Here is a 227,193-nt window from a genome sequence, read left to right as displayed (position 1 = left end):
CGCCACGCTGTCACAGAACCTCACCCCCCGGGCGCTCCGCGGCCTGAAAGTCGTCATCGACGAAAAGGCGGACAAGCTCGTCGCCGAGCTCGCCGCCAGCGGCAGCTTCGATGCCATCGATTCCCTGGCCCGGGCCTTCCCGATCGAAATCGTTGCCGACCTCATTGGCTTCAGCGGACACGTCAAGGACAACATGCTGCGCTGGGGCCAGGCCGCGATGCAGGTCATCGGCCCGCTGAACCAGCGCACCCAGGAGAGCTTCCCGATCGCCGGCGAGCTCTACGGCTGGTGCTCGTCGGTCACCGCAGAAGACCTCACACCCGGCTCAATCGGCCGAGGTATTTTCGATGCCGAGACACGCGGCGACATTCCCCAGGGCTCTGCGGGGCACATCATCCATCAGTACCTGGGAGCCGGCGTTGATACGACAATCGCGTCAATCGGGAACATCATCGCGCTGTTCGGCCGCCACCCGGAGCAGTTCGAACTGGTCCGGAAGAACCCGGACCTGGTCCCCGCAGCGTTCGCCGAAGTGCTGCGCTACTGGGCCCCGGTTCACATCTGGGGCCGCAAGGCAATGCGCGACGTGGAGATCGAGGGCGTCACGATTCCCGCAGGTGCCCAGGTGGGCATCCTCTTTGGGGCCGGCAACCGCGACCCGCGGCACTACGGGGATCCCGACACCTTCGACGTGATGCGGAACCCGGTCGACCACCTGTCCTTCGGCTACGGACCGCACGGCTGCGCCGGCCAGGGCCTGGCGAAACTGGAAGCGCATGCGATTATTGAGGCGCTTGCCCGCAGGGTGAAAACGCTGACGGTCTCCGACGAGGTCCGGGAGCCGAGCAACATCACGCGGAGCCTCGAGTCGCTCCAGGTCGCCAAGGTGGTGGCAGCATGAGGATCCAACTCGACCGGCCGCGCTGCGAGGGACACGGCCTCTGCGAAGAAGCCGCGCCCCGGCTGATGCACCTCGACGATGACGGCGAGCTGGTACTCGACGTACCCGACGTGGAAGGCGCTGACCTGGACGCCGCGAAGGCGGCGGTAAGGGTCTGCCCGGTTGCCGCACTGCGATTGGCCGCGGCATGACGATGCGAAAGATCGTGGTGGTCGGCAACGGCATCGCCGGACTCACGGCCTGCGACTCGCTGCGCTCGGCCGGCTTCGACGGCGAGCTCACTGTTGTGGGCGCTGAGCGCCACCAGCCTTACAGCCGGCCGGCCCTCTCCAAGGCGCTGCTGCACGCTGTCGATGACAACACTGTCGGCGGGAACAGCGACGGCGGACTCCAACCCCATGTGCTCCCCGAGCCGACCCACGAGGCAACGGACCTGCTCGGAGTCAGCGCCACAGGCCTGGACGTCGAGGCCCGGCTGGTGCGCCTGGACGGGGGAGGGGAGCTGCCGTATGACGGCCTCGTCATCGCTTCGGGTTCCCGGGCAAAGCGACTCGGGGCGGGTGCGCAAAAGACGCAGAAGAAGGGAGCAGCCGGACCGCAACGGGACGGCTCCCACCGGGAACTCACCCTGCGCACCATCGAGGATGCGATCCTCCTCAAGGAACGCGTCGCATCGCGCCCGTCGGTTATCGTGCTCGGCGGTGGAGCGCTGGGCATGGAGGTCGCGTCCGGTTGCGTGCACGCGGGCTGCGAGGTCACCCTCGTCTCCGACGGCAAGCCCCTGGCGCGTCAGCTCGGCGACCATCTGGCGGATATCTTCACCGCCGCCGCCATCCGGCGCGGACTGCGCGTGGTCGGCGGCGGGAAGGCCCGGCTTGTCGATCACGGTGCCGGGGCAAAGGTCGTCCTGGCCAACGGCACCGCGCTGGAGGCCGACCTGGTGGTCACCGCCATCGGGGACGCGCCGAACATCGGCTGGCTCGCCGGCTCGAACCTTCTCATCGACGGACAGCTGCGGGTCGATTCCCGCGGCAGGCTCCGGCCGGACATCGTCGCCGCCGGCGATGTGGCGTCCTTCCCGACCCGCCGCGGGGTGGAACGGGTGCCCCTGTGGACCAGCGCCATCGACCAGGCCAGGATCGCCGGCGTCGGCCTCCTCAAGGGTGACGCGGCGCCCGAGTTCGACTTCCAGCCGTACTTCTGGACGGAGGGCTTCGGCCTCTCGCTCAAGTCGGCGGGCTTCGCGCCGGCTGTCGGGCCTCCCGACTACTGCGAGCCCGGCGGGGCCGAGGACTCGATGCTGCTTCGCTGGGACAACACGGACGGTTTCGGCACCGCCGCCGCGCTCAACTACCGGATCCCCGTCCCCAAGCTGCGCCGGTTCGCCGACGTCGGTCCGGCCGCGCTGCGTGCGGCGGCGCCCGCTCGAACCTGACGCCGCACAACACCGTTAGGATTGATCCATGTCGTCGTTGCGAGAAGCCCAGAAGCAGCTGACCCGCGACGTGATCGTCGAACGGGCGCTGGAGCTCTTCACCGAGAAGGGGTACGCCGCGACGACGATCGATGAGATCGCCGCTGCGGCCGGCACCACCCGGGTGACTTTTTACGCCTATTACCCCACGCGCAGCGACCTGATGCGGGACTTCATGGCCCGCGTCAATGCCGTCCTGGATCGCGCGGCCGGCCCCGAACGGGGATCGACCGCGGCCGAGCTCGTCGACGTCGTGCGGGCGGGCGAGCTGGCGGGCATCCTGGCCTGGCTGGAGTCGCGGGCGGCGCTCTGGCCGGTCTTCCGCCCGTACCTAGACGTGCTCGAGGAGGCCGCAGCCATCGATCGCGAAGTGCGCGCCTTGGTCGAGGGATGGCATGAGGAGGTCATTTCGGACCTCGTGCGCGGAATGGAGCTGGCAGGGCGCTTCCCGGAGGAGACGCACCACATTCGGGGCACCCTTGCCTTCACCTCGCTCGACTACGTGGCCACGCTCTGGACCCGACGGAAGTTTGAACCAAACCGGGAACACGCACTCGAGGTGCTCGCCGATAACTGGTATCACCTGCTCTGCGACGAAGGCTAAGCCTGCCCTCGCAGATGGACGCCTATGCTTATGGAATGGAAAGCATTGGCGCAGGCGAAGCGCTGGACAAGGCCGTCGACCACCGGGCCCTGGCCGTCGCCGTGATCGACATTTCCGCCGACGTCCGGCGGAAGTCACACAATGACACCGGCGTCCGGCCGCTGTCCAACGGCGTGCTGGAAATCCTCCGCGTCATCGAAAGCAACCCCGGCATCACCGTCGCGGAAGTCGCTTCCCGTCTGGGCCGGCAGTTCAGCAACGTCAGCGTCCAGCTGCGTGAGCTGGTCGCCGCAGGCCTCGTCACCAGGATCCGCGACGCCGCGGACAAGCGCTACGTCGCCCTCCACCCCACGGCCGAATCCCAGCGGATCAAGGCGCTCCTCGAGGGTGCCTGGGCGGGGGCGCTGGTGTCGGCCAGTTCCCGGTTGCTGCCTGAAGAGCGCGAGCAAATTGCCGCCAGCCTCCCGGCCCTGCAGCGCCTCGCCTCGATACTGTCCGAACCCGAGTAACCCACATCACCCCCTTCCAGGGTCGTGATCCGTCGTCCTCGATAGTTATACTTTTATAAGTATTACTACTTTGGAGGATGGGACATGGGTATGGCAACACAGTTGGAAGAGGCAGTCGTCCGGCGGGGGAGCAGGCCAGGGAACCGCTGGTGGGCGCTGGGGTTCCTCGCCCTCGCGCAGTTCATGGTGGTGCTGGACGGCACGATCGTGAACCTGGCGCTGCCGCGTCTCCAGCTCGAGATGGGGATCAGCGACGCGACGCGGTCCTGGGTGGTCACCGCCTACGCGCTGGCCTTCGGCGCGTTCCTGCTGCTCGGCGGACGCATTGCAGACTTCTGGGGCCGCAAGCGGACGTTCCTTGTGGCCGCCGTCGGCTTCGCCGCCGCGTCCCTGGTCGGCGGCATCGCACAGCAGCCCTGGGAGCTGATCGGCGCCCGCGCGCTGCAGGGCGTGTTCGCTGCGCTGCTGGCCCCTGCTGCCTTGGCGCTGCTGACCGTCGCCTTTCCGGGCGGAAAGGACCGCGGCACGGCGTTTGCGATTTTCGGCTCCATCACCGGCGTCGGCGCGGCCGCCGGTGTCCTGCTGGGCGGGTTTTTGACCGAACACGTGAGCTGGCGCTGGTGCTTCTTCGTGAATGTGCCGATTGCCGCCATCGCCCTCTTCGGCGTGTGGTCCCTGGTCAGTGACAGCAGGGCCCAAGGGTCCACCAAGTACGACTGGCCCGGGGTTATTCTGGCAGCCCTCGGCCTGGGATCCCTCGTCTACGGCTTCACCAACGCCGAGCACGGCTGGGATGCCCCCGAAGCCTGGGGCTTCATTGCCGCCGGTGCAGTTCTCCTGGCAGTCTTCGTCCTGGTCGAGACCAAAGTCAGGCATCCGCTCCTGCCTCTGCGCGTGGCCACCGAACGAAACCGCGCGGCCGCCTTCCTGGCGTCGTTCCTTTCCGGCGCTGTCCTCATTGGCGGCATCCTGTTCATCAACTTCTACATCCAGATCGTGCTGGGCTTCGCTCCGTTCCTCGCCGGGCTGGCTTCGCTGCCGATGACGGTTGCGGTAATCATCACGGCAGCGCTCGTCGCGAAGAACCTGCCGAAACTGGGGGCCAAAATCCCGACCGCCGTGGGGCCGGTCTTCATGGCGGCTGCGATGCTGTGGCTCACCCAGGTCAGCGCCGAGGGCAGCTACTTCGTCAACATGCTCCCCGCCCTGCTTCTCCTAGGCATCGGGCTGGGCATGGTGTTCGTGCCCATGCAGAACCTTGCCCTGTTCGGCGTGGACAAGGATGACTCCGGTGTGGCCAGTGCGTTGGTCAACGCCTCGCAGCAGATCGGCGGCTCCCTCGGCATCGCCTTGTTCAGCACCATCGCCGCAGCAGCCACGGCCGGTGGCGTGACGCTGGCGGCCCTCTCTGCAGGTTATGCCTTGGTGTTCCTTTGGGCCGCAGGCGTCGCGATCCTGATTGCCCCGGTAGCCCTGCTGCTCATTAACATCGACCGCGAGACGTTCACCGGATCAGCTGGCGATACTCCAGTCGTGCACCTGGGCTGACGCAACCAGGCACGAAAAGCGGAAGGCCCCCTCGCCGAGGGGGCCTTCCGCTTTCACGACCGTTGAGCCAGTGCTCAAATCCACTTCGGGGCGGCTGGAACCGTCCCGTCTTTCGCTTCAGTGCCGGGCCCGGTAGCTGTGACGCCGCCATTGCCGCGGCCGGCGGCCCATTCGACGACGGCGGCCAGCGGTCCGGAGACCACGGTGGGGGTCGCCGACGTCGTGTCCCCGAACGTGAGGTCGCGGTCGGGGACCTTAACCACGAGGCCTTTGTCGGTGCCGCGGGTGTGCCAGGCGCCGGTGATGTCCGCCAGCAGCCGTTCCAGCACCGGTGCCGGGATGTCGGCGAAGCTCGCGCCGTTGGCGAGGTCGACGGCGTGCATCCAGACTTCGCGGCTGCGCATCCACACCGTTTCCGTGGCGGGCACTTCCCGGCCCTGGATGGTGCGGACTTTGTGGTGCCAGGCGTCCCCGGGCAGGTCGCGCCATTCGACGTTCAGGTGCACGGCCGAGTGGTCGAAGAGGTGCCGGAGCGCGATCGGGCTCAGCGTGGCGCCGAAGTCGATCTCGTGGTCCCGGACCGCAGTGGAGGCGTACATCGGGGTCTCCACTCCGGTGGCCGCCCACTCGATGAGCCGGGCGATCGCCCGGGCGTTGTAGCCGATGTGCGCCGTGATGTGGCGGCGGGTCCAGCCCGGCAGCAGCGAGTCGCCGTCCAGCTCCGTGTCGGAGAGCTCGTTGAGCTTGCGGGCGAAGAACGCCGTGCCGCGCCGGGCCTGCAGCAGCGCCGCGAGCAGTTCCGGGTCCGTCGTCTGGTCCTGGCGGGCAACCATCAGGCTTCCTTGATGACGCGGTTCTTCAGCTGGCCCAGTCCCTCGATGGTGGTGACCAGGATCTGGCCTTCCTGCAGGTAGCGCTTCGGGTCCTGGGCGTGGCCCACCCCGCCCGGGGTGCCGGTCGCGATCACGTCGCCCGGGTTCAGCGTGATGATCGTGGAAATGTAGGAGACCAGGAACTCCGGGGTGAACACGAGATCCCCTGTCGGGGTGCTCTGCTGGACTTCGCCGTCGACCGCGGAGGTCATCAGCGGCCCGGCGGTGAACTCGTCTTTGGTGACCAGGGCCGGGCCGAACGGGGTGGACTTCTCCCAGGTCTTGCCCTGCAGCCACTGGATGGTGCGGAACTGGTAGTCGCGCATGGACACATCGTTCAGGACGGCGTAGCCGGCGATGTGGTCCGCGGCGTTGGCTTCGCTGATCCGGCGGCCTTTTTTGCCGATCACGACGGCGAGTTCGGCTTCCCAGTCGACGGCGTCGGATTCCTGCGGCAGGGCCAGGTCATCGTTGGGGCCGATCAGTGATTCCTGGTACTTGGCGAACAGGGTGGGGAACTCGGGGACCTCCCGGCCCATTTCCTTGATGTGGTTGCGGTAGTTGTGGCCCACGCAGATGATCTTGCCGGGGGAGGGGACCACGGCGTCCAGGTCGGCGCCCTCGGCCGGGTACGTGGCGCCGTTCGCCGCCTTCGCCGTCGCTTCCCAGCCCTGGGTACGGAGCAGTTCTCCGACGTCGGCGAAGCCGTCGATCTCGGTCAGGGTGTCGCCGTCCTGGCGGACGGCCTTAGTTACTGTCTTGTCTCCAACAGAGGTGCGGAGGGTGAGGAGTCTCATTACTTGTTGCGTCCTTCGATGTAGGTGCGGTTGAAGTTCAGCCGTTCAAAAATGGGGGCGTCACTGAAGCGGAACAGATCAAACTGGGTTCCGGCCTGCAGCGACCATTCCTGCCAGGACGGGACCACGAAGAGGTCGCCCTTGGCCAGGGTCCTGGTTTCGCCGTTGAGGACCACGGAGCCGGAGCCTTCGAAGACCTGCCAGACGCTGGAACCGACCTCGCGGACGGCCTCGGTGCTGGCCCCGCCGCGCAAGCGGTGGAATTCGGCCCGGATGGTCGGCATCACGTCCCCGCCGGTGGTGGGGTTGGTGTAGCGGACGGCGGCGTGGCCCTGGGACACAGTGGCCGGGTGGCCCTCGTCCTCGAGCAGCAGCTGCTCGGACAGGGCACGGTCCGTATGTTCCCAGCGGTAGGCCGCAATGGGGGAGCTCGTGGTGTCATCCAGGCCCGACAGCGGGCGCAGGCCCGGGTGCGCCCAGAGCCGCTCGGAGCGGGAGATGTCCGGAGTGGCCTCGTCGGTGACGCGCTCGGTGCCGAATTCGAAGAAGCCGGCGTCAGCGTAGTGCACGAACGGGATGTCCAGGCCGTCGATCCAGGCCATCGGCTCATCGGTGTCGTTGTGGTGCCCGTGGAAGTTCCACCCCGGGGTCAGCAGGAAATCGCCGCGGGACATCCGCACCGGGTCCCCGTTCACCACAGTCCAGACCCCTTCGCCCTCGACGACGAAGCGGAACGCGTTCTGCGAGTGCCGGTGCTCCGGAGCCGTTTCCCGGGCGCCGAGGTACTGGATGGCCGCCCACAGCGTGGGGGTGGCGTACGGCGTCCCGGCCAGGCCTGGATTGGCCAGGGCAATGGCCCGGCGTTCCCCGCCCCGGCCCACCGGGACCAGATCGCCGGCACGGGCAGCCAGCGGGTACAGGTCGCTCCACCGCCAGACGTGGGGGACCGCCTTGGGGGTCGGGACCATCGGCATGAGGTCTGCGATCTCGGTCCACAGCGGGATCAGGTTTTCGCGGTCAAAATCCCGGTACAGCTCTTTGAGCTGGGCAGCTTCTTCGGGCGTCGGCTCCGGAGCAGTGTGCCCCGCGGCCACTGATTCGTGAGTCGTGTTCTCGGCGCTGATGGACACGTGGGCCTCCTCGGTAGGTCAGAACAGTTCTTTGGCGTAGTTCGACTCTACGGATGCCGGTGTGTGACCCCCAACATATTCTGCTGGTCAGAATTCCCGGAACCGGGCGGCCGCGGTGCTCAGTCCGGCTCGGCCGGGTTGGCCGCGATATCGATCTCCAGCTGCCGGCAGGTTTCCCGCAGGGCGGGGACCAGTCCGGCGTCAAACACGCGGCGGAAGCGGGTCGCCGGAGTGGCGACGCTGAGTGCGCCGACCACGTGCCCGTGCCGGTTGTGAAGGGCCATCCCGAGCGCGCTCACGCCCTCTTCCGTGCCTTCGAAATTGGCCGCGAATCCGTTGCTGCGGACGGATTCAAGCTCGCGCAGGAACGCCGGGTACTCCGCGGCCGCAATGGTGTCCCCGCCAATCTCGGCATTGTTGCTGCGAAAGAGCTGGTCGATCATCGGCTGTTCCAGTTCGGCGAGCATGGCCTTGCCTCCCGACGTTTTGTTGGCGGCCATCACCGTCCCCTGCCGGTCACCAACCCGCAGCACATTGCTCCCTTCCACCGTCGCCAGGAAGCGCACTTTCGTCCCCACCCGCACCATGAGGTTCACCGTCTCGTTGAGCCGTGCAGAGAGAAGCTCCATGTGCGGCTGGGCCAGTGACCGGAGCAGCCGGGTCCAGCTCAGGCCGGCCGGCCCGACGCCCATTGCCGGGCCGGGGACATAGCGGCGGTTTTCATCCTGCACGGCGAAACCCCGGTAGACCAGCATCGCCAGCAGGCGGTGGGCGGTGGAGGGCGCCACGTCCAGCTCCTCGGCGGCGTCCTTGAGCCGGAGTGCTCCGCCGTCGCGGAGCAGCTGGAGGAGCTGCAGCGCGTTGTCCACCGCCTCGATGGAATAGGTGGGCCGTTTCTGGACGGGCTTCCGGGCCGCTCTGCCGGATGGGTTGTTCTGCACATCAGAATTGTATTGTGGTTCACCTGCGGCGGCTAGGACAGTGAGTGGCATGAATCACACACAATCTGTTGCAGTGCCGCAACGGTCTTCGCCGGGGGCCCCTTCCCCCTCTACCGTTGGTGGGCCTGCATCACGGTTCTCCAAAGGCTCGGCAGCCGCCGTCCTGGTCTGCTGGCTGTTGGTGGTCTTCGATGGCTACGACCTGATCGTCTACGGCACGGTCCAGTCCTCCCTGATCTCCGAGACCGGTTGGGGGCTGACCAAGGCCACCGCCGGGACCATTGGTTCCATGGCTTTCGTCGGCATGATGATCGGGGCGATCTTCGCCGGCCGGATGGCCGACTCGTGGGGCCGCCGCCGCACCATCCTGGGCTGTGCCATCGTCTTCTCGATTTTCACCATCCTCTGCGCCTTCGCCCCCAACGCAGCCGTCTTCGGGGGGCTGCGGCTCTTGGCGGGCATTGGGCTCGGTGGCCTGGTGCCCTCGGCGAACGCCCTCGTTGCCGAACTGGTCCCCACTAAGTGGCGGTCCACCATCGCCACCCTGATGATGTCCGGCGTCCCGATCGGCGGGTCCATCGCCGCCCTCGTCGGCATCCAACTGATCCCTGCTTTCGGCTGGGAGTCCATGTTCCTCGTGGCCGTGCTCGCACTGATGATCGTGGTGCCTCTCGGACTGAAATACCTGCCCGAGACGCTGGCCCCGGTCAGCGCCGAGGACAGGCGAACTCGCAACCTCAAAGAGCCGATCGGCTTCAAGTCCCTGCTCCGCGCCCCTTACCTGGGGGTGAGCCTGCTGTTCGCCCTCGCGACAATCGCTACCCTGTTCGCCTGGTACGGGCTGGGAACCTGGCTGCCCAACCTCATGCAGCTGGCCGGGTACAACCTGGGCTCAGCCCTGACCTTCGCCCTGGCCCTCAACCTGGGTGCGGTGGCCGGCTCGGTCATCACGGCCTGGGCCGGGACCCGGTTCGGCCCGATCCCGACGGCGATCGCCGCGGCCGCCGTCGCCGCCGGCGCGCTCGTGGTCCTGGTTACGGGACCGCCCGTGACGGTCGTCTACCTCATGCTGGTCCTCGCCGGCGTCGGCACCCACGGCACCCAGTGCCTCATCATCGCCGCCGTCGCGAGCCACTATCCCGGGCACCTGCGGGGGACCGCGCTGGGCTGGGCGCTGGGGACGGGCCGCATCGGCGCCGTCGCCGCACCCCAGATCGGTGGCCTCCTGCTGGCTGCCGGACTGGGCGTCAATTCCAATTTCCTGGCCTTCGCCGGTGCAGCCGCGATAGCAGCGGTCCTGCTGGCCGCCGTCGGGCTCAAACTCAAATCAAAACTCTCAACCTCCCCTTCACTAACAGGAGCAAGCAATGTCTGAGCACGTCCCGTCCACCAGTTTCCTGTCCACCGACGGACTGTCCACTGATGTCCTCGTCATCGGAGGGGGAATGGCCGGATTGGCCGGAGCCCTCGCGCTGCGGGAAAGCGGCGCCAACGTCACCCTCGTGGAGCGGGCCCCCGAATTCGGCGAGGTCGGCGCTGGGCTGCAGATGGCGCCCAACGCCTCCCGCGTCCTGAAGCGCTGGGGCCTGCTGGACAAGGCCCTGGAGATTGGCGTCCAGCCCAAGCACCTGGTCTTCCGCGACGCCGTCACCGGCGAGGAGCTCACGCGCCAGAGCCTCGGCGGGGAATTCGAGGAACGCTACGGTGCGCCCTACGTGGTGATCCACCGCAGCGACCTGCACCGGGTCCTGCTCGAGGGCTGCGAAGCGGCGGGCGTGAAACTGGTCAACGATGTCATGGTCGAGAGCGTGGAGACCGTGAACGGCAGGGGAGTGGCCCACACGGCCGCCGGCGTGGACTACGAGGCCGACGTCGTCATCGGCGCCGACGGGCTCAAGTCCACCCTGCGCCCGCTCGTTGCCGGCGACGAGCCGGTCCCCTCGGCCTACGTCGCCTACCGCGGCACCGTGCCCATAACCGAACACACACCCAAAGCGGACCTGGAGGACGTCATTGTCTACCTCGGACCGGACTGCCACCTGGTGCAGTACCCGCTGCGCAAGGGCGAGCTGCTGAACACCGTGGCCGTTTTCAAGTCCGCCTCCTTTGAGCGCGGCGAGGAGCAGTACGGGGGAGTCGACGAGCTCGAGGCCGCGTACAAGGACTGCGTACCCGCCGTCCAGGCTGCGCTGAAAAACCTGGGCACCAGCATGCGCTGGCCCATGTACGACCGCGATCCGATCGAAAACTGGGTGGCCGGCCGGATGGTGCTGATGGGCGACGCCGCGCACCCGATGCTGCAGTACCTGGCCCAGGGCGCCTGCCAGGCGCTCGAGGACGCAGCAGTGCTGCAGGACGTCACCAACGGCACCGTGTTCACTGCCGACGGCGTCAACCCCGCAGCCTGGGACGGCGCGATCAAGGAATTCAACAGCCTCCGCGCCGGCCGCACCGCCAGGGTCCAGCGCACCGCCCGCGTCTGGGGCGACTCCTGGCACGTCTCCGGGCTGGCCCGGACGCTGCGCAACCTGCTCTTCAAGAGCCGGATGGACAACGATTTCCGGTACAACGACTGGCTGTACGGCCAGGACGGCGACGGCGTGCCGGCGGCCCGCGCGGCACACTCCGGCATGGCGGACAAGATTTCCGCCTGATCCGGGCTCCGGGCCGGGCGCCGTCATTGGGTGACCCGTTACGAGCTCCGGGCCGGCTTCCTCAAGGAGCCGGCCCGGAGCTTCTTCCGTCATGATCCAGTACGGACTTTCCGCCGATTCCTGGATGTTGTCGACGCACGGTATTCGTCAACGGCGAGAATTTCCGGCCTCCTAAGCTGTGCTACGTCCGCGGCCCCGCCGGAATCATCATCGGGCTGGTCGAGGAGCTCCGCTGACGTTCCGTCACTGCATCAGGCCGACGCTGTTTCGCGGAGGTATTGGCGGAGTCCGGGGATTGCGAAGTCCACCCTGCCGTAGCCGGCTGACTCGATCAGGCCCGCGGCGATGAGTCTCTTTCGGTACTTGGAAACCACGTTGGGCTTGGCCGTCATGATGTTTCCGATCAGGCCCGCTGCCGATGATCCATCCTGAAGGGCCATGGCGTCGAGGAACTCGCGGTCCTTGTCCGAGATATCCGATAGCGCTGACTCGACGACTACTAGTGTGTTTCGTCGTTGAGCGGCGCTGATGGCGCTGTGCACGCTGCGCTCATCCAGTTTCCAGTCGGCCTTTCCGGCCTCCAGCCAGAGGTAGTAGCCCACAAGCTGAATAAGGAAGGGGTAGCCCTCCGTAGCCTCCGCGGCTTCACTGACGAGGCCGGGGGAGACGTCTATCCCTCCCTCACTGAAGAGCTCGCTGTAGGACGCGGTGACTTCGGCGATGGCTGCCTCGTGGAGATTGATCCTGTCGGCGCGTCGCAGGAAGGTCGCCACTCCCTCGTTGAGGAGGTCGGAGACTGCGGATGGCAGGCCGGCGAAGATGAGGCCGATGGGCAGTCCGTCGCGGATGAAATGCTGCACTTCAGCGGCCAGTTGGGAAATTTCTGTGCGGTCCACCGCATGTATCTCGTCGATGGTGATCACGAGTCCGGTACCTTTTGCGTCCAACAGCCGCAGAAGTTCGTTCCCGGTCCGTCGCCAGTCGGCACTCCGTTCCTGGGGTAGTTGCGTTGTTAGTCCGAATCCTGCCGCCGAGAACGCTGTGATTTTCCGTGTTGGGGGCCCGTCTCCGAGTTCCTCGACAAGACGGAGCATGTCGTCGCCGATTCCGGCGAGGAAACCGGGGTTTGCTGTTCGGGAGATTACCGCCCAGCCGTGAGTCCCCGCGATCCGTTCCGCGGCGCTCAGCATGACTGTCTTGCCGATGCCTCTGGATCCGGTGATGATGGTCAAAAGCCCGGGTGCTCCCGAGCCTTGCTGCAGGCCGTACTCGAATTCATCCAAGAGCCCCGCCCGCCCAATCAAGTCCGGTGGTGTGGCTCCTGCGGTGGGCTTGAACGGGTTCCGCACCGGGACCTCCAGGGTGAAAGTAGGTGAAAGTGGTGAAAGTGGTGAATTTGGGGCCAGCCTACCACCCTTGGCCCCGGCCAGAAGCTGCGGCGAAGCGGCCTCAGTGAGAGCCGGCGGGGGAGTAAGCCCGTCGGCACCCTACGGAAGATGGCCTGTTTGCCTGTTTGCCGCTGATCGAGTCCTGGCGCTGGCTTGGCCGACCCGCAGGAGGCTGGGTGACGCCTCGGAGCCACGCCACTTCACCACGCCGCAAGTTACGTCAACCTGCGAACGGGCGTACCCGCACGGCTAAAAACAACGACTGAGCGCGAGCACTCACCTGCGGCAGTTAGTCTGACCTCGTGCATGAGAGAAAGTGGCCCTTACTGATCGGCCGGATCTGCCTCGCAATTGTCAGCGCGGGCCTCCTGGCATTCGGCGCGATTGTCGCTGCGGTTCCGATGGGCGCAAACGTGGGGCTGTATCGGGCGAACGGTCTCGCCTCGTTCGGGCTGGGACTTTTTGGCGGTCTTATCGTGCTCGTGCCATATCGACGAGGCGAACCCTGGGCGTGGTACGCACTTTGGTTCTACCCGCTGTTCTGGGCCGCCCACCTGATTGGTCAGCTTCCGCCGGGTACTGACCATATCCACCAGGTCGTCTTCATCGCTCTTTCGTTGACCGGGCTCATACTGCCGGCTCGGGATTTCTTTCCTCCCGCAAAGAGGTCAGAGCTCGGTGACGAAGATGCCGCCGCCCAGAGCAACATTTCGACCAGCTTCCTCCGCCTCAAGGCCCCGTCCAAGGCCTCCCACCGCACAAGATCTAAACGCCGATAATCAGCATTATGTAAGGTAACTATGTATAACGCTACAGAAGGGGCTTGGTTCAGTCGTGATACCGCTCCCCTCTGGAGTCAACCCGAGACCCGATTTTGTACTTCCCCCAGATCACGCCCTTGGTGAATTGGAAGCCCATCACGTCGGCGTAGTCACTGGCGCTTTGCTCGTCGCCGAACACGTCAAGGATCGTGTCGTGCGGCGACTCGTCATGCTGGACGATCCACACATACCCCTTCCGGGTGCGGAACCGTTCGAGCGACTTTCGCATCCAGCTCAGTAATGCATCCATGCCGCCATCATCCCCCGCCTGCCGGATGGCCCCCGGGAGGTAGACCCTGCTCCTGGTGGCCGCTCTCCGGCCGCCCGCCCGCCACCAGCCCGATGATGAGCCCGATGAGCGCTGCCGGTAGAGCTAGCACGGCCCCGAGGTGCGGAATGAAGCTGTCGGGCATGACGGCATCCGGCCAGCCGACCAGCAGGGCCGGTGCCGCGACGGCCAGGACTATCGGCCATCCAAGATCCCTCAGGCGTGCCCAGGCGGCTGCAGCGGCCGAGGCGGCAGTTCCGGCGAAGATTAGGGCGTGGCCAGGGCCTTCCCCTGGGGTGCGGATGAGTGAGAATGTCATGGCCAGGCCCGCGGCGGTGAGTAGGAGGGATGCCAGGATGGCCAGGGTCCACAGGGTGGCCTGTCGGCGGCGGCGGGTGTTCATGGGCTCAACCTACGCCATGGGCTTTTCGGGTCCTACTCCCCCGCGTTTTTGTAGTGTTATGCAGAGGGTGCGCAAAGCGGAAACCCCCGGGAATCCAGTGATTTCCGGGGGTTTCCGCTGCGAGTAGCTGGGTTGGCGTCAGCCTGGGAGGCTGCCGCCGCCGTTGTAGCCTCCGTTGACCCGGGTGGCGTTCGGGTAATAGCGGCCGTCATTGCCCAGTTCGCGGTCGCGGGTAGCGCGCGGTTCGAAGTGAGGGTGCTTGTTACCGGCGCCCACCTTCTTGCGGACGACGAAGTAGACGACCGTTGCGATCAATGCCGTGATGATGAGGGCTGTGATTACTGCTTGTGTTGTGTCCATGGTTCCTTGTCCGATCCGTTCCGCGCGAGTGGTGGAGTAGCTGGGGTGGCGTCATGACCCGCCGCTGCCGCTGATTCAGTGATTGGCGGCCGTGGAGGTCGGGTTGGTGCTCCCGTTGTGAGGTGCGGTGTGGTTGTGGCTGTCGCGCGCGTCAAAGTGCGGGTGCTTGTCCGTGAAGAGGAGGTAGTTCAGCTTGGCTGCCAGACCAGGCTTTCGCGGCTGGTCGGTGCCGACGGCGATTGCCGCCTCCCCCTGGGTGTTGGCGTTGTCTGCGATCCTCTTGGTCGTGCGTCGGTAGGTGACGGTGAAGTAGATCGCGGTTGAGATGAGGGCTGCGATCATGAAGGCCGCGAATGCTGCCTGGGGTGTGGTCATGGCTTCATTGTCCCTCCCACCCCAGGGCTGGGGGCGGATATTTGCCGTTGGGTTGCTCGGCTAATGCGTGGTCAATTATTCGTCCCCCTCCCCGCTTACCCATGCAAGAAGGGGCCCCAAAAATTGGTCACCCAAACCTAATGACAATCAGAGGTCCTACGTCTATGGTCAGGTTCAGCGTTCATTCCTAGGGGGAATAATGGATCGTGCTCGGCATCTGCCACTCAAAATTTCCGTTCTACTGGCTTCACTGCTCATGACCTCATGTGCAGCGACGCCACCTGGCGGGCAGTCCACGCCGACGCCCCTCTCGACATCCGCTCAAGCTGACAAAAGTGCACCCACTCCCCTCCCGGCCACCACATCCCAGCCGCAGCAAACGTGCGCCCCATTCCTGCCCGGAGCGCCGTGCACCACCTACGACAGCGTCTCAGCCGCATCGAACGGTAAAGCCCTCCCGTGGGCGGCGAACGGAGCCGTCAAGGCTCAGCTCACGTCCATCAACGGTGAGCTGCTGCTGACCGTGCGGACCCCATGCGGGCCCCTGGGCGCCCCGGTGGTCATCAAGGGCAACATCCTCACCGTCGCCGGGAAGATTGCGACAGGCGCTGAGGGATGTGTAGGCGCTGAGGGTTACCAGCGACTCTGGGTTCAGGAATTCCTGAAGCGGCCCATTGCAATGACGTATGAAAGCGGCAAGCTGCTCTGGTCGAGCGGCGAAGATTCGCTCACCTTCAAGGCCGAGTAACCATCCCATTCACACTTGGCGGACCGCCTCACGGCGGTCCGTTTCTTTGACCTACCCATGTCCGCATCAGGAAAACCAAGGAAGCAATCAACAACGGAGGGCCCGGATTCCTGCACGTCACTCCACATGGGCTGCTCCTTGCCTCTCCGGATCGGTCACCTCTCCGCACGGCTGCGGCGGGGCAGAACATCCGGTTCCGGGACCCGCGTCAGGGCGGCTTCCCGTGGAAGCGTGAGCCCGTCGTTGCAATCCATACCTTGACCTTCGTCTGCGTATCAGGGCGTGCGGTGGGCCGGGGCGAACTGCGCCGCGCGGTTGGTTTCTTCGGCGCGGATGAGGTGCACGAGCGCGTTGATGAGGGCCAGGTGGGTGAACGCCTGTGGGAAGTTGCCGAGGTGACGGCCGCTCACCGGATCCAGCTCCTCAGCGTAGAGGCCTAAGGGACTGGCAAGGGACAGCAGACGTTCGCACAGTGCCTTGGCGCGTACCACCTCTCCGATCTCGACCAGGGCTGAGACGAGCCAGAACGAGCAGGTCGTGAAGGTCCCTTCGTCGCCGGTGAGACCGTCGTCGGTCTGCTCGGGGCGGTAGCGCAGGACGAGTCCGTCCCGGGTGAGTTCATCGGCGATGGCCAAGACCGTGGCGCGCACGCGTGGATCGCTGATGGGCAGGAACCGGACGAGCGGAACAAGGAGAAGCGAGGCATCGAGGTTCATCGTGCCGTAGGACTGGACGAATACGCCTCGGTCGTCGACACCATTGCGGCAGATGTCCTCGTGAATCTCCGTGGCGACGGCGTCCCACTTGCGGGCGTAATCAGCCTGACCGTGCAGGCGCGCCAGCCGGGCACCACGATCCAGGGCGACCCAGCACATGAGCTTTGAGGAGGTGAAGTGCTTCGGGTCGCCACGGACCTCCCAGATGCCGTGGTCGGGGTCCCGCCAGTGCGCGGCGGCTTGCTCGACCTGGCGGAGCAGGACGGGCCAGAGCGGCTCGGGAAGCTGGTCACGGGATTTGGCGTGGAGGTAGACGGAGTCCAGCATCATGCCCCAGACGTCGAGCTGGCGCTGGTGGGCGGCAGCGTTGCCGATCCGGACGGGGCGGGCGCCGTCGTAGCCGCCGAGTCCCTCAACAGTGACCTCGGGAAGGTCCCTTTCGCCGTCGATGCCATACATGATCTGCAGGTCGTCCTCGGCGGCGACGTCGCGGATGAAAGCGAAGAAGTCGTCGGCTTCCCGGTCCAGGCCGAGGGTGTAGAGGGCCCAGAGCGCGAACGTGGAATCGCGCACCCATGTGTACCGGTAGTCCCAGTTCCGCTCTCCCCCGGGCGTCTCGGGCAGCGAGGTGGTGGGCGCCGCGACCAGAGCTCCAGTCGGCGCATAGGTGAGGCCCTTCAACGTCAGCGCGCTGCGCTGCAGCTGCTCCCGCCACGGGTGGTCGGGGAACTCGCCCCCGGTGATCCATTGCCTCCAGAACTCAGTGGTCTGCCACTGCTTGCGCGTGGCTTCTTCCCAGGTCCGCGGCGGGGGCAGCGACCCCCAGGAGAGCGCGACAAAGGCCTGCTCGCCCTCGGTCATCCGGCTGCGGATGACCGCGATGGAGTCCTCGATGCCCAGCCGGCGGTCGGTAGTCAGATGCAGCACGGGCTCCCCCTCATTGCCACTGACGGTCACGGCCTCTCCGTATCCGGGGCTGGCGAACTCCCACCGTGCCCGGCGCTGGCCGTAGCCGAAGACCGGCTCGCACAGCACGGACAGCTCAACCGCACCGTTGACGCACCGGACGGTGCGCAGCAGGCAATGCTCGGCCTCGTAGTTCGTCGGCGGGCGGCGGTACCGGCCGGCCCTCTCGTCGGTGTGGTGCCACGGACCCATCACCAGGGCATCCCTCACGATCAGCCAGCCCGTCCTGGTCTGCCACGTGGTCTCCAGGATCAAGCTGCCGGGGAGATAGCGGCGCGCAGTGGGCTCCCGGACGCCGTACGGCGCCACCTTGAAGCCACCCGCGGCGCGGTCGAGGATAGTGGAGAACACACTCGGTGAGTCGTGACGTGGCACGCACATCCACTCGACCTGCCCGCTCGATGCAATCAAGCAGTTGGCCTCACAGTCAGACAAAAACCCATAGTCGGCGATCGGCGGATACGGGCTCGTGCCGGCCCCGGGCCGCCGCCTCCCCTCTGCCCCTGACCGGGCGTCGATGCTCACCACCCCAGTATGTTCCCCTCACGACGGAAACGGGACCCCGCTACCTGGACGGATTCCTCCCCAACGGTCAGTGCTTCATCAACGGTCAGTGCTTCATCAACGGTCAGTGCTTCATCGCAGAGGACGACGGCGATGCGGCTCTGAAGGATTTCGCCGATGATTGTGCTGAGAATCCCCGTCGGCTCCGCAATTCCGATGGATCGATAAGATGAACAACGGAGGATTGATCTCATGTCACAGGTACGGCGTTTCGATCATGTTGGTATCACCGTTGCCGATCTCAAAGAGGTGACGGCGTTCTTCGTCGGGCTGGGTTTCGAGGTCGAGGGCACGCCGATGTTCGTCGAGGGCGAGTTCCTCGACACGGTGATCGGCATCCCCGACTCCCGTACCGAGATCGTGATGCTGCGGCCGCCCGACGGAGGTACCCGGCTGGAGCTTTCGAGCTTTGTCCGGCCCGACCACCAGCCTGGATCGCCCGCGGCGATGGCCAATGAGTTGGGGCTGCGCAACGTCGCCTTCGAGGTCGACGACCTCCAGACGGTCGTCGACCGGCTGGCCGCGGACGGCTACGGGCTGGTCGGCAACATCGGCCAGTACGAGCACATCTGGCGCATGGCCTATGTGCGCGGTCCGGAGGGGATTATCGTGTCCCTGGCCGAGCGGATCGGCTGACCCGCCAACTCCAAATCCGCTAGCACGCCTGCGCCTTGATATGCCAGGGCCCCGCCGAGTGCTGGCATGATGGGCGCATGAGCAGAGTCACATGCGATCTGACTATTTCCCTTGACGGATTCGTTGCGGGCCCAAACCAAAGCATGACGGAACCCCTGGGCCGGGGTGGAGAACTCCTCCACAGGTGGATGTTCGAAGAAGCCGAGTCCAACGCAGCCGAGCTCGAACGCATCCTCGCCGCCGGCGCCTACATCATGGGCCGGAACATGTACGCCGGTCCAGGGGCATGGGATGAGCAGTGGCGGGGATGGTGGGGGGAGGAACCGCCGTATCACGCACCTGTGTTCGTTCTCACCCATCACCCCCGCGAGCCCTTGGAGATGGAGGGCGGCACAACGTTCAACTTCGTGGCCGATGGGATCGAGTCGGCTTTGGCCCAGGCGCGGAAGGCCGCTGGCGGCAAGGACGTGGCCATAGCCGGAGGAGCGCAGACCGCCCGACAGTTCCTTTCGGCGGGGCTGATCGACGAGCTGCGGCTCCACATTGCGCCCATAGTTTTGGGAGCGGGTGAGCGGTTGCTGGACGGCGTGACGGACCTCAAGCTTGAGCCGACGGACGTGAGCGGTTCCAGCCTCGTCACGCACGTGCGCTATCGGGTAATCCGCTGACAGGCCGACCCTTAGTCCTCGGAGGTCACTCGCCGGACGCTGGGGCGCCCGCGGCGCCGTCCAGAAGCATCGCTGACCTTGGATTGCCGAAGTTGCGCGTCCACCCCAGTCCGAACCGTCGCGGAACCATCAGCGAGTGGTCTTCGAGGTTGATGTAGACCAGGCCACCGCGCCAGTACTTGTCGTCGTCCCGGTGGGTCAGCACTGTGTCCTTCTCACCCTCATCGCGCTCGCGGTTGTTCCTGGCCAGGACCACGACTCCAACCACGACGGCGGCCGGGATCGGGAGCGTGACCACCAGTCCCGCCCACTGCCCACGGCGTGACCGTCCCGGTCCACATCAACGGCGACGAGCCCAGCATCCCCACGTCGATCATCGCGACCAGCCCGACGAGCGCTTTGACGCCCAGTGACATGTACTGCCGGTACCAGCGCGCCGAGGCCAGCGGGCGCGCCGGGTCGAGGTCGGGCCGGCTGTGGAAGGTGGCCGCCGCGAGACCCACTAGCAACCCGGTCACACCGGGTTGCACGAACACCTGAGAGAACGCGGAGTCCACCGACTTGGCTGCCAGCCGGTTGGGCGCGCCGTTCGCGCCCTGGTGGACCGCGAGCGCGTCGGGCATCGACGGGTAGCTGATCACGCCTGTTATGACCGTGCCGACGATGACGATCACTGCAGGGGCCGGCCAGAGCCAGGGAAACCGCGGAGGATCTGGCCTCAGGCCGGTGTCCACTGTGTTGCCTTGGCCCATAACTTCTTGAGAAAATGCCGCCCGTGAACAGAATCCTGATCTAGGTCTAGCCAGGCAGCTCACCTCGGTCGCGAGCGGGGCCAAGGTCTCCGTGGATTACTGCGCCTACACAGCTTGAAGGGCGCTCTCAATGGGTGATCGCACAGGCATCACCATCGACGAGGTCAAGATCCGCAGGGTGAACACCGACGCACTGTTCACCCAGGGATTCCTCTGCAAGCCTGACGGCGGATCGGACCAGCCATCAGCTGATGACGTCGACGGCGCTATTACCAGAATCAGAATGCCGGAGCACCCCGATCAACGGTTCCATGCTGTTGAAGTGAGCAACCGCGAACCATCTGACCGCGCTACTTGACGGTATCCAGTGAAGAAACCCATCCCAATTCGGCTCAAATCAGCAACCGCAGGGAGGGTGCCTGCGCTCCGTCTGGGCGGCTTTGAGCGCGTCGGCGCGCCTGAAGGGTTCCGCCAGGGCTTTATCTGCCTGTTCGGCGCGCGACCCGGTACGGTTCACACCGCCGTCGACCGGGTGGTTAGGCTGGGTGGATGGCCACAGTTATTCTCGTGCGGCACGGCCGTACCACAGCCAATGCCACTGGACTGCTGGCCGGCCGGGCCGTCGGCGTCAGCCTGGACCAGATCGGGCGCGACCAGGCGGCTCTGACCGGAGACCGGCTCGCGGCCGTGCCCGTAGTCGGGGTGGTGTCGAGCCCTCTTGAGCGTTGTCAGCAGACCGCCCAGCTCATCCTCGATCGCCAGGCTGGCACGCCGTACGCGCCGGTCGATCTCGATCTCACCGAGTGCGATTACGGCCAGTGGCAGGGCCGCACCCTCAGTGATCTCGCGACCGAGGATTTGTGGCCGGTTGTGCAGTCGCAACCGTCCGCCGTCGTCTTTCCCGGCGGTGAGTCCATGGCCGCGATGCAGGCTCGGTCCGTGGCAGCGATTCGACGCCACGATGCAGCCTTCGAAGCCGAGTACGGGCCAGGGGCCGTGTGGGTGGCGGTGAGTCACGGTGACATCATCAAGTCAATCCTCGCCGACGCGCTCGGCATGCACCTTGACCTGTTCCAGCGTATTAACGTGGGCCCCGCCTCCGTATCGATCGTGCGCTACGGCGCTAGTCGGCCGAGCGTCTACGCGACCAACACCGACGCGGGTGACCTGTCGTGGCTGTCGAACGGCATCCACTCTGGCGATGCGCCGGTGGGCGGCGGTGCAGGGCAAAAGGCGCCATGAACCTCATGTGCCTAAAATACTGACATGCCTACACGTGTTCACGAGTTTGCCTGGCCTGATCGAATCGTCGTCGGCACCATTGGCCTTCCAGGGGCGCGCACGTTCTACCTGCAGGTGCGCGCAGGGACGCAGATCGTGAGTATTGCCCTGGAGAAGCAGCAGTCGGCTCTGCTCGCGGAGAAGATCGACGAAATTCTCGACCAGCTCATCACCGTCGAGGGCAACCCCTTCAGCGTTCCCACGAGCACTCCCATTGAACTTGTCGACAATGACCAGCTCGAGGCCGTTCAGGAGCAGTTTCGCACCGGCGCCATGAGCTTAGGTTGGGACCCAACCACGGCCCAGGTCGTAATAGAGGCCTACCCCATCGCCGATGTCGATGCTGATGACAACGACGAACCGCTTGATGAGGGCGGCGCTAACGAGTCCGAAATGCTGCTGGTGCGAATGCCGGTCGGCACCGCCCGCGCATTCGCCAAGCGCACCCGTGAGATCGTGGGCGCCGGGCGTCCGACGTGCCCGCTCTGCGGTTACCCCATAGACGCCGACGGGCACATCTGCACCCTTCCCGAGGTCTGATGCCAGCGCCGGACCTAGTGGCCGCCGAGCTGACGCTCACCGGCCGCATCACGACGGCTTCAAACGCTACATTTCTGGGCAGCATCGGCGACGTGGTGGTCGTCTATAAGCCGATAGCAGGCGAAAGTCCGCTGTGGGATTTTCCCCACGGCACCCTGGCTCACCGGGAGGTGGCCGCCTACCTGGTCTCGCAGGTCTTAGGCTGGGACGTCGTGCCGCACACCTGGCTGCGCGATGGTCCTTTGGGCGAAGGAATGGTGCAGCTCTGGCAGGAGCAAGACCCCGCCCGATGCGCCGTGAACCTGGTCGCGACGGACCAGGTGCCGGAGACGGGCTGGAAACATGTTCTCGAGGGACGGGATGAGAACGGACGGATGGTCGCCCTCGTTCACGAAGACTCGCCAGCGCTCAGACGCATGGCGGTGTTCGACATGGTCGTCAACAACGCCGACCGCAAAGGCGACCACATTCTTGCCATGACGGACGGACACCGGCACGGCGTGGACCATGGGCTCACCTTTCACCGTGACCACAAGCTGCGCACGGTGCTGTGGGGATGGCTGGGAGACGCGCTGACCGCCGAGGAACGCGACGGCATCGATCGTGTCAGCGAAGGACTGCACGGTGGGCTGGGCCGGAACCTGGCGGACTTGCTCAGCGCCGAAGAAATCGCATCGCTCGCCGCGCGCTGCGCACGGTTGCGCTTGGCAGGGCGGTTTCCGGCTCCGAGCGGTGAGATGTCGGCGGTGCCCTGGCCGCTGTTCTAAGGGAATTGCGGCTACGGGCTTCGCAGGCTGTGTCACGACGGCATGGATCTTAAGGTAGCGACGGAGCAACTGTCACCAAGAACTCGCTGCCCAAACGCCGATAGCAGCGCCTACGCTCAACCAAGCCCGCAGGCCCCATCTTCCGCAAACGACGCGGCGAGCGTCCCATAAGCAGCACCCCTTCAGTCAGTTGTTGCGATGTTGAGGAGAAACCGCGCTGCTTACGCAGCCGAGGGATATGGGCAGAGTCCAACTTTTGTCGGTACGTCCGGCTACACTGAATGTATCGAACATATATTCGAATAAGGGTGTGTTGTGGGCGTTGTTGTCGGTCCCCGCGTGATAGATGCGGGCATGTCGTTGCTGTCGGTGCTGATCTCTCCGGTCCCCGTCGCGGCCGGGTACCCCTCGCCGGCCCAGGACTACTTTGATGGGCGGATTGACCTGAACGAGCATCTGATCAAGGACATCACCAGCACGTACGTCGTGCGGGTCTCCGGAGACTCGATGGAACGCGCCGGCATCAGCGACGGGGATGAACTGATCGTCAACCGGGCCCTGGAACCCAAGGACGGGTCCGTAGTCATAGCCGTCCTGGACGGAGAATTGACCATCAAGCGGCTGCGAATCACGGCCGCCGGCGTCGTGCTGCAGGCGGAGAATCCGTCCTACCCGGACATCCGGGTTCCGTCCATGTCTGATCTGGTCATCTGGGGCGTCGCGACCCGCTGCCTGCACCATGTTTGAGGCACACCATGTCTAAGCCCTCCCCGATGCGGCGGATGCCGCAGATCGCGCACGTGGATGTGAACTGCTTCTACGCCTCGGCCGAGCGGGCATTCGACCCGTCCCTCGAAGGCCGGCCCGTCGTCGTCCTGTCCAACAACGACGGGTGCGCCGTCACCCGGTCCCCGGAAGCCAAGGCTCTCGGGATCGGCCTCGGTGAACCATGGTTCAAACTCGCCCCGCGGGCCAAGGAGTGGGGACTTGTTGCCCTCTCGAGCAACTACGAGCTCTACGGGGACATCAGCGCCCGGGTGATGGAACTGCTGGGCCGCTACAGCGCTTGGTTGGAGGTTTACAGCATCGACGAGGCCTTCCTGGGCGTCAAAGGCGCGCCGGAGGACCTGCTGATCCTGGGCCAGACCATGAAGGCAGCCGTGCGGCGCAACGTCGGGGTTCCGGTCTGCGTCGGGATCGCCGGAACCAAGACCCTGGCGAAACTCGCCAACAAATGGGCCAAGCACAACCCGGCCTTCGACGGGGTCTGCCACTGGGACTCGGTGCCCGCCGGGGACCGGGAAGCGCTGATGGGCCGGCTGTCCGTGATCGAAATCTGGGGCGTCGCGACGCGGCTGACCAAACGCCTCAACGCCTTAGGGCTCCGGTCCATCCTTGACCTGTCCCGGGCCGACCCGGTGATGATCCGGGACCGTTTCTCCGTGGTCGTGATGCGCACCGTCCTGGAACTGCAGGGGACCCCGTGCATCCCGATGGAAGAAGAACGGATCGGACGGGACCAGCTCATCTTCTCGCGCTCCTTCGCCACCCCCATCACCACCGCCGCCGGCATGCGGCAAGTCCTGTCCGTCTACGGCCAGCAGGCTTCAGCACGGCTGGCCAAACACGGCCTCCAGGCCAAGGTCCTCACCGCCTTCGCCGGCACCTCGCACTTCAACCCGAACGACACCTCCTACCCCTCGGTGTGCGTGCCGCTGCCAATGCCCACCGCCGATCCCGTCCTACTCACCCGGGCCGCCCACGCCCTCCTGCCCCACATCCAGGAAGGCATCAAATACGCCCGGGCGGGCATCATGGTCACCGACCTGCGGCCCACCGGAAACCAGGCACCGCTGGCCCTGTTCCAGAACCCGCACGAGGAACGCCACATCGGAACCCTCCTGGAAGATGTGACCCGCCGATACGGGCGCGGCTCCATCGGCCTCGGCCACGCCGGCATTCGGGGCGGCCCGGACTGGACCATGAAACGGGACATGCTCTCCCCCCGCTACACCACCCATTGGGACGAACTCCCCCTCGTCAAAGCCGCCTAACGCCACCACACCCCGCAGCACCGCACCACGAAAGACCACCCCATGACCCTCAGCACCGAAAACCCCACACGAACCCTTGACCTTCAAGTCCGGCTCGACCCGGCAGGCAAGCCCCTTGCCATCCGGCACGACGGACGGATCTGGCTTGTCGATCCGGCCACCGAATCCCGGCACTGGATCGGCGGTGACGCCGGGCGGGGCACCCGATGCACGGCCGCCGCTGGCGGCGCCAACCCGGCCGGTATCGAATACTGGCGTGTCGAGGCCCGGCTGGGGTCGAATTCAGCGCTGCACACCTTCACGCTGCGCCGGAATCCACGCTCCGTCCAGTGGCTTCTGGACGACATCAGCGATGGCGGCTAGGCAACGGTGACACTGAACCGTCAGCCGATCAATGACCAGACCTGGGCGGGGATCAGGGCAGAATTCACGCTGCCCGCCCTGGAACAGGTCCGCCGCCGACTCGCCGAACTGATGGACGACCCCGACCCTGTAGTGCAGCAGCTCGTCCGCGTCTTCATCGACGACGGCACGTTCTGCCCGGGATTCCAATTCGTCGCCGGCGGCCACCTCCACCCGACCGTCGTCGGACTATTCCAGCGCGCCATAGAACTGAAGGTTCCGCACAACTACTTCGCGGTCTGGATGGTTACACCCTGCCGGGAACTCGGCGGGTCCCGCCCCGTTGACCATCTGAAAAGCGGCGGCGCTCCCCTGTTTCGCGCGCTGGAATCCCACCGCTGGCAGTAGAGCCGGCCCGCGAACCGACGTCCAACGGTTCCGCTGATCAGTCCGGCCCGGGGATGTATCGAGTCACACCCGGGAATCGCGGCTGCCCTGCCGTTGGTAGTGTTTAGCCCACTATCCCTTTCCGCCCGACACTTGAGGTGCGAACCATGATCCCGACGACTCCCACTCCGGGCACTGTCCTTCTTGCCGGCGCCACCGGCGATCTCGGCGGGCGTATCCTGCAGAATTTGGTCGCCCTGGGGGCCACCGTTCGGGTCCTGACACGGCCAGGAACCAGCACGGAGCGCATTGCGCAGCTCCGCGCCCAAGGCGTCGAAGTGATCCAGGCGGGCTACGACGATCCCGCGGGCCTCCGAAGGGCCTGCGCGGATGTTGACTGCATAGTCTCCGCGATCAACGGCGTGGACAGCGCAATTTTCGACGCCCAATCGCGCTTGCTGGAGGCGGCGGCCGCGGTGGGCGTACCGCGTTTCATCCCTTCCGATTACTCCATCGATTACCGTGGAATCCGCCCCCGAAGCAACCGGAACTTGCAGTTCCGCCGAGACTTCGCACAGCGGCTGGATGCCACCGAAATCCGGGCCACTTCCATCCTCAATGGCGCCTTCACCGACATGCTCTCCGGGCAGGCACCCATGATCCTCTTTTCCCGGCGTCGTGTGCTCTTCTGGTCCGACGCCGACCAGGTGCTCGACTTCACCACGAAGGATGACACTGCCTCCTACACCGCCGCTGCCGCCCTCGACCAGCGGACTCCCCGCGTCCTCCAGATCGCCGGAGACCAGGTCACGGCAAGGACCCTGGCAACCACCATGTCCGACCTGACCGGAACGCCATTCCGGCTCCTCTACGCGGGCAGCGTCGGTTCCTTGACTGCTATGAGCCGGGCAGTCAAAGCCTTCATGCCGGCCTCTGACAAGCCGTTCCCGCCGTGGCAGGGCATGCAGTACTTCGCCAGCATGTTCAGCGGCGACGCGACCCTGAACTACGTCAGCAACGACCGGTACGGGAGCCGGACGTGGACAACCGCCCGGGACATCCTGGACCAGCACGTGCAGCAAAGCTCACCGGCCCCGGTCGCCTAGCCTGGGGGTTGTTGCACGGACAAGCCCCGAACCCCTAGGGTTCGGATCATGGCCGCGCCCGGGGGACCCGCTCGTTATGGAATGCACACGACGCCGACACTGCTATCCGTAGTGAGCCTCGCCGTTGTCGCGTTAACCGCGGCCTGCGCATCTACTCCCCCACAAAGCATGCCGGCCGGCGAGCAAACCGTCACCAAACCGCCCGCCGCCAAGGCCGCACCGTCGACGGGCGCCGGACTGTCACCGGGCATGACCCTCGCCCCGGCTCCGCCGATTCCGCCTGCCCCCCGGCAGGGTTTAGATGAATGCCTGCCACAGCGTGCAGAGAACGCCGTAGCCAGCGGAGCGCTGGATTGCCAGTACTTCACAGCCGGTTCCATGACGCCGGCTTCTGTGCCCCGTGATCCGGGAATGAGCTCCGGCGACTACGCGATACGGTTCGGCAGCGTTGGCGGCCGCACGTTAATGACCGTGCGCATCCCCTGTGCTTCGTATGCGGTCACGGTCAGCATTGCCACCGAAACGATCACGCCGGATCCGGGGACACTGGAAAGTTCCCTGGGCACGTGCAACTTCCCGTGGGACCAGGAACAGTCGCGGATGAAACGATACCTTCAAGCTCCGCTTCAGTTTGCACAACGGGAGACTGGAATCGTGCTGCACAACCCGGAATGGGGAATCACCCTCTTCCGGACCCCCTACGAGGCCGGCTGAGCCCGCGGTCCCGCCTAAGGGGCGCCAGGCGTGCCGCGGGAGGGGCCCGCGGGAGGGGTGCGAGGCTGAGGGCCCGGGGGGAATAAGAACCGCCGCCACCATGTTGGTTTCCGGTGTGAAGAACATCGGATTCCTGTCCTTCGGCCATTGGACCGACCACCCGGATTCCGGCACGCGCACCGCGTCGGACGCGCTGTTGCAGGCGATCGACCTCGCGGTCGCGGCCGAGGAGCTGGGTGCGGACGGCGCCTACTTCCGAGTCCACCACTTCGCGCAGCAATACGCCTCCCCGTTCCCGCTGCTCGCTGCGATCGGGGCCCGGACAAGCCGCATCGAGATCGGCACCGGCGTGATCGACATGCGCTACGAGAACCCGCTCTACATGGCGGAGGACGCTGGCGCGGCCGACCTGATCGCGGGCGGCCGGCTGCAGCTGGGCATCAGCAGGGGTTCACCCGAGCAGGTCATCGACGGATGGCGTTACTTCGGCTTCGCCCCCGCCGAGGGCGAGTCGGACGCCGACATGGGCCGCAGGCACGCCGAGCGTCTGCTCGAGGTCCTCACTGGCAAGGGTTTTGCGGCGCCGAACCCCCGCCCGATGTTCCCGAACCCTCCGGGCATGCTGCGCGTGGAGCCGCACTCAAGGGGGCTGCGCGAGCGCATCTGGTGGGGCTCCGGCTCGAACGCCACGGCCATCTGGGCGGCGAAGCTCGGCATGAACCTGCAGAGCTCCACGCTCAAGGATGATGAGAGCGGCAAGCCCTTCCACGTCCAGCAGGCCGAGCAGATCGAGCTCTACCGGCAGGCCTGGAAGGAGGCGGGGCACGAGCGGGAGCCGCGCGTCTCGGTCAGCCGCAGCATCTTCGCGCTGACGGACGAGCGCGACTGGCAACACTTCGCCCGCGACCGCCACAGCTCCGACCAGGTGGGCAACATCGACGAGAAAACACGCGCGGTCTTTGGCCGCTCCTACGCCGGTGCACCGGACGAGCTGGCCGCAAAGCTGGCCGAGGACGAGGCGATCGCCGCGGCAGACACCCTGCTCCTCACGGTCCCGAACCAGCTCGGTGTCGACTACAACGCCCACGTCATCGAGTCGATCCTGAAGTATGTGGCGCCGCAGCTCGGCTGGCGCTGACCCCTCGTGACAGATTCCCCGGGCGCCGCGCCGTCGACACTTGCGGGGTCCAGCATTGCAACGCCAGTGCGACGACGCCGGTCCAGCCGGCACTCACCAGCGCGGCAGCCTTGACGCCGGACGCCACCTCGGCTGAGGCACAGGACGGGCGGCCGCGATGCGCTCGCGACCGCCCGCAGCGACCGGGTGCACCCTGGGCTTAGCGCACCGACTTGCGCTCGTAGATCGCCATCGACCAGGCGTACCCCGCGACCACAAGCACGACGCACCACCCGATTGCCAGCACCGGGCTCCAGCCGAGCGGGGTGCCGAGCAGCAGCCCGCGGATGGCCTCAATGAACGGCGTGAAGGGCTGGTACTGCGCGAACCACTGCAGCCATTCCGGCATCGACTCGGTCGGCACAAAGCCGCTGCTGAGAAAGGGCAGGAAGGTCAGCACGAGGGGCAGGTTGCTGGCGGTCTCGGCCGACTTCGCCTGCATGCCCATGGCCACCCCGAGCCAACTGATCGCGTAGGCGATGAGCACGATCAGACCTGCGGCGGAGATCCATTCGACAAACCCGGCGGTCGGGCGGAAGCCAATCAGGAGGCCGACGCCAAGCACGAGCACGACGGCGATAATCGCCTGGATGGTATTGCCGAGCACGTGCCCGGCGAGCACCGCGGCCCGCGAGATCGCCATCGTCCGGAACCGCGCGGTGATGCCCTCGGTCATGTCCATCGACACGGTCGTCGCGATGCCGCCTGCGCTGCCGGCGATGGTCAACAGCAGGATGCCCGGCATGACGTAGGCGACATACGCCTCGCGCCCGCCGGCCGGATCAGCGCCGGGCAGGCCGGCCCCGAGCGTGCCGCCGAACACGAACACGAAGAACAGCAGCAGGACTACCGGCCCCACGATGGTGAACACAGACAGGCCCGGATAGCGCAGCATGTGCAGCAGGTTGCGGCGCAGCATCGTCACGGAGTCGGCAATGACGTGCGATTGCTGGCCGGTGCCCGGGGCCGTCCGGCGCTTGGCGGCGATGGTGGTCATGATTCGGTTCCCTTCGTCTCGACCCGGCCGGTGAGCGCGAAAAACACGTCATCGAGGTCCGGGGTGTGGATGCTGAGGTCGTCGACCTCCAGGTTGGCCGTGTCGAGGCGGTCCAGCACGGTGCGCAGCGTGCCGACACCGCCGTCGCTCGGCACGGTGAGCGAGAGCCCGGCGTCGTCGCGGGCGGATTCGCCGAGCAGCCGGGAGGCGGCGTCGAGCCGCGCGGCATCGGCGAACCGGAGCCGGATATGTCCGCCCGGCACCAGGCGCTTGAGCTCGTCCGGCGTCCCCTCGGCGACGAGCCGACCGCCGTCGAGCACCGCAATGCGGTCCGCGAGCTCGTCAGCCTCGTCCAGGTACTGGGTGGTGAGCAGCACGGTGGTGCCGTCCGCGACCAGGCTGCGGACGATGTCCCACATGGTGTGGCGGCTGCGCGGGTCCAGGCCCGTGGTGGGCTCGTCCAGGAAGATGACGCTGGGCGCCGAGACGAGGGTCATGGCGAGGTCGAGGCGGCGCTGCATCCCGCCCGAGTAGGTGGCGAGCGGCTTGCGGGCGGCCTCGACGAGGTCGAACTGCTCCAGCAGCTCGGCCACCCGGGTCTTCGAGCGCTTCGCTCCAAGATGGCGCAGCCGGGCCATCAGCAGCAGGTTCTCCTCGCCGGTGAGCAGCCTGTCCACCGCGGAGAACTGGCCGGTGAGGCCGATCGCGGCGCGGACGCCGTCGGGGTTGCGCACGACGTCGCATCCGTTCACCAGTGCCGTGCCGCCGTCGGGCCGCACCAGGGTGGACAGGATGTGCACGGTCGTCGTCTTGCCGGCGCCGTTCGGGCCGAGCAGCGCGGTGACGGTGCCCGCGTCCACGGTGAGGTCGACGTCGTCGAGCACTGCCTTTGCGCCGTAGGACTTCCGCAGCCCGCGGACTTCGATTGCTGGCGTGTTCATGTGCTTCGTTCCCTTCTGTTGGTGGCCCGGAGTCATTGGGCGCGCTGGATGCTGATGTCGCCGTGCTGGGTGCGTGCACGCACTGCGACGGTCTGTTCGGACGCGTCGGGAGCGCGGTCGCTGTCCAGCTGGTTGCGGACGTGCCCCTCTTTCGAGGACAGATCGAGCCAGGCGGGAACGCCGGGCCGCACGCCGATGGTGACCTGGCCGAAGCCGCTCTCGACCTGGATGGAACCACTCGAGACCTCTGCGAGCTGGATGCTGCCGTAGGCGGTCTTCGCCGCGACGGAGCCGAGTGCCTTCGAGATCTCAAGGTCGCCGTAGGAGAGCTTCGCTTCTAGGTCGCCGCCGGACTCCCCGATCAGGATGGTGCCGTGCGACGCCTTGAGGATCGCGTCGCCGGTGACTTTGCCGATCCGGATCTGACCGTGATCGGCCGTGATCTCGATCCCGCCCTCGGCGGTGCCGAGGGTCGCGTTGCCGTGCGAGGCGCGCAGCCACAGGTCGCCGGTGGAGTCGAGATCGACGCGGCCCATCGAACTCTTGATCCGGGTAGCGCCGAGGCGTCCGACGGTGCGCACGCCGCCGACCCCTATCTCGGCGGTGAGCCGCGACCCGGCCGGCAGCTCGACCTTCACATCGACCGACTCGGTGGGGCCGATCCAGCTGATGCGGGGCCGGGGGCCGGTGATGATGAGCCGCTGGCCGTCGACGTCGACCCTGGTCTCTTCCGCGCCCCGCCGGTCGACCGCCTTCGCGGGGTTCGTCGGCGAGACGGTCACGACCGTGTCGTCGCGGTCAGTGGCGATGATTTCGATCGCGCCGACCTGCAGTTTGATGGCGAGGTCGATGGGGGTGGGGGTGTCGAAGGTGGGCATGCTGGGGCCTTCCTTTTGGGTGTGTTTGATCGACCCCGCGGGTCCGCGTGGTTGGTGGGTGTCGTGTGGTGCGGTGGGCGGTTTAGCGCGCCCAGCCGGCGAAGTTGTCGCCGGTGCGCAGCGTGCGCTGCGCGGATCGTCGCTGCTTGGGCTGGAGAGCGGCTGCGACCGCGCGGACCAGCCAGGTGTTGACGGACAGGCCGTCTGCAGCCGCGGCCTCGTCCACCCGCGTCTTGAGGGCATCCGGCAGGCGGAGCGTCGTGCGCGAGGTGCTGGCGTCGTCGAGGTCGAGGGGTGCGGCCGGCCGCTCGTCGGTGTCAGATTCCGGGTTCGGCTGGGTCACCACGAACTCGACGTCGCGTCCGCGCAGCCGCATGTCGACTGATCCGGGTGCGAGGTCGCGGGTGATCTCGCCGGCTGCAGCCGAGAGAACGTCGAGGAGCACGAGCCGGGTCGCGGCGTCCAGTCCGGCGGCGAGCCGCTCGGCCACGGCGCGGGTGTCCTCCGAGCCGTTCTCCGCGGCATCCACTAGCTGCCGCTGTAGGTCGTTGACGTATTGTCCGAGTTCCATGGCACCATAGTGACACCACGGTGGTGTCACGTCAAGCCTTCGTGGTGTCACGGGTGATCCGCAGGTTGGTGCGGCGGCTCGATGAGGGTGGGGACGGGCGAAGGGCCTCGCCCTGAGTCCTAGTTGGCGTCCTGTCGGTTCACCATTTCGGCGATCCAGATCGGCGCGAACGGAGAGGTGCAGTTCGGCGGCGTCGGGTAATCCTTGAGCACCTCCAGGCGCTCGCCGATGCCGATCGCGCGGGCGCGGTGTTCGGGGTGCTCAATCCCGATCTGGGCCAGGCAGTGGTTCATCGCCCACTGCAGGCGGTCCGGGGCGTCCTTCATCTGCGCCTCGATGATGTCGAGCAGTCCTGGCAGGTCGAGGCCCTCCGGCTTCTTCGCAACGCGGTCGGTGGTCAGCGCCCAGGCGGCACTTGCCACCAGCGGGTCCGGATCGGCGAACCAGGCCACGCGCAGTTCCTCGGCATGCGGGTTCTTCTTCACCACATAGTTGACGAGCCAGTCCTGCACCTTGGGAGTGTGCGCCTGGCGCAACATGACGTCCAACTCATCACGATCGAACGCCTTCGGACGGCAGATCAGGAGCGCCAGGAGCCGCGCCGCGGTATCACCGGTCCCCCACAGCTCACCGGCCAGCTCCTGCTGCGTCTTGAGCCGCTTGGCCAACGCCCGCAGCTTGCCGAGGTTCACCCCGTGGTCGTCACCGTGCTTGGCGTTCACGTCCCGGATCCTCGGGTCCTCGAGGTCGGCCAGCTCGGCCATCACCTCGGCCGCCGTCGTTCCGGTTTCCGTCGTCTGGGCCACCTCGGCCTCCTGTCCGTTGCTTGTGCGATTCAGCATACGTCGGCGGTTCGGCCGCCCGCGGCGATAAGCGGCTTGGCGACGAAAACAGACGACTGCACCGTGGCCGCGCACGCCGGTGAGCGTCCGGTGCTCACCTGTGAATCGCCCGCTGCCCCTTGCCCCAGACTGGTTGCCTGCGGCAAGCTGTTGATCAGCTGATGAATTGATCAACCGGGAGAGACCCGACGGCGGCAGCCCCCGGAAGGTTGCCGCGGCGGTGCCGTTGCGGGGCTGGAACCCCGCAGGACGGGAGGGCTCGGAACATGGAACGTGCAGGATCCAGGCCGGCAAAAATTCGCGCCGCCGTCATTTTCTCAGTGGTGGCGGTGATGGTAATTCTTGGAATTGCGTGGATCGTGACTACCCGGTCACCGGTCACGCCGCCTCCGGGAGCGTCCGGGGCCCCGGTGAGTAATCCTTCGGTATCGGGACGGGCGACTTTCCAGAAGGTCCCGAATCAAGTTCTGTTTGCGCTTGATGATTCCGGAAACCCGGATCTCTCCGGAGACTTGACGAATATCAAGCAGGGTGACGCCGGCGATTGCTATTTCCTCGCAGCGTTGATGACAGTGGCCTCCCGGGCCCCCGCGACCGTCTTGAACATGGTTCATGACAACGGCAACGGCACCTACACCATTTCTTTCCACAGCAAGTACGACGGGGTGTCCAATCCGGTGACGGTCACGGTCAACGGTGATCTTCCATACCGCCGCGGCAAGCCCTTTGAAAACAGCATCGAAAATATCGATGGCAAAAACGTGTCATGGGCCGCGATTATCGAGAAAGGGTGGGCTGCCGCGAACGGCAACAGCTACAGCGGCATCGATGGCACCGACCTCAGCAACGCCCAGGATCATGATGTGCACAACGCCCTCTATGCCATCACCGGCGAAGTGGGCGTCGACCGCAACCCCGGCGGCCCCATGACGGGAGTGAGCTTTGAGCAGATGCAGCAGGATTTCGCGAAGGGCCTCGTGACCTTTGGGACGTCCAACTCCGACGGCGAGCTGGTCTCCGACCATTCCTACGCATTGCTGGGTCTGAATCCCTCCGACCAAACGGTCGTGGTGGGTGATCCGGAGGGTGGCCACACCACGCTGGCTTTTGCGACCTTCCAGTCAACGAACATCAACCAGTACATCGCGATACCGACATATCCTTGAGCGGCAGTCCTAAACGGCAGCCATGGCCCGCTCGCCGTTGAAGTATTCGAGCTGCCAGCCGTCGACGGCATGGTGGTGGGCCAGGTTGAGCACGGCGTTGTCGATGCTGTCCAGGGTGCGGCCGACGGCGCGGCTGAGACTCACGCGCAGGAGCGTGCCATGGGCGACGGCCAGGACGCGGCGGCCACGGAACTCCTCGGCCAGCGCCTCAAGCGCGGCTAACCCCCGGCCGGCGGCCTCGTCCTCGCTTTCCGCTCCGCGGAACCCATGAGGAATGCGCAGTGCGTCCAGTTCAGGACCGTCCTGCAGGCCCTCCGCGGGTCCGAAGCTGCGCTCGGCGAGCTCAGGAACGCGCCGGGCCACGCTGAGCCCGAGCCCGGCGGCGATGAGATCGGCGGTTTCAGCGGCACGGCTCAGCGGCGAGGACACGATCGCGTCCCATTCATAGCCGGACAGGACGACGACGGCGTCGCGAGCCTGACCGCGGCCGATGTCGTTCAGAGGAATGTCGGTGGATCCCTGCAGCCGGCGCTGTGCATTCCAGTCTGTCTGGCCATGGCGGATGAGGGCGAACGTCGTAGAGGTCATGCCTTCCATTCTGCCCTGACGGCAGGCTGGCGATGACAGAGGCGCCGGCCTGGGAGCGCGGGACCCACGTACCAGATCACCCGCGTCCTCAAATCAACCAGCTCGAAACCCTCACCGACGACGTCATCGGAGCCGCCGCGAGCATCCTCGTCATCGGCAAATGCGACAAGAGCGATCACAAAACACCGCCACTTCGCATAGTCCCTTGACGCATGGCAAGCACCGGACGCAAAGTTCACACGAGAGTCATTCCTCAGATGGCCGATAGCCGTCCGGGGCCCAGCCCTCATGCCGCAACAACCGCTGCACGGCGGAGCATATTGCATCCCTTGAGCCCCTCCCAGGCGGAGCCGCTTGCGGTCAACAACGGGAGCGCTCCGGTCACCTCTTGGACAGGAGAAGTAAGGATGGATCTCGAGCAACCGCCCCCAGGCCCAAAGACGGTAACTGCGGCCAGGGCCACCAAAGACGCGGCGCTGGCGTCCACTTCCCCGTCGCGGAAGAAGGTTTCGTACGGTGCGCAGGACCGCAGAGGACCACTTCTGTGGAATTCAGGCCTGGAAAGGCTCACCAACCGAACTCGTCTGCCAGGACAGCCAGCCGATGTGGGCGTGAACCTGTTCTACGAGGACCTTGAGTGGAATCCCCTCCTTGGCCCGGGCGATCCCTCGGGGATCATTCCGAGGGACACGGATCAGGTTCCGCCTGGAAATATGGCTAATGCGGGAGGGCTGATTCTGCCCTGGTGCTCGAATTCGAAAGAGGTCCGCCAGAAGGCCGTTGTTGTGTACCGCCTTGGGGAGGACCTGGATACGATCGAAGATCCCCTCCTGTATGTCTTCCAGTATTACTGGGACAACGTGGGGTACTTCTTGCCAGCCACCTTTGGGTCTTTCGACGAGAAGATCTCTATGGGTGAGGGGCCCAGCGCATCCCTCAATGTGGACTTCATTCTCGGCCCTACAGGAGACCTGGTTGCCAGGGCACGGGCATAGGGGCCTGGCCGGAACGCGGCCCGGCCGCTGCCAATCACTATTGGAGTCGGCAAGGGTGTCCGGAAACTAAGTCGAGTTGCACGGTGGCGCTATCCGGGAGTACCCGACTGTGCGGCGTAGGCAGTGGCACGGTCGCGTACGTGGTCCACGTACGGACCAGACTGGTTATAGGAGTAAATCGCGTCGGCCCAGCCGGCGGCGGTGGTCAGGTCACCGCCGTGGGCGCACAGGTACGAGGCGGCACTTAGCGCGGCGTCATCGATGTTGAACGGGTCGGCTGTTCCGTCGCCGTTCCCGTCCCGGCCTGCGAGCTGCCACGTGGAGGGAATGAACTGCATGGGTCCGACGGCGTGGTCCCACCGGGCGTCGCCGTCCAGGGCGCCGGCGTCCGAATCAGGGATCGCGGCGAAGCCGTCGCCATTGAGGCTCGGACCGACAATTGGCCCGCTCGCCTGGCCTGTGGCGGTCAGACTGCCGCCGCCGTACGTTCCGTGGCCGGATTCGACGAAGCCCACCGCTGCCACCGTATTCCAGCCGATCCCGCACGTCGGGGCCGATGTGTTGGCCGCACTGGCCGCGGCCACGTAGGCCTGGAGGGCCCGGGCGGGGATGCCGGTCTGCGCGGCGGCATGGGTGAGCCACTCGGCGTCCGCGCTCCGGGTGATGTTCACGGCGGAGGTGATGCCGGCGGACAGCGATTCGAGCTTCGCCTCTGCCCGCGGCGGCGCGGGCAGGGCCACGCGGGTCTCCGCCCCGGAGAACCGGAAGGCCCAAAACAAGAACCCGGTGATGACGAAAAATACGAACAGGCCGAGTACGGCAAGGCGTTTCAGACGGAGCATGGACTAAACGGGCCGGCCGGGGACGGTACTGACCCGCGTGTCCGGCGCGGCACGGAAAGCCGCGCCGGCGCCGGACACGCGGGAGGCCAGGGCCCTAGCCAACGCACTCGACGCAGTAAGCGTGGCCGTTCTTTTCGCGTGCAACCTGGGACCGGTGCCGGACCAGGAAGCAGGAGTAGCAGGTGAATTCGTCCTGCGCCTGCGGGATGACCTGCACGACGAGTTCCTCGGCGACAATTTCCCCGCCCGGGCTGATCGCATCGTCAAAAGCGTCGGCTTCATCCAGTTCTCGGACAACGCTGCGGGCATCCGGGGCGTTGGCGGATTGCAGCGCCTGCAGGGAATTATCCTGCGACTCCTTGACGTCGGATCGGACTTCGTCGTAATCGGTTGCCACGGGGGTGACTCTCATTCCTGTGTTTAGTTCTGACGGGAAGCCAACGTACACCATTGCGCGCGCCGCCGCCTCATGTGAACCAAGTCCTTCAGGCCGAACGGAGTCCCGCGACCGCGTCGGCCGGCACCGGCGCGGGGTCCTGGGACCCCGCCGGGTCCGGGCCCGCCGGACTCCTGCGGGCAGCCGAGACGAAGGTGTTGGCCGGCCGGGGCAGCCCGTAGTGTTCCCGGAGCGTCCGTCCACTGTATGCGCGCCGGAAGAGTCCGCGGTCCCGCAGGATCGGGATGACGTGGTCCACGAAGGCGTCCAGGCCGGACGGAAGCACGGGGGGCATGATGTTGAAGCCGTCCGCCGCCCCGGCCACAAACCATTCCTCGATCGCGTCGGCCACCTGCTCAGGGGTGCCAGAGAAAGTACGGTGGCCGCGGCCGCCGCCGAGCCTGCCGATGAGCTGGCGCACGGTCAGCCGTTCCCGCCGGGCGAGGTCCACGATCAGCGTGTACCTGCTCTTGGCCCCTTCGATCTCGTCCTCGGAGCGCAGGTCGTCCGGCAGCTCGGCGTCGAGGGCCAGGGATGCTGCGGGGACCCGCAGCACCCCGGCGAGCTGCCTTTTGGCGTGCTCCGGGTGGATCAGCTCGTCGAGGTCTTGCTCCAGCCGCCGCGCCTCGGCCTCGGTGGAGCCGATGACGGGAACGATGCCCGGGAGCACCTTGATCGTTCCCGGGTCACGGCCGGCGGCGGCGGTTCGCCGTTTCAGGTCGGCATAGAAGCGCTGTGCGTCGGGCAGCGTCTGCTGGGCTGTGAACACCGCTTCGGCGTAGCGGGCGGCGAAGTCCTTGCCGTCCTCCGAGGAGCCGGCCTGGACAATCACCGGGTGGCCCTGGACGGAGCGTGGCACGTCCAGCGGCCCCTGGACGCTGAAGAACGTGCCGGCGTGGTTGACCGGGTGGACCCTGGTGTTGTCTCCCCAGGTCCCGGCTTCCTTGTCGCCGAGGGCGGCGTCGTCCTCCCAGCTGTCCCAAAGCTTGCGGGCCACGTCGAGGAATTCCGCGGCCCGCTCGTACCGCAGCGCGTGGGCCGGCTGGTCCCGCAGGGAGAAGTTCCTCGCGGCGGCGTCTCCGGCGGTGGTGACCACGTTCCACCCGGTCCTGCCGCCGCTGATGTGGTCCACGGAGGCAAACCGGCGGGCCAGGTTGTAGGGGTCGTTGTAGGTGGTGGACGCCGTGGCGATCAGCCCGATGCGGTCGGTGACGGCGGCGATGGCGGCGAGCAGGACGGTCGGCTCGAGTGTGCCGTAGGGCCGCTGGCCGACGTCGCCGTGAAGCACCGGTGAGTCCGCGAAGAAGATCGAATCGAACGTCCCGCGTTCCGCCGTTCGGGCCAGCCGCTGGAAATGCGCGACGTCCGTCCCCGCGAAACTGTCGCTTTCCGGCAGCCGCCACGAGGCCTCGTGGTGACCGGTGCTCATGAGGAACGCGTTCAGGTGCAGCTGCCGTGCCCCGCTCACAGCTGAACTCCGGGAACGCCGGCGCGCAGTTCGACCGTCTCGGAATAGGTGGAGGAATCGCCCTGGATGGACGTGCTGCTGCGTCCGTCGACGCCCTTGGGTACGTCGCCGGCCACCGTGACCCGGTTCAGCTGCCGGGGCTGGCCGTCATAGTTGTCCGGGGCGTAGTGCTGGGTGATGCGGTTGTCGAACAGCACCAGCTGGTCCGGTTCCCAGTTGACGCGGACCACGTTCTCGGGGCGGGTGACGTAGGCCTGGAGCAGCCGCAGGATGTCCTTGGATTCGGTGTTGGACAGTCCCACGATGCGCAGCCTTTGGGCGAAGCCGCCGATGAAGAGGCCGCGCTCCCCGGTCAGTGGGTGGACCCGGACCACGGGGTGGGCAGTCTCGAAGTGGATCCGGGTGAATTCCTTCCGCCGCTCACCGGCGCTGGCGTGCTCGAGGTTTTTCGGCACGGAGTAGTCGTAATCATTGGTGTGGACGGCCCACAGGGTATCGGCGAAGTTCCGCAGCTCGTCCGGCAGATCGGCGTAGGCTCCGGCGGCCGAGGCGATCAGGGTCTCCCCGCCGTAGGCCGGCAAGGTGATGCTGCGCAGGGTGGAGGCCTGCGGCGGGTTCACGACGAACGTGACGTCGGTGTGCCAGTTGTTCGCGCTGCCGTTTTCGCTGTCCACCGGCAGGACGGCAGGTTTTCCCTCGACGGAGGCCACCGTGGGGTGGGCCTGGGTGAGCGGGCCGAAGCGGGCGGCGAAGCGGACCTGGGCTTCGTCGTCGCGGACGTTGGCGTCCCGGAAGACCAGGGCCTTGTGCGTGTTCAGGGCTTCACGGATCTGGGCGATTGTGGCGTCGCTGAAGTCGCTGCTGAGGTCCAGGCCGCGGATCTCGGCACCGATGCGGGCGCTGAGTTTCCGGAATTCGAGGCGGGTTTGGGTGGTTATGGACATGGTGGACTCCTTTGGTCTGCGGGGGTTAGTTAGACTGGGATCCGACGGCGGTCCGCCACCGGGAGAAGTGCCGTTCGACGGCGACCAGCAGGTAGTTGACCAGCAGGCCGAGCAGCGAGACGGTGAGGATTCCGGCATACATGTCCGGGATCAGGAAACTGGACTGGGCGTTGACGATCAGGTACCCGAGGCCCGCCTTGGCACCGACCATCTCCGCCGCAATGAGCACCAGGATCGAGGACGTTCCGGCCATCCGGATTCCGGTGAAAATGGTCGGCACCGCCGAGGGAAGGATGACCTTCAGGAACAGCCGGAAGTTGGAGAGTCCCAGCGAGCGGGCGGCCCGGACGAGCAGCGGGTCTACGGTCCTGACGCCGGCGATGGTGTTCAGCAGCACGGGGAAGAACGCGGCGTAAGCCACGATGCTGATCTTGGAAGTCTCCCCGATCCCCAGCAGGAGGGTGAAGACCGGGAGCAGCGCCAGCGCCGCGGTGTTCCGGAAGACCTCCAGCAGTGGGTTGAGGAACCGGTCAAGGGACCGGTACCAGGCGACCAGCAGGCCAAGGGCGACGGCGAAGACCACGGCGATACCGAAGCCGCTGGCGGAGCGGGTCAGGCTGGCTGCCAGATGGTTCTGCAGTTGGCCCTTGGCGATGAGTGATCCCAGTGCCCGCAGGACCTCGTGCAGCGGCGGGAGGAAGACCCTGGTCGAGGCCGTGGCGAGGTAGGTTGGGCCCAGTTCCCAGAGCAAGAGGAACAGCACAATTGCGCCCGAGGCCCAGATCCCGCGCCCGGCCCTGCGGGCTCCGGAACGGGCCACGGCGGGAAGGCGTCGGGTTGCGGCGGGCTGTGGGGGCCGCCCAGTAGCGGCTGTAGCGGGCGCAGTCAGGTCTTTGGTCAGTGTTGGTGCGGTCATCAGGCGGCCCTTCCCTTGCTGAGCTGTCCCTTGCTGGGCTGTCTCTTGCTGAGCTGCGGTGCCTCGTCGGGCGCGGACCCGTCGGGCCGGATCTTGGCATGCCCGGCTTCCTGGGCTTTCCGGACCTCGTCGTGCAGCAGCGACCAGACTTTGTGGCGGTGTTCGATGAAGACAGCGTCGGAGCGGACGTCCCGGTCACCGCTCCGCTCCCCCAGGTCAATGTCGACAATCTGCTTGAGCCGGCCTGGTCGGGAGCTGAGCACGGCGACCCGCTGGCCCAGGTACACAGCCTCGTCGATGCCGTGGGTGATGAAGATGATGGTCTTGCCCGTGGAGCGCCAGATGCGCAGGAGTTCCTCCTGGAGCTGTTCCCGGGTCTGGGCATCCAGCGCTGCGAACGGTTCATCCATGAGCAGGACGTCCGGCTCGTACGCGAGGCTCCGTGCGATGGCAACCCGCTGCTTCATGCCGCCGGAAAGCTCATGGGGATACCGGTCCTCGAAACCGGAGAGGCCGACGAGCTCAAGGTAGTGGCGGGCCTTGTCGGCACGTTCCCTCCGGCTCAGGCGGCGCCCGTCGCTGCCGGTTCCTTCGAGGCCGAAGGCGACGTTGGCGGCCGCGGTGCGCCATGGGAAAAGGGCGTACTGCTGGAAGACGACTGCACGGTCGCGGCCGGGCCCGGTCACCTCCTTGCCGTCCACGAGCACCTGGCCGGCGTCCGGCCGGGTGAGCCCGGCGAGGAGGTCCAGGAGGGTGGTTTTGCCGGAGCCGCTCGGCCCGACCAGAGTAATGAACTCGCCCGCGGCGACGTCCAGGGTGATGCCCTCCAGCGCCGTCAGGGTGGAGCCCTCGGGCTGGTCCTTGCTGGGCCGGACGGTGAACTGTTTCCCGACGTTGCGGAGGCTGATTTTCGGCGTCGGTCCGGCACCGCGGGTCATGATGCCGCCCCGTTCAGCAGTCCGTTGAAATCGTTGGTGTAGTACTTGGACGGGGTGATCCCGCCGCTGACGATGCCGGTGTCGTTCAGCCATGCTGACCAGCGGGTGAAGTCCTGGTCGCTGATGGCCCCCTTGGACGGGACTCCGACGCTCTTCCAGTACTTCAACGCCGCGGTGCTTTCGGAGCGCTGACGCTTGTTGATGATGTTCGTAAACCGCGCGATCACCTCGTCGCGGGGGGTGGTGCGTTCCCATTCGATGGCCTTGGCCACACCGGTGGTGAAGATCTTCGTGGTTTCCGGGTTTTTCTCGATGAAGTCCTTGCGCAGGACGTACTGGCCGCCGGCGAAGGTTCCAAAGAGTTCGAAGTCGCTGAACAGGGACCGCAGGCCGCCCGTGGCGACAGCGTTATCCTGCAGCACTCCGCCGAGCGCCCCGACGTCGACTTGGCCGCGGCGGATGGCCTCCTCGGTGTCGTTGGGCGGAACGACGACGAGCTGTACCTGCCTGATTTCCTCCTGCGACAGTCCATTCTTCTTCAGGTAGCTGTTGATCACGGCGTCCGCATGGGCGCCCAGGGTGTTGACGGCGATCTTCTTGCCGATCAGATCCCGCGGCGTCCGGATCGGACTGTCCTGGGTGACGTAGAAGCCGTTGAACGTCTTCTCGTCCTCGCCGTAGTAGTTGATCACCGCAGTGACCGGCGCGCCGGCTTCGATGAGCTTGACCACGGCGCCGGAGAAGGCGCCGCCGAAGTCGGTGGCTCCTGTCGCGGCTGATTGGATGCTCGCCGGCCCGCTGATGGTGTTGCCCACCCAGTTCAGCTTGACGTCGCCGAGGTAGCCGAGGTCCTCGGCCAGCTCCGGCAGGCTCACGTTGTTGGCCGAGCCCTCGTAGCGGAGTTCGGTCACTTCGGGTGCCCCGGGGGTATTTCCGGCAGGGGACTGGGCGCTCGCAGGGCCGCCGCAACCGGAGACCACCAGCGAGACCGCCACGGCGGCAGCAACGCCCAAGGTGGAGAAAAGTCCTGCGGGTAAGTGTCGGTTTTTCATAGCGGATTCTTTCTGGATTCGATGGTGCGGCCCGGGGCTACCGGACCGTGCCCACCATCAGAGCAGAATCGAATTCGTTCCGCAGGCGCCTCGACTCCCGAGGAAACCGTGCGTAATCCGGCGACGAAATCAGCCGCGGGGCACAATCGCTACCCGGGAGGTCGCATTGGGAAGCAGTCCGCAACAGGGCAGACTCAGGCCGTCATCTGCGGCCATTCCGGGACATGTCCGCGCCCCATCGGACGGTCACTGTGAAGTCATGCTGACGCGCGGTGACTGTGCATGACGGGGCCGGCACCGCGCCGCCGCAGTCCGCGCACGAAGAAAATTCGCAGGATATGGCCGAATGTTGCGTTCCCGACGCGGCTCCGGCAGTCCTGGCCCAGAACGTCGAGCCGGACCAGCAGGACGAACAAGGGCGTGTCGGGCGCGGGCAGATCGGCGAAGCCCATGTCGATGGTGCCTTCAAAGCCGCGGCGACTGAACACCTCCACCCTTGCGGATCGCGGCGGATCGCAGCCCGGGCATGGCGCAGCTGTTTCGGAAGGGTTTGTCAGGGCGCTATGGCGCGTGCCGGGCTAAAGAGATGCCGGTAGCCAAGACGGAGAACCCCCGGGCGCAGCGGCTAGAGGCCCCGGTGGTGCTCGATGAGCCATCGCGCCATCTGCTGGGCGCGCTTGGAGGCCAGCGCGTCCCCTTCGGTGGCGGAAATGATGGAGCCTTTCATCAGGATGTGCCAGGATCGGGCAAATTCCTCGGGGCGGTCCAGCCCGGCTTCCTCGGCCAGTGCCTGGATATGCCCGCGGATGCGGCTGAGGTAATCGATGCTCGCCTTGCCCAGCGGGTGCCCGGCGCCCATTTCCAGCAGCACGTTGATGAAGGAACACGCCTCGAAATCCTCGCGCTGGAACCAGTCACCGAACACGTCAAAGACGGCGAGCAGCCTCTCCTCGGGGGTGTTGCCTCGCCGGCTGGCCTCGGCCACGATCAGGTCCACGGTCCACACCTGGTCGCGGAGTTCCAGGAAGGCCAGCACCAGTGCGTCCTTGGACGGAAAGTGCCGGTAGAAGGTTGCTTTGGAAACCCCTGAACTGCTGATCAGCTCATTGACCCCTACTCCGCGGATGCCGCGGCGGGAGAACAACTCGTAGGCGGTGGCGAGAATGCGGTCCACCGGCTCGTCGCGGCCGGCCATGGCTGTGGCGGGCAGCAGCGGAGGACCCTCGGCGTCGTTGACAGTCATGATAAAAAAATTTTACACCGGACCGAGGCGTACAGACCGGTCTGCCTCGGAGTGTGCTATCAGTCTCCCCCGGATTTTCCCCCCCGGCGCTTTCGGCGCGTAACACGCTCGCACGACGCCGGGCGGGCCGGCGAAGGGCCCTTCCGGCGCCCTACCTCCACCTAGGGATGGAGAACCCGGCTGCCATCCCGGCGTTGTGAGAACCGACTGTCCAGTGCGTGGACGAAGCTGCGGAGGGTCGCTGACTCGTGCGTGCTGTTGGCCAGCCGGACGATGGCCGAAGCCGTGTGGGCCAACTTGATGTTGTGATGCTGGCTGTAGGCGGAAAGCCGTTCGAAGGCGTCGTCGGAACCGATATGGAGTATCCCCATCAGGATGCCCTTGGCCTGTTCGATAAGGCCTCGGGTGCCGATGGCTCCGGCGACGGCCTCGCGGGCGGACCGGTCCGTTTCAACTTGAACTGTTCTGGTGAGGTCCAGGATGAACCCGTCGACGAACGACAGCTTCCCGTCACTGTCCAGCACGCCCTCCCCCGCCGTCAGGACTCGCCGTTCACGCCGGCGTGCGTCGAAGAGACGATGATAATTGGCGAAAAAACCTCCGCCACGGCACACATCCTCAAAGATTTCCCTGCACGGCGTCCGGTCGTCAGGATGCACGTGCTGCATAAGAACACCCACCGTGGGCACCACCTCGCCGCGCTGATAGCCGTGGATCTGGTAAATCTGCTCGGACCACTGCAGCTCCCCCGAGGCCACATCGTAGCGAAAGGTCCCGGCGAGGCAGTCCTCGGTAGCCAGCGCGCTGGAATAGGCCTGCAACGCCTTCAACTCCGTCATGGCCGGGCCTGCCTGCCCGGCCCGCCGGCGGGCGCCCTGTCCCGGGACACGGTCAGCACGAGCTGAGCCCAACCTGCGCAGTCCGCGCCTCCAGTGCCTGCCGCCACCGCACGATCAGCTGCTGGTTCCGGGTCCCTGCGAGTCGGGCCAAGAAGCGCGCTGCGGACGGGATGCGGAGGCGCGGCGGCCCTTCAGGAGACCTGGGCGCCCCGCCACGGGCCGGTCTCGCCCGGGCGCGCCGGCCCTGCACGTGCGCCTCGTGAACTCCGCGCCTCTGCGCGCTGGGTTCCACGGGAATGCCCTCGGCCGCGGACTGGAGCAGCGCGTCATCCCGCGGCGCCGAAATTTCCGAGACCAGCCCCATGCCGGCGTACTCCCGCACTGCTGCGATCCCAGCCACCGCCGCCGGCAGGTCTGGAAAGGGCCTGGAGAGGGCCATGACGGTCCCGTCCGGGGCCGTCAGTCGAAATCGGTAGGACCTGTCGGTATCGGTGAACAGTTCGAACATGCCTGTCATAGAACCCTCCTGGAAGCCGGGACCCGATTGTTCCCGGCGACGCCGTTGTCACCGGGAACAGCCTGAATCCACCCGAACGATGCCAGTCACTCGTACCGGCCGAATCGAATTGATGAATTCATGAAAGTCTGAACTATGCAACTCACCTGCGCAAGAGGTACCACCCTGTCTGGCGGCGGCAACGACACTGCAGCGGTCCGGCGCTACGATATGTAAGCGGGCTGACCAAATCATGGGTGTGCAAGACAGACTTTTCTGTCTTGCTCGTGCTAGTTTTCCTGTCGCCGGGGTCTGCACAGACGCGCGGTTCAGAATAGTTGAATGTGAAGGAGGGAGGCCCCAATGCCGGATGATCTTCCTGCAAGTCCGGTCCAGACCGATGTGAAGGCAGAACTGTTCAAGGCCATGGGCCACCCTGCCCGAATCCAGTTGCTGGAAATGCTCGCCGACGGACCAGTAGCCGTAAGCCGGCTGCGCGACAACACGGGCCTTGAGCCGTCAAACCTCTCCCAACATTTGAGCATTCTCCGCCGCCAGCGCCTGATTGTCCCCTCACGGCGCGAGGGCAGGTTGTTCTATGAACTGGCCAGCCCTGAGGTTAATGTCCTGCTCGCGGCCGCCCGATCCCTGCTCGGATCTCTCCTGGTCACCACCCGGATGACCCTGAGCCCCATGGCTGAAGAGCCTGAAGAAGCAATCCGCTAAATACCGGCGCACGACGGACTATGGACAACATCGATCGACCGGCCTGGATGCGTCCGGACTAAAACCAGTAGGGGTAGCAATGGCTCACGCCGAGAACGAGACCACCATCAACCGATCTCCGGAGGACGTCTATGCGTTCCTCGCGGATGGACTGAATAACCGCGCATGGCGCTCCGGGGTTCAGGACATAACACTGAAGAGTGGAACACCCGGGGACCTCGGTGCCGTGTACAGCCAGACTCTCTCGGGCCCCGGTGGCCGGCCGATCGTCGGGGACTACGAAATCACCGCGGCGGACCCCGGAAAGCTCCTGGGCTTCCAGGTGGTGGCCGGTCCGGCCCGTCCGGCCGGTGCATACCGGCTCAGTGAAGCGCCGGGCGGAACGACTGTTCGTTTCAGCCTGGACCTGGAGCCCAAGGGACTCATGAAGCTCGTGGGCCCGGTGATTGTCCGCACCATGAAGGCCGAGGTCGCTCAGTTGACCAATCTCAAGAACGTTCTCGAATCCGCCTAGATGAAGGCGCAGGGCGTTCATTCTTGAGTGTGCCCGTCCGTAGCTGAAGCCATCAAGTGGCAAGCACCAACCTTCATGTGCAAGGGAACATCGCGTCCTTCTTGCCCAAAGCCAAGAAGAACGTCCCCCTGATGTTCCACCAGGGCGCATCAAACCAGAATGATGCGCGGCTTCTGGAAGGTAACGGTGAAGAAAGGACCATCCTCATGGCTCGCATTTTCATCACAGGCTCTACCGACGGACTTGGCCTCGCCACCGCCCGGACGCTCCTGAACGGCGGCGACGAGGTCCTGCTGCACGCCCGCTCCAGGGAACGCGCCTCCTCCCTCGATGAACTCGCGCCGCTTGCCATCGGCATCGTGATCGGTGACCTCAGCAGGGCCTCCGAAACCCGGGAACTGGCGGCGCAGGTGAACGCTTACGGGCGGATGGACGCCGTCATCCATAACGCAGGCGTCTACCTCTCGCCGGGGCGAGTCGCGACCCCGGAGGGACACTCCCGCACCCTGGCCGTCAACGTTCTGGCGCCCTACATTCTCACCGCGCTGATCGAGCGGCCGCACCGGCTGATCTACCTCAGCAGCGGGATGCACCGCGCGGCCAGCAGCAACCTCCAGGACATCGATTGGACCCGACGGCGCTGGGACGCCAGCGCGGCCTACTCCGAGAGCAAGCTCTACGTTTCCGCGCTCTCCACTGCCGTCGCCCGGCAGTGGACCGACGTGCTCAGCAACTCCGTTGACCCCGGCTGGGTGCCCACCAAGATGGGCGGCGCCGGCGCCCCCGACGACCTCGCCATGGGCCAGGACACCCAGGGCTGGCTCGCCGTCAGCCCTGACCCCGCCATCCAGGTCTCAGGAATGTACTGGCATCACCGCCGGCCGCGGAAGCCGGCTCCGGAGGTCACCGACGCTGATTTCCAGGACAAGCTCACCGACAAACTCGCCGAACTCACCGGCATCACGCTCTTCTGAAGCGAAGCATCGAACCGACCCCACCGGCACCCACGGGTAGGTAGTCCCGCCCGGCGGGTCAGGTGACGCAAAGTATCCCCCAGCCCGTCCCTATCGTGAGCTCCACTTGTCGGCTTAGGCTGGTCGCATTCTATGAACGCAGTTGAGCATCGAACACCGCCGGCATCTGGAAGTCCGGCAGCTGGTTCGAGGGGGCCGGAAGGAGGCCGGGATGACGCCGGCGGACAGGACGTGGACACCCGAGGACCAGGGCTGGCTCCGGGAAAACCTGCGTGAGGCCATCGACCATCTGGTGGAGATGGGGTACACGGTGCGTGGGGGGCAAGGCGAAGATCCGGAACTGATTCACCCCGGCGGCTCGGCCGTGCAGACGTGGCGGGAAGACTACCCCTACGAGCAACGGATGTCCCGCGAAGAGTACGAGCTGGAGAAATACCGGCTGCAGGTTGAACTGCTGAAGTTCCAGTACTGGGGCCAGGACCAGGAGCTCAGGCACGTGATCGTCTTTGAGGGCCGGGATGCTGCCGGCAAGGGCGGAACAATCAAGCGCTTCACTGAGCACCTGAATCCCCGCTCGGCCCGGGCAGTGGCATTGAGTAAACCCTCTGACCGTGAACTGGGCCAGTGGTATTTCCAGCGCTACATCCAGCACCTGCCCACGGCCGGGGAGATCGTGATGTTCGACCGCTCCTGGTACAACCGGGCAAATGTGGAGCGGGTCATGGGCTTCTGCACGGAGCAGGAGTTCGACACCTTTATGGTTCAGGCCCCGCTCTTCGAGCGGATGCTCGTGGACTCCGGGATCCACCTGACCAAGTTCTGGTTCTCGGTGACCCGCCACGAGCAGCGCACCCGTTTTGCGATCCGGCAGATAGACCCGGTGCGGCGCTGGAAACTCTCGCCCATCGATCTCGCCTCCCTGGACCGGTGGGAGGAGTACACGGCCGCCAAGGAGGAGACATTCCTGCGGACCGACACCGACCATGCGCCGTGGATCACCATCAAGTTCAATGACAAGAAGCGGGGTCGGATCAACGCCATGCGCTACTTCCTCAACCAATTCGACTACGAGGACAAGGACACATCCGTGGTCCACAGCCCCGACCGGCTGATCGTACGCCGCGGCCGCGAAGCCGCCGGCGACTAGCGGCCGGCTCGCGGTCGGCGGAAGAGCGATCGCACGGATGCGTCACGCTCACGGTGGGATCCCAGCAGAAGATGGCAACATGGGGACATGACTCCTGCACACGGTTCTTCCGGCCTTTTCCGGCGTCCCCAGCCCATCAAACCCAAGGCGGGCCAAGAATCGGTGTGGGACTACCCGCGGCCGCCGAGGGTCGAGCCCCGATCCGAACGGGTTACCGTGCGGCTTGGCGGGCAGGTGATTGCCGACACCACCGATGCAGTGCGCGTCCTGGAGACAAGTCACCCGCCTGTCTACTACTTGCCATTGGACTCATTCCCTGCCGGTGTACTCGTCCCGGTCGGGGGCACCAGCTTCTGCGAGTTCAAGGGAGAAGCGCACTACTTCGACGTCGTTGCCGGCGGCATCGTCGTTCCCCGTGGCGGGTGGACCTACCCCGAACCCACCCGGGGTTTCGGGGCGCTCAGCACCCGAGTGGCCCTCTACCCGGCTCACATGGACTCCTGCCAAGTCAACGGCGAGCAGGTGACCTTCCAGGAAGGTGACTTCTACGGCGGTTGGATCACCACGCAGATCGTTGGTCCGTTCAAAGGCGGCCCGGGCACGGCCGGGTGGTGAGCACATCGCCCTCGCGCCGGCAAGACTTGCTGACTGTGCGTGTGGCGACTCAGCCGGTGCGCGCTCTGGCGGCTGGATGCCCGTTGTGCCCCGCCTTGCCGGCGTGATAGCTTTCCGGTGATCGTGATCAATCTTCAGGAGGTGAGACCCATGAACGCAGTATCCGTAATGGGCGCTCCCCCGAAGTCCACGGTCGCGCGACTGAAGTAGTCGTCTCCGGGAGTGCCGCAAGGCAAATTCGCGAAAGGCGACTCCCATGAACACAACACCTTCTTCAACTCCGCGCATCCATTCGACGACCGCCTCCGGTGCCATTGCAGTGACACGGACACCACAGCCCGGAAATTGGCCCGTTCCCGGCCAACAGGCCCACGCCGCACGACAGACCGACAACTCACACAAGCGGGCCTTGGTGCTCGCCGGCGCCGGAGCGGCAGGCAATGCGTGGGAGCTCGGTCTCATCGCCGGCCTGTCCGATGCCCGCATCGATGTCACCGAGGCCGACCTCATCATCGGGACATCGGCAGGATCAACAGTGGCTGCCCAGATCACCAGCGGGACTCGGCCGGCCGAACTGTATGCCGCCATCCTCGCCGAGGTGCCTCGGCCACAAGCCGGCCACTCCGGACCGGACAGGGGACGCGCTCCGAATCTCTCGGGGCAAACCTACCTGGAGTGGTCCAACGGAATCATTGGTTCTGCTGCGGATGCCTCCGACATGCGCCGCAGGATGGGCGCCGCGGCACTCGAGATGGAAGCTTCGGACGGCTCTGCCCAGATGCGCTGGCGCGACATCGTCGCGGCCCGGCTTCCCAGCCGGCACTGGCCGCAACAGCCCGTGCTGATCACGGCTGTTGATGCGGATACCGGGGACCCGGTCGTGTTCGACCGCCACAGCGGAATCGATCTGGTGGACGCCGTCGCCGCCAGCACCAGCAACGGCTACCGCATCGGCGGGACCCGGTACATCAACGGCGGCTATCGACGCAGTGAGAACGCCGACCTGGCCGCTGGATACGGGCGGGTGCTGGTGCTGTCACCCTTCGGCGGCAGGACGCGGATGCCGCTCGAGTGGGGCATGGATCTCGCCGCCCAAATCGACGAACTGCGCGCCGGGGGCAGCAGGGTCCAAACAGTCTTCCCGGATAGCGCCGCCGAGCACATGTTCGGCGCCAACGCGATGGATCTGTCTCTGCGTCCGCCTGCGGCTCGAGCTGGTTACAGCCAGGGCAGAGCCCTCGCGGAACAGGTCGCCGAAATCTGGCGGTGATGGCTGAAACCTGTCGGTGTTCGACTGTTACGGCGCGAGAGTCCAGGGGTCTCCGTGCGAGGCGCGGTGCCATGTCTGCCGCGGGCCGCCCGTTTCGTGCGCGACATCTGTCAGCCAGATGGTGCTGTCCGGGGCCCATCCGGCGATGACCGTCGCCGTTTCGGCGTCGACCGTTAGTGGGCGCGTCGCGCCGTTGAGGTAACCCAGGACGGAGAGGTGCGCGGCGTCCCACTCCCCTGCCACTTGTTCCCAATCCGGGATGACCCATCGGCCGTCGCGTCCGGTCAGGCGGAACCAGTCGTGTCGCCGGGATGCAGTGACCTCTAGTGGGAACCTGCGGCACAGCGTTATCCAGTCTTCTGCTGTGCCGATCTCAAGAGTCCGGCCCGCTCCCCGAACCGGAACCGTGGTCGCCTGCTCCCACCCCAGGGAATCTTCCACGAGGCTCAGTGCGGCCGGGACCTGCCCAACGGTGTGGAGCAGCCCGTGCGGGATCGACCACCAAGTTCCTGACCAGTTGGCGCGAGGATCGCCCGGGCGTTCGCGCGCGGCCCGCAGTTCCCCGGCTCGTTCGTCTCGGCCCCACCCAGCCAGTGTTTGTCGCGGATTCTTCGGCAGCGGTGCCTGGCCGTTTGTCGATCGCAAGCCGATGGCCCACTGCTCCGCCCGGCGAGGCTGCCAGAACCACTGGCTGTCGGGCAGCGCCATGACCTGTTCCGCGACGGGCGACAGGGCCGCCGTCACACTCGGGAGATCCGCGAGCACGTCCTCTCCATCGGGTGCCTGCCAGTACCTTGCCGTGTCCACTGACCGCTCGAGGGCCGCCTGCACCAGGTCGCTGTCAAGTCCGGTGAAGTCCAGGGAGGCGAGCCTGGCAGCCAGCTGTTCTGGTGACGCGGCAAAGGCCGGCGTCGAGGCCTCCCGGGAGGCAGCAGCGCCCAGCTGGACCCGCGAGGTCCCCGGTCCACCATCAAGTTCGTATCCCCACCAGAAGACCGCCGTTTTGACGTCCGGATCCAGCTGCATCGCCAGTTCAAGGCACAGACGGCGCCCTCGGGGCCCCCGCAGAAATGCGTCCACACTTGGCGTCATCAAATCATCCTCCCACCAGAGCGCAGCTTTACCTGGAGCGGTCCCGGGTGCCGTCGATGATGGCGGGTATCGCCGCGACGCGTTCTACCATTGCGGGATGGACACCACGGTTAGCGGAGTGCCTGTGCATTACGCCGAGTACGGCAGCGGCACGCCGGTTCTCGCTCTCCACGGCGCCGGTGTGGATCATCGCGAGATCGCCAGTGCCCTTGAACCGATTTTCGACGACGTTCCTGGCTACCGGCGCCTGTATCCGGACCTGCCCGGGATGGGCCGGACCCCGGCGCCCGAGACGATCACGAGCAATGACGACGTCGTGGACATTCTGCTCGGCCTTGTCGCCAGCACTATTGGTGACGAACCGTTTCTTATGATGGGTCAGTCCTACGGCGGCTACCTGGCCCGTGCGATTGCGAACCTGCGACCTGATCAGGCCGTCGGGCTGGCGCTGATCTGCCCCGTTGGCCCGCAGACGCGCGACGTGCCTCAGCACGAGGTCCTTGTTTCGTCGGTCGATTTGACCGGTGCACTCGACTCGGATCTCGAGGCCACTTACCGCAGCTACTTCGTTGTGCAGACGCCTGAAACGCTGCGTCGGTTCCAGGAGTATGTGGCTCCCGCAACGTCCCTGGCTGACGAGTCGAGCCTGATGCGGATCTTTTCGCACTGGGAGTTGCGGGATCGGCCGGAAGCCGCGAAAGCCTATCCTCATCCGGTGTTGGTCGTTGCCGGGCGACAGGATGCCACCGCCGGGCACACAGGACCGTCGGAGCTGATCCGGCACTACCCACGCGCTACGTTGGCCGTACTCGACCGCGCCGGCCATGCCTTGATCCATGAGCAACCCAACCTCGTGCGAGCCCTTGTCGCCGACTGGCTCATGCGCGTGCGCGTGGCATCAGACGACAAAACCTAGTGGGCAGTGGCGCCCGCATGCGGGCGGATCCCTGTGTTATGGCTCCGCCGAACAAAGGCAAGACGATCCGTCCGCGGCGTCCAACCGGCGTCATGTAATGCACGGTAAGCAGCAAACCATCGCGACGGATTGCAGTCGGGCTGCCAGCAAAAGGACAATGGTGCCCATGACCGTCGTGACCCTCCTGGCCTTTGCCGGGCTGTGCCTGCTGCTTTCCGTCACCCCCGGCCCGGATACCTTCCTGGTGCTGAGGATCTCGTTGCAAAGTGCCGGGGCCGGCCTGGCGGCGGCGCTGGGCTCAGCTCTGGCATCCCTGGTCTGGGCCGCGCTGGTGGGAGTGGGGCTCGCCGCCGTGCTGGAGGACTCGGCGGAAGTGTTCCGTTGGCTGAAGATCGCAGGCGGGTTGTACTTGCTGTATCTGGGAATCTCGTCGCTGATCCGGGCGCGCCGCACAACTGCATCCCCGGCGGCCGGGCACGCTCCCCGCCGGAGCTACAGCCGAAGGACCGGCTTCGGTGCCGGCGCGTTCTCCACACTGCTCAACCCCAAGGTCGGCCTGTTCTACCTCGCCGTCGTGCCGCAGTTCATTCCGCACGGCGGCAACACCCTGGACACCGCCATGGTGCTCGGTGCCATCGAAAGCGCCATTGGATTCCTTTACCTGGCGGCTGTAGCCGTCGCGGCAGCGAAGGCAATGGCCTGGCTGCAGCGCCCCCGGGTGAGCAGTTGGCTCGAACGCGGCAGCAGCGGCATCATCGCCGCGCTCGGCCTGGGCGTACTGGCATCCAGCACCAGCTCGTAGCGGCGCGCCGGACCTCGACGGACAGGTGCAGTTCCCTATCCGGCAGAATGCCAACCCACTCAAGAGCCGAGCTGGTTATTCGTCTCCCTCCTCTGGACCTTCAGTTGGCACATTGACTCCGCGAATTTCACGAAAACGGCGGCCGGTCCTGAAGAGGACCGACCGCCGCCGAATGAAGATCAGGGTTGCATCAGGCCTTGGCCTTTCGCTTCACCCAGCCCCATACAGCCGTAGCCACCAGGAGCACCAGGCCGATGATGGCCAACCAGAGCAGGCCCTTCACGGCGAAGCCCAGGATCGAAAGAATAAGCCAAATAATAAGTAGTGTGATTATTAGTCCCATACGGAAAGCCTAAGCCACCCAGGTGGCTGTTTCCGAACGATCAGTGATCGTGGCGGAAGATGGCCACGGCTTCGCGGACCGCGTAGTAGACGATGACCATACCGGCCACGGGGTCGGCCCACCACCAACCGGCAAAGGTGTCCAGCAAGATGCCGGCCAGCACGGCGGCTGCCAGAAGACCGTCGATAAACGTCACCTTGCCCTCTGCTGTGAGAACGGGATTGCCCAGCGCCTTGCCCGTGCGGGCCTTTCCGGCTGAGAGGGCGAACATGACCACTGCCGTGACAGCCGTCCAGATAATTCCGGTGGGGCTCGGCCGTGCGTGGTGCCCGGCTGCCAAGGCAAGTCCGGACTGGACGAGCAGATAGAGAGCCAGGGCAACGAACGCCCCGGCGATCAGCCTCAACGCGAACCGTTGACGCCGTTCCCCGGCCCCCGAGAGTTCCCAGATCACCACGGTGCTGGCACCGATCTCGATCAGGCTGTCCAGGCCGAAGCCGGCCAGCGCCACCGATCCGGCCGTGATGGAAGCGACGGCAAGAACTGCCACTCCGACGACGTTCCAGCCCAGCGTGATGCCCTCAAGGATGAACCCGCGACGTCTCAGGCGCGCGATCTCAGGGCGCGTCAACATTTCAGGCAGCATCCGTGCCCTCTTTCCCGGCGCCCCCGGCGTTTCCGGCGATGGGTGCCGGCAGGCCGGCCAGCCGTTCGATGACGGCAAGCCCGGCCGGGGTGCCCGGCCAATGCCGCCGCAAAGACTCCGGGCCTGCGGAGCGGATCACGGAACGAAGAACCAAGGCCATGACGATCACGTCATCGGCATAGCCAATCAGCGGGAGGAAGTCCGGGACAAGATCCAGCGGCAAGAGCAGATATCCCAACAAAAGGAACAGCTTGATCCGGGCGCCGCGGGATACCGCAGGGTCGGCCGCCAAACGCCTCAGCACGCGCAACACATCCGGCAGCAGCCGCAACGCTTCCCGCATACCCACCGTCTCCGGATGGGACCTCGCATAGACCCACAACCCCAGCAGAAGAACCGCGTAGACAGCTACCAGCCCGGCCAAGATCCCCAGCGCCGCGTGCCACCACTGCACGGCCCCTACTCCCCGGCCTCAGGCAGGCCATGGCCTGACGGGGCATGCAGAGTCGCGTAGACCTTCTCGGCGTACTCGTCGAATACAGCGGAACACTCGCGCAGTCGCTCGTCGGCGGCCTGCGCTTCCGGCAGTTCCAGAACGTCACGGCTTTTCAGATCACGGTACCAGCGCCGCAAGCGGTCCAGGCTCTGCTCTTCCTCTTCCAGCTCCGCCAGAGTGAACTTGGCGTTTCGGGTTTCCTTGGCGATTTCGTCCTCGAACGCCCCGCAATCGCCGGTGAATTCCTTCCACTCATCCAACCTGAGCTCCTTGAATGCCGAGCGCAGGCCTTCCACTCCCGCATCGCCGCTACCCGGCGTTGCCAGGACGAGGACGCTGCCGGTTCCGCGGCCGGCCAGCTCCACGACCCTAGGCACGGCCTCCGAGAAGAACGGCGTGTCTGGAACGGTCCACACCCCCGAGGCCACTGGCGCAGCACCGATCCTCCGGAGCTCCCGCCACACACCGACCCTCGTCCGTGAGGTCTCACCAGTCAACCGGACAACAAGAACCAACCAATCCATGCATCAATCATATACTGCTACAACAAGGTAAGTAACAGCTGTTACATACTCCCTGCTCGGGAGGGCACAGAACCCGAGGACCTCGGCCGGTAGGTTCGGTCGGTCCGATGGAATCCCTTAGCCCTATCTGCCCGGTCTGAAAATACGGTAGTTCCGGGTGATTTGGGATGGGACTTTCTGTCTTGCCCGGACTGCAGGCCGCTCGCGTGGGTTCTGGATACCGACGGCGGAAACAATGCCCCCGAGGATGAGCAGCACCGCCGTCACGGTCACCACCCGGTGAAATCCGTCGAGATCAAGTTTGCCGCCCATGACGAGGCCGACCAGCGAGATGCCGATCAGACCGGCAACCCTGCTGACGGCGTTATTCGCTGCCGAGCCGATGCCGGCCTGCTGTTCCGAGATCGAACCGAGAATGGCGGCGGTGAGCGGTGCGACTGTCGCCGATAGCCCGACCGCGAACAGGAGGATCCCGGGCATCAGCTGGGTCCAGTAGTTGACCGGGATTTCCGACGCGAGCATCAGGAGGTAGCCAACTCCGGCGAGAACAGGTCCGAATGCCATGAACCACCGCGGGCCGAACCGCCCGGCCAGTGAGCCAAACCATGAAGCCAGGAGAATGTTGACGAGGCTGACGGGAAGCAAGGCCAGAGCGGCCGACGTCGCCGGAAAACCGGCAACCTGCTGCAGGAAAAGCACGATGATGAACCCGCCGATCGAAAGCGCGGCGTAGACGAAGGCCGTAGCCACGTTGCCGACGGCAAAGTTTCGGACGGCGAAGAGGCTGAGCGGCAGGAGCGGGTGCTTCGCGGTCTTTTCCCGCCAAATGAACCCGGCGAGGCACAGGATGCCGAGGACGAGGGGCATCAGAATGAGTGGGCTCCCCCAGCCGTAGTTGCCCTGTTCGATCAGCGCGTAGACCGGCCCCGCCAACCCGAGCACACAGAGCACGGCACCCGCGTAGTCGATCCGCACGCCCTCCTTGCGAACATCCTTGACCCGCAGCACGGCTAGCAAGTACAAGGTCACGGCAATGGGCAGGACGTTGATTCCGAAGATCCAGCGCCAGCCCACCGAATCAACGAGCACTCCACCAAGCAGGGGTCCCGCGATGAAAGCCACGGTTGTACCAGCAGTCCACTGGCCGATTGCCTTCGCCCGGGGCGCTTCGTCGAAGTTTGATGTGATCAGAGCCAGAGAGCTGGGCACCAGCAAGGCGCCCGCCACGCCTTGAAGCGCCCTGGCAAGGACCAGCCAGTCCGCTGTGGGTGCCAGCGCACACATCACTGATGTCGCGCCGAACCCGATCAGGCCTGCCCGGAGAATGACAACCCGGCCCAACAAATCAGAGAGCGAACCGGCGACCAGGATCAGTGACCCCAGGGTGATCAGGTAGGCATCGACAACCCATTGCTGCGTTGTCAGTCCGCCGCCCAGTTCACGGGAAATGGCCGGCAGCGCTACGTTGATGACGCTGCCGTCGAGAAACGACACAAAGGAAGCGAGAATCGCGATCCACAGCACGAGCCTCTGCGTACGCGCCGACGGTAGGGAACCCATCCTTCAAGCTACACCCGCCCCGGCGGTTGCCGGACTCACATATGGAAGGACGTTCAGCCCGTCGCCGGAGTATATTTTTATGTCTGGTCTCTGTCCCGCCGTTGCCCTATCGTTGGGGCACCGATTACATTCGACCGGCGGAGCTCCGCATCGGAGGTACATGATGGGAATCATCTCGTCTGGTTTTCATGGAAAACGGCGCACCGGCAATCCAGCGTTACCACCCGGCCAATACGAGACGCCAAGCTTTCCCGTACTGACGGCGGGCCCTGCACCTTATATCGCCCGGGCTGACTGGGAATTCTTCATTACTACGGAGACTGGGCAGCGCCGCGCCTGGTCCTGGGATGAGCTCTTGGCACTACCGCAGGTCGACATCCGGACCGATATTCATTGCGTGACCAGCTGGTCCAAGCTGGGCACCTCGTGGCGCGGGGTGTCCCTGGACACCTTGTTCGCGGATGTGGAAACAACGTCCGAGTTCACTACGGCTCACTCCTACGGCGGCTATACGACCAATGTCCCGTTGCAGGACCTGCTGGACGGCCAGGCATGGGTGGCGTGGCAATTCGACGGTGAGCCTCTGGAACGGGCCCACGGTGGCCCCGCCCGCCTGCTGATACCCCACTTGTACTTTTGGAAGAGTGCGAAGTGGATCAATGGCATCGAGCTGATGCCGCACGATGTTCCCGGCTTCTGGGAATCGAACGGGTACCACATCTACGGCGACCCCTGGCGCGAGGAGCGCTACTCATGAGGCAGGACAGATGAGCACCCTGTGGCGCGTCGCCGAGGTGATCCGCGGCGTTCCTGAAACGGAATCCTCCAGAACCATCGGCCTGCGCGTGGACGGGCTGAACGGCAACCTTGCCGGACAGCACATCGATATCCGGCTCACGGCGGACGACGGATACACGGCAGTGCGGTCCTACTCAGTAGCCACAGCCGGCATGGACGAACTCCTGGAGATCACGGTCGACGAACTGGCCAACGGGGAGGTCTCCCCCTATCTGGTCAGAGACCTGATGGTCGGGGACCAGTTGGAGATCCGGGGGCCCGTCGGCGGCTGGTTCGTCTGGCTTCCGACCGACCCCAACCCGGTTCAGCTGATCGCCGGGGGATCCGGCATTGTCCCGCTCATGTCCATGATCCGCGCCCACGAGGCATCCGTGAATCCTTCACAGTTCCGGTTGCTGTACTCGCTGAAATCGCCCGAGGCAGGGTTCTATCGGGAGGAGCTGCTCACCTTGAACCAGGGATCTCCCAAGCTGACGGTCGACTATGTCTATACACGCAAAGTTCCGGAGGGCTGGCCAATGGCCCCGAAGCGACTCACCGCCGAAACACTGTTGGCAAGCATCCTGCCGGCGGACATGGCACCCGACATCTTCATCTGCGGTCAGACGATGTTTGTCGAAACGGTCACAGTGTGGATGGTGCAGGCGGGCTATCCTGCCGCCTCGATCAAGACCGAACGCTTTGGCGGAACGGGAGGAACACGGTGACTGGCAACAACGGCTCCGCTTCCCCTGGTGCTGAGGACCCGCGCCTCGAGGACCAGGATATCGCCGGGACCGCAGGCAATCCGATACCTCATCTTGACGGGAACGCGGCAGCAGGACCCCTGTGGGAACTGTTCCGCATCGACATCATTGCAGCGATCGGTCGGTGCAAGAATTGTGGCGCTGTCAGGGTCTTCGGGGAAGCAGCGGTCTATGCCGATGCCCCGGGAATGGTTGTGCGCTGCAGTTCCTGCGGGGGCGTCCTGCTGCGTCTCGTAGAGACTCCGACCAAATTCTGGCTCGATGTCAGCGGACTCAGCTACCTGCAGATCGACCGGGAGACCTAACGCGCTGCTCTGCTATCCGCACCCCGCCGTGCTCAAGACCGCAGGGGGCGTGAAGAGGTAGTCTGCGACGATGCTGAACACCCTCAACGCTTCATCATGGGCGCCACTGGATCTGGAACAACGACACTCGGCCGGGCGATCGCCAACCAGTGGTCAGTACCTTTCCTCTAGTTATTTGATCAACGTGTCGCCAGTGCGCGGTTAGGCTTACAGTCATGGCGATCATCCATCAGGCAGAACTGCAGCCGACGAAACTTGAGCTTCTCGCAGAGTGGCTGCCCCGCCAGCCCTGGTTCACGGAACCCGGCACGGCAGCGCTGCACAAAGTTGGCGCCTACCGGTTCGACGACACCGCCGGCGAGGTCGGCATAGAAACCATCATCGTGTCGGTGGGTAACTCCACTTTTCACGTCCCACTCACGTACAGGGCCCAACCCTTGGCCGGCGCGGAATCCTGGTTGGTCGGAACCATGCAGCACTCGGTTCTCGGCCCGAGGTGGGTTTACGATGCCTGCGCCGATCCAATCTACGTGGCAGCGCTGGCGGCGAGCATCATGCTGGGCCGGCCGCAGGCAGAGCAATACCTCCAAAAAGGGGAAAACCTGGAACTCCTGGCCCAGACGGTCTTCGTGCGAAGCACCGGGCCGAAACTCGATTCAGTCCCTGACGTCTCTTCAGCGGCACCGCGCGCCACCGACGCCGGCACCGCCATCGAGACTGCTGACCTTCACCTGCTTGTTATCCGGCGGCTGGACCTGGATGAGCAACCGGCCGGCCCGCTCGCGCTGACCGGCACATGGGAAGGTCAGAAGGACAACGTCAAACTCGCCGCCATCAGTGATGCCTGACATTTCCGCGGGTTAGGGGCGCCCCACTCCGTCCGTGTCGCGGGGTTGGGTATTGCCTTCCTGCCGTTCAGGCTGGATCCCGTGCTGTTCCCGGAGCTCGCGCCCGCGGCGAATGTCCTCTTCTTCGCGGGCCTGGAGCTTGTCGCTCTGTTTCGTGTCCCGTGGCGGCAATTGGATGGTCTCTTCGGCCTCAATGCCGGCCTGGAGTTGGCGTCCACGCTCCATCTCGGCGTCGAACTCGGCACCGAACAGCAACGACATGTTCAGGATCCAGAGCCACAGCAGCGAGATGATGACGCCGCCGATCGCACCATAGGTCTTCTCGTAGCTATTGAAGTTGGCCACATAGAAAGCGAAGGCCAAGGACGCCAGCAGGAAGATGACCAAGGCGATAGCGGAACCCAGGCTCATCCAGCGGAACTTGGGCTGCTTTACGTTCGGCGTAGCGTAGTAGAGGATGGCGATCACCAGAATCACGAGCAACAGAATCACCGGCCACTTGAGAATGTTCCACGCCGTCAGGACGGCCCCGCCCAGGCCGATCGAGTTGCCGACAGCGTCCGCCACCGGCCCGCTCAGCACTAGCATGGCTGAAAGCACGAGGACGATCAGCACGGCGGCAATGGTGACGGCGAGCATCGTGCCCCGAAGTTTGATGAACGGCCGGCCCTCGTCAATTTCGTAGATCCGGTTCATTGCCCGGCCAAAGGCTCCGACATAACCGGAGGCGGACCAGAGGGCGGTGAGGATGCCGAGTACCAGGGTGAGGCCGGCAGCGGAGGAACTGCTGAGCTGCTCGATTGGCTGGCGGATCGCGTCAACGGTGTCACCGGGCGCGAATCCTTGAACGATCTCCATGAGAGCGGATGTGGTCTTCTTGGCGTCCCCGAAAATGCCCAGCAACGACACGAGGGCCAACAGCGCCGGGAAAATAGAAAGCACCGCGTAATAGGTCAGTGCTGCGGCGAGATCCGGGCACTGGTCCTTAGTGAATTCACGCAGGGTCTTTTTGGCGATGTACTTCCACGAGGGCTTAGTGACGTCGGCCGGGCTGTCCGGTTTACGGGAGTCGTCCGGGGCAGGTGCCGTGCGGGCCTTGGCGGTGCTGCTCTCGTCCGTTTCGGCGTCGGTCATGGATTCATTTTCTGCCTTGGTTGGGTTCTTGGCCATTGGAAATTCCTTCGTGGGGTTAAGGGAAATGGCCGGCCGCCCAGCGCATCAGCGAGGGCAGCCGGCCTTATTCAGACGCGGCCTCAGGCCTGCTGAACGTTGTCCTTGGCTTCGGCAGTCCGATCCTTGACGTCCTCCACAGCGGCGTGCCCGTCTGCCTTGAGGTGATCGGTTGCGTCCGCGGCAGTGGCCTTGACGTTCTCCACAGCTTCCTGGGCGGGCGCCTTGAGCCCTTCGGCTACCTGCTTGGCGGCGTCCGTCAGTTCCGTGGTGAGTGGCTCGGCTGCCGATTTGAGGGCATCAGCGGCTTCACGCTCCTTCTGACTGGCCGGGATCAGGGAGGAAACGAGCAGGCCGGCACCAAAGGCGATCAACCCGGCAGCCAATGGGTTCCCCTGTGTCCTGTTCTTCAGCTGGCCCGGCGCGCCCGCAACTGCGGAGCCCGCGTCGCTCACATGCGAGCCGACGCTTCCGGTGGTGGAGTGGACGTGGTCGGCGGTATGGTCTGCGGCTCCCATGACTTTATCCTTTACTCCGAAGACGGCGTCTTTGACGTTCTCTTTGACTCTATCCGTCTGCCGCTGGACGATATGCGACGGCGTGACTTTGTCAGCGACGGCGTCCACGTTTGTGCCCAGGCGGGCACGGGTTGCTTCAATATCTGCTCGGATGACATCCGGGTTTTCGCTCATCGTGTTTCCTCGCTGAATCTTAGGAGTTGGGTTTTAGGGTGGGCGGGATTTCCTGGAGGGTTTCAGCCGTCCTCGGCATGCCCTTGATCGCGTTCAGTTCCTTGCGGCCCATGGCTGCCAGAACGGCGGCGACAACTGCCCAGATGACGGCGACAACAACGCCGGACCAGCCCAGTCCCATCACGATCCCCAGCGCCCACCAGAGCGCCAAAGACAGGAACAGGAGCACGAAATGGCCAGCGACGCCGGCGCCGGCGAGCATGCCGGTGCCTTTGCCTGCCCGGGTGGCGGACTGCTTGAGTTCGACCTTGGCCAGTTCCACTTCCTGTCGCATCAGGGTGGACATGTCCCGTGTGACCTCACCGAGGAGGTCACCCAGGGACGTCGATTCAGCCTTTGCCTGCGCGGCCGTGGGAGGCATTTCGCTGCTCATCGACGGCCACCATCAAAGGGGTCATCGCGCAGCGGATCAGCCTGCTGCAATGGCTCACCAGCCACGGACTCTGAGGACCGGCGGCCCTGCCCGGCGTCGCGGAGCGGATCGGGGGTTCCCAAATCGGAGTCCAGCGGATTCGGCGGATAGGTGTCAGCGAGGCCCGCCGTCGTGGTTTGCGGAGCGGGCATCTGTACCGGCGGCGGCGGAACCGCTACCCCGGTATCGGGGATCCGGCCAGCAGTGGACGTGCCGGTAGCGGTAGCGCCCGTCGCTTCGGGGGCGCCGGCGCTCAAGCTGCGGCTGAGACGCCCAGCCAGGACACCGGCTCCAGCCGCGAGCAGGAGGAAGGTGCCCGGGCGCTGCCGGGCAAAGGACTTGACCTCGGTCAGAAGCGAACCCGGATCCCGGCCATCGAGCCAGGACGCAACAGCGGAGGACCGCTCGGCAGCTTGGCGGACGAGGTCAGTGGCCACGCCGGGCTGGTCAGAGGCGGCAGCCATGGAATGCAATTCGCCGGCGACGGACCGCAGACCTTCGGCGACCTTCTGCTGCTGGGTTCCTGCCTGCTCGGTGAGATCGGACTTTGCCTGGTGCAGCAGGTCCCGGGCATTGGTCTTGACCTCGGCGGCAACGTTGGCTGCCTCCGCCTTGGCCGTCCCGGCGACGTTCTGGGCAGCGTCTGCCGCGTGCCGCGTTACGTCCGCAGCTTCGTCCTTGGCCGCTTCCTGTTTGGAGTCAGCACGTCCCGTGCCTTGCGGGGGTACAACTCCAACACCGGCGTACCGGTCCGGGGAAGCTTCGGGTGCTGCCTGGGCCCATGGGTTCTGTGTCATCGTTGCTCTCTTTCAGGAATGGTCCGCTTGGGATCGTGACTAGCGCTACCGGATGAAATTAGTAAGCACGGTTACTAACTAGATACTAAGCACACTTGCTATATGTCGCGCAAGGCCTCGAACGAAAATCGGACGGTCCACCTTCCGCCCGTCGGGTGAATCGCCGCCCGCCCTGTGGGCCGCGCGTGAAAAATAGTAAGCATACTTGCCAAAAGGGAGCCCGGCATGCATAGGGTGGGTATCCAGCGTCGGCGCTTCGTGCCGACGTCGCAGGCAGCGTGACTTTCGTTGCCACCCAATCAGGAAGGTCTTCTTCGTGATACTCGCCCGTGAGCCCAACGCCCGGGACGGTTACCGGCTTCTAACCTCAGCGGCCCGTTTAGTGCAACGCCTCCACGACGATGCCTTGGCGCCACTGGGGTTGACGCGTGCCGCCGTCATCGCGCTGGAAGCCGTGGCACCCCGCCCGATGTACCAGGAACAGCTCGCCGCAAGAGTTCATGTCCAAAGCCAAACGCTCGGCCGCGTCCTTGCCCGGCTCGAGGACGCGGGGCTGGTCACGAGGACGCGAAACCCTGAGGATCGGCGCCAATTTCAGGTTGAGATTACCGACGCCGGCCGCGCGGCACTGCAAGCGGCCTCCAGGGCTGAGCGTGCGGCCGTTCCCGCCGACTTCGACGGGTGGGAGGCACTGTCTGAGCAACTCGCCCGGTTTGTGGATTTCTTTCAGACTCCACGGCCCGGCACCCCAGGCTCCACGGCCCGGCACCCCAGGCTCGACGTGCCCTCCCCGCCCAAGGACGGCCTCCGGCGCCAATGAACTAGCCTCCCGCGGCTGGTTGCCACTGAGCCTCCCCCGCCCGGCGCCACGGCCAGTCGCCGCTTCCAATGCAGTTCGGACCGGCAAGGGGCGAGCAAGACAGAAGGCCGCTGAGCCGGGTATTGCGCGTTACTATGCATGCTGATTAAATCGCCGGTACGGCCGCATTCCACGACCGGTCTACCGAAAGGAAGTACAAAGATGGGAATTCTCGCTTTTCTCATTCTCGGCCTTATCGCCGGAGCTATCGCCAAGGCGGTCCTTCCCGGCCGTCAAGGAGGCGGCTGGCTGATCACACTCGTTGTTGGCGTCGTGGGCGCAATCCTCGGAGGTTGGATCGGCTCGTTGATCTTCGGCGGAGGGCTCGCTGACTTCTTTGACCTGCGGACCTGGCTCCTCTCCATCCTCGGGGCCGTTATTGTGCTCCTGATCTATGGGGCTCTTGCCGGTCGTAGGACCAGGGCGTAGCAGCCTCGAACCTCCGGATGCAGGGCTGCCGCTGAGGACGCCTTGCGACTTCTGTCAGACGGTTGCGGGCCGGTTCTGGAACACCCCGGGAGGAAACTCCCGGCGTTTCTCGGCCCGCGCCGCCGAGTCCAACCTCATGACGTTTCACCTCATGCCGGGCGACCGCCCGCAACGCCTCGCCGAGAACAAGCTTTGAAAGCCTCCGAGCGCAGCTCCGGCGGCCGGTTCCGGCGTCGCCGTCGTAAGTAGTAGTCGCTAAAGCTGCAGGAGTCATTGCTCCGCGCGCATCCGGCACCGTGAGACCAGAGATGCTAAACAGCAAGGAGATAGACATGGACAACCTATTCCGCCGCACGGGCATCGACGTGCCCGAACCAGTCCGGCGCTTCCTGCAAGGCGAGACGGACACCTGGCTCAGGGTCGAAGAATACCGGGACGGAAACACCTTGGTGGTCAGAACCGACATCCCCGGCATCGACCCGGACAAGGACATCGATATCACCGTCACCGAGGGCAGCCTGAATATCGCTGCCCGGCGCACCGAGCCCGCGCACAAGGATCAACCGGGTTACCGAAGCGAAGTTCGGTACGGCGAATATTCGCGAAGCGTCCCGCTGCCCCGCGGCGCGGACCCTGACACCGTCGAGGCCAGCTACATCGACGGTGTCTTGGAAATCCGCGCCCAAATCCCGGAGCAGTCCGGACCGTCCGCCACGAAAGTCCACGTCTCCCGCGGTGGAAACCAGTCACCGGAAGCACCGGAGAACTTCGTGACCTGAACGGCTTTTCCGGCACATGACTCACCCGGCACCCACCGGCGACCGCGTGCGCCTTCTGGCATGGCAAAGGGGGCGGCCGGTCTTGGTGCACTGGCGCCCAGCCTCGCCACGCCTCCGCAGCCCCCGCCCCGGAAATTTGAGACAGAGCGGAAACCACCTCATGACTATCAAGATCAACGACGCGGCGCTGCGTCATGCTCGGCAGCTCGTCAAGGACTCGAGGTTTGCCCGGGATACCCGTGACGATTGGAGCGAGCACGCGCCCGACGCCGAGGCAGAAAACGCATTTATCGACAAGCACGGGTACAAGGAGTACGGCACGTGGCATCTGGGCGAAGACGCCGAGAAGACGCACGACACGAAGGGGCGCTACAGCTTTCCCTTCGGTGATTTCCGCCGGCTGCATCGGTGCGCGATTCTCGCCATCCAGAGCCGGGCCGCCCAGAATAACTACGATGACATCGCCGCCGCAGCGAAGTCCCTGCTCGACGAACTGGACCAAGACTAGACCTGGTCCAGTTCACCATTCTCTCTCCGCCATCGCCTCGCGCAAGGACCCCACCTGTACGGCCTGGAATGCCCGCCACGGGTGTCCTCACCGGCCCGTCTCGTGGGCGCCGGGCTTCCCAGCGTGCCCTCCGGCGGAGCCCAGCCGCCGGGAGCCCACCTATTCATAAGGGGGCTTCCTAATCTAACCGGGCTCGTGATATAACACGAAAAACGGCGCGGGAGAACTCCCTGCGCAACGGGACCGGTCCCAGCTCCTAATCGAATGGCGGCGCATTCCATTGGACATTTCCCACCGGCTCCAAGCCGGACTGGCGGTGGCGACAACGTTCATCCCCAGTCTCCGCTCTCTTTCGGCTTCAGGCCGCCGCTCGCGAAGGTCTCGCGCAGGACCCTGACGGTGCCAGAACTGCGGGTCGGCCTCGGAAGTTCTCAGCTGAGCACACTGCCGGCTGATCATCGCCCCTCCCGGAGTTCGCAGTGCCGCGGACGCTTCCCAAGCACCGGACAGCACCAAAGGGTCCTGTCCGGTACCGGTCGGGCGGTCCATCAAGGGCTCCTGACCGGAGCCACTATTTCAACCGAAGAGATCCAAGGAGAGGTCATGCTCACCACCGAACAAATTGACCGTCTGCTCAGCCAAGGCGCAAATGTCCTGTCGGGAGACGGAGAAAAGATCGGCTCCATCGGCCAGGTCTTCGTAGACAACGAAGCCGGCCAGCCCAGCTGGGTAACCGTTCGTACGGGCCTGTTCGGGATGTCGGAATCATTTGTTCCCCTCGAGGGTGCTCGGCTGGAGGGCAATGACATCGTCGTCCCGTACAACAAAAATCAGGTCAAGGACGCGCCAAGGATCGACGCCGATCGGCCTCTGGAGCCTGCCGAGGAAGACCGGCTCTACCAGCATTACCGGATGGACAGCGGACGCACCTACACGGACGCGGATACAGCTGACGCAGCATCCGCCACACGACAGGACGCCTCCGGAACCGAGCGCGCCGAGACCCGCGACGCCACGGGCACAGCCGGATACGGCACAGCGACACCCACCACCGACGCCGCGACGCCACCCACGACACGACAGGACGCCTCCGGAACCGACCGCGCCCAAACCCGCGACGCCACTGATACCGACCGCGCCGAGACCCGCGACGCCACGGGCACAGCCGGATACGGCACAGCGACACCCACCACCGACGCCGCAACGCCACCCACGACACGACAGGACACCACCGGAACCCACCGCGCCCAAACCCGCGACGCCGCTGATACGAACCGCGCCGAGACCCCCGACGCCACGGGCACAGCCGGATACGGCACAGCGACACCCACCACCGACGCCGCAACGCCACCCACGACACGGCAGGACACCACCGGAATCGACCGCGCCGGAACCCGCGACGCCACGGGCCGGGGGCGCCTGCGCAAATACGTCACGACGGAAACCGTCACCAGGACGGTGCCAGTGCAACGCGAAGAGGTTCGAATCGAGCGGGAACCGATTGCCGAGGAAGACCGCGGCGAGGTCTCGAACCGACCGGCCAGCGACGACGAGGTAATCCTTCACGAAGAGCGCGTCATAGTGACCAAGGAGACCGTCCCGGTTGAACGGGTCCGCATCGTTACTGAAACGGTCGCAGATGAAGTCACCATCCGTGAGAAGGTCCACAAGGAACACTTTGACGGCGAAAGCGGCGAGGACAGCGAGGGCACCGAGGGCACCGACGCCGGCCGCGGCTGAACATGCGGATTGTTTAGATGCCCCGGGCAAGGGCTGCGACCCATAGCCCCGGGCATCTTGTTGTCGGAACGGGGGTGCGAGCGATTGGTGGCCCCCGGCCGCACCCCTCCGCCGGCGGGGCTATTGGGATCCCCTGCCCACCGGTACGGCTATGGCCTCTCGCCTGCGGCAGTGCCAGTATGTTGGGAATCAGGCTGAACCACGGAGCCTGGCTCCGGGCGGAAAGGACTCGAGGTCATGACCTACATCAACAACTTCGACGATGTGGGGCGCGGCGACGTCGCCGCGGTAGGCGGCAAGGGCGTCGGTCTGGGCGGCCTCAGCCAGGGAGGACTGCCGGTCCCGCCGGGGTTCGTGTTGAACACCGCAGCCTACGCGGATTATGTGGCTGCCAACCATCTCGAGGCCGGCATCCATGAACTGGCTGTTCTGTCGCCGCACGCGGCGCCACAGGACTACGAGGAAGCCTCGAAACGGATCCGCGCCCTTTTCACCGGCGGCACCATGCCACACGCCATCGCGGCGGAACTCGGCGGCGCCTACGGGAGGCTAGGCGACGCAGACACAGCCGTGGCGGTGCGCTCCTCCGCCACGGCCGAGGACCTCGCCTCAGCCAGCTTCGCCGGGCAACAGGAAACCTACCTCAACGTCCGGGGGACGGAGGCTGTGGCCGCGGCCGTGATTGAGTGCTGGGCCTCCCTGTGGACAGCGCGTGCCATGGCCTACCGCGCCCGTGAAGGCATCGACCCGGACACGGTGCGCCTCGCCGTCGTGGTCCAGCAGATGGTCGACGCCGAGGCGGCCGGGGTGATGTTCACCGCCAATCCGGCCAACGGGCGCCGCGACCAGACGGTGATCAGTGCCGCGTGGGGCCTGGGCGAGTCCGTTGTCAGCGGATCGGTCACCACGGACGACGTCGTCGTCGAAGCCGGGACGGGCCGTGTGCTGTCCCGCCGGACAGCTGACAAGGAGGTCATGACCGTCAACGCGGAGCGCGGCACCCTGGAGCAGCCGGTGCCGGCGACGCGCCGCCGGCAGGCCGTATTGGACGACCGGGCGGCGGCCGAGCTGGCCGGTTACGGAACACGGATTACGGAGCATTTCGGGACGCCGCAGGATATCGAGTGGGCACGCGCCGGTGGCGAGTTCTTCATCCTGCAATCCCGGCCCATCACCGCGCTGCCCGACCCGGCAGCCGACATCCCGGACACCTGGCCGGTGCCCTACCGGCACGGGCTCTACTTCCGGGCAAGCATCGTTGAGCAGCTGCCCGACCCCCTCTCGCCGCTGTTCGCCGACCTCATTGACGGCTCGGTGTCACGGTCGCTGAGGGCCCTGATGGCCGGCGCCGTCGGCAAGGAGGTCATCCGCGAGGACGACGTCGGGCTGCCCACTATCAACGGCTACGCCTACTACTATTACCGCAACTCGGGAATGTGGCGGGTGATGGGCAAATCGCTGACGGCGATGCGTGCGCTGGCCCGCGGCAAGGCGCATATGGGAGTGGCGGGCTGGCGGGAATTTTCGCATCCCCGCTACGAGCAGGTGATCAAGGACTGGTCCGCGAAGCCCGTCGGGGAGCTCTCCGGAGAGGAACTGCTGGCGGGTGTGCAGACGCTGCTTGACGCCGGCACGGTGTACTACACGGCCGTGCAGTCCATCATTCCGATCGCCGCAACAAGAAATCTCCTTCCGGGCCTACTACGACAAGTTCGTTCGGCGCGACGGCGATCCCCCCGCCCAGACTTTCCTCCTCGGTTACGACAGCGAACCCATCCGCGCAGAGAAGTCGCTGTACGACCTCGCAGCCTGGGCCCGGGACGTCCCGGGGCTGGCTCCGGCGATCCTCAACGAACCCACCGCCGCGCTGGCCGGGCCGCAACGCACCGGGTTCCCGCCTGCCGGAGTGGACCCGGCACCCTGGCAGCAATGGCAGGCCCGCTTCCAGGAGCACCTCGGCCGGTTCGGCCATGCGGTCTATAACCTGGACTTCGTCAGTCCGGTGCCTGCCGACGATCCCTCGCCGCTGCTGGAGACGGTGAAGTTTTACCTGCGGGGACAGGGCAATGACCCTTACGAGCGCCAGCGGCTCTCGGCCGCCCGCCGCGAGGATGAAACCCGCCGAATCGTCGCCCGGCTCGGGCCGAGGCGCCGGGCCGCATTCCTCCGGCTGCTCCGGTGGGCGCAAAACGCAGCCCCGATCCGCGAGGACGCCCTGGCCGACGTCGGGCTGGCGTGGCCGCTGCTGCGGCGGATGCTGTTCGAGCTGGGCCGACGGCTCGTCGGCTCCGCAGTCATCGCCGAGCCCGCCGACGTCTTCTGGCTGCGCCACCGGGAGTTGCGCAGCGCCGTCGAGTTCGGACTTGCCGGGTCGGGCACACCGGCAGCCGTGGCAATTACCGGGGCAGACCGGCCCGTCCGCGCCGGCGCCGTCGAGGAGCGCAAGATGCTGTGGCGGGGCCAGGCCAAGGCCGCTGCCCCGCAGCTGTTGCCGGAGAGCCGGTGGATGGAGCGGGCCTTCGGCTCAATGATGCCGGCAGGCCCACAGGATCAGCTCGGCGACGTCATCAAGGGCGTAGGCGCCAGCGCGGGCCGGGTCACCGCCCCGGCCCGCGTCCTGAGGGGCCCACAGGATTTCGGCCTGATGGAGCCCGGGGACGTCCTGGTAGCCCGCATCACCACCCCGGCCTGGACCTCGCTGTTCGCGATGGCCTCCGCCGTGGTGACCGACGTCGGCGGGCCGTTGAGCCACAGCTCGATCGTGGCCCGCGAGTACGGCATCCCGGCCGTGCTTGGCACAGGCGTGGCCACCCAGCGGCTCACCAGCGGCCAACGGATCCGCGTTGACGGCGACGCCGGCACCGTCACGGTCGCAGACTGACCGCGTCATCAGGACAGTTCCCCGAGTTCCGCCGACCACGGAGGATTGGCGCCCTTTCGGGAGCAGGTGATCGCCGCTGCACGGTTCGCGTACGAGGCGACTGCGTGGAGCTGATCCAGGGTCAGGGTCTGCAGTTGCCGTCTTCCCTCCGCCCCGAGCGCTCCAAGTTTGGCGAGTCCGGAAATAAGCCCCGCCATGAAGGAATCACCGGCGCCCACAGTATCTGACACTCGGATCGGTTCAGCTGCCATCTCGGCCCGCCCGTTTCCGGACAGGATGACCGGGCCTGAGGCTCCGCGCGTCAGGGCCACAACCGCCGGCCCCAGTTCCAGCCAGGCCCGCAGGGATACTTCCGGTGCCCGGTCCGGGTAGAGCCAGCGCAGGTCTTCGTCGCTGGCTTTAACAATGTCGCTCGCCGCCACGAACACTTCCGCCTGCCGGCGTGCCGCAGCCGCATCGGGGCTGATCGCGGGCCGGCAATTGGGATCGAAACTGGTCGTCGCGTGTTCCCGGGCGGCCTCTACCAGGGCAAGGGTGGCCTGCTCCCCCGGCGGGAGCACCGTAGCGATAGATCCCGTGTGGACGTGGGTGGAACCTTTGACGGCAGCGAGGGCCGGCAGCGACGCCCCACTGATTGCCCAGGTGATCGAGAAGGCGTATTCGGCGGCACCGTCAGATCCCAGGGTGGCGAGGGCCGTAGACGTGGCCGCGCTTCCGCCGTTGACCACCTGGACGCCGTTCGTTTGCAGATGCTCTTCGAGCCGGAGTCCGTGCGGGTCAAGGCCATAGTGGGTCACCAGGATTGTCCTGAGGTCGAGGCGTGCAGCCCCCACTGCCACGTTGAGGGGGCTGCCCCCGGGGTGGGCCTGGCCGCCGGCAGGACCGCGGGGGTCGCGGATGATGTCGACAAGGGATTCGCCAATGACCGTCAGGACACCGTCCCCCGCGGGGAGGCGGGGCGCCGCGGTGGCGTCGGTGATGCGCATCAGCGGCCCGGATAGACGACAGTTTTGAGCTGACCGGCCTGCTTGCCCGCTTTGAGTGCTTCTTCCGAGTCGGCCAGCGCAAACTTGCCGGTCACCAGGATGTCCAGATCTACTTTTCCGTCCGCGATCAGCTGGATGGCCAGCGGCCAGGTGTTGGTGTAGCGGAAGACGCCCGAGAGCCAGATTTCGCGGTTCTGGATGTAGGAGACGGGGAGTTCGACGTCGTCGGCTCCGAGCCCGACCAGGATGACCCGGCCGGCCGGTCCAACGGCTTTGATGCCGGAACGGACAGCCTGCGGGGCGCCGGAGGCGTCAATGAAGGCATCGACGTCGAGCCCTTCGGCACTGTCCGTCAAGGCGTTCAAGGCATGGGTGGCGCCGTGTTCCAGGGCGAAAGCGAGCCTTTCTTCTGCAATGTCCGTGATGTAAATTTCGGTCGCCCCGTAAGCGCGGGCGGCTTGGGCGGCGATGATGCCGATGGGGCCGGCTCCGGCGATCAGGACCCGGCTGCCGGGCTTGATCTGGGCGCGTTCGCAGGCCCAGAGGCCGACGGAGAGTGGTTCGATGAGGGCTGCCGCCTCGTCGCTGACGCTGTCTGGGATGTCGTAAGCGAAGTCGTCCTGGATCCTCACGTATTCGGTGAAAGCTCCGTCGATCGGCGGGGTGGCGTAGAACTCGATGTCCGGGCACAGGTTGTACCGTCCGGCCTTGCACTGCTTGCAGGTGCGGCAGGGCCGCTGGGGTTCGACGGCGACCCGCCGGCCAACGCGGGACGGGTCCACGTCGCTGCCGACGGCGGCGATGCGCCCGGAGAGCTCGTGGCCCAGGATCAGCGGGTGGTCCACGACGTAGTCGCCGATCCGGCCGTGCTCATAGTAATGGACGTCGCTGCCGCACACACCGACGGCGGCGACCTGCACCAGGACCTGGTCCGCGTCCAGCTCCGGGACGGACAGTGTTTCCATGGCCATGTCGCCCTGGCGCTTGAGCACGGCGGCGCGCATGGTGGCGGGCACTTCCGGATGTCCGGGGGTGCGGGACTGTGCGGTTGATGTGGTCATCGAAGGGATCCTTTGCGGTTTGAAGAGGCGGTGGCGGGCTATTTGACGGCGCTATTTCACTGCACCAAGGGAGAGACCCTGGACGAGTTTGTCCTGGGCGGCGAACCCTGCGAACAGCACCGGCAGGGAAATCACGACGGCGGCGGCGCAGACCTTGGCAATGAACAGGCCCTGGCCCGAGACAAAGCCGGTGAGGAAGACCGGGGCGGTGCCGGCCACGACGCCGGTGAGGACCCGCGCCAGGAGGAGTTCGTTCCAGCTGAAGATGAAGCAGATCAGCGCGGTGGCGGCGATGCCGGGCATTGCCACCGGGGCGATGACCTTTCGGAGCGTGAGCAGCAGGGTGGCGCCGTCGATCTGGGCGGCCTCAAGCATTTCGACGGGCACTTCGGCAAGGAAGGACCGCATCATCCACACGGCGATGGGCAGGTTCATCGAGGTGTACATCAGGACCAGGAACCAGATGTTATCCAGCGCGCCGGCGGTTTTGGCGAAGAGGTAGAGCGGCAGGACTGCGGCGACGACGGGCATCATCTTCGTGGAGAGAAAGAAGAACAGAACGTCGGTCCACTTTTTAACCGGCCGGATTGACAGGGCGTACGCGGCGGGGATGGCCAGCAGCAGGACGAGGATGGTGGAGAAGATCGAGGCGGTGGCGGAGTTAATCAGCGACGGCCAGGGGCTGACGCCGGAAGTTGCGCCGAAGAACTCCTTGTAGGCGTCCAGGTTAAGGTCGGCGGCGATCGACGGCGGGTTGGTGGCTGCGTCAATTTCGGAATGGAACGAGGTAAGGATCATCCACAGGACCGGCACCGCGAACAGCAGGGCCAGCAGCCAGGCGGCAATGCCGGCGGCGGTGTTGTTGCGGGTGGGGTCCATGCGTGACTTGCCCCGGCGTCGTGATCCCGTGGTCGAGGTGGACGGGGTGGGGACTGATGACCTGGGCCCGGCGGGGGTGAGGGTGCTCATCGTGCTGCCTCCTTCTTGAAGAGCGAGAATACGGTGCGGAGTGCGAAGGTCGCCACGAAGATGGTGCCGATGACCACCACGACGCCGGCCGCTGAGGCCAGGCCGTATTCGTTGGCGTAATAGAACGTCTCGTAGATGGCGTAGGGCAGGTTGGCCGTGCCGAGGCCGCCGGAGGTGATGACGAAGGTGGCGTCGAAGTTCTGCACGATGTAGATGGCCCCGAGCAGTCCACCGAGTTCCAGATACTGGCGCAGGTGCGGGAGGGTGAGGTGGCGGAAAATTGCCCAGGGAGTGGCACCGTCCATCTGGGCAGCTTCAACGGTGTCCATGGGGCGGGACTGCAGGCCGGCGAGCAGGATGAGCATCATGAACGGGGTCCACTGCCAGACCAGGGAGACGATGATGGCCATCAGGGGTGCCGACGACAGCAGGTCCGGCTGCGGCGGGGCGTCGGAGCCGAAGAGCGACCAGATCCAGGTGAGGGAGCCGTTGATCAGACCGTAGACCGGGTTGAGGATGGCGTGCTTCCAGATGAGTGCAGCCGCGACCGGAACGATGAGGAAGGGTGCGATCAGCAGAGTCCGGGCCAGGCCCCGGCCAATGAACTTTTTGTCCAGGAGCAGGGCCAGGCCGAGGCCGAGGCCGAGGCTGACCAGGACCACCGAGACGGTCTCGACGATGGTGGTGAGGATTGCCTGGAGCATGTACGGGTCGGTGACCACCTGGATGTAGTTCTCGAACCCGGCGAATCCGGTCTTGTCCGGGCTCAGGCTGTTCCAGTTCATGAACGAAATGATCAGGGTCACCACGAATGGAAGCTGGGTGACGATGATGAGGAAGACCAGGGCCGGCAGCAGCGGTGCCCGCCGTGCCCAAGCCACTGCGCGTTCCCGCGCCCTGGCGTTCCTGGATGGTTTGGCTGTGCTGCTCCCTTGCCGGGAGACGCGCGCCGTTGCGGTAGTCATAATGTTCTCCTGCGGTTGGGTTGTTACTTCTTGTACTTGTCGCCGACTTTTTGTGCGGCTTCCTGGCCCTTGGCCACCGCATCGGCAACGGAGCCCTGGCCGGCGATGGCGGAGCTCACACCTTGGGACACCCGGGTGCCCAGGGCCGCGAACTCGGGAATACCGACGAACTGGATGCCGACCGCCGGCCGCGGCTGGACACCGGGGTTGGTCGGATCCGCGTTCTCAATGGCGAAGCGTTCGGCCTTGAAGAACGGCGCGGCCTGCTGGAACTCGGTGTTCTCGTACGTGGAAATGCGCTTGCCGGATGGGACCTTGGACCAGCCGAGCTTGGACGCGACCAGTTCCTCGTACTTCTTCGAGCTGGCCCAGGCGATAAATTTGGCGGCAGCTTCCTGTTTCTTGGAGGCCGCCTGCATCGCCCAGGACCAGGTCCACAGCCAGCCGGAGGACTTGGTCTCTTTCACGGGCGCCTGGGCATAACCGATCTTTCCCTTCACGGGAGAGGCCTCGGCTTCCAGGGCTCCGGCCGCGGAGGTGGCGTCGTACCACATGGCGACCTTGCTTTGACTCATGTTGTTCAGGCATTCGGTGAACCCTGCCTGGGCGGCGCCCGCTTCACCGTGCTCCCGCACCAGATTGGTGTAGAACTCCGTGGCTGCGGTGAATTCGGGGGCGTTGACCTTCGCATTCCAGTCCTTGTCGAACCAGGTCCCGCCGAAGGTGTTCACCACGGTGGTCAGTGGTGCGAAGACCTGGCCCCAGCCGGGCTGGCCGCGCAGGCATATGCCCTTCATCCCTGGCGCCGCCCCGTCAGCCTTGGCGGCGAGGTCGGCGACCTGGTCCCAGGTCGGCTTCTCCGGCATGGTCAGCCCTTTGGCGTCGAAGATGTCCTTCCGGTACATCAGGAAGGAGGATTCCCCGTAGAAAGGTTCGCCGTAGAGTTTGCCGTCCGTGCCGGTCAACGACGCCGTGTAGGCCGGCAGGATGTCCGCCTGGTTGAACTCGGCGTCCCTGGCCACGTTGTCCAGCGGCGCCAGCCAGCCGTTGGCGGAATAGAACGGGATCTCGTAGTTGGACAGTGACGCAATGTCGTACTGGCCGGCCTGGCTTGAGAACTCCTGGCTGATCTTGGCGCGGACGTCGTTTTCCGGCAAGACGGTGTAGTTGACCCGGATGCCGGTTTCCTTCGTGAAGTTATCAGCGGTGAGCCGCTGCAGGTCCTCCATTTGGGGGTTATTGACCATCAGGACATTGATGCTGTTCGGGTCGCCTGCGGAATTGCCGCCGCCGGCGCCTGCACAGGCCGAGGCGCTGAGTGCCACGCACAGGGCGCCTGCCGCCATGGCGACGCGTGTTTTTGCGCGCATTAAGGACTCCTTTGTTCGTCAGGGGGTGCGATGCTGCCCTACTCCGATTGCTGTGTCGGGGTGCGGGGCGGTGAGCGGGTCGAGGGCCTCAATGCCGGGTGCCTCGCTGGTGTTCCTCAAGATTAGGCTTGTGGCATAGGGCACAACTAGCGCGATGCTTGCTGAATTCTGATACTAATTTTCCGGGGGCGGCCCCATCCGGGCGCTATTCTGGGAAGAGCCGGCACAGATGCCGCACATTTGTCATGATCCGAACGCAGGGAGAACCACGATGAGCGCGGCGGACCCAGGCGGCGGCTCGGCCATCAATGACGGCGCAGCGGCCAGGCTTGCCGAAAGACTCCTGGGGATGCGGGCCAACCGTGAGGTGATTCCGGAAGACCCCAACCATTCCGTGCGCTGGCACGAGCACGACTACCCCAGCCCGGTCGCACGTTGGAACTACCATCCTGAATACGAGCTGCACCTGATCCGGAAAGGCACCGGAAAGTTCATCGTGGGAGACCACATCGGCACTTTCGAGGCCGGACACCTGGCCCTGGTAGGTTCGGGGCTGCCGCACGACTGGGTCAGCGACCTGAGACCCGGAGAAGTGCTTCAAGGCAGGGACGTCCTCATTCAGTTCGACGGAAAATGGGTCGAGAGGGCCGCCTCGATTCTGCCGGAAATGGCCGAGGTTAAACCCTTGCTGGAACAGTCCTCGCGTGGGATCGAGTTCCTCGGACGATCAGCCCGGGCCGCCGCCGTTTCCCTGGAGGCGATGGGGACCTCCACCGGATTGCAGCGGGTTCAGCATCTCTTTGACGTGTTGGCGATTCTTTCGCGTGCGCCAGAGACCGAACGGCGCTACCTCGCCGACGAATGGTTCAGGCCGCAACTGGACGGGCAGGCCGCGGCGGTGGTGGACCTCGTCCTCGAGTATGTCTTCAGCAACCACGCCGGCAGCGTCAGGATGTCCGAGGCGGCGGCGCTGGTGGGTATGTCGGAACCGACATTTTCGAAGTATTTCAAGCGCGCGACCGGCCAGAATTTCAGTGATCTGGTGCGCAAACTTCGGCTGGCCCACGCCCGCCGCCTGCTGGAGCGGAGCGACAAATCGATCTCGGACATCTGCTACGAAGTGGGTTTCACGAACCTGTCCAACTTCAACCGGCATTTCCGCAATGACGCAGGCGAAACCCCCCGGGACTATCGTCAGCGGGTGCAGCACTGACGGCAGCAGCGCGGGGTTCTGCATTCTCCCGCCCCGGAGCGCGCGAGCTGGTCACCATGGCCTGGCGATGGGCATCGGCGGTAGATTGTGGGCATGGGACAGACTTCCTCGGGCCGCCGGGATTTTCTCGCTGATCGGATCTTGGGCGTGGCGGAGTTCAGCCACGCGCATTGGTTTTTCGGCAATCTCTATGAGGTCCTCGTCAAAATCCCGCACCGCGTCGCGGCCGCTGAAGCAAGCCGTGAACTGCCCCGCTCGCCCTTTGGAGCGGGAAGCCCGGGCCGTTATTACGCACCGATTGCACCGATCAATGCGCCGGCGGCGATCGCTGCCCTCGTGGCAGGCTGGAATCATGCCGACAGCAGGCCATGGCTGCTAGTTGCTGCGGCCAGCTCGACGACGGGTGCGGCCGCCACCGCCTATCTGCTCCGGTCCATCAACCCAGACCTGTTCTTCAGCCCACAACCGCTCAGTGAGACGCGCCGCAACCCCCTGCTGAAGCGGTGGTACAGGGTCCACGCCGTCAGGCTCGCCGCCAGCGCAGTTGCCCTGGCCGCCATCCACGAGGCACGAACACTCCGGCTCAGAAACCGCGGATAACAGCCAGGCGCCACAACCTGAAGGAGATCTTCATGGGCAAGCTGACAGTGACTGCTTTTTCCACTCTGGACAACATCGCCGAGGAGCCCCAGCTCTGGACGGGCCCGTTCTTCAGCGACGCCACCGTGGCCTACAACGAACAAGTTCTGGCCGGGGCGGATTCGATGCTGCTCGGCCGGGTCACCTATGACGGCTTCGCCGCCTCGTGGCCGTCGCGGTCGGGCGACTTCACCGCCGACACTTTCAACGCGATACCGAAGTATGTCGTGTCGACCACACTGGACCACGCCGGCTGGAACAACAGCACGATTATCGCCGACGACATACCCGGCCAGGTCCGCGAGCTTCGCGAGCGGGAGAACGTGCTCGTGTGGGGAAGCCCGACGCTGACCAAGACGCTCATGGAGGAGAACCTCGTGGACGAGTACGTCCTGCTGGTGTCCCCCATCGTGCTCGGGCGTGGCAGGAAAATGCTGCCGGAGGACGGAACCCGGTACACACTGCGGATCGTCGAACTTGAACTCCTTGAAGGCGGGATGCTGGCCCTCCGAATGGCGCCGGCAGGGTCCTAAGGAGAGCACATCAGAGGATGCGCCTAGCTATCGCGCTTGGGTGCCGCCCGGACATGGGTGCGGTGACCTTGTTTGCCGATAAGGCTGAGGAATCCGACCGGACCGGCGCTGGTTGCGCCGAACCAGTGCGGGGTTCGGGTGTCGAACTCCACGGCTTCGCCGGGCCTCAGGATCAGGTCATGTTCACCGAGGACCAGGCGCAAGGTGCCATTGAGGACATAGGCCCAGTCGTGGCCTTCGTGGGTGCGCAGCTGAGGCTCCTGCCCATCCCTGCCCTTGGGGAGGATGAACTTGTAGGCCTGAATGCCGCCCGGGCGGCGCGTGAGAGGCAAGATCGTCGACCCGTCCGGACCTGCGACGGGACGCAGATTGAGCCGGGGGTCGCCGGTCGGCGGCGCATCGACGAGTTCGTCGAGGGTTACCCCGTGCACGCGGGCCAGGGGGAGGAGCTGCTCGAGAGTGGGCCGCCGGAGGCCTGCTTCGAGTCTGGAGAGCGTGCTGGCGGAGATGCCTGTCTGCTCGGCGAGGTCTGCGAGGGTGACGTCCCGGCGGAGTCGCAGGCGCTTGAGACGCGGCCCGACGGCGCTGAGTGTGTGGTCGAGATCGTCGTTCATGAGGGCTATTTTGCCATTCGGCAATACCGCTTGCACATCCACCTGCCAGCCCGGGAGCATGAAATCTGAAGGCACATCAGATCGTAAGGGGTTCCACATGGCCGGGACGGCAGAGACATCGCCAGGGGAAGCAGCGGGCGGACGCGACGGTGACGCGATGACGCACAGCTTCGACAAGGACTACTGGCAACAGCACTGGGAACAGGCCCACGGTCCCGCCAAGGCAGATTCGGGAGGGGCTGCCCCGAACCCGCATCTCATCCGCGAAACCAGCGGACTCGCACCGGGAACAGCGCTGGATGCCGGGTGCGGGACAGGGGCAGAGGCGACCTGGCTCGCCGCGCACGGCTGGCAGGTCACCGGCGCCGACATTTCAGGCGCTGCCCTCGCCCAAGCGGCCGAGCGTGCCGAAGGGCAGTCTGTGTCCGGCACGGTGACCTGGGTCGAGGCGGACCTGACGTCATGGGCGCCGGGAGGCCGGTTCGACCTTGTGACCACCCACTACGCTCACCCGGCGATGCCGCAGCTTGCCTTCTACGAACGCATCTCGGATTGGGTAGCCCCCGGCGGCACGCTGTTGATCGTCGGGCACCTGCACGCTCCCGCCTCCCCGGGGCACGGGCACCGCCCTCCCCCGGAAGCGACTGTCACCCTCGCGGACATCACCGGGGGTCTCGACGCTGCCGTATGGAGCATCACGAGTGCCGAGGAGATCACGCGGACACTCCCCGGACCCGGTGACCGTGCGTTGCCGCTGCACGACGTCGTCGTGCGTGCCACCCGGCGCGGGTGACCTCACAGTTTCCGCCGCGCTGCACCCCCGGTGTTGCTCAGTCCGGCCGGCTGGCATCTACCGGGTAGGTCATGAACGCCGGCGTCTCATACGGATGGACGGACAACGCGGCATTGACGACGGCGTTACGCCGGGATCGGGGGAAGATTGCCTCGATCCGGGTTTCCGGCACCTCCTCGGAGGAACCGACGACGCCGACGAACGGGGTCGCGCCGGGTAACGGGGTAAAACGCCCGGTGCCGTCGAGGCTGAACGAGCAGTGGGAGTAATTGCCGAGCCTGCCCGCCCCGGCGTCGCCAATGGCCTGCCGGACCGCGGGCGCAGCGTCGGTGGGGACGTAGATGACCAGGCAATCCATGGGCTCCATGGCAAAAAGTCTGCCACCGGGTGCCTCTCAGCGCCGAGGGTTCCAGCGAATCAGAATGTGGATGCTCCGGACTCGCCGAGCGGGTGCTCGCGCTCGATCTGGGCGACCTTCGGATCGTTCTCGTCGGCGCCGTAGTCGGAGTTGCGTGTGATGTCCTTCCCGTCGGGGAGCTTCATTGCGTGGAAGAGAAGAGACAGACCGGCGGCGACGATCAGGTTGATCGCAAACGCTGTGACGGCGATGTAGACCTGCGTGTCCGTGCCGGGAATGGCCGCGATTGAGCCGCCAAAGTGGGCTTTCGTGACGGGGTTGACCACGTTGTACGCCGCGATGGTGCCGTAGGTGATTCCGGCTGCCCAGCCGCCGAAAAGCGCCCACCGGTGGAACCAGCGCGTGTAGAGCCCGGCAACGATCGCCGGAAAGGTCTGCAGGATCCAGATACCGCCGAGCAGCTGCATGTTAATTGCCGCCGACTGGTCCATGGCAATGACGAATACCAGGGCACCGAATTTCACCACGAGCGACGCGATCTTAGAGACGTGTGCCTCCTGCCGGGGTGTGGCATCGGGCCTGATGAGATCGACGTAAATGTTGCGGGTGAACAGGTTTGCCGCTGCTATTGACATGATCGCGGCCGGGACAAGAGCACCGATGGCGATAGCGGCCAGTGCGATGCCGGCAAACCACGCAGGGAACTGGTCCAAAAACAGCTGCGGCACCACCAGTTGCGGGTTGATGGCACCGTTCAGGTCGACCGGCACGGTACCGGCAAATATGGCCGCGTAGCCCAGCAGTGCCAAAAGCCCCAGCATCAATGAGTACAGCGGGAGCACAGCGGCATTCTTACGGATCGTGTTCCTGCTCTTGGTTGCCAAGACGCCGGTGATGGAGTGCGGGTACATAAACAGCGCCAAGGCAGAGCCCAGGGCCAATGTCCAGTAGGCGGAGTAGCTGGCGGCGCCGGGGATGAACACGCCGGTGGGTTTGCCGGTGGCCGGGTTGGTCGCACCCAGTTTCGCCTCGGCGGAGTTGAAGATGGGGTCCCAGCCGCCGAACTTGATCGGCAGGTAGATGACCGCAACGATCACTGCCAGGTAAATCAAAAGATCCTTCACAACGGCGATCAGGGCCGGAGCCCGCAGGCCCGACGTATAGGTGTAAGCGGCCAGGACCACGAACGCGATGATCAGCGGCAGGTCCGTCAGCAGAACGTTCTCCGAACTGCCCAATCCCAGCACAGTGAGCACAGCCTTGATGCCGACCAACTGCAGCGCGATGTACGGCATGGTCGCGACGATGCCGGTGATGGCGACGGCAATGGTCAGGGACCTGCTGCCATAGCGGCCGCCAATGAAGTCGGCCGGCGTGACGAACCCATGTCGATGCGAGACGGACCACAACCGGCTCATCAGGAGGAATACGATTGGGTACAGAACGATTGTGTACGGCACCGCGAAGAAGCCGGTCACGGCCCCGGTGGCCCACATCGCAGCGGGAACGGCCACAAAGGTATAGGCCGTATACAGGTCACCCCCGAGAAGGAACCAGGTCACCCAGGTCCCAAACCCGCGGCCGCCGAGGCCCCACTCATCGAGGCTGTGCAGCCCCGTTTCCTCGCCCCGGCGCCACCGCGCGGCAACAAACCCCAAAACGGCCACCAGGACGAAAAGAATAATCACAATAGTGAGTGCCACGACGTTAACGGGCCGGTCCGGAGCGGCCAGCGGAAGGGCCATCCCGCTCATCGCTCCTCCCCGGGACTGGTCAGGCCGCGCACCGATTCGCGCCTGCGGCGATCCTCCTTGATCACTAGCCAGTAGGAGACCCCGACCAGGGCCGAGGTGATCGGAATCCACATCATCTGGTACCAGTAGAAAAACGGCATACCCACCCAGCGCGGCTCATCGACCGAATACGCGGGCACAAACAGCGGAACCACAATGGCGATGGTCAAAAGGATTCCGGTGATGACATATGGACCGGATCTGGCCGGCCCGCGTGTTGGCACATCGGGACTGGACATCGATGCCTCCTCATCGAGACGGCCCCGGAGCGGGAAGGCTTCCCGGGAGGTGCCGGGACCTGCAGACCGCATGTCGCAACGGTCTTTACAGAACAGAATAGACACCGGCCTTCGTCTCCGACAGGGCCAGCACGCCTCGGCGGAAGGCCGAACGGCGCGAATCGGGATGCGTGCGCCGGGTTCCGAGTTTCCGGCTCAGGCCGCTCGGTCGATCAGTCGGACCTGCCGGGGGAAATACGGCGGCTGCGCTGCGACCGTCTCAAAGACGATGAGACGGCGCACGTTTTTGAAACGATCCGGTCCGAAGACGGCATCCTCGATCTGCTCGTAAATTGCGCCTGGGGCGGCTACGAGAAGCTTCTGGTCAGCGCAGCGCCACCTCGGCAACACGATCTACGGCAATCCTCGTCCGCACCTCGGACAGCGGCGAGCAGGCGATCAATTTCAAACTGCCTTTCCCGGTTCCCCACCGTGGGTGGTCCTGCGGCCGCTGCCGGGAATTGGGGGCCAAACCCCAGGCGGAGTCGCGGCGGGCTGACATACTTTGGCGATGGCCGTCTACTTCGAATGCACAACGCGGACAAGCACGCCCAGGTCGGAATTGTTTGATCTTGCCCGCAGCATCGACGTTCACAAGGACTCGATGGCGGGGTCACGGGAGGATGCCGTCGCCGGCGTCAGGTCCGGTCTCATCTCCTTAGGAGAAGAGGTCACCTGGCGGGCCTGGCACTTCGGGATCCCATTCCGGATGACGAGCCGGATCACTCAGATGGAGGCGCCGGGGTATTTCGTCGACGAGCAGATCAAGGGTCCGTTCCGGCGGTTCAGGCACGTCCATGAGTTCAGCGAGGACGCGGAGGGAACCAGAATGGTTGACCGGATCGAGTTCGCAGCCCCATTCGGTCCAGTCGGGCGCGTAGCCGAGAAGCTCGTCCTGGCCCGCTACCTCCGCAGGCTCATCGAGGCACGCAACCGTCACCTGACCGCGGATCCGCAACCCAAATAACGATGGATTTCGCCGACCAGTTGACCCGTCCCGCTCCGGGAGCCCAGGGTGTCCATGAACAAATGGCAAGGCCATGCAACACTGGTCGGATGCCGGCGTTCAGCATCTTCACATCCAACGAGTTTTCCGATGCCGAAGTTCTCTCGTTGTACGAATCTGTGGGGTGGGCCGCCTATACCCGGTTTCCAGAACTGCTCACCAGAGCGATCCGAAGTTCCTCGTTTGTCGTGACGGCCCGGAACGCGAATGGTGAGCTTGTTGGCCTCGCGAGGGTTGTGTCGGACGATGCGACCATCTGCTATCTGCAGGACATCCTTGTACGGCCGCCTTTCCAAGGCGCGGGCGTAGGCCGGGCTCTGGTGGAGCAGGTCACGGCACGATACGCGCATGTCCGGCAAACAGTGCTCATCACTGACAATGAACCAGGGCAACGCGCCTTCTACGAAGCCATGGGCTTTATGGAGGGGTCAAACTTCGCCCCGGAACCCGTGCGTGTCTTCGCTCTATTTCGGTAGTCCCGGAGTTTCAGTTCGAAATGACTGGTATTTCCCAGGACCTTTCGTCCTGGCCGCTGCGAACAACTCAGCCTGTAAGAATGGGGCATGCCCCCGCATAGTTTTCCGATCAGACGGTTGGCCGAAGACCCGGCCCACGTCCTCGACCGCCGTCGGTGGCCAGGTAACCTTCCCCCTGTCGCACAGGTTCTGGACCAAGGGCTCGACCTGACCCCGGCCACAATCTTCGTAGGCGAAAATGGGTCGGGAAAATCCACTCTCGTGGAAGCCATTGCACAGGCTTATGGCTTGTCTCCAGAAGGCGGATCTACAGGGGCCCGCCACAGCACCCGATCCACGGAGTCCATACTTGCCGATCACCTGCAGCTTGTCCGCAACGCCGGCGGCACAAGACGCGGCTACTTCCTGCGCGCGGAAACCATGCACGGCTTCTTCACCTATCTCGAGAAGAACCCGAGCACCGTGGGTCCGGACATCTCGTTCCACGACATGTCACACGGCGAATCGTTCCTGGAACTGGCAGTGGATCGTTTCCGGGGACGCGGATTGTGGGTGCTCGATGAACCGGAATCAGCGCTGTCCTTCGCGGGATGCCTCAGCCTCCTGGCGGTCTTGAAAGATCTCCTCGCCGACGGCTCCTCGCAAGTCATCATGTCCACTCACTCCCCCGTTCTTGCAGCGCTTCCAGGCGCGCAGATTCTCGAAGTCGGCCCGTGGGGACTTCGTCAGCAGGAATGGCCGGACCTCGATCTGGTTTCCAACTGGCGATCATTCCTGGACTCCCCCGAAAGATACCTGCGACTCCTATAAGCCCGGCCTGGTCGGGGTTGAACTAACGGCGTCCCCGAACGGACAATGCCTGACAACGCCAAAGGGGAACAACGAACCGCCGATCTCGGTCAACGCTAATGCGTCGAGTTTTCCCTACTGCTTTTGGGCGAGGCGCTGGAGTTGCCATGCATGCACGCCGCTCACCCAGTCCCACCCTGGAGCGGCCGATGGGCCGACCCGCGGGTCGCTGGGATCATGGGCGTCACGCAAGGCGTGCACGTACGCCCGATCCTGGTCGATCCGTGCGCGTACCTGATCAGCTCCGCCGACGGACCCGTGGCCGGGGACGAGGACATCGACGTCGCGCGCCACGCCCTCGAGCAGCCGCAGCGCGGCGAGGTAGTCCTCGATCGGGTCAGCGGTGTCGTTCAAGTCGAGCATCGGGATCAAGAGATCAGAAAGCATGTCGCCGGCGACGAGAACCCCTCGTTCCTCAATCAACAGCGCGGCGTGGCCCGGGGCATGTGCTCGATGCTCGAGGATGCGGACTTGGGGCCCATCCCAAGGAATCTCCGCCGTCCCGACGGGCAGGCCGGTAATAAGGCCGAGGAGATCCAGCGGTACCTGTTCGGGGATGCCGGCCGCCTTTGCGACCGCCTCCACTCCGCCCGACAGCCGATCCCGGGCGGTAGCCGCGCAGCGCGCGGTGCCGTAACGGGGAACCGCGCCGAGCCCGGCGGGCCAAAGCAGGTGATCCCAATGAGGATGCGTCGAGAAGCCTGCCACAACCGTCTGGCCCGAATCAGACAAATCCTTCGCGAGGCATTCCATTTCGTAGCCGTGCACCCCGGGGTCGATGAGCAACACACCAGCCCGGCCCCTTACAACAACGGCATTGCTCTGGCAGAACTCGCTCTCGTGGATCAGCACACCCTCCGCGACCTGCCTCAACACGGGCTGGCCTCGTTTACATCGCGGGTGGCGTAGTTGTCCCCCGGAACCTGCTCGACCCGCGGGTCGGTGGAGACATTCATCCAATGGTCGATGCGGCCCATCATCTCCTCTTCCTAGCAGTGTTGCGTTCTGCAACTCCTATAGCGAGGACCAAATACCTGTCAAGGATGACGCGTGGGATCACGGTTCCAGGAGAGGCACTTATCCCGATACAAGACGGTTGACCGTTTTGCTAGGATCGGACCAGTCTTTCGTCTCCCTTTCAGTGGGCGACTGCTGGATCCCGGAATTGCGACGCGACAGGGTGCTTCAGAGAAGGCCAGCGGAACTCCCGATCAACTCGCGCAGCGGGTGGGTGACGATCCTGCTTCCACGTCCCAGAGTTGAAGTTGAGGTTCACAGATGGTCATTCAGGATCGCGCGAAGGCCACCCGCGGTGCCATTGTCGTCGGCGCCGCTGCGGTCTTTGAGGAGCACGGCTACGGCAGTGCCAGCTTGACCCAGGTCTCTGAGGCGGCCAGGGTGACCAAGGGCGCCCTCTATTTCCACTTTCAGTCCAAGGAAGATCTCGCCAGGGCGGTCATCGAGGAGCAGCATCGGATCGTCGTGGCCGAAAGCGAGAGCATCCTTGCCGGGGACTGGCCAGGCCTGACGGCAATGATCCTGCTGTGCCGCGCTTTCGGTCTTCAACTGGTGCACGAGCCAGTTGTCAGGGCCGGCATCCGATTGACGTTTGAGGCGACGGCTTTTGGTCCGCCCGTGCGCGGCCCTTACGAGGACTGGGTCGCCGTAATGCAGCAGCTTACCGAACGGGCCAAGGCAGAATTGCAGGTCCGGCCCTCCGTCGACGCCGGGACATTTGCCCGATACCTTGTTGCTTCGTTCACCGGGGTTCAGATGGTCTCCGGAGTACTCACCGACCGCGCGGACGTCATGCAACGGATCGAAGAGATGTGGGAAATTGTGCTGCCGGGGATCATGCATGACGATTTCAATGGTGACCCCCATGCTCTCTCCGGACTGGTTTCCGCTGGAAGCCCCAACCCGCCGCGGAGTCCTACCCCACCATCACCGTGACAGCCTCGCACGGCCAGCGAGGGCTGCAGCCCCCGGGCAGGTGGTGCCTTGCTTGCCATCGTCGAGATTTTCTGCGAGTCCGCCTCACATAAACCGGATGACCGCCTTGTTTTAGGGTGAGTGGTCATCTATTCTTGTCTCGGATCCATTGGGGACTCCGCTCGAAGAGCGGCTGTGTCGGCGCGCATTTTTTGGGGGGCGCCGGCACAGACCCCCGGCCTGGACTGTCCGCCATGGCGATCCCAGTGAGTTCGCGGCGGCCGCCGCCGTCACTTTTGAACTTGAACAAGCCTCCGCCTATGGTGGTGGGAGGCGCCCCGATGCATCCCCCAATAGCATCGGGGCGCCCCCATGTGCCGAGGATTGGAGCGGGACGAGTGAGGCCGTTCGGGAGCCCTCCCCTCGGCCACTACCCACGGCACAACTGCGCCGCCTACCGTCGCGACGCAAATCTCAGAGGGACAGTTTGAAGCCCACGTGCGACGCTTCGAAGCCAAGACGCTCATAGAACCGGTGGGCTGCGACCCTGGACTCGTCAGACGTAAGCTGAACCAGCCTTGCGCCACGCCGGCGCCCTTCAGCGATCGCCCACGTAATCATCGCCCCTCCAAGGCCGTTGCTCCGAAGATTAGACCGGACCCGCACTGCCTCGATCTGCAGTCGTGTAGCTCCGCCTCGGGCGAGGCCGGGGATGAATGTCAGTTGCATGGTCGCAACCACTTCATTTTCGGGTGAGACCACTGCGAGAAGAAGCTGCGCGGGGTCCTCATCAATTGCCTGGAAAGCAAGATCGTAGGGATGCCGGTGCTCGATTGCAATCGAGTCGACAGAGGCCCGGAGCTGGTCGGCAGCCAGAAGCCCAACAATCGAAGCCACATCACATGATTGAGCTTTCCTGATGGTGAATGGGCCGCCAGGCAGTTCCAGTTCAGCGAGAGTCATTTCCCCAGTATTCCAGCCATCTGAAATCAGTCAGACGCCGACCTCCGCCGGCTCGAAACTACATGGTGAATTCTGGACTGCCAATGACCAAAAAGCCGCAGGCTAGAGCCACGCGAAATTGCGGCTCCAACTTTCGGGCCACCGTTCACGAGTCCATTGAGACCTTCGGAATATCGGGCCGGGAACCCTGGGCGGGACGGATCAGGCAATAGCGGACGGATTCGCGGGCTGCGTGGCGTTGGGCCGCCGGCGTGAGGCCAGCACGCCAATGATTGCGGTCACGACGACGACAAACGTTGCCAGAACTGACGCGTTGAGGACGAGCGAGAGTTCCATTTGGTGCGGGAGAAGCATAGATTCGTCCCACCCTGCATTGTCGGCGCGATTGATGAAGTCTGCGTCGATCGGATTCCACAGGATGGCCGCGACACTGGTTGCCACCAACGCGCAGAGACTGAGGGCCAGCTGGACGAGGGACCCGACTGACGGCTTTCCATTGCGGCTTGACGGACGTTTGTCCATAACTTCCCCCGTTTAGTCTCAGTCGTGGCCGTTGCAGCCGCCGGTAATGCATTGCCCGTTGCCCACCGCCGAGGCGATGTCAGCCGGCCCGGTCGCTTCGATAAGCCCTGAGTGCGTCTTCTCTGATCCACTTTCGGGTCAGGAAAGCGTCCAGAACGCAAGAAACGCCGAGGATCGTCCAGGAAGTCCAAACCGGTGCAAGGCCGGCAATCACCAAGACCCCGACAGCAACAACGAAGCCGACGGAGACGTAGCCATAGATCCGGCGTGCACGGGTTGCAAATCTCGCCTCTTGCGTTTCGCGAAAGTAGTTCAGCATCAGTCCCCCAAGGTTCGAATCGGAGCCTACCGCACTGGCTGCACCAAATACCGAAAATGGATGCGCGCCAGATACGGCGTTGACCCACAAGATTTCTCATCGGCACCGCTATTTGGTCTTCGCCTCCTCCGCAGCACGTTGGAGGATCCTGCACCGGCACGTCGGGTCGTCGGGTTGCCTCGAACCACGCCCCGTCTGGTTCGATGAGTGCATGGATCATTCGCAGCTGAAACTGTCCGCCCCGAAGCTCAATGCGGGCGATCGAGTCGCGGTTCTCTCCCCGTCGTTCGCCGCCCCCGGATTCGCCCCGGCCGTGCATGAGCAGGCGATGCGGCGGCTCACATCGGCCACGGGTTTGATCCCTGTGGAATTCCCGACGACGCGCAAGCTCGGTTCCAGTCCCGGGGAACGGGCGGCGGACATCAATGCGGCGTTCGCCGATCCCAGCATCCGCGCGATTCTCGCCACCATCGGCGGCGACGACCAGATCACGGTCGTACCTCATCTCGACGAGGCGACCGTGCGGTCGAATCCAAAGATCTTCGTCGGATACAGCGACAACACCAACCTGCTGAACTGGCTGTGGTCACTCGGGATACGCGGATATCACGGAGGGTCGACCCAGGTCCACCTCGGCGCCGGGCCGGGTGCTGACGACGTCCACCTCGCTTCCCTGCGGGCCGCGCTGCTCACTGGAGGCGAGCTCGAGATCACCGATCCCGGGGAGTCGGAGGACTTCGGGCCGGATTGGCTCGAGCCGCGGGCACTCGTCGAATACGGCGACCGCGAACCCACCGAACCCTGGATGTGGACAGGTCCCGGACGCACGGTCTCCGGTTACACCTGGGGTGGCTGCATCGAAGTCCTCGACCAGCTCGCCATCGCCGACAGGCTGCCCTCCGTCGACGCGCTCCGGGGCACAATCCTGATCCTCGAAACCAGCGAACTGCTGGCTCCCGCAGATTGGGTCAAGCGATGGGTTCGAGCGCTCGGCGAGCGTGGTGTCCTGGGGGCGGTCGACGGCGTGCTGGTCGCCAGGCCTCCAGTCAGCAGCCACGGACAGGTTCCGTCTGCCGCCGAACGGGCTCGGCTCCGCGCCGCACAATGCGATGTGGTCAGCACCGAAATCGCCCGATACAGCCCGGCCGCCGTCGTTTGCATCGGGGTTCCCTTCGGGCACACCCGCCCGCAGTGGATCCTCCCCTACGGCGGTCGAATCCAACTCGACGGCGAAGCCAGGACGGTTACAGCCAGCTATGCCTGATCGTGGCAGGCAGTGCCAGGAGCACACGTCGGGTCATCTTCATTTCCTATGCGGTCGGACGCACGTTCTGATTTGATCGGAAGAGGTTGATGGGGTCATATGCGGCTTTGACGGCGGCCAGCCGGTCGTAGTTGGCGCCGTAGGCTGCCCTCACCCGTTCCTCCCCTTCCTGGCCAAGATCGTTGACGTACACCCCGCTAGCGGCAAAGGGCTGCATCGCTTCGAAGAAGGCGCGGGCCCAGCCGACGTGGCGCTCCGTTTCTGCCGGCTTGGACCACTGGCCCAGGATGAGGAGTTCGCTCTGGGACCGGCGATGCGGAAATGCCGTCGCCGCCGGGGGAACCCGAGCGGCCACACCGTGCAGTTGTTGCATTCCGATGCCGCTTGCCGCTGAAGGCATCTCGGCCGCAAACTGGAGCAGGACATCGATGGCGTCGGCGGTGAGGTCAGTCAAAAAGCTCGATTTCCAATAGTGGTGCCGGCCCGGCGGAAAGCCGCCGTCGTGGGCGCTTTGCCAAACGCCATAATCGGTGGGCACCACCGCGTCCACATCTGGGCCGAGGTCGCGCAGGGGCCGGAGCGCCAGCTCCGCCTCATCATGCGCGCCGCTCCAGCAGACGCCGATGCCGAAGACAGGGCGTCCTGAGGTGTCACACCCCAGACTGGCCGACATCGAGAGTTCGTCGGGGCACGAAGCGGCGAATCCGGGATAAAAGCCCAGGACCTCCCTTGTCCGTTCGGCCGGGAATGAGAGCGCTCCGGCAAGAACCTGTCCGACGGGATGCAAACGATAGGTGAAGGACGTGACAACACCGAAGTTGCCGCCGCCTCCGCGGATGGCCCAATAGAGGTCTGTGTGTTGGTCGGGGCTCGCCGTCAACAACCTGCCATCCGAAGTCACGATGTCGGCGGCCAGCACGTTGTCGCAAGCAAGCCCGTGTTTGCCGTTGAGCCAGCCGATGCCACCTCCGAGGGTCAAACCGGCGATGCCGGTAACCGACACAACTCCGAGCGGCGTGGCCAGGCCGTGCGCCTGGGTGGCGACGTCAAGGTCGACCAGGAGCGCACCCGCTCCAGCCAAGGCGACGCGCCGTTCGGCGTCGACCTGAACGTTCTTCATGCCGGAGCAATCCAGCATGAGCCCGCGGGCGCCGACGGCGTTCCCTGCCACGTTGTGGCCGCCGCCCTTGATGGAGACAGGGAGATCATTTTCCCGGGCGAAGTTCACGGCACGGCGAATATCCTCGGCGTCGGCAGGGCGGACAATGACGTCCGGACGGCGGTCAATCATCGCATTGAAGACCTTCCGGGCGTCGTCGTAGCCGGCGTCTCCGGGCCGGAACAGCCGGCCCCGGAGCGCCGAACCCAGGCCATCGACGGCGGATGGGTCAAGCGACGGTGCGGGGGTCCGGAAAGCCACGCCACGGCACCTTTCTCGTTCGAGATCGTCGAGGACGCGCGCCGGCCGGCGGCGCCGCGCTCATTTGACCGTCAATGAGCCGTGCATGTTGGGGTGGTAGTTGCAGTGAAAGGCGTAAGTCCCCGGTTCGGAAGGTGCCTTGAATGTGGCCGTGCCGCCGTTTTCCTTGACCTCGACATCAAAGAGGGTCGCATTCTGGTCCGCGGTTACCGTGTGCTCTGCGGTGTCCATGTTGATCACCTTCACCTCCGCCCCGGGAGCCACCGCACCCGGGATCTCGTAGGCGAAGTTGCTGATCGTGATTGTCGCGGCGGCGGCGTTCGCCGCCCCGCTTCCCGGCCCCGAAGTGGAGCCGGCCGGGGCAGACGGTTCCATCGACATGCTGGGCGAGGTCCCGGCGGTCGTGGCAGGGGCCGACGCCTGCGTTCCGCCGCCTCCGGCACAGCCGCTCAGCCCGATCAGTACCGTTGCCAACACAAGTGCAGTCCGTGTCTTGTTGCTCGTCATGATGTGCCGTCCTCAACGCTGGAGGGGGCTGAGAAATCAGCCCGGCTTCTTTCCATTCTGCATCCGCCACCATCAAAAAGCACCGCTGAAAAGCTCCGACAGAGAGCACGGGCCATCAGGGCTGCGTCCTGGCCTTTTGCAGGTAGGCCATGAGTCCGGCCAGTTGCTCCGGGGTCCAGGGCAGATCGGCGCTGAGGGCAGTCTTATTGTCCTGCCACATGGAACGGGCAGCGGCTTTGGTCTCTTCGCCTGCGTGGAACATGGATCCGATTTCGTCCCATGCCGTGGCCCATTCCCGGATGGACGGATCGGATACCCGCGTCCCGTTTTCGACATGCTTGAGACCCTCCTCGACCAATGCGGCCCACCGGACTTTGGCGGCCTCGATGCTGTCGCTGCCAAGTTCGGCTCTGCGGCCGGCCAGTTCCTGGCGCTGTTCTGGTGTGAAGTAGTTTTCGAGCATGGTGATCATCTCCAAAGTTGCCATGAACTGTTCCGGCACCGGCATGGTGGCCCCGTCGATACGTGAAAGCAGGTCGCGTATCCGGTCCTGGACCGCCTGGACCTGCTCGGCGTGCTGGCTAAGATGCAGCAACTGCCTTTCCAGGAGCGTGCGCAGCGAGCCAATGTCATCGGCAGGGGTTCCCAGTGCAACGCCGATTTCGGCCAGCGGGAGGCCGAGCATCTGCAGCGACCGGATCCGGTAGAGCCGCCGGACATCTTCCTCGGTGTAGCGGCGGTGGCCGGAAGCCGTCCGCCGGCCTGCCGACAGCAACCCAATCTCGTCGTAGTGATGGAGCGCCCGGACCGTGACGCCGCACGCTTTGGCAAGTTCGCCGATGCTCCATTGACCTGCGGCACCGCTCGTCTCTGTCATGTGAACAACCGTAGATCCTCACCCCGCGTGAGGATCAAGAACCTACTGGCCCGGCTGGCCGGTCCGGTCAGCCAGTCTTCCCGACGTCGGCCAGCCGGTTGTTCAGCCGGTCCACCTCGTCGAGGACTTCGGTCGCCGCCCAGGCACGGCTGCGCTTGGACTGGGTGACGGGGGTAATGACCCCGGCGGTGGAGAGCCGCTGCAGTGCGGCGTACACGGAGCTTTCGGCGACGCCGGCAATGTGGGCTGCGCTGTGGGCCTCGAATACGGGTCGCTCCAGCAGCCACGGAATGATCTTCTCGTCCGCGGATCCTCTGCGTGGCCTGGCCAGCTCCAGCCACATCGCCGGCAGCGCATCGAGGGCGGCGACGGATTCGCGGGCGGCATCCGAGGCGCGGATGGCGGAACGGGCCAGGTAGAGCACGAACGGATCGGCATCACCGGAGCGGTAGTTGTTGAGCAGGCTGAAGTAGGTGTCGACGTCGGCAACCATCGCCGACGCGATTGGGGTGACGGTGTTCCTGGTGAGCCCACGACGCCGGGAAATCGCCCCGATGAGTGCCCTCCCGATCCGGCCGTTGCCGTCGGTGAACGGGTGGATGGACTCGAAGTGGGCGTGCGCGACCGCCGCCTGCGCCATGATCGGCACGTCGCTGCGGTTGCAGAAGACGATCAGGTCTTCCATCAGGTCCGGCACGAGCTCCGGCGGGGGCGGGACGTGGATGGCGCCCCGCGGTGAATGGTCACTGCCGCCGATCCAGTTCTGAACCTCCCTGAACCGGCCGGCGTGTGGGCCGTCCATCGGGTCGTTCTTCATGAGCGTGTGATGGGCGGCCAGCATTGCCTCCAGCCGGATCTCGCCGGTTCGCCCGGCGTCGTCGATCATCCCTTGTACGGCGTCGGCGGCAGCCACCATGGAGCGGGCGTCATCACTGGCCTTGAGCCCGATCATGGCCCTGGCGTAGTCATCGCGGTTGGCGTTGACGTGCTCGATTTTGGAGGAGGAGACCGCCTCGCTGCGGAGCAGGAACCCGCTAATGGCGGCCATCCGCGTACCGGCAGTGACGTCCAGGGACGCGATGGCGACGGCGGCCTCTTCCAGGGCGACGATGGTCTCACGCCCCGGATCGAACCAGCTCCCGGCGATCAAGGGTGGCAGCGAGACCACCACCTCGGTGAATTCCCGGTCTTCGCGCGGCGGCCGCCCGGACGACTTCCAGGGCATCATCTTGCTGCCGTGCGCGGGCCAGCGGGTCATGGATCCTCCGGAAGTCTAAATAGTCACCCTACTATTTAGATTTTAGGGGCTAAGCATGAATAACGCGACGCGTGCTTAGGAAAACCCCTCGGCGGGGCGCGCTGCCCTTGATCGTCCAGCCCTAGGAGCCGGCTTCCCTCATGTCCGGCCGCGTGGCTTCCTGCAGCACCCAGCGGTTGCCATCCGGGTCGCTGAAGTAGGCGAAGGCGATTCCACCCATGTCCTGGACTTCGCTGATTTCCGCTCCCCGCCGAAGCAGCTCAGCCCGCGTGGACGCCATATCGGGGACCACCAGTTGCAGGCCCTCCAGGCTGCCCGGCGGCATGCTGGTCATTCCGGTGCCGACGACGATAGAGGCGGCGGAGCCCGGTGGCGTGAGTTGCACGACCCTCATTCCCGGGATGTATTCGACGTCGTGGTCCAGAACGAACCCGAGTCGGTCCGTATAGAACGACTTGGCCTTGTCCACGTCACTGACGGGTACTTGTACTACCTCGAGGCGCATCTCCATGCGGCTCAGAGTACCCCTGATTCCTGCTGCGCACAGGCCGTGGATCAACGGCGCGCCCTACAGTTGATGCCCGGAATCCCGGAATCGAGACTCACTCATGGCTCCCCTCTCTAGACGACTCATTCACGCCGCTCTCTCGGTTGGCCTGTCCCTCTTAGCTGTGATCGCGATGGCTTTCGCGGGCGCGGTGGTGGCGGACGCGCAACGTCACGTCCGCCCCGCCGCACAGGAGCCGACGGACCTGCCCACGAACCGGCTCTCCTCATCCGGCGCGATAGTTGTCGCCGTTGTCCTGGGATCGTCAGGCACCGTGGGAAGTGACGTTCTGGCCCCGTACGAAGTGTTTGCCAGTTCCCCGGATTTTTCGGTCTATACAATCGCGGCGCGGGCCGTCCCTGCCGCCGTCGACGGGGCCGAAGCCGGAGGGCTGGACGGGCGTAAGGCTACGAGCCACTGGTCCCGCCTGGGTGCGCTCAAGCGGAGCCACCCCCAGGTCCAATGGATGGGAGGCCGGCGATTCGTTCAGGACGGCAGGACCACCACCACGGCCGGTGTAACCTCCGGCATCCCCGGCGCCCTGAAAGTCTTGGAGGACCTGGCCGGCACGGCCGAAGCAGAGCGAGTCGGTCGGCTGATGAATTACCCGGGGTGGCAGGGGGCGGCGGCAGCCCAGATACCTGACCAGTCCTTCGCCGCCTCGGATATTCCCGTCGGACTCAACGCCCTCCTCCCCTGGTTCCGGCCGACGATCGCCGTCGGCCTCTTCAACGTGGTGGGTGAAAGGCGCGGATTGCGGGTCCCGTAATTGCACCGGGTTCACGAATATGCTCTCCACAGCCACCACAACACGGCGTGCATCGCACGGCGCAACACGCGTTGCTGCCTAGGACTCGACAAGGGGATGGATCCAGATGCTGTTGGACCAGCTTTCCGCAATACTCGCCTGCGCACTCTTGGCCGGCCTGGCTGTTTTCCAGGTGGCGCTGATCGCCGGAGCACCGCTGGGGAGAATGGCGTGGGGCGGACAACACCGCGTCCTCCCGGCCAAACTCAGAATCGGGAGCGCAGCATCCATTCCCCTGTATGCCCTCTTCGCTTATGCGGCGCTGGCCAAGTCCGGCTTTGTCCCGCTGTTGGTCAGCGAATCATTTACTGCGATCACCGTGTGGGTGCTGACGGCATACTTCGTGCTCGGAGTCCTTATGAACGCAATCTCCCGGAGCAAACCCGAACGCTTCGTCATGACCCCCACCACGATCGCCCTTGCAGCCCTCTACCTGGTCATCGCACTCCACTGATCTCGTGCCGGTGTTGGAAGCCGTAGCTGCCTCGTCCACGCGGCCGATCCGGGTGCTGCTCGTCGATGACCAACACTTGTCCGGACGGGCTTCCGCATGGTCCTGGAAGCCCAGGACGGCGTGGAAGTCGCCGGTGAAGCCGCTGACGGCAGCAGTGGCGTCGACATGTGTCGAGCTCTGGCACCGGACGTCGTGCTGATGGATGTGCGAATGCCCGGCACGGATGGGATTGCCGCGACCCGGCGCATTGTGGAGGAGTGCCCGAACTCACGGGTCATTGTCCTCACGAGGTTCGATCTCGACGAGTATGCCTTCGCGGCCCTCCGGGCCGGTGCCAGTGGTTTTCTGCTCAAGGATGTGGGGCCAGCTGAGTTGCTCGTTTCCCTTCGGGCCGTCGCCGGAGGAGACGCCGCCATTTCCTCCCGGGTCAGACGCCGGATGCTGGACCTCTTCAGCCAAAGGCTTCCCTCCGGCCCCCCGGCCGCGGGTGATGAAGCGGTGGCATCACTGACACAGAGGGAACGGGAAATACTCTCGGCCATTGCCCTGGGACTTACAAACACCGAGATCGGGGAACCACTGACTGTGGCGGAATCAACAGTCAAAACCCACGTGGGCCGCATCCTCATGAAACTCGGGCTGCGCGACCGTGTGCACGCCGTCATCTTCGCCTACGAACATGGCCTGGCCAGCTACCGGCGGCCGAACTGACTGCTGGTCCGATGGCGAGAAATGCACCTATAGGACGCAGCGGGACGGTCAGGCCTGGCTCAGCGCCTTGGCCTTGACGGCGTCGAATTCGGCCTGGGTCAGGGTGCCGGCGTCGAGGAGTTCCTTGGCCTTTGCGATTTCCTGGGAGGGGGACGACTTGGCCACGGAGCGGATGTATTCCGTTGTTGCGGCTTCGGCCCGCTGGGCACTGCGGGCCTGGCGCTCGGCCATGCTGCGGCCCCGCGCGATCAGGTACACGAGAACCGTGAGGAACGGCACAAAGACCAGGAAGATGATCCACACAGCCTTGAGCCAACCGCTGAGTTCGTGGTCCCGGAAAATATCCGAGATAACTGCAAACAGCGCGAAAAGATACGCGATGAACGCGAATGACCAAAAGAACAGCCAAATGAAGTTCCAGAATTGCTCCACGGGAGCCATCCTTCCGTTCTGAGGACGCCCTGCTGGCATCCTTAAGCGCCAAACTAGCCCCCCGGGCCGTACGCCGTTAGGACCAAAGGGCCCGAATTCAGCGCGGGAGCGCCACTGTGCGGGGTCAGCAGAAGGAAGTGCGGAGCCGGCGCGGGATGGCGGAACCGGAAGCGGCGGGCCTAAAAGAAATGCAGCTCACTCGCAGCATCCGGCGAGGGGTGCACCACGGGAGCCTGGCCAAGTTCGAGCAGGATGTCGTTAATACTCAGCTGGCCGTCCAACTGAGGATCCAGCTGCACCGGAACACCAGCCTCCGGAACGGCGTCGCTACTCATGCCACGATCATATGTGCGGACAGCCCCTGGGTCGGGGGGCCACGCCGACCGGGATCACGGACGGGGGTCCCCCCGGGGCCACGCGGACCAGGGGCGTCATGCGCCGTCGTAGGCCTCCTGCAGGGCGGCGATGTCCAGCTTGCGCATGGCGAGCATTGCCTGCATGGCACGCTGGGCGCCGTCGGGGTCGGGGCCGGCGAGCAGTTGTCCCAGCACGGCCGGAACCACCTGCCACGAGACCCCGTACCGGTCCTTGAGCCAGCCGCACTGGCTTTCCTGGCCGCCGTCGGTCAGGGCCGACCAGTAGCGGTCCACTTCCTCCTGCGACGCGCAGTCGATCACAAAAGACACTGCCTCATTGAAAGTAAAGGCCGGACCCCCGTTCAATGCCGTGAAGGTGCGCCCGTCAAGCAGGAACTGAACGGTGATGGCCTGGCCGGCGGGCCCGGGACCGCCGTCGCCATACCGCGAGACATCGAGGATTTTGCCGCCGTCGAAGATGGAGACGTAGTACTCGGCGGCTTCCTCGGCCTGACTGTCGAACCACAGGCAGGTGGTGATCTTTTCGCTCACAGCGCTCCCCTTGCGTTTGCCGTGCCGCCGGCAGACTCCGGCGGCGATCAGCGGCATGGGGCCGAGCCTAGCCCGGAGGTGACTTCACACACAACGGTGCCCGCCCGGAGCCCATCCTGACGGGACTAGGCTTGGATGTATGCCTTCTCCAACCCCCAGACGCCCCCGCCCGTCCGCCCCGGACGTTCCCCATTCCGGCCTCCGGCCCGCGCAGACAGCAGCCCTGGCCGCATGCGCGGATGCACTCCTGATTCTGCTCTTCGCGGCGATCGGGCGCGACGCGCACCAACGCGGGGAAATTGTCACCGGCGTCTTTGCGACGGCGTGGCCGTTCCTGGCAGGCGCGGCACTGGCATGGCTGGTCCTGCGGCTGTGGCATGACCCCCTGCGGGTGTGGCCCGCCGGCGTCGCTGTCTGGCTGGGAACCGTCGGCGTCGGGATGATCCTGCGGGCCCTCACCGGGCAGACGGTGGTGCTGCCCTTCATCATCGTGGCCCTGCTGAGCCTGGCCGTTTTCCTCCTGGGTTACCGCCTTGTGGCCGCGGGCGTTCGGCGGTTGCGTTCACGCCGCCGCCAGGCCTAATGCACTAGGCTTGCAGAAGATGGCAGCGCCCGTGCAAGGGCCGCCGACAGGCCCGCAAACGGCGCAACCGATCCGGAAAGGTTCACACGTGGTCACCGCATTCGTCCTGATCAAGACAAACGCTTCACGCATCCCGGAGACCGCCGAGGAAATCTCCGCCATCGCCGGCATCAGCGAGGTCTATTCCGTAACGGGCGAGTGGGACCTGATCGCCATCGCCCGGGTCGCCAAGCACGAGGACCTGGCGGACGTCATCGCGGACAAGCTCTCGAAGGTTCCCGGCGTCGCGCACACCACTACGCAGATCGCGTTCCGCGCTTACTCCCAGCACGACCTCGATGCGGCGTTTGCCCTCGGATTCGAGCAGTAGCGAACAACCGAATTGCGACCAGCTCACATGAGACGGGCCCGGCAGAAATCTGCCGGGCCCGTCTCATGTGTTCTTTAGGCGGTCTGCGACAGGGCGACCCACCTGTCCAGCACCGCGGCCGCGGCGCCGGATTCAATGGACTGCTCGGCGCGGTTGAACGCGGCGGCCATGCGCTCCGCCAGCGGACCCACGGCGTCGAGGTCGAACGCCACCAGCCCGGCCGCGGCGTTGAGCAGCGCCGCATCGCGGGCCGGCCCCGGCGCACCGCCGAGGACAGCCCGGACGACGGCGGCATTGGCCACCGCGTCCCCGCCGCGCAGCTCCTCCAGCGTGGCCGTCCGGATGCCCAGATCGCGTGGATCAAACATCTCTTCAGTTACCTCACCGTTGCGGATCTCCCACACCCGCGACGGGCCGGTGGTGGTGAGCTCATCCAGGCCGTCATTGCCGCGGAAAACCAGGCCGCGGCTGCCTCGCTTGGCCAGCACTCCGGCCACCAGCGGGGCCATTTGCTCATTGGCGACGCCCACCGCCGACGCCTGGACATGTGCCGGGTTGATCATGGGGCCCAGGAAGTTGAACGCCGTCGGCACGCCGAGTTCGCGGCGGGCGACGGCGGCATGCCGCATGGAGGGGTGGAACACCTGGGCGAAGCAAAACGTGATTCCCGCCTCTTCGGCGTTGAGTGCCACGCGGGGAATGGGGAGATCCAGCCGGACGCCGAGGGCCTCCAGGACATCGGCGGATCCCGACGAGGACGACGATGCCCGGTTGCCGTGCTTGACCACCCTGGCCCCCGCTCCCGCGGCGATGAGGGCGGCCATCGTGGAGATGTTGACCGTGTTCTGCTGGTCGCCGCCCGTGCCCACGATGTCCAGCTTCTCACCGGCAATGTCAATGGGGTTGGCGTTGGCGATCATTGCCTCCACCAGGCCGGCCAGCTCATCCACGGTCTCGCCCTTGGCACGCAGCGCCACCAGGAAACCCGCCACCTGGGCCGGCGTCGCCTCACCGGACATGATGGAATTCATGGCCCACTCAGTGCTCCCGGCAGTGAGGTCGGCACCGCTGATGAGTGCGTTGATGAGCCGCGGCCAGGTGTTGCCTGCCGCCTGTGCAGATGCCTGTGAAGTCACCTCCCGATGCTATCGAGGTCGGCCCCGCAAAGACCAATGTGAACCCCGCCGGGAACTTTTCCGCGCGAATTCGCGTCTTTGTAGAAAAAGTCCTCCGAAAACGCGGTTTGCGTTGGGCAGGACGGACTTTTATAGACATAATGTCTATGTGACATCTGCGACCCATGCCCCCAGTACCCCGGCGCACCCGACGCTGAACCGCCCGAACATGGTTTCTGTTGGAACCGTTGTGTGGCTGTCCAGTGAGTTGATGTTCTTCGCCGGTCTCTTCGCCATGTACTTCACACTCCGTTCGACTTCCGGACTGATGTGGGCCGAAGAGACAGCCAAGCTCAACTTCCCGTTTGCGCTCGTTAACACGATCGTCCTTGTGGCAAGTTCCTTTACTTGCCAGATGGGCGTCTTCGCTGCCGAGCGGCTCCAGCCGCGCCGAACCGGCGGACGCTTCAGCTTCACCCAGTGGGGGATGAACGGATGGTTCATCCTGACGTTCCTCATGGGTTCCTTCTTCGTCGCCGGCCAGGCGACCGAGTACGCCATGCTTGTTTCCGAGCATGTCTCGCTGTCTTCCAACGCCTACGGTTCGGCCTTCTACATAACGACGGGCTTCCACGGCCTGCACGTCATCGGCGGTCTGATTGCCTTCCTGCTCATCATGGGCCGCTCCTTCGCCGCGAAGAAGTTCGGACACTTTGAGGCAACTTCAGCGATCGTCACCTCGTACTACTGGCACTTCGTGGACGTCGTCTGGATTGGCCTCTTCCTGGTCATCTACGTCCTCAAGTAGTCAGACTTGACTCTTTTTCTACAAGAGGCAGAATTTCAAGAAGCGGCTCCCGGAGCCACCGCAGGATCGAATAAAGGAACCACCACGTGAAGGCACTCTCGCAGAAGCGACGTCACCCACTGGCAGCAATTGCACTGCTGCTGATGGGCCTCTTGGTCACGGGTGGGCTGTACGCCGTTGCCACCACCGTCAACCAGGCCAAGGCCGACACCACCACCTATAGCGCAAGCGACGTAGAGGAAGGCGGCAAGCTCTTTGCCGCCAACTGCGCCACCTGCCACGGCATGGGTGCCAGCGGTTCGCAGGCCGGGCCGTCCCTTGTGGGCGTCGGCGCCGCCGCTGTTGACTTCCAGGTCGGCACCGGCCGCATGCCCATGCAGATGAACGGCCCGCAGGCCTACAAGAAGCCCGCCCAGTTCAACGAGGAACAGACCAAGCAGCTGGCTGCTTATGTTGCCTCCCTCGGCCCCGGCCCGGCCATCCCCGAGGCAGGCGTGCTCGATGAGAAGGGCGACGCCGCCAACGGTGGAGAGCTGTTCCGCACCAACTGCGCCATGTGCCACAACGCCGCCGCTGCAGGCGGCGCACTGACCCGGGGCAAGTTTGCCCCTGCCCTCGCGGGTGTCTCCGGGCAGCACATCTACGAAGCAATGGTCACCGGCCCCCAGAACATGCCGGTTTTCAGTGACGCGAACATCTCCCCCGAGGGAAAGCGCGACATCATCACCTACCTGAAGCAGATTGAGGCCAACGGTTCACCCGGCGGCGCCGATCTTGGTGCTTTGGGACCGGTCTCCGAAGGTCTCTTTGTCTGGATCGCCGGGCTGGGCGTCATCATCGCGTTCACCATTTGGCTGACTTCCCGCACTTCATAAGCGGACCTTGCACCTGTAAGAATTTTCTGCTGACCCGTCAGCAGTTTGAATTGAAACCTAACTCGGCACTCGCCGAGACGAGAGAAGGATGAGGCGAATTATGGGCAACCATAGTGACGGCGGTCCGAACGACTCGGGCACCGTAGCTACGGCTGGTCAGAATGAGGTGGAGAAGTTCCAGGATCCTGGAATTCCCCCGCACCGTTTGCGCCTGGCTGACACGGACCCGAAGGCCGCAAAAAAGGCAGAACGGCAGGTAGCCCTTCTGTTCGGCATCTCGGTCGTTGGCACCTTGATATTCCTGGTGGCGTATTTCGCGATCGATCTGGGGCAAGACTCGGCGATCGCTACGATCCGCCTCCAGAATGCCCTGCTGGGCATCGGCACCGCTTTCGCGATGCTGGGCATCGGCACCGGTATCGTCCACTGGGCCAAGGCCCTTATGCCGGACCACGAGGTCTCGGAAGAGCGCCACGCGATCCGCACTGAGGAAGACCGCCAGGCTGCCGTGCGCATCGTCGATGACATCGTCGAGGAAACCGGCATTAAGCGCCGGCCACTGATCCGCAACACCCTGCTCGGCGCCGTCGCCCTCGCCCCCCTGCCGGCCCTGGCCATCTTCGGTGACCTCGGCCCCCGGCCGGACGACAAGCTGGCCCACACTCTGTGGGCCCCGGCCCCGGACGGCAGGCTCAAGCGGCTGGCCCGCGACCCGGATGGCACCCCCATCAAGGCCGCGGATGTCACCATGGGCTCCGCGTTCCACGTCATCCCCGAAGGGCTGAACGAGCTGAGCGAAGGAAAGCTGAACGAGAAGGCCAAATCGGTCGTTCTGCTCATGCGCCTGGACCCCGCACTGCTCAACCCCTCCCCCGAGCGCGCTGATTGGGCCTACAACGGAATCGTTGCATACTCCAAGATCTGCACCCACGTTGGCTGCCCTGTTGCCCTGTACGAACAGCAGACCCACCACCTGCTGTGCCCGTGCCACCAGTCAACCTTCGACCTGACCCAGCAGTGCAAGGTTATCTTCGGCCCGGCCAGCCGCCCTCTCCCCCAGCTGCCTATCGCAGTCGACGCTGAGGGCTACCTCGTCGCCACGAGCGACTTCCATGAACCCGTTGGACCGACCTACTGGGAGCGTGAGCAGCATGTCCTCAACAACAACGCCTGATGCCCCTGTCTTCGTCGCCAAAACTACAGGCGGCCGCATCACCGATTTCGTCGACCAGCGTGTTGGCGGCTCCGGAATCCTCCGTGAATTCGGCCGGAAGGTCTTCCCGGACCACTGGTCGTTCATGTTCGGCGAAGTGGCGCTGTACTCCTTCGTCATCCTGCTGCTCTCGGGCACGTTCCTGACGTTCTTCTTCGATCCGTCCATGGCGGAGACGCATTATGCGGGCTCGTACACGCCGCTGAAGAACGTTGAAATGTCGGTGGCCTACAGCTCCTCCCTGAACATCTCCTTCGATGTCCGCGGCGGCTTGTTCATGCGCCAGGTACACCACTGGGCAGCCCTTCTGTTCGTCGCATCTGTCTCCGTACACATGCTCCGCGTGTTCTTCACCGGCGCATTCCGCAAGCCCCGCGAACTGAACTGGGTGGTGGGCAGCGTCCTGCTCATCCTCTCCATGGCCGCAGGCTTCACCGGCTACTCGCTCCCCGATGACCTGCTCTCCGGCAACGGCCTGCGCATCATCGACGGCGTCATCAAGTCCATCCCGGTCATCGGCACCTACACCTCGTTCTTCCTCTTCGGCGGCGAATTCCCGGGCACCATGATCATCAGCCGCCTGTACATGCTCCACATCCTCCTGGTTCCCGCGCTCATCCTGCTGATGATCGTGATGCACCTCTTCATGGTGGTTGTGCACAAGCACACGCAGTACCCCGGCCCGGGCCGCAACGACGGCAACGTCGTCGGCTACCCCCTGGGACCGGTTTACGCGGCGAAGGCCGGCGGCTTCTTCTTCATCGTGTTCGGTGTCGTTGCCATCATGGCGGCGTTCTTCACCATTAACCCGATCTGGAACTACGGCCCGTACGACCCCTCCCCGGTTTCTGCAGGCACCCAGCCTGACTGGTACATCGGCTTCGTTGACGGCGCCCTCCGCCTGATGCCGGGCACGATCGGTGACTGGAAGGTCGAGCAGATCTGGTTCGGCCACATGTTCACGTTCAACGTGCTGCTGCCGGCACTCGTCCCGGCGGGCATACTCTTCACGGTCATGTTCGCCTACCCGTGGATTGAACGCTGGATCACCAAGGACAACCGCGAGCACCACGTCCTGGACCGCCCCCGCAATGCTCCTACCCGTACGGCAATCGGCATGGCCGGTTTCGTCTGGTACTGCGTCATGTGGGCAGCGGCCGGCTCGGACCTCATCGCCACCCACTTCCACGTGGCCCTGAACGATGTCACCTACTGGCTGCGCGCACTGTTCTTCATCGGCCCGGTTATCGCGTTCATCGTCACGAAGCGGGTCGCCCTGGCGCTCCAGCGCAAGGACCGCGAGATTGCCCTGCACGGCCGTGAAACCGGCCGCATCGTGCGCCTGCCGCACGGCGAGTTCATCGAGGTCCACGCCCCGCTGGATGAATACAAGCGCTACAAGCTGGTCGGGTTCGAGTCACCGGCCCCGCTGCCTGCGGTGCCGAACGAGCACGGCGTCGTGGACCGCAAGGAAAAGCGCCGCGCGAAGCTGTCCCGCTGGTTCTTCGAGGACCGGGTTGCCCCGGCCACTCCGGCAGAGCTGGAGGCCGCTCACGGCCACCACGGCGCCCACGAAGCGATTGAAACCGCTGAGTCGAAGTCGCTGAGCCACTAGGCGGCACCAAGCACCACGCAGGAAGGCCCGGTCCCCTTGGGGACCGGGCCTTCCTGCTTCCCCGGAAACGACAGAAACGACTGCAACGCGGGGCACTTCGCGCCCTAACCCCCTCGGCGGGACGGGCGCGGAGTGCCCCGCGTTGCTGTGGTCAGGGGCGGTACCCCGAGGCGTAGTTCCGGGTGGGCCGGACGCCAGGGCGCTGCAGGGGCACCCAGAGCTTGTAGCGGTCAGCCCGGTAGTAGGACACGGAGTAGTCCACCATCGCGCGGGCCACGAACGCGTGGCGCTGGATCTTGAGCAGCGGGGTTCCGACCTCGACGTTCAGGAGACGGGCCGTGGACGGCGACGCAGCCGTCGCCTCGATCATGTCCTCACCCCATTCCATCACCAGCCCGTAGCGTTCGCTCAGCACGTTGTAGAGCGATGTGGGCGGTTCGCCGTCCAGCAGGCCGGGAACCCGGTGGGCCGGGATGAAGTTTTCATCCACGCTCATCGGTTCGTTGTCGGCCAGCAGGAGGCGCCGGAACCGGACCAGGGGTGTCCCCTCCTCCAACTGCAGCTCACGGGCCAGGAAAGCGCTGGCGCCAATCTGCTCGAAGCTCAGGACCTTGGCGGCCGGGACCATGCCGCGGCGCTGCATCTCTTCGCTGTAGGAAGTCAGCTTTACCTGGAGATCCAATTTGGGTTTGCGCACAAACGTACCCAGGCCCACGACGCGTTCAATCACTTCCTCACCTACGAGGGCATCGATGGCTTGGCGCACGGTCATCCGGGCGAGGCCGAAGCGCTGGGCGAGGTCCCGTTCGGAGGGCAGCGCAGATCCGGGCGGGCACGCGGCGGCGATGTGCGCGCGGAGGATCTCGCGCAACTGCACGTAGATCGGCACCCCGCTCTGACGGTCGATCTCGCCAATCATCTTGGACGCGTTAGTGGACGCCATGGTCCACCCTCCGGTTGCGGCCCGGCGCGGGAAATACACTCATATCTCAAGGGTAAGCCCGTGACGCGGCAGGTCTAGACCACGCCGCCGACTCAAGTCGTGCCGGGTACTCCCCCGCCGCTACCCTTGTAGGTACAGGCCGTGGCCGGGGCAATGCCGCCCGCCCGGTCTGACGGACTGCCTGCCGGACGCCCTCCATCTGGGTCACCGGTCGCGTGGCCAGCCCGTGCAGCAGCAACACGTACAGAACAACACCAGCATGAGGGAGTCCCGTTGCCAGTTCGCAAGGCAATCGTCACGGCCGCCATCGGCCTCCACGCCCGGCCGGCGGCAGTATTTGTCCGGGCGGTCACGGCGACCGGCCTCCCGGTGACCATCAGCAAGGACGGCAGGCCAGGCGTCGACGCCCGCTCGCTGCTGGAGGTCATGACCGAGGACTTCGAGTGCGGCTGTGAGGTGGAGCTGGCCGTCGCTGCGGACGCCCTCCCGGCATCCTGCAGCCCCGCAGAGGCCGAGGGTGCGCTGGAGGAACTCCGGTTCCTCTTGGAATCGGCAGCGGCCGCCTGAGGGCCTCCCCGCTCCCATTCGGCGGCCCGCAGTGCGGTGCCGCCCTCCAGGCGGGACGCTGCGCAGGCGGGACGCTGCGCAGGCGGGCTGGGCGTGCGGGGACGCGCTGCACCCGGCCGGCAGGAACGCAGGAACCAAGACAAACGACGGCGGGCCCCACCATTGGTGGGGCCCGCCGTCGTGCGTTCTTAACTACTATTCCGGGTGGGCGCTAGTGCGCGTGGTCACCGCGGCTGTACTCGTAGACCCAGCCGACCAGTGCGACCACTGCCATCCCGCCGGCGATGAAGACGATCCACCAACCCACGGCCAGGCCGAGGAACCCTGCGGCGCAGGACAGGCCCAGCATCAGCGGCCACCAGCTCCAGGGGCTGAAGTGTCCCTGTTCGCCGGCGCCTTCGTGGATCTCTGCGTCGTTGCGGTCCTCGGGGCGCATGCCCACGCGGCGGCCGGTGAAGCCGAGGTAAGCGCCGATCATGCCGGCGAGTCCGCCAACCAGCAGGATGGCCAGTGCGCCCACCCATTCAGTCCAGTTGGTCAGGTATCCGTAGATGAATGCAACGGGCACGAAGAAAAAGACGCCGAAGCCAAAGATCCTTGATTCGATTTTCACTTGGCGGTGTCCTTCTGGTCGGCGTTACCGAGAGCCGCTGCTGCCGGAGCAGGCGAATCCGCGGTGTAGGACTGGGAGAGCTCCGGGTGGTGCAGGTCCAGGGCAGGACGCTCGGAGCGGATGCGGGGCAGGGAGGTGAAGTTGTGACGCGGCGGCGGGCAAGACGTGGCCCATTCCAGCGAGGCACCGAAGCCCCACGGGTCGTCAACTTCCACACGCTCGTTGCTGCGCCAGGTGATGTAGACGTTCCAGAAGAACGGAATCAGCGAGGCGCCGAGGACGAACGAGGCGATGGTGGAGAACTGGTTCATCCACGTGAAGTTGTCCTGCGGCATGTAGTCGGCGTAGCGGCGGGGCATGCCCTCGACGCCGAGCCAGTGCTGGATCAGGAAGGTGCCGTGGAAGCCCAGGAACAGCATCCAGAAGTGGATCTTGCCGAGGCGCTCGTTGAGCATCTTGCCGGTCCACTTGGGCCACCAGAAGTAGAACCCGGCGAACATGGCGAACACGACGGTGCCGAAGACCACGTAGTGGAAGTGCGCCACCACGAAGTAGGAGTCCGAGACGTGGAAGTCCAGCGGCGGCGAGGCCAGGATGATGCCGGTGAGGCCGCCGAAGAGGAACGTCGCCAGGAAGCCGATGCTCCACAGCATGGGGGTCTCGAACGTGATGGAACCGCGCCACATGGTGCCGATCCAGTTGAAGAACTTCACACCGGTCGGAACGGCGATGAGCATCGTCATGAAGGAGAAGAACGGCAGCAGGACCGAGCCGGTGACGTACATGTGGTGGGCCCACACAGTCACGGACAGGGCGGCGATGGAGATGGTCGCGTAGACCAGGCCCTTGTAGCCGAAGATCGGCTTGCGGCTGAAGACCGGGAAGATCTCGGAGACGATGCCGAAGAACGGCAGCGCGATGATGTACACCTCAGGGTGGCCGAAGAACCAGAACAGGTGCTGCCAGAGGACGGCACCGCCGTTCTCGGGATCGAAGATGTGCGCACCGAAGCGGCGGTCGGCGCCGAGGGCAAACAGCGCGGCGGCCAGCGGCGGGAAGGCCATCAGGACCAGGATGGAGGTCACGAGGGCGTTCCAGGTGAAGATCGGCATCCGCCACATGGTCATGCCCGGGGCGCGCATGCAGATGATGGTGGTGATGAAGTTGACGGCGCCGAGGATGGTGCCGAAGCCGGAGAGCGCCAGGCCGAAGACCCAGAGGTCGCCGCCCACGCCGGGGCTGAACGTCGTGTTGGACAGGGGCGCGTACGCGAACCAGCCGAACGACGCGGCACCCTGCGGGGTGATGAACCCGGAGACGGCGATCGTGGAGCCGAAGAGGAAGAACCAGAAGGCCAGTGCGTTCAGTCGCGGGAAGGCGACGTCGGGGGCACCGATCTGCAGCGGCATGATGACGTTGGTGAAGCCGGCGAACAGCGGCGTCGCGAACATCAGCAGCATGACGGTGCCGTGCATGGTGAAGAGCTGGTTGTACTGCTCTTTGGTCTGCAGGATCTGCATGCCGGGCTCGAAGAGCTCGGCACGGATCAGCAGCGCCATGATGCCGCCGAAGCAGAAGAAGATGAACGACGCGATCAGGTACATGTACCCGATCGTTTTGTGGTCGGTCGAGGTGATCCAGTTGACGACGATGCGTCCCTTGGACTTCGGTACTACGGGAGCCTCGAGGATCCCGGCGGATTGAGTGTAAGTTGCCACGTCGCTCCCCTTACTTGGTTTCGGCCGGGGCCGGGTTGCGGTCGTACTCTTCACCGAGCAGGCCGGTGTTCCCGTCCTGGCGCAGCTGGTTCATGTGCGCCTGGAACTCCGACTCGGAGACAACCTTCACGCGGAACAGCATTTCGGAGTGGTACTCGCCACAGAGTTCGGCGCACTTACCGTCGTAGGTGCCCTCCCTGGTGGGCGTCAACCGGATGTAGTTAGTCTTGCCGGGAATCATGTCGCGCTTCTGCAGGAAGGCAGGAACCCAGAAAGAGTGGATGACGTCGCGCGCGTTGAGCTCGAGGTCAACCGACTTGTTAACCGGGAGGTACAGGGTGGGCAGCTTGTTCTTGTCCACGTCGTTACCGGTCAGGTGCGCCTGGACGCCGGCTTCGTGCACGTCCTCGGTGACGACGTTGCCCTTCAAGTAGTTGAAGTCCCACGCCCACTGCTTGCCGCGGACGTCGACGACGACGTCGGCCGGCGTTGAGCGGTCATCGATCGACTGCTGGTCGCGGTCGGTGAAGTAGAAGAACACCAGGACCATGAACAGCGGGATCGTCAGGTAGAACACTTCAAGCGGAAGGTTGAAGCTGTTCTGGCGCGGGAAGCCCACGGTGCCCTTGCGGCGCCGGTAAGCGACGATGCACCAGATCATCAGGCCCCAGGTGATGATGCCGACGACCAGCGCGGCAATCCATGAGTTGACCCAGAGGTCCATGATGAGGTCAGTGTGATTGGTGGTGCCACGCTCGGTGGGCAACCAGCCCTTCTGTACCTCTGGTGAACATCCAGTCAAAGCCAACGCGCCGGCTAGTGCCAAGCCAGTGATCGTAGTGATCTGTTTGCGTCGGCTGCCGGTTCGGTTCTGCGAACTCACAGACGGCCCTTCCTACTTGTTGCTGTTGCCCCGCAAATTACGGGCAGGGCAAACGAAAAGTTTTACTACTCGGTGTAGAGCTTACCGCTCCCCGGGAGTTTTCGCCCACATGTCCGCACCGTGCGTCGGGAGCTTTTTGTAGGCGCCGCTCGTTGAGGACCCTGCGGCACTAAGGCCGGGCAAAATGCCCGGCCTTAGTGGAAGGAATTAGTGGAAAGAATCTCCGCAGGCGCAGGACCCGCCGGCATTCGGGTTGTCGATCGTGAAGCCCTGCTTGGCGATGGTGTCCTCGAAATCGATGCTGGCACCGCTGAGGTAAGGAACGCTCATCTTGTCGACGACGACTTCGACCCCGTCGTAGTCGCGCACTGCATCCCCGTCGAGCAGCCGCTCGTCGAAGTACAGCTGGTAAATCAGGCCGGAGCAACCGCCGGGCTGCACGGCAACGCGGAGGCGCAGATCGGTGCGCCCTTCCTGCTCCAGCAGGCTGCGGACCTTTCCGGCCGCGACGTCGGTCAGCATGACCTCGTGCGTGGCCAGCTCGCCGGCCTCGGCGGCAGAGTTGCCGGCGCTGTTTTCATTGGTTGTAGTGCTCATGGCCTACCTTCTTGCAACGGTGGTGGCGGCCCCGCTCACACGGTGCCCGCCCCTACTTAAACGGTATGGGCTATAGCTACATGCTACTTCGCGCAGCCCTGTAGCTCTAACTTCTGACGTAACCGTGGGAGACGGCTGGATGTTCCCCGGGACGCGCCAGGCGCGGGGGCTAGAGCGCGCCTTCGTTGTTCAGGCGCGCGAGCAGCAGGGCCTCGGCGACAATTGCGTTCCGGAAGTCACCCAGGTGCAGCGATTCGTTGGCGCTGTGGGCTCGGGAATCGGGATCCTCGACGCCGGTGACCAGGATCTGCACGTCCGGGTAGAGCTCGGTGAGGTCCGCGATGAAGGGGATCGATCCGCCGATCCCCATTTCGACGGCGGGCACGCCCCAGGCCTCGCCCAGGGCCCACATGGCCACGGACGCGGCCTTCGAGCTCGTGTCCGTCAGGAAGGAGTTGCCGCTCTCCCCCGGGGTGAACACCACCTCAGCGCCGAACGGGGCGTGGGTTTCGACGTGCTGGCGGACAGCCTCCATGGCGGCTGCCGGGTCCTGCCCCGGGGCCAGGCGCAGGCTGAACTTGGCCCGGGCCCGCGGCAGCAGGGTGTTGGAGGCCACGTCCACGGCCGGGGCGTCAAAGCCGATGATGGACAGGGCGGGCTTGGTCCACATGCGTGAGGCAATGCTGCCGGTCCCGGCGAGCTTCACGCCGTCGAGCACGGAGGCGTCGGCGCGGTACTCCTCCTCGGTGAGGTCGACAACCACGTCATCGCGGCTCACCAGGCCCTTGATCGCGACACTGCCCTCGTCGTCGTGGAGGGTCGCGATCAGGCGGGCCAGCAGGGTCGGGGCGTCGAGCACGGGGCCGCCGAACATGCCCGAGTGCACGGCGTGGTCCAGGACCTTGACCTCGATGGTGCCGTCCACCAGGCCGCGCAGGCTGGTGGTCAGGGCTGGAATGCCGACCTTCCAGTTGCTGGAGTCGGCCACGACGATCACGTCGGCGCGGAGCAGCTCGCGGTGGGTTTCCAGGAACTGCCGGAACGTTGGCGAGCCGGCCTCCTCTTCGCCCTCGAAGAAGAACGTCACGCCCAGGCCCAGTTCGTCACCGAGCACGCGCGTGACCGCAGAGTAGGCGGCGATGTGCGCCAGGATGCCGGCCTTGTCATCGGCGGCACCGCGGCCGAAGAGCCTGCCGTCGCGCTCGACGGCGGTAAAGGGGTCGGTTTCCCACAGTGCCAGGTCGCCGGTGGGCTGGACGTCGTGGTGGGCGTACAGCAGGACTGTCGGCTTGCCCTCCGCGGCCGGGCGGCGGGCGACGACGGCGGGCCCGCCGGGCGTCCCGTCTTCCTTGTCGCAGCGGAGGATCCGGACGTCGTCGAAGCCGCTGGCCCGCACGAGGCTGGCGACGGCGTCGGCGCTGCGGTTCAACGGGGCGGGATCAAAGCTGGGCCAGGCGATGCCCGGAATGGCAACAAGTTCCGTCAGCTGGCCGATCGTCTCGTCGAACGATTCGGCAACGGCCTGGCGGAGGGCCTCGGCATCGATGGTGCCCTCGTGGTCCATGGTGGTCTGCGGGTTCCCCGCGGTAGATGAAGTCATGGCCAAAACACTACCCGTGCTCTGAATCACTACAAACAGCGTCACGCCCGGGCCTGCGCCGTGTGGGCTGGGTCTCGGGCCTGTGTCTGCGGGGTATTCTTTAGGGGTGTTTGGACGTAAAAAGGAAGCGCCATCGGCGCAGGACGTAGTTGACCAGCAGGCATCCGAGGCAGCAGCCCGTAGCGCCGTGACCGGCAAGGGCACACCCACGCCCAAGCGCAGCGCCCAGGAGGCGGCCCGCAAGCGGCCCCTCGTGCCGGAGGACCGCAAGGCTTCCAAGGCTGCCGAGCGCGCCGCCGTCACGGAGCAGCGGCTCAAGATGCGGCAGGCCATGGACACCGGTGACGATAAGTTCCTGCCGCTGCGGGACAAGGGTCCGCAGAAGCGGTTCGCCCGTGATTTTGTCGATGCCCGCTTCAGCCTTGGCGAGTTCCTCATGTTCGGCGCCCTGCTGTTTGTCATCATCTCCTTGCTCGTGCCGGCCTCCAGCGCACAGATGGTCTACGTCCTGGGCGCCTTCTGGGTCATGTTCCTCGCGGTCTTCGTGGACGTCTTTATCCTCTCCCGCAAGCTCAAGAAACGGCTCGGCGAAAAGTTCGGCGACGTCGAGCGCGGCACCGTCTGGTACGGCTCCATGCGCTCCCTGCAGTTCCGCCGCCTGCGCCTGCCCAAGCCCCAGGTCCGGCGCGGCGAGTTCCCCGCCTGACATTTCCCTTCCACGATTCTTAACCAAGAAGCCCCCGGCAGTCACCTGTCGGGGGCTTCTTGGTTGCTGCGACCGGTCCGGCCCGATCGCAGCGCAAGGGCTAGCGCCGGCTCGGGTGGGTGGCCAGCAGCCGGTTGATGCGGGCGGCCCAGAAAGGTCCCTCGTAAAGGAACGCCGTGTAGCCCTGGACGAGGGTGGCGCCGGCGTCCAGCCGTTCCTGCACGTCCTGTGCCGTTTCGACGCCCCCCACCGAGACCAGGGTCAGCGCTCCGCCGGTGACGGACTTGAGCCGGGCCAGGACCTCCAGGGACCGTTTCTTCAGGGGCGCCCCGGAAAGACCTCCTGCTCCGCACGCCTCAACCTTGTCGGGGCTGGAGGCGAGCCCGGTGCGGGCGATCGTGGTGTTGGTGGCGATGATGCCGTCCAGCTTCAGGTCAAGCGCCAGGCGCGCGACGTCGTCGATGTCCTCATCACTGAGGTCGGGCGCGATCTTGACCAGGAGGGGAACGTGGCGGCCGGCGGCCTTGTCCGCCTCCTCCCCCACTGCGGCCAGCAGCGGGCGCAGGGTCTCCACGTCCTGCAGCAGCCGAAGACCGGGGGTGTTGGGCGAGCTGACGTTCACCACGAGATAGTCCGCAGCGGGGGCCAGGCTGCGCGCGCTGATCAGGTAATCGGACACCGCATCCTCGAGCCCGACCACCTTGCTCTTGCCGATGTTCACCCCGATCACGGGCCGGACGCCGGGGTGCTGGCGCTGCAGGGCGGCGCGGGCGGACTTCAGGCGCGGGGCCACCGCCGCGGCGCCGTCGTTGTTGAACCCCATGCGGTTGACGACGGCCCTGTCCTCCACGAGGCGGAACAGCCGCGGCGCCGGGTTCCCGGGCTGGGCCTGGCCGGTGATGGTGCCGACCTCCACATGGCCGAAGCCGAGCTCCGCCAGCGCCTCGATGCCGTGGCCTTCCTTGTCGAAGCCGGCAGCCAGGCCGAATGGGGACGGGAAGGTCAGGCCAAACGCCTGGGTCTGCAGCGACGCCGCGGGGGCGGTGAACTTCTGCAGCAACCGCCCGGCACCGCAGCTGTGGGCGAGGCGGATGGCCTTGAACCCGATCTTATGGGCGCGTTCGGCGTCCATCCATGTGAAGGCCAGCCGGAAAAATGTGGGATATACGCGCATGCCTCTAGTTTTCCGGTTCGGGCCGCGCAGACCAAACCAGCGCACCCGCCGGCACGGTTGTGACTGCCCGTTGTGACTGTCGTTGTGACTGCGGCGCCCCCGCGCCCGGGCCCGGCGGCGGAAGTGCGCCGGCGCGAGTTAGCATGAAGCCATGACCAGCAATGAGGGTGTCGGAACGGCCGGCCGTGGGGCTTCGGGTCGCGGGATCGAGGCCGATGTTGTGGTGGTCGGCGCCGGCCTGGCAGGGCTCGTGGCCGCGGCCCAGGCCTATGCCGCCGGCCGCCGGGTGGCGGTGCTCGATCAGGAACCCGAGGCTTCCGTCGGTGGCCAGGCGCACTGGTCCTTCGGCGGCCTCTTCATGGTCAACACTCCGGAGCAGCGGCGGCTCGGGGTGCGGGACAGTGAAGAGCTGGCCCTCGCCGACTGGCATGCGTCGGCGGGATTCGACCGGCCGGAGGACGCCCTGGCGAAGGAGTGGGCGGCGGCGTACGTGAACTTCGCCGCCGGTGAGAAGCGTGGCTGGCTCGCCGCGCTGGGCGTCGGGCTGTTTCCCCTGGTGCAGTGGGCCGAACGCGGCGGCTACGGCCCGGACGGCCACGGCAACACTGTCCCGCGCTTCCATGTCGCGTGGGGCACGGGACCGGCGCTGGTGGCCCCCTTCCTTGCCAAGCTGCGCGAAGGCGAAGCCGCCGGCCGCGTGTCCTTCCATTTCCGCCACCGCGCCACCGGGCTCGTGAAAACCGCGGGCCGGGTGAGCGGCGTGCGCGGCGAATTGCTCGAAGCCAGCGGCGCAGGCCGGGGCGAAAGCTCTTCACGACGCCCGGCCGGCACTTTCGAGGCTGCGGCCGCGGCCGTGGTGGTGACAAGCGGCGGCATCGGCGGCAACCACAATGTGGTCCGCAAGCAGTGGCCAGGCGGCGCGGCGCCGGAGCGGATGCTGAGTGGCGTGCCGGCATCCGTGGACGGGGACTTCCTCCCGGCCGTGGGCCGCGCCGGCGGACTCCTCATCAACGGGGACCGGATGTGGCATTACCCGGAGGGTATCCACAACCATGCCCCGGTCTGGCCGCGGCACGGCATCCGGATCCTGCCCGGACCGTCGGCCCTGTGGCTGGACGCGACGGGGCGGATGCTCCCGCCTCCGCTGTTTCCGGGCTTCGATTCGCTCGGCGCCCTGCGCCACATCCTGGCCACGGGACATGCCCATTCATGGTTCGTCCTGAACCGCAGCATCGCGCTGAAGGAGTTCGCGCTGTCAGGATCCGAGCAGAACCCGGATCTCACGGGCAAGGACGTCCGGCGGCTGGTCTCACGGCTGAAGCCCGGCAGCGATACACCGCTGCAGCGGTTCCTGGACCGCGGGGTGGACTTCCTGCAGGCAGCGGACCCCGCCGGGCTCGCCGGGCAGATGAACGATCTGACGGGCGGGCAGCTCATCGACCCCGCGGCCCTGGAGCAGCTGATCCGCGACCGGGACCGGCAGTTTGCCAGCGGGATGGGCAAGGATCCGCAGCTGGCGGCGATCCGGGCAGCGCGGCGTTTCGCCACCGACAAGATCATGCGGGTCGCCCCGCCGCACCGGCTGCTGGATCCGCGGCACGGTCCCCTGCTCGCCGTCCGGCTCTCGGTCCTGACGCGCAAGAGCCTTGGCGGTGTGCAGACGGATCTGCAGTCGCGGGTCCTGGATGCCACCGGACAGCCCGTGCCCGGGCTGTTCGCGGCCGGTGAAGCCGCAGGGTTTGGCGGCGGCGGAATCCACGGCTACCGGGCACTCGAGGGAACGTTCCTGGGCGGATGCCTCTTCTCCGGACGTTCCGCGGGCCGGGCCGCTGCGTCCGCGGCCTAGTCCGGGCAGGCACTCAGTTACACAGGAGGAAAGTCGATGCAGTGGCGGACCGACATTCTCGGGGATGATTTCCAGGCGTGCACCTTTGAGGCCGTCAGCCCTGACGGTGTGCTGCGCACTGCCACCCTGGTCCGCCATACCCCGCTCCCGCCGGCACCATCAGTGCTGCCGGCCCGGGCTGTGCTGTTCCTGCACGGCTGGAGTGACTACTTCTTCAATGAGGAGCTCGCGGAATTCTGGGCGGGGCAGGGGTTTGAGTTTTTCGCCCTCGACATGCACAACCATGGCCGTAGCCTGCGCCCGGGCACCCACGGCGGCTACGTCGCGGACCTGGACAACTACGACGCCGAAATCACTGCAGCGCTCGGGATCATCGGTTCGCTCAGGCCGGGCGCCACGCCGCGGCGGGTGACGCTGATGGGACACTCCACCGGCGGCCTGATCGCGGCGCTGTGGGCCGACCGGCATCCGGGGATGGTGTCACAGCTGGTCCTGGACAGCCCATGGCTGGAAGTCCATGGCAGCCCCGCCCTGCGCAGGGCCGCGCGGACCATGGTGGAGCCGTTCGCCCGGTTCTGGCCGGAATCTGTGATCCGGCTGCCCGAGCGGGCCTTCTACTGGCGCAGCATCAGCAGCGCCGCGGAAGGCGAATGGGCCCTGGACGATGCCTACCGTCCGCCGCACGCCTTTCCGGTCCGCGCCGGCTGGCTCAGCGCCGTGCTCGCCGGGCAGTCCAGGGTGGCGCGTGGGCTGAACATCGATGTGCCCATCCTGGTGCTCATCTCGGGCGCCAGCGCCAACGGGATGTTCTGGAAGGAGTCCATGCGCAGCACGGACGCGGTCCTGGACGTGAACACAATCGCCCTCCGCGCGCTCAGCCTGGGCCGCACCGTGACGTTGGAGCGGATTGACGGCGCCCTGCATGACGTCTTCCTCTCCGCCCCGCGGGTCCGCGCGGACGCCTATGCCCGGCTGTCCCGGTGGATCAGGGCGTACGTCTACGACTGACGCGGATCAGCTGACCTGGCCGCCCGCGGCGGGAGCGGCGTCGATGGCTCCACCGTAGCGGCGGTCCCGCTGTGCATAGATCTCGACGGCGTCCCACAGCGTCCGCCGGTCCACGTCCGGCCACAGGGTGTCCATGAACACGAACTCGGCATAGGCCGACTGCCAGAGCATGAAGTTGGACAGCCGCTGTTCCCCGGAACTGCGCAGGAACAGGTCCACGTCCGGCAGGTCCGGCTCGTCGAGGAACTTCTGGATGGTCCGCTCGGTGATGGCCCCCGGCTTCAGCCGGCCCTGGGCCACTTCCTCCGCGATCGCGGAGACGGCGTCGGCGAGCTCGGCCCGTCCGCCGTAGTTGACGCACATGTTCAGGGTGCAGGTGCTGTTTCCCCGGGTGTAGTCCTCGGCCTCTTCGAGTTCGCGGATCACGGAGCCCCACAGCTTCGGGCGCCGCCCGGACCAGCGGATCCGGACCCCCCATTCATCGAGCTGGTTCCGTTGCCGGCGCAGGACGTCCTTGTTGAAGCCCATCAGGAAGCGCACCTCCTCAGGGGACCGCCGCCAGTTCTCGGTGGAGAAGGCGTACACGCTGACGTATTCGATCCCCAGCTCGATCGCGCCGGCCATGACGTCCAGCAGGGCAGGCTCCCCCGCCTTGTGGCCCTCGATCCGTGGCAGGCCGCGCTGGTTCGCCCAGCGCCCGTTGCCGTCCATGACGATCGCCACATGCCGCGGGATGAACTCCGCGGGAATCGCGGGCGGAACAGCGCCGGACGGGTGCGGATAGGGAGCCACCACCGGGGTGGTCCGCCGCCGGCCGTTGGACTGTTTCGCCTGGCTTTTCTCCAGGTTCTTTCCCAGGCTTCTTCCCAATGCCACTTTTACGTTCGCTCCACATGTTTGAGGGATTTCAGGACTCGTTCCAGGTGCCACTGGAGGTAGCTGGCTACCAGTCCGGCCGCTTCCCGGCGGTGGACGGAGGCTGAGGCATCCGCCGTCGTCCAGTTTCCGGTGAGCAGGGCACCCATGAGGAGCACCGTCTCCGGGGCCGGCGCGGGCGATCCCGGCGGCCGGCACCCGTGGCAGACCATGCCGCCGAGCGGCGCGGAAAAGGCGGTGTGCGGCCCGGACGCACCGCACCGGGCGCAGTCGGTGAAGCTGGGCGCCCAGCCGCCGGTCGCGAGGGCGCGGAGCAGGTAGGAATCCAAGATGAGTTCGGGGGCGTGGTCGCCCCGGCTCAGGGACGCGAGGGCCCCCACCAGCAGGTTGTACTGGGCGGTCCCGGCTTCACCGTCGACGTCGGTGAGCTTCTCCGCCGTCTCGGTCATGGCGGCCGCCACCGTGTACCGGCCATAGTCCGCGGCGATGTTCCCGCCGTAGGCGCCCTTGGCCACGGCCTGCGTGACGACGTCCAGGGTGCGCCCGGAAATCAGCTGGAGATCGGCCACCATAAACGGTTCCAGCCTGGCGCCGAACCGGCTGCTGGTGCGACGTACCCCCTTGGCCACCGCCCGCACCTGGCCGTGGTGCTTGGTCAGCAGGGTGATGATCCGGTCGGCCTCGCCCAGCTTATGGGTGCGCAGCACGACGGCGTCATCACGGTAGGCACGCGCAGCAAAGGATTGTTGGACCACAGTTAATCTTCGCATTGTCTTTACGGAATCACGGCATGGGCAGGGCCGCCGAGGTAGAACGGTAAAAGAAGGAGGTAAAAGACGGAGGCAAAATACTGCGCCGCCGGAGTGTTTCCGGCGGCGCAGTTATGCGTTGTTTGACAGTGCCTGCCCGTCCTCGGAGGCATCAGACAGGGACAGATCAGGCGCGGGCGTCCCGGATGGCGCGGTTCACGGCCGAGATGACGGCCTTGAGGGCTGACGTGCTCGTGTTGGCGTCGATCCCTACGCCCCAGAGCACGCGCTCCCCCACGGCGCATTCGACATACGCGGCGGCCAGGGCGCTGCCGCCCTCGGAGAGTGCGTGTTCGCTGTAATCCAGGACCCGGACGTCCACACCGTCCTCGCGCAGGATGCTCAGCAGGGCCGCGATGGGGCCGTTCCCGGTCCCGGTCCGGCGGACCTGGGTCCCGTCGATCTTCAGGGCGGCGGTCAGGGTCATGTCGCCGTCTTCGTCCGTCTCCGTGCTGATCGAACCGAGGGCGTAGCGGCCCCACTGGGTGTCGGCAGAGCCCGAGGGCAGGTATTCGTCCTGGAAGACCTGCCACAGCTGGGGTCCGCTGACTTCTCCGCCGACCGTGTCGGTCCGTTTCTGGATGACGCCGGAGAACTCGATCTGGGCGCGGCGCGGCAGGTCCAGGCTGTGCTCGTTCTTGAGCAGGTAGGCGACTCCGCCCTTGCCGGACTGCGAGTTGACCCGGATGACCGCCTCGTAGCTCCGGCCGAGGTCCTTCGGGTCCACCGGCAGGTACGGGACCTGCCAGGTGTAGTCGGCCACGTCCTTGCCCGCCGCGGCAGCGTCCTTTTCGAGGGCCTCCAGGCCCTTCTTGATCGCGTCCTGGTGCGAACCGGAGAACGCCGTGAAGACGAGGTCTCCGCCGTACGGGGACCGCTCGGCCACCGGCAGCTGGTTGCAGTACTCCACCGTGCGGCGGATTTCGTCGATGTCGGAGAAGTCGATCATCGGGTCGATGCCCTGGACGAACATGTTCAGGCCCAGGGTCACCAGGTCCACGTTGCCGGTCCGCTCGCCGTTGCCGAAGAGGCAGCCCTCGATCCGGTCTGCCCCGGCCAGGTAGCCCAGCTCGGCGGCGGCGACGCCGGTGCCGCGGTCGTTGTGCGGGTGCAGGGACAGGATGATGCCTTCGCGCGGGTGCAGGTTCCGGCTCATCCACTCGATGGAGTCGGCGTAGACATTGGGGGTGGCCATTTCCACCGTGGCGGGCAGGTTGATGATGACCTGACGGTCAGCCGAGGCCTCGAAGACGTCGGCGATCGCGTTGCAGACCCGGATGGCGTACTCCAGCTCGGTGCCGGTGAAGGACTCGGGCGAGTATTCGTAGGTGATGTGCGTATCGGCGAGAGTTTCCTCGTACTTCTTGCACAGCCGCGCACCCTGCAGGGCGATGTCGAGGATGCCGTCCTCGTCCTGGTTGAAGACCACGCGGCGCTGCAGGACGGACGTGGAGTTGTAGAGGTGGACGATTGCCTGCTTCGCGCCGACCAGGGACTCATAGGTCCGCTCGATCAGGTGTTCGCGGGCCTGGGTCAGCACCTGGATCGTGACGTCGTCCGGGATGTGATTGCCCTCGATCAGCTGCCGGACGAAGTCGAAGTCCGTCTGCGATGCCGAGGGGAACCCGACCTCGATCTCCTTGTAGCCCATCCGGACCAGCAGGTCGAACATCTTCAGCTTGCGGGCCGGGCTCATGGGATCGATGAGGGCCTGGTTGCCGTCGCGCAGGTCCACGGCGCACCAGCGCGGGGCCTTGGTGATGACTTTGTCCGGCCAGGTGCGGTCCGGCAGTTCAACGGTGATCTGGTCCTGGAACGGGATGTAGCGGTGGACCGGCATTCCTGAGGGCTTCTGTGCGTTTCGCATTACAATCGGGGCCTTTTCTGTGATTCTTGGTGAAAGGGTGGCCGGGCAACACAAACTCCGCAGCGAGGGTGGGCCTTGCGCTAGATCGCGTCTGAGGCCTCGCCGCGGCAGCTAAGGAGGAGCAGTTCTGCGCGCACCTTTTCACAGTAACACGGGTGCGTAAGATGAAGGAGCCAGACCACCGTAACGTCCACCATGCAGACCGTGCGCCGGCAAACGCTCCGGGCCGGACTGCCTCTCAAAGGAGCATCCGTGCCACTTTCGGGGATCGATCTGTCCACCATCGACGCCAGCGTCCGCCCGCAGGATGACCTGTACCAGCATGTGAATGGCGGCTGGCTCAACACCACGGTCATCCCGGACGACCGGCCGCTGGAGGGCACCTTCACCGCCCTGCGCGACGCATCGGAGCTCGCGGTGAAAGAGATCATCGGGCAGGCCGCCGCACGCGGTGCGGAGGCTAGCGGCATCGAGCGCAAGATCGGGGACCTGTACAACAGCTTCATGGACGAAGCGGCGGTCGAGGCCAAGGGCCTGGACCCGCTCCGTGCGCGGCTGGCGCAGGTGTTCGCGACGACGTCGGTGCCCGGACTCGTGGCGCTGGCCGGACGGCTGTTCCGCGCCGATGTGTCCGGGCTCTTTTATATCTACCCCGCGCCGGATGCCGGAAACCCGGACCGTGTCCTGCTCTACACAGGCCAGGGCGGCCTGGGCTTGCCCGATGAGTCCTATTACCGGGAAGCGAAGTTCGCCCCGATGGTCCAGGCCTACCGTGCACACGTGGGGGCCATGCTGGGCCTCGCGGAGGTTGCCGACCCTGAGGGGGCGGCCGGACGCGTGGTGGCGCTTGAAACTGCGCTGGCTTCGCACCACTGGGACAACGTGACATTGCGGAATCCGCAAAAGACGTACAACTTGAAGTCCGCCGCAGAAGCGGCGGAACTGTTCCCCCTGCTGGCGGACTGGTTCGACGCGGCCGGCATCGAGCCGGAGAAGCGTGCCGAGCTGGTGGTGAGCACCCCCGACTTCTTCTCCGGCGCGGCCTCCCTGCTGGATTCCGAACCGTTGGCGACCTGGCAGGAATGGCTCGCCATGCGCGTGGTCAGCGCGGCCGCCCCGTACCTGTCTTCCGAGTTCGTGGACGCGAACTTCGCGTTCTATGGCACCATCCTGAGCGGTACGCCGCGGATCAAGGACCGTTGGAAGCGCGGCGTCGCGGTGGTCGAGGCGGCCCTCGGTGAGGCGGTCGGGCAGATCTACGTGGCCGAACATTTCCCGGAGGGGCACAAGGCGCGCATGCAGACCCTCGTGGCCAACCTGATCGAGGCGTACCGCGAGTCCATCACCGGGCTGACCTGGATGGGCGAGGCAACCAAGCTCGAGGCCCTGAAGAAACTGGACTCCTTCCGCGCCAAGATCGGCTTCCCGGATAAGTGGATCGACTACTCCGCCGTGGAGATCGACCCCGCCGATCTGCTGGGGAACGTGGAACGCGCGCACAGCGCCGACGTCGACCGCCACCTTGACGAGGTCGGCAAGCCCGTGGACCGCGAGAAGTGGCTGATGACGCCCCAGACGGTCAACGCCTACTACCATCCGCTCCTGAACGAGATCGTGTTCCCTGCGGCCATGCTGCAGCCCCCGTTCTTCACTGCCGACGCCGATGACGCCGTGAACTACGGCGGCATCGGTGCCGTGATCGGCCATGAAATCGGCCACGGCTTCGATGACCAGGGCTCGCAGTACGACGGCAGCGGCCTGCTGCGCAACTGGTGGACGGAGGATGACCGCACCGCGTTCGAGGCTCTGGCCGCCCGGCTCGTGGCGCAGTTCGATGCCCTCTCCCCCACGGCAGCCCCCGGCCACACGGTCAACGGCAAGCTGACCCTGGGCGAGAACATCGGCGACCTGGGCGGGCTCACCATCGGCTACAAGGCCTACCTGATCAGCCTCGACGGGCAGGAACCGCCGGTGCTCGATGGCCTGACCGGGGTGCAGCGCTTCTTCGCGTCCTGGGCCGCGGGGTGGCGGCAGGTCATCCGGACCGAAGAGGCCATCCGCCGGCTGGCGACGGATCCGCACTCCCCGAACGAGTTCCGCACGAACGCCATCGCCAGGAACCTCGACGCCTTCCACGCAGCATTCGGCGTCACGGACCAGGACGGCATGTGGATGGCACCGCAGGAGCGCGTCAGCATCTGGTGACCCGGGGGCCCGGTCACTGGCACCGACCCAGCCGGGAGGGCTGTGCGTACACGCTTGCGTGAATACATCGACAGCTGTACTTTCGATTTGTGGAGACTCTTACGCATGCCCCGGTGCTGGCACGGTTCGGTTATGCCGTGTCAGACCCGACACGGGCAGAAATCCTGCTTGCCCTCACGGCAGCGCCGTCCTATCCGTCTGAGCTGGCGGATTCCCTCGGCGTATCCCGGCAGAGCATGTCGAACCACCTGACGTGCCTGCGGGGATGCGGGCTGGTCGTTGCCGTGCCGGAGGGGCGAAGGACCCGCTATGAGCTCGCCGATCAGCGCCTCGGCCATGCCCTCAAGGATCTTCTGGGCGTCGTGCTGGCGGTGGACCCGGCCTGCTGCGCACCCGACGGGACGTGCACGCTGTGATGACTTCCGTCCTAATGTCGCCGAGCCCGGGCCGCCGCGCCGTCCTCAGCCGCCGGATCCGCTTGTTCGCGGCGGCCACCATCAGCTATAACCTCATCGAGGCCGTTGTGGCTTTGTGGGCCGGGGGTGCGGCCGACTCGTCGGCGCTCCTCGGCTTTGGCTTGGATTCCATCATTGAGGTCGGGTCGGCGCTGGCGCTGTCGTGGCAGTTTTCCAGCAAGGACCCTGAGCGGCGTGAATACCTCACCTTGCGGATTATCGCCGTCTCATTCTTCGCGCTGGCAGCCTTTGTCTCCGCCGAGGCGGTCCGGTCACTTCTCGGCGCCGGCGAGGCACAGCACTCGACCCCGGGCATCGTGATTGCCGCACTGAGTTTGGTGATCATGCCGGTCCTGTCCTGGCTCCAGCGCCGGGCCGGCCGGGAGCTCGGATCACGCACGGCGGTCGCTGACTCCAAACAGACCCTGCTCTGCACGTATCTGTCGGCAGTCCTGCTCGCGGGTTTGGTGCTGAACAGCACCCTTGGCTGGTGGTGGGCCGATGCCGGCGCGGCGCTGGTCATCGCCGCGATCGCCCTCCGGGAGGGCATCAACGCCTGGCGCGGCGACATCTGCTGCACGGTCCCCCACACGGCGGCAGACAGTCTTCCGACGGCCACAGAGCCGGCCTGCTGTGACGGATGCGGTGCCGATTCAACACCTCCAAAGGCGCTCGTCCTACCTGAGGTGGGGGTGGGACAGGCCGCCGCCGATGGGCAGCATGAGTAGTCGGTAGTGCTTCCGGTTACCTAAGCCCGGCGTCAGCAGCACTCATCCGGCACAGGGTTCAAGGAGTTCATCAGCGCTGCCGGCCGATTGATTTCTTACTAGAGCGACAGCGCACGACACGCTAATGTGGGGGCACCCCAAAGCAGAGGAGAGCCCCGTGGGCAAGGTGGTCATGTACGGCTCGGTGTCGGTGGACGGCTTCGTCGCGGACGAGAATGACCAGCCCGGACCGGTGTTCGACTGGTTGTCCAACGGTGATGTCCCCTTGGACGAGAGCGGCGAGGTGAGGGTGTCGCAGACGTCCTATGACTACACCCGGCCGTACTGGGACCAAATCGGGGCGACACTCGTCGGCCGCCACGTCTTCGACCTGACGGACGGCTGGGACGGGAAACCTCCGAGCGGGATCGACCACGTGGTCGTCGTGACGCACCGGCCGCAGCCCGAGGGCTGGGACTCGGAGGCGCCGTTTCACTTCGTCGACGGTGTCGAGGCAGCCATGGCCAAGGCGCAGGAGCTTGCGGGTGACCGCATCGTCGAGGTCGCAGCTGGTGACGTCGGTGGCCAGATGCTTGCCGCGGGCCTGGTCGACGAGGTGCGCATGGACGTCGTACCTGTCGTGTTCGGGTCCGGCAAGCGCTACTTCGGGTCGGTCCACGCCCAGCACCTGTTGGAGGATCCTGACGTGGTGATTCAGGGCAACCGCGTGCTTCACGTGCGCTATCGGGTGCGCCGTTGAGGTCGACACCGTGTTCCACGACGCCGCAGGACGTGGAAGAGCCTCCAAAGGCCGCCGTCCAGCACCCATGACAAAAAGAAGGCCCCCGTTCAGTAAAATCTGAACGGGGGCCTTCCTGGTTGCCGGGTCAGCGGGTGATCAGTGCCGGGTTGGCCTGCTGGCACACGGTGTCGCCGGCTGTCTGGTTGACGATGTCCTTGGGCAGCTGCGGGGCAGCGGCGGCGGCGGTCGGCGTCCCGTTGGCGAAGTCACTGCCCAGGTAGACCTGGACGCCGGCGACTCCGGCGGCCGGGAGCACCCGGTCCGGCGCCACACCGAGCAGGGCCGCGACGTCCCCGGCCACGTCAGCGTAGTCCGCACCGTAGTAGACCGCCGTCGCGGCGACAGGCGGAGCAGTCAACTGGCCCACCTGGGTGAAACCGGCGCCCTTGATGGCCTGCATGATCCCCTGGGTCCGGGCCGGAACACCCGAGCCGTTGGCCACGGTCACGGGCTGCTGCGTCTTGTCATAGGCCGGGGTGGTGGGGCTGGGCGTCGGCGTGGCGCTGGCACTCGGGGAAGCGCTCGGCTTCGCGGTCGGATCCGTCAGGTCCACGTCGTTGCGCATGGCGGCGAACAGCTGGGATGCCGCGGGCTCGGCCAGCTGCAGCCGGTTGATGTCCGTTTCGGCCGGGACTGTCGGCGTGGCCACGAAGGCTACCTTGCCGACGTCGATGTTCTTGAGCCGGTTGCCCACGGTCAGCAGCGTCGGCACAGAGGCCAGGCCGTCGTCGATGGTCAGGTTCTTGGTGATCGCATCCGCGATGCCGAGCATCCGGGCCGGGTTGGTCAGGGTGCCGTCGTCCTTGATTTTCCGGGTCAGCGCGGACAGGAAGCCCTGCTGGGCCTTGATCCGGCCGAGGTCGCCGCCGTCGCCGAAGGCGTGCCGGGTGCGCACGAACGACAAGGCCTGCTCGCCCTGGACGGTGGAGGTGCCCTTGGGCAGGCGCAGCTTCGAGTCGGGGTCATACACGGCGTCGCTGACACACACTGACACGCCGCCCACGGCGTTGGAGAGTTCCTTGACGGCGTTGAAGTCGGCCATCATGAAGTGGTCGATCTCCAGGCCAGTGAGCTTGTTGACGGTGTCCACGGCGCAGCCGATGCCGGCCTCGGACATCGCCGAGTTGATCATGACGCCGGTCTGGGCCGGGTACTCTTTGTTGGTTTTCGGATCCTTGCACTTGGGGATGTCGACCAGCAGGTCGCGGGGGAAGCTGACGACGTTGACCCGCTTGTTGTCCGCGGAGATGTCCATCAGCATCATCACATCCGAGTGCCCATAGCCGGTCGCGTCATCGCTGGTGCCGTACTGCGAGTTCTTCCCGTCGCGCGTGTCCGAGCCGAGGATCAGGATCTGCATCCGGTCCGTCGAATCGTTCACTGCACCCTCGGTCTTGATGCTGCCGGCGCTGAGTGGGGCCTTGGTGAGGTTGCCCTGAAGCCGGATGGTCCAGTAGGCGCCAAAGGCGATCACGCCGACCAAGAGCACGGCCACCACGCCCGTGAAGACTTTCAGCCAGGCGGGGGTCCGGCGGGCGGAGCCGAGGTGGCGGGCCGGACCAACGGCGGGATCGGCCGTGTGCCGGGCAGCGGCTGTTGACCGGGCCGGCGGGGCGGATCCGTCGGCACGGTTGTCACGGGGTCGAACCACTTGTTGAGCCTTCCTAAACGAACGGGGAGTCAGCCCATTTTAGAGTCCGAATCTGAGAAAACGCCGATGGCCCTCTCTTGGGAGCGGCGGGAAGGGCCAACGGACACAATAGCGGCCTAAGAACAGCGCGTCTCAGAAGCCCAGTTTGACGAGCTGCTTCGGGTCGCGCTGCCAGTCCTTGGCGACCTTGACGTGCAGGTCAAGGTAGATCCGGGCACCGAGCAGCGCCTCGATCGCCTTGCGCGCGTTGGTGCCGACCTCGCGGAGCCGGGCACCGCCCTTGCCGATGATGATGGCCTTCTGGGAGGGCCGCTCGACGTACAGGTTGACGCGGACGTCCAGGAACGGGCGGTCCTCGGGCCGGCCTTCCCGCGGAACGATTTCATCGACGACGACGGCCAGGGAGTGCGGCAATTCGTCGCGGACGCCTTCGAGGGCTGCTTCCCGGATGAGTTCGGCGATCATCACCGCTTCCGGTTCGTCCGTCAGGTGACCGTCCGGGTACAGCGGCGGCGACGCCGGCATGTGACCGATCAGGACGTCGGCAAGGGTGTCGACCTGGAAGCCGTCCGTGGCGGAGACCGGGACGATGTCCTTCCAGCCGTCCTCGCCGAGGACCTCTCGGCCCAGGGCGGCGACGGCGAGCAGCTGCTCGGTGAGGGCCTGGCGGTCGACGGTGTCGGCCTTGGTCACGATCGCGATGATGGGCTTGTTGGGGATGGCGGCGAGCTGGGCGGCAATGAACTTGTCTCCCGGGCCGATTTTCTCGTTGGCCGGCAGGCAGAAGCCGATCGCGTCGACCTCGGCGAGGGTATCGGCGACCAGTTCGTTCAGCCGCTTCCCCAGCAGCGTGCGCGGGCGGTGCAGGCCCGGGGTGTCAACGAGGATCAACTGGGCGTCGTCCCGGTGCACGATGCCACGGATTGTGTGGCGCGTGGTCTGGGGCTTGGCCGAGGTGATCGCGACTTTTTGGCCGACCAGGGCGTTGGTGAGGGTGGACTTGCCCGCATTGGGCCGTCCGACCAGCACCGAGAAACCGGCGCGGTAGCCGCCGTAGGCTGCGTCGCCGTCGGACTTATTCTGCTTGCTCACGTGAGACTCCCTGTTGGATTGGTGCGGCCTCGTCGAGAAGGTCTTCAAGGTCAGTTTGTTCTTTTGCTACGGCGGCCGCAATGATGTGGCTGACGCGGTTCCGCCGGCCCTCCAGCCTGTCGGCGCGGAGGGACAGTCCGTGGACCTGGACGGTGCTGCCGACAATCGGCACCCGCCCGAGGGCCTTGGCGAGCAGGCCGCCCACGGTGTCTACTTCGTCGTCGTCGAGCTCTAGGTCGAAGAGTTCGCCGAGGTCATCGATGCTCATGCGGGCGCTGACCCGGTAGCTTCCGTCCCCCAGGGCCACGGCCTCGGCGCTTTCGGTGTCGTATTCGTCCACGATTTCGCCGACGATCTCCTCGATGAGGTCCTCGAGCGTGACCAGCCCCGCCGTTCCGCCGTATTCGTCGATGACGATCGCGACGTGTGTGGATTCCTTCTGGAGTTCACGGAGCAGGTCGCTGACGAGCTTCGAGTCCGGCACGTAGCGGACCTCGCGGGCCACCTCGTCCACGACCGGGGGTTCCTCGTCCGGGCCGAGGTTGTGGAGCGAGGCGGCAACGTCCTTCAGGTACACAATGCCCAGGATCTGGTCCGTGTTTTCGCCGATGACCGGGATCCGCGAGTACCCGGAGCGCAGGAACAGCGACATCGCCCGGTGCAGGCTGGATCCGGAGTCGATCGTGAGGATGTCGGTCCTGGGCACCATGACGGAGCGGACCAGGGTGTCCCCGAAGTCGAAGACCGACTGGATCAGTTCGGCCTCGTTGTCCTCGATTACGTCGGACTCGGTGGCCCGGTCCACGAGTTCGCGGAATTCTTCCTCGCTGAAGAACGCCTCGCTGTCGGCCGGCGCGCCGGGAGCTACGACGCTGCCGAGCCGCACCAGCCAGCCCGGAATCGGGCCGAGCACGGCGTACAGGGACCGGACCAGCGGGGCGCTGAACCGGACCAGGGCGGCGGAGTGGACCCGGCCGAGCTGCCGCGGGGACACCCCCACGATCACGAAGCCGACCAGCGCCATGATGCCGGTGGCCGCCAGCCCGGCCAGCCAGACGTTGTCCAGCATGCTGTAAAGGAGCACGGTCACGGCGACGGCGGCGGCCATCTCGAACCAGACCCGCCAGAACCGCAGGGCGCGCATGTGCCCCACGGGCTGGGCCAGGATGCGTTTGAGCGAGGTGCCCCTGCTGTTCAGGACCGCCTGCTCAGCGTCGTGCCGGGGCAGGAAGTTGAACGCGTACTCGGCAGCGGTCAGCACTGCGGCAAAGCTAAGGAACACCAGCGCCATGCCGGCGAGGATCAGTGGGGTCACTGAACCGTCTCGGACGGGGCCGCTTTGCCGGTGAAGGCGGTCAGGAGTTCGCGCTGCAGCCCGAACATCTCTTCCTTCTCTTCCGGCTCGGCGTGGTCATAGCCCAGCAGGTGCAGGATGCCGTGCGTGGTCAGCAGCAGCATCTCGTCCTGGGTGGAGTGGCCGGCGTTGCGGGCCTGGACCTCGGCCACCTGGGGGCAGATGGCGATGTCGCCGAGCATGCCCTGCGGCGTCGGCTTGTCCGGCGTGCCCGGGGTCAGCTCGTCCATGGGGACGGAGAGGACGTCGGTGGAGCCTGGCTCGTCCATCAGTTCGAGGTGCAGCTTTTCCATGGCCGGTTCGTCCACGAGCAGGATGGACAGCTCCGCCTGCGGGTGGATGTAAAGGCTTTCGAAGATGAAACGCGACAGCGCCACGAGCCCGGCCTCGTCGACGACGACGCCGGATTCGTTGTTGACCTCAATGCTCATGCGTGTTCTCCCCGCGTTTCCCGGGCAACGGAGTGCTTGACCCGGTTCCTTTGGACTTCGTCCCAGATGCTGTAGGCGTTGACGATATCCCCCACCAGGCGGTGCCGGACGACGTCGGAGGCGTCCAGGATCGAGAAGTTGACGTCCTCGATCCCCTGCAGGATCTCCTCGACAATCCTGAGCCCGGAGCGGGTGCCGAAGGGCAGGTCCACCTGGGTGATGTCGCCGGTGACCACCATCTTGGAGCCGAAGCCCAGACGGGTCAGGAACATCTTCATCTGTTCCGGCGTGGTGTTCTGCGCCTCGTCGAGGATGATGAAGGCATCGTTAAGCGTGCGGCCTCGCATGTAGGCCAGCGGGGCGACTTCGATGGTACCGGCGGCCATGAGTCGGGGAATGGATTCGGGGTCCATCATGTCGTGCAGGGCGTCGTACAGGGGCCGCAGGTAGGGGTCGATCTTGTCGCTCAGGGTGCCTGGCAGGAAGCCGAGCCGCTCCCCCGCCTCGACGGCAGGACGGGTCAGGATGATGCGGCTGACTTCCTTTTGCTGCAGGGCCTGGACGGCCTTGGCCATTGCCAGGTAGGTCTTGCCGGTACCGGCCGGACCGATCCCGAAGATCACGGTGTTGGCGTCGATCGCGTCCACATAGTTCTTCTGGTTCAGCGTCTTGGGCCGGATGGTCTTCCCGCGGGTGGAGAGGATGTTGGTGGTCAGCACTTCCACGGGGTTCTGCAGCGACTGGCTGCGCAGCAGGGAGACGAGCTGCTGCAGCACGGCCGGAGTGATGACGGTGCCTCGGGCCACCAGCCCGCGCACCTCGTTGAGCAGGCGCATGATGCGCGGCACGTCGGCGGCAGGACCGCTGATCGCGAGCTCGTTCCCCCGGACATGGAAATCGACGGCGGGGAACTGGTTTTCGATAAACCTTAGGGCTTCGTCATGGCTGCCCAGCGACTGGACCATCTGCTCTGAGTCGTCGAACAAGACCACCTCCGTCCGCAGCCCTGGTAGGGAGTGGGGAAATTCCCCTGCGGTGCGTTCTCGGGCGCTGAACCGGCCCTTGCCGTTCGCTGCTTCAGTCATGGTGTTGGCCCGCGGGCCTCTGGTCCCCTCCAGTATGAATATGGTCTGTCGCCGTGATCCGTACCGACGGCGGTTCGCACCGCCCGCGGCCAGGGTCTACGGGTGCTTCCATCTTACGCCAGCGCGGCGCGGCCGACGCCGGAGGGGATCCGGCGCCGTCCGTTACGGGTAGGCGTTTCCGAAGACGACCCACCCCTCCAGCCAGTGGGCGCCTGTTGCCGGGCACGGCTGTTCCGCTTTGCGGGGTCCCGGCTCCCGCTCCGGCTTCGGTTCCCGTTCCGGTTCCGACACGGTCAGGCCGCGCTCTCGAGCGCGCCGGCGCGGGACCCGACGCCCGCGTAGCGTCCCTTGTAAAAGAGCAGGGGCTCAGCGTCGGGGCGGGCGCCCAGGGCGCGGACGGCGCCGACGACGATCGTGTGGTCGCCGCCGTCGTACTCCTGGTGGAGTTCGCAATCCACCCAGGCCAGGGCGTTATCCAGGACGGGGTTGCCCAGCGGCGAGGGAGAATGGCCGACGCCGGCGAACTTGTCCGTCCCCGAGCGCGCGAACTGCCCGGCCAGATGCTGGTGCTCTGCGGCCAGGATGTTCACGGTAAACCGTCCCGCCGCACGCAGCAGCGGCCAGGTGCTCGATGTCCGTGCGGGGCTGAAAGTGACCAGTGCCGGCTCCAGGGACAGGGAGGCGAAGGACTGGCAGGTGAAACCGGCCGGCCCGTGCCGGGTTGCTGCGGTGATCACCGTCAGGCCGGTGGCGAAGTGCCCGAGAATGTGGCGGAGTGCCTTCGGGCTGAGGTCAGAATGTTCCGTCATGGCGGGTCCTTTCGAGCGCTGGTAACCCCAATCAACCACTGCAGGCTCGGGTTCCCAAGCCCGGCTGCAACGCACAGTCGCGCAACGACACAACGCGTCACGGACCCGTTGCATGACGTAAGAATTCGGCACCGGGAGTTCGCCGGCCATGGCCGTTAGGCTCGGTTGATGGCAAACCAGGAAAATTTGATGGACGTCAGATCCGCGTACGACACAGTCGCCGAGACCTATTCAGCGGTGATCCCGGATACCAGCTTCGAGGCCCCGCTGGATATGGCCATGGTGGACCACTTCATCGCCCACATGCGCGGGACGGCGGACCGGACGGTGATCGACGTCGGATGCGGTGCCGGACGAATGAGCAGTTATCTCGGCCAGGCGGGGCTGAACGTCAGCGGTGTCGACCTGTCGCCCGAAATGGTCCGGATCGCGCAACAACTGCAGCCCGGGCTGTTGTTCGAGCTGGGAGAGCTGACGGACCTGCCCCAGGCGGACGCAGCTGCGGACGGTGTCCTCGCCTGGTATTCGATCATCCACTCTCCCCCGACGGCGCTGCCGGCGATTGCTCGCGAGTTCTGGAGGGCGCTCCGCCCTGGCGGTTCGGCGCTCGTCGCCTTCCACGCCGGCAGCGGCCACCGCACGATTGACCGTGCTTACGGACACGACGTCGAGCTCCGGGCGGAACTGCACGCACCCGAGGAGGTGGCGCTCCGGTTCACCGAACTGGGCTTTGTGATGCGCGCGCAGCTGGTGCGTTCACCGAGGGCCAAGGAAAAACATCCACAGGCCGCCATCCTCGTCGACAAACCCTTCGTGGCTTCAACACTTAGTCCTTCATAGGGGACGTTGGCGTGTTCGCAGGGCCGAACCAGCGGTGAACTGCTCTTCACGGGAGTAGTCGAGATAGTGCTTGAGGGACGGATCGCCGGTTCCCGGCATGGCTCCGGCCGCTGCCGCCTTCACCAGCCAGTCCACCTGAAGCGGGATGGTCTGAGCGTATGTCCCCACAGGTTCATAGGCGAGGTCAAGGGAGGCCTTGGTGCTCAGTACCAGCGGAGGCCGGAAATCCCACGGATGGTCACCGAGGCCCGCGGGTGCGCTGTCATCCAGAAGCACCTCTTCCCAGTGGTGGCCCAGGTAGCGGGCAATTGCTGCGGCGATCTGCCGGGCATTCGGCGCATCTGGATCGGCGCTGTTGAGGATCCGTGCCGCGGGCACGGCGGCAACCCGTTCCACGAGGGCCGCCGTGTTCACCGCTGCCGTCGTGTGGTCCGCGCCCTGCCCCGCATGGGCCAGGAACACGGCCGGGCGCCGGTCGAGGACCCGTTTGACGAACATCCATTCCCGGGGCAGGGCCGCGCCCTCACCATGTACCTTCGATGCCCGGATCACCGTCACGGGATGGCCGCTGCCCAGGAGGGTGTTCTCTGCAGCCACCTTGTTGGCGCCATAGCCTTCCCGGGATTGGTAGTCCCCGGTTCCCGGCCGCATGGTCGGACTGTTCTCGAGGATCGGCGCATCAAAGCGGGGCGGTACATCGGAATTGACGTGGTTGCCTGCGGCGTCAACGTACACAGCCTTGCTCGAGAGCATGACGGCCGAGGTCACCGCGGCCAGGTGCGGCAGGAGTTGCCGGGCGTCGGCGTCGGTGTAGCACACCGCGTCCACGAGGAGATCGGCACCACCGTCCATCACCCCGGCCAGTGCGGCGTCGTCACGACGTTCGGCGGCGATAAATCGGGCACCGGCGGCGGCCAGGTCAGCCGGCATCTTGGTCCGGTCCCGGCCCGTCATGTCCACGGCCCAGCCGGCACGGATCAGCCGCCACGCAATCGCGCGGCCGAGAACGCCAGTGCCTCCAAGGATCACAGCCCGTTTCATTTGTCCGACTCTAACGGACGGGTACTTTTGCGGGCGCACCGCCAAAGTAGGGTACTTCCTCAGTCGACGTTCAGCGTGGCACCTGCCCGGCTAAATATCGGAGCGGACCATCCGTATTTCAGGTAGTTCCTCCCACTAGGGCCGGCCCGCAGAAGGCCACGCCCGGTAGGGAGGCGACGCCGTCACCAGCCGCCGCGCGTCGGCGTATGTCCCTTTCGGGCATCGTCGGGCATTGCCATTTCGGCCCGCAGGCCTAGGAGCCGGATCGGACGGTCTGCTTCGATTCCGGCTGCGAGGTCCAACGCCTGCGCGAGGATTTCGTCCCGGTCGAATGTCTCGGGAAGCTTCCTCGCGTGGGTCTTGGTGACGAACGGCGCGTACCGGACCTTGAGCGTCAGCCCAATCACGGGGCGACCTTCGGCCACAACGTCCTCCAGGACGCGCGCTGTCAACTCCCTCACGGCGTCGTCGACCTGGGCGGGCTCGGTCAGGTCGCGCTGGAAGGTGGTCTCCCGGCTATGCCCGCGGGCAACCCACGGGGTGTCGTCCACAACGCTGGCGCCGTCCCCGCGTCCGAGCTCCGCGTACCAAGGTCCCATCCTGGGGCCGAACTCCGGGACCAGGTCCTGGGGGTCGGACGCGGCTAACTCGGCCACTGTGTTGATGCCGAGTTTGGCCAACCTGCCCGACACCTTGGTTCCGACGCCCCAGAGCTCCTTGGTGGGCCGACTGCCCATGACGTCGAGCCAGTTCGCGGCAGTGAGACGGAAGACGCCGGCCGGCTTGCCGAAACCGGTGGCGACCTTGGCTCGTACCAGGGTGTCGCCGATCCCCACGCTGCAGTGCAGCTGCGTTCGCTCCAGGACAGCGGCCTGCACCTGCCGGGCGTAGGCTTCCGGATTCTCTGTCTCGGTGCCTACGAAAGCTTCATCCCACCCCAGCACTTGCACGGTGGCGCCGGGCTGCGCGCGCAGGGTAGCCATGACCGTTTCAGACGCCGCGAGGTAAGCCTCCTGATCGACGGGCAGGATCACAGCGTCGGGCACTTTCCGGGCGGCAATGCGTAAGGGCATTCCGGAACCCACGCCAAACGCCCTCGCTTCGTAGGACGCCGTCGACACCACGGCGCGTTCCGTGGGGTCGCCCCGACCGCCGACAATGATCGGCTTGCCAGCAAGCTCCGGCCGCCGGAGCACTTCGACCGCCGCGATGAACTGGTCGAGATCGACGTGCAGCACCCAAGGGATTCCGCTCACGGCACCAGTGTGCCCTAAACATCCCTTGCAGGCATCGGCTCTCCACCAAGCCTGGCCGGACTCGCCGTCGTCAACGTGCCCTCCCGTGCCCGGCGCTGCTGCGTACCGAAATGTTTGGAGACCGGGTGCGGACAACGTTGGGCGCAAAGGCCGACGATCTGGAAAGCGTCGAACTCCTGGCCCTGACGCCCTACGCAGACCTCCCCGCAACGGCGGGGAAACGACCCCGCCTCCGCGATGGGCAGGCCCATGGACTGATACGCCTGGTGCTGCGTCCCCTCGCCCGGACCACGTCAGTGCAAGGAACCACAAGCGGACGCCATTAGGTATCAACTTTGTATCGGCCTCATATCGTTCCCGTTGCAGTTCCGGCGCCAGGGCCCAAACCCGGCTGCCGCGCCGCGCCCGTGTGCCATGCTGGAATCCGGCTGTCCCGGGATCGCCGGACCGGCCTCCGGCCGGTGAGCGATCGGGCGGCCGTCAGCGGCCGGCTACGGCTACAAACGGATCATCACCGCGGAACGCGGGGCGTAAGACGAAGGGACAGCGGCATCAGGAAGCGTGGAGTTCAGCAGCCATCGGCGGGGCGCGTCCGCCGCGTCGCGCTGGCGTTGGCGCTGCCTGCCGTGCTCGTCCTGTCCGGCTGTGTGGCGACGCCGCAGAGCGGCATCACAAATTCCAGCAGCCCATCTGAGCTAATTCCCGCCCCGGCGTCGGGCGCCCCCACCACGAGCGCACCGCTCGAGACTGCCCAGACGTCGAACAAGGCTCCGGTGTATTGGATCGGCCGGGCCAATGACAACGCATTTCTCTACCGCGAGTTCCGCGACGTTCCGGATCAGGACAATCCCGTCACCCGCGCCCTGCGGGTCATGATGTCGCAGAAGCCCTTGGACCCGGATTTTTTCACGCCCTGGCAAAATCCGAAGAAGCTGGCGACGTCGATTTCCGGCAAGAACGTCATCACGGTGGATGTCTCCGCTGATGCCTTCAACAGCAACGTGGATGCGGCCATGGCCGAGCGCGCCATCCAGCAGCTCGTCTACACGGCGACAGCTGCCGCGGCCAGCGCCGGCCTCATCGATGCCGGACAGCAGGTCCAGGTGGTTGTGCTGGTGGACGGTCACACCGACTACGTCGCCTTCAACCATGTCCGCCTGGGCGAGCCGACGTCCCGCAGCGCCGGGATGGTGGCACCAGTGTGGATCATTGATCCGCAGGAGGGCACGTCCGTGGCCGACGGTTCGGTCAAGATCAGTGGCCGCAGCACCGTCCAGGGCGGGAAGCTCCGCTGGGCGATCCTCAAGGTTGACGGCGACGGCGACAACGCCAAGACCGCGTATCTCAACGGCAGCGCGACGGCCTCCGCCGATGCAGCCCGGCCCGGGCTGTTCACCTTGTCCGTGAACCTCGGCCCGGGCAATTACGAGGTCCGGGTGTCCCAGGTGGACGCATCCGACAGCGCCAAGGAAGTATTCCAGGACACCCGCGGGTTTACGGTCAAATAGCCGTCACCTCAACAAGGCATCACGTCACCTGCGGCGACGGCTGCCGCAGGTCACCAGCGGCCGAGGATGTCGCTGGCCAGCACGGTGGCGGCGGGCCCGGCCGTGGACGAACGCAGCACATGGTGCCCCAAAAGGGCCGTAACTGCGCCGGCGTCGCAAAGCCGGGTCACCTCCCGCGGGCTGATGCCGCCTTCCGGACCCACGATCAGCAGGACCTCACGGGATCCGGCAGCGTCTGCCACAACCTCGCCGGGACCAACACTTTCCAGCCAGGCCTCGAGTACCTGCCGCAGCGGGCGCACGGCGTCTTCATGCAGGATAACGGCGAGGTCTGCCGCCGCTACCGCCGTCTGCAGCCCGGCGCCGTCGACGGCGGCCCGGACCTCGGGAATCCACGCCCGGCGCGCCTGCTTGGCAGCTGCTGTCACCACCGACTGCCACTTGGCATGCGCCTTCGCGGCCCGCTCCGCCTTCCACCGCACAATGGACCGCTCGGCCTGCCAGGGAATGACGGCGTCGATGCCCAACTCGGTCGCGGTCTCGGCCGCCAGTTCATCGCGGTCGCCCTTGGCAAGGGCCTGGACCAGGACCAGCCGTGTTCCGGGCCGTAGTTCCTCAGCCAGGCCCACGCATTCGACGGTCAGCTCCCCGGCAGCGACGGCTGTCACGGTGCCGGTCAGGCGCTTGCCGGCGCCGTCCGCGATGTCGACGGCTTCGCCGACGCCGATCCGTTTGACTGTGACGGCGTGGCGGGCCTCGGTGCCCCCGAGGACGAAGGCCGAGCCGGGGACCTGCTGGTCCAGGGTGCCTGGGGCGGTGAAGAAGACCGGGTTGCTCACCGCTACAGGTTACCGAGCCGGTCCCGCAGTTTGGCGAAGACGCCGCCGCTGGCCGCGAGCTTTCCTTCCGTGAGGTGCTCGCCGCGGTGCTTGGCCAGCTGACGGAGAAGTTCTTCCTGGACGTGATCGAGCTTGACCGGTGTTTCCACCTGCAGGTGCACCTTCAGATCACCGCGGCCGTGGCCGCGCAGGTGCGTGACGCCGAGACCGCGAAGGGTGATGATCTCGCCGGACTGGGTGCCGGCCTTGACATCGATCTCCTGCTGTCCGTCGAAGGTGTCGAGGGATATTTCGGTGCCGAGCGCGGCCGCCGTCATGGGAATGTTGAGGCTCGCGTGGAGGTCATCGCCCTCGCGCACGTAAGTGGCGTCGTTGTTGACCCGGATCTCCACGTACAGGTCCCCGGCGGGGCCGCCGGCGGGGCCTGCCTCGCCCTGGCCGGACAGCTGGATGCGGGTGCCGGTGGCCACGCCGGCCGGGACCTTGACGGTGAGGGAGCGGCGGCTGCGGATCCGGCCCTGGCCGCTGCATTCGTTGCACGGGTCCTTGATGACGGTGCCGAAGCCCTCGCAAGACCCGCAGGGGGCGGACGTCATGACCTGGCCCAGGATGGACCGCACGGCGCGCTGGACCTGACCGCTGCCGCCACAGATGTCGCAGCGGACCGGGTGGGTGCCTTCCCGGCAGCAGGACCCCTCGCAGGTGGGGCAGATGACGGCCGTGTCGACCTCGAGCTTTTTGTTCACGCCGAACACCGCATCGCGGAGGTCGATCCGGACGCTGATCAGCGCGTCCTGGCCGCGGCGGACCCGGGACGACGGGCCGCCCTGGCCGCCACCGGCGCCGAAGAAGGTCTCGAAGATGTCCTGGAAGGCGAAGCCCTGGCCCGAGTAGCTGCCGCCGCCGAACCCGTTGTCGGTACCGTTCTCGTTGCCCGTGGTGTCATAGACCCGGCGCTTCTGCGGATCGGAGAGGACCTCGTAGGCGTGCGTGACGGCCTTGAACCTGTCCGAGGCGTCCTCCCCGGGGTTCACGTCCGGGTGCAGGGTCCGGGCCAGTTTCCGGTAGGCCTTCTTGATCTCCTCCCCCGATGCGTCGCGGGAGACTCCAAGAACGTCGTAGTGGCTGCTCAAAGTGTGTATCTCTTCCTTGTTGTACTGCCTGTGGGGCACTGCCTGTGGGGCAAGAAGTCGTATTCGGTCCCGGGCCTGTCAGGGGCCCAGGATCCTCGAAAGGTAGCGGGCCACCGCTCGGACGGCGGCCATGGTGGTGGGATAGTCCATCCGGGTGGGCCCAAGCACGCCGACCTTGGCCGTGGCGTCCGGCCCGTAGGCGGTGGCCACGACCGAGGCCTCGGCGAGACCGTCGTAGGGGTTTTCCCGGCCGATGCTGACGGTCACACCGCGCGGGTCTTCGGCCATTTCGCTGAGCAGGCGGAGCATGACCACCTGTTCCTCGAGGGCCTCCAGCACGGGGCCGATGCTGAGCGGGAAGTCCACATTGGAGCGGGCCAGGTTGGCGGTGCCGGCCATGACCATGCGCTCTTCACGGCTGCTCGTGGCCAGGGCCTCAAGGCCGCGGGCCAGCGCCTGGGCTGCTCCGCGCCGCGCGGGCGGGCCGTCGGCAACGACGGCGGGCAGCAGCTGCGGCATCAGGCTCAGCGGTGTACCGGACAGGCTGGCCAGAAAGCTGGTCCGCAATTCCGCCAGCGCGTCGTCGGGAATGTCCTGCCCGACGTCGATCACGCGCTGCTCCACTTTGCCGGTGTCCGCGATCAGGACCGCCAGCACTTTCCGGGGCGCCAGCAGCACGAACTCGATGTGCCGCACCCGGGCGCGGCTGCGCAGCGGATACTGCACGACGGCGACCTGGTTGGTCAGGTGCGAGAGGAGCCTCACGGTCCGGTCAAGGATGTCGTCGAGGTCCTCGGATCCTTCCAGCAGCGCCTGGATGGCCCGGCGCTCGGCCGGCGACAACGGCTTCACCGCTGAGATCTGGTCGACGAACAGCCGGTAGCCCTTGTCGGTGGGGATCCGGCCGGCGCTCGTGTGCGGTGCCGTGATCAGGCCCTCGTCTTCCAGCGCCGCCATGTCATTTCGGATCGTGGCGCTCGAGACGCCGAGATGGTGCCGTTCAACGAGCGCTTTGGAACCAACGGGCTCACGCGAATGGACGTAGTCCTCCACGATGGCGCGCAGCACTTCGAGTTTGCGCGGTTCGCTCACGCTCCACCTCCTGTCGACTGTCCCGCAGCCGGTGCCACTCCCCTCGCCCGTCCGGGTCCACAAATGGTGCACGGACGGCCCGCCACAGGACAAGGGTTAGCACTCGACATGCCTAAGTGCTAACCAGTCTAATATGAGTCGCCGCGTTGTTAGCATTGGATTCGCTCCAGGCGTGGCCCGCGGGAACGCGATTCCCGTCACGCCGGCGCCGAGACCGTGGCAGCCGCTGCCGTTGCCGCGTCGTCGCGGTCCGGTTCCGGCCCCCGGAGAGTTCCACCGACCGCCCGTACATTCCGAGTGCAAAGTTAGCGTGTAGAGATGTCGTACCAGAACTGGGGACCCCAGGACCTGTCCGCCCCCGCCAAGACCCAGTTGCCGGAAGTCCCGGTGGAACGCGGGATGGTCCTCGAGGAGGTCCAGTCCGGTTGGGTGGGCGCCGTCACCCGGGTGGAGAAGTCCGGCGGCATGCACGTGGTGGCGCTGGAGGACCGGCGGGGCAAGTCGCGGTCCTTCCGCCTCGGCTTCGGCTTCCTCTTGGACGGCCAGCCCATCCGCCTGATGCCGCCGGCCCCGAAGAAGACGGCACCGGCCGCCGGGGCCGGCCGTACGGCGTCGGGCTCGGTGCGGGTGGCGGGGCAGCGCGCACAGGTGGCCAAGGCCAGCCGCATCTGGGTGGAAGGAAAGCACGACGCCGAGCTGGTGGAGAAAGTGTGGGGCGATGACCTCCGGGTGGAGGGCATTGTCGTCGAGCCCCTGCACGGCATTGACGACCTCGCGGCCGCCGTGGCGGACTTCGGCCCGGGCCCTGGCCGGCGCCTCGGCGTGCTGGTAGACCACCTCGTGGCCGACTCCAAGGAGTCGCGGATCGCCGACGCCGTCATGGCCTCACCGGGCGCCGCCGGCAACGTCCTGATTGTGGGGCACCCTTACGTGGACGTGTGGCAGGCCATCCGGCCCGCGGTCCTGGGGATCGAGCAGTGGCCCGTGATCCCCCGCGGCACGGACTGGAAGACCGGGATCCTGATGGCTTTCGGCTGGCCCCACTCCACAAAGGAGGACATCGGCCTCGGCTGGCAGAAACTTCTGGGGGCTGTCCGCAGCTACGCTGATCTGGAGGCGTCGTTGCTCGGCCGCGTGGAAGAGGTCATTGACTTCCTCACCGTGCCCTAGTCCGCCGCGGCGGCCGCCCCTGATCTCCATTTCCGGGCCCGAGCAAGTATTCTTGAAACGGCGGCCGCGCTTCTAGTGCGGTCCCGGCTATTTCAGGCACAACCCAGGCAGCAACGCATCACCGCAATCCGAAGGGCTACACCGTGGCAGATAACGCACGCGAACACACGGGCAATCAGGCTGGCCATGGCCAGCCCCCGTACCATGGCGTTCCGGCAAACGCGCTGCCGCTGACGGCCAGCGAGGACCGCCAGTGGGCCACGCTCGCGCACTTTGGCGGCATCCTGGGCTGCGTGCCGTCGCTGCTGATCTACCTCATCTTCAAGGACCGCGGCCCGTTCACGGCACAGGAATCCAAGGAAGCCCTCAATTTCACGCTGCCGCCGACGCTCGCCGCAGTGCTGGCCAATCTGCTGGTCTTCATCCCGGTGGTGGGCAACCTCTTCGCCGTGCTCGCCACGGTGATCTGGATCGCCGTGACGTGCTTCTCGGTGGCGGCCGGCATCCACGTCAACCGCGGCCAGCCGCACCGTTACGAGTTCAACCTGCGCTGGATCAAATAGCCGGCCCGGACCAAGCAAGAGAGCCGGCCGCCGCCCGTCAGGGGCAGCGGCCGGCTCTCTTTTGTGCGGCAGGGTGTTGTGGCCGCTGATGCGGCAGCCAACTAGTGGAGGCTTTGCCGGGCAGACTAGTCCGGCAGGATCCTGCGGACGACGGCGTCAGCCAGCAGCCGGCCCTTAAGCGTGAGAATGAGCCGGCCTTTGAAAGCCGCCGCGGGGTCCACGAGGCCGTCCGCGATCAGCCCTGCGACAGCGTGCCTGCCGGTGTCCCCCAGGCCGCCGAGGCTTGGGATGTCGAGTCCGGAATTGAGCCGGGCCTCGAGCATGACCCGTTCCACGTTGCGGGTTTCGGAGTCCAGCGTTTCGCGTCCGGCGGCGGGTGAAGCGCCGGCGCCGAGGCGGTTGGCGTAGGCGGTGGGGTGCTTGACGTTCCACCAGCGGACGCCGCCCACGTGCGAGTGTGCCCCGGGCCCGATGCCCCACCAGTCGTCCCCGCGCCAGTAGGCGAGGTTGTGCCGGCAGGCCTGTTCGGGGGTGCGGGACCAGTTGCTGACCTCGTACCAGTTGAGCCCGGCGGCGGAAATCAGTTCGTCGGCGAGTTCGTACTTGGCGGCGTGGTCGTCGTCGTCGATTTCCGGCACTTCGCCACGGCGGATCTGCACGGCAAGCTTGGTGCCGTCTTCAACGATCAGGGCATAGGCGCTGATGTGGTCGGGGGCGTAGGACAGTGCGGTCTCGAGCGAGTAGCGCCAGTCCTCCAGCGACTCCCCCGGCGTCCCGTATATGAGGTCGAGGCTGACCGAGAGCCCGGCATTACGCGCCCACTGCACCACCTCGGGCACCCGGCTGGGCGTGTGGGTGCGGTCCAGGACTTTCAGGACGTGCGGCACGGCCGACTGCATGCCGAACGAAACGCGGGTGAACCCGGCGTCGGCCAGCAGCTGCAGGGATGCGGGCGTGACGGAATCGGGGTTCGCCTCGGTGGTCACCTCGGCGCCGGGCTGCAGTCCCCAGGCGTCGATCGCGGCGGTGAGGATGCGCGCCAGGTCCTCCGCCGGCAGCAGCGTGGGGGTTCCGCCGCCGAAGAAGACCGTGCTGAGGGGACGGTCGGGCAGGCCGCTGCCCTTCAGGGCCGCGGCGGCGAACTCCACTTCCGCGATCGCGGTGGCGGCGTAGGCGTCCTGGGAGGCCCCGCCGCCCAGCTCGGTGGCGGTGTAGGTGTTGAAATCGCAGTACCCGCAGCGGACCGCGCAGAACGGGATGTGCACGTACAGCCCAAAAGCGCGCTGATCGGCGCCCTCGCCCGCCTGGGCGGGCAGCAGCCCGTCCGCCGGCGCCGGATCGCCGAGGGGAAGAACGCTAGGCACGGGCCCGGCCTGCCGATACTGCAGCAACAGTCATTACCTGCACCGTTACTTCTTGGCCTTGTCCTTGGACTCGTCCGTTGTCAGCGCGGCGATGAAAGCCTCCTGCGGCACCTCGACGCGGCCCACCATCTTCATGCGCTTCTTGCCTTCCTTCTGCTTTTCCAGCAGCTTGCGCTTTCGGGTGATGTCACCGCCGTAGCACTTGGCAAGGACGTCCTTGCGGATGGCGCGGATGCTTTCGCGGGCGATGATCCTGGAGCCGATGGCGGCCTGGATGGGCACCTCGAACTGCTGGCGCGGGATGAGTTCGCGCAGCTTGCCGGTCATCATCACGCCGTAGGCGTAGGCCTTGTCGCGGTGGGTGATGGCGGAGAACGCATCAACCTGTTCGCCCTGGAGCATGATGTCCACCTTGACCAGGTCGGCCACCTGCTCGCCGTCGGCCTTCCAGTCCAGTGACCCGTAGCCGCGGGTCTTGGATTTGAGGATGTCGAAGAAATCGAAGACGATTTCGGCCAGCGGCAGGCGGTAGCGGATTTCCACCCGGTCCTCGGAGAGGTAGTCCATGCCGCCCATGACGCCGCGCCGGCTCTGGCACAGCTCCATGATGGCGCCGACAAACTCGTTTGGCGCAAGGATGGTGGCGGACACCATCGGCTCACGGACCTCAGCGATCTTGCCGGTGGGGTATTCGCTGGGGTTGGTGACGTGGACGACCTTCTTGTCCTCCAGCGTGACCTCGTATTCGACGTTGGGCGCGGTGGAAATGAGGTCCAGGTTGTATTCGCGTTCGAGCCGCTCGCGGGTGATTTCCAGGTGCAGCAGGCCCAGGAATCCCACGCGGAAGCCGAAGCCCAGCGCGGCGGACGTTTCGGGCTCGTACACCAGTGCGGCGTCGTTGAGCATCAGCTTCTCCAGCGCATCGCGGAGCACCGGATAGTCCGTGCCGTCGAGCGGATACAGGCCGGAGAAGACCATCGGCTTGGCGTCCGCGTAGCCGGGGAGGGACTCCGTGGCCGGCTTGGCCAGGTTGGTGACGGTGTCGCCCACCTTGGACAGGCGGACGTCCTTCACACCGGTGATGAGGTAGCCGACCTCGCCAACGCCAAGGCCCTTGGAGGGGGTGGGTTCCGGGGAGCTCACACCAATCTCAAGGAGCTCGTGCGTGGCACGGGTGGACATCATCTGGATGCGTTCACGCGGGTGCAGCATGCCGTCGACGACGCGGACGTAGGTGACCACACCGCGGTAGGTGTCGTAGACCGAGTCGAAGATCATGGCCCGGGCGGGGGCGTTCGGGTCGCCCACCGGTGCCGGCAGGTCGCGGACGATCTTGTCCAGCAGGACCTCGACGCCCATGCCGGTCTTGCCGGAGACGCGGAGCACGTCGTCGGGGTCGCCGCCGATCAGGTTGGCGAGTTCCGCCGCGTATTTCTCCGGCTGGGCTGCCGGGAGGTCGATCTTGTTCAGGACCGGAATGATGGTGAGGTTGTTTTCCATCGCCAGGTAGAGGTTGGCGAGGGTCTGGGCCTCGATGCCCTGGGCCGCGTCCACCAGCAGGATCGCGCCTTCGCAGGCCGCGAGCGAGCGGGAGACCTCGTACGTGAAGTCGACGTGCCCGGGGGTGTCGATCATGTTCAGCGCGTAGCTGGTGCCGTCGAGTTCCCAGGGCATGCGGACGGCCTGGGATTTGATGGTGATGCCGCGTTCGCGCTCAATGTCCATGCGGTCCAGGTACTGGGCCTTCATGTCACGGGACTGGACAACACCGGTGAACTGGAGCATCCGGTCGGCCAGTGTGGATTTGCCGTGGTCAATGTGCGCAATGATGCAGAAGTTCCGGATGATGGCCGGATCTGTTGCGGCGGGCACCGGGGCGGTGCGGGCCATGGGAGACACGCAGGGTCCTTACTGTTGGCATTACTGTTGGCTTTTCCACGGCTCGGTGCGGATGCTCGTATGCCATCCTGCGACGTGGCGCATTTCTGTCCCTATAGTCTCCCACGTCCGGGCCAGTGGCAGTGCATCCCTGCGTTGCGTTGCGCGCTGCCCCGGGTCCGGTGGACTCTCGGCGGGATTCCGCCCACCGATCTGGCCTCGATTCGGCTGCGGCTGGCCCCCGGATCTGACTGCGCGCAGCGCCGTGCCTGGGACCGCCCCCGCCTCGCCGCCAGCCGACTGTCGGCCACCCTCTGTTCCACCTCTTCCACTCCCTTTCCCCGCCGCCTTCTCTGCGGGGTTGCCGGTATGGTTTCCCCATGGCTTGGAATTTACGATCGATCAGCGGCGCGGTCCGCGACGCCCTGCGCTTCCTGGATAAACTTGGCGGCTCCGCACCGGGAACCACCCGTGGGCCGGCGGCAAAACCCGCCCGAAAGCCTGCGGCGACGCGGCGGCCGCGCCAGACGCGTCCCGGCACCCCGGCCCGCTCCACAGGCGGCACCCCCGCCGCCGGACTGACCGGGACATATCCCGGCGACTTCCGGGGGCGGGCTGCCGTCCGCTATGCCCCCGCACCCAACGGCCTGCCCGAGCCCGGCGAGATCGTCTGGACCTGGGTGCCCTACGAAGAGGACTACTCCCAGGGCAAGGACCGTCCGGTGCTGCTGGTGGGCACCAGCGGCCGGTATTTGTTGGGCCTGATGCTGACGAGCAAGGACCACGACGGCGACTCCCGCCGGTCGGATGACTACGTGGACATCGGCACGGGACCCTGGGACCGCCAGTGGCGGCCCAGCGAAGCGAAGCTGGACCGGGTTCTGCAGATCAACGCGAAGGACATCCGGCGCGAAGGAGCGATCCTGGACGCAGGCCGCTTCAACGACATCGCGGCCGCGCTGCGGCAGCGGCACGGCTGGAGCTGACCCGGCGGACGCCGTGCGCGGCGGCGGATCGCCACCCGCACTCGTGCCTGCACGTTGATCTCTGCTATTATTTACAGCTGTGTGTCCGTGCAGGTCGACGGCCACAGATGGTTGGTCGCCATAGGTATCCCCACGCCGCTCAGTCAATGGCCAATCTGAAAGCCCTCTAGACCATTTTCCGCATTGAAAAAGAGAGTTCACACGTGGCTAATATCAAGTCCCAGAAGAAGCGCATCCTGACCAACGAAAAGGCTCGCCTGCGCAACAACGCAGTCAAGTCCGAGCTGAAGACGGCCATCCGCGCCGTCAACACCGCCGTTGAGTCCACCGACAAGGATGCTGCGGCTGTTGCACTGCTTTCTGCCAGCCGCAAGCTGGACAAGGCCGTCAGCAAGGGTGTTCTCCACAAGAACAACGCTGCAAACCGCAAGTCGGCCATCTCCAAGAAGGTCAACGCGCTCTAAGGTTTCCAGTTCACTTGAACTGATGATTGTGGCCGGCACCCCATGGGTGCCGGCCACATCCAGTTAAGCCGGTTCCGCAATGGGCCGACTCCGCACCCGTTCTGGTACGACTCCGGTACGCCGTCGGCTGCCCGCAGCCGGGTCCGCGCCGGCAGGGCCGACACGCAGGTCCCGGTCCGGCCGGACCCGCAGGGACGACACGCCGGGCCTCTGGGTTCGAACGCGGGTGTCAGGAACTCCTGGCCGAGGTGGCAATCACCGTTACCGCATGTTCCACCGCATAGACAGGATCCCGGGAGAGGCCCTTGACCTGGGCGTCGGCCTCGGCGGTGACCTGGATGGAGCGGACCAGCCCCTCGGGCGTCCAGCGCCGGACTTCCCGCTGGGCCTGTTCGACGAGCCACGGCTGCATACCCAGTTGCTTGGCGATCTGCGAGGACGACCCCTGCGCGCCGGCCACCTTGGCCAGGGAGCGCAACTTCGACGCCAGGGCAGCCACGATCGGCACGGGGTCCGCGCCGGTGGCCAGGGCGTGGCGAAGGGTGGAGAGGGCCAGCGGGCCGTTGCCGGCCATCGCGGCGTCGGCGACCTTGAAACCTGTTGCCTCGACCCGGCCGCCGTAGTACTTGTCCACCATGGCCGCGTCCACGCCGGTGGTGGCGTCAGCGATCAGCTGGCTGCAGGCGGCGGCGAGTTCCGCGAGCTGCGCGCCAACCGCATTAACCAGGGCGTGCACGGCGTCAGGGTCGATACGCCGGGAGGCCGCCCGGAACTCGGCCGTGACGAAGGCAATCTTCTCGGCGTCTTTCTTGAGCGGCTGGCAGTCGACAACGGGCCAGCCCGCGGCCTTGATGGCGTCCAGCAGCTTCTTGCCGCGGACTCCCCCGCCGTGGCGGAGCACCAGGAAGGCCTCCGGTTCCGGCTGGACCACATACTTCAGGGCATCGGCGAGGAAGGCATCGTTCATCGCCTCGAGCCCGTCGACCTCGATGAGCTTTTGTTCGCCGAACAGCGAAGGACTGACGTTCATGGCCAGGGAGCCGGCCGTGTAGCTGCCGGCATTGAGCCGCGTAATTTCGACGTCGGGCGCCACCGCGCGGACCTGCGCGCGGATACGGTCCATGGCCCGGGCACCTATGTAGTCTTCCGGACCGCCCACCAGGACGACGGCAGCAGGTGTCACATCACGCCAGGTGGCGGTGTTCGACGCCGATGTCCTGGGCCGTTGGGTCTGGGCAGCAGCCACTCGTGATTCCTCCCGGAAGTTGGTTTGCGGACTCTAAGCGTCCCACGCCCGGACCGGTGCTCCAAGCCGCGGCTGACGGCCCGCCGGACGGCTGACCGTGCCGCCGCATGCGACCGTCCGTCGAGGACGGCCACCACCCGCGCGTGTGCCGCGAGGACGCCACGGGCGACCGCGGCAGGGTGCAGGCCGAGCCACGCCGCCGCCAGCACAGACGCGGACAAGATTCCCATGGTGGCTGCACCGAAGACTCCTTCCGGCCATGGCAAGGCGGCGCCCGGGAGTGCCGCGAACAGCCGGGCGACCCCCGCCACCGCGCCTGCGAAGACAGCAGCTGCGGCCATGAGGAGGCCCGCGGCGGCCGGGAGAGCGGGCAGGAGAACCACGGCGGCCGTGCCGAGGAGCGTAACTGGCGCCACGAGCGCTGCAGCGGCCACATTCGCGGGCAGCGTGTAGGCGCCGAACTGCGGCTGCAACAACACGATCGCCGGGGCGCAAAAGAGCTGGGCGGACAGGGGTACGGCGACGCCGGCTGCCGCCCAGCGCGGCACCGAAGGTGGCAGCCAGTCCATGATGCGGCGTCCGGCGACCACGATTCCCAGCGTGGCCAGGACCGAGAGCAGGAATCCGAAGCTGGCAGCCAGGACCGGCTGCGCCAGCAGCAGGCCGATGACGGCAACACAGAGCAGGCTGAGTCCGCGCCCCGCCCGGCCAAGAGCTACGGAAGCGAGGCCGATGCTGCCCATGAGGGCGGCCCGCAGCACACTCGGATCCGGTCCCACCATGAGGACGAACAGCGCCAGCCCCGCGAGACTGGCCGCGGCGGCTGCCGCGCGCGGAAGGCGGAGCGTGCGGGCGGCGAGCAGCAGCGTCCCGAGGATCAGGCTGCAGTTGGCCCCGCTGACGGCGGTCAGGTGCGTCATCCCGACGGTCTTCATGGCGGCTTCCAGCTCGGGGTCCAGGGCGCTGGTGTCGCCGGTGACCATGCCGGGCAGCAGGCCGCCGGCGTCGCCCCCGAACCGTGCCGCCGCGGCGGTGAAGGCGAGGCGAAGCTCCCCGGGGCCCTGCTGCCAGGGCCCTGGTCCCCGCAACAGGGTTGGGGCCGACGTCGCTGACAGGAGTCCTGCCTCCGGCTCCCCTGGCGCGGAGGGACGGAGTTTGCCCGTGGCGCGCAGGAGCTGGCCCGGAACGGCGTCTCCCCACGTGGCCCCGCCCATGACGACGAACCGCGCGTCCCCGGCGACCCTGTGGCCGCCGAAGGTCATCGCCGTCAGGATCACGGGAACTGCCCAGCGGTCCGGCAGGCCACCGGCACCGGGAATCCTGAGCCGCCGCGGGGCGCCTGCAATCTCCAGTTCCGCGACGACGGCCGCGCGGGCGGCCACAGCTTCAGCGATGGCGCCGTCGTGCCGCCGGGAGGCCTCGACGGCGGTGTGCGAGCCTGCCGCGAGGGACAGCAACAGCGCCACGGCCACCGTGGCGCGAATGCTGCGCGGAACCGTCTGCCCGGCACTGCGGCCGCGCCCGGCGCCACACCGCCCACTCCTGGCGCCCCGCTCCCTCGACGGGCGGAGCCCAGAAGGGCCGAGGATGACGCGACCGGCCACGACGAGCATGCCTCCGGCCGCCGCCAGCGCCGTGCAGAGACCGGCCAGCCCTGCAGGGGACAGCCAGTTTCCGGCAACGACGGTCCCCCAGACAAGGAGTGCCGGGAGCACCAGGCGAAGGTCCGTCCGCCGTGTCCGCTCGATCGGGCGCTGACGCGCGGCGGTGTCGCGCGCGGGTTTGCCGGATCCGCGGATCCGGCCGGAGGCCACCGGGTCCCCGTGCTCGGCACGCGGCGGAGAATCGACGGCCGCATCGACGTAGCGCTGCCAGCGGCTCTGCGGGACCGCCACAGAACCCAGCGGGCCGGTCCGGCCCACGCCACGCCGTGCAGTGCCAGGCTGTGCAGCGCCGGGCTGTGCAGGGCAGGGCTTTTCGATCTCAGGATTTGCCACGTCAGATACCCACCAACGGGAGCAGGGCCTCAAGCAACTTCGGACCGATCCCGTCGACGGCGTCGAGCTCCTGCACTGACTTGAACCGCCCGTGCTGCTGGCGCCAATCCACGATCCGCTGCGCCAGCACTGGCCCGACGCGCGGGAGGGTCCCGAGTTCCTCGAGGCCGGCGGTGTTGAGGTTGACCTTCCCGCTCCCGCCGACTGGCCCCGTGCCGCCCGTACCGGAACCGGGCGCAGGTGAGCCGTCCGTGGGCGCATCGGCCTGACCGGGTTCGCCGCGAATGGGCACCAGGACCTTCTGCCCATCCTCCAGCACGGCGGCCAGGTTGAGCCGGTCCGGATCCCCGAGAACCGTGGGTCCGCCCGCCGCTGCAATTGCCTCATGCAGCCGGCTTCCCGCCGGCAGTTGAACCACCCCCGGGGTGGCCACGGCACCGGCAACGTGGACCTCGATGCTTTCCGGCTCCTCAATAAGATCTTCTCCCGGCGGTGCGAGGGTCTCGCCGGCCGCCGGACGTGGTTCTTCCCCGGCCGCGGGGGCGGAGTCGCTGAGAGCCACCACCTGCGCGCCGCCGGTCCCGGCCTGCCACCAGAAGCAGCCGCCCAGGACCACGGCAAGGACGCCCAGCAGGGCAGCAGCCTTAACCCCTGTCCTGGCCCGAAATCGCAAAGCCAGCGCCTGTCTCCCTGCCCGGCGGTACCCGCGGCTTTCATCAGCATGGTGTGAAGTGCCGCCACCTACGCGCCGTCCAGCAGCGGGTACCGCATCAGCTGCCCGGACCGGGACAGGGCTGCCTGGCGCCGGAACCTGCAACTCCAGCAGCCCCGTTGAGTCGCCTGGTCCCCGGCCCGGATCCGGGGATTCGCCCGGATCCGCGGCATCTTCCGCACCCCGGGCAGCCCAGCGCGTCGCTGCCAGGCGTTCACGGGCAACCCTGACGCCTGTGGCGGATTCAGTTCCCGGGTTGCGGCGCGGCATGGAACGACTCTAGGCAGCCCTCACCCCCGCTGATACCGGAGACCGGGCGTATGTGGAAATACCTGAGTAATACGCGTAGATCCGCGGCATCAGGCAAGTATTCCCTACGCTGGTGCCCGCCCGGACCCGGTGGTAACGTCTGCATCCAATCGAGAAAACTTTGCCGGCTGGGGGCAACCCTGATCGCCTGGATGTAAATATCAGGCGTCGAAAGCTGGTGTGCAATGAAGTGGTTGTTTGGGCCCGCGGCGGTGCTGGCGCTTGGCGGCACCATGCTGCCAGCCCCGCCGGTCGTGGCAGACACAACGCAAGCCACCTCAACCCAGGTGGTCAAGTTTTCTCTGGAAAGCAGTTTCTGCCCCCAGTACGGTCTGTACGGCATAGCGCATGTTTCGGTCGACGGCACGGCGGGAATGACTGCCGACCAGAATTTCATCTGGACCACCCAAACGGCCGCCACCTCGATCCACGCAGTTCCGCCGCAGGGCGCCGTCGCCAATGTCACGATTGTCTACCACTGCAACGTGCAGGTGCTCTGGTGGCTGGAGCCCGGAAGTGCCCGCAGGGTGCAGGCCGCCCTGTGGGTCAACGGCTCAGGCCAGCAGCCCAGCTACACTATCGGGCCGAATCAGCCAGACCCCGGGCCAACGCCGCCGCCAACGACTCCGCCTCCAACGGCCCCGCCGGCCTCCCTAACGCCAACCACCCCACCAACGTCAGCGTCGCCACCCGCGCCCACGACGCCAACCGTCATACCGACCACCGTGCCAACGTCCGCGCCAGTCACCGTGCCGACGGTCCCGGAAACGACCACCGTGCCAACGTCCGCGCAAGTCACCGTGCCGACGGTCCCGGAAACACCCGCCCCGCCAACGTCCGAGCCGGCCGCCCCACCGACGGTCCCGGAAACACCCGCCCCGCCAACGTCCGAGCCGGCCGCCCCACCGACGGTCCCGGAAACGCCCGCCCCGCCAACGTCCGAGCCGGCCGCCCCACCGACGGTCCCGGAAACGCCCGCCCCGCCAACGTCCGTGCCGTCCGTCCCGCCAACGACCGCCCCACCAACCACCGTGCCAGCGACAACGCCAGAGACAGCGCCAACGGAACCAGCCACTCCCGCGCTTACAGCATCGCCGACGCCCGGACGGACAACGCCCGTGCCTACCCCCTGAAACGCAGCTGCAGTCGGGGGTTCACTTCTGGTAGGTGATGTATGCCTCGTACTGAACCCGCCATTTGTCCGCGGCCTTGGGATCCGGGACCGTGGTGGTGAGGAATTGAACGCTGGTCACTTGGCCTTTGAGGTATTTCAGCCACTTGGTCACCTCTTCGGCAACGTCGCGATCGAGCTGGGCTACGTGGTGCACCTGCATTGCCATGGCGGCCTCCGGGTTCGCTGGTTCTCTGGGTTCGGTGGAGTGACTTTACCGCCGCCGCCCGTTCACGGCCAGAGTCCAGCGCCCGCGCAGATAGAGCACATGGACCCGCCGCGCTAGTCGCCGGCTTCCGTCGCTTCGGCCGCCGCCCTGCCAGGGCGCGCTTCCCCGCCGTCCGGGCTGGCGACGTCCCCGGCGAAGGCATCGGGTTTCGCTGCTGCGGGTGTGCTGCCCTCCCCCACGATCACGGCGAGCACACCGAGCCCGGCGTGGGCCGCCAGGACTGCCGGGAGAGCGCTGATCTGGGCCGGCGGACATGCCGGCAATGCCACGGCCAGGCGCCGGGAAAGGTCCTCAGCCTCGGCCTGGTTGCCAAAGTGGTGCACAGCCAGCCGCGCCTGACCGGCAGGGCGGCCGGAGGCGTCCGCGGCCACGATTTCTTCCAGGCGTGCGATGGCCTTCGCCGCTGACCGGACTTTTTCCAGCGGGATGATCCGGCCGTCTTCCACCGCCAGGATGGGTTTGATGGAGAACATGGTCCCCCAGAGCGAGGCCGCCGCCCCGATCCGGCCGCCCCGGCGCAACTGTTCCAGGGTCGGGACATAGAAGTACACTTTGGTGCGGTCCAGCCGGTCCTGCGCGAAGGCCAAGACGTCGGCCGCGCTCCTGCCGTCGGCGGCCGCGACCACCGCGCCCTGCACGCCCATCCCCTGGGCCATTCCGACCGTCCGGGAGTCGAGGACCTCTACGGGTATGCCGACCCGTTGGGCTGCCAGGCGGGCGGCGTCGGCTGTCCCGGACAGCCCCGCGGAGATGTGAATGGAGACCACGGACTGGAAGCCACGCTCGCTGGCCTCCCGGTAGGCGTGTTCAAACTGCCCCGGTGACGGACGCGAAGTCTTGACGGGTTTGCCGCTGGCCAGGGCAACGGCGATGGTCTCCGCAATGTCGTCCTCACCCTCGCCGTAGATTTCGGCGCCGACCATCACGGGCATTGGGACCACGGTGAGCCGGCCGTCGGCAGCGAAAGCCCGGACCCAGTCCGCGGGCAGCGCGGCGGCAGAGTCCGTGACCACCGCAACCTGCACGACGGCGGCGGGAGCCGCTTCGGGGATGCTGTCCCGGGAACCCTGCCGCAGGCGAACAAGCCGCTCGCGCAGCCATGGCCAGCCTGACGGCTCGCGGTGTGGCACGGAGGACCTCCTGCTGTGGGGACGCGTGGACTTACTTCTCCGGCGGGGGCACTTGTGCCCGTCCCATTGTCTGCACCGGTTGTCTGCACTGGTTGTCTGCACTGGGCGCCGGGATCAGCCGGCGGCCAGTGCAGGCTGGTTCGTCCGGCTAGGCCGGGACGATGTTGACCAGTTTAGGCGCCCGCACGATCACCGTGCGAAGGCCACGGCCGTCGAGGGCGCGCTGGACATTATCCGATGCCAGCGCCAGTTCGCGCAGGTCCTCCTCGGAGATGTCCGGGGAAACCTCCAGCCGGTCCCGCACCTTGCCCTGCACCTGGACGACGGCAGTGACCGTGTCCTCCACGAGCAGTGCGTCGTCGTGCGTGGGCCAGCCTGCGTTGGCGACCGATGCAGGGTGCCCCAGGACGTTCCACAGATCCTCGGCGGTATACGGCGCAAACAGGCTCAGGATGACGGCTACGGCCTCCACGGCCTCGCGGACTGCTGGGTCCGCACCGCCGGCACCGCTGGCCGCATCTATGGTCTTGCGGGTGGCGTTGACCAGTTCCATCAGCTTCGCCACAACCACGTTGAACTTGTTGTTGTCCAACAGGGCCTGCGCATCGGCGATCGTGCGGTGGGTGACGGTGCGCAGCGCACGGTCTCCGGTGGCGGCATCGACGCCGGGTGCGCTTGTGACGTCCTGGCCGAGGCGCCAGGCCCGGGCCAGGAACTTCGCGGAGCCCGCCGGCGATACGTCCGCCCAGTCGACGTCGTCCTCCGGCGGGGAGGCGAAGATCATGGTCAGGCGGACGGCGTCCACGCCGAACTTGTCCAACTGCTCGCCGAGGTCGACGCCGTTGCCCAGGGACTTGCTCATGGCCTTGCCGCCGTTGAGCACCTGCCCCTGGTTCAGCAGTGCGCTGAACGGCTCGTCCGCCTCAATCATGCCGAGGTCGTGGATGACCTTGGTGAAGAACCGCGCATAGAGCAGGTGCAGGATGGCGTGCTCCACGCCGCCCACGTACTGACCAACCGGCATCCAGTCGTTGATCTTCTCCGGATCGAACGGACCGCCGGTGTACTGCGGAGAGACGAAGCGCAGGAAGTACCAGGAGGAATCCACGAAGGTGTCCATCGTGTCCGTGTCCCGCTTGGCCGGGCCCTGGCAATTGGGGCACTCGACATTGACCCAGCTTTCGACCGCGGCGAGCGGTGACGTGCCCTTCGGGGACAGGTCCTCGCCGCGCAGGTCCGCCGGCAGGGTCACGGGCAGCTGATCGTCCGGGACCGGGACCTCCCCGCAGGCCGGGCAGTGGATGATGGGGATCGGTGTGCCCCAGAACCGCTGCCGGCTGAGCAGCCAGTCACGCAGCCGGAAGTTCACGAACTTCTCGCCCGTGCCCAACTCGCGCAGGATTTCGATGGCCGCCGGGATGGCCTCGGCCTTCGGCAGCCCGTCGAGGCCGCCGGAGTTGATCAGGGTCCCCTCGCCGGTGGTGGCGATGCCCGTGGCAGCGGGGTCTTCCTCGCCCGTGTCCAGGACTGCCCGGACGGGCAGGTCAAAGGTCTTGGCGAAGTCGAGGTCGCGCTGGTCATGGGCCGGGACGGCCATGATGGCGCCTGTGCCATAGTCGGCCAGGACATAGTCGGCGGCCCAGACGGGCAGCTTTTCGCCGTTAAGCGGGTTGGTCGCGTAGCGCCCGGTGAAGACGCCGGTCTTTTCGCGCTCGGTGGACTGGCGCTCGATTTCGGAAAGCGCCTTGACCTGCTCCCGGTAGGCGTCCAGGGCGGCGGCGTGCTCGTCGGTGACCAGTTCGACGGCGAGCGGCGCGTCGGCGGCGACGACGAAGAACGTGGCGCCGTAGAGGGTGTCCGGGCGCGTCGTGAAGACTGTGACGTCCTTGGCGGCTTTGCCGCCGTCGGCTTCGATCACGAAGTTGACGTGGGCGCCCTCGGAACGGCCGATCCAGTTCTTCTGCATCGCGAGGACGCGTTCGGGCCAGTGCCCGCGCAGTTCGTCCATGTCATCGAGCAGCCGGTCGGCGTAGTCGGTGATCTTGAAGTACCACTGGTTCAGGGACTTCTTGGTCACGGGAGTGCCGCACCGCTCGCAGGCGCCGTTGACCACCTGTTCGTTGGCCAGCACGGTCTGGTCCTTGGGGCACCAGTTGACCGGCGAATTCTTGCGGTAGGCCAGTCCACGCTCGTAGAACCGCGTGAACAGCCACTGGGTCCAGCGGTAGTACTCCGGGTCCGAGGTGTGCAGCCGGCGGGACCAGTCCGCGGAGATTGCGTAGCGCTTGAACGACGCCGCCTGGGTGTCGATGTTGGCGTACGTCCACTCACTTGGGTGCGCGTTGCGTTTGATCGCCGCGTTTTCCGCGGGCAGGCCGAAGGAGTCCCAGCCGATCGGGTGCAGCACGTCGTAGCCCTGCTGGCGCAGGTAGCGCGCCACAACGTCGCCCATCGCGAACGCCTCGGCGTGGCCCATGTGAAGGTCACCGGACGGATACGGGAACATGTCCAGCACGTAGCGGCGTTCCTTTGAGCCGTCGTCGAGCGGCGTGAAGACCTTCAGGTCTTCCCAAACCTGCGGCCACTTGGCTTCCATTGCCGCGAAGCTGTAGGTACCTTCCTCAGGCCCCTCCGCCGCGGTTGCTGGCGATCCGGTCTGTGTTTCCGGCTGAACGCTCACTGCTGGCCTCTTCTGTTCTGTGCGGCCTGTTACCCAGGCCTGTCTACCTTCAGGCCTGCCTGCCGCCAGGCCTGTTCACCATCAAGTCTGCACTGTCACCGCCGGCTGCCCGGCCCTGACTCCATACTGTCCGTACGTGGTACTCCTGCTGTTACCTCGTGCGTTGCGGACCGGAATGTACCCCGGACACACAAAAGCCCCTCGACATGGAGGGGCCGCCGCTCGGCAATCCGGGGACTCTTCGGAATCGAGGTCTCGCCGGGATGCCGGGCGGCTAGCTAAGCAGGAGCACGGCGCGCATAGGACCACTTTAGCCCCTCGGGCTGGTTCGCGCTGAACCAACGGGCCGCTCGCGTCCCGGTAGTCGCAGTCGACTCGCGCTCCGGCGCCCTGCGCGGGCTGTTATGTCCGCAATTGTTACAAACGACATACCTATGGAATAGCGGTACTTACTGCCAATTGCCCGACGTATCTGGCACGTAACTACGACAGAAATTCGGGTAGCTCGGCGCGGAAGACAGGTAGAAAGACAACAAACACCCGGGTGGCCCGCCGCGGGCGCCCGGGCCCTTCCACGAAGTTTGTTTGGAGAGCGCATTGTGAGCCTCCAAGCTGGGAGAAACCCGTGAAAAGCCGGGACGCAGGCCTAAAATTTTGATCTTGCCAAACGATTCAAATGGGAACACTATTCGATAAAGATCAGCAAGAAATGGGATCTCTTGGGGGGATTCGCAAATGGTCTCGGGTTGAGGAGCCTGTCATGTATCACTTGCGCAATTCTTCCGTGCACTTGCCGAAATCCGCCGCCGCCCGCACCCGCGACGCCGGCTCCCTGGAACGGGGCTAGCCATGTTCGGCTGGATCACCCGTTTCAGTATGCAGTTCCGCATCCTGGTTCTCGCTGTGGCGGCCGGACTCATTGCCTTCGGGGTAGTGAATGTCCCCCACGTCGCCATCGACAGCATGCCCGAGTTCGCCCCGGCCCACGTCGAGATCCAGACCGAGGCCCTGGGCCTCTCAGCTGCCGAAGTTGAACAGCTCATCACTGCTCCGATGGAAGCCGACCTCCTTAACGGGGTGGCGTGGCTCGATGAAATCCGGTCCAAATCCGTTCCCGGCCTGTCCTCGATCGAGCTCGTGTTCGAGCCGGGCACCGACCTCCTGCGCGCGCGCCAGCTCGTGGCCGAACGCATGACCCAGGCCCACGCGCTGCCGAACGTCTCGGCGCCGCCGCTGATCATGCAGCCGTTGTCGTCCACCAGCCGCGTCCTTATGGTCCGGATGAGCTCCAAAGAGCTGTCCGGGATCGAAATGTCGGTCCTGGCCCGGTGGAAGATCAAGCCGCGGCTGATCGGCATTCCCGGGGTCGCCAACGTTTCCATTTGGGGACAGCGCGAGCAGCAGCTCCAGGTAGAGGTGACCCCCACGCAGCTGCGTGACAAGGGCATCACGCTCGAACAGGTCATCAAGACCACCGGCAACGCAGTCTGGGTGTCGCCGCTGAGCTTCCTTGAGGCGTCCACCCCCGGCACGGGCGGGTTCGTGGAGTCGCCGAGCCAACGCCTGGGCATCCAGCACGTGCTGCCCATCCGAACGCCGGAGGACCTGGCCAAGGTCAGTGTCGAAGACGCCGGATCTCCCATGCTCCTGGGTGACATTGCCCAGGTGAAGGAGGACCACCAGCCGCTGATCGGCGATGCCGTCGTCGGCCAGGATGCGGGCCTCCTGCTGGTCGTGGAGAAGTTCCCCGGAGCCAGCACGCTGCAGGTCACCAAGGACCTCGAGGCTGCGCTGAACGACATGCAGCCCGGGCTTTCCGGGATCCAGATGGACACATCCGTCTTCCGGCCCGCCTCGTTCCTGCAGGATGCCGTGGACGGACTCGGCCTGGCGCTGCTCGTGAGCCTCCTGATCGCCGTCCTGCTCTTCTGGGCCCTGTTCCGTTCCTGGCGGGTGGCCGTGATCGCCCTCGTGGCGATCAGCACCACCGTCATGGCGTCGGGAGTGGTGCTCTACTTGCTCGACTCCACACTGAACATCTCGATCCTCGCCGGCATCTTGCTGGGCGTGTCTGTGATTGTCGGAGACATTGTGGAGGATGTGCAGGCGCAGCGGCGCCGGCCGTTGCGGACCACCGAGACCGAGACAGATGCCACCATCAGGTTCCGCATGGTCCAGCTTGTCCGCAGCGTCCGCACACCGCTGTTCCACGGGTCCCTCATCATGGCCCTCGCGCTCGTACCGACGCTGTTCGTCACAGGAGTCGGCGGTGCGTTCTTCCAGCCCCTCTTCTGGTCCCTGGCGTTGGCGCTTGCCGTGTCAATGCTGGTGGGTTTGTCCGTGACACCGGTCCTGGCGTACCTCCTGCTTCCCGGTGAGAAAACCCGGCGGGCGGACTCGCCCGGTGTTGTCCGGGCCAGGTCCACCTACGACAGGGCACTCGAGGGGGCACGTTCCCGCCGCACCCTCGGCATTGTCGCTGTCGCCGTCGTTGGACTGCTGGGGCTCGCCGCGGCATCGCAGCTGGTCGGGAACCGGGCGGTCGTGCCGACGATTCCGGACCGGACACTCCTGGTGCAGTGGGACTCGATGGCAGGCACGTCCAACGACGAGGTGCGTCGGGTGGCGTCCAAAGCGTCCGACGAACTGCGGACCCTGCCGGGTGTCTCGGGAGTTGGCGGCCACATCGGCCGCGCCATTTCCTCCGACCAGGTTGTCGGGAACAGTTCCGCGGAACTCTGGGTGTCCATCACCCCGGACGCCGACTTCAGCGAAACGGAGCAGGCGGTCCGTGACGTCGTCCAGGGCTACCCCGGCATCGCCCACAACGTGGTGAACTACTCCCAGCAGCAGATCGGCCAGGAGCGCAGCAGCATGGATCCCGGATTCGCCGTCCGCGTCTACGGAACAGACTTGCCCGTCCTGCGCGAGAAGGCTGAAGAGGTCCGCCGGGCCATCGAAAAGGTCGACGGCGTGAAGAACCCGACGATCAACGCCAGCGCCATGACGCCCATCGTCGAAGTCGAGGTCAACCTCGAAGCGGCGCAGAAGGTCGGTATCAAACCCGGCGACGCACGCCGCGCCGCTGCCGCCCTGATGCAAGGCATCGTCGTCGGCAACCTCTTCGAACAGCAGAAGGTCTTCGAAGTGGTGGTGCGCGGCGCGGTGGACGTCCGGGATGACCTGACCAGCATCCGTGAGCTCCTGCTGGACACGCCCAGCGGCGGCCAGGTCCAGCTGGGCCAAATCGCCGACATCCGGCTCGTTCCCAATGAAGTCGTGATCCTGCACGATGACACCTCACGCCGGATCGACGTGGTGGCCGAGGTCAGCGGACGTCCGCTCGCGGATATCCAGCGCGACATCAACGCGGCGATCGAGCAGATCCAGTTCCCGCTGGAATACCACGCCGAAATCCCCACGAAGTACAGTGAACAGCTCGCCGGGGACGCCATGGTTCTGTGGATCGGCGCGGCTGCCCTCCTGGGAATCCTGCTCCTTCTCCAGACAGCGGTGCGGAGCTGGAAGCTGGCGCTTGCCATCTTCCTGTCCCTGCCGGCCGCGCTGGCCGGAGCCGCCGTGGCAGCCTGGATCGCGGGAGGCGCCATCACTGTGCTGGCGCTCACGGCCTTTGCCGCGGTGCTGGCCGTTGCCGCCCGCAACGCGGCGCTGCTCTCCGCCCGGACGGATGAACTGTGGCGGGCCGCCCCGCACGAATCCCCTGACAAGATCATCATGATGGCGGCCCGGGACCGGGTCTCGCCCATTCTGAAGGCAGCCCTGATCACGGTGGCGATCCTGATCCCGCCGGGACTCTTCGGCGGCGCCGTCGGCGGGTCCTTCCTGGGCCCGATGGCCCTGATCATCGTCTGCGGACTCATCACGACAACTCTCATCGGGATCTTCGTACTCCCTCTGCTCGCACTCTGGTTCGGACCCGGTTCCGCCCCGGAAGAGTGGGCCGAAGTGTACGAGGCCGAAGTTCCCGTCCAGCCCGTTACGCAGGAAAAGGTGGAAGCAAAATGACCAGCCAACAGCCCTCGCGGCGCCTGCCCCTGGCGGCCGCTGTATGCGCAGCACTTCTGTTCGCGCTGCCCGCATGTGCCCAGACGACGGCGGCGGCCCCCGCCGCCGTTTCGGCCAACGAACCCGCCAAGGTGGAGAAGAATGCCGCGACGGGCATCGCGAAACTGACGTTGACGGAGAAGGGAATCGAACGCCTCGACCTGAAGACCGACACCGTCAAGGCCGGAAAGGGTAAGGACGTCGTCGTGCCCTACTCCGCCCTGCTCTACGACGCCAGCGGAAAAACCTGGGTGTACACCAACCCGGCCCCGCGGGTCTACCAGCGGCAGCCGGTCACGGTAGCCAAGGTGGAGGACGGAGTGGTCACGGCCTCGGCCGGGCCCGCGGTGGGCACCGCAATCGTGACCGTCGGCGCGGCTGAACTCTTCGGCGCTGAATTCGATACGGCGCACTGACATGCGCCGGATTGTCGCTGCAAGCCTGAGGTTCCGGTCGATCATCATTGCGATGGCGGCCGCCCTCATGATCGTGGGCGGCGCGCAACTCAGCAGCGCTTCGGTGGATGTTTTCCCGGAGTTTGCACCGCCCCGTGTCGAGGTCCAGACGGCATGTCTGGGTCTCACTGCCTCCGAAGTCGAGGAACTCGTAACGGTTCCAATGGAGCAGGCCTTCAACGGCATAGACGGCCTGGACCAGATGCGGTCGAAGTCTGTGTCGCAGCTGTCCGCCATCGTGATGGAGTTCAAGCCCGGGACCGATCTGCTCACCGCCCGGCAGCTGGTGTCGGAGCGGATGGCAACGGTCATACCGACCCTGCCGACCTGGGCCGCGCCGCCGGTGATGCTCCAGCCGCTGTCCTCCACCAGCCGTGTCATGAAGATCGGACTCTCCTCCGAGACCCGCTCCCTGATCGAAATGTCCATGGTTTCCTACTGGAACATCCGGGCACATCTGCTGCGGGTGCCGGGCGTGGCGAACGTGGCGATCTGGGGCGAACGCCTCCAGATGCTTCAGGTCCAGGTTGATCCGACCAAACTGGCAGCCAACAACGTGACGCTGGAAAACGTCATGAACTCCACGTCCGACGCCTTGGACGCCGGCCTGCTCAAGTACTCCCCCGGTGCCTTGATCGGCACCGGAGGGGCGCTGGAAACACCCAGCCAGAGCATGTCCATCAGGCACGTACAACCCATCACGTCTCCGGCGGACCTTGCCCAGGTGCCACTGGAGGAACGCGAAGGACTGCCTCCCCTGAAGCTCGCCGACGTGGCAACCGTCGTGGAGGACCACCAGCAACTGATCGGTGACGCGGTCATCAATGGCGGCCCCGGACTGATGCTGATCGTCGAAAAGCTGCCGTGGGGCAACACCCTCGAAGTCACCCGCGGGGTCGAGGAAGCGCTCAAGGAACTGCAGCCCGGCCTGACCGGAATCGCAGTCGACACCACCCTGTTCCGGCCCGCCTCGTTCATCGAGGAATCGCTCGGCAACCTGAGCCTCGCGCTGCTGCTGGGCTGCTTCCTGGTGGTCCTGGTGCTGAGCGTCTTCCTGTTCCAATGGCGGACAGCCCTGGTGAGCGTGACGGCGATCCCGTTGTCGCTGATGGCAGCGGCCCTGGTGCTGTATTGGACCGGGGGAACGATTAATACGATGGTGCTTGCGGGGCTGGTGATTGCCGTCGGGGTCGTGGTGGACGATGCCATCATCGACGTCGAGAACATCGTCAGGCGGCTCCGGCACCACCGCGCCAGCGGCGGGACCGAAAGCACCGCCCGCGTGGTCGTCAACGCCTCTCTGGAAGTCCGCGGCCCCATCGTCTACGCCACACTGATTATCGTTGCCGCCACGGTGCCGATCTTCTTCCTGGACGGCCTGACGGGCGCCTTCTTCCGGCCCCTGGCGACCGCCTACACCCTGGCGGTGATGGCGTCCATGCTGGTGGCCCTCACGGTCACGCCGGCCATGGCGTACATCTTCCTGCGCAATGCCAAACTCGAAGACCGCGATCCGCCGGTGGTCCGGGTCCTCAAGCGCTGGTACGGCGCCGCCCTGCGTCCCATTGTGAAACGCCCGCTCCCGGGCTACCTCGCGGTGGCGGCACTCGGCGTCGTCGGAATCATAGCGGCCCCGCTCCTGGGCCAGTCACTGTTGCCCTCGTTCAAGGAACGTGACTTCCTCATGCACTGGGTCACGCAACCCGGCACCTCCAACGCCGAGGAAGTGCGCGTCAGCCAACTGGCCTGCCAGGAGCTGATGACCATTCCAGGCGTCAACAACTGCGGGTCCCACATCGGTCAGGCCTTCGCCGCCGATGAGGTGGTGGGAGTCAACTTTGGCGAGAACTGGATCAGCGTTGACCCCTCGGTCGACTACGACAAGACCCTGGCCTCCATCCAGCAGGTCGTGGACGGGTATCCCGGCATTCACCGGGACGTCCAGACCTACCTCAAGGAACGTGTCCGCGAGGTGCTCACCGGTACGGGCTACTCGATCGTGGTCCGCGTGTACGGCGATGACCTGGACACGCTGAAGAAGCAGGCGGACAAGGTCAAGACTGCCCTGGCCGGCATCGAGGGTGCCATCGGAGCCAAAGTCGCACTCCAGGTCAACGTTCCGCAGGTGGACGTCGAGGTGAACCTGGACGCCGCCAACCGCTACGGCCTGAAGCCCGGTGACGTCCGCCGTGCCGCAGCCACCCTGGTATCCGGCGAGGAGGTCGGCGACGTCTACCGGGACGGCAAGGCCTATGACGTCCAGGTCTGGAGTCCTCCGGCGATCCGGACCAGCGTCACAAGCATCGAGAACCTGCCGCTGGACACTCCCAGCGGGCAGAAGATCCGGGTGGCCGATGTCGCCAAGATCACGGTAAAGCCCACTCCCAACGTCATTGAGCGTTCGGAAGGGTCCCGCCGCCTCGATGTCAGCGCCAACGTCAAGGAAGGCGATCTGGCCAAAGTCGTCGAAAAACTCGAATCCGATCTCAAGTCCGTGGAGTTCCCCACCGGATACAGCGCCGAGATCCTGGGCGAATACGCGGAGCGGCAGGCCGCCTCGCAGCGGCTTCTCCTCTTCGCGATGGGCGCACTGGTTGTGGTGTTCCTCCTGCTCCAGGCGGCATTCCGGAGCTGGCGGCTTGCCGTTCTGGGCATCCTGACGCTGCCGGTGGCACTGGTGGGCGGGGTGATCGCCGCGCACATGAGCGGCGGAATCCTGTCCCTCGGGTCGCTGGTCGGGTTCCTGACAGTGATGGGCATCGCCGCTCGCAACGGCATCCTGCTCATCAACCACTGCCAGCACCTGGAGCAGTTCGAAGGCGTGCCGTTCGGCCGGGACCTGGTCCTGCGGGGCGCAGCCGAGCGCCTGTCACCAATCCTGATGACCACGCTCGCCACCGCACTCGCCCTGGTCCCACTGGTGGTGATGGGCAACCGCCCCGGCCATGAGATCGAGCACCCCATGGCCGTGGTGATCCTGGGTGGACTGGTGACATCGACACTGGTCAACCTGTTCATCGTTCCATCGCTCTACCTGCGGTTCGCCAAGAAGGGTCCGGCACGTCATGACCGTCAGCCCCGCGAGCCGGAACCTGTATCAGCCGTATAGCAAAAACTACCAACAATGAGAGGCCAGTCAGATGACTCCACTATCTAAGAGATTTACCGCTTACGGCTCCGCGGTCTTGCTGGTGGTGGCGTCGCTGACGGCGGCGACGGCGGCCGCGGCGACGGCAGCCACCGCGCCGGCGGTCGCCCGTTCCCAGGAACTGTGCGGCCCCGGCTCGGCGATCAAATTCAACCGCGGCGCCTTCCCGTCCAGGCCGGAGATTGACAACAAGTGGTTCCCCCTCGAACCCGGCATGCAGTACACCACCACCGGCAAAGTAGTCTCCCCGGACGGGACAACCACCCGCAAGGTTGTCAGCACGGTCACGGGGCTGACCAAGGTGATCGACGGGGTGAAGACCATCGCGATTTGGGACCGGGACTACTCCGACGGTGAGCTCGCGGAATCGGAACTTGCCTTCTTCGCCGAGACACGGAAGGGAGACGTGTGGCTCTTCGGCGAATATCCGGAGGAGTACGAGAACGGGAAGCTTGTGGGCGCGCCAAGTACGTTCATCAGCGGCATCGACAAGGCCCAGGCGGGCATCGCCATGCAGAGCCACCCGCGCCTGAAGACCCCCGCCTACCCCCAGGCCTACGCACCCAGCGTGGACTTCCTGGACTGCGGTGATGTGTTCGCGAAGGACCAACGCGTCTGCGTCGCCACTGGTTGCTACAGCGATGTGCTGGTCATCGATGAGTTCAACCCGCTGGACCCGCCAAGCGCCGGCCACCAGCGAAAGTTCTATTCCAAGCACACGGGTCTGATCAAGGTCACGGCCGTGGGCGGAGAGGACCAGGAGTTCCTGAATCTCGTCAAGATCAAGAAGCTCAGCCGCTCCGAGCTGAAGAGCGTCAACGAGCAGGCACTGCAGATCGACCGCCGGGGCTACACGGTCAGCAAGGACGTCTACGCGAAGACGCCGCGCGCTGAGGTGGCACGTGGCTACGATGGCCACCACTACCACTAACGGCCCTGCCGCACCCGTGCAATAGACAAAGGAGCCCCGGCCGGGATCTTCCCGGCCGGGGCTCCTTTGTGGGCGCCTACTTCACGTCGTCGTCAACCCAGTCCATCGACTTGGTGACGGCCTTCTTCCAGAGACGCATCTGGCGTTCCCGCTCGCCCTGGTCCATTTGCGGCTCCCACCGCTTGTCCTCGGCCCAGTTGGCCGAGCACTCGCCCAGGTCCTTCCAGAATCCGACCGCCAGGCCGGCCGCGTAGGCTGCTCCCAGCGCCGTCGTCTCGACCACCTTCGGACGGATGACCGGCACGCCGAGGATGTCCGCCTGGAACTGCATCAGGGCGTCGTTGGCGACCATGCCGCCGTCGACCTTCAGCTCCGTCAGCGGTACGCCGGAGTCGGCGTTGACGGCGTCCAGCACCTCACGGGTCTGGAAGGCGGTGGCCTCCAGCGCCGCGCGGGCGATATGGGCCTTGGTCACAAAGCGGGTCAGGCCCACAATGGCGCCACGGGCGTCCGAGCGCCAGTACGGCGCGAAGAGGCCGGAGAACGCCGGCACAATGTACACGCCGCCGTTGTCCGCCACCGAGGCCGCGAGGGTCTCGACCTCCGGGGCGCTGCCGATCATGCCGAGGTTGTCCCGCAACCACTGGATCAAGGAACCGGTGACGGCAATGGAGCCCTCCAGCGCGTAGTGCGGCGCCGCGTCGCCGAGCTTGTAGCCGACGGTGGTCAGCAGCCCGTTCTTGGAGTGGATAATCTCCTCGGCCGTGTTGAAGATCAGGAAACAGCCCGTGCCGTAGGTGTTCTTGGCTTCCCCGGCATCGAACGCCGCCTGCCCGAACGTGGCCGCCTGCTGGTCGCCCAGGATGCCGGCCACAGGAACCTCGCGCAGCAGCTGCGAGGTGTGGACTGTGCCGTAGACCTCGGAGGAGGACTTGATGGTCGGCATCATGGAGGCCGGGACGCCGAACGCGTCCAGAATCTCCTGGTCCCACGACAGCGTCTCAAGGTCCATGAACATGGTCCGTGAGGCGTTGGTCACGTCGGTGACGTGCACTCCGCCGTCGGTCCCGCCGGTCAGGTTCCAGAGCACCCAGCAGTCGGTGTTGCCGAAGACGAGGTCGCCGGCCTCCGCCTTGGCCCGGGCGCCCTCGACGTTGTCCAGGATCCACTTGATCTTGGTGCCCGAGAAGTAGGTCGCCAGCGGCAGGCCCACCTTCTGCTTGAAGCGTTCTACGCCGCCGTCCTTGGCGAGTTCGTCCACGATCGGCTGGGTACGGGTGTCCTGCCACACGATGGCGTTGTAGATCGCCTCGCCGGTGGTCTTGTCCCACACCACCGCTGTTTCGCGCTGGTTGGTGATGCCGACGGCGGCGATGTCGTGCCGGGTCAGGTTCGCCTTGGACAGGGCCGAGCCGATCACTTCGCGGGTGTTGTTCCAGATTTCAGCGGGGTTGTGCTCCACCCAGCCGGGCTGGGGGAAGATCTGCTCATGCTCCATCTGGCCGGAGGAGACGATGCTGCCGCTGTGGTCAAACACGATGGCTCGGGTGCTCGTGGTGCCCTGGTCGATTGCAACTACGTACTGGTTCATATTGACGTCCTTGTCTGTTTGGCGTGGCAGTTGTACTGACGGTTGAACGGGCGGTTAGTGAGGGATGACGGGGATGATGATCGGCACGACAGCTGCCACGAGGCCGCCCAGGGCGCCCCCGATGAGGGGACCGACGACCGGGATCCAGGAGTAGCTCCAGTCGCTGGAGCCCTTGCCCTTGATGGGGAGCAATGCGTGCGCGATGCGGGGGCCCAGGTCACGGGCGGGGTTGATGGCGTAGCCGGTGGGGCCGCCGAGCGAAACACCGATGCCGACGACCAGCAGGGCCACAGACAGCGGGCCGAGTCCGGATGGCGTCCCGCCGAAGGTCAGGATGACGAACACGAGGACAAAGGTGCCGATGATCTCGGTGATCAGGTTCCACTGGTTGGAGCGGATCGCCGGGCCGGTGGAGAAGACGGCCAGCTGGCTGGCGGGCTCCTGCTCGAGATCAAAGTGCTGCTTGTGGGCCAGCCACATCACGACGGCGCCGAGGAAGGCGCCGGTCAGTTCCCCACCGAAGTAGGTCAGGGTTGAGGCGAAGTCGACCGGAACGCCGGGAGCGTACAACTTCTTGCCGTTGACCAGCAGGCCAAAAGTCACGGCAGGGTTCAGGTGCGCACCTGAGATGGCGGCAACATAGACACCGGAGAAGACGGCAATGCCCCATCCCCAGGTCACCATCAGGAACCCGCCGTTGTTGCCCTTGGTGCCTTTGAGCGCAACGTTGGCCACCACGCCGCAACCCAGCAGGGTCAGCATGGCGGTACCGAATAATTCGGATAGGAAAACTATTCCAAGAGACATCTTTGACTCCTCTATTTTCTGTTGTCGGCGTCCGCGAGTTTGGAAGCCGTGGGGCCGGCAGCATGTTCGTGCTGCCGGCCAGCCACTGCGCCGGCCGCCAGGGCGGACCGCGCAGTGCTTGCACCCGGGCTTCCCTGCCCGGGCACGCAAGCAATATCAGGCGACCAGGCTGTGGACCCGGACACCGTGGAACCGCTGTAGCACCTCCTGTGCGTGGCTGATCTCTGAGGCCCGGCGCGCCGCGTCCCAGCCGAGCGGTCCGGAAAGGATGTCCGCGACTTCGTTGAGCAGTTCCCCTGTCACCAGGCCGCGAAAGGCCAGGGACGTGCGGCGGATGAGGACGTCCACGAGGTGCCCGATCTGCTCATGGGCGGCCATGAACTCCAGTTCCCGGGTGCTCAGCTCGCGGGTGGAATGCAGCAGCCTGTCCTGCTCGCCGGCCGCGGCCCCGTCCAGGAAGCGGATGACTTCTTCGGCGCGGGTCCCGTAGCGGGTCAGCAGCCCGGTGACGCGGGCGGCGTCGCGGCCGGCCGACATGTGGGCCTTGATCCAGCGCTGGACGCCGTCCTCGCTGTCCGGGAAGCCGGCGCCGCCGCCGATGGCGAGCTTCGCCGTCGAAACCTTCCGTTCCATACCGAGTTCGGCCAGGACGTCGTTGCTCAGGTGCTCGGCGAGGGCCCGGAACGTGGTCCACTTGCCGCCGACGAGGCTGAGGACGGCGCCGTCCGCCGCCGCACGGCGTTCGATCCGATAGTCCCTGCTGACGAAGCCGGGCTGGGTCGCGTCGTGCTTCGGAAGCGGGCGAACACCGGAGAACGAGTAGACAATCTGGTCGCGGCCCACCGGGATGTCCGGGAACACGTGGCCGATCAGGTCAAAGAAGTAGTCGATTTCCGCCTCGGTGCACACGGCGTCCTGGGCCATGTCGGCGTCGACGTCGGTGGTGCCGACCAGGACGCGGTCCCCCATCGGGTAGATCAGCACGATCCGGCCGTCGGTGTGCTCGAAGAAGATTTCGCGGCCGTTGCACGCCGCGAGCAGCTCCGGATGGTCCAGCACGATGTGCGAACCCTTGGTTCCGCCCATGAACGACGACGCCGCCCCCATGGCCTCGTTGGTCAGGTCGACCCAGGCGCCGGCGGTGTTCACGACGACGTCGGCAGTGAAGTCGAACACCTCGCCGGTCAGTTCATCGCGCAGCTGGACAGTAGTTCCTGGAGTGCCGGGGGTTCCTGGGGTGCCGGGGGTTCCGGAGCCGCCCAGCGAGACCAGGGAGACGTAATTGCTGGCGCGGGCGTGGCTGTCCGCGCCGCCGGCCTTCTCGCCGTCCTGGAGCACGTCGAGGGTGAGGCGCTCGGGGTTGTGGACGGAGGCGTCGAAGTAAGTGGCCGCGTACTTGATCCCGGGGTGCAGGCGGGGCAGCTCGGCCAGCGCGCGCTTGCGTCCGCGGAACTGGTGGCGCGGAACCGTGCCGCCGTCGCGGGAGAAGAAGTCGTACATGCTCAGGCCGAGCTTGATCAGGAACGCCCCGCGTTCGGTGTGCTTGCCCTGCTTGTGGGTCAGGAAGCGCATGGGGGCGGCCAGGACCCCGGAGAAGGTGCTGAAGATCGGGATCGTGGTCTGCAGCGGCTTGACGTAGTGCGGCGCGATCCGCAGAAGCCTGTTGCGTTCGGTCACCGACTCCTGGACAAGGCGGAACTCGCCGTTTTCGAGGTACCGGATGCCGCCGTGGATCATGTGGGAAGAGGCGCCGCTGGCACCCTGGCAGTAATCGCCGCGCTCAACGAGCGCCACATCCACGCCCTGCAGCGCAAGGTCACGGAACGTTCCGACCCCGTTGATTCCGCCTCCGATGATCAGAACCTGCGCGTGCCGCCGCGTCCGCAGCTTCTGCACCGAGGCGCGATCGTTCGCCGGTGCGCCGACTGAGTCCTTCTGTCCCAAAATTGCTCCCTTGGGTTTGATTCTGTGCGGCGCGCCCGTGGCGCGGCGCCGTTCAACACTATTCTTTGGACTAATGGAAAATGGAGTCAAGCACTATGCACAAACGTGCAGATGGGAAATGTCATGATGCAATCACGCCAGTCCGACGCCCTCCGCGCGGCCCAGCTGTATTACCTGCAGGACCTGACCATGGACGCCATCGCCCGCGAGCTCCGGACGTCCCGGTCCACGGTTTCCCGGCTGTTGTCCGCGGCGCGCGATTCGGGTCTGGTGCAGATCCAGATCCGCAGCCCGCTGGACACCGGGCCCGAACTCGAGGGCATGATCCGCGCCGAATACAAGGTGGATGTCCATGTCGTTCCGGTGGTGGACACCCTCAATGAGGCGGAAACACTGGACCGCGTGGCCATGCAGGCCGCCCGGACGATCGGACCGCTGGTGGACTCCAACGCCATCATCGGCGTCGCATGGGGCTCCACCCTGAGCGCCGTGAGCCGGCACCTGACGCGCAAGATCACCCACGACAGCGTGATCGTCCAGCTCAACGGCGCCGGGAATATGCAGACCACCGGTATCACCTATGCCTCGGACATCATGCGGCGGTTCGGCAGCGCCTACGGAGCACGGGTGGAACAGTTTCCCGTGCCGGCCTTCTTCGACCACGCCGCGACCAAAAAGGCCATGTGGAATGAGCGGAGTGTTCAGCGGATCCTGGAGCTGCAGGCCCGGATGAGCATCGCGATCTTTGGTGTCGGATCGGTCGACGCCGACTACCCCAGCCACGTCTACGCCGGCGGCTACCTCGATGAAGACGACTTGAACGTCCTGGCGAACTCCGATGTGGTGGGCGATGTTGCCACGGTGTTCTTCCGCGCCGACGGGTCCTCGGACGGCATCACTCTCAACGCGCGCTCCACCGGCCCGGACCTGGCCCAGCTCCGCCAGGTCCGGCGCCGCATCTGCGTGGTGTCCGGTGCTTCCAAAATCAACGGGCTCAGGGGCGCGCTGGCGGCAGGACTGGCCACCGACCTGATCCTGGACGAGGCCAGCGCCCGCAGGCTCGTCCGGTTCGACGGACTGGGCTGAGCGGCTGCGGGGCAGCATGACCGGTGCGGCTGGCGGCAACGGCGGTCCGGCACTCTCCAGCGCCAGTGGGTAAAGTCTTTGTCATGAGACTCTCCCCCCGGCTGACCCTGAACAACGGAGTATTGATCGACCGGCTGGGGTTCGGGCTGTACAAGGTCCCCCCGGGCGACGCCGCCAGCCTGGTGACCATGGCGGTCGAGACCGGCTACCGGCACTTCGACACCGCCGCCATGTACGGCAACGAGACCGGCGTCGGCAAGGGAATCGGTGCCCTGTCCGGATTTGAGGGCACCGGAGGCGGGCCCGGGGAAACCGCACCCTACGTCTCCCGCGAGGACCTCTTCATCACCACCAAGGTCTGGAATGACGACCACGGCTACGACGCCACCATGCGTGCGTTCGACACCTCCATGTCCAACCTCGGCCTGGAATACATCGACCTCTACCTGATCCATTGGCCGTGCGCGCGCCGTGGCCTGTTCCCGGAAACGTACCGGGCCTTGGAGACGCTGTACCGCGAGGGCAAGGTCCGCGCAATCGGCGTCTCCAACTTCCAGCCGCAGCACCTGGACCGGCTCCTGGAAACGGCGGAGGTGGTGCCCGCCGTGAACCAGATCGAACTTCATCCCTGGCTGCAGCAGGATGAACTGCGGGAAAAGCATGAGCTGCTGGGCATCCGCACCGAGGCGTGGAGTCCTTTGGGCCGCGGCCAGGTCCTGAAGGACCCGGTGATCCTGGCCCTGGCGGCCGAACACGACCGCACCCCGGCACAGATCATCCTGCGCTGGCACCTCCAGCTGGGCAATATCGCCATCCCCAAGGCCAGCTCGTCCGGCCGGATCCGCGAGAACTTCGAGGTCTTCGACTTTGAGCTCTCCCCGCTGGATATGACGGAGGTCGGCGGCCTCGAACGCGGCTTCCGGACCGGCTCCCACCCCGACAACGTCGCATAGGATTCGAACAAATGGAACAAGTGGATACCGGGTCCTCACGCACGCCCCTCTTCAGCGGCGGACTCGACGCCCGCACCCGGGCCGCGTCCGTTGAGGTTGACGGGGCCCGGATCGCGTACTGGGTCTACGAACCCGCCGAGGTCACCACCGAAACGCGCACCATCCTGGTGGTGCACGGGTTCCGCGGCGACCACCACGGCCTGCTCCGGGTAGCCGACCAGCTGACGGACATGCGCCTGATCATGCCGGACCTGCCGGGCTTCGGCAGCTCGGCCGCCTTCGCGGGAACCGGGCACAGCGTTGCCGGCTACAGCCAGTTCCTTGGCGGTTTCATGGCTGCTCTGGGACTGGGCGCGGACACGGTCCTGCTGGGGCATTCGTTCGGTTCGATCATCGCCAGCCATTTCGTGGCGGCCAACCCGGGTGCCGTGGCCGAGCTGATCCTGGTCAATCCCATCGCGGCGCCCGCCCTCGAAGGGCCCAAGGGCCTGATGACGAAGCTTGCGGTGCTCTACTACGAGGCCGCCGCATGCCTTCCCCAGCGGCTCGGGCTGGCTCTGCTGCGCAGCCAGGCGATCGTGCGGGTGATGAGCGTGACCATGGCCAAGACCGGGGACAAGGACATCCGCCGGTTCGTGCACGCCCAGCACAGTGCCTATTTTTCCTCCTTCGCGGACCGGGAGAGCCTGCTTCAGGCCTTCAAGGCCTCGGTGGGCAGCAACGTCACCGAGGTGGCCGGCGACCTGACGCTGCCGGTGCTGCTGATCGCGGGAGAGAAGGACGAGATCGCCATGCTGGCGGACCAGTACAAACTCGCGGCGCGGCTGCCGGACGGGAAGCTGGAGGTCATTCCCGGCGTCGGGCACCTGATCCACTACGAAACCCCCGAGCCCGCTGCCCGCTACATCCGACGCTTCCTAAAGGACCACGCCGCGTGAAAATTCTTATTGATGCCCGCTTCACCCGGTTGGACCACCACGACGGCATCAGCCGCTACGGCGCCAGCCTGATCGCGGCGGCCGCCAGGATCGCCGACGTCTCGATGCTGATCAGCGACACCCGCCAGCTCGCGCTCCTGCCCGACGTTCCGTACACCCTGATCAACAGCCCGCTCTCCCCGGCCGAACTCTTCGTGGCGGCCAAGGTCAACAAGCTGGGCGCCGACGTGGTGGTATGCCCCATGCAGACCATGGGCAGCTGGGGCCGGAAGTACGCCCTTGTGCTGACCCTGCACGACCTCATCTACTACGAGCACCCCACCCCTCCCGGATTCCTGCCGGCCCCCGTCAGGGTCCTGTGGCGCCTGTACCACAAGGCCTTCTGGCCCCAGCGGCTCCTGCTGAACCGGGCGGACATCGTGGCGACGATCAGCTCCACCACGGCGGCCCTGATGGCGAAGTACCGGCTCACCCGGCGTCCGGTCAGGATTGTCGGCAACGCCCCCCAGCACGGCCACACCCCGCGCGATCCCGGGGCGGGGGCCGACAAGACGCTGCTCTACATGGGTTCATTCATGCCCTACAAGAACGTGGAGACCATGGTCCGCGGCATGGCGGAACTCCCCGACATGACCCTGCATCTGCTCAGCCGCATCACGCCCGAGCGGCGGGCCGAACTCGAGGCCCTGGCTCCGGAGGGCGCAAGCATCGTTTTCCACAACGGGGTGACCGACGCCGAGTATGAGGCCCTTTTGGCACGCACCACCGCCCTGGTCAGCCTGTCCCGGGCCGAGGGCTACGGACTGCCGCTCGTCGAGGCCATGTCCCACGGCACGCCGGTGATTGCCAGCGACATCCCGATCTTCCGCGAGGTTGGTGACGACGCCGTCAGCTACGTGCATCCGGACTCCCCGGCGGAGTTTGCCGAGGCGGTGCGCACGCTCGAGGACCCCGCCCTGTGGAAGGCACGGTCCCGCCGTTCAGTGGAGCGGGCCGCAGACTTCAGCTGGGATGAGTCGGCGCGGCGGCTCGTGGCCGTCGCCGAAGAGGCCGTCGCGCTCCGGAACCGGCCCCGCGACCGGAAATAGCCGGAACGGCTGTAAGTGGCCGTCGCGGAGATCCACTCCGCGCCCCACCCGCAGCGAGGCCGGGATGACGCCGGTGTTGCGGGCCCCGACCACCCATTTGCCGCAGAGGGCCGCAATACGGACCCTCATTCCGGCCGTCTGTGGCGAATGGCCGCCGGCATGCGCGCCCGTTGTACAGAGGGACCGCCGTGCCGGTGGGGCCACGTGAGCCGCGGGGACGCAATGGAATGTCCTACAGGACGTCGACGCCGTCCAGGCGCAGTTGCACCGGGTCGTCGCTGCGCTTGGCTGCGGCCGCCGCCTTGACGGCCCGCATGACGGCCGTGGCAGCCGCGGCCTGGGCGTAGGGGATGAACAGCAGGGTCCGGACCTCCTCGCCGGAGTCCCGGGGCACAGCATCCCGGGGCACAGCATCCCGCGGCGGCGTGCGGCCTGCCCCCGCGGCCGCCGGCAGAATGACGGGCGCGGGCCCGGCCGTCCGGAGGACGGTTCCCTGCGCCGCCAGCCGCTGCTGAATGGCATCCGTGAAATGGCCGACGGCGGTCCTGCCGCCGGTGACGGAGGCGACCCGCACGGCGGGCGGCAGCTGCAGCTCCTGCCGCAGTGCCAGTTCCCGGCTGGCGTATCCGGCGGGATCCCAGCGCAGCAGGGCGCCAACCCCGGCGGCGTCGTCGGCCGTGATGACTACCAGGCCGCCCTCGGAAGCGGGCCGCACCAGGGCCGCGGCGTTGAACCAGCGGCGGACCGCGTCCTCCCCCGCCCTCAGGTTTTCCCGGCGCAGCAGCGAGTCGCCGTCGAGCAGCAGGGCTGCGGCGTACCCGCCGAAAGCCACGGGTTCGGCACCGACGGTGGCCACCACGAGGGCCGCGGTCCCCGCAACAGTGGCCTTGATCTGGTCCCCGGAGGAGGTGATGACCGGTTTTCCCGGAAACGCACGGCCCAGCTCCTCCGCGGTGCGGAGGGCTCCCGTGGCGCCGCGCCTTAGCCTGGCGCCGTTGCACGTGCCGCAGCGCCAGGCCGGGGCAGGGGCCGAGCACCAGCGGCATTGCGGCACGGCGCTGCTCCCGGCCGGGCCGGCGATCGCCAGGGGGCCGCTGCAGGCGGTGCAGCGGGCCGGTTCACGACAGGTGTCGCACACCAGCGAGGGGGCGTAGCCGGCGCGGGCCACCTGGACCAGGACCGGACCCCGTTCCAGGCCTTCCTTGGCGGCCCGCCAGGCCGCACCGGGGAGCCTGGCGATCCGGGCGAGCGGGTCATGCTCGAGTTCGTAGCTGTCGGCTGTGTTCAGGACCCGCGGGACCGTCCGCCGCACGACGGCCCGGTCAGCTTCCACGGCCTGGGCCCAGCCGGAGGCGACCAGCCGCTCCGTTTCGGTGCTGCGCGAATGGGCCGCGAGCAGGCACGCGGCCCCTTCCTGGCCGGCCCGGAGCAGGAGGACTTCGCGGGTGTGCGCGTACGGGGAGCGCTGCTCGATGTGGAGGTCGTCGCCGTCGTCCCAGCAGATGACGAGCCCGAGGTTCGGCACCGGTGCGTAGGCCGCGGACCGCGTGCCCACGGCGACCCCGGCGGCGCCGCTGAGCACGCGCAGGAAGCTGCGGTAGCGCGGCGTCTGGCCGTCGTCCGCGGTGAGCCGGGCGACGTCGCCGCCGGGAAGCAGTTCCAGCAGCGCAGATTCCACGCGGTCAAGGTCCCGGTAGTCGGGCACCACCACGACGGCGCCGCGGCCGGAGATCCGTACCGCGGCCACCGCTTCGGCGATCATCCGCGGCCAGCCGGCGGGCCCGTACCCCTGCAGGGCGGTCAGCACGGCCCGGGGCGACTCCCCCGCGGCGAGGTGGGCGAGGAATGCCGCACCGTTGCGGTACCGGGTCCAGACGCTGCCGGCAGCCGGCGACGGAAGCGACACGTCGGTCGCCAGACCGAACGTTTCGGTGCCGAACAGCGCGGGATCGAGCCGGCCGTCCGGGGCGAATTCCTTTTCCAGCTTGGCCATGCGCGGCGGCACGGCAACGCGCAGGACATCGCTGACCGTTCCGGCGTAGCGCGAGGCGATCCGGCCGGCGAGCTCGGCTACAGCGGGGGTCAGGACCGGGACAGCGGAGAGCACCTTGTGCAGCGGCACCAGGGGGTGGCCGGCGTCGGATCCGGCGGTGCGCTCCAGCAGGTATCCGGCCAGTTCCTGCCCGTTGAATTTGACCTTGACCCGGACTCCGGGCATGGCGTCGGCGTCGAGGGCGGCGGGGACGCTGTAGTCGAAAGGCCTGTCCAGGTGGGGCAGCGAGGACTCGATCAGCACCCGCGCCACCGGCAGGTGGGCCGCAAGGGCAGGCCCGGACGCTTCCGCGGCGGAGGCGGGAAAACCCTGGAGCAGGGACAGCTGCTGGGGTTCACCGGGCGCGCCGCCGGCAGGATTGGGACTCACGGCTCGCACCTCCCCTCCGGATTGTTTCGACAACGACCTACTGACCGGGTACTCAAATTCAGGCCCTAAAAGCAGTGCACTCAAAAAGCGTGTAGCCAGGCCACCGGGAGGCGGCCTGGCTACAGCAGATCACGAGGCACTGACAAAACGCCCCAGAACGCCGGTGCGGTCCCGGGCCTTAGGCGTTAAAGAACGCCTTCAGCTCGTCCACCCGGTCCAGGCGTTCCCACGTGAAGTCCGGGTCTTCGCGGCCGAAGTGTCCGTGGGCGGCGGTCTTGGCGTAGATCGGGCGCTTGAGGTCGAGGGCGTCGATGATGGCCCGCGGGCGCAGGTCGAAGATCTCGGCGATCGCGGCGCTGATGCGGGCCGGGTCCACGGTTTCGGTTCCGAACGTCTCAACGTAGGTTCCCACTGGGCGGGCCTGGCCGATCGCGTAGGCGATCTGGATTTCGGCACGCTTGGCGAGGCCGGCGGCCACCACGTTCTTGGCGACCCAGCGCATTGCGTAGGCGGCCGAGCGGTCCACCTTCGACGGGTCCTTGCCGGAGAACGCGCCGCCGCCGTGGCGGGCCATGCCGCCGTAGGTGTCGACGATGATCTTGCGGCCGGTGAGGCCGGCGTCCCCCACCGGGCCGCCAATCACAAAGGCGCCTGCGGGGTTGAGGATGTTGCGGGTCCGTGAGGTGTCCAGGTTGGACAGTGCCATGACCGGTCCCACCACGAGCTCGGCGAGGTCGGCCCGGAGCTGGTCCAGGCTGGTGCCTTCGGCGTGCTGGCTGGAGATGACGACGGTTTCGACCGAGACCGGGCGGTCGCCGTCGTAGCCTACGGTGACCTGGGTCTTGCCGTCCGGGCGCAGGTAGGCGAGTTCGCCGTTCTTGCGGACCTCGGTCAGGCGCTCGGAGAGACGGTGCGCGAGCCAGATCGGCACGGGCATGTAGGACGGCGTTTCGTCGCTGGCGTAGCCGAACATGAGTCCCTGGTCGCCGGCGCCCTGGAGGTCGTAGTCGTCCTCCTGGCGGCCCTCACGCGCTTCGAGGGAGTTGAACACGCCGCCGGCGATGTCGTTGGACTGCTGGCCGATGGATACCGAGACGCCGCACCGGGCGCCGTCGAAGCCGTTGGCCGAAGAATCGTACCCGATGCCCAGGATGGTCTCCCGGACAATCTGGGGGATCTCGACGTAGGCGTCTGTGGTGACCTCGCCCGCGACGTGGACCAGCCCGGTGGTGGCCAGCGTCTCCACGGCTACCCGGGACTCGGGGTCTTTGTCGAGCAGGGCGTCGAGGATCGCATCGCTGATCTGGTCACAGATCTTATCGGGGTGGCCCTCCGTCACGGACTCGGACGTGAAGAGCCGGAGCGCGGCGGGCGTGGACCCGTGGAAGGCGGGGATGTGCAGCGGTAAAGTCACTCAACTACCTTACTGGTTGGATAACGGACGTCCGGCGGCGTGTGTCCCCGTGCTAAGGAGATGTTGGTTACGCCGGGCTACGCCGGCGGTACAGCCCGGCTCAGCTCGGCGCTGATCCGGTCGATCACGGCAGCCGCGACGTCGGATTTGGAACCCGACGCCTCTTGGGGTTCGGAGCCGTCACGGGAAAGGATGACTACTGTGTTCGTGTCCTCGCCAAAGACCAAGTCCCGGCCCACCTGGTTGACGACCAGCAGGTCGCAGGCTTTCCGGTGCAGCTTGGCCCGGGCATAGTCCAGGACATCACCGTCGGCATCGCCCGTCTCGGCGGCGAAGCCGACGATCAGCTGATTCCGGGACGCGGCGTCGCGGACCTCGACGAGTTCGCGCAGGATGTCGGGGTTGCGCACCAGGTTGATCACGGGATCGGCGACGTCGTCGCGTTTCTTGATCTTGGTCCCGGCGACGTCCGCCGGCCGGAAGTCCGCGACCGCGGCAGCCATGATGACGACGTCGGAGTCGGCGGCCGCGTGCAGCGCCGCCTCCCGCAGTTCCAGGGCAGTTTCGACCGGGACGAGTTCGACGCCGGCGGGCGCCGGGACTTCCATGTGGGCGGCCAGCAGGCGGACGCGGGCGCCGGCTGCGCGGGCGGCCGCGGCCAGGGCCACGCCCTGCTTGCCGGAGGAGCGGTTGCCGAGGAACCGTACGGGGTCCAGCGGTTCCCGGGTGCCGCCGGCGCTGATGGTCACCGTCAGTCCGGCCAACGGCGTCACCGCCGGCTGCGCCGCTGCCGGCGCGGCGGCCATGTCAGTGGTCGCGTCCGCGTCAACGGCCGGCCTCGCCTCAAAAGCGGCAGCCGTGCCGGCGCCGGCGAGGGCCATGGCGGCGGTGAAGATCGCCTCGGGCTCGGGCAGGCGGCCGGGCCCGGAGTCGGCGCCGGTCAGCCGCCCGCTCGCGGGTTCCAGCACCGTGACGCCGCGGCTGCGCAGGGTTTCGACGTTGGCTTCGGTGGCGGGGTGTTGCCACATTTCGGTGTGCATGGCCGGGGCCATGAGCACAGGGCAGTCGCCGGCCATCAGCAGGGTATTGGTGAGGAGGTCATCGGCCTGGCCGCTGGCCGCACGGGCCAGGAGATCGGCCGTGGCCGGGGCAACGACGATCAGTTCGGCCTCGTGGCCGAGCCGGACATGGTTGACCGTGTGGACGGCGTCGAACACGCTGTTGCTCACCGGGTGCCCGGACAGGGCCTCCCACGTGGCGACGCCGACGAAGCGGGTGGCCGCCTCGGTGGGGATGACCGTGACGTCATGCCCGGCTTCAGTAAAAAGCCGGAGGAGCGATGCCACCTTGTAGGCGGCAATCCCTCCCCCGACTCCGAGGACTATGCGCACGTGATCTCCGTCAACAGGCAGTCTGTTTACTTGGCTCTTCCCGCGGGGGGAATTACTCTGCGGTTTCGATCGGCGTGGAGACGAGCTTGCCTTCGTTGATCTCGCGCAGGGCGATCGACAGGGACTTCTCGTTCAGCTTGGTGTCGACCAGCGGGCCAACGTACTCAAACAGGCCCTCATGCAGCTGGGCGTAGTACGCGTTGATCTGGCGTGCGCGCTTGGCACCAAAAATCACCAGTCCGTACTTCGAGTCGGCGGCCTTCAGCAGCTCGTCGATCGGCGGGTTGATGATGCCTTCAAGGTTCGTGGACACGAATTCTCCAAATTCTAACGGGCCGGTACGTCCCGGCGCCTAGCGCGGGTTCGGGGTCAGCCCCATGAGTGAAACAAGCTCGTCCGCTGCCCGACGAACGTCATCATTGATGACGGTGTGGTCGAACTCCGGTTCAGCGGCAAGTTCTAGTTTAGCGGTTTCCAGCCTCTGCTGCTGTTCTTCGGCGCTTTCCGTGCCGCGGCCGACCAGCCGGCGGACCATTTCGTCCCAGCTCGGGGGCGCCAGGAACACAAACTGGGCATCCGGGACGGCCTGCTTGACCTGCCGGGCGCCCTGCAGATCGATCTCCAGCAGCACCGAGCGGCCCTCGGCAATGGCGGCGTCAACCGTGCTCCGCAGCGTGCCGTAGCGGTTCCGGCCATGGACGACGGCCCACTCGAGCAGTTCGCCGTTTTCGACCAGGGAATCGAATTCCTCGGCCGATTTGAAGAAGTAGTGGATCCCGTCCTGCTCCCCCGGCCGCGGCGGACGCGTAGTGGCCGACACGGAGAGCCAGACGCCGGGGTAGTTGTCCCGGATGTAGGTGGACACGGTGCCTTTGCCAACAGCCGTCGGGCCGGCGAGGACTGTCAGTCCCGGTTTCTTGCTCACATATTCCTTTGGGCGGTGGTGGGCAGCTCGGCGGACCGGGCTACTTGTCGTCAATAAAATCTACCAGCGCCCGGCGCTGGTGGATTCCCAGGCCGCGGACCCGTCGGGATTGTGCGATGCCGAGCTGGTCCATGATGGCCGCCGCCCGGACCCGGCCGATCCCGGGCAGGGCCTCGAGCAGCTCCACGATTCTCATGCGGGCAATGGCGTCGTCGGATTCGCCTGCACTGATGACATTGGCGATGGTCAGCTCGCCCGTCTTGAGCCGCTCCTTTGCCTCGGCCCTGGTGGCTCTTGCGGCAGCGGCCTTGCGAAGGGCGTCGGAACGCTCCTGAGGAGTGAGTGGTCTCAAACTCACGGAAGGCCTCCCTGCATGGCGGGACGGGGCACTCATGCCCTTGCCCCGAACCTACCGTCAGGCGGCGGCAGAAATCAATGGAAATCTGCGCGCCGGCCAGTTCGGGAACGGGAAAAGCGCAATCCCGAACGGGACAGCCCCCGGCCCGGGTCCGGCAGCTCCGGTCCCGGGCCGGCGAGGCGGCTGCCGCTAAGCCGCGAGGAGTTCGTCGAGGGTGCGCCGCGCGGCATCCCGGAGGGACTGCAGCTGCGGTCCGGCGCCGAGAATGTCCCGGCTCGAGGTCCCCAGGACCTGGGGATAGGCCGCACCGAACGTGCGGCGCAGGTCCGCGGCCGTGGCGCCCTGAGCGCCCAGCCCCGGGGCCAGGATCGGCCCGCGGACCGCCGCCAGATCGATATCGAGTGCGGAAAGGGCCGAGCCCACCGTGGCACCGACCACCAGGCCCACGGAACCGAGCGAACCGTCATAGCGCTGGTTCTCCACCGCGGCCGCTTCGGTGATCCGCCGTGCGACGGAATCCGCCCCGCCGACGTGCTGGACCGAGGCGCCCTCCGGGTTCGAGGTCAGCGCGAGGACGAACACCCCGCGCCCGGTCCCGGCCGCCAGGTCCAGGGCGGGCCGGAGCGACTCAAAGCCCAGGTACGGGCTCAACGTCACCGAATCCGCGGCCAGGGCCGAGCCGTCCCGCAGCCAGGCATCCGCGTAGGCGGCCATGGTGGAGCCGATGTCGCCGCGTTTGGCGTCCGCGATGGTCAGCACGGACGCTTCCGCCGCCGCGGCCAGGGTGCGTTCGAGCACGGCGATTCCAGCCGATCCGTGGCGCTCGTACAGGGCCACCTGCGGTTTCACCGCGGCAGCGAGGGAGCCCACTGCCTCCAGCACGGTCAGCGAGAAGCGTTCCAGCCCGGCGGCGTCGTCAGTGAGCCCCCAGCGCTGCAGCAGCGCCGGGTGCGGGTCGATGCCGACGCACAGCGGGCCGCGGTCCGCCATGGCCCGCCCCAGCCGGGAGCCGAAGGTTTCCCGGCCGGCCGCCGGGGCGGTGGATGCCTCAGGCATCCTGGAGCGCCTTCAGGTTCGCGGCGTGTTCCTGCAGGCTCGTGACCGACCATTCGTAGGTGCGCAGCGCCTCGATGGCCTGGACGGCGGCGTTGAACTCGGCCACGGTGGTGATGCACGGGATCCCGATCGAGGTCGCGGCGGCACGGAGTTCGTAGCCGTCGCTGCGGGCCTCGCCGCCGGAGGGGGTGTTGAAGACCATGTCGATCTCGCCGGCGATGATGAGGTCGGCGATGGTGCCTTCGCCTTCGGCGCTGGAGCCTTCGGCGACCTTCCGGACCGGGGTGGCCTGGATCCCGTTGCGGCGGAGCACGTCGGCCGTGCCGCCGGTGGAGACGATCTCGAAGCCGAGGTCCGAGAGCCGCTTGACGCCCATGATGACCGAGCGCTTGTCCCGGTTGGCCACCGAGACGAAGATCTTGCCCTCGGTGGGCAGGGCGTTGTTCGCGGCCGCCTGGCTCTTGGCGAAGGCCGTGTCGAAGTGCTTGTCGATGCCCATGACCTCGCCCGTGGAGCGCATTTCCGGGCCGAGCAGGGAGTCGACCACTTTGCCCTCCGGGGTGCGGAAGCGGCTGAACGGCAGCACGGCTTCCTTGACCGAGACCGGCGCGTCCAGCGGCAGGGTGGAGCCGTCGCCGCTCTCCGGCAGCATCTTGTAGGCGCTGCGGAGCTGGTTGATGGTGACGCCGGTGCCGATCAGGGCCGCGGCTTTCGCCATCTGGACACCCGTGGCCTTGGAGACGAACGGGACGGTGCGGGACGCGCGCGGGTTGGCTTCGAGGACGTAGAGCACGTCGGAGGCCAGGGCGAACTGGATGTTGATCAGGCCGCGGACGCCCACGCCCTCGGCGATCGCCAGGGTGGCGGTCCGCACCCGTTCCAGCACGTTGCCGCCCAGGGTGATGGGCGGCAGGACGCAGGCCGAGTCGCCGGAGTGGATGCCGGCCTCCTCGATGTGTTCCATGATGCCGCCGAGGTACATCTCCGTGCCGTCGTAGAGGGCATCGACGTCGATCTCGACGGCGTCCTCGAGGAAGCGGTCGATCAGCACCGGGTGGTCGGGGGTGATCTCGGTGGCGTTGGCGATGTAGCGGGAGAGGTTGGGCTCGTCGTAGACGATCTCCATGCCACGTCCGCCGAGGACGTAGGAGGGCCGGACCAGGACCGGGTAGCCGATCTCGTCGGCGATCTTCTTGGCGTCCTCGAAGGACACGGCGGTGCCGTTCTTCGGCGAGACGAGCCCGGCCTTGTCGAGGACGCGGGAGAAGGCGCCGCGGTGTTCGGCGAGGTCGATTGCCTCCGGCGAGGTGCCGAGGATCGGCACGCCGGCGTCTGCGAGCTGCTGGGCGAGCTTGAGCGGGGTCTGGCCGCCGAGCTGGACGAAGACGCCCATGACCCCGCCGGTGCGCTCCTCGGCCGCGATGACCTCAAGGACGTCCTCCAGGGTGAGCGGTTCGAAGTAGAGCCGGGTGGAGACGTCGTAGTCGGTGGAGACGGTTTCCGGGTTGCAGTTGACCATCACGGTCTCGTAGCCGGCCTTGCGCAGCGCCATCGAGGCGTGCACGCAGGAGTAGTCGAACTCGATACCCTGGCCGATCCGGTTGGGGCCGGACCCGAGGATGATGATGGACGGCTTGGCGTGCAGCGCAACCTCGTCCTCCTCGTCATAGGAGGAGTAGTGGTACGGGGTGTAGGCGGCGAACTCGGCCGCGCAGGTGTCCACGGTCTTGTAGACGGGACGGATGCCCAGGGCCTGCCGGACCCCGCGGACGACGTCCTCGGAGTTGTGGGTCAGCGCACCGATCTGTTCGTCGGAGAAGCCGTGGCGCTTGGCGCGGGTCAGCATCTCCGGCGTCAGCGCCGCGGCCTGGCGGATTTCGAGCGAGATCTCGTTCAGCAGCTGGAGCTGGTCCAGGTACCAGGGGTCGATCTTGGTCGCCTCGAAGAGCTGTTCCGCGGTGGCGCCGCCGAGCAAGGCCCGCTGCACCTGGTGCAGGCGCTCGGTGGTGGGACGCTTGGCCTTCTCGATCAGCTCCGCGACTTCCCATTCCGGGACGTGGCTGAAGTCCAGCTGGGAGCCCTTCTGCTCCAGGGAGCGCAAGGCCTTCTGCAGCGCCTCGGTGAAGTTCCGGCCCATGGCCATGGCCTCGCCCACCGACTTCATGGTGGTGGTCAGGGTGGGGTCCGCCGCCGGGAACTTCTCGAACGCGAAGCGCGGGACCTTCACCACCACGTAGTCCAGGGTCGGTTCGAAGGACGCCGGGGTCTTCTGGGTGATGTCGTTCGGGATCTCGTCCAGGGTGTAGCCAAGGGACAGCTTCGTGGCGATCTTGGCGATCGCGAAGCCGGTGGCCTTGGACGCCAGGGCGGAGGAACGGGAGACGCGGGGGTTCATTTCGATCACGACGACGCGGCCGGTGTCCGGCTCGACGGCAAACTGGATGTTGCAGCCGCCGGTGTCGACGCCGACCTCGCGGATGACCGCGATGGAGATGTCGCGCAGCCGCTGGTATTCGCGGTCCGTCAGGGTCAGGGCCGGGGCGACAGTTATCGAGTCGCCCGTGTGCACGCCGACCGGGTCGAAGTTCTCGATGGAGCAGACCACCACGACGTTGTCGTTCTTGTCCCGCATCATCTCGAGCTCGTACTCCTTCCAGCCGAGGATGCTCTCTTCGAGCAGCACCTCGGACGTGGGGCTGTACTGCAGGCCCTGGCCGACAATCCGGCGCAGGTCCCCCTCGTCGTAGGCCAGCCCGGAGCCCAGGCCGCCCATGGTGAAGGAGGGCCGGACGACCATCGGGTAACCGAGGTCACCGGCCGCGGCGAGTGCCTCGTCCATGGTGTGGATGATGTGGCTGCGGGCCGACTCGGCGCCGCAGCGCTCGACGACGCCCTTGAACTTCTCGCGGTCCTCGCCCAGCTCAATCGCGGCAATGTTGGCGCCGATCAGCTCGACGTTGTACTTCTCCAGGACGCCGTTCTTGTCCAGCGCGATGGCCGTGTTGAGGGCCGTCTGGCCGCCGAGGGTCGGCAGGAGCGCGTCGGGGCGCTCCTTGGCGATGATTTTCTCCACCACTTCGGGGGTGATCGGCTCGATGTAGGTCGCGTCCGCGAACTCGGGGTCCGTCATGATGGTGGCCGGGTTGGAGTTGACGAGGATGACCCGCAGGCCTTCCTCCTTGAGGACGCGCAGAGCCTGGGTGCCGGAGTAATCGAATTCGGCCGCCTGGCCGATCACGATCGGGCCGGACCCGATGACCATGACGCTCTTGAGGTCAGTTCTCTTGGGCATTACTTCGTGTCCTCAGTCTTGGAATCGGTGGCAGTCTTTGTGCCGGTCTCTGTCTTTGAAGAAGCGTCCGCCATCAGTTCGATGAAGCGGTCGAAGAGGTAGGCGGCGTCGTGCGGGCCGGCGGCCGCTTCGGGGTGGTACTGCACGGAGAAGGCCGGAATGTCTAGGCAGGACAGTCCTTCGACGACGTCGTCGTTGAGGCTCACGTGGCTGACCTCGACGCGGCCGAAGCGTTCCTCGGGGGCTTGGGTGGCGCCGTTGAGCGGGGCGTCGACGGCGAAGCCGTGGTTCTGCGAAGTAATTTCGACCTTGCCGGTGCGGCGGTCCATCACGGGCTGGTTCAGGCCGCGGTGGCCGTAGCGGAGCTTGTAGGTGCCGAACCCGAGGGCCCGGCCGAGGATCTGGTTGCCGAAGCAGATACCGAAGTACGGGATCTTCTCATCGAGCACGGAGCGCAGCAGCGCCACCTGGTTGTCCGCGGTGGCGGGGTCGCCGGGGCCGTTGGACATGAAGAAGCCGTCCGGGTTGACGGCCTGGACGTCGGCGAGGGTTGCCGTGGCGGGCAGCACGTGCACCCGCACCCCGCGCTCGGCGAACCGGACGGGGGTCATGCGCTTGATGCCCAAGTCGATAGCGGCAATGCTGAACCGCGGCTCGCCGTCCCAGCCGAAGTCCTTGGGCTCCACCGTGTAGGCGGCGTCCACGCTGACTTCCTCGGCGAGCCGTGAGCCTTCCATCGGCGCGCTGGCCAGGACGGCGTCGATGAGTTCCTTGTCCGTGGCGCGGGCGGCGTCGCCGGAGAAGATGCCGGCGCGCATGGTCTTGTGTTCGCGCAGGTGGCGGGTGATGGCGCGGGTGTCGACGCCCTGGATGCCGACGATCCCCTGCTCGACGAGCTCGTCGTCGAGGGGGCGTTCGGAACGCCAGTTGGAGGGCCGGCGCGCGGCGTCGCGGACGATGTAGCCGGCCACCCAGATGCGGCGGGACTCGGCGTCGTCGGTGTTGACGCCGGTGTTGCCAATGTGCGGCGCGGTCTGGACCACGAGCTGGCGTGCGTAGGAGGGGTCGGTGATGGTCTCCTGGTAGCCGGTCATGCCGGTCGCGAAGACTGCTTCGCCGAGGGCCGTTCCGGTGGCGCCGTAGCTGGTGCCGCGGAAAATCCGGCCGTCCTCGAGCACGAGGACCGCGGGGGTGGATGCTGCAGCGGCGGCCTTTGCTGGCTCTGCAGCTTCTGTCACTGATTTTTCTGACACTGCTGTTGCTGTCACTTCGTTGGGGTCCGTCACGTCGTTACTTTCCACTATCGGCTTCTGCCTGAGGGGCTGCGGAGATCAAATCTTGGAGGGTGGTGAGGAGCACGGCTTTGTCCTCGGCGCGGCGCGTCCGGTAGCCGGTGTCGAGTTCGTGGGAACCGAGCATCCAGCTGAGCACCAGCAGGCCGTCCTTTTCCACGAACTTTCCGGCCATGCCGCTTTCCTGCCGCACACCGGTCAGGCGTCCGGCCGGGATGAACACCGGGCCGGCGCCCGCGCGCTCGAACAGCACGCCTTCCGGGTGCACGGAGAGCTTGGCGTTGGTGCGGATGCCCAGATTGTGCACGGCGATCCGGTCCAGCCAGTCGCCGGCGGTGGTGGAGGCGACGTACTGGCCGTCGGCGGCGGCCAGCGGGGCGCCGAGTTCGGCGGGAACCTCGGGGAGGGGCTCGACGTCGGACTGGCGGCGCAGGCGGTTACGCCAGCCGACGGCGATGAGGGCAAGCGCGACGCCAATCAGGACGAGCGTGAAGAGCAGGGAGAGGTCCTTGACACTCACGGGCGGCGGCCCGCCGGTCCTGCGTCGAGCGCTTCGGCCGGCCACCGGTACGGGGTGTTGAGTTTTCCGTCGAGAACGGTCGGGTGGCCCTTGAAGAACGTCGCCACTACCTTCCCCGGCAGTTCCCGGCCGGCAAACGGAGAGTTACGGCCCATGGTTGCCATCTTAGAAGGGTCCACGGTCCAGCGCGCAGCCGGGTCCACGAGTATGACGTTGGCAGGCTCCCCGGCCTCGAGCGGGCGGCCCTGGTCCTGGACCCGACCAATGGCGGCCGGCGCCGTGGAGGTCACGCGGGCAAAATCCTCCCAGCCCATCAGGCCTGTTTCGATCATGGTGTGCTGGACCACGGAGAGCGCGGTTTCCAGCCCGGTCATGCCCATGGCTGCCTGCGCCCACTCGCATTCCTTGTGTTCGCTCGGGTGCGGTGCATGGTCGGTGCCGACGACGTCGATCGTGCCGTCGGCCAGGGCGGCCCGGAGGGCCTGGACATCGGCGTCCGTGCGCAGCGGCGGGTTGACCTTGTAGACGGGGTCGTAGCTGCGGGCGAGCTCATCCGTGAGCCAGAGGTGGTGCGGGGTGACCTCGGCCGTGACGTTGACGCCGCGGGACTTGGCCCAGCGGATGATCTCCACGGACCCGGCCGTGGAGACGTGGCAGACGTGCAGGCGGGACCCGACGTGCTGGGCCAGCAGCACGTCCCGGGCGATGATGCTCTCTTCGGCGACGGCCGGCCAGCCGGCCAGGCCGAGGACGGCGGAGACCTCCCCCTCGTTCATCTGGGCGCCGGCGGTGAGGCGGGGTTCCTGCGCGTGCTGGGCCACGACGCCGTCGAATGCCTTGACGTATTCGAGCGCGCGGCGCATCAGCACCGGATCGTGGACGCAGATGCCGTCGTCGGAGAACACCCGCACGTGGGCGCGGGAGTCGGCCATGGCGCCGAGCTCGGCGAGCTGCTCCCCCGCGAGGCCCACGGTGACTGCTCCCACCGGGCGGACGTCCACCCAGCCGGCGGTCCGGCCAAGGGTGAGGACTTGCTCCACGACGCCGGCGGTGTCCGCCACCGGGGTGCTGTTGGCCATGGCGTGCACGGCCGTGTAGCCGCCCAGGGCGGCGGCCCGGGTGCCGGTTTCGACGGTTTCGGCGTCTTCGCGGCCGGGTTCGCGCAGGTGGGTGTGGATGTCCACCATGCCCGGGAGCGCGACAAGGCCCGCGGCGTCAATTACTGTTGCGTCCCGCACCCCGGCGCCGTCGGCGTCCAGCTGACGGCCGCGGGCGGCGATCACGCCGTCCCGGATCAGGATGTCCCCGGCTGCTCCGCCCAGGATCGAGGCCCCCCGGATGAGGTAGGCGCCGCTGTTGTCTGCGTTCTGGTGCTGATCGGCCATCAGTGGCTCTCCTGGTGGGAATAAGTGAGGTTCGGAATGGCGGCGTGCGCCGCGGACGCGGCCGCAGAGGCAGAAGCAGGGGCAGAAACTGGTGCGACGGCGGGCTCGCGGTTTTCCCCGGACAGCAGCAGGTACAGAGCCGCCATCCGGACAGAGACGCCGTTGCGCACCTGCGCCAGCACGGTGGAGCGGGGCGAGTCGGCCGCGGCCGCGGAGATTTCCAGGCCGCGGTTCATGGGGCCGGGGTGCATGATGATGGTGTCCTTGAGCCCCAGGCTGTCGAGGGCACGGAGCCGGTTGTCGTCGAAGCCCCAGCGCCGCGAGTATTCGCGCGTGGTGGGGAAGAACGAGGCATTCATCCGTTCGCCCTGGACGCGGAGCATCATCATGGCGTCCACGCCTTGCGCGAGGGTCTCGTCGAGGTCAAAGCTGACGGCGCACGGCCATTTTTCGACGCCGATGGGGAGCAGCGTGGGCGGCGCGACGAGGGTGACCTCGGCGCCGAGGGTGCGCAGCAGCCAGACGTTGGAGCGGGCAACGCGCGAGTGCAGGACGTCACCGGCGATGGCGACGCGCATGCCTTTGAGGTCGGCGCCGGCAGACGGCGTGCCGGCGAGCTTCGACCAGTGCCGGCGCATCGTGAACGCGTCCAGCAACGCCTGGGTGGGGTGTTCGTGGGTGCCGTCGCCGGCGTTGATGACGGCGGCGTCGATCCAGTCGGTCGCGGCGAGCCGGTGCGGGGCGCCGGAGGCCCAGTGCCGGATGACCACGGCGTCGGCGCCCATCGCGGCGAGGGTCTGGGCGGTGTCCTTCAGCGACTCGCCCTTGGAGACGGACGAGCCCTTCGCGGCGAAGTTGATGACGTCGGCGGAGAGCCGCTTGGCGGCGGCTTCGAAGGAGATCCGGGTGCGGGTGGAGTCCTCGAAGAAGAGGTTGACCACGGTGCGCCCCCGCAGGGCGGGGAGCTTTTTGACCTCGCGCTCCCCCACCGCAGCCATTTCCTCGGCGGTGTCCAGGATGCGGATGGCGTTGTGCAGGCTCAGGTCTTCGGTGGAGAGCAGGTGCCTCATGCGGTGGCCTCGATGACGACTTCATTGACGGGGGCGCCGTCGGGGGCGCCGTCTGTTGCCCCGCCTCCGGCAGAATCGGTTTCCTCGAGCCGGACCCGGACCTTCTCCGATGAGGAGGTGGGCAGGTTCTTGCCGACATGGTCGGCGCGGATGGGCAGTTCCCGGTGGCCGCGGTCGATCAGCACCGCGAGGCGGACAATCCGCGGCCGGCCGAGATCGATGAGGGCGTCCAGTGCTGCCCGGATGGTGCGCCCGGAATAGAGCACGTCGTCGATCAGCACCACAACTTTGTTGTCGATGCCGGTGCGCGGCAGCTGGGTGGGGTACGGCGGCCTGGTGGGCTGGTGCGAGAGGTCGTCGCGGAACATCGTGACGTCCAGTTGACCGACGATGGCGGCGGCGTCCACGGTGGGATCCGCGGCGGCGATCTTGGCGGCGAGGCGGACGGCGAGGGGATAGCCCCGGCGCGGGATGCCCAGCAGGACGAGGTCCTGGGAGCCCTTGTTGGCCTCAAGAATTTCATGGGCGATACGAGTGAGCGCGCGGTCGATGTCAGCCTGGTTGAGGACAACCCGGGTGAGCACCACCTGCGCCGGACCCGGTGCTGAAGGCACGGAAGTCAAAGCTCGTCTCCCCTTTCCCCGCCTCACGGGACGGAATTAAAAAAGGATTATTTGCTCTTTCAAATTACCACAACGGCACCGTCGCCCCGTCGCCGCCGGAATGCGTTTAACCTCACACGGACATAGGCTCGGTTCCATGACGATGAACGGACCGCGGCCGGGGCATGAACACCCCGGCGGCCCGCGCCAGGGGCCGCTGCCCCGGCAGGCCAACCCGACGTGGCTGGGGCGTGTCCAGCCGGCGAACTACCAGCAGGCTCCTGCCAACGACGGCGGCCAGTTGCGGCCGGCGCTGCCTCCCGCCGGGCCGGCGGGAGGCAGACCGGGCTGGAAGAACGGCCGCGGTTCCGGTGTTTTTGGCCTGGTGATGGCCGGCGGATTCCTGGCGGTCCTCTGCCTCTTCCTGGTGGTGCCCTTCCTGCTGGAAAGGACCGGAATCACCGGCTTTGCCATTGGTTTCGTGGCCTCGCTGGTTCCCCTGGGGACCGTGTTGCTGACGGTGCGCTTCATCGACCGCTGGGAACCCGAGCCGAAACCCCTGCTGCTTTTCGCGTTTGCCTGGGGAGCCGTCGTCTCGATCGCGGTGACGATGCTGATCCAGCCCTATTTCTCACTGGTGGCCGGGCCTGCCTCGGGACTGGACTATACGACGTTCGCCGTGACGGTCCAGGCACCGGTGGTGGAGGAATTCGCCAAGTCCCTGGGGCTGCTGTTGCTCGTGCTCTTTGCCCCGAAACACTTCAACGGACCGGTCGACGGTGTGGTGTTCGCCTTCACCATCGCGGCGGGCTTCGCATTTACCGAGAACATCCTCTACTTCGGCCGCGCCATCGCCGAATCCAGCGACCCCGGCACGGACCTCGCGGTGGTCTTCTTTCTCCGCGGGGTCCTCTCACCCTTCGCCCACGCCATTTTCACGGGTACGACCGGTCTGGTGATGGGCTTCGCCGCCGGCCGCGGGAGCACCGGGCTGTCCGTGCTGGCGTTCTTCGCCGGCCTCGTCCCCGCGATGCTGCTGCACAGCGCCTGGAACAGCATGGGCCGGGACTTCCTGGGCCGGTATGTGATGGTGCAGGTGCCGATCTTCCTGCTGGCGGTGCTGGTGATCGTGCTGCTGCGGGTGGCTGAGCGCAGGCTCACGCGCCAGCGGCTGACCGAATACGCGGCCGCGGGCTGGTTTACCGCGGCCGAGGTGGACATGCTGTCCACTGCCGCCGGCCGCCGTTCCGCGCTGCGCTGGGCCAGGTCCACCGGGCGGGGCGTGCAGATGAAGGCGCTGCTCGATGCAGCCACCCAGCTCGCCCTCACCCGGCAACGGATTCTCAGCGGCCGGGACGTGCCGGCACACCAGCGCGATGAGCAGCACCAGCTCGCCGAGATCGCCGCGCTCCGGGCCGCCGTCGTCGGTTAGGGACCGGGGCAACCGGGGAAAAGAAAGAACCCCGGCCAGGATGTCCTGGCCGGGGTTCTTCGGGGCGCTGAGAGCTTACGCCAGCAGCGAGGGCTTGAGCTGCTGCAGCCGGCCCAGCAGGCCGTTGATGAACGACGGCGACTCGTCCGTGGAGAGCGTCTTGGCCAAGGCCACGGCCTCGCTGACCGCCACGCCGTCCGGGACGTCGTCGTTGTAGAGCAGTTCCCACGTGCCGATCCGCAGGATGATGCGGTCCACGGAGGGCATGCGCTCCAGGGTCCAGCCCTGCGAATAGGTCTCCAGGAATTCGTCGATGGCCACCTGGTGCGAGACCACGCCTTCGACGATTTCGAGGGTGTAGGGGTTGACGATCTGGTCTGTCTGCTCGCGGCGGGACTTCAGCACGTCGAACGCGGAGGCTGAGCGCTGCTCGGCCTCAAAGAGCACATCGAGGGCCCGGTTCCGGGCCTTACCGCGCGCACTCACTAGTCGTTGACCCGGCCGAGGTAGCTGCCGTCGCGGGTGTCGACCTTGACCTTGGTGTTGTTCTCGACGAACAGCGGCACCTGGATCTCGTATCCGGTTTCGAGGGTGGCGGGCTTGGTGCCGGCCGAGGAGCGGTCGCCCTGCAGGCCCGGCTCGGTGTAGGTGATTTCGAGGACGACGCTCGGGGGCAGCTCGATGTAGAGCGGGTTGCCCTCGTGGATGGCGATGTTGACCATCTGGTTCTCGAGCATGAAGTTGGTGGCGTCGCCGACGGTGGCGGCGGAAACGGTGAGCTGGTCGAAGTCCGAGGTGTCCATGAAGACGAAGTCGGCGCCGTCCTGGTACAGGTACTGGTAGTCGCGGCGGTCCACCGTGGCGGTCTCAATCTTCAGTCCGGCGTTGAAGGTCTTGTCGACCACCTTGCCGGACATCACGTTGCGCATCTTGGTGCGCACGAACGCGCCACCCTTGCCGGGCTTGACGTGCTGGAACTCGATGATGTTCCAAAGCTGGCCCTCAAGCTTAAGGACGGTTCCGTTCTTGATGTCGTTAGTGGTTGCCACAGTATCCTCTTAGTTTCTCGATGGTTCCATTCGACCGGTGCTAGCGGTCGGACGCTTATGCCGGGCCGGCATGCCAAGTGGCCGCCAACGCGTGTTTGTCAAAAATCCAAGTTCTATTCTACCGGTTCCGGAGGACAGCTGGCTGACGCGGGCTCAGGACTGCTGTTCCAGCACGTCCCGGGCGCGCTGCAGCGCCACCGTGGAGGCGTAGATGAGGGCCGCGTCGGCGGACCCGGCGACGCGCAGATCCAGTGCCTTGGCGAAGGATTCGACGGCGGCGCCAATGTTCCCGCCGGCGAAGTAGGCCCTGCCGAGGTGCTGGCGGACGGCGGCCTCCTCCAGGGTGCCCTGGGTCTCGGCGAGGAGTTGGCGGAACACCTCCACCGCCCGGTCGAACCGGTTCGAGACCCGGAGCACGTCCGCCTCGAAGATCCGCAGCCGGAGCGAGCCGGGGTCCTTGTAGCGGGCCTCGGCGAGGAGCTCGGCGGCTTCGGCCGCGTGCCCTTCGACGAGCCGGACCAGGATCAGGTCCCCGGGGTCTGTCGAGGCCGCCAGGGCCTCGGCCATGACATCGTCATTGACGATCTGGGGCATCAGGGACTGCGGGTTGATCCGGATCCCGGGAAATCCCGCGTCCGGCCACTCGCTCGTTCCGCCCTTGACCATGTGCATCAGGAGGCAATCTCCTGGTAGGCGGCAAACAGCAGGGACGTGTCCGGGACATCGAGGATGCCGGGCCGGCCGACGCCGTCGAGCACCACGAACCGCAGCAGGTCACCGCGGGATTTCTTGTCCCGGCGCATGCCGTCCAGGAGGGCCTGCCAGCGGTCGCGGCGGTAGGTGATGGGAAGCCCGAGGCTTTCCAGGATGCTGCGGTGCCTGTCGGCGTCGGCGTCGCTGAGCCGGCCGACGCTGCGGGCGAGCTCGGCGGCGAACATCATGCCCACGGAGACGGCGGCGCCGTGCCGCCAGGAGTAACGCTCGGCGAGTTCGATCGCGTGGCCCAGGGTGTGGCCGTAGTTCAGGATCTCGCGCTGGCCGGTTTCCTTCAGGTCCTCGGACACCACCCGGGCCTTGACGCTGATGGCGCGTTCGATCAGTTCGCGCAGGACGTCCGAGCGCGGATCGGAGACAGCGGACGGGTCCTTCTCGATCAGGTCCAGGATGGCCGGGTCGGCGATGAAGCCACACTTGATGACCTCGGCCATGCCGGAGATGATCTCGTTCTTCGGCAGCGTCTCCAGCGTGTCGAGGTCCGCGAGGACACCGGCCGGCGGGTGGAACGCGCCCACCAGGTTCTTGCCCTCGGCGGTGTTGATGCCGGTCTTGCCGCCGACCGAGGCATCCACCATGCCCAGCAGGCTCGTGGGCATGTGGATGACCTTCACGCCGCGCAGCCAGGTCGCGGCGACAAAGCCGGCCAGGTCGGTGACGGCGCCACCGCCGACGGCGACGATGGCATCGGAGCGGGTGAAGTCGTTCTGCCCCAGCACCTGCCAGCAGAACGAGGCGACCTCGATGTGTTTGCCCTCTTCGGCGTCGGGGATTTCTGCGGTCAGCGCGGTGAACCCGGCGGCGGCCAGCTCTTCCCGGACGGTGTCCCCGGTCAACCGCAGCGCACGGGGGTGGATGACCAGCACGCGCTTGACGCGCTCACCCAGCAGGCCCGGCAGGCTTGCCAAGAGGCCGCGGCCCACTACGACGTCGTAGTTCTCACCCGGCGTTTGTCCGGTGACTTTGATGACGGTTGATTCGGTACTCACTATTCAACTTCCTTTGTCGACGCCGGAGTGGGCACCGCCGCGGCCTTAGCCGCGGCGCGCTCCCCCAGCGCATCTTCCAGCCGGTGAGCCAGCTCCGGAACGCTGCCGCGCCGGACATCGAGGACGAGGTCGGCGAGCCGTTCGTAGACCGGCTGCCGGGTGGCGAACAAGGTCCGCCACCGGCCCATGGCGTCGCCGGCCAGGAGCGGCCGGCCCGAATTTCTGGCGATGCGTTCCGCTACAGTCTCGGCGTCGCATTCGAGGTAAACAACGGTACAGCGGCCCAGGAGCTGCTGGGTACCGGAATCAAGGACGGCCCCACCGCCGAGCGAAATGACGGCGGTGCCGCCCTGTGCCTCTTCGATGGCCTGGGCCACGGCCCGGGCCTCCATTTCGCGGAAGGCGTGCTCGCCGCGGCTGGCGAAGATCTCGGCGATCGTCCCGTGCTGGGCCACCACGAGGGCGTCGGTGTCCATGAAGGCGCACCCCAAGTGCTCGGCGAGCTGCTGTCCGATCGCCGATTTGCCCACGGCCATCGGTCCGATCAGGACCACCGGGCCAACGATATTTGCCGCGGGCGCCGCCGCGACGGAGGGCCCGTCGGTTTTCCCGGCCGGCACTAGTGGCCGATCGAGTCCAGGGACGCCGGAATGCTGTCCAGGTAACCCTTGATGTTGCGGGCGGTCTCCTGCACGGAGTCACCGCCGAATTTTTCCGCGACCGCTTCGGCGATCACGAGGGCCACCATGGCCTCGGCCACCACACCGGCGGCCGGCACGGCACAGACGTCGGAGCGCTGGTGGTGGGCCTTGGCGGCCTCCCCCGTGCTGACGTCGACCGTCCTGAGCGCACGGGGCACGGTGGCGATCGGTTTCATGGCGGCACGGACGCGCAGGACATCGCCAATGCTCATGCCGCCCTCGATCCCGCCTGCGCGGTTGGAGGTACGGATGATCTTGCCGTCCGCGTCTTTGACGATCTCGTCGTGGGCGGCGGAGCCGCGGCGCGCGGCGGTCAGGAAGCCGTCGCCGACTTCAACGCCCTTGATGGCCTGGATGCCCATGAGGGCGGCCGCCAGACGCGAGTCGAGGCGCCGGTCCCAGTGCACGTAGCTGCCGAGTCCCGGGGGGAGTCCGTAGGCAAGCACTTCGACGACGCCGCCGAGGGTTTCGCCTTCCTTGTGCGCGACGTCGACCTCGGCCACCATGGCGTCCGAGGTTTCGCGGTCGAAGCAGCGCAGCGGGTCGGCATCCAGGGCGAGCACGTTGCCCGGCACCGGCAGCGGCCGGCCCTCCGGCACGGCGACGCTGGCGATGGATACGGTGTGGGAGACGAGCTCGATGCCGAGCTGCTTGAGGAAGGCCGCGGCGACCGTGCCGAGTGCCACCCTCGTGGCCGTCTCGCGGGCGCTGGCGCGCTCCAGGACCGGGCGGGCCTCGTCGAAGCCGTATTTCTGCATGCCGGTGAAGTCTGCGTGGCCGGGCCGCGGGCGCGTCAGCGGGGCGTTCCGGGCCTGGTCGGCCAGGATTTCGGGCTCCACGGGATCGGAGGACATGATCTGTTCCCACTTGGGCCATTCGGTGTTGCCGACCTGGATGGCGACGGGGCCGCCCTGGGTCAGGCCGTGGCGGACTCCGCCGAGGATCGTGACCACGTCCTGCTCGAATTTCATCCGGGCGCCGCGGCCATAGCCGAGCCGGCGGCGGGCCAGCGCCTCGCTGATGTGGGCGCTGGTGAGTTCCACACCGGCGGGCACGCCTTCAATTATTCCGACCAGTGCCGGGCCATGGGATTCTCCGGCAGTCAACCAACGCAACATACATTCCATCCTGCCATGTCGGGCGGTTAGAACACCCGTCGGGGCGCCCCGACTGCGTCACACATCACATCTGTGACACCGGCAGGGAGGGCCCCGCCCAGCCCGGTGAAGTGCCGTACCTGCTCCACCGCCTGGTAGATCAGCATTTCCAGGCCGGGGACCACCGTTCCGCCGGCTTCCTGCCAGACCGCGGCGATCCGGCTGGGCCATGGATCATAGGCGACGTCCAGGAGGACGCCCGGGCTGCCATGCGGAGGCAGTTCTCCTGGACGTTTCGCCGCCAGCTCTTCGGCCAGTTCACCGGCCAGTGCGTCTGCAGCGCGGGGCGGCAGCGTGGAGATGACCACGTCGGCCGCGGCGACGGCGGCTGCCGCCCCGGCGAGGGGAAGCACCCGGACGGGGACGCCGACGGCGGCGGAGGCCGCGCGGGCCTCCGCCGCGCGGCTGACATCGCGGACGAACACTTCGGCGGACACCGCCCCCAGTTCCTTGAGCGCCGCGATGGCTGCTGCCGCGGTCCCGCCCCCGCCGAGGATCACGGCGGTGGGCGCCGAGGCTGCCCCCGCGTGCCGGAGCGCGTTGACGATCCCGGTGACGTCGGTGTTGTACGCGACCAGTCGCGTGTGGCCGGCACTGCCGCCGTCTGATTCGAACGCAACCGTGTTGACGACCCCGAGTGCGCGCCCCACGCCCCGGACCTCGTCCACTTCCGCCACCATGGCCGATTTGAGTGGCATGGTGACCGACAAGCCGCGCCAGGAACCGTCAGCGCGCACCTCGTCCCTGACCTGCCTCATAAAATCGGGCAGGGCGGCCTCGGTCACGTCAATGGCGGAGTAGGCGATATCCACGCCCAGGTGGGCGTACGCGGCCCGGTGCAGCGCGGGCGACTTCGAATGGCTGATGGGATGCCCGAGGACGGCCGCCCGCAGCGTCATACGCAGCGTCCCGGGTTGGCCTCGCACCAGGCGTTGTACTGCGCCACGTAGCCGTTGTGTTCCGCGAGCGTCTTGGAGAACTTGGTCTCCTTGGTGTCCAGGTTGATGGTGACCCAGTAGAGGAAGCTGTTGGACTTGGGCTTGGCGGCGGCGTCAATGGCCGTCTTGCCGGGGGAACCGATGGGGCCGGCGGGCAGCCCCTGGTTGGCGTAGGTGTTGTACGGGTTCGACTTGTCAGCCTTCTGGGCCTCGTCGATGTGGAAGCTGCGGATGCCCAGGCCGTAGGTGACGGTGGCATCGGACTGGATGAGCCCGTTGGTCTCGGTGTTGTTGGGCTTGAGGCGGTTGTAGATGGCGCCGGCGACGTCACCATATTCGGCTTGGCCGCCTTCGGCCTGGACGATGCTGGCCACGGTCACGACGTCGTACTGTTTCGCGGGATCGGTAACGCCCTGGGCCTTGAGTTCATCCTGGGTGCTGCCGACGAGCTTCTGCAAAATGTCTTTGGCGGAGGAGCCCAACGGGAAGCGGTACTCCCCCGGCGCCAGGTAGCCCTCGAGGTTCTTGGCTTTGGCCGGGACGCCGAACTGCGCGGGCGCATCGCTGAGCGCTTTCAGATCCTGAACAGGAATCCCGGTGCCCTCGGAAATCGCCTGCAGGGATTCGCCGATCCGCAGCCCGGCGCTGAGCGCAAAGTACATGACCTTGCTCTGGCCCTTGTTGAGCAGGACATCCACGGCATCGGAGTTCTTCATTTCCTGGCGCATCGAGAACGTGCCGGGGTTCAGGGCACCGCCGGATGCGGTGAACTCCTTGAGGAAGGTGTCCGCGTTGGCCACGACCTTCTTCGACTGAAGTTCGGTGGCCACGGACCGCGTTCCGGCGCCGGGTTCGACCGTGATGGTGACCTCACCGGTTCCGGGGCCTGGGTAGTCGGCCATGGTGTCCCCGCCCAGGAGGGGCTTGAGGAACTGTGCGCCGACGGCGATTGCGACGACGAAGACCGTCAGGGTCAGCACCAGTGCCAGGAAGCGGCGCCGCCGGCGGACCTTCTTGGACGGTCCCTTGTCGTAGCGGACCGCTCCGGCCATCAGCTCCTCGCCCGGGTCGCCGTGGTACTCGGCCTCCGGGTGCGGCTGTGCCTGGGGGTCAACGGAGCTGTCGTAGAGATGGTGGGCCGCGTCGTGGGGGTGCGGAGCGTAGCCATCGTGGACGCCGGCGTCATGGGCAGCCGCATCGTGGCTGGCCCCGTGGCCGAGCCGGCCCGCTGACGCATAGACGACGTCCTCGTGGCCAGCGTCTTCGCGGACGGGCTCGTCGCGGGAAGGTACTTCGTGGACTGGTACATCACGGACAGGGATCAGCTGCGTGAAGTCTTCGTGCACGGCTTCTTCGCGCACGGACTCTTCACGCACGGCTTCTTCACGCACGGCTTCTTCGTGCACGGGCTCTTCACGCACGGCTTCTTCGTGCACGGGCTCTTCACGAATGGCTTCTTCGTGCACTGTCGGTGCCGCGTCGGGAAGTTCCGGTGCGGCCTGCGGCAGTTCGCTGTCTTGTGCCTGTTCCTGTGCCGGTGCCGTTGCCGGCGTCGGAACGTCCGGTCCCGTCTCAAAAGCCTGCGGCGGGATCACGTTGTGGCCCTGGGTGGCCAGAAGCTTTTCCCGGGCCCGGATTTCTTTGCGCGTCAGCGGTCGGCCGGCGCCACCAAGGGCGTCACCGGAGGAGTCATCACTGTTGACCGGGCTCACTGTAGCCTTCCATTTTCTGAAGAGTGCGTCTGTACTGCCGGGCCGGTCTGTGCGCCGCCTCCGGTCGGCCCCGGCGCAGACTCCGCGTACACGCGGTTTCCGACCTCCGTTCCCCTGGCCTTTTGCATATCAATCGCATGTTGCAGAATACCTGCCGCCGCAACCTGATCAACAACTGTACGGTGATTCCTGCTGCTCATGCCAGCTTCGTGCAGGTTGCGGTGGGCGCTCACGGTGCTGAGCCGCTCGTCAACCAGGCGCACGGGCACCTCGGATCCGGCGTCCTGCAGGGCCAGTACCAGCAGCTGTGCGTACTCGGTCGCCATCCTGGCGGAGGCGTGCTCTTCGCCCTTCATGGTGCGCGGCAGTCCCACGAAAATCTCCACGGCGTCCAGCTCCGCGGCCAGGGCAGCCAGGATTCGCACGTCAGTGTTCTTTTTCACGTTCCGCGCCAGCGTGCGCAGCGGCGTCGCCAGGATTCCGTCGGGGTCGCAGACGGCCACCCCCACACGGACGGTGCCGACGTCCACCCCGAGCTTCACGCCCCGGGGGTAGACGCCGGCCACAGCAGCTTCAGACACGTGGGATCCGCTATCGCCTGGTAATGGCGTCCACGACGGCGCCGAGGGCAGCACCGACCTTGGCAGCGTCGGTCCCGCCGCCCTGGGCGACGTCGTCCTTGCCGCCACCGCCGCCGCCGAGGATGCCTGCGGCGAGGCGCACCAGGGCACCGGCCTTGACTCCGGCCGCCCGGGCGGCTTCGTTGGTGGCGATCAGGATCACGGGACGGTCGTTGCTGACACCGGCCACCGCGACGGCGGCGGGCTCGGACCCGAGACGCGTCCGCAGGTCCAGGGCCAGGCCGCGCAGGTCGTCCGCGCCGCTGACCTGGCCGGCGTCGTGCGCGATGACCTTGACGCCGGCGGCATCCTGGGCGGTGCCGACCAGCTGGGCTGCGGCGGCCGTGAGCTGCTCTTTGCGCAGCCGCTCAAGTTCCTTCTCGGCCGTCTTGAGCTTGGTCAGGGTGCTGGAAATCCGGTCCGCGAGCAGCCCGGAGGGAACTTTCAGCATTTCCGTGAGCTCGGTGACGAGCGCCCGCTCTGCGGCCAGGTGCCGGAACGCGTCCATGCCCACGAAGGCTTCAACGCGGCGGTTTCCTGAGCCGACCGACTGTTCGCCGAGCAGGGACAGGCTGCCGATCAGCGAGGTGTTCCCGACGTGGGTGCCGCCGCAGAGTTCCCGGGACCAGGCGCCGTCGATTTCCACGACGCGGACCTCGTTGCCGTAATTCTCGCCGAACAGTGCCATGGCGCCGAGCGCCTTGGCCTCGGCGAGCCCCATGATCTTGGTCTCCACACGGAAGTTGTTGCGGATGGCGATGTTGGAGACTTCCTCGATCTCGGACCGGGTGGCGGCGCTCAGGCCCTCACCCCAGGCGAAGTCGAAGCGGAGGTAGCCGGCCTTGTTGAAGGAGCCGCGCTGCAGGGCTTCCGGGCCGAGGATCTGGTGCAGGGCAGCGTGCACAATGTGCGTGCCGGTGTGGGCCTGCTCCGCAGCGTGGCGGCGTTCCCGGTCCACGGCGGCCTGAACCAGCGAGTCGGCACCGATTTCGCCTTCGCGGACGATTGCCTTGTGGACACTGAGGCCCTTGACGGGGCGCTGGACATCCAGGACCTCGACGACGAAGCCGTCGCCGGTGATCAGCCCGGTGTCGGCAGCCTGGCCGCCGGCTTCGGCGTAGAACGGCGTCTCGGCCAGGACCAGTTCGATTTCATCGCCGGTGGAGGCCTGGGCGACCTTCCGGCCGCCGGAGAGGATGCCGCGGACCTTGGACTCGCCCTGGAGCTCGGTGTAGCCGGTGAAGACTGTCTCGCCGGCGGACAGCAGCTCCTGGAACGCGCTGAGGTCAGCGTGCGACCCCTTCTTGCCCTTGGCGTCGGCCTGGGCGCGCTGGCGCTGCTCGAGCATGAGCTTGCGGAACTCGGGCTCGTCGACTTTCAGCCCGGCCTCTTCGGCCATTTCCAGGGTCAGGTCGATCGGGAAGCCGTAGGTGTCATGCAGGGCAAAGGCGTCGGCGCCGGAGAGCGGCTGGTTGGCGGCCTTGGATTCCTTGACGGCGTCCTCGAGGCGGGCGGTGCCGGAGGCGATGGTGCGCAGGAACGCCTTCTCTTCGGCGTAGGCAATCCGGCTGATGCGTTCGAAGTCGGTCTCTACGATCGGGTAGACACCCTTCATGGCGTCCCGCGAGGCGGGCAGCAGTTCCGGCAGGCACGCCTTTTCGACGCCGAGCAGGCGCATGGAGCGGACGGCCCGGCGGATCAGGCGGCGCAGCACGTAGCCGCGGCCCTCGTTGGAGGGGGTCACGCCGTCGGCGATCAGCATGAGGGCCGAGCGGATGTGGTCGGCAACGACGCGCATGCGGACGTCGTCCGTGTGGTGCGGGTCCTCGGCGGACTCCGCGGAGGTGTACTCCCGGCCGGAGAGTGCCGCGGCCCGGTCGATCACGGGGCGGACCTGGTCCGTTTCGTACATGTTCTCGACGTCCTGGAGGATCATCGCGAGGCGCTCCATGCCCAGGCCCGTGTCGATGTTCTTCTTGGGCAGCTCTCCGGTGATGTCGAAATCCACCTTCGAGCGGACGTTGTCGATCTGGTACTGCATGAACACGAGGTTCCAGATCTCGACGTAGCGGTTTTCATCGGCGATGGGGCCGCCCTCGACGCCGTAGGACGGGCCGCGGTCGTAGTAGATCTCCGAGCAGGGACCGGCGGGGCCGGGCTGGCCGGTGGACCAGTAGTTGTCGGACTTGCCCATGCGCTGGATCCGCTCGGCCGGCATGCCGGTGTTCTTCAGCCACAGCTGCTCGGCCTCGTCGTCCTCTTCATAGACGGTGACCCAGAGCCGCTCCGGCGGCAGTCCGTACCCGCCGTCGTCCACGCTGGTGGTCAGGAGCTCCCACGCGAACTTGATGGCGTCTTCCTTGAAGTAGTCGCCAAAGGAGAAGTTGCCGCACATCTGGAAGAACGTGCCGTGGCGGGCGGTTTTGCCCACTTCCTCGATGTCACCGGTCCGGATGCACTTCTGCACACTGGTGGCCCGCTGGTAGGGGGCCTCCTCACGGGCGGTCAGGTACGGGATGAACGGGACCATGCCGGCCACCGTAAACAGCAGGGACGGGTCGCTGGAGACCAGGGAGGCGGAGGGCACGGCGGTGTGCCCCTTGCTGACAAAAAAGTCGATCCAGCGCTTGGTGATCTCCTGCGACTTCATGAGCTGTTTTCTTACCCTTCAATATTCACTGCGTTAGGTGGCCCGCGTCTGTGCTGCGCGGGACAAGCTGAGGACCGGCACTGATCCGGGCCCGTCAATCTGGTGCCCGTCACCGGGGGCGTCGGCGCACCGTCGCCCCCGGTGACGGGCACCTTACTTACTAATTCTCTCCCGGCTAGCGCCGGACCGCATCCCTGCGGGCGACAGTGCCGCCGGCAGCGAGGTCCGTTGCCGTCTCGATCCCGAGGGCCGTGCGGAGTTCTGACTCCCGCTCGCCCATGCCATCGCGGACGGCATCGGCGAAGTCGAGCAGGCCGTCCGCCAGCCGTCCGACGGCCCGGTTCAGGCCTTCGGGGCCGAGGGCGGACTGCGCTTCGGTGACTTTGCGGAAGGCGATGACGCCGATCGCGACGCCGATTCCCATCCAGATGATTCTGTTCATGTCAGGTGCTCCCGGAGGGTTTAGCGGCTGCGGCGGCCGGTGGCGGGCTTTTTGCGGGTGCTGAAGGCGGAGCGCACGCCGTAGCTGAAGGCTGCCACCTTGATCAGCGGCGAGCCCACGGTGGCGGCCATGAGCGAGGACAACGCCGAGATGTTGGCGGAGGCGTCCGAGACGTTCGAGGAGATGCCGTCAACCTTCTTCAGCTGCTCGTTAGTGGTGGTCACCGTGGCGGTGACCTCGTCCATGAGCGGGGTGGCGCCGTCGCTGATGGAGCGGATGGTGGTCCGCATTTCGTCGAACACTCCCCCGAGCTTCAGGATCGGCACGGCGAGCAGCAGGACCAGCAGTGCAAACACTCCAGCCGCGATCAGGCCGGCAATATCGCCACCAGACATAGACACTCATCTCCTTGAACTGCAGTGGATACCTGCTTGTTGCGTCGGGCTCCGACGGTTTCGACCGCCGGGCGGAACCGGCTCCCGGGGAACTCCCCCAAGTACCTTACATACAAAGAAGCCCGCGGCGCTTGCCACGGGCTTCTTTGTAGGTGATGCCTTTTGAATTAGCGTGCGTAGAATTCCACGACGAGCTGCTCTTCGCAGGTCACGGGGATCTCGGAGCGCTTGGGGCGACGCACCAGGCGGGCCTGCAGGGCGTCAAGCTTGACGTCCAGGTAAGCCGGAACGATCGGCAGGACGTCGCGGTGAGCGCCGGCTGCTGCAACCTGGAACGGAGGCATGGTCTCGCTGCGGCTGTGAACGTGGACCAGCTGGCCCTCGCCGACGCGGAAAGACGGGCGGTCAACGCGGATGCCGTCAACGAGGATGTGGCGGTGCACAACCAGCTGGCGGGCCTGGGCGATGGTGCGGGCGAAGCCGGCACGCAGCACGAGGGCGTCGAGACGCATTTCGAGCAGTTCGATCAGGTTTTCACCGGTCAGACCCTTGGTGCGGCGTGCTTCTTCGAAGGCACGGGTCATCTGGGCTTCGCGGATGCCGTACTGGGCGCGCAGACGCTGCTTTTCGCGCAGACGTACGGCGTAGTCGGAGTCCTGCTTCTTGCGGGCACGGCCATGCTCACCGGGGCCGTACGGGCGGCGCTCCATGTACTTGGCGGCCTTGGGGGTCAGAGCGATGCCGAGTGCACGCGAAAGGCGTGCGGTACGGCGAGCACGAGTGTTGTTAGCCACTTGTGTCCTTCCAATATCTGCGGTGTGTCAGTGTTACTGGCCTCCACGATGGAGAGCATCGGCCAACCGCTGCCTTTTGCTACTGGGCACAGGGCAACCCTCATCGAACCGAAGTTTCCATGGATTGTGCGTCCGTGCCTTGCCAGACAACGGTCCAGCCTACCAGATCCGGCCGGCGGACCGAAGTCAGATTCTGGCGTGCGCTCCCCGGACACCGCTGCGCCCGAAGGACGCCGCGCCCAGGAATTCCACGGCCACGAACGGTTTCGGGCCCACCACCCATTCGTCGTGTCCCGGCGGAATCGCGTAGGTGTCGTTGGCGTGGATCGTGGAGCGCAGCCCTTCGGCCGTTTCGACTTCCATTTCACCGGAGATGCAGAAGCCGAGATGGTGGTGCAGGCAGACGTCGGTCCGCTCGTAGGGTCTGGTGTTCTCCGACCACCGCCAGCCCGGGCCCAGGATCAGCCGGGCCACCGAGTAGTCGTTCACTGTGCAGAGGTCGAATTCGGCCTTGTCCGGGCACCGTTTCTTGTCCGGCACATCGAAGGACTTCACTGCCATGGCTGTAACGAAGTTGATACTCATGGGACACCTGCCGGGGACGGGACGGGAACGCTCGCGCTGGATGAGCTGGGATGGAGCGAAGCCGGCTGCCGTTCCGGGGTCCGGAACGAGGGAGCCAGCGATGTGACCGCGCTGTCCCCTGCGCCGCACGGACGGTCAGCAGATCCATGCCGCCGTAATTCCACGTTAGACCTCTTGGCCCCTATGTCAACGGCGGATTCCGGCGCCACCGGGCGCCGCCGACCAGCCGCAGGTCACGGGCGTTCACTTGCCGCCCACGTGCCTTTCAGGTGCCGCGGATGATCCTCCGAAGCCGCTCGAGCCGGGTGGCGATGTCGCGTTCGGCCCCGTTGCCGGTGGGTTCGTAGTAGTTGCGCCCGACGAGGTCGTCCGGCGGGTATTGCTGCGTGGCGACGGCGTGCGGGGCATCGTGGGCGTATTTGTAGCCCTTGCCGTGGCCGAGCTGTTTCGAGCCCGGGTAGTGGGCGTCGCGAAGGTGGGCGGGGATGCCGTTCCCGAGCCCGGCGCGGACGTCGGCGATCGCCTGGTTAATGCCCATGTACGCGGCGTTGGACTTCGGCGCGGTGGCCAGATGCACCACGGCTTCGGCGAGGATGATGCGGCCTTCCGGCATGCCGATCAGCTGTACGGCCTGGGCCGCCGCGACGGCGGTCTGCAGCGCAGTCGGGTCAGCCATGCCGACGTCCTCAGCCGCCGAGATCACGATCCTGCGGGCCACGAACCGGGGGTCCTCGCCCGCCTCCAGCATCCGGGCCAGGTAGTGCAGCGCGGCGTCGACGTCGGAACCCCGGATCGACTTGATGAACGCGCTGGCGACGTCGTAATGCTGGTCCCCGGCCCGGTCGTAGCGGACGGAAGCAACATCCAGGGCGCGTTCGGTGTGTTTGAGCTCGATCTTCACCGGGGCCGCCTCGGGCGCCCCGCTGGCTGTGCCGGCTACGACTGCGTCGGCGTCGTCCGCGTCCCCGAACGCGACGCCGGCCGCCGCCTCAAGCGCGGTCAGCGCACGGCGGGCATCCCCGCCGGAGAGCCGGACGAGGTGTGCCAGGGCCTCGTCGCTGAGTTCCACTTTGCCGCCGAGCCCGCGGTCATCCGTTGCGGCCCGCAGGAGAAGGCCCTCGACATCGGCGTCGGTGAGCGGTTTGAGCGTCAACAGCAGGGAGCGCGATAGCAGCGGGGAAACGACGGAGAAGGAGGGGTTTTCGGTGGTCGCGGCGACCAGGACCACCCAGCGGTTTTCGACGCCGGGCAATAGGGCGTCCTGCTGGGCCTTGTTGAAGCGGTGGATCTCATCCAGGAACAACACAGTGGTGGTTTTGAACAGGTCACGGGCGGTGAGGGCTTCGTCCATGACGCGGCGGACGTCCTTGACGCCGGCAGTGATGGCGGAGAGCTCGACGAACTTCCGCCCTGGGCCCTTGGCGATGACGTGCGCGAGCGTGGTTTTGCCGGTACCCGGAGGGCCCCAGAGGATCAGCGAACTGGGACCCGCGGGGCCGGTGGCGTCCGTGCCTGCGGCGAGCTGGCGCAGCGGCGAGCCGTGGCCGAGGAGGTGCTGCTGGCCCACCACGTCATCAAGTGTCCGAGGCCGCATCCGGACGGCGAGCGGGCTGCGCGGGGAGACCCGGCGGCTCTCGCCGGTCTGGTCAGCGTCGCCCTCATCCTCGATAGCGGCGCCGCCGTCCCGCCCTGCGCCAAAGAGATCATCCACATAGATAGGCTACTTCTAGTTCCCGCCTGCCCAGACAACCTCGTAACGGAGACCCGCGCCATGACAACACCCGACACCCGTGTGGCGTTCGTCTCCGGGGCGCGGCTGCCGGGCTGGGTGGACCGCTTCGCCGCGAGCCACGGCGCACTGGTGGAGGAGGAGCTCGACGCCGGTCTGCAGCTGCGCGCCGCCGACGGCGCCGTAGCCCTGCTCCAGGCGCCGTGGCCGGCGGACGGCCGTCCTGGGCGCGGCGGCGACGCCGTCGCCCGCCTCGCTTCCCTGGCGTCCCAGTCGCGGAGCATCGGCACCGTGCTGGTCCGCCGCGGCGGATATTCGGTGGCTGTGGTCAGCGCCGGCACCGTGCTGGCGTCCAAGACCGGCACGCGCCACGTCCAGTCGCGGACGGCTGCCGGCGGCTGGTCCCAGCAACGTTTTGCCCGGCGGCGCGCCAACCAGGCCGATGCCCTGGTGGAGGCCGTCGCCGAGCACGCCGGGCGGATTTTCGCGGAGCACCCGATCGAGTATCTGGCTCCCGGCGGCGACCGGACCCTTGCCGAGCAGGTCCTCGCCGAACCGGTTCTGAAGCAGTACGCGGCACGGCCGAGGCTGGCGGTCCTCGACGTCCCGGATCCGCGCGCCGCAGTGCTGAAGAAGGCGGCCGCGGACCTGTGCGCGGTGCGGATCCTGGTGACGGATCCGCAGGCGTAGGATAATCCGCCGTTCCATCCCCCAATGTATACAGATGGAATGACGGCCTCTTCGCTATCCGGCTACCGGACGCCGCGGCTACTCTTCCGGCGCCAGAGTGACGGTGACGCCGTCGAGGGCGAATTCGCCATGATGGACTCCCCCGGCCGTTCGGCGTCAGACGCCGGCCGCGCGGGTTACACCGCGATCGGCGGCGAGTTTGGCGACGTCGCGTCCCGCCCGGTAGCCGAACACCAGGGCCGGGCCGATGTGGGAGCCGTAGCCAGGGTAGCCGCCGCCGAAGACGCTGACCGCTGCCGCACCGACGGCGATCAGGCCGGGAACGGCGGTTCCCTCCTCGGTAACTACCTCGGAGCGTTCGTTGACGCCGATGCCGGCGAATGTGCCCAGGTCGCCAATCTGGATCTTGGCCGCATAGTACGGGCCCCTGCCGACAGGGGCCAGATTGGGGTTCGGCTTGTGTTCCATATCGCCGCGGAAGTGGTTGTACAGGGTGGAGCCACGGCCGAACGCCGGGTCCTCGCCGCGTTCCGCTGCCGGATTGAACCCGGCCACAGTCTCCTTCAAACCCGCGGCGTCGATGCCGAGCTTGCCTGCCAGCTCCGCCAGGGTGTCCCCCTTGACCAGGTAGGCCGTTTTGTAGAAGTAGCCGCGCGGCATCGGCCAGGGCTTGGCATAGCCGATGCCGTACTTGTGCATCGTCCTGGCGTCACCAATCACATACCCGAACGTCTTGTCCTCGTCCTTGTTGTGCTCGATCATGGCCCCGCCGAAGTCGTGATAGCTCAGGGCTTCGTTCCCGAAGCGCTTGCCGTGACGGTCGACGGCGATCAGTCCCGGCAGCCCGATGGCCCGCAGGTGCGGGAAGAGGCGCTCTTTACCGCTGAGGTACTTGAAGACAGTTACCGGCGCCCAGGACCCCACACTGAACACCGAGTTGTCGATGTGCCCGCCCACGCTGATTGCCAGGGTGGCAGCGTCACCGCCGTGGCCCACGGTCGGGGTGAAGTGGTCGTCACCGTCGGCGTCGTGCGGGAAGTACCGCTTCCGCAGTTCCTTGTTGCCGGAGAAACCACCGGCAGCGAGGATAACGCCGAGCCGTGCGGCCACAGTCGCGGCGTGGTCTCCCCCAATGACCGCTCCGGTGATAGTGCCGGCGTCGTCCCTGGTCAGGGAGAGGACAGGAGATGAATTCCAGAGTCGCACTCCCAAGTCATCGGCGCTCTTGACCATGCGGGTCATCAGCGCGTTGCCGTTGGAACGCAGGACCGGCCGCTTATAGCGGGCGGCATCGGCCCAGGTGCGCAACAACTTCTTCGCCACGTAGACGAACGACTTGACCGACTGGTTGACGTGGAAGAACTCGTTGATGTCCGGACCCACCTGTGGCATGTAGCCAAAGACAGTGTAGGAACTCATGTAGGGCTGCATCAGGAGCCGCTTGTCCCCCAGCACGCGTGCGTCGACATCCTGCGGCAGTATTGCCCGCCCTGAGAGTTTCGCGCCGGGCAGGTCCATCTTGTAGTCCGGCGACTTCTCCGGGTAGGTGAACTTCACGTCGGTCTCGTTCTCGAAGAAGGCGATGGCCTCCGGCACGGTATCCAGGAAGTCACGGACGCCGGTCTGGTTGAACGTCTCCGGCGCCAGGCTTCGCAAGTAGGTCTCCGCTGCCTCGCGGGTATCGCCCTGCTCTACGCCCTGCTTGTTGCCGGGGACCCACGCCCAGCCCGCGGAGATCGCCGTCGTGCCGCCGAAATACTGCTCCTTCTCGGCCACAATCACGTTCAGGCCTTGCGAGGCGGCCTTCAACGCTGCGGCCATTCCGGCCGCACCGGAGCCGATGACGAGGACATCACAGAGGACGGGTATATTCATGGTTTTGCTCCGTTCAGTCGGCCGCGCGCTTCGCTGCGGCAGCCGGGGTTGAATGCTAGTCCCCCAGTAGAGCCGGTGACGGCCAGCCCCGTGAGCAGGATTACCATTGAGCGGGAATATGGTTCCCTGAGGAGGGCGTGTGGCGAATTCCCCATCGGGCGAGTCGATCATCGGACGATTCGTCAGAATCGTCAGCGCCTTCGACGACAGCCACACCTCCATGAGCGTCGCCGAACTGGGTCGCCGCACCGGACTGCCGGTGACCACCACCTACCGCCTCGTTAACGAACTCCTCCTCGAGCGGCTTCTTGAGCGCGAACCTGGAGGTGACATCCATATCGGAACGCGGATGTGGGAACTCGTTTCCCGAGGGTCCAAGATGCTGGGGCTGCGGGAGGCCGCCTTGCCGTTCATGGAGGACGTCCAGGCCGTGGTGCAGCACTCCACCACCCTGGGCATCCTTGATTCAGACGAGGTCCTGTATATCGAGCGGCTGGGCTCCGACAAGACCATTGTGGACATCACCAAGATCGCCGGCCGCCTCCCCGTCCATGCGACGTCCTCCGGACTGGTCCTGCTGGCCCACTCCCCCGCCGCCTACCAGGACCGCATCCTTGCCCGGCCCCTGACGAAGTTCACCGAAACCACCCTGACCGATCCCGCTTTGCTGCGCCGGCACCTGGCCGAGATCAGGCAACGCGGCTTCGCTGCCATGCCCGGCGTGATCGTGCCGGAGTCCAGCGGCATCGCGGTCCCCGTCTTCGGCCCGGACAACACCATCCGCGCCGCACTCAGCGTGGTGGTGCCGCGCAACGAGGAGAACGCGGCCGCCCGCGTACCCGTCCTGATGGCTGCCGCGCGGGGCATTTCGCGGGCCCTCGGCTGGCAGGGAGAACTCAAGGGAACCCTCCGCCAAAGCCACTAAGGCATTCCATTTCCGTTCATCGGGAATCGCGTGGTTGCCGTCACAGACTCACTGTCACTCTGGCTTAGTCGCAGCGAAGATGCTGCAGGAGCACGAGGAGCACCACATGAACCCCACACAGAGCCGCGTGGCCGGAAAGACCGCCATCGTCACCGGCGGCCGCGGAGATCTGGGCGGCGCCACCGCCGCCCTGCTGGCCGAGCACGGCGCGAAGGTCGCCAGCCTCGACGTTGCCGGCATCCCGGCCGGCGCCACTCACGAAAACATCAGCGAGTACGACGTCGACGTCACCAGCGAGGACAGCGTCGCCGAGACGATCCGCCGCGTCACCGACGACCTCGGCGCCCCCGACATCCTGGTCAACGCCGCCGGCATCATCGGCCCGGCCGGCGCGTCCCACACCGCCACCGTCTCTGACTTCGACACGATCTTCGACGTCAACGTCAAGGGCGTCTGGCTGATGACCAAGCACGTGGTCCCGGGAATGATCGAGAAGGGCGCCGGCAGCATCATCAACTTTTCGTCCATCCATGGCATCACGGGCGGCCGGAACGTGCCGCTCTACCACGCCACGAAGGGCGCCGTCCGGCTGCTGAGCAAGTCCGATGCGGCAGCCTACGGCAGCCACGGCATCCGGGTGAACTCCATCCATCCAGGTTCCATGAACACCCGGATGAGCCGCCGCTCCGCCGAACAGTCCGAGATCGGCGCGGAACAGTATTACAAGCAGCTCGTCGGCTCCAATCCGCTGCCCCGGCAGGGCGAACCGGACGAAATCGCCTACGGCGTCCTGTACCTGGCCTCGGACGAATCCCGCTTCACTACGGGTTCGGAACTCGTGATCGACGGCGGCTACACCGCCGTCTGACCTCTCCACCCCTGACCTGCCGCCCTTGCCCCAGTTTCCCGGAGCGGCTTACCGGCCGCGCAGGAACTTCTTCATTCCCTGAAAGGCATCACCTATGAAATTCGTCCATGGAACCGACCTGGACCGCTACGACGTCGTCGTCGTCGGCTCCGGCGCCGGCGCCCTCACCGCGGCTGCCACCGCCGCACGTGCCGGCAAGTCCGTCGTCGTCCTGGAAAAGAGCGCCCTGCTGGGCGGCACCTCTGCCGTCTCCGGCGGCATGCTCTGGGTCGCCGACAACCACTACGCCCGGGAAGCCGGGATCGCCGATTCGAAGGAAGCGGCCGCCGAGTATGTCCGCGCCGTGGCGCGGGGCCGTGGGCGGGAAGAGCTCCTGGACGCCGCCCTGAACTACGGCGGCACGATGCTCCGCTTCGTCGAAGAGGAATGCGGCGTCCGCTTCATTTTCCTCAACAACTTCCCGGACTACCGCCAGGACCTGCCCGGCGCAATGGAGGGTGGCCGCACGGTGGAGCCCGAACTGTTCAACAGCAAGGAAGCCCTCGGCGCGCTCACCTCCCATGTCCGCACCGACGGCCGCGCCCCGTTCACGATGCAGGAATATGAAAACTGGGGAGCGTTCACCAAGTTCCCCTGGGATGACCTCGGCCAGCGCCAGGCCGACGGGCTCGTGGCCAAGGGCCAGGCCCTCGTGTCCATGCTCCTGGCTAGTCTGGTCCGCGACGGCGCCGCCCTCGTCACGGGTGCCCGCGGCCACCGGCTGCTCACGGACGGCGGCCGGGTGACCGGGGTCGAACTCGAATCCGGCGACATCTTCCAGGCGAACGACGGCGTGGTGCTGGCCACCGGCGGCTTCGAATGGGACAAGGCACTGGCCGACTCCATGCTTGCCTCACGGCTGTACACAATGTGCTCGCCGCCCTCGAACACCGGCGACGGCCTGCGGATGTCCCAGCGGATCGGCGGCCAGACCCGCGGCACCCGTGAAGCCTGGTGGGCGCCAATGTCCATTACCGGCGACACCCGCGACGGGCAGCCGATCGGGACCCTGCTCCGCTTCGAACGCCAGGGCCCGGGCTCGCTCATGGTCAACCGCCACGGCCGTCGCTTCGCCAACGAATCCCAAAACTACAACGACCTCGCCCGCAGCCTGCAGTCCTGGGATTCCGCCAGGAACCAGAGCCTCAACACCCCCGCGCATGTGATCGTGGACCACGCCTACATGGAGCGCTACGGCATCTTGGCACACCGCGCAGGCCAGCCCACCCCCGCCTACCTGATCGAGGCTCCGACGCTGGAGGAGCTCGCGGCGAAAATCGGCGTCCCGGCCGAAAGCCTGGCCGCCACGATGGCCAGGTTCAACGAGTTCGCCGTCAAGGGCGAGGACCCCGATTTCGGCCGGGGCGAAAGCGCGTACGACAAATACTGGGGCGACGACGAGAACCCCTACCCGAACCCGTCCCTCGGTCCGCTGCAGACCGGACCGTTCTACGCCATGGAAGTGGTCAACGGCGCGTTCGGCACGAACGGCGGCGTCGCCACCGATGGCCGGGCCCGGGTCCTGGACGTGGACAACCGCCCCATCGAGGGCCTCTATGCCGCCGGCAACACCACCGAAAACGCCTACGCCGCAGGGTACCCGGGTGCCGGCGCGACGCTCGGCCCGATCATGACCATGGGCTACCTCGCCGGCCGCACCATCGCCGGACAGGACCCCGAGTTCGTCTCCGGTTCCTCGGTCCCCGCCGAACTGATAGAAGCCTGAGATGATCCGCCACACCGTCCTCTTCAAGTTCAAACCGGACTTCCCGCCCGCCGACAAGCAGGCATGGATCACAGGACTCAACAGGATGACCGGGAACATCCCCGGCATGCTCAGCCTGACCCACGGCCCGGACCTGCTCAGCACCGAGCGCTCCTTCGACTACGCCATCGTGGCGGACTTCGAAAAGGTCGAGGACATCGCGGTATACAACACGCATCCGCTTCACGAGCCGCTCAAGGCGTACTCGTTTCCCAACAGCCAGCAGATCCTCGCGGTGGACTTCCATCTTGAGGCTACGAAGCCGGCGTCCACTGAGACATCGTCGTCTTAAGGAGATCACCATGCACACTGCATCCGCCCCACGCCTGGCCGCTCGCAAAACTCCGCGGAAGGCTGCCCTGGCATCCTTCCTGGGCAGCACCCTGGAGTACTACGACTTCTTCATCTACGGGACTGCCGCTGCGCTGGTGTTCCCGCACCTGTTCTTCCCGTCCGCCGACCCTGCCATCGGACTGATCGGCGCCTTCGCCACGTTCGGCGTCGCCTACGTGGCACGGCCGGTGGGCGGGCTGGTCATGGGCCACTTCGGCGACAAGCTGGGACGCAAGAAGATCCTGCTGCTCACCCTGGGCATCATGGGCCTGGCCTCGCTCGGCATCGGTTTCCTGCCGACCTATGAACAGGTCGGCGTCTTGGCCCCGATCCTGCTCGTGGCGGGCCGGCTCGCCCAGGGCTTCTCCGCGGGTGCCGAGTCGGCGGGCGCGTCCACGCTCACGCTTGAACACTCCCCGGACGGCAAACGCGGCTTCTTCACCAGCTTCGTGATGACCGGCTACGCCTCCGGCATGGTCCTAGCCACGCTCGTCTTCATTCCAGTCACGTCCATGCCGCAGGAAGCCATGATGAGCTGGGGCTGGCGCGTCCCGTTCTGGTTCTCGATCGTGGTCCTGGGCATCGCCTACTGGGTGCGGACCCACCTCGACGAAACTCCGGTCTTCGAGGAGGCCCAGGAGCACCGGCACGTCGCCCCGATGCCGGTCAAGGACGTCCTCAAGTTCCAGGGCGCCGATGTCCTGCGTGTGATGGGAATGTCCATCATGTCCGTCATGCAGACCATCTTCACGGTCTTCGGACTGGCGTACGCCACCTCCACGGCCGGTTTTGACCGGGCCTCCATCCTGACCGTCAACGCCGTGGCCATCGGCTTGTCGATGTTCGCCATGCCGCTGGCCGCGAAGCTCTCGGACCGGATCGGCCGGCGCCCGGTGCTGCTGACCGCCGCGATCGGCTGCTCCCTCACGATTTTCCTGTACTTCCTGGCCCTGTCCTCGGGCAACATTGTGCTGGTCTTCCTAGCCGCGTTCCTGAACATGACGGTGCTCTACTCCGGCTTCAACGGCATCTGGCCCTCGTTCTTCGCCGAGCAGTTCGCCGCCCCGGTGCGCTATACGGGCATGGCGATGGGCAATCAGCTGGGTCTGGTCTTGGCCGGCTTCGGCCCAATGATCGCCGGCATGCTCCTGACCCCGGGCGTCGCCGGCTGGGTTCCCGTGGCCGTCTTCGGCACGGTCTGCATGCTGATCGCCGCCGTCTCGGTGTACTTCTGCCGTGAGACGTACAAGACCCCGATTCAGGATCTGGGCGGCCCCTACCTGGCCGGGACCGCCCGGCGCCGAGAACTGCTTGCCGGGGAAAATCTCACCGGGCAGCAGGCTCTGCCGGCCATGCGGCTTCCCTGAACCGCCCCGACCCCGAGGAGACCCTCATGTCCAGAACCAGCCCCCGCAGCGCATTCCCGCACCGCTGGCCCATTCACGTGACCGGGCCCCGGACCTTGGGACTGCAGGGATCCAGCACACAGAGACCCATGCCGTGCGTGGCACCGGCTGCACACGGCGAGGTACCGCCGGCCGCACCTCGGACCTCCAATGGTCAACTGACTGCCTCGCCGTGGCTCGGCCTGCACTTCGAAACCGAAGACATGTAGAGTCCCGTGCTTCGCCTAAAGGCCCGTCGGCGTCTGCGGTGCCCGATTCGCTCGGGTGCCGCAGAAGCCGTTTTAGCAGCCGGTCAAATGCCGCTTGGGCCTGTCCTGACGGTAGAGGTAGCGGCCGGCTTCGCGGAAGCCGGCGCCGGCGTAAAGCCCACGGGCACCGGCGTTGGAGGCCATGACCAGCAGCCAGTACCCCGCCAGGCCGCGGGCCCGGCCCTCGTGCAGCAGCGCCCGGACCACCCGGCCGCCATAGCCCCTACGCCGCGCATCCAGACGCGTTGCCATGCAGTACAGCCCGCCCCATCCGGGCCCGGACGGGCCGGGATGGGGCAAGGCGAGGCGTGCGACGGCGGCCGGCGCGCCGCCGTCGTCCCGCACCAGAGCGTACAGCGAGGGGCACCCTTCGAGAATGCCGCGGGCCACGGCGAGCTCGTCCGCTCCCCCGCGGCCGTCGACGCTCCACCACAGTTCCAGCCATTCCGCCGACGGCTGGGCCGAAATTTCCACGGCAGGTTCGGGGCCGCCGGAGCCCGCGCCGGACTCCTGTCCGGACTCAGCACCGGGAACATGGACGAGCACCAGAGTTTCGGACTGCCGGGTGAACCCTTCGGCGTCGAGCACCGCGTTGAGCGCCGCGTGGCGTGGGCCGTCAAAAATTTGGAAGATGAGCGGAAGCCGCCGGCTGCGGTACCAAAGCCGGGCGTCGCGGACTGCGGCGAGCTGCCGGTGCGGATCCTCGCCGGGGTCCCTCAGCCAGACCGAGTTCGCCCGCTGGGTCACCCCTGACGCCGCCCGCAGCACCCACCCGCCGGATTCCTCGCGCTCCGCGGCAGGCCACGCTGCATCCATCAGCGTCTCCAGCCCGGGGATGGATCCAGGAATCATCCCGGGGCGCGGGTCCAGGTTCATCGAGCTACTCCGTCCGGGACGAATGCGGGCTACAAATGACAGACGGCAGGGGCTCCCCGGTTGCCCGGGGAGCCCCTGCGGCTGAAGTTCGCAGGCTAGTCTCTACCGTCCTCAGGTTTCTTGGGCTGCGGCTTGAAGTCGACGCCGGCTTCCTTGCGCTGCTGCGCCGTGATGGGAGCGGGAGCCTGGGTCAGCGGATCGAAGCCGCCGCCGGACTTCGGGAACGCGATGACATCGCGGATGGACTCCACGCCGGCCAGCAGGGCAACCACGCGGTCCCAGCCGAAGGCGATGCCGCCGTGCGGAGGCGCTCCGAACTTGAAGCCCTCCAGCAGGAAGCCGAACTTGGTCTGGGCGTCTTCCTTGTCCAGGCCCATGAGCTCGAAGACGCGTTCCTGGACGTCGCGCTCGTGGATACGGATCGAGCCGCCACCAATTTCGTTACCGTTGCAGACGATGTCGTAGGCGTAGGACAGCGCCGATTCGGGATCGGTGTCGAAGGAGTCCATGAACTCGGGCTTGGGCGAGGTGAACGCGTGGTGGACGGCGGTCCACTTGCCTGCGCCGACGGCGACGTCGCCGGAGGCGACCGCGGCGGCGGCCGGCTCGAACATCGGCGCGTCCACGACCCAGCAGAAGGCCCAGTCAGCGGGGTTGATGAGCCCGGTGCGGTGGCCGATCTCGACGCGGGCAGCGCCGAGGAGCGCGCGGGACGGGGTCTTCTCGCCGGCTGCGAAGAAGATGCAGTCACCGGGCTTGGCGCCGACGGCGTCGGCGAGGCCCGCCCGCTCGGTCTCGGTGAGGTTCTTGGCGACGGGACCGGCGAGTTCGCCGTCCTCCTTGTACAGGACGTACGCCAGGCCCTTGGCGCCGCGCTGCTTGGCCCACTCCTGCCAGGCGTCGAGGGCCCGGCGGGCCTGGGAGGCGCCGCCGGGCATGACGACGGCGCCGACGTAAGGCGCCTTGAAGACACCGAAGTTGGTGTCCTTGAAGAATTCGGTCAGCTCGGTGAGCTCCTGGCCGAAGCGCAGGTCCGGCTTGTCCGAGCCGTAGCGGGCCATGGCGTCGTGGTAGGTGATGCGCTGGATCGGCGTCGGGATCTCGACGTCGATCAGCTTCCACAGGGCCTTGACGATGTTCTCGCCCAGTCGGATGATGTCGTCCTGTTCCACGAAGCTGGCCTCGATGTCCAGCTGGGTGAATTCCGGCTGGCGGTCTGCGCGGAAGTCCTCATCGCGGTAGCAACGGGCGATCTGGTAGTACTTTTCGAAGCCGCCCACCTGAAGGAGCTGCTTGAACAGCTGCGGGGACTGCGGCAGCGCGTACCAGGAACCCGGCGCCAGGCGGGCGGGGACCACAAAGTCGCGGGCACCTTCCGGCGTCGAACGGGTCAGCGTGGGGGTTTCGATCTCCACGTAGCCGTCCTGGTGAAGCAGTTCGCGGGCCACCCGGTTGGCTTCCGAACGCAGGCGCAGGTTACGGGCGGGGCCGGGGCGGCGCAGGTCCAGGTAGCGGTGCTTCAGGCGTGCTTCCTCGCCCACCTCAACGTGTTCGTCGATCTGGAACGGCAGCGGGTCCGAGGTGTTGAGGATCGTGACCTTCTCGGCCATGACCTCGATCTCGCCGGTGGGAAGCGCCGGGTTCTCGTTGCCTTCGGGACGCTGGGAGACGGTGCCGACGATCTGCAGCACATACTCGTTGCGCAGTCCGTGGAAGACCTCTTCTTCGCGGACCACAACCTGGGCGACGCCGGACGCGTCGCGCAGGTCAACGAATGCGACACCACCGTGGTCACGACGCCGGCCGACCCAGCCGGCGAGGGTTACGGTTTGTCCAATGTGCTCGGAGCGAAGTGATCCGAGGTCATGTGTGCGCAGCACAGCACGCCTTTCTGAAGAAGACAGAGGGAAAATCAAAAGCGATATCAAAACAATGACGTTCTAATAGGATCGCTACGGGAACGATCCCGTTCGAGTTTACCCGTTGGAAAGGCCCCTTTTGCCATGGCAACCCGGCACAACGGAAGCCAGCCCGGTGACCAGCCCCCGCGTCAGCCCCGCGATCAGCCCGACGGCCGGCCTGGCCCGCAGCGGCCACCTCAGCGGCTGCAGCGCCGCCTCGGCGTGTTCGATTCCACGGCGATTGGCCTGGGTTCGATGCTGGGCGCCGGCGTGTTCGTCGTGTTCTCCCCCGCTGCAGCCCTGGCCGGGCCGCTGCTGACGCTTGCCGTGGCCGTGGCCGGCGTCATCGCCTACTGCAATGCCGTCGCGTCGGCGCAGTTGGCGGCGAGGTACCCCGACAGCGGGGGAACTTACGTGTACGGGCGCCGGCAGCTCGGCCAGTGGCCGGGCTTCATTGCGGGCTGGGGTTTCATCACGGGTAAGACGGCGTCCTGCGCGGCGATGGCGCTGACGTTCGGGCACTACGTGGCGCCGGCTTATGCCACGCCGCTGGCGGTCGCCGGCGTCGTCGTCCTCACGGGAGTTAATCTGCTCGGCATCACGCGGACCGCACTGCTGACCAGGATCCTGCTGGCCGTCGTGTTGGCCACGCTCGTCTTCGTCGCCGTTGCGTCCCTGCTCGGTCCGCACCCGGCGGGCGCCCCTGCCGTGTCGGCGGCGCCGGCCTATCCCGCGCCGCCCTCCGGCGGCTGGGGCGTCCTTCCCGCGGCGGGGCTGATGTTCTTCGCCTTCGCGGGTTATGCGCGGATCGCCACCCTCGGCGAGGAGGTCAAGGATCCCGCCCGTACCATCCCGCGGGCCATCCTGGCCGCACTGGCCGGGGCCTTCGTGATCTACCTTGGCCTGGCCGCGCTGCTGCAGTGGCACCTGCCCCCGCAGCAGCTGGCTGGTTCGACGGCGCCCCTGCTGGACGCGGTGGCCGTCTCCCGCCTCGGCGCCGGCGTCCCGTTCGTCCAGGCCGGAGCGGCAGCGGCCTGCCTCGGCGCGCTGCTGGCCCTGATCACCGGGGTCGGCCGGACCACGTTGGCGATGGCGCGGGAACGGGACCTGCCCGCCCCGCTGGCCAGTGTGGGCCGCGCCCGCACTGTCCCGTTCACGGCGGAACTGGCCGTCGCGGCCGCCGTCGTTGTCCTGCTGCTGAGCACTGACGTGATGACCGTGGTCGGATTTTCCAGCTTCGGCGTGCTGGTCTATTACGCCGTGACGAACGCCGCGGCTTTCACGCTGGCCGGTCGCCCCTGGCATGCCCCGCGCTGGCTCAACGTGCTGGGTTTCCTCGGCTGCCTGGTCCTGGCCGTCACCCTGCCGCCGGCCTCCGTGCTGTTCATGGCGGCGGTGCTGGCGGCAGGGGTGGCCGGGCGGTTCCTCGTCCTGCTGCTGCGCCGGACGCGGGACGCTAGCGGGCCTGCCGGGAAGTCCTAGCTCGCGGCGATTACGCGCACGTGCAGGTCCTCCTTGGAGGGCGTCCACGAGGCCGGGTCGGCGTCGTACTGCTCGCCCGTGCGGATGTCTTTGACCTGGTGCTTGCCGTCGTCGTCAGTGAACCAGACAAACGGAATGCCGCGACGGTCGGCGAACTTGATCTGCTTGCCGAACTTCTCGGCCTTCGCGGCGACCTCCGTGGCGATGCCCCGGCTGCGCAGCTGCGCGGCGACATCCTGCGCCGCGGCCCAGCTGTCGTCGTTGTTCAGCGTCACCAGCACGGCGGTCGGCACGGAGCGCGTGGCCTTGGCCAGGTCCTGGCTCAGGATCCGCGACACCAGCCGGGTGACGCCGATGGAGAGGCCGACGCCGGGGAACTTGCGGTTGCCCTTGCTCGCCAGGGCGTCGTAGCGGCCACCGGAGCAGATCGAGCCCAGCTGCTCGTGCCCCACCAGGACGGTTTCCACCACGGTGCCGGTGTAGTAGTCGAGGCCGCGGGCGATGCTGAGATCGGCGACGACCCGACCCGGCGCGTGCTGGACAGCGGCCGCAATGACCTGCTCCAGCTCGTTCAGGCCTTCCTCCAACAGCTCGTTGGTGACGCCCAGCGCCCGGACCTGCTCCACAAAGGACGTGTCCTTGGTGCGGATGCCCGCGAGCTTCAGGGCAGCCTGCGCCTGATCGTCAGTGGCGCCGAGTTCCTCCTTGAGCAACTCGGCCACCTTCGCCGGCCCGACCTTCTCGAGTTTGTCGATGCTGCGCAGGACGCCCGCGGTGTCCGTGAGGCCGATCCCTGTGTAGAAGCCCTCGGCCAGCTTGCGGTTGTTGATCCGCAGCAGGAAATCGGGGATGGGCAGCGCGTTGAGCGCCTCCGCAATCACCAACGCGATTTCGACGTCGTACCGGAACGGCAGTTCGCCATCGCCGACGACGTCGATGTCCGCCTGGGTGAACTCGCGGGCCCGTCCCTCCTGGGGACGTTCGCCGCGCCAGACCTTCTGGATCTGGTAGCGGCGGAACGGGAACGCCAGGTAGCCAGCGTTTTCCACGACGTACCGGGCGAAGGGCACGGTGAGGTCGAAGTGCAGGGCAAGGGCATGGGGGTCGAACTTGGCCGCGGAGTCCTCATCGTCCTGGAGCCGGCTGAGACCATAGACCTCTTTGTCGATTTCCCCCTTGCGCAGCAACTGGCCCACCGTCTCCACGGCGCGGGTCTCGATCGAGGAGAAACCATGGAGTTCGAAGGTCCGGCGCAGCGTGTCCAGCACATGGAGTTCCACCAGCCGCTCCTCGGGAAGCCACTCGGGGAATCCTGACAGGGAGGCTGTGCGTGCCATGGTGAAATTTTCTCCTCTGGTTACCACTGCGGTATCTCGTTGCTACTGCAGTATCTTCGGGCGCGGGCGTCAGGCGGCATTCTCTCTATCGAAACGTAACGAAGATAAGCGGCAGACCGGCCAGTCGTGCATAAACTGTGTGCGGCAGTCAGTTTATGCGTTCGGCGCCTGCTTCTTCCAACGGAGCCGGACCCGGCGGGACTGCCGGCAGCTTGCTGCTGCTACCGCGACGGCGCCTACGGCCCCGTCATGGTGGCGGCCATACAACCAGGAGGACCTTTGGCGGCCAGTTCACGCAGCGCACGCGAGGCGAAGCGGCGCGTCCAGCAGATGGAGGCCAGGCGCGGCCTGCGCCGGGACCAGGACAAGCGCCGCAAGCGCGACAACGTCTTCGCCATCAGCGCCGGCACGGCAGCAATTGGCCTGGCTTTGGTGCTTCAGCTGACCGCCTTCGCCTCAAACCCGACCGAAGAGGAATTCGCGGCCGCGCAGGAGGGACTCAACAGCCCGTCGGCATCCGCCTCACCCACAGCGGCCCCGACGAACGGCGCGAACATCCCCAAGCCGGAGACCGCCGCGGGCAAGACGTTCACGGGCGAGCTCAAGCTGAACCGCGGCACGCTCGGCGTCGAACTCGACGGCACGAAGGCCCCCCAGGCCGCGGCGGTCTTCAAATCCCTTGCTGACCAAAAGTTCTACGACGGCGTCAGCTGCCACCGGCTGACCACGGCCGAGAACTTCGGCGTCCTCCAGTGCGGTTCCAAGGCCGGCGACGGCAGCAGCGACCCGGGCTACACCTGGGGCCCGCTGGAAAACACCCCGCAGGACAACAAGTATCCCGCCGGAACCATCGCAGTGGCCCGGACCGGCGGGAACGCCAACGGCAACGGCACCCAATTCTTCATTGTGTACAAGGACACCGTCATTCCAGCGGATGCCGCCGGGGGCTATACGGTGGTGGGCAAGGTGACCTCTGGACTCGACGTGGTGGGCGGTATTGCCGCCGCCGGACTGAAGCCCGGCGACAACGCCACCGACGGCGCACCTGTGGAACCAGTCACGATAGACTCGTTCTCACTGAAGTAACCAGCCGCGGCCCTCAAGGCCCTGGTCCCGGTATTTCCCTCCAAGCGAAAGACTTCTAGCGGTGACAGACAGTCAGAAATCCGACGAAACATTGGCAACAGCAGCTGCCAACGAAACCGAAACCGAGGCAACCCCCGCCGAGAGTGCAGGCGCTGCCGTAGACTCCGACGGCGAGACTGCGGCACCCGAGGCACCAGCCGCGGCCGGCGAGGAACCCGCCGCAGCCGGCGAGGAACTTACCGAGGCATCCGAGCCCACTGTGCCCGCCGTTCCGGCAGAACCCGCCGAGCCGGCGGCGACGGCCGTTCCGGCAGAACCCGCCGAGCCGGCGGAGACGGCCGAGCCTGTTGACCAAGCCGAAGCCACCGCCGCCCCGGTTCCGACGCCGGGTCCCGCGCCGGCCGCGCGTCCTGCACCGAGCCCGGCAGCATTTGCCGGCCGGCCGAAGGCCAAGCCGTCTGCGGCCGCACCGGCTCCGGCCCCGGCGGCCGTGTCCTCCGCAGCCTCACTGGCCGAAGCGGCCCGCTGGGGCCGTGTTGAAGGCGACGGCCACGTCTTCCTGACCGTTGACGGCACGGAATACCCCGTAGGCCAGTACCCGGGGGTCAGCGAGGACGAGGCCCTGGGCTACTTCGCCCGGAAGTTCGAGGACGTCGTGGCCCAGATCGTCCTGCTGGAACAGCGGGTGAGTTCCAAGGCGCCCACCGCGGACATGCAGAAGACCGTCACGCACCTGCGCGAGCAGCTCGCCGAGCGGAACATGGTGGGCGACATCCGCTCCGCCGAGGCCCGGCTGGACGCTCTGGTGACACAGATCGGCGAGCTGGAAAAGGCTGAGAAGGCCGAGCACGACGCTGTCCGCGCCGCTGAGCTTGCCGCCCGCGAGGCGATCGTGGCCGAGGCCGAGGAAATTGCCGGCCACGATCCCGCGCAGATCCAGTGGAAGACCTCCAGCGCGCGGATGAACGAACTCTTCGAGAGCTGGAAGACCGCCCAGAAGAGCGGCGTCCGGCTCGGCCGCAGCAATGAGGACGCACTGTGGAAGCGGTTCCGCGCCGCCCGCACGGTGTTTGACCGGCACCGCCGCGCGTACTTCTCCCAGCTGGACAGCAACAATTCGGCGGCCAAGGCCGCAAAGGAGAAGCTCATCACCGAGGCCGAGGCCCTTTCGTCCTCGACCGACTGGGGTTTTGCCGCCGGCGAATACCGCCGCCTGATGGATGAGTGGAAAGCCTCTCCCCGCGCCAGCCGCAAGGACGACGACGCGCTGTGGGCCCGCTTCCGCGCCGCACAGGACGTCTTCTTCACCAACCGCCAGGCAGCCAACGACGAGATCGACCAGGAATACGGTGCGAACCTGGTGGTAAAGGAAGCGCTCCTGGTGGAAGCCAACGAGCTCCTGCCGATCAAGGATCTCGCGGCAGCCAAGAAGGCACTGCAGTCCATCCGGGACCGCTGGGAAGAAGCCGGCAAGGTGCCGCGTGCCGACATGGGCCGCATCGAAGCCGGTCTGCGGAAGGTGGAGGACGCTGTCCGCCACGCCGAGGACGAAAACTGGAAGCGCTCCAACCCGGAGACGAAGGCGCGCACCAACAGCGCCCTCACCCAGCTCGAGGCCGCCATTGCCGGCCTCAAGGAAGATCTGGCCAAGGCGGAGAAGGCCGGCGACGAGCGCAAGATCAAGGCCGCCCGGGAAGCCCTCGAGGCACGCCAGGCCTGGCTGGAGCAGCTCGAGCGCTCAGCGAGCGAACTCTCCTAGGCACGCGGCACCTCCGTACGAAGTACACCAGCAGGTCAGTCCAGGCCCCGTTTCGGTTATCCACATGACCGGCACGGGGCCTGTTCTATGTCCGGGGAACCGGGAACGATGGCGGAATGGTAATCATGCCCCGCGCTCCCACCGCTCCGCCGGTTCCGGGCCGGCACGCCCTGGTGCCGGGACCTCCGGTGCCGGGGACTCCAAGTCCAGGTGCGGGGCCGGAACACTGCGAGCTCTACTCCCCCGGCGCGCTGTTCTCCTGGCCGGAGCTGCAGGCCATGGCCGCCGACGGCGTGCTGACGCAGCTGTATCAGCGCGGCTACCTGCCGCCCGGGTCCCACGCCAGTCCGCAGCTTCGCGCGCGGGCCGCGTCCCTGGTGTTGGCCCCGGCGATCCGGCAGCGGGTCGTGGCGGGCCGGATGACCGCGGCATGGATCTATGGGTGTGCCACGGAGCCGGACCGCCTGGCGCTGCTGGTTGACGCCAACCGGCGGATCTCCAGTCTGCGGTCCGTGCGCGGCTGCACCTTCCACGAAGTTCGCCTGGGGCCGTTCGACGTCGTGAGCATGGGAGGCCTGATGGTGTCCAGCCCGCTGCGCACGGCCGTGGACGTCGCGATGCACGTGGACGTGGAGCGGGCCGTGCCGGCCCTCAGGGCGCTGTTGGCTCGTCCCGGGCTGGGCGTCCGCCTGCGGCTGCTCAGGCTCGCCGTGGAGGCGAGTCCGCGCGTTCCGCATAAGCGGGCGGCCCTGGCGAAGCTCGCCGCCCTCACGGCAGAGCCGGCGGCGCCAGATTGATCCCGGGCAGTAAGCGGTGGACCGCGGCCTGAACTGCCGGGTCAGCTACGGCGGCGGTTTCCGGTGGTGCGGTACACGTCGAAGACGCCGTCGATCCTGCGGACCGCGCTGAGCACGTGGCTGAGGTACTTCGGGTCGCCCATCTCGAAGGCAAACTTGGAGATTGCCACCCGGTCAGTGGACGTGTGCACGCTCGCCGCCAGGATGTTGACGTGGTTTTCCGAGAGCACCCGGGTGACGTCGGAGAGCAACGATTTGCGGTCCAGCGCCTCGACCTGGATTTCCACCAGGAACACGCTGGACTGTGTGGGGGCCCAGTCCACCTCCACGATCCTGTCCGGCTGGTCCATCAGGCCGCTCACGTTGGTGCAGTCGGTCCGGTGCACGGAGACCCCGGAGCCACGCGTGACGAAGCCCAGGATCGGATCCGGCGGGACCGGCGTGCAGCACCGGGCGAGCTTGACCCAGACGTCGTCCACGCCGCGGACAACGACGCCGGAATCGGAGAACCGGGCCTTGCTGACCTGGGTGGGGATGGAGACCTCGGTGAGGGCATCGTCCGGGTGCTCGTTCCCGCCCAGGCTCTCCACCAGGCGTTCCATCACGGACTGGGCGGAGGTGTGGCCGTCGCCCACGCCAGCGTAGAGCCCGGAGATGTCAGCGTATTTGAAGTCCTCGGCGATCGCCGCGAGGGCGTCGTGGGTCATGAGCCGCTGCAGCGGGAGGTTTTGCTTCCGCATCGCTTTGGTCAGCAGGTCCTTGCCGCGGTCAATCGCTTCCTCGCGGCGTTCCTTGCTGAACCATTGCCTGATCTTGTTCCGGGCCCGGGCACTCTTGACGAAGTGCTGCCAGTCCTGGCTGGGGCCGGCTCCTTCGGCCTTCGAGGTGAAGATCTCGACCCAGTCGCCGTGGTTCAGTTCGCTGTTGAGCGGAACGAGCTTGCCGTTGACGCGTGCGCCGATAGTCCGGTGGCCCACCTCGGTGTGCACGGCGTACGCGAAGTCGACGGGTGTGGACCCGGCGGGGAGGGCCATGACCTCGCCCTTGGGGGTGAAGACGAACACTTCCCGGGCGTTGATTTCAAAGCGGAGGGAGTCGAGGAATTCGCCGGGGTCCGACGTTTCCTGCTGCCAGTCCACGAGGGAACGCAGCCAGCCCATGTCGCCGTCGCGCGGGCTGCCGGGGCCGGCCGCCGTCCGGTTCGGCTGGTCCTTGTACTTCCAGTGCGCGGCGACGCCGTACTCGGCCCGGCGGTGCATCTCGTGGGTGCGGATCTGGATTTCGACCGGCTTGCCGCCGGGACCGATCACCGTGGTGTGCAGCGACTGGTACATGTTGAACTTGGGCATCGCGATGTAGTCCTTGAACCGCCCGGGCAGGGGGTTCCAGCGCGAGTGCATCGCGCCCAGGGCCGCGTAACAGTCCCGGACAGAATCGACCAGAACGCGCACGCCCATGAGGTCGTTGATGTCGTCGAAGTCTTTGTCGCGGACGATCATCTTCTGATAAATCGAGTAGTAGTGCTTTGGCCGCCCGGTGATCGTGGCCTTGATCTTCGCGGCCCTGAGGTCCTCGGTGATCTGGTTGCGGATGACCCCCAGGTTCTTTTCGCGTTCCGGGGTCCGGTCCCCCACCATGCGCACGATTTCCTCGTACACCTTCGGATAGAGGGCAGCGAAGGACAGGTCCTCCAGCTCCCACTTGATCGTGTTCATGCCAAGCCGGTGGGCCAGCGGCGCGAAGATTTCCAGCGTTTCCCGGGCCTTGCGGGCCGAGGACTCAGCCGAGACAAAACGCCACGTGCGGGCATTGTGGAGCCGGTCGGCGAGTTTGATCATCAGGACGCGGATGTCCTTGGCCATGGCGACGACCATTTTGCGCACGGTCTCGGACTGGGCCGCCTCGCCGAAGCTGACCTTGTCCAGCTTCGTGACGCCGTCCACCAGCATGGCCACTTCCGGACCGAACTCGGTCTTCAGGTCGGCGAGGGTGTAGGACGTGTCTTCGACGGTGTCATGCAGCAGGGCCGCGGCCAGCGTGGTGCCGCTGAGGCCGAGTTCGGCGAGGATGGTGGCCACTGCGACGGGGTGGGTGATGTACGGGTCGCCGCTCTTGCGCTTCTGGCCCCGGTGGCAGCGCTCGGCGACCACGAAGGCGCGCTGGATGAGATCGAAATCCTCTTTGGGGTTGTTGGCGCGCACAGTGCGCAGCAACGGCTCCAAAATCGGCGAGTAGGCCGGAGTACCACGGCCCGTCAGCCGGGCAAGGCGGGACCTCGTGCGCTCGCGCCGGCCGGGAAAAGTGGGCCGGGCACCGGAGTTGTCCACCGGCACGGGAACATCGGGGCGTCCGGGAACCACCAGGCCAGTCTGTGAACCCTGGCCTTGGCCCTTGTCCGCAGGTGCCTCCGGCACCGGCGTCGAACGTTCTTCCAATGGAGCACCTCTCGCGACCGGTTAATTATTCAAGTGTATTCCCGCAGCAGGATACTTCGATAACCGGCGGGGATACGGCGACGGGCCGGAGGCCGTCGAAAACGACGGTCTCCGGCCCATTTGTGGCCGCGTGGGACGGTTCAGGCGGTGGCGGGCGAAGCCGGGGACTCGGCTTTGGCTGCCGCGTCAACACGCCTCTGTTCCACCCGTTTGGCCTGCTTGACCAGGTCGGGTTCGCCCTGCCGCAGCGCGGCGTACAGCGGAGCCGCGATGAAGATCGTGGCGGCAGTACCCACCAGGATGCCCACGAACAGCGCCAGGGACAGGTCCCGCAGGGTTCCGGCACCGAGCAGCCCGGCACCGATGAAGAGGATCGCGCCGACCGGCAGGATGGCCACCACCATGGTGTTAATGGACCGGACCAGGGTCTGGTTGATGGCGAGGTTGACCTCTTCTGCGAAGGTCCGCCGGGTGGAGGCCTGCATGTCGGAGGTGTTCTCCCGGATCTTGTCGAACACCACCACGGTGTCGTACAGCGAGTAGCTGAGCACCGTGAGGAAGCCGATGATGGCCGACGGCGTCACTTCGAAGTCGCTGAGGCCGTAAACACCGGCGGTCACGAACATCGTGACGGCCATGCCGACAAGTGCCGAGAGCGACATCTTCCAGGTCCGGAAGTAGAGCGCCATCAGGACGGCGGCCAGGCCCACAAAGATTGCCAGGCCCATCAGCGCCTGCTTCGTGACGTCCGCACCCCAGGTGGGGCCGACGAAGGTCGAGGTAACTTCGTTATCCGTCACGCCGTAGGCCTTGGTGAGGCCTTCCTTGATCTGCAGCGTCTCGTCGTCGGAGAGCTTGTCCGTCTGGATGCGCATGGTGGTGCCGGCGACGTTAGCCACGCGCGGCACGGACCCCGCCACGACGTCCTTGACGGCCTTCTCGCCGAGGGAGGCCTCGGTGGTCTTGACGTTGGAGACCGTGAACTCGGAGCCGCCGCGGAACTCGATGCCGAGGTTGAACCCACCCTTGGCGACCGGGATCAGGATGGAGAGGGCGACGGCGATCCCGGCGATCAGGAACCACAGCTTCCTGTAGCCGACGAAGTCGTACGAGCGCTTGCCCGTGTACAGCTCATTGCCGAATGTTGAGAAGTTGACCATTTACTTGCCCTCCTTGGACGCGCTCTTGGAGGTACCGGCGAGCTGTGCCTGTTGTGCCTGATCCTGCTTTTCGGCGAGGCGGCGTTCTGCAATGGTCATCCGGCGTTCTGCCTCGGCGGCGGCGCCGGTGTTCTTCGCGCGCACCACTGCCACGGGCTTGTCCTCCGGGGTACGGACCCGGCCGGCACCGCGGTACAGCGGGACGGCGCCGAGGCGCTTCGGGTCCAGGCCCGAGAACCGGTGGCCTTCGCCGAAGAACTTGGTGCGGGCCAGCAGCTGCAGGGTGGGGTGGGTGAACATGAAGACGACAATGAGGTCGGCGATCGCGGTGAGGCCGAGGGTGAACGCGAAGCCGCGGACGTTGCCCACTGCCACGAAGAACAGCACGACGGCCGCGAGAAGGTTCACGGCCTTGGACGCGAGAATGGTGCGCTTGGCCCGCTTCCAGCCGTTTTCGACGGCCGAGACCAGGCCGCGGCCTTCGCGGAGCTCATCGCGGATGCGTTCGAAGTAGACGATGAACGAGTCGGCTGTCTGGCCGATGGCCACGATCAGGCCCGCGACGCCGGCGAGCGAAAGCCGGTAGTTTTCGGTCCAGCCGAGGATGGCGATGGCCAGGAACGTCAGCACCCCGGCGATCACGAGGGAGGCCACGGTCACGAGGCCAAGGGCCCGGTACTGGAACAGCGAGTAGACAAACACCAACAGGAGGCCGATCACGCCGGCGAGCATACCCATGCGAAGCTGCTCACCGCCGAGGGTTGCCGAGATCTGCTGTTCGCTCTGGATTTCGAAGCTGATCGGCAGGGCACCGAAACGGAGCTGGTCGGAGAGGGCCTTGGCCGACTCCTCGGTGAATCCACCGGTGATCTGCGGCCGGCCGTCGGTGATGACGGCGAGGGAGCGCGGGGCGGAGATGACCTGGTCGTCCAGGACGATCGCGAACTGGGATTTCGGATCCGAGCCGGTCTGGCCGCCGCCGGCGGCGTAGAACTGGTACAGGCGCTCGGTGATTTCCTTGAACTTGGTGGTGCCCGCGTCATCGAACTGGATGTTGACGGCCCATTCATTGGTCACGGCACCCTGTGCGCCGCGCTGCAGCTGGAAGGAGGAGGACTTGATGTTCGAGCCCTTCACCTCCACCGGACCGAGGATGTACTTGATGGCCGGCGAGTTGGCCGAGGCCGGCTCGCAGGTCACCAGCGGCTTGGTCGGGTCGGAGCGCTGCTGCTTGTCCTGGGAGGGGTTGTCGCAGTCGAGGGCCTCAAACTGCTTGTAGACCTCGGGGGTAATCCAGTTCTCGTCGCTGCTGTTGGCGGGCGCGGCTGTCGGCTTCGGCAGCTGGGCATCCGGGGTCCTGGAGGCGGCGGGGACTGCTGCGCCGGGGCCGGTCTGGATGACCGGGCGGAAGTTCATGTCGGCGGAAGCCTGGATCAGCGCACGGGTTTCCTTGGCAGGGGTTCCTGGGAGGCTGACGACGACGTTGCGGCCGGACTGCGTGCTAATTTCCGCTTCCGCGACGCCCGAGCCGTCCACGCGCTGGCGAATGATCGCCACGGCCTGGTTGAGCTGGTCTTCGGTGATACCCGAACCGCCCTCAACCTTGGGCGCCAGGATCATCTGGGTGCCACCTTCAAGGTCCAGTGCGAGCTTTGGAGCCCAGCCCGCCTGGCCGGCCATCGTGCCGCCCGCCAGTACAGCCGTCATGGCGGCGATGATTACGCCAAGCCAGACCAGCATCCTGATGGCTGAGTTTTTGGGGCCAGTTCGTGCCATTGTCGATCTTTCTATTATTTACGGCGGATCCGCCGGCGCGGGCTCTGGGCCCCGCCGACGGATACCCGCAACCGTTGCTTCGCGGGATAGCTCAGGTAGGCAGACTAGCTGTCTTTTTTGCCTTCATCGTTGAGGCGGCGCAGGGTTTCCTCGGGCGTTTCGGTGCGCGGCGCATCGTGGACGGGGGCGCTGGCGTCGGTCCCCTCAGCACCCAGCTTCTCGGTGGTCAGCGAGGACGCGTCGTCGGGAACGACCGTGGGCTCCTCGGCGGCGACAACCGGCTCCACAATTTTGGTGACGGCCTGGCGGTGCACGGTGGCGGTGTTCCCCGGGGAGAGCTCCAGCGTGACCTTGTTCTCGGCCTCATCGATGTCGATGATCCGGCCAAACAACCCGAAGCTCGTCATGACCTCGACGCCGGGGCCGAACTTCGACTGGAGCTGCGCCTGCTGCTGCTGCGTTTTCTTGTTGCGGCGGAACATCATGAAGACGAACACGCCAAGCATCACGAACAGGAGAATTGTCATTAGATCCAAGGGGAAAGTTCCGTTCTTTACTTGCATAGCTGTTTTTCAGCAACGTCCGTTTGTTCCTGACGGCGCGGGCAGGGGTCTGCGCAGCAAACTGGCAGCGAGACCGTCCCCCAGACCGCCGGCGGCTACCTGCTCTCCGCCCACGGAAACAAAACCCGGACGTGCCGAGCGTCATACCAGTCTAAAGGGAAAAGCTGAAAGAACGGTGCTAGCGGCTGTTTCGTATCCACTGAGGATCGGTTTCTTCGCCGGGATCCCCGCCGGACCCGCCGATCGGGCTCTCGCCCAGCTCGTCGGCCTGGAACAGTTCCAGCGGGTCCTGGCCGAAGGCACCGGCCGGAATGGCGAAGCCCAGGTGTGTCCATGCCGGCGCCAGGGCTATCCGGCCGCGCGGCGTCCGGCCCAGGAGTCCTTCACGCACCAGATAGGGCTCGGCGACCGTTTCCACGGTCTCCGTTTCCTCGCCGACGGCGATCGCGAGCGTGGACAGGCCTACCGGCCCGCCGCCGAACTTGGTGATGAGGGCCTCGAGAACGGAACGGTCCAGCCGGTCCAGGCCCCGCTTGTCCACCTCGTACATGTCCAGGGCCGCGGAGGCCGCCCGCGAGTCGATTTGCTCGATGCCATGCACGAGCGCCCAGTCCCGGACGCGGCGCAGGAGCCGGTTGGCGATGCGTGGCGTGCCCCGGGACCGGCCGGCAATCTCGCTGAACCCGGCGGAGTTGACCTTCAGGTCCAGCAGGCCGGCGGAGCGGCGCAGGACCAGTTCCAGCTCCTCAACGGAGTAAAACTCGAGGTGGCCGGTGAAACCGAACCGGTCCCGCAGCGGGCCGGGAAGGAGGCCGGCCCGCGTGGTGGCGCCGACCAGGGTGAAGGGCGGCAGCTCCAGCGGAATGGCCGTGGCGCCGGCGCCCTTGCCGACGACGATATCGACGCGGAAATCTTCCATCGCCATGTACAGCATTTCCTCGGCCGGCCGGGACATGCGGTGGATTTCATCCAGGAACAGGACCTCGCCCTCCGAGAGCGAGGACAGGATGGCCGCAAGGTCGCCCGCGTGCTGGATGGCCGGGCCGCTGCTGATCCGCAGCGGGACGTTCATTTCGGCGGCGATGATCATGGACAGCGTGGTCTTGCCCAGGCCGGGAGGGCCCGAGAGCAGCACGTGGTCCGCGCTGCGCCCACGCATGCGCGAGGCCTCCAACACGAGGGAGAGCTGCTTGCGGACCCGGTGCTGGCCCACGAAGTCGTGCAGGTTCTTGGGCCGCAGGGCGGCTTCGATGACCCGCTCCTCCGGTTCCTCTCCCCCGGCGACGATCGACGGCTCAGCCACGCGCGCCTACCCGGTTCCCGGCGCGGGCGCCGTCCTGGCCCAGCCAGCGCAGCGTCGCGCGGAGAATCTCCGCTACATTGCCGTTCGCCGCGAGGTCCGGGGAATCGGCCAGGGACTTGTCGATGCTGGCCGTGGCATCCTTTTCGGACCAGCCCAGGCTGGTCATCGCGGCCACCACCTGCGGCTTCCAGACGGATTCCGCGGACACGGCCGCGACAGGCGCGCCGGCGGTGCCGTGCGGCACAAGCTTGCCGGCGAGTTCGAGCACGATCCGGCCAGCCACCTTCGGTCCGATGCCGGGGACCTTCGTGAAGGCCTTGCCGTCGCCGGAGTGGGCGGCCACCCGGATGGCTTCGGGCTCGTGGACGGCCAGCACCGCCAGGGCGAGGCGGGGACCGACGCCGCTGACGCTGAGGAGCACATCAAACACCTCGCGTTCGTCATCGCTGGCGAAGCCGAACAGGGTCAGCGAGTCTTCCCGCACGATCAGGGACGTGAACAGCTTTCCCTCCTCACCCACCCGAAGGCCGCTGAGGGTCTGGGGTGTGGCGTTGACGCTCATGCCGGCGCCGTTGAGGTCGATCACGGCGGAGGACAGGCCAACATGCGCAACGGTTCCGCGAAGAAAACTGATCAAGGCCGGGCTCCTGGTCTAACTGGCGTCTACAACTGGGTGATGAAAGAACGTACAGCCGGGCACGCCGACTATCCGAACATATCTACGAATACCCTACCAAGCCCCGCTGCGTCACAGCCGGACATTCAGCGCGCACGGCGCGCTTTTGCCTCCGCGTCCGCCCACGCCCGCTGCGCCGGAGTGAGGGACTGGCTGCCCGGCCCAGTCGTGGCTACGGCGGCCCCGCTGCCGGCCCGCCAAGCGTGGGTGATGGCCAACGCAAGGGCGTCGGCGGCGTCGGCCGGGCGCGGAGGCGCGTTCAGCCGGAGGATCTTGGTCACCAGCTTGGTGACCGCATCCTTGTTCGAGGTCCCGCTTCCCGTCACGGCTGCCTTGACCTCGGACGGGGTGTGCAGCGCCACCGGGATGCCACGGCGCGCGGCGGCCGCAATGACCACCCCGGAGGCCTGCGCCACCCCCATGACCGTGCTGACGTTGAGCTGGGAAAAGACCCGCTCCACGGCGAGCACCTGGGGTTCGTAGCGGTCCAGCCACTCGTCGATGGACGTGGCGATGACCAGCAGCCGCTGGTCCAGGCTCTCCTCGGGAGAGGTGCCCACAACGCCGAAGGCCACCAAAGTGGCCCGCCGGTTCCGCTCGACGTCGACAACGCCTATCCCGCAACGGGTGAGGCCCGGGTCAACCCCCAACACGCGCAGCGTCACGGTTGGGCCGTCAAGACCGGGCCCCAAAGTCACGTTTGGGTGAGCGGGTCACTCGGCTTCCAGTGCGGCCTGCACTTCGTCGCTGAGGTCGGCGTTGCTGTACACGTTCTGGACGTCGTCGAGCTCTTCCAGGGCGTCCACCAGCTTCATGAACTTCTTGGCGGCATCAAGGTCCAGCGGCACCTGCATGGACGGCACAAACTCGGCCTCGTCGGTGTCGTACTCAATTCCGGCTTCCGTGAGGGCATCGCGAATGGCCTGGAGGTCGGTCGGCTCGGAGTGGATCTCGAAGCTGTCGCCGTTGTCCTTGACTTCCTCGGCCCCGGCATCAAGCACGGCCATCAGGACGTCGTCCTCGGTCAGGCCGTTCTTCGGCAGCGAGACGACGCCCTTGCGGGAGAAGAGGTAGCTGACGGAGCCGGGATCGGCGATCGTGCCGCCGTTGCGGGAGATG

At 66.4% G+C, this 227,193-nt stretch carries 226 protein-coding genes, 1 tRNA gene and 2 pseudogenes (2 of these 229 only partly in view); 95 read left to right on the top strand and 134 right to left on the bottom strand.

All coding sequences use genetic code 11. The annotated features are described in order from the left end of the window. The 6 genes from ARTB_RS02925 to ARTB_RS02900 all read left to right on the top strand — a co-directional run. On the top strand, positions 1-901 hold the 3' portion of the coding sequence (locus ARTB_RS02925; RefSeq protein WP_243177563.1) for a cytochrome P450. Its footprint begins 272 nt before the window's first position; the window shows 901 of its 1,173 coding nt (coding positions 273-1,173); the start codon falls outside the window, past its left edge; its stop codon occupies positions 899-901. Then, positions 898-1,092 (top strand): ferredoxin, encoded by a 195-nt coding sequence (locus tag ARTB_RS02920; protein WP_243177561.1) that lies wholly within the window; start codon positions 898-900, stop codon positions 1,090-1,092. The genes ARTB_RS02925 and ARTB_RS02920 overlap by 4 nt, the downstream gene beginning before the upstream one ends. Further along, a complete protein-coding gene (locus ARTB_RS02915) occupies positions 1,089-2,336 on the top strand; it encodes an NAD(P)/FAD-dependent oxidoreductase (protein WP_243177559.1) in 1,248 nt (415 codons plus the stop codon). The genes ARTB_RS02920 and ARTB_RS02915 overlap by 4 nt, the downstream gene beginning before the upstream one ends. Positions 2,337-2,364: 28 nt before the next feature. After that, on the top strand, positions 2,365-2,979 hold the full coding sequence (locus ARTB_RS02910) for a TetR/AcrR family transcriptional regulator (protein ID WP_223916318.1): 615 nt from the start codon (positions 2,365-2,367) through the stop codon (positions 2,977-2,979). Between the two features lie 35 nt (positions 2,980-3,014). Continuing rightward, on the top strand, positions 3,015-3,488 hold the full coding sequence (locus ARTB_RS02905) for a MarR family winged helix-turn-helix transcriptional regulator (RefSeq protein ID WP_243177557.1): 474 nt from the start codon (positions 3,015-3,017) through the stop codon (positions 3,486-3,488). 84 nt (positions 3,489-3,572) lie between these two features. After that, positions 3,573-5,036 (top strand): MFS transporter, encoded by a 1,464-nt coding sequence (locus ARTB_RS02900; RefSeq protein WP_243177555.1) that lies wholly within the window; start codon positions 3,573-3,575, stop codon positions 5,034-5,036. 74 nt (positions 5,037-5,110) lie between these two features. Here ARTB_RS02900 and ARTB_RS02895 read toward each other — a convergent pair whose 3' ends face one another. The 4 genes from ARTB_RS02895 to ARTB_RS02880 form a co-directional block, all read right to left on the bottom strand. After that, positions 5,111-5,869, bottom strand: coding sequence for a maleylpyruvate isomerase family mycothiol-dependent enzyme (locus tag ARTB_RS02895; RefSeq protein WP_243177553.1), 759 nt, complete (start codon positions 5,867-5,869; stop codon positions 5,111-5,113). Then, positions 5,869-6,705 (bottom strand): fumarylacetoacetate hydrolase family protein, encoded by an 837-nt coding sequence (locus tag ARTB_RS02890; RefSeq protein WP_243177552.1) that lies wholly within the window; start codon positions 6,703-6,705, stop codon positions 5,869-5,871. The genes ARTB_RS02895 and ARTB_RS02890 overlap by 1 nt, the downstream gene beginning before the upstream one ends. Further along, positions 6,705-7,835 carry a cupin domain-containing protein gene (locus ARTB_RS02885; protein WP_243177549.1) on the bottom strand — a complete coding sequence of 377 codons (1,131 nt, stop codon included), beginning with the start codon at positions 7,833-7,835 and terminating at the stop codon, positions 6,705-6,707. Before ARTB_RS02885 ends, ARTB_RS02890 begins: the two co-directional genes overlap by 1 nt. Positions 7,836-7,954: 119 nt before the next feature. Then, positions 7,955-8,776 carry an IclR family transcriptional regulator gene (locus tag ARTB_RS02880; RefSeq protein WP_243177548.1) on the bottom strand — a complete coding sequence of 274 codons (822 nt, stop codon included), beginning with the start codon at positions 8,774-8,776 and terminating at the stop codon, positions 7,955-7,957. 49 nt (positions 8,777-8,825) lie between these two features. On the opposite strand from ARTB_RS02880, the gene ARTB_RS02875 reads away from it, so the two are divergent. Both ARTB_RS02875 and ARTB_RS02870 read left to right on the top strand, forming a co-directional pair. Then, positions 8,826-10,151, top strand: a complete 1,326-nt coding sequence (locus ARTB_RS02875; RefSeq protein WP_243177546.1) for an MFS transporter — start codon at positions 8,826-8,828, stop codon at positions 10,149-10,151. Continuing rightward, complete coding sequence (locus ARTB_RS02870) at positions 10,144-11,430, top strand: FAD-dependent oxidoreductase (protein WP_243177545.1); 1,287 nt, start codon at positions 10,144-10,146, stop codon at positions 11,428-11,430. Before ARTB_RS02875 ends, ARTB_RS02870 begins: the two co-directional genes overlap by 8 nt. A gap of 251 nt (positions 11,431-11,681) precedes the next feature. Here ARTB_RS02870 and ARTB_RS02865 read toward each other — a convergent pair whose 3' ends face one another. Beyond that, positions 11,682-12,779, bottom strand: a complete 1,098-nt coding sequence (locus tag ARTB_RS02865) for an AAA family ATPase (protein ID WP_368859389.1) — start codon at positions 12,777-12,779, stop codon at positions 11,682-11,684. A gap of 341 nt (positions 12,780-13,120) precedes the next feature. Here ARTB_RS02865 and ARTB_RS02860 point away from each other — a divergent pair, with 341 nt between their 5' ends. After that, the gene (locus ARTB_RS02860) at positions 13,121-13,597 is read left to right on the top strand and encodes a hypothetical protein (protein ID WP_243177542.1); all 477 of its coding nucleotides are present in this window, start codon (positions 13,121-13,123) and stop codon (positions 13,595-13,597) included. Positions 13,598-13,646: 49 nt separating this feature from the next. Here ARTB_RS02860 and ARTB_RS02855 read toward each other — a convergent pair whose 3' ends face one another. The 4 genes from ARTB_RS02855 to ARTB_RS02840 form a co-directional block, all read right to left on the bottom strand. After that, entirely contained in the window at positions 13,647-13,889 is a 243-nt protein-coding gene (locus tag ARTB_RS02855; RefSeq protein ID WP_243177541.1) for a hypothetical protein, read from the bottom strand. Positions 13,890-13,896: 7 nt separating this feature from the next. After that, positions 13,897-14,310, bottom strand: a complete 414-nt coding sequence (locus ARTB_RS02850) for a hypothetical protein (RefSeq protein WP_243177539.1) — start codon at positions 14,308-14,310, stop codon at positions 13,897-13,899. 138 nt (positions 14,311-14,448) lie between these two features. Further along, positions 14,449-14,670 carry a hypothetical protein gene (locus ARTB_RS02845; RefSeq protein ID WP_243177538.1) on the bottom strand — a complete coding sequence of 74 codons (222 nt, stop codon included), beginning with the start codon at positions 14,668-14,670 and terminating at the stop codon, positions 14,449-14,451. A gap of 75 nt (positions 14,671-14,745) precedes the next feature. Then, entirely contained in the window at positions 14,746-15,045 is a 300-nt protein-coding gene (locus tag ARTB_RS02840; RefSeq protein ID WP_243177536.1) for a hypothetical protein, read from the bottom strand. 256 nt (positions 15,046-15,301) lie between these two features. On the opposite strand from ARTB_RS02840, the gene ARTB_RS02835 reads away from it, so the two are divergent. Continuing rightward, positions 15,302-15,793, top strand: coding sequence for a hypothetical protein (locus tag ARTB_RS02835; RefSeq protein ID WP_243177534.1), 492 nt, complete (start codon positions 15,302-15,304; stop codon positions 15,791-15,793). A gap of 275 nt (positions 15,794-16,068) precedes the next feature. Here ARTB_RS02835 and ARTB_RS02830 read toward each other — a convergent pair whose 3' ends face one another. Beyond that, a complete protein-coding gene (locus ARTB_RS02830; protein WP_243177532.1) occupies positions 16,069-18,000 on the bottom strand; it encodes a glycoside hydrolase family 15 protein in 1,932 nt (643 codons plus the stop codon). Positions 18,001-18,231: 231 nt separating this feature from the next. Between ARTB_RS02830 and ARTB_RS02825 the strand changes: the two genes are divergently transcribed. Continuing rightward, positions 18,232-18,675 carry a VOC family protein gene (locus ARTB_RS02825; RefSeq protein ID WP_243177531.1) on the top strand — a complete coding sequence of 148 codons (444 nt, stop codon included), beginning with the start codon at positions 18,232-18,234 and terminating at the stop codon, positions 18,673-18,675. Between the two features lie 77 nt (positions 18,676-18,752). Further along, positions 18,753-19,343 carry a dihydrofolate reductase family protein gene (locus ARTB_RS02820; protein ID WP_243177529.1) on the top strand — a complete coding sequence of 197 codons (591 nt, stop codon included), beginning with the start codon at positions 18,753-18,755 and terminating at the stop codon, positions 19,341-19,343. A gap of 25 nt (positions 19,344-19,368) precedes the next feature. Here the strand turns inward: ARTB_RS02820 and ARTB_RS02815 are convergent, their stop codons facing one another. Together ARTB_RS02815 and ARTB_RS02810 are read right to left on the bottom strand one after the other, a co-directional pair. After that, positions 19,369-19,599 carry a DUF5808 domain-containing protein gene (locus ARTB_RS02815; protein ID WP_243177527.1) on the bottom strand — a complete coding sequence of 77 codons (231 nt, stop codon included), beginning with the start codon at positions 19,597-19,599 and terminating at the stop codon, positions 19,369-19,371. After that, positions 19,565-20,017, bottom strand: a complete 453-nt coding sequence (locus ARTB_RS02810; RefSeq protein WP_243177526.1) for a DUF1648 domain-containing protein — start codon at positions 20,015-20,017, stop codon at positions 19,565-19,567. The genes ARTB_RS02815 and ARTB_RS02810 overlap by 35 nt, the downstream gene beginning before the upstream one ends. A gap of 208 nt (positions 20,018-20,225) precedes the next feature. Between ARTB_RS02810 and ARTB_RS02805 the strand changes: the two genes are divergently transcribed. The 11 genes from ARTB_RS02805 to ARTB_RS02755 all read left to right on the top strand — a co-directional run bounded on the left by ARTB_RS02805 (position 20,226) and on the right by ARTB_RS02755 (position 28,424). After that, positions 20,226-20,453, top strand: a complete 228-nt coding sequence (locus tag ARTB_RS02805) for a hypothetical protein (RefSeq protein ID WP_243177524.1) — start codon at positions 20,226-20,228, stop codon at positions 20,451-20,453. Between the two features lie 191 nt (positions 20,454-20,644). Further along, positions 20,645-21,337 (top strand): histidine phosphatase family protein, encoded by a 693-nt coding sequence (locus ARTB_RS02800; RefSeq protein ID WP_243177522.1) that lies wholly within the window; start codon positions 20,645-20,647, stop codon positions 21,335-21,337. Between the two features lie 24 nt (positions 21,338-21,361). After that, on the top strand, positions 21,362-21,916 hold the full coding sequence (locus ARTB_RS02795; protein ID WP_243177520.1) for a DUF3090 domain-containing protein: 555 nt from the start codon (positions 21,362-21,364) through the stop codon (positions 21,914-21,916). Beyond that, positions 21,916-22,683, top strand: coding sequence for an SCO1664 family protein (locus ARTB_RS02790; protein WP_243177517.1), 768 nt, complete (start codon positions 21,916-21,918; stop codon positions 22,681-22,683). The genes ARTB_RS02795 and ARTB_RS02790 overlap by 1 nt, the downstream gene beginning before the upstream one ends. 315 nt (positions 22,684-22,998) lie before the next feature. Further along, positions 22,999-23,430, top strand: coding sequence for a LexA family protein (locus ARTB_RS02785; protein WP_223916267.1), 432 nt, complete (start codon positions 22,999-23,001; stop codon positions 23,428-23,430). An 8-nt stretch (positions 23,431-23,438) separates the two neighbouring features. Next, on the top strand, positions 23,439-24,737 hold the full coding sequence (locus ARTB_RS02780; RefSeq protein WP_243177515.1) for a Y-family DNA polymerase: 1,299 nt from the start codon (positions 23,439-23,441) through the stop codon (positions 24,735-24,737). Between the two features lie 42 nt (positions 24,738-24,779). Beyond that, positions 24,780-25,100 (top strand): hypothetical protein, encoded by a 321-nt coding sequence (locus ARTB_RS02775; RefSeq protein WP_243177513.1) that lies wholly within the window; start codon positions 24,780-24,782, stop codon positions 25,098-25,100. A gap of 6 nt (positions 25,101-25,106) precedes the next feature. Beyond that, positions 25,107-25,487 (top strand): hypothetical protein, encoded by a 381-nt coding sequence (locus tag ARTB_RS02770; protein ID WP_243177512.1) that lies wholly within the window; start codon positions 25,107-25,109, stop codon positions 25,485-25,487. 146 nt (positions 25,488-25,633) lie between these two features. Next, on the top strand, positions 25,634-26,572 hold the full coding sequence (locus ARTB_RS02765) for an NmrA family NAD(P)-binding protein (protein ID WP_243177511.1): 939 nt from the start codon (positions 25,634-25,636) through the stop codon (positions 26,570-26,572). Between the two features lie 111 nt (positions 26,573-26,683). Further along, positions 26,684-27,286, top strand: coding sequence for a hypothetical protein (locus tag ARTB_RS02760; protein ID WP_243177510.1), 603 nt, complete (start codon positions 26,684-26,686; stop codon positions 27,284-27,286). Positions 27,287-27,401: 115 nt separating this feature from the next. Then, complete coding sequence (locus ARTB_RS02755) at positions 27,402-28,424, top strand: LLM class flavin-dependent oxidoreductase (protein WP_243177509.1); 1,023 nt, start codon at positions 27,402-27,404, stop codon at positions 28,422-28,424. 199 nt (positions 28,425-28,623) lie between these two features. On the opposite strand, the gene ARTB_RS02750 is transcribed toward ARTB_RS02755, so the two are convergent. The 5 genes from ARTB_RS02750 to ARTB_RS02730 form a co-directional block, all read right to left on the bottom strand. Then, positions 28,624-29,460, bottom strand: coding sequence for an ABC transporter permease (locus ARTB_RS02750; protein WP_243177508.1), 837 nt, complete (start codon positions 29,458-29,460; stop codon positions 28,624-28,626). Then, positions 29,457-30,401: an ATP-binding cassette domain-containing protein gene (locus tag ARTB_RS02745; RefSeq protein ID WP_243177506.1), complete on the bottom strand. Its 945-nt coding sequence runs from the start codon at positions 30,399-30,401 to the stop codon at positions 29,457-29,459. The genes ARTB_RS02750 and ARTB_RS02745 overlap by 4 nt, the downstream gene beginning before the upstream one ends. A 32-nt stretch (positions 30,402-30,433) precedes the next feature. Beyond that, on the bottom strand, positions 30,434-31,279 hold the full coding sequence (locus ARTB_RS02740) for a DUF4097 family beta strand repeat-containing protein (protein WP_243177503.1): 846 nt from the start codon (positions 31,277-31,279) through the stop codon (positions 30,434-30,436). A gap of 82 nt (positions 31,280-31,361) precedes the next feature. Then, positions 31,362-31,850, bottom strand: coding sequence for a hypothetical protein (locus tag ARTB_RS02735; protein ID WP_028276302.1), 489 nt, complete (start codon positions 31,848-31,850; stop codon positions 31,362-31,364). A 119-nt stretch (positions 31,851-31,969) separates the two neighbouring features. After that, complete coding sequence (locus ARTB_RS02730; RefSeq protein WP_243177501.1) at positions 31,970-32,692, bottom strand: DNA alkylation repair protein; 723 nt, start codon at positions 32,690-32,692, stop codon at positions 31,970-31,972. A 266-nt stretch (positions 32,693-32,958) separates the two neighbouring features. Between ARTB_RS02730 and ARTB_RS02725 the strand changes: the two genes are divergently transcribed. Next, positions 32,959-33,858, top strand: a complete 900-nt coding sequence (locus ARTB_RS02725) for a C2 family cysteine protease (RefSeq protein WP_243177498.1) — start codon at positions 32,959-32,961, stop codon at positions 33,856-33,858. A gap of 9 nt (positions 33,859-33,867) precedes the next feature. Here the strand turns inward: ARTB_RS02725 and ARTB_RS02720 are convergent, their stop codons facing one another. Then, positions 33,868-34,446 (bottom strand): histidine phosphatase family protein, encoded by a 579-nt coding sequence (locus tag ARTB_RS02720; protein ID WP_243177496.1) that lies wholly within the window; start codon positions 34,444-34,446, stop codon positions 33,868-33,870. A gap of 611 nt (positions 34,447-35,057) precedes the next feature. On the opposite strand from ARTB_RS02720, the gene ARTB_RS02715 reads away from it, so the two are divergent. Next, on the top strand, positions 35,058-35,441 hold the full coding sequence (locus tag ARTB_RS02715) for a hypothetical protein (RefSeq protein WP_243177494.1): 384 nt from the start codon (positions 35,058-35,060) through the stop codon (positions 35,439-35,441). Between the two features lie 89 nt (positions 35,442-35,530). Here the strand turns inward: ARTB_RS02715 and ARTB_RS02710 are convergent, their stop codons facing one another. From ARTB_RS02710 to ARTB_RS02660, 11 genes are all read right to left on the bottom strand, one after another. Next, positions 35,531-36,283 (bottom strand): lytic transglycosylase domain-containing protein, encoded by a 753-nt coding sequence (locus ARTB_RS02710; protein WP_243177492.1) that lies wholly within the window; start codon positions 36,281-36,283, stop codon positions 35,531-35,533. Positions 36,284-36,377: 94 nt separating this feature from the next. Then, positions 36,378-36,680: a DUF4193 domain-containing protein gene (locus ARTB_RS02705; RefSeq protein WP_028276296.1), complete on the bottom strand. Its 303-nt coding sequence runs from the start codon at positions 36,678-36,680 to the stop codon at positions 36,378-36,380. Positions 36,681-36,768: 88 nt separating this feature from the next. Further along, the gene (locus ARTB_RS02700) at positions 36,769-38,187 is read right to left on the bottom strand and encodes an LLM class flavin-dependent oxidoreductase (RefSeq protein ID WP_308197209.1); all 1,419 of its coding nucleotides are present in this window, start codon (positions 38,185-38,187) and stop codon (positions 36,769-36,771) included. After that, positions 38,184-39,131, bottom strand: coding sequence for a TauD/TfdA dioxygenase family protein (locus ARTB_RS02695; protein WP_243177490.1), 948 nt, complete (start codon positions 39,129-39,131; stop codon positions 38,184-38,186). Before ARTB_RS02695 ends, ARTB_RS02700 begins: the two co-directional genes overlap by 4 nt. Positions 39,132-39,156: 25 nt before the next feature. After that, entirely contained in the window at positions 39,157-40,047 is an 891-nt protein-coding gene (locus ARTB_RS02690; RefSeq protein WP_028276294.1) for an ABC transporter permease, read from the bottom strand. After that, positions 40,047-40,985, bottom strand: coding sequence for an ABC transporter ATP-binding protein (locus ARTB_RS02685; protein WP_243177488.1), 939 nt, complete (start codon positions 40,983-40,985; stop codon positions 40,047-40,049). Before ARTB_RS02685 ends, ARTB_RS02690 begins: the two co-directional genes overlap by 1 nt. Further along, complete coding sequence (locus tag ARTB_RS02680) at positions 40,982-42,037, bottom strand: ABC transporter substrate-binding protein (protein ID WP_043435509.1); 1,056 nt, start codon at positions 42,035-42,037, stop codon at positions 40,982-40,984. Before ARTB_RS02680 ends, ARTB_RS02685 begins: the two co-directional genes overlap by 4 nt. Before the next feature lie 257 nt (positions 42,038-42,294). Further along, a complete protein-coding gene (locus ARTB_RS02675; protein ID WP_243177487.1) occupies positions 42,295-42,525 on the bottom strand; it encodes a hypothetical protein in 231 nt (76 codons plus the stop codon). Positions 42,526-42,662: 137 nt separating this feature from the next. After that, positions 42,663-43,280 carry a TetR/AcrR family transcriptional regulator gene (locus ARTB_RS02670; protein ID WP_243177485.1) on the bottom strand — a complete coding sequence of 206 codons (618 nt, stop codon included), beginning with the start codon at positions 43,278-43,280 and terminating at the stop codon, positions 42,663-42,665. A 161-nt stretch (positions 43,281-43,441) separates the two neighbouring features. Further along, entirely contained in the window at positions 43,442-44,119 is a 678-nt protein-coding gene (locus ARTB_RS02665) for a PAS and ANTAR domain-containing protein (RefSeq protein WP_243177483.1), read from the bottom strand. Positions 44,120-44,171: 52 nt separating this feature from the next. Beyond that, positions 44,172-44,636, bottom strand: coding sequence for a YegP family protein (locus ARTB_RS02660; RefSeq protein ID WP_243177482.1), 465 nt, complete (start codon positions 44,634-44,636; stop codon positions 44,172-44,174). Positions 44,637-44,978: 342 nt separating this feature from the next. Between ARTB_RS02660 and ARTB_RS02655 the strand changes: the two genes are divergently transcribed. The 6 genes from ARTB_RS02655 to ARTB_RS02630 all read left to right on the top strand — a co-directional run bounded on the left by ARTB_RS02655 (position 44,979) and on the right by ARTB_RS02630 (position 49,861). Further along, the gene (locus ARTB_RS02655) at positions 44,979-45,341 is read left to right on the top strand and encodes an ArsR/SmtB family transcription factor (RefSeq protein ID WP_028276286.1); all 363 of its coding nucleotides are present in this window, start codon (positions 44,979-44,981) and stop codon (positions 45,339-45,341) included. Between the two features lie 79 nt (positions 45,342-45,420). Further along, the gene (locus ARTB_RS02650; RefSeq protein WP_243177480.1) at positions 45,421-45,855 is read left to right on the top strand and encodes an SRPBCC family protein; all 435 of its coding nucleotides are present in this window, start codon (positions 45,421-45,423) and stop codon (positions 45,853-45,855) included. Between the two features lie 206 nt (positions 45,856-46,061). After that, positions 46,062-46,829 carry an SDR family NAD(P)-dependent oxidoreductase gene (locus ARTB_RS02645; protein ID WP_243177478.1) on the top strand — a complete coding sequence of 256 codons (768 nt, stop codon included), beginning with the start codon at positions 46,062-46,064 and terminating at the stop codon, positions 46,827-46,829. Between the two features lie 211 nt (positions 46,830-47,040). After that, entirely contained in the window at positions 47,041-47,976 is a 936-nt protein-coding gene (ppk2, locus tag ARTB_RS02640; RefSeq protein ID WP_028276283.1) for a polyphosphate kinase 2, read from the top strand. Positions 47,977-48,063: 87 nt separating this feature from the next. Beyond that, positions 48,064-48,591 carry a DUF427 domain-containing protein gene (locus ARTB_RS02635; RefSeq protein ID WP_243177477.1) on the top strand — a complete coding sequence of 176 codons (528 nt, stop codon included), beginning with the start codon at positions 48,064-48,066 and terminating at the stop codon, positions 48,589-48,591. A gap of 256 nt (positions 48,592-48,847) precedes the next feature. Further along, positions 48,848-49,861, top strand: a complete 1,014-nt coding sequence (locus ARTB_RS02630; protein ID WP_243177475.1) for a patatin-like phospholipase family protein — start codon at positions 48,848-48,850, stop codon at positions 49,859-49,861. Positions 49,862-49,888: 27 nt separating this feature from the next. Here the strand turns inward: ARTB_RS02630 and ARTB_RS02625 are convergent, their stop codons facing one another. Continuing rightward, positions 49,889-50,953, bottom strand: coding sequence for a hypothetical protein (locus ARTB_RS02625; protein WP_243177473.1), 1,065 nt, complete (start codon positions 50,951-50,953; stop codon positions 49,889-49,891). 97 nt (positions 50,954-51,050) lie between these two features. Between ARTB_RS02625 and ARTB_RS02620 the strand changes: the two genes are divergently transcribed. Then, entirely contained in the window at positions 51,051-51,869 is an 819-nt protein-coding gene (locus ARTB_RS02620; protein WP_243177472.1) for an alpha/beta fold hydrolase, read from the top strand. A gap of 166 nt (positions 51,870-52,035) precedes the next feature. Then, positions 52,036-52,671 (top strand): LysE family translocator, encoded by a 636-nt coding sequence (locus ARTB_RS02615; protein WP_243177471.1) that lies wholly within the window; start codon positions 52,036-52,038, stop codon positions 52,669-52,671. A gap of 190 nt (positions 52,672-52,861) precedes the next feature. Here the strand turns inward: ARTB_RS02615 and ARTB_RS02610 are convergent, their stop codons facing one another. From ARTB_RS02610 to ARTB_RS02590, 5 genes are all read right to left on the bottom strand, one after another. Then, complete coding sequence (locus ARTB_RS02610) at positions 52,862-53,014, bottom strand: LPXTG cell wall anchor domain-containing protein (RefSeq protein WP_028276278.1); 153 nt, start codon at positions 53,012-53,014, stop codon at positions 52,862-52,864. 40 nt (positions 53,015-53,054) lie between these two features. Beyond that, positions 53,055-53,648, bottom strand: a complete 594-nt coding sequence (locus tag ARTB_RS02605; protein ID WP_243177469.1) for a cation transporter — start codon at positions 53,646-53,648, stop codon at positions 53,055-53,057. 1 nt (position 53,649) lies between these two features. Continuing rightward, positions 53,650-54,114 carry a DUF1232 domain-containing protein gene (locus ARTB_RS02600; protein ID WP_243177468.1) on the bottom strand — a complete coding sequence of 155 codons (465 nt, stop codon included), beginning with the start codon at positions 54,112-54,114 and terminating at the stop codon, positions 53,650-53,652. Positions 54,115-54,119: 5 nt separating this feature from the next. Then, positions 54,120-54,680, bottom strand: a complete 561-nt coding sequence (locus tag ARTB_RS02595) for a Chromate resistance protein ChrB (RefSeq protein WP_308197208.1) — start codon at positions 54,678-54,680, stop codon at positions 54,120-54,122. Between the two features lie 123 nt (positions 54,681-54,803). Further along, on the bottom strand, positions 54,804-56,204 hold the full coding sequence (locus ARTB_RS02590) for a DHA2 family efflux MFS transporter permease subunit (RefSeq protein ID WP_439954075.1): 1,401 nt from the start codon (positions 56,202-56,204) through the stop codon (positions 54,804-54,806). Between the two features lie 199 nt (positions 56,205-56,403). Between ARTB_RS02590 and ARTB_RS02585 the strand changes: the two genes are divergently transcribed. The 4 genes from ARTB_RS02585 to ARTB_RS02570 all read left to right on the top strand — a co-directional run bounded on the left by ARTB_RS02585 (position 56,404) and on the right by ARTB_RS02570 (position 58,937). Then, entirely contained in the window at positions 56,404-56,997 is a 594-nt protein-coding gene (locus ARTB_RS02585) for a sulfite oxidase-like oxidoreductase (RefSeq protein WP_243177987.1), read from the top strand. A gap of 10 nt (positions 56,998-57,007) precedes the next feature. Beyond that, on the top strand, positions 57,008-57,745 hold the full coding sequence (locus ARTB_RS02580; protein ID WP_243177461.1) for an FAD-binding oxidoreductase: 738 nt from the start codon (positions 57,008-57,010) through the stop codon (positions 57,743-57,745). Beyond that, the gene (locus ARTB_RS02575) at positions 57,742-58,089 is read left to right on the top strand and encodes a DUF6510 family protein (protein WP_243177459.1); all 348 of its coding nucleotides are present in this window, start codon (positions 57,742-57,744) and stop codon (positions 58,087-58,089) included. The genes ARTB_RS02580 and ARTB_RS02575 overlap by 4 nt, the downstream gene beginning before the upstream one ends. A gap of 215 nt (positions 58,090-58,304) precedes the next feature. Next, positions 58,305-58,937, top strand: coding sequence for a CG0192-related protein (locus ARTB_RS02570; RefSeq protein WP_243177456.1), 633 nt, complete (start codon positions 58,305-58,307; stop codon positions 58,935-58,937). Between the two features lie 12 nt (positions 58,938-58,949). Here ARTB_RS02570 and ARTB_RS02565 read toward each other — a convergent pair whose 3' ends face one another. The 4 genes from ARTB_RS02565 to ARTB_RS02550 form a co-directional block, all read right to left on the bottom strand. After that, positions 58,950-60,071: a YihY/virulence factor BrkB family protein gene (locus tag ARTB_RS02565; protein WP_439954082.1), complete on the bottom strand. Its 1,122-nt coding sequence runs from the start codon at positions 60,069-60,071 to the stop codon at positions 58,950-58,952. A 119-nt stretch (positions 60,072-60,190) separates the two neighbouring features. Continuing rightward, positions 60,191-60,799 carry a DUF3618 domain-containing protein gene (locus ARTB_RS02560; protein ID WP_243177452.1) on the bottom strand — a complete coding sequence of 203 codons (609 nt, stop codon included), beginning with the start codon at positions 60,797-60,799 and terminating at the stop codon, positions 60,191-60,193. A 19-nt stretch (positions 60,800-60,818) separates the two neighbouring features. Further along, a complete protein-coding gene (locus ARTB_RS02555; protein ID WP_028276270.1) occupies positions 60,819-61,232 on the bottom strand; it encodes a phage holin family protein in 414 nt (137 codons plus the stop codon). After that, positions 61,229-62,068 (bottom strand): hypothetical protein, encoded by an 840-nt coding sequence (locus ARTB_RS02550; RefSeq protein ID WP_028276269.1) that lies wholly within the window; start codon positions 62,066-62,068, stop codon positions 61,229-61,231. The genes ARTB_RS02555 and ARTB_RS02550 overlap by 4 nt, the downstream gene beginning before the upstream one ends. 382 nt (positions 62,069-62,450) lie before the next feature. Here ARTB_RS02550 and ARTB_RS02545 point away from each other — a divergent pair, with 382 nt between their 5' ends. From ARTB_RS02545 to ARTB_RS02520, 6 genes and pseudogenes are all read left to right on the top strand, one after another. Beyond that, positions 62,451-62,888 (top strand): MarR family winged helix-turn-helix transcriptional regulator, encoded by a 438-nt coding sequence (locus ARTB_RS02545; protein WP_243177450.1) that lies wholly within the window; start codon positions 62,451-62,453, stop codon positions 62,886-62,888. A gap of 201 nt (positions 62,889-63,089) precedes the next feature. Further along, the gene (locus ARTB_RS02540) at positions 63,090-63,356 is read left to right on the top strand and encodes a GlsB/YeaQ/YmgE family stress response membrane protein (protein ID WP_028276267.1); all 267 of its coding nucleotides are present in this window, start codon (positions 63,090-63,092) and stop codon (positions 63,354-63,356) included. 332 nt (positions 63,357-63,688) lie between these two features. Continuing rightward, positions 63,689-64,135, top strand: coding sequence for an Hsp20/alpha crystallin family protein (locus tag ARTB_RS02535; RefSeq protein ID WP_243177448.1), 447 nt, complete (start codon positions 63,689-63,691; stop codon positions 64,133-64,135). A gap of 160 nt (positions 64,136-64,295) precedes the next feature. After that, complete coding sequence (locus ARTB_RS02530; protein ID WP_243177447.1) at positions 64,296-64,643, top strand: hypothetical protein; 348 nt, start codon at positions 64,296-64,298, stop codon at positions 64,641-64,643. 603 nt (positions 64,644-65,246) lie between these two features. Further along, positions 65,247-66,383: a PRC and DUF2382 domain-containing protein gene (locus ARTB_RS02525; protein ID WP_243177446.1), complete on the top strand. Its 1,137-nt coding sequence runs from the start codon at positions 65,247-65,249 to the stop codon at positions 66,381-66,383. Between the two features lie 237 nt (positions 66,384-66,620). Continuing rightward, a pseudogene (locus tag ARTB_RS02520) lies at positions 66,621-69,264 on the top strand (PEP/pyruvate-binding domain-containing protein). 8 nt (positions 69,265-69,272) lie between these two features. Here the strand turns inward: ARTB_RS02520 and ARTB_RS02510 are convergent. From ARTB_RS02510 to ARTB_RS02490, 5 genes are read right to left on the bottom strand one after another with little or no spacing between them, the layout of a single operon-like run. Further along, positions 69,273-70,250 (bottom strand): carbohydrate kinase family protein, encoded by a 978-nt coding sequence (locus ARTB_RS02510; RefSeq protein ID WP_243177443.1) that lies wholly within the window; start codon positions 70,248-70,250, stop codon positions 69,273-69,275. After that, on the bottom strand, positions 70,250-71,311 hold the full coding sequence (locus tag ARTB_RS02505) for an NAD(P)-dependent alcohol dehydrogenase (RefSeq protein ID WP_243177442.1): 1,062 nt from the start codon (positions 71,309-71,311) through the stop codon (positions 70,250-70,252). Before ARTB_RS02505 ends, ARTB_RS02510 begins: the two co-directional genes overlap by 1 nt. A 51-nt stretch (positions 71,312-71,362) precedes the next feature. Then, positions 71,363-72,280: a carbohydrate ABC transporter permease gene (locus tag ARTB_RS02500; RefSeq protein WP_243177441.1), complete on the bottom strand. Its 918-nt coding sequence runs from the start codon at positions 72,278-72,280 to the stop codon at positions 71,363-71,365. Further along, positions 72,277-73,245, bottom strand: a complete 969-nt coding sequence (locus ARTB_RS02495; RefSeq protein ID WP_243177440.1) for a carbohydrate ABC transporter permease — start codon at positions 73,243-73,245, stop codon at positions 72,277-72,279. The genes ARTB_RS02500 and ARTB_RS02495 overlap by 4 nt, the downstream gene beginning before the upstream one ends. 23 nt (positions 73,246-73,268) lie before the next feature. Next, positions 73,269-74,615 (bottom strand): ABC transporter substrate-binding protein, encoded by a 1,347-nt coding sequence (locus ARTB_RS02490; RefSeq protein ID WP_243177439.1) that lies wholly within the window; start codon positions 74,613-74,615, stop codon positions 73,269-73,271. 271 nt (positions 74,616-74,886) lie between these two features. Here ARTB_RS02490 and ARTB_RS02485 point away from each other — a divergent pair, with 271 nt between their 5' ends. From ARTB_RS02485 to ARTB_RS02475, 3 genes are all read left to right on the top strand, one after another. Beyond that, complete coding sequence (locus ARTB_RS02485) at positions 74,887-75,828, top strand: AraC family transcriptional regulator (RefSeq protein WP_243177438.1); 942 nt, start codon at positions 74,887-74,889, stop codon at positions 75,826-75,828. 93 nt (positions 75,829-75,921) lie between these two features. Beyond that, a complete protein-coding gene (locus ARTB_RS02480; protein WP_156945092.1) occupies positions 75,922-76,428 on the top strand; it encodes a hypothetical protein in 507 nt (168 codons plus the stop codon). Positions 76,429-76,460: 32 nt separating this feature from the next. Continuing rightward, positions 76,461-77,000 (top strand): dihydrofolate reductase family protein, encoded by a 540-nt coding sequence (locus ARTB_RS02475; RefSeq protein ID WP_243177437.1) that lies wholly within the window; start codon positions 76,461-76,463, stop codon positions 76,998-77,000. A gap of 23 nt (positions 77,001-77,023) precedes the next feature. Here the strand turns inward: ARTB_RS02475 and ARTB_RS02470 are convergent, their stop codons facing one another. Next, on the bottom strand, positions 77,024-77,614 hold the full coding sequence (locus ARTB_RS02470; protein ID WP_243177436.1) for a helix-turn-helix domain-containing protein: 591 nt from the start codon (positions 77,612-77,614) through the stop codon (positions 77,024-77,026). Between the two features lie 97 nt (positions 77,615-77,711). Here ARTB_RS02470 and ARTB_RS02465 point away from each other — a divergent pair, with 97 nt between their 5' ends. Then, a complete protein-coding gene (locus ARTB_RS02465) occupies positions 77,712-78,407 on the top strand; it encodes a class I SAM-dependent methyltransferase (protein ID WP_243177435.1) in 696 nt (231 codons plus the stop codon). A 37-nt stretch (positions 78,408-78,444) separates the two neighbouring features. Here the strand turns inward: ARTB_RS02465 and ARTB_RS02460 are convergent, their stop codons facing one another. Genes ARTB_RS02460 through ARTB_RS02450 form a run of 3 tightly spaced genes read right to left on the bottom strand, consistent with a single transcriptional unit; the run spans position 78,445 to position 80,797 of the window. After that, positions 78,445-78,774: a hypothetical protein gene (locus ARTB_RS02460; RefSeq protein ID WP_439954074.1), complete on the bottom strand. Its 330-nt coding sequence runs from the start codon at positions 78,772-78,774 to the stop codon at positions 78,445-78,447. 50 nt (positions 78,775-78,824) lie between these two features. Beyond that, the gene (mctP, locus tag ARTB_RS02455; protein ID WP_243177434.1) at positions 78,825-80,519 is read right to left on the bottom strand and encodes a monocarboxylate uptake permease MctP; all 1,695 of its coding nucleotides are present in this window, start codon (positions 80,517-80,519) and stop codon (positions 78,825-78,827) included. Further along, positions 80,516-80,797 carry a DUF3311 domain-containing protein gene (locus ARTB_RS02450; RefSeq protein WP_043435481.1) on the bottom strand — a complete coding sequence of 94 codons (282 nt, stop codon included), beginning with the start codon at positions 80,795-80,797 and terminating at the stop codon, positions 80,516-80,518. Before ARTB_RS02450 ends, mctP begins: the two co-directional genes overlap by 4 nt. A gap of 550 nt (positions 80,798-81,347) precedes the next feature. Between ARTB_RS02450 and ARTB_RS02445 the strand changes: the two genes are divergently transcribed. The 3 genes from ARTB_RS02445 to ARTB_RS02435 all read left to right on the top strand — a co-directional run bounded on the left by ARTB_RS02445 (position 81,348) and on the right by ARTB_RS02435 (position 83,128). After that, positions 81,348-81,803 (top strand): SRPBCC family protein, encoded by a 456-nt coding sequence (locus ARTB_RS02445; protein WP_243177433.1) that lies wholly within the window; start codon positions 81,348-81,350, stop codon positions 81,801-81,803. Positions 81,804-81,805: 2 nt separating this feature from the next. Continuing rightward, entirely contained in the window at positions 81,806-82,318 is a 513-nt protein-coding gene (locus ARTB_RS02440) for a GNAT family N-acetyltransferase (RefSeq protein WP_308197207.1), read from the top strand. 87 nt (positions 82,319-82,405) lie between these two features. Next, positions 82,406-83,128, top strand: coding sequence for an AAA family ATPase (locus ARTB_RS02435; RefSeq protein WP_243177432.1), 723 nt, complete (start codon positions 82,406-82,408; stop codon positions 83,126-83,128). Between the two features lie 114 nt (positions 83,129-83,242). Here the strand turns inward: ARTB_RS02435 and ARTB_RS02430 are convergent, their stop codons facing one another. After that, a complete protein-coding gene (locus ARTB_RS02430; protein ID WP_308197221.1) occupies positions 83,243-84,019 on the bottom strand; it encodes an MBL fold metallo-hydrolase in 777 nt (258 codons plus the stop codon). Positions 84,020-84,445: 426 nt separating this feature from the next. Here ARTB_RS02430 and ARTB_RS02425 point away from each other — a divergent pair, with 426 nt between their 5' ends. After that, a complete protein-coding gene (locus ARTB_RS02425) occupies positions 84,446-85,120 on the top strand; it encodes a ScbR family autoregulator-binding transcription factor (protein ID WP_243177430.1) in 675 nt (224 codons plus the stop codon). Between the two features lie 453 nt (positions 85,121-85,573). On the opposite strand, the gene ARTB_RS02420 is transcribed toward ARTB_RS02425, so the two are convergent. From ARTB_RS02420 to ARTB_RS02410, 3 genes are all read right to left on the bottom strand, one after another. Beyond that, positions 85,574-86,062 (bottom strand): GNAT family N-acetyltransferase, encoded by a 489-nt coding sequence (locus ARTB_RS02420; protein ID WP_243177429.1) that lies wholly within the window; start codon positions 86,060-86,062, stop codon positions 85,574-85,576. A gap of 201 nt (positions 86,063-86,263) precedes the next feature. Beyond that, complete coding sequence (locus ARTB_RS02415; RefSeq protein WP_243177428.1) at positions 86,264-86,503, bottom strand: hypothetical protein; 240 nt, start codon at positions 86,501-86,503, stop codon at positions 86,264-86,266. A gap of 160 nt (positions 86,504-86,663) precedes the next feature. After that, positions 86,664-86,993, bottom strand: coding sequence for a hypothetical protein (locus ARTB_RS02410; RefSeq protein WP_243177427.1), 330 nt, complete (start codon positions 86,991-86,993; stop codon positions 86,664-86,666). A gap of 121 nt (positions 86,994-87,114) precedes the next feature. On the opposite strand from ARTB_RS02410, the gene ARTB_RS02405 reads away from it, so the two are divergent. Beyond that, positions 87,115-88,167 carry a S66 family peptidase gene (locus ARTB_RS02405; RefSeq protein ID WP_243177426.1) on the top strand — a complete coding sequence of 351 codons (1,053 nt, stop codon included), beginning with the start codon at positions 87,115-87,117 and terminating at the stop codon, positions 88,165-88,167. A gap of 46 nt (positions 88,168-88,213) precedes the next feature. Here the strand turns inward: ARTB_RS02405 and ARTB_RS02400 are convergent, their stop codons facing one another. The 5 genes from ARTB_RS02400 to ARTB_RS02380 form a co-directional block, all read right to left on the bottom strand. After that, complete coding sequence (locus ARTB_RS02400) at positions 88,214-89,587, bottom strand: FAD-binding oxidoreductase (protein ID WP_243177425.1); 1,374 nt, start codon at positions 89,585-89,587, stop codon at positions 88,214-88,216. Positions 89,588-89,647: 60 nt separating this feature from the next. After that, complete coding sequence (locus ARTB_RS02395; protein WP_243177424.1) at positions 89,648-90,094, bottom strand: cupredoxin domain-containing protein; 447 nt, start codon at positions 90,092-90,094, stop codon at positions 89,648-89,650. 115 nt (positions 90,095-90,209) lie between these two features. After that, positions 90,210-90,971, bottom strand: coding sequence for a MerR family transcriptional regulator (locus tag ARTB_RS02390; RefSeq protein WP_243177423.1), 762 nt, complete (start codon positions 90,969-90,971; stop codon positions 90,210-90,212). 67 nt (positions 90,972-91,038) lie between these two features. Next, complete coding sequence (locus tag ARTB_RS02385; protein ID WP_243177422.1) at positions 91,039-92,229, bottom strand: Fic family protein; 1,191 nt, start codon at positions 92,227-92,229, stop codon at positions 91,039-91,041. A gap of 121 nt (positions 92,230-92,350) precedes the next feature. Continuing rightward, positions 92,351-92,740, bottom strand: a complete 390-nt coding sequence (locus tag ARTB_RS02380) for a VOC family protein (RefSeq protein WP_243177421.1) — start codon at positions 92,738-92,740, stop codon at positions 92,351-92,353. A gap of 160 nt (positions 92,741-92,900) precedes the next feature. Here ARTB_RS02380 and ARTB_RS02375 point away from each other — a divergent pair, with 160 nt between their 5' ends. The 3 genes and pseudogenes from ARTB_RS02375 to ARTB_RS02365 all read left to right on the top strand — a co-directional run bounded on the left by ARTB_RS02375 (position 92,901) and on the right by ARTB_RS02365 (position 94,749). Then, the gene (locus ARTB_RS02375; protein WP_243177420.1) at positions 92,901-93,545 is read left to right on the top strand and encodes a hypothetical protein; all 645 of its coding nucleotides are present in this window, start codon (positions 92,901-92,903) and stop codon (positions 93,543-93,545) included. Positions 93,546-93,651: 106 nt separating this feature from the next. Then, positions 93,652-94,038, top strand: coding sequence for a hypothetical protein (locus tag ARTB_RS02370; protein WP_243177419.1), 387 nt, complete (start codon positions 93,652-93,654; stop codon positions 94,036-94,038). 46 nt (positions 94,039-94,084) lie between these two features. Then, positions 94,085-94,749 (top strand): annotated as a pseudogene (locus tag ARTB_RS02365) (response regulator). 48 nt (positions 94,750-94,797) lie between these two features. Here ARTB_RS02365 and ARTB_RS02360 read toward each other — a convergent pair. From ARTB_RS02360 to ARTB_RS02350, 3 genes are all read right to left on the bottom strand, one after another. Then, on the bottom strand, positions 94,798-95,190 hold the full coding sequence (locus ARTB_RS02360; RefSeq protein WP_043436041.1) for an SHOCT domain-containing protein: 393 nt from the start codon (positions 95,188-95,190) through the stop codon (positions 94,798-94,800). Positions 95,191-95,360: 170 nt separating this feature from the next. After that, positions 95,361-95,516 (bottom strand): hypothetical protein, encoded by a 156-nt coding sequence (locus ARTB_RS02355; protein ID WP_156945122.1) that lies wholly within the window; start codon positions 95,514-95,516, stop codon positions 95,361-95,363. Between the two features lie 96 nt (positions 95,517-95,612). Further along, entirely contained in the window at positions 95,613-96,146 is a 534-nt protein-coding gene (locus ARTB_RS02350) for a VOC family protein (RefSeq protein WP_279293854.1), read from the bottom strand. Between the two features lie 82 nt (positions 96,147-96,228). Here ARTB_RS02350 and ARTB_RS02345 point away from each other — a divergent pair, with 82 nt between their 5' ends. Beyond that, positions 96,229-96,672, top strand: a complete 444-nt coding sequence (locus tag ARTB_RS02345) for a DUF3054 domain-containing protein (RefSeq protein ID WP_243177418.1) — start codon at positions 96,229-96,231, stop codon at positions 96,670-96,672. An 88-nt stretch (positions 96,673-96,760) separates the two neighbouring features. Then, on the top strand, positions 96,761-97,042 hold the full coding sequence (locus ARTB_RS02340) for an Lrp/AsnC family transcriptional regulator (protein ID WP_028276733.1): 282 nt from the start codon (positions 96,761-96,763) through the stop codon (positions 97,040-97,042). 74 nt (positions 97,043-97,116) lie between these two features. On the opposite strand, the gene trpD is transcribed toward ARTB_RS02340, so the two are convergent. Continuing rightward, positions 97,117-98,178, bottom strand: a complete 1,062-nt coding sequence (trpD, locus tag ARTB_RS02335) for an anthranilate phosphoribosyltransferase (protein WP_243177417.1) — start codon at positions 98,176-98,178, stop codon at positions 97,117-97,119. Positions 98,179-98,326: 148 nt separating this feature from the next. Here trpD and ctaE point away from each other — a divergent pair, with 148 nt between their 5' ends. The 4 genes from ctaE (at position 98,327) to qcrB (ending at position 102,668) form a co-directional block, all read left to right on the top strand. After that, positions 98,327-98,965, top strand: a complete 639-nt coding sequence (gene ctaE / locus ARTB_RS02330) for an aa3-type cytochrome oxidase subunit III (RefSeq protein WP_173403075.1) — start codon at positions 98,327-98,329, stop codon at positions 98,963-98,965. Positions 98,966-99,051: 86 nt separating this feature from the next. Then, positions 99,052-99,840 (top strand): cytochrome bc1 complex diheme cytochrome c subunit, encoded by a 789-nt coding sequence (gene qcrC / locus ARTB_RS02325; protein ID WP_028276731.1) that lies wholly within the window; start codon positions 99,052-99,054, stop codon positions 99,838-99,840. 100 nt (positions 99,841-99,940) lie between these two features. Further along, the gene (gene qcrA / locus ARTB_RS02320; RefSeq protein WP_028276730.1) at positions 99,941-101,014 is read left to right on the top strand and encodes a cytochrome bc1 complex Rieske iron-sulfur subunit; all 1,074 of its coding nucleotides are present in this window, start codon (positions 99,941-99,943) and stop codon (positions 101,012-101,014) included. Further along, positions 100,992-102,668 carry a cytochrome bc1 complex cytochrome b subunit gene (qcrB, locus tag ARTB_RS02315; protein WP_028276729.1) on the top strand — a complete coding sequence of 559 codons (1,677 nt, stop codon included), beginning with the start codon at positions 100,992-100,994 and terminating at the stop codon, positions 102,666-102,668. Before qcrA ends, qcrB begins: the two co-directional genes overlap by 23 nt. Before the next feature lie 151 nt (positions 102,669-102,819). Here the strand turns inward: qcrB and ARTB_RS02310 are convergent, their stop codons facing one another. Next, on the bottom strand, positions 102,820-103,611 hold the full coding sequence (locus ARTB_RS02310; protein ID WP_028276728.1) for a GntR family transcriptional regulator: 792 nt from the start codon (positions 103,609-103,611) through the stop codon (positions 102,820-102,822). A gap of 273 nt (positions 103,612-103,884) precedes the next feature. On the opposite strand from ARTB_RS02310, the gene ARTB_RS02305 reads away from it, so the two are divergent. Further along, a complete protein-coding gene (locus ARTB_RS02305) occupies positions 103,885-104,178 on the top strand; it encodes an HPr family phosphocarrier protein (RefSeq protein WP_243177416.1) in 294 nt (97 codons plus the stop codon). A 211-nt stretch (positions 104,179-104,389) separates the two neighbouring features. Here the strand turns inward: ARTB_RS02305 and ARTB_RS02300 are convergent, their stop codons facing one another. The 5 genes from ARTB_RS02300 to ARTB_RS02280 form a co-directional block, all read right to left on the bottom strand. Continuing rightward, on the bottom strand, positions 104,390-104,791 hold the full coding sequence (locus tag ARTB_RS02300) for a cytochrome c oxidase subunit 4 (RefSeq protein ID WP_018773077.1): 402 nt from the start codon (positions 104,789-104,791) through the stop codon (positions 104,390-104,392). Next, on the bottom strand, positions 104,788-106,509 hold the full coding sequence (ctaD, locus tag ARTB_RS02295) for an aa3-type cytochrome oxidase subunit I (protein ID WP_223917347.1): 1,722 nt from the start codon (positions 106,507-106,509) through the stop codon (positions 104,788-104,790). The genes ARTB_RS02300 and ctaD overlap by 4 nt, the downstream gene beginning before the upstream one ends. Positions 106,510-106,519: 10 nt before the next feature. Beyond that, the gene (gene ctaC, locus ARTB_RS02290; RefSeq protein ID WP_028276725.1) at positions 106,520-107,392 is read right to left on the bottom strand and encodes an aa3-type cytochrome oxidase subunit II; all 873 of its coding nucleotides are present in this window, start codon (positions 107,390-107,392) and stop codon (positions 106,520-106,522) included. A gap of 207 nt (positions 107,393-107,599) precedes the next feature. Continuing rightward, positions 107,600-107,989: a HesB/IscA family protein gene (locus ARTB_RS02285; RefSeq protein ID WP_028276724.1), complete on the bottom strand. Its 390-nt coding sequence runs from the start codon at positions 107,987-107,989 to the stop codon at positions 107,600-107,602. A 169-nt stretch (positions 107,990-108,158) separates the two neighbouring features. After that, positions 108,159-109,589: a dipeptidase gene (locus tag ARTB_RS02280; protein ID WP_243177415.1), complete on the bottom strand. Its 1,431-nt coding sequence runs from the start codon at positions 109,587-109,589 to the stop codon at positions 108,159-108,161. 106 nt (positions 109,590-109,695) lie between these two features. Here ARTB_RS02280 and ARTB_RS02275 point away from each other — a divergent pair, with 106 nt between their 5' ends. Next, on the top strand, positions 109,696-110,295 hold the full coding sequence (locus tag ARTB_RS02275) for a DUF3043 domain-containing protein (protein ID WP_243177414.1): 600 nt from the start codon (positions 109,696-109,698) through the stop codon (positions 110,293-110,295). Positions 110,296-110,395: 100 nt separating this feature from the next. Here the strand turns inward: ARTB_RS02275 and ARTB_RS02270 are convergent, their stop codons facing one another. Then, a complete protein-coding gene (locus ARTB_RS02270) occupies positions 110,396-111,469 on the bottom strand; it encodes a quinone-dependent dihydroorotate dehydrogenase (protein ID WP_243177413.1) in 1,074 nt (357 codons plus the stop codon). A gap of 151 nt (positions 111,470-111,620) precedes the next feature. Between ARTB_RS02270 and ARTB_RS02265 the strand changes: the two genes are divergently transcribed. Together ARTB_RS02265 and ARTB_RS02260 are read left to right on the top strand one after the other, a co-directional pair. After that, positions 111,621-113,315, top strand: coding sequence for an FAD-binding dehydrogenase (locus ARTB_RS02265; protein ID WP_243177412.1), 1,695 nt, complete (start codon positions 111,621-111,623; stop codon positions 113,313-113,315). A gap of 36 nt (positions 113,316-113,351) precedes the next feature. Then, entirely contained in the window at positions 113,352-114,323 is a 972-nt protein-coding gene (locus ARTB_RS02260) for an alpha/beta hydrolase (protein ID WP_243177411.1), read from the top strand. 6 nt (positions 114,324-114,329) lie between these two features. Here ARTB_RS02260 and ARTB_RS02255 read toward each other — a convergent pair whose 3' ends face one another. The 3 genes from ARTB_RS02255 to leuA form a co-directional block, all read right to left on the bottom strand. Next, entirely contained in the window at positions 114,330-115,181 is an 852-nt protein-coding gene (locus ARTB_RS02255; RefSeq protein ID WP_243177984.1) for an isoprenyl transferase, read from the bottom strand. A 20-nt stretch (positions 115,182-115,201) separates the two neighbouring features. Continuing rightward, on the bottom strand, positions 115,202-115,954 hold the full coding sequence (gene recO, locus ARTB_RS02250) for a DNA repair protein RecO (RefSeq protein WP_028276717.1): 753 nt from the start codon (positions 115,952-115,954) through the stop codon (positions 115,202-115,204). Positions 115,955-116,135: 181 nt separating this feature from the next. Beyond that, on the bottom strand, positions 116,136-117,875 hold the full coding sequence (gene leuA / locus ARTB_RS02245) for a 2-isopropylmalate synthase (RefSeq protein ID WP_028276716.1): 1,740 nt from the start codon (positions 117,873-117,875) through the stop codon (positions 116,136-116,138). A gap of 252 nt (positions 117,876-118,127) precedes the next feature. Between leuA and ARTB_RS02240 the strand changes: the two genes are divergently transcribed. From ARTB_RS02240 to ARTB_RS02225, 4 genes are all read left to right on the top strand, one after another. Continuing rightward, on the top strand, positions 118,128-120,080 hold the full coding sequence (locus tag ARTB_RS02240) for a M13 family metallopeptidase (RefSeq protein ID WP_308197206.1): 1,953 nt from the start codon (positions 118,128-118,130) through the stop codon (positions 120,078-120,080). 89 nt (positions 120,081-120,169) lie between these two features. Next, the gene (locus ARTB_RS02235) at positions 120,170-120,496 is read left to right on the top strand and encodes an ArsR/SmtB family transcription factor (protein WP_028276714.1); all 327 of its coding nucleotides are present in this window, start codon (positions 120,170-120,172) and stop codon (positions 120,494-120,496) included. Next, positions 120,496-121,263, top strand: a complete 768-nt coding sequence (locus tag ARTB_RS02230; protein ID WP_243177409.1) for a cation diffusion facilitator family transporter — start codon at positions 120,496-120,498, stop codon at positions 121,261-121,263. The genes ARTB_RS02235 and ARTB_RS02230 overlap by 1 nt, the downstream gene beginning before the upstream one ends. 157 nt (positions 121,264-121,420) lie before the next feature. Continuing rightward, positions 121,421-122,002 (top strand): dihydrofolate reductase family protein, encoded by a 582-nt coding sequence (locus tag ARTB_RS02225; protein WP_243177983.1) that lies wholly within the window; start codon positions 121,421-121,423, stop codon positions 122,000-122,002. Between the two features lie 127 nt (positions 122,003-122,129). On the opposite strand, the gene ARTB_RS02220 is transcribed toward ARTB_RS02225, so the two are convergent. From ARTB_RS02220 to ARTB_RS02195, 6 genes are all read right to left on the bottom strand, one after another. Continuing rightward, a complete protein-coding gene (locus tag ARTB_RS02220) occupies positions 122,130-123,695 on the bottom strand; it encodes an LCP family protein (protein ID WP_243177408.1) in 1,566 nt (521 codons plus the stop codon). Between the two features lie 132 nt (positions 123,696-123,827). Then, positions 123,828-124,787 (bottom strand): GTPase Era, encoded by a 960-nt coding sequence (gene era, locus ARTB_RS02215; RefSeq protein ID WP_028276711.1) that lies wholly within the window; start codon positions 124,785-124,787, stop codon positions 123,828-123,830. Continuing rightward, positions 124,771-126,102 (bottom strand): hemolysin family protein, encoded by a 1,332-nt coding sequence (locus ARTB_RS02210; RefSeq protein ID WP_243177407.1) that lies wholly within the window; start codon positions 126,100-126,102, stop codon positions 124,771-124,773. The genes era and ARTB_RS02210 overlap by 17 nt, the downstream gene beginning before the upstream one ends. Then, entirely contained in the window at positions 126,099-126,572 is a 474-nt protein-coding gene (gene ybeY, locus ARTB_RS02205) for an rRNA maturation RNase YbeY (protein ID WP_028276709.1), read from the bottom strand. Before ybeY ends, ARTB_RS02210 begins: the two co-directional genes overlap by 4 nt. Then, complete coding sequence (locus ARTB_RS02200) at positions 126,569-127,657, bottom strand: PhoH family protein (protein ID WP_243177406.1); 1,089 nt, start codon at positions 127,655-127,657, stop codon at positions 126,569-126,571. The genes ybeY and ARTB_RS02200 overlap by 4 nt, the downstream gene beginning before the upstream one ends. Positions 127,658-127,950: 293 nt before the next feature. Beyond that, entirely contained in the window at positions 127,951-128,466 is a 516-nt protein-coding gene (locus ARTB_RS02195; RefSeq protein WP_243177405.1) for a flavin reductase family protein, read from the bottom strand. Between the two features lie 189 nt (positions 128,467-128,655). Between ARTB_RS02195 and ARTB_RS02190 the strand changes: the two genes are divergently transcribed. Further along, on the top strand, positions 128,656-129,306 hold the full coding sequence (locus tag ARTB_RS02190; RefSeq protein ID WP_243177404.1) for a class I SAM-dependent DNA methyltransferase: 651 nt from the start codon (positions 128,656-128,658) through the stop codon (positions 129,304-129,306). Here the strand turns inward: ARTB_RS02190 and ARTB_RS02185 are convergent. Then, positions 129,301-130,347 carry an NAD-dependent epimerase/dehydratase family protein gene (locus ARTB_RS02185; protein WP_243177403.1) on the bottom strand — a complete coding sequence of 349 codons (1,047 nt, stop codon included), beginning with the start codon at positions 130,345-130,347 and terminating at the stop codon, positions 129,301-129,303. The two genes, ARTB_RS02190 and ARTB_RS02185, sit on opposite strands and share 6 nt — an antisense overlap. 182 nt (positions 130,348-130,529) lie before the next feature. After that, positions 130,530-131,603 (bottom strand): DNA polymerase IV, encoded by a 1,074-nt coding sequence (locus tag ARTB_RS02180; protein ID WP_439954073.1) that lies wholly within the window; start codon positions 131,601-131,603, stop codon positions 130,530-130,532. A 626-nt stretch (positions 131,604-132,229) separates the two neighbouring features. Here ARTB_RS02180 and ARTB_RS02175 point away from each other — a divergent pair. Then, the gene (locus ARTB_RS02175) at positions 132,230-133,111 is read left to right on the top strand and encodes a GerMN domain-containing protein (protein WP_243177402.1); all 882 of its coding nucleotides are present in this window, start codon (positions 132,230-132,232) and stop codon (positions 133,109-133,111) included. A gap of 50 nt (positions 133,112-133,161) precedes the next feature. Here the strand turns inward: ARTB_RS02175 and ARTB_RS02170 are convergent, their stop codons facing one another. From ARTB_RS02170 to hrcA, 3 genes are all read right to left on the bottom strand, one after another. Beyond that, entirely contained in the window at positions 133,162-133,950 is a 789-nt protein-coding gene (locus tag ARTB_RS02170; protein WP_243177401.1) for a 16S rRNA (uracil(1498)-N(3))-methyltransferase, read from the bottom strand. A gap of 2 nt (positions 133,951-133,952) precedes the next feature. Next, positions 133,953-135,083: a molecular chaperone DnaJ gene (gene dnaJ / locus ARTB_RS02165; RefSeq protein ID WP_243177400.1), complete on the bottom strand. Its 1,131-nt coding sequence runs from the start codon at positions 135,081-135,083 to the stop codon at positions 133,953-133,955. A gap of 78 nt (positions 135,084-135,161) precedes the next feature. Continuing rightward, positions 135,162-136,175 (bottom strand): heat-inducible transcriptional repressor HrcA, encoded by a 1,014-nt coding sequence (gene hrcA, locus ARTB_RS02160; RefSeq protein WP_243177399.1) that lies wholly within the window; start codon positions 136,173-136,175, stop codon positions 135,162-135,164. A gap of 318 nt (positions 136,176-136,493) precedes the next feature. Between hrcA and ARTB_RS02155 the strand changes: the two genes are divergently transcribed. Next, complete coding sequence (locus ARTB_RS02155) at positions 136,494-137,345, top strand: DUF3097 domain-containing protein (protein ID WP_028276698.1); 852 nt, start codon at positions 136,494-136,496, stop codon at positions 137,343-137,345. 143 nt (positions 137,346-137,488) lie between these two features. After that, positions 137,489-137,908, top strand: coding sequence for a DUF4870 domain-containing protein (locus ARTB_RS02150; protein WP_026537291.1), 420 nt, complete (start codon positions 137,489-137,491; stop codon positions 137,906-137,908). 125 nt (positions 137,909-138,033) lie between these two features. Here ARTB_RS02150 and hemW read toward each other — a convergent pair whose 3' ends face one another. Both hemW and lepA read right to left on the bottom strand, forming a co-directional pair. Further along, positions 138,034-139,272 (bottom strand): radical SAM family heme chaperone HemW, encoded by a 1,239-nt coding sequence (gene hemW / locus ARTB_RS02145; RefSeq protein WP_243177398.1) that lies wholly within the window; start codon positions 139,270-139,272, stop codon positions 138,034-138,036. 45 nt (positions 139,273-139,317) lie between these two features. Continuing rightward, positions 139,318-141,171 (bottom strand): translation elongation factor 4, encoded by a 1,854-nt coding sequence (lepA, locus tag ARTB_RS02140; RefSeq protein ID WP_026266375.1) that lies wholly within the window; start codon positions 141,169-141,171, stop codon positions 139,318-139,320. Between the two features lie 359 nt (positions 141,172-141,530). On the opposite strand from lepA, the gene ARTB_RS02135 reads away from it, so the two are divergent. Then, a complete protein-coding gene (locus ARTB_RS02135; protein ID WP_243177397.1) occupies positions 141,531-142,136 on the top strand; it encodes a type II toxin-antitoxin system PemK/MazF family toxin in 606 nt (201 codons plus the stop codon). Between the two features lie 203 nt (positions 142,137-142,339). Continuing rightward, positions 142,340-142,600, top strand: a complete 261-nt coding sequence (gene rpsT / locus ARTB_RS02130; protein WP_018773112.1) for a 30S ribosomal protein S20 — start codon at positions 142,340-142,342, stop codon at positions 142,598-142,600. A gap of 229 nt (positions 142,601-142,829) precedes the next feature. Here rpsT and holA read toward each other — a convergent pair whose 3' ends face one another. From holA to ARTB_RS02115, 3 genes are read right to left on the bottom strand one after another with little or no spacing between them, the layout of a single operon-like run. Then, a complete protein-coding gene (gene holA / locus ARTB_RS02125; protein WP_028276695.1) occupies positions 142,830-143,846 on the bottom strand; it encodes a DNA polymerase III subunit delta in 1,017 nt (338 codons plus the stop codon). Then, on the bottom strand, positions 143,780-145,843 hold the full coding sequence (locus tag ARTB_RS02120; RefSeq protein WP_243177396.1) for a ComEC/Rec2 family competence protein: 2,064 nt from the start codon (positions 145,841-145,843) through the stop codon (positions 143,780-143,782). Before ARTB_RS02120 ends, holA begins: the two co-directional genes overlap by 67 nt. 1 nt (position 145,844) lies before the next feature. After that, entirely contained in the window at positions 145,845-146,516 is a 672-nt protein-coding gene (locus tag ARTB_RS02115; protein ID WP_243177395.1) for a helix-hairpin-helix domain-containing protein, read from the bottom strand. Positions 146,517-147,405: 889 nt separating this feature from the next. On the opposite strand from ARTB_RS02115, the gene ARTB_RS02110 reads away from it, so the two are divergent. Beyond that, positions 147,406-148,035, top strand: coding sequence for a hypothetical protein (locus ARTB_RS02110; RefSeq protein ID WP_243177394.1), 630 nt, complete (start codon positions 147,406-147,408; stop codon positions 148,033-148,035). On the opposite strand, the gene ARTB_RS02105 is transcribed toward ARTB_RS02110, so the two are convergent. From ARTB_RS02105 to leuS, 3 genes are all read right to left on the bottom strand, one after another. Beyond that, positions 148,019-148,204 carry a hypothetical protein gene (locus tag ARTB_RS02105; RefSeq protein WP_243177393.1) on the bottom strand — a complete coding sequence of 62 codons (186 nt, stop codon included), beginning with the start codon at positions 148,202-148,204 and terminating at the stop codon, positions 148,019-148,021. The genes ARTB_RS02110 and ARTB_RS02105 overlap by 17 nt on opposite strands. Before the next feature lie 113 nt (positions 148,205-148,317). Continuing rightward, positions 148,318-149,394, bottom strand: a complete 1,077-nt coding sequence (locus ARTB_RS02100) for a DegV family protein (RefSeq protein WP_243177392.1) — start codon at positions 149,392-149,394, stop codon at positions 148,318-148,320. Between the two features lie 148 nt (positions 149,395-149,542). Continuing rightward, entirely contained in the window at positions 149,543-152,074 is a 2,532-nt protein-coding gene (gene leuS, locus ARTB_RS02095) for a leucine--tRNA ligase (RefSeq protein WP_243177391.1), read from the bottom strand. 876 nt (positions 152,075-152,950) lie between these two features. Here leuS and ARTB_RS02090 point away from each other — a divergent pair. Then, positions 152,951-156,100 (top strand): efflux RND transporter permease subunit, encoded by a 3,150-nt coding sequence (locus tag ARTB_RS02090; RefSeq protein ID WP_243177390.1) that lies wholly within the window; start codon positions 152,951-152,953, stop codon positions 156,098-156,100. A 171-nt stretch (positions 156,101-156,271) separates the two neighbouring features. Here ARTB_RS02090 and ARTB_RS02085 read toward each other — a convergent pair. Next, positions 156,272-156,360, bottom strand: a tRNA-OTHER gene (locus tag ARTB_RS02085). Here ARTB_RS02085 and ARTB_RS02080 point away from each other — a divergent pair. The 3 genes from ARTB_RS02080 to ARTB_RS02070 are packed head-to-tail and all read left to right on the top strand — an operon-like array spanning position 156,346 to position 160,673. Next, positions 156,346-156,555, top strand: a complete 210-nt coding sequence (locus ARTB_RS02080; RefSeq protein WP_243177389.1) for a hypothetical protein — start codon at positions 156,346-156,348, stop codon at positions 156,553-156,555. The genes ARTB_RS02085 and ARTB_RS02080 overlap by 15 nt on opposite strands. 1 nt (position 156,556) lies before the next feature. Beyond that, complete coding sequence (locus ARTB_RS02075) at positions 156,557-159,703, top strand: efflux RND transporter permease subunit (RefSeq protein WP_243177388.1); 3,147 nt, start codon at positions 156,557-156,559, stop codon at positions 159,701-159,703. Positions 159,704-159,734: 31 nt separating this feature from the next. Next, on the top strand, positions 159,735-160,673 hold the full coding sequence (locus ARTB_RS02070; RefSeq protein WP_243177387.1) for a hypothetical protein: 939 nt from the start codon (positions 159,735-159,737) through the stop codon (positions 160,671-160,673). A 76-nt stretch (positions 160,674-160,749) separates the two neighbouring features. Here ARTB_RS02070 and glpK read toward each other — a convergent pair whose 3' ends face one another. The 3 genes from glpK to ARTB_RS02055 form a co-directional block, all read right to left on the bottom strand. Further along, the gene (gene glpK, locus ARTB_RS02065) at positions 160,750-162,264 is read right to left on the bottom strand and encodes a glycerol kinase GlpK (RefSeq protein ID WP_243177386.1); all 1,515 of its coding nucleotides are present in this window, start codon (positions 162,262-162,264) and stop codon (positions 160,750-160,752) included. Between the two features lie 54 nt (positions 162,265-162,318). Further along, on the bottom strand, positions 162,319-163,071 hold the full coding sequence (locus tag ARTB_RS02060) for an MIP/aquaporin family protein (protein WP_028276452.1): 753 nt from the start codon (positions 163,069-163,071) through the stop codon (positions 162,319-162,321). Positions 163,072-163,227: 156 nt separating this feature from the next. Continuing rightward, a complete protein-coding gene (locus ARTB_RS02055; protein ID WP_439954072.1) occupies positions 163,228-165,015 on the bottom strand; it encodes a glycerol-3-phosphate dehydrogenase/oxidase in 1,788 nt (595 codons plus the stop codon). A 123-nt stretch (positions 165,016-165,138) separates the two neighbouring features. Between ARTB_RS02055 and ARTB_RS02050 the strand changes: the two genes are divergently transcribed. The 4 genes from ARTB_RS02050 to ARTB_RS02035 all read left to right on the top strand — a co-directional run bounded on the left by ARTB_RS02050 (position 165,139) and on the right by ARTB_RS02035 (position 169,080). Beyond that, entirely contained in the window at positions 165,139-166,101 is a 963-nt protein-coding gene (locus ARTB_RS02050) for a sugar-binding transcriptional regulator (protein ID WP_028276454.1), read from the top strand. An 83-nt stretch (positions 166,102-166,184) separates the two neighbouring features. Continuing rightward, entirely contained in the window at positions 166,185-167,054 is an 870-nt protein-coding gene (locus ARTB_RS02045; RefSeq protein ID WP_243177385.1) for an aldo/keto reductase, read from the top strand. Positions 167,055-167,065: 11 nt separating this feature from the next. Continuing rightward, positions 167,066-167,992, top strand: a complete 927-nt coding sequence (locus ARTB_RS02040) for an alpha/beta fold hydrolase (RefSeq protein WP_243177384.1) — start codon at positions 167,066-167,068, stop codon at positions 167,990-167,992. Then, positions 167,989-169,080, top strand: a complete 1,092-nt coding sequence (locus tag ARTB_RS02035; protein ID WP_243177383.1) for a glycosyltransferase family 4 protein — start codon at positions 167,989-167,991, stop codon at positions 169,078-169,080. The genes ARTB_RS02040 and ARTB_RS02035 overlap by 4 nt, the downstream gene beginning before the upstream one ends. Positions 169,081-169,312: 232 nt before the next feature. On the opposite strand, the gene ARTB_RS02030 is transcribed toward ARTB_RS02035, so the two are convergent. The 13 genes from ARTB_RS02030 to pyrR form a co-directional block, all read right to left on the bottom strand. After that, positions 169,313-171,502, bottom strand: coding sequence for a primosomal protein N' (locus tag ARTB_RS02030; protein WP_243177382.1), 2,190 nt, complete (start codon positions 171,500-171,502; stop codon positions 169,313-169,315). 178 nt (positions 171,503-171,680) lie between these two features. After that, positions 171,681-172,916, bottom strand: a complete 1,236-nt coding sequence (metK, locus tag ARTB_RS02025; protein ID WP_243177381.1) for a methionine adenosyltransferase — start codon at positions 172,914-172,916, stop codon at positions 171,681-171,683. Positions 172,917-172,993: 77 nt separating this feature from the next. Then, positions 172,994-174,307: a bifunctional phosphopantothenoylcysteine decarboxylase/phosphopantothenate synthase gene (locus tag ARTB_RS02020; RefSeq protein ID WP_243177380.1), complete on the bottom strand. Its 1,314-nt coding sequence runs from the start codon at positions 174,305-174,307 to the stop codon at positions 172,994-172,996. 52 nt (positions 174,308-174,359) lie between these two features. Then, complete coding sequence (gene rpoZ, locus ARTB_RS02015) at positions 174,360-174,620, bottom strand: DNA-directed RNA polymerase subunit omega (protein WP_018773134.1); 261 nt, start codon at positions 174,618-174,620, stop codon at positions 174,360-174,362. 39 nt (positions 174,621-174,659) lie between these two features. Beyond that, the gene (gmk, locus tag ARTB_RS02010; protein ID WP_028276459.1) at positions 174,660-175,232 is read right to left on the bottom strand and encodes a guanylate kinase; all 573 of its coding nucleotides are present in this window, start codon (positions 175,230-175,232) and stop codon (positions 174,660-174,662) included. A 40-nt stretch (positions 175,233-175,272) separates the two neighbouring features. Then, positions 175,273-175,590, bottom strand: a complete 318-nt coding sequence (gene mihF, locus ARTB_RS02005; RefSeq protein ID WP_028276460.1) for an integration host factor, actinobacterial type — start codon at positions 175,588-175,590, stop codon at positions 175,273-175,275. A gap of 189 nt (positions 175,591-175,779) precedes the next feature. Beyond that, complete coding sequence (gene pyrF / locus ARTB_RS02000) at positions 175,780-176,646, bottom strand: orotidine-5'-phosphate decarboxylase (RefSeq protein WP_243177379.1); 867 nt, start codon at positions 176,644-176,646, stop codon at positions 175,780-175,782. Next, on the bottom strand, positions 176,639-179,938 hold the full coding sequence (carB, locus tag ARTB_RS01995; protein WP_243177378.1) for a carbamoyl-phosphate synthase large subunit: 3,300 nt from the start codon (positions 179,936-179,938) through the stop codon (positions 176,639-176,641). Before carB ends, pyrF begins: the two co-directional genes overlap by 8 nt. After that, positions 179,938-181,176: a glutamine-hydrolyzing carbamoyl-phosphate synthase small subunit gene (gene carA, locus ARTB_RS01990; protein ID WP_243177377.1), complete on the bottom strand. Its 1,239-nt coding sequence runs from the start codon at positions 181,174-181,176 to the stop codon at positions 179,938-179,940. Before carA ends, carB begins: the two co-directional genes overlap by 1 nt. A 52-nt stretch (positions 181,177-181,228) precedes the next feature. After that, the gene (locus tag ARTB_RS01985; RefSeq protein WP_243177376.1) at positions 181,229-181,750 is read right to left on the bottom strand and encodes a PH-like domain-containing protein; all 522 of its coding nucleotides are present in this window, start codon (positions 181,748-181,750) and stop codon (positions 181,229-181,231) included. Beyond that, positions 181,747-183,135: a dihydroorotase gene (locus ARTB_RS01980; RefSeq protein ID WP_243177375.1), complete on the bottom strand. Its 1,389-nt coding sequence runs from the start codon at positions 183,133-183,135 to the stop codon at positions 181,747-181,749. The genes ARTB_RS01985 and ARTB_RS01980 overlap by 4 nt, the downstream gene beginning before the upstream one ends. Continuing rightward, positions 183,135-184,205, bottom strand: a complete 1,071-nt coding sequence (locus ARTB_RS01975) for an aspartate carbamoyltransferase catalytic subunit (protein WP_243177374.1) — start codon at positions 184,203-184,205, stop codon at positions 183,135-183,137. The genes ARTB_RS01980 and ARTB_RS01975 overlap by 1 nt, the downstream gene beginning before the upstream one ends. Further along, entirely contained in the window at positions 184,202-184,828 is a 627-nt protein-coding gene (pyrR, locus tag ARTB_RS01970; RefSeq protein WP_243177373.1) for a bifunctional pyr operon transcriptional regulator/uracil phosphoribosyltransferase PyrR, read from the bottom strand. Before pyrR ends, ARTB_RS01975 begins: the two co-directional genes overlap by 4 nt. Positions 184,829-184,964: 136 nt before the next feature. Between pyrR and ARTB_RS01965 the strand changes: the two genes are divergently transcribed. Beyond that, positions 184,965-186,239 carry a PrsW family intramembrane metalloprotease gene (locus tag ARTB_RS01965; protein ID WP_243177372.1) on the top strand — a complete coding sequence of 425 codons (1,275 nt, stop codon included), beginning with the start codon at positions 184,965-184,967 and terminating at the stop codon, positions 186,237-186,239. Positions 186,240-186,314: 75 nt separating this feature from the next. On the opposite strand, the gene nusB is transcribed toward ARTB_RS01965, so the two are convergent. The 15 genes from nusB to ARTB_RS01890 form a co-directional block, all read right to left on the bottom strand. Next, positions 186,315-186,725, bottom strand: a complete 411-nt coding sequence (gene nusB / locus ARTB_RS01960; protein ID WP_018773145.1) for a transcription antitermination factor NusB — start codon at positions 186,723-186,725, stop codon at positions 186,315-186,317. After that, positions 186,725-187,288, bottom strand: coding sequence for an elongation factor P (efp, locus tag ARTB_RS01955; RefSeq protein WP_018773146.1), 564 nt, complete (start codon positions 187,286-187,288; stop codon positions 186,725-186,727). Before efp ends, nusB begins: the two co-directional genes overlap by 1 nt. Before the next feature lie 153 nt (positions 187,289-187,441). Then, positions 187,442-187,960: a tetratricopeptide repeat protein gene (locus ARTB_RS01950; protein ID WP_243177371.1), complete on the bottom strand. Its 519-nt coding sequence runs from the start codon at positions 187,958-187,960 to the stop codon at positions 187,442-187,444. Beyond that, positions 187,960-189,051, bottom strand: coding sequence for a 3-dehydroquinate synthase (gene aroB, locus ARTB_RS01945; protein WP_243177370.1), 1,092 nt, complete (start codon positions 189,049-189,051; stop codon positions 187,960-187,962). The genes ARTB_RS01950 and aroB overlap by 1 nt, the downstream gene beginning before the upstream one ends. Then, entirely contained in the window at positions 189,051-189,617 is a 567-nt protein-coding gene (locus ARTB_RS01940) for a shikimate kinase (protein WP_308197220.1), read from the bottom strand. Before ARTB_RS01940 ends, aroB begins: the two co-directional genes overlap by 1 nt. Positions 189,618-189,670: 53 nt before the next feature. Then, positions 189,671-190,870, bottom strand: coding sequence for a chorismate synthase (gene aroC, locus ARTB_RS01935; protein ID WP_028276469.1), 1,200 nt, complete (start codon positions 190,868-190,870; stop codon positions 189,671-189,673). A 26-nt stretch (positions 190,871-190,896) separates the two neighbouring features. After that, a complete protein-coding gene (locus tag ARTB_RS01930) occupies positions 190,897-191,808 on the bottom strand; it encodes a shikimate dehydrogenase (protein WP_243177369.1) in 912 nt (303 codons plus the stop codon). Continuing rightward, entirely contained in the window at positions 191,805-193,559 is a 1,755-nt protein-coding gene (gene mltG / locus ARTB_RS01925; RefSeq protein ID WP_243177368.1) for an endolytic transglycosylase MltG, read from the bottom strand. The genes ARTB_RS01930 and mltG overlap by 4 nt, the downstream gene beginning before the upstream one ends. Next, complete coding sequence (gene ruvX, locus ARTB_RS01920; RefSeq protein WP_243177367.1) at positions 193,556-194,140, bottom strand: Holliday junction resolvase RuvX; 585 nt, start codon at positions 194,138-194,140, stop codon at positions 193,556-193,558. Before ruvX ends, mltG begins: the two co-directional genes overlap by 4 nt. Positions 194,141-194,150: 10 nt before the next feature. Beyond that, positions 194,151-196,829 (bottom strand): alanine--tRNA ligase, encoded by a 2,679-nt coding sequence (gene alaS / locus ARTB_RS01915; protein WP_243177366.1) that lies wholly within the window; start codon positions 196,827-196,829, stop codon positions 194,151-194,153. Between the two features lie 175 nt (positions 196,830-197,004). Further along, on the bottom strand, positions 197,005-197,271 hold the full coding sequence (locus tag ARTB_RS01910; RefSeq protein ID WP_223916699.1) for a DUF6167 family protein: 267 nt from the start codon (positions 197,269-197,271) through the stop codon (positions 197,005-197,007). A 20-nt stretch (positions 197,272-197,291) separates the two neighbouring features. Continuing rightward, positions 197,292-197,666 carry a DUF948 domain-containing protein gene (locus tag ARTB_RS01905; RefSeq protein ID WP_018773156.1) on the bottom strand — a complete coding sequence of 125 codons (375 nt, stop codon included), beginning with the start codon at positions 197,664-197,666 and terminating at the stop codon, positions 197,292-197,294. A gap of 167 nt (positions 197,667-197,833) precedes the next feature. Further along, positions 197,834-198,460, bottom strand: a complete 627-nt coding sequence (rpsD, locus tag ARTB_RS01900) for a 30S ribosomal protein S4 (protein ID WP_018773157.1) — start codon at positions 198,458-198,460, stop codon at positions 197,834-197,836. 186 nt (positions 198,461-198,646) lie between these two features. Then, positions 198,647-199,045 carry a hypothetical protein gene (locus ARTB_RS01895; RefSeq protein WP_028276474.1) on the bottom strand — a complete coding sequence of 133 codons (399 nt, stop codon included), beginning with the start codon at positions 199,043-199,045 and terminating at the stop codon, positions 198,647-198,649. A 265-nt stretch (positions 199,046-199,310) separates the two neighbouring features. Then, complete coding sequence (locus ARTB_RS01890) at positions 199,311-200,639, bottom strand: replication-associated recombination protein A (RefSeq protein WP_439954081.1); 1,329 nt, start codon at positions 200,637-200,639, stop codon at positions 199,311-199,313. A 177-nt stretch (positions 200,640-200,816) separates the two neighbouring features. Between ARTB_RS01890 and ARTB_RS01885 the strand changes: the two genes are divergently transcribed. Further along, entirely contained in the window at positions 200,817-201,464 is a 648-nt protein-coding gene (locus ARTB_RS01885; RefSeq protein WP_243177364.1) for an acVLRF1 family peptidyl-tRNA hydrolase, read from the top strand. A 156-nt stretch (positions 201,465-201,620) separates the two neighbouring features. Here the strand turns inward: ARTB_RS01885 and ARTB_RS01880 are convergent, their stop codons facing one another. Continuing rightward, positions 201,621-203,339: an FAD-dependent oxidoreductase gene (locus tag ARTB_RS01880; RefSeq protein WP_243177363.1), complete on the bottom strand. Its 1,719-nt coding sequence runs from the start codon at positions 203,337-203,339 to the stop codon at positions 201,621-201,623. Between the two features lie 139 nt (positions 203,340-203,478). On the opposite strand from ARTB_RS01880, the gene ARTB_RS01875 reads away from it, so the two are divergent. The 5 genes from ARTB_RS01875 (at position 203,479) to ARTB_RS01855 (ending at position 208,636) form a co-directional block, all read left to right on the top strand. Then, the gene (locus tag ARTB_RS01875; RefSeq protein ID WP_243177362.1) at positions 203,479-204,264 is read left to right on the top strand and encodes an IclR family transcriptional regulator; all 786 of its coding nucleotides are present in this window, start codon (positions 203,479-203,481) and stop codon (positions 204,262-204,264) included. A gap of 106 nt (positions 204,265-204,370) precedes the next feature. After that, entirely contained in the window at positions 204,371-205,132 is a 762-nt protein-coding gene (locus ARTB_RS01870) for an SDR family NAD(P)-dependent oxidoreductase (protein ID WP_243177361.1), read from the top strand. Between the two features lie 94 nt (positions 205,133-205,226). Continuing rightward, positions 205,227-206,897 (top strand): FAD-dependent oxidoreductase, encoded by a 1,671-nt coding sequence (locus tag ARTB_RS01865; protein WP_243177360.1) that lies wholly within the window; start codon positions 205,227-205,229, stop codon positions 206,895-206,897. 1 nt (position 206,898) lies between these two features. Continuing rightward, positions 206,899-207,228, top strand: a complete 330-nt coding sequence (locus tag ARTB_RS01860; protein ID WP_243177359.1) for a Dabb family protein — start codon at positions 206,899-206,901, stop codon at positions 207,226-207,228. Positions 207,229-207,238: 10 nt separating this feature from the next. Then, positions 207,239-208,636: an MFS transporter gene (locus ARTB_RS01855; protein ID WP_243177358.1), complete on the top strand. Its 1,398-nt coding sequence runs from the start codon at positions 207,239-207,241 to the stop codon at positions 208,634-208,636. Positions 208,637-208,956: 320 nt separating this feature from the next. Here the strand turns inward: ARTB_RS01855 and ARTB_RS01850 are convergent, their stop codons facing one another. After that, a complete protein-coding gene (locus ARTB_RS01850; RefSeq protein WP_243177357.1) occupies positions 208,957-209,799 on the bottom strand; it encodes a GNAT family N-acetyltransferase in 843 nt (280 codons plus the stop codon). 95 nt (positions 209,800-209,894) lie between these two features. Then, a complete protein-coding gene (gene aspS, locus ARTB_RS01845) occupies positions 209,895-211,679 on the bottom strand; it encodes an aspartate--tRNA ligase (RefSeq protein ID WP_028277684.1) in 1,785 nt (594 codons plus the stop codon). Positions 211,680-211,802: 123 nt separating this feature from the next. On the opposite strand from aspS, the gene ARTB_RS01840 reads away from it, so the two are divergent. Next, a complete protein-coding gene (locus ARTB_RS01840) occupies positions 211,803-213,182 on the top strand; it encodes an APC family permease (protein ID WP_243177356.1) in 1,380 nt (459 codons plus the stop codon). Here the strand turns inward: ARTB_RS01840 and hisS are convergent. Further along, positions 213,179-214,519 (bottom strand): histidine--tRNA ligase, encoded by a 1,341-nt coding sequence (hisS, locus tag ARTB_RS01835; RefSeq protein WP_243177355.1) that lies wholly within the window; start codon positions 214,517-214,519, stop codon positions 213,179-213,181. The two genes, ARTB_RS01840 and hisS, sit on opposite strands and share 4 nt — an antisense overlap. Before the next feature lie 279 nt (positions 214,520-214,798). On the opposite strand from hisS, the gene ARTB_RS01830 reads away from it, so the two are divergent. The 3 genes from ARTB_RS01830 to ARTB_RS01820 all read left to right on the top strand — a co-directional run bounded on the left by ARTB_RS01830 (position 214,799) and on the right by ARTB_RS01820 (position 218,161). After that, entirely contained in the window at positions 214,799-215,605 is an 807-nt protein-coding gene (locus ARTB_RS01830; protein ID WP_243177354.1) for a peptidylprolyl isomerase, read from the top strand. Positions 215,606-215,666: 61 nt separating this feature from the next. Then, positions 215,667-217,364, top strand: coding sequence for a DUF349 domain-containing protein (locus ARTB_RS01825; protein ID WP_243177353.1), 1,698 nt, complete (start codon positions 215,667-215,669; stop codon positions 217,362-217,364). Positions 217,365-217,480: 116 nt separating this feature from the next. Continuing rightward, positions 217,481-218,161 (top strand): type IV toxin-antitoxin system AbiEi family antitoxin, encoded by a 681-nt coding sequence (locus ARTB_RS01820; protein ID WP_243177352.1) that lies wholly within the window; start codon positions 217,481-217,483, stop codon positions 218,159-218,161. Positions 218,162-218,202: 41 nt separating this feature from the next. On the opposite strand, the gene ARTB_RS01815 is transcribed toward ARTB_RS01820, so the two are convergent. From ARTB_RS01815 to ARTB_RS01780, 8 genes are all read right to left on the bottom strand, one after another. Further along, positions 218,203-220,521 (bottom strand): RelA/SpoT family protein, encoded by a 2,319-nt coding sequence (locus tag ARTB_RS01815; RefSeq protein ID WP_439954080.1) that lies wholly within the window; start codon positions 220,519-220,521, stop codon positions 218,203-218,205. Positions 220,522-220,736: 215 nt separating this feature from the next. After that, a complete protein-coding gene (secF, locus tag ARTB_RS01810) occupies positions 220,737-221,756 on the bottom strand; it encodes a protein translocase subunit SecF (protein WP_028277691.1) in 1,020 nt (339 codons plus the stop codon). Next, positions 221,757-223,532 carry a protein translocase subunit SecD gene (secD, locus tag ARTB_RS01805; protein WP_028277692.1) on the bottom strand — a complete coding sequence of 592 codons (1,776 nt, stop codon included), beginning with the start codon at positions 223,530-223,532 and terminating at the stop codon, positions 221,757-221,759. 104 nt (positions 223,533-223,636) lie between these two features. After that, positions 223,637-224,059, bottom strand: a complete 423-nt coding sequence (yajC, locus tag ARTB_RS01800; RefSeq protein WP_028277693.1) for a preprotein translocase subunit YajC — start codon at positions 224,057-224,059, stop codon at positions 223,637-223,639. Positions 224,060-224,273: 214 nt separating this feature from the next. Beyond that, a complete protein-coding gene (gene ruvB, locus ARTB_RS01795; protein WP_243177351.1) occupies positions 224,274-225,398 on the bottom strand; it encodes a Holliday junction branch migration DNA helicase RuvB in 1,125 nt (374 codons plus the stop codon). Further along, positions 225,391-226,035, bottom strand: a complete 645-nt coding sequence (gene ruvA / locus ARTB_RS01790; protein WP_018773177.1) for a Holliday junction branch migration protein RuvA — start codon at positions 226,033-226,035, stop codon at positions 225,391-225,393. The genes ruvB and ruvA overlap by 8 nt, the downstream gene beginning before the upstream one ends. A gap of 125 nt (positions 226,036-226,160) precedes the next feature. Further along, a complete protein-coding gene (gene ruvC / locus ARTB_RS01785; protein WP_243177350.1) occupies positions 226,161-226,739 on the bottom strand; it encodes a crossover junction endodeoxyribonuclease RuvC in 579 nt (192 codons plus the stop codon). Positions 226,740-226,787: 48 nt separating this feature from the next. Further along, positions 226,788-227,193, bottom strand: partial view of a YebC/PmpR family DNA-binding transcriptional regulator gene (locus ARTB_RS01780; protein ID WP_243177349.1) — the 3' portion only. It continues 350 nt past the right edge of the window; only the last 406 of its 756 coding nucleotides appear in the window; the start codon falls outside the window, past its right edge; the stop codon is at positions 226,788-226,790.

Origin of the sequence: Arthrobacter humicola (assembly GCF_022803015.1) — a bacterium.
Taxonomy (GTDB): domain Bacteria; phylum Actinomycetota; class Actinomycetes; order Actinomycetales; family Micrococcaceae; genus Arthrobacter; species Arthrobacter humicola_A.
This window is presented reverse-complemented; position numbering and strand designations above follow the sequence as displayed.

What these genes read in the sequence shown, in the direction of transcription:
- mctP (WP_243177434.1), bottom strand. Translation starts at nt 80,519, where the DNA reads ATGAGCGGGATGGCCCTTCCGCTGGCCGCTCCGGACCGGCCCGTTAAC.
- ARTB_RS02850 (WP_243177539.1), bottom strand. Translation starts at nt 14,310, where the DNA reads ATGAACACCCGCCGCCGCCGACAGGCCACCCTGTGGACCCTGGCCATC.
- ARTB_RS01930 (WP_243177369.1), bottom strand. Translation starts at nt 191,808, where the DNA reads ATGACGCTGCGGGCGGCCGTCCTCGGGCATCCCATCAGCCATTCGAAG.
- ARTB_RS02385 (WP_243177422.1), bottom strand. Translation starts at nt 92,229, where the DNA reads ATGACCCGCTGGCCCGCGCACGGCAGCAAGATGATGCCCTGGAAGTCG.
- ARTB_RS02200 (WP_243177406.1), bottom strand. Translation starts at nt 127,657, where the DNA reads ATGACTGAAGCAGCGAACGGCAAGGGCCGGTTCAGCGCCCGAGAACGC.
- ARTB_RS02890 (WP_243177552.1), bottom strand. Translation starts at nt 6,705, where the DNA reads ATGAGACTCCTCACCCTCCGCACCTCTGTTGGAGACAAGACAGTAACT.
- ARTB_RS02565 (WP_439954082.1), bottom strand. Translation starts at nt 60,071, where the DNA reads ATGACCGACGCCGAAACGGACGAGAGCAGCACCGCCAAGGCCCGCACG.
- ARTB_RS02670 (WP_243177485.1), bottom strand. Translation starts at nt 43,280, where the DNA reads ATGACTGTCAACGACGCCGAGGGTCCTCCGCTGCTGCCCGCCACAGCC.
- alaS (WP_243177366.1), bottom strand. Translation starts at nt 196,829, where the DNA reads ATGAAGTCGCAGGAGATCACCAAGCGCTGGATCGACTTTTTTGTCAGC.
- ARTB_RS02720 (WP_243177496.1), bottom strand. Translation starts at nt 34,446, where the DNA reads ATGACCTCTACGACGTTCGCCCTCATCCGCCATGGCCAGACAGACTGG.
- ARTB_RS02050 (WP_028276454.1), top strand. Translation starts at nt 165,139, where the DNA reads ATGATGCAATCACGCCAGTCCGACGCCCTCCGCGCGGCCCAGCTGTAT.
- ARTB_RS02580 (WP_243177461.1), top strand. Translation starts at nt 57,008, where the DNA reads ATGAGCACCCTGTGGCGCGTCGCCGAGGTGATCCGCGGCGTTCCTGAA.
- ybeY (WP_028276709.1), bottom strand. Translation starts at nt 126,572, where the DNA reads ATGAGCATTGAGGTCAACAACGAATCCGGCGTCGTCGTCGACGAGGCC.
- ARTB_RS02840 (WP_243177536.1), bottom strand. Translation starts at nt 15,045, where the DNA reads ATGACCACACCCCAGGCAGCATTCGCGGCCTTCATGATCGCAGCCCTC.
- secD (WP_028277692.1), bottom strand. Translation starts at nt 223,532, where the DNA reads ATGGCACGAACTGGCCCCAAAAACTCAGCCATCAGGATGCTGGTCTGG.
- ARTB_RS02105 (WP_243177393.1), bottom strand. Translation starts at nt 148,204, where the DNA reads ATGGCAATGCAGGTGCACCACGTAGCCCAGCTCGATCGCGACGTTGCC.
- ARTB_RS02820 (WP_243177529.1), top strand. Translation starts at nt 18,753, where the DNA reads ATGAGCAGAGTCACATGCGATCTGACTATTTCCCTTGACGGATTCGTT.
- ARTB_RS02500 (WP_243177441.1), bottom strand. Translation starts at nt 72,280, where the DNA reads ATGAGCACCCTCACCCCCGCCGGGCCCAGGTCATCAGTCCCCACCCCG.
- ARTB_RS02870 (WP_243177545.1), top strand. Translation starts at nt 10,144, where the DNA reads ATGTCTGAGCACGTCCCGTCCACCAGTTTCCTGTCCACCGACGGACTG.
- ppk2 (WP_028276283.1), top strand. Translation starts at nt 47,041, where the DNA reads ATGACGCCGGCGGACAGGACGTGGACACCCGAGGACCAGGGCTGGCTC.
- ARTB_RS02510 (WP_243177443.1), bottom strand. Translation starts at nt 70,250, where the DNA reads ATGCGCATCACCGACGCCACCGCGGCGCCCCGCCTCCCCGCGGGGGAC.
- ARTB_RS02555 (WP_028276270.1), bottom strand. Translation starts at nt 61,232, where the DNA reads ATGAGCAGCGAAATGCCTCCCACGGCCGCGCAGGCAAAGGCTGAATCG.
- ARTB_RS02710 (WP_243177492.1), bottom strand. Translation starts at nt 36,283, where the DNA reads ATGCTCCGTCTGAAACGCCTTGCCGTACTCGGCCTGTTCGTATTTTTC.
- ARTB_RS02620 (WP_243177472.1), top strand. Translation starts at nt 51,051, where the DNA reads ATGGACACCACGGTTAGCGGAGTGCCTGTGCATTACGCCGAGTACGGC.
- ARTB_RS02645 (WP_243177478.1), top strand. Translation starts at nt 46,062, where the DNA reads ATGGCTCGCATTTTCATCACAGGCTCTACCGACGGACTTGGCCTCGCC.
- ARTB_RS02540 (WP_028276267.1), top strand. Translation starts at nt 63,090, where the DNA reads ATGGGAATTCTCGCTTTTCTCATTCTCGGCCTTATCGCCGGAGCTATC.
- ARTB_RS02560 (WP_243177452.1), bottom strand. Translation starts at nt 60,799, where the DNA reads ATGAGCGAAAACCCGGATGTCATCCGAGCAGATATTGAAGCAACCCGT.
- ARTB_RS02615 (WP_243177471.1), top strand. Translation starts at nt 52,036, where the DNA reads ATGACCGTCGTGACCCTCCTGGCCTTTGCCGGGCTGTGCCTGCTGCTT.
- ARTB_RS02155 (WP_028276698.1), top strand. Translation starts at nt 136,494, where the DNA reads ATGTCGTACCAGAACTGGGGACCCCAGGACCTGTCCGCCCCCGCCAAG.
- qcrA (WP_028276730.1), top strand. Translation starts at nt 99,941, where the DNA reads ATGGGCAACCATAGTGACGGCGGTCCGAACGACTCGGGCACCGTAGCT.
- ARTB_RS02475 (WP_243177437.1), top strand. Translation starts at nt 76,461, where the DNA reads ATGGGCAAGCTGACAGTGACTGCTTTTTCCACTCTGGACAACATCGCC.
- ARTB_RS02270 (WP_243177413.1), bottom strand. Translation starts at nt 111,469, where the DNA reads ATGCGCGTATATCCCACATTTTTCCGGCTGGCCTTCACATGGATGGAC.
- ARTB_RS01850 (WP_243177357.1), bottom strand. Translation starts at nt 209,799, where the DNA reads ATGAACCTGGACCCGCGCCCCGGGATGATTCCTGGATCCATCCCCGGG.
- ARTB_RS02450 (WP_043435481.1), bottom strand. Translation starts at nt 80,797, where the DNA reads ATGTCCAGTCCCGATGTGCCAACACGCGGGCCGGCCAGATCCGGTCCA.
- ARTB_RS02345 (WP_243177418.1), top strand. Translation starts at nt 96,229, where the DNA reads ATGCCTTCTCCAACCCCCAGACGCCCCCGCCCGTCCGCCCCGGACGTT.
- ARTB_RS02725 (WP_243177498.1), top strand. Translation starts at nt 32,959, where the DNA reads ATGGAACGTGCAGGATCCAGGCCGGCAAAAATTCGCGCCGCCGTCATT.
- ARTB_RS01870 (WP_243177361.1), top strand. Translation starts at nt 204,371, where the DNA reads ATGAACCCCACACAGAGCCGCGTGGCCGGAAAGACCGCCATCGTCACC.
- ARTB_RS02550 (WP_028276269.1), bottom strand. Translation starts at nt 62,068, where the DNA reads ATGACACAGAACCCATGGGCCCAGGCAGCACCCGAAGCTTCCCCGGAC.
- ARTB_RS02280 (WP_243177415.1), bottom strand. Translation starts at nt 109,589, where the DNA reads ATGACTTCATCTACCGCGGGGAACCCGCAGACCACCATGGACCACGAG.
- ARTB_RS02505 (WP_243177442.1), bottom strand. Translation starts at nt 71,311, where the DNA reads ATGACCACATCAACCGCACAGTCCCGCACCCCCGGACATCCGGAAGTG.
- ARTB_RS01855 (WP_243177358.1), top strand. Translation starts at nt 207,239, where the DNA reads ATGCACACTGCATCCGCCCCACGCCTGGCCGCTCGCAAAACTCCGCGG.
- ARTB_RS02895 (WP_243177553.1), bottom strand. Translation starts at nt 5,869, where the DNA reads ATGGTTGCCCGCCAGGACCAGACGACGGACCCGGAACTGCTCGCGGCG.
- ARTB_RS02695 (WP_243177490.1), bottom strand. Translation starts at nt 39,131, where the DNA reads ATGTCCATAACCACCCAAACCCGCCTCGAATTCCGGAAACTCAGCGCC.
- ARTB_RS02350 (WP_279293854.1), bottom strand. Translation starts at nt 96,146, where the DNA reads ATGCCGCTGATCGCCGCCGGAGTCTGCCGGCGGCACGGCAAACGCAAG.
- ARTB_RS02795 (WP_243177520.1), top strand. Translation starts at nt 21,362, where the DNA reads ATGCCTACACGTGTTCACGAGTTTGCCTGGCCTGATCGAATCGTCGTC.
- ARTB_RS02060 (WP_028276452.1), bottom strand. Translation starts at nt 163,071, where the DNA reads ATGTCTCTTGGAATAGTTTTCCTATCCGAATTATTCGGTACCGCCATG.
- ARTB_RS02480 (WP_156945092.1), top strand. Translation starts at nt 75,922, where the DNA reads ATGGGACAGACTTCCTCGGGCCGCCGGGATTTTCTCGCTGATCGGATC.
- ARTB_RS02390 (WP_243177423.1), bottom strand. Translation starts at nt 90,971, where the DNA reads ATGACAGAGACGAGCGGTGCCGCAGGTCAATGGAGCATCGGCGAACTT.
- pyrF (WP_243177379.1), bottom strand. Translation starts at nt 176,646, where the DNA reads ATGCCTGAGGCATCCACCGCCCCGGCGGCCGGCCGGGAAACCTTCGGC.
- ARTB_RS02445 (WP_243177433.1), top strand. Translation starts at nt 81,348, where the DNA reads ATGGCCGTCTACTTCGAATGCACAACGCGGACAAGCACGCCCAGGTCG.
- ARTB_RS02310 (WP_028276728.1), bottom strand. Translation starts at nt 103,611, where the DNA reads ATGGCGTCCACTAACGCGTCCAAGATGATTGGCGAGATCGACCGTCAG.
- ARTB_RS02185 (WP_243177403.1), bottom strand. Translation starts at nt 130,347, where the DNA reads ATGAAACGGGCTGTGATCCTTGGAGGCACTGGCGTTCTCGGCCGCGCG.
- ARTB_RS02790 (WP_243177517.1), top strand. Translation starts at nt 21,916, where the DNA reads ATGCCAGCGCCGGACCTAGTGGCCGCCGAGCTGACGCTCACCGGCCGC.
- ARTB_RS02775 (WP_243177513.1), top strand. Translation starts at nt 24,780, where the DNA reads ATGACCCTCAGCACCGAAAACCCCACACGAACCCTTGACCTTCAAGTC.
- ARTB_RS02370 (WP_243177419.1), top strand. Translation starts at nt 93,652, where the DNA reads ATGCTGTTGGACCAGCTTTCCGCAATACTCGCCTGCGCACTCTTGGCC.
- glpK (WP_243177386.1), bottom strand. Translation starts at nt 162,264, where the DNA reads ATGAACCAGTACGTAGTTGCAATCGACCAGGGCACCACGAGCACCCGA.
- ARTB_RS02650 (WP_243177480.1), top strand. Translation starts at nt 45,421, where the DNA reads ATGGCTCACGCCGAGAACGAGACCACCATCAACCGATCTCCGGAGGAC.
- ARTB_RS02665 (WP_243177483.1), bottom strand. Translation starts at nt 44,119, where the DNA reads ATGACGGAGTTGAAGGCGTTGCAGGCCTATTCCAGCGCGCTGGCTACC.
- ARTB_RS02915 (WP_243177559.1), top strand. Translation starts at nt 1,089, where the DNA reads ATGACGATGCGAAAGATCGTGGTGGTCGGCAACGGCATCGCCGGACTC.
- ARTB_RS02690 (WP_028276294.1), bottom strand. Translation starts at nt 40,047, where the DNA reads ATGACCGCACCAACACTGACCAAAGACCTGACTGCGCCCGCTACAGCC.
- ARTB_RS02485 (WP_243177438.1), top strand. Translation starts at nt 74,887, where the DNA reads ATGAGCGCGGCGGACCCAGGCGGCGGCTCGGCCATCAATGACGGCGCA.
- ARTB_RS02745 (WP_243177506.1), bottom strand. Translation starts at nt 30,401, where the DNA reads ATGAACACGCCAGCAATCGAAGTCCGCGGGCTGCGGAAGTCCTACGGC.
- ARTB_RS01880 (WP_243177363.1), bottom strand. Translation starts at nt 203,339, where the DNA reads ATGAATATACCCGTCCTCTGTGATGTCCTCGTCATCGGCTCCGGTGCG.
- ARTB_RS02470 (WP_243177436.1), bottom strand. Translation starts at nt 77,614, where the DNA reads ATGAACGACGATCTCGACCACACACTCAGCGCCGTCGGGCCGCGTCTC.
- ARTB_RS02610 (WP_028276278.1), bottom strand. Translation starts at nt 53,014, where the DNA reads ATGGGACTAATAATCACACTACTTATTATTTGGCTTATTCTTTCGATC.
- ARTB_RS01910 (WP_223916699.1), bottom strand. Translation starts at nt 197,271, where the DNA reads ATGAACAGAATCATCTGGATGGGAATCGGCGTCGCGATCGGCGTCATC.
- aroC (WP_028276469.1), bottom strand. Translation starts at nt 190,870, where the DNA reads ATGTTGCGTTGGTTGACTGCCGGAGAATCCCATGGCCCGGCACTGGTC.
- ARTB_RS02440 (WP_308197207.1), top strand. Translation starts at nt 81,806, where the DNA reads ATGGATTTCGCCGACCAGTTGACCCGTCCCGCTCCGGGAGCCCAGGGT.
- hisS (WP_243177355.1), bottom strand. Translation starts at nt 214,519, where the DNA reads ATGGCACGCACAGCCTCCCTGTCAGGATTCCCCGAGTGGCTTCCCGAG.
- ARTB_RS02570 (WP_243177456.1), top strand. Translation starts at nt 58,305, where the DNA reads ATGGCGATCATCCATCAGGCAGAACTGCAGCCGACGAAACTTGAGCTT.
- yajC (WP_028277693.1), bottom strand. Translation starts at nt 224,059, where the DNA reads ATGACAATTCTCCTGTTCGTGATGCTTGGCGTGTTCGTCTTCATGATG.
- ARTB_RS01865 (WP_243177360.1), top strand. Translation starts at nt 205,227, where the DNA reads ATGAAATTCGTCCATGGAACCGACCTGGACCGCTACGACGTCGTCGTC.
- ARTB_RS02360 (WP_043436041.1), bottom strand. Translation starts at nt 95,190, where the DNA reads ATGGCTCCCGTGGAGCAATTCTGGAACTTCATTTGGCTGTTCTTTTGG.
- ARTB_RS02595 (WP_308197208.1), bottom strand. Translation starts at nt 54,680, where the DNA reads ATGGATTGGTTGGTTCTTGTTGTCCGGTTGACTGGTGAGACCTCACGG.
- ARTB_RS02750 (WP_243177508.1), bottom strand. Translation starts at nt 29,460, where the DNA reads ATGACCACCATCGCCGCCAAGCGCCGGACGGCCCCGGGCACCGGCCAG.
- ARTB_RS02355 (WP_156945122.1), bottom strand. Translation starts at nt 95,516, where the DNA reads ATGAGTAGCGACGCCGTTCCGGAGGCTGGTGTTCCGGTGCAGCTGGAT.
- ARTB_RS02465 (WP_243177435.1), top strand. Translation starts at nt 77,712, where the DNA reads ATGGCCGGGACGGCAGAGACATCGCCAGGGGAAGCAGCGGGCGGACGC.
- ARTB_RS02680 (WP_043435509.1), bottom strand. Translation starts at nt 42,037, where the DNA reads ATGAAAAACCGACACTTACCCGCAGGACTTTTCTCCACCTTGGGCGTT.
- ARTB_RS02265 (WP_243177412.1), top strand. Translation starts at nt 111,621, where the DNA reads ATGACCAGCAATGAGGGTGTCGGAACGGCCGGCCGTGGGGCTTCGGGT.
- ARTB_RS02260 (WP_243177411.1), top strand. Translation starts at nt 113,352, where the DNA reads ATGCAGTGGCGGACCGACATTCTCGGGGATGATTTCCAGGCGTGCACC.
- ARTB_RS01890 (WP_439954081.1), bottom strand. Translation starts at nt 200,639, where the DNA reads ATGCGGCCTCGGACACTTGATGACGTGGTGGGCCAGCAGCACCTCCTC.
- ARTB_RS02195 (WP_243177405.1), bottom strand. Translation starts at nt 128,466, where the DNA reads ATGACGGAACATTCTGACCTCAGCCCGAAGGCACTCCGCCACATTCTC.
- ARTB_RS02875 (WP_243177546.1), top strand. Translation starts at nt 8,826, where the DNA reads ATGAATCACACACAATCTGTTGCAGTGCCGCAACGGTCTTCGCCGGGG.
- ARTB_RS02435 (WP_243177432.1), top strand. Translation starts at nt 82,406, where the DNA reads ATGCCCCCGCATAGTTTTCCGATCAGACGGTTGGCCGAAGACCCGGCC.
- ARTB_RS01820 (WP_243177352.1), top strand. Translation starts at nt 217,481, where the DNA reads ATGGTAATCATGCCCCGCGCTCCCACCGCTCCGCCGGTTCCGGGCCGG.
- ARTB_RS01980 (WP_243177375.1), bottom strand. Translation starts at nt 183,135, where the DNA reads ATGGCCGATCAGCACCAGAACGCAGACAACAGCGGCGCCTACCTCATC.
- carB (WP_243177378.1), bottom strand. Translation starts at nt 179,938, where the DNA reads ATGCCCAAGAGAACTGACCTCAAGAGCGTCATGGTCATCGGGTCCGGC.
- ARTB_RS02395 (WP_243177424.1), bottom strand. Translation starts at nt 90,094, where the DNA reads ATGACGAGCAACAAGACACGGACTGCACTTGTGTTGGCAACGGTACTG.
- qcrB (WP_028276729.1), top strand. Translation starts at nt 100,992, where the DNA reads ATGTCCTCAACAACAACGCCTGATGCCCCTGTCTTCGTCGCCAAAACT.
- ARTB_RS02660 (WP_243177482.1), bottom strand. Translation starts at nt 44,636, where the DNA reads ATGACAGGCATGTTCGAACTGTTCACCGATACCGACAGGTCCTACCGA.
- ARTB_RS02135 (WP_243177397.1), top strand. Translation starts at nt 141,531, where the DNA reads ATGGCTTGGAATTTACGATCGATCAGCGGCGCGGTCCGCGACGCCCTG.
- ARTB_RS02380 (WP_243177421.1), bottom strand. Translation starts at nt 92,740, where the DNA reads ATGGAGATGCGCCTCGAGGTAGTACAAGTACCCGTCAGTGACGTGGAC.
- ARTB_RS01905 (WP_018773156.1), bottom strand. Translation starts at nt 197,666, where the DNA reads ATGTCTGGTGGCGATATTGCCGGCCTGATCGCGGCTGGAGTGTTTGCA.
- ARTB_RS02460 (WP_439954074.1), bottom strand. Translation starts at nt 78,774, where the DNA reads ATGGAGCCCATGGATTGCCTGGTCATCTACGTCCCCACCGACGCTGCG.
- ARTB_RS02800 (WP_243177522.1), top strand. Translation starts at nt 20,645, where the DNA reads ATGGCCACAGTTATTCTCGTGCGGCACGGCCGTACCACAGCCAATGCC.
- ARTB_RS02425 (WP_243177430.1), top strand. Translation starts at nt 84,446, where the DNA reads ATGGTCATTCAGGATCGCGCGAAGGCCACCCGCGGTGCCATTGTCGTC.
- ARTB_RS02040 (WP_243177384.1), top strand. Translation starts at nt 167,066, where the DNA reads ATGGAACAAGTGGATACCGGGTCCTCACGCACGCCCCTCTTCAGCGGC.
- ARTB_RS02070 (WP_243177387.1), top strand. Translation starts at nt 159,735, where the DNA reads ATGACTCCACTATCTAAGAGATTTACCGCTTACGGCTCCGCGGTCTTG.
- ARTB_RS02285 (WP_028276724.1), bottom strand. Translation starts at nt 107,989, where the DNA reads ATGAGCACTACAACCAATGAAAACAGCGCCGGCAACTCTGCCGCCGAG.
- ARTB_RS02685 (WP_243177488.1), bottom strand. Translation starts at nt 40,985, where the DNA reads ATGACCCGCGGTGCCGGACCGACGCCGAAAATCAGCCTCCGCAACGTC.
- leuA (WP_028276716.1), bottom strand. Translation starts at nt 117,875, where the DNA reads ATGCGAAACGCACAGAAGCCCTCAGGAATGCCGGTCCACCGCTACATC.
- ARTB_RS01885 (WP_243177364.1), top strand. Translation starts at nt 200,817, where the DNA reads ATGACAACACCCGACACCCGTGTGGCGTTCGTCTCCGGGGCGCGGCTG.
- ARTB_RS02420 (WP_243177429.1), bottom strand. Translation starts at nt 86,062, where the DNA reads ATGACTCTCGCTGAACTGGAACTGCCTGGCGGCCCATTCACCATCAGG.
- ARTB_RS02495 (WP_243177440.1), bottom strand. Translation starts at nt 73,245, where the DNA reads ATGACTACCGCAACGGCGCGCGTCTCCCGGCAAGGGAGCAGCACAGCC.
- ARTB_RS02765 (WP_243177511.1), top strand. Translation starts at nt 25,634, where the DNA reads ATGATCCCGACGACTCCCACTCCGGGCACTGTCCTTCTTGCCGGCGCC.
- ARTB_RS02835 (WP_243177534.1), top strand. Translation starts at nt 15,302, where the DNA reads ATGACCTCATGTGCAGCGACGCCACCTGGCGGGCAGTCCACGCCGACG.
- ARTB_RS01950 (WP_243177371.1), bottom strand. Translation starts at nt 187,960, where the DNA reads ATGCACATGGTCAAGGGCGGAACGAGCGAGTGGCCGGACGCGGGATTT.
- ARTB_RS02845 (WP_243177538.1), bottom strand. Translation starts at nt 14,670, where the DNA reads ATGGACACAACACAAGCAGTAATCACAGCCCTCATCATCACGGCATTG.
- ARTB_RS02585 (WP_243177987.1), top strand. Translation starts at nt 56,404, where the DNA reads ATGGGAATCATCTCGTCTGGTTTTCATGGAAAACGGCGCACCGGCAAT.
- ARTB_RS02740 (WP_243177503.1), bottom strand. Translation starts at nt 31,279, where the DNA reads ATGCCCACCTTCGACACCCCCACCCCCATCGACCTCGCCATCAAACTG.
- ARTB_RS02735 (WP_028276302.1), bottom strand. Translation starts at nt 31,850, where the DNA reads ATGGAACTCGGACAATACGTCAACGACCTACAGCGGCAGCTAGTGGAT.
- ARTB_RS02910 (WP_223916318.1), top strand. Translation starts at nt 2,365, where the DNA reads ATGTCGTCGTTGCGAGAAGCCCAGAAGCAGCTGACCCGCGACGTGATC.
- ARTB_RS02825 (WP_243177531.1), top strand. Translation starts at nt 18,232, where the DNA reads ATGTCACAGGTACGGCGTTTCGATCATGTTGGTATCACCGTTGCCGAT.
- ARTB_RS02090 (WP_243177390.1), top strand. Translation starts at nt 152,951, where the DNA reads ATGCAGTTCCGCATCCTGGTTCTCGCTGTGGCGGCCGGACTCATTGCC.
- ARTB_RS02230 (WP_243177409.1), top strand. Translation starts at nt 120,496, where the DNA reads ATGACTTCCGTCCTAATGTCGCCGAGCCCGGGCCGCCGCGCCGTCCTC.
- ARTB_RS01895 (WP_028276474.1), bottom strand. Translation starts at nt 199,045, where the DNA reads ATGAGTATCAACTTCGTTACAGCCATGGCAGTGAAGTCCTTCGATGTG.
- ARTB_RS02525 (WP_243177446.1), top strand. Translation starts at nt 65,247, where the DNA reads ATGCTCACCACCGAACAAATTGACCGTCTGCTCAGCCAAGGCGCAAAT.
- ARTB_RS01840 (WP_243177356.1), top strand. Translation starts at nt 211,803, where the DNA reads ATGGCAACCCGGCACAACGGAAGCCAGCCCGGTGACCAGCCCCCGCGT.
- ARTB_RS02075 (WP_243177388.1), top strand. Translation starts at nt 156,557, where the DNA reads ATGCGCCGGATTGTCGCTGCAAGCCTGAGGTTCCGGTCGATCATCATT.
- ARTB_RS02905 (WP_243177557.1), top strand. Translation starts at nt 3,015, where the DNA reads ATGGAAAGCATTGGCGCAGGCGAAGCGCTGGACAAGGCCGTCGACCAC.
- ARTB_RS02045 (WP_243177385.1), top strand. Translation starts at nt 166,185, where the DNA reads ATGAGACTCTCCCCCCGGCTGACCCTGAACAACGGAGTATTGATCGAC.
- ARTB_RS02490 (WP_243177439.1), bottom strand. Translation starts at nt 74,615, where the DNA reads ATGCGCGCAAAAACACGCGTCGCCATGGCGGCAGGCGCCCTGTGCGTG.
- ARTB_RS02190 (WP_243177404.1), top strand. Translation starts at nt 128,656, where the DNA reads ATGGACGTCAGATCCGCGTACGACACAGTCGCCGAGACCTATTCAGCG.
- ARTB_RS02625 (WP_243177473.1), bottom strand. Translation starts at nt 50,953, where the DNA reads ATGACGCCAAGTGTGGACGCATTTCTGCGGGGGCCCCGAGGGCGCCGT.
- ARTB_RS02630 (WP_243177475.1), top strand. Translation starts at nt 48,848, where the DNA reads ATGAACACAACACCTTCTTCAACTCCGCGCATCCATTCGACGACCGCC.
- ARTB_RS02855 (WP_243177541.1), bottom strand. Translation starts at nt 13,889, where the DNA reads ATGGATGCATTACTGAGCTGGATGCGAAAGTCGCTCGAACGGTTCCGC.
- ARTB_RS02805 (WP_243177524.1), top strand. Translation starts at nt 20,226, where the DNA reads ATGGGTGATCGCACAGGCATCACCATCGACGAGGTCAAGATCCGCAGG.
- ARTB_RS02655 (WP_028276286.1), top strand. Translation starts at nt 44,979, where the DNA reads ATGCCGGATGATCTTCCTGCAAGTCCGGTCCAGACCGATGTGAAGGCA.
- ARTB_RS02900 (WP_243177555.1), top strand. Translation starts at nt 3,573, where the DNA reads ATGGGTATGGCAACACAGTTGGAAGAGGCAGTCGTCCGGCGGGGGAGC.
- ARTB_RS02405 (WP_243177426.1), top strand. Translation starts at nt 87,115, where the DNA reads ATGGATCATTCGCAGCTGAAACTGTCCGCCCCGAAGCTCAATGCGGGC.
- ARTB_RS02635 (WP_243177477.1), top strand. Translation starts at nt 48,064, where the DNA reads ATGACTCCTGCACACGGTTCTTCCGGCCTTTTCCGGCGTCCCCAGCCC.
- ARTB_RS01975 (WP_243177374.1), bottom strand. Translation starts at nt 184,205, where the DNA reads ATGAGGCACCTGCTCTCCACCGAAGACCTGAGCCTGCACAACGCCATC.
- ARTB_RS01965 (WP_243177372.1), top strand. Translation starts at nt 184,965, where the DNA reads ATGACGATGAACGGACCGCGGCCGGGGCATGAACACCCCGGCGGCCCG.
- ARTB_RS02920 (WP_243177561.1), top strand. Translation starts at nt 898, where the DNA reads ATGAGGATCCAACTCGACCGGCCGCGCTGCGAGGGACACGGCCTCTGC.
- ARTB_RS02730 (WP_243177501.1), bottom strand. Translation starts at nt 32,692, where the DNA reads ATGCTGAATCGCACAAGCAACGGACAGGAGGCCGAGGTGGCCCAGACG.
- ARTB_RS01860 (WP_243177359.1), top strand. Translation starts at nt 206,899, where the DNA reads ATGATCCGCCACACCGTCCTCTTCAAGTTCAAACCGGACTTCCCGCCC.
- ARTB_RS02535 (WP_243177448.1), top strand. Translation starts at nt 63,689, where the DNA reads ATGGACAACCTATTCCGCCGCACGGGCATCGACGTGCCCGAACCAGTC.
- ARTB_RS02530 (WP_243177447.1), top strand. Translation starts at nt 64,296, where the DNA reads ATGACTATCAAGATCAACGACGCGGCGCTGCGTCATGCTCGGCAGCTC.
- ARTB_RS02780 (WP_243177515.1), top strand. Translation starts at nt 23,439, where the DNA reads ATGTCTAAGCCCTCCCCGATGCGGCGGATGCCGCAGATCGCGCACGTG.
- secF (WP_028277691.1), bottom strand. Translation starts at nt 221,756, where the DNA reads ATGGTCAACTTCTCAACATTCGGCAATGAGCTGTACACGGGCAAGCGC.
- ARTB_RS02605 (WP_243177469.1), bottom strand. Translation starts at nt 53,648, where the DNA reads ATGTTGACGCGCCCTGAGATCGCGCGCCTGAGACGTCGCGGGTTCATC.